This is a genomic window from Dickeya chrysanthemi NCPPB 402 (assembly GCF_000406105.1).
GTDB lineage: Bacteria > Pseudomonadota > Gammaproteobacteria > Enterobacterales > Enterobacteriaceae > Dickeya > Dickeya chrysanthemi.
Genome location: NZ_CM001974.1, coordinates 3164056 through 3394741, shown reverse-complemented (window position 1 = coordinate 3394741; position 230686 = coordinate 3164056). Strand labels below are relative to the sequence as shown.

The following is a 230686-nucleotide window of genomic DNA, read 5'->3' as shown; positions in this document are numbered from 1 at the left end:
CCTTTTTGCCGGTGACGGTTATTCATGTGTTAACTGACTCCAATAGGTCCCTGAAAAATCAATCGGTAAAAACTGTTGATAGAGTTGTTGTAAGGTTTGCTGCGGGTCGATATCGCTAAACAGCGTTGGATAAAGGGCTTTGGCGAACATTTCTACCATCACCACGTGATAAGGGCTGAGATAAAAGTTGTGCCACATACTCCAGGCACGGCCGCTGCCGACGGCGCTCAGGTGGGAGAGTAGCGGTTCCTGCATTAACAAGGTACGTAAGCTGTCGCCGGCCTGACGAGGCGTCACGTCCGGGCCGAGCATCAGATCGGACAGGCGTTTGCCGTCTGGCCCGGCCATCCCGGTGGCGATGTAGACATCCGGTCTGGCCGCCAGAGCCTGTTCCGGGCTTAGCTCGCCATAGACGCCTTTCACTTTGCCGGCGGCGATGTTCTCACCGCCGGCGAAGGCCAGCAGTTCGCCGAGATTACCGTTGACGGCAGTGGTACAGCAGGTATCCCGACGCCCAAGATGCAGATGCAGCATCACCGTGGTTTTGCGGCCCTGATACTGGGCTATCCGCGTTTTGACAACGTCCATATGGCGTTGGTAAAACGCGATAAAGGCATCGGCGCGTGACTGTCGGTTGAGCACATCGCCGAGCAGGCGCAGGCTGGGCAGGGTATTTTTCAGCAGTTCGATGCGCAGATCGATATAGAGATAAGGAATACCCGCCTGCGTTAATGCTTGCTGGATACTCTGTTCGTTGTCGGCGCCTTTGGCCAGACGAGGCAGAATAACCAAATCCGGTTTTAGCGGCAGCAGCATTTCCGCGTTGACGCTATTGAGATTGCCGTTACCTAACTGCGGGATACGGGCAATATCCGGGAATTTGGCGGTATAACGGCCCCAGCTTTGTGCATCGTAGCGAGCCAGATCACCAGGCCACCCCACCACGCGCTGTGCCGGGTTGTCCGGTTCCAGCAAAGCCAGCGTATACAGCATACGGCTTTCGCCCAGTACAATACGTTGCGGATTATCCGGAATGACGACCTGACGGCCGGTAATGTCGGTAACGGTTTTGGCCTGCGCCAGTGGGGTAAGGCATAGCATGGCGAAGAGGAGAAAAACGATGCGCATTATTCTTTTCTCATAAAATTAAGGCAGAAAAAATAATAATAATTATTTTTGTTTGCAACGAAAAAGCGGTGAGAAAGGGAGACGAAAAAGAAAAAGCCCTGATATTTCACAGGGCTGGCGCAGATTATGTAAATAATTAAAGTCGCCGTTACGGCATGGCGAACGTGGCGCTAAAGGGCGTTCAGGACGAGGTTTTACTCTCGTGGTGCTCGTAGCCGCGGCCAAAACGGCGTTCCAGTCGGCCTTGCAGCAATTCCAGCCCGATGGACAGCAACCAATAAATTACCGCGGCGGTGGTGAGCATTTCCATGTAGTGATAGGTACTGCGGCCGTAAGACTGCGCCAGAAAGTTCAGTTCCCATAACCCCATCAGCGACACCAGCGACGAATCTTTGATCATCGAAATGAACTGCGAACCGGCGGGCGGAATAATGATGCGCAGCGCCTGCGGCGCCACCACGTGGGTGGTAATGACCCAGCGTGACAGTCCCAGCGCCATCGCCGCCTCTTTCTGACCACGAGGCACCGCGAGTACGCCGCTGCGGATAGTTTCCGCCAGATAGGCGCCGTAATTTAACGACAGCGCGATGATACCGGACGTAAAGGCGCTCATGACGATACCGACCTGCGGCAGCGCGAGGTAGATGATCAACACTTGCACCAGCAGCGGTGTGCCGCGAAACAGTGAGACGTAAAACGTCGCGCAGCCGAATGCAATGGCACTGGAAGAGAGCCGGCCTGCCGCGGTGATGACCGCCAGCAGGATGCAAAACAGCATGGAAATCACCGTGATGACGACGCTCAGTACCGCTCCCTGAATGAAGCCGTCCGGCGAGAGGTGCATCCCCAACATGGACGGCAGTTTCTGCCGGATCAGACCGGTATCCAGGTCCATAAACGAAAACAGCCACAGCAGCAGGCTGAGCAGCACCAGCCAGGTCAGGCCGGCGCGCAGACGAAAACCCAATCCGGCGCGCTCAGGCGCCGGCGGCATGTGTGACGAGTTTTCAGCAGACGATCGCGACATTACGGGGTGACCCCGGTGATGTCTTCACCAAACCATTTCATCGAGATAGCTTTCAGCGTGCCGTCGGCGCGCAGCGCGGAGATGGCGTCGGCCAGCGTTTTGCTCCATTCCGGATCGCCTTTGTCGACGGCAATCCAGTTCGGTTCGGCATACAGTTGCTGCAAAATACGCAACTGTGGCAGCTTCTCGATACGCGGTTTGGCGGTAATGCGATCGGAAATGACCGCATCCAACCGTTTACCCGGGCCGAGCGCCAGATTACGGAACGCCATGTCTTCGTCGGTGGGCACCGCCTGCACGTGGTCAAACGGGAAGTCGATCGGCTTACCGCCGGGGATCGCCAGACTTTTATTGAGGTAATTCTCATAGCTGGACCCCAGCCCCAACCCGACTTTCTTGTTGCTCAGGTCGGCGGCGGATTGGATGTTCTTCTCATCCTTATGGACGATCAGTACGGCAAAAGTGCTGTAATAGGGCGTGCTGAAATCGAGTACTTTGGCGCGCTCTGCATTGGGGGTCATAGAACAGATGCACATGTCCCAACGGCCTTGCCATTTTCCGCCGACAATAGTTTCCCAGCCGGGGGTTGCCAGTTCCAGCCTGGTTCCCAGTTTCTTCGCAACGGCGTTGGCGACGTCGACATCGAAACCGACCAACTGGTTTTTATCGTCCAGATAACTGAATGGCGGGTAGTCATTGAACAGAACGTTGCGAACGACACCGGTTTGTTTAACCCGGTCCAGCGTGCTGCCGGCCTGCGCGGCGCTGAGCATAAAACAGGCGCTCAGGGCGAGCGCCGTCAGTGCGAGAAGTTTTTTCATTTATTTTCCCTACAAGCTAGCGTCATAACGGACAACGCGGGGAAAAGGCAGCCGCGTACCGTGTGGAAATCTACAAAAGCGTTATTTTATAGCAGCCGGGCGCGTGTGCAAAATAAGGTCTTCGTCGGGCTATCCGGCGGCGGGGTGTAAGCCCGTCGATAACCCGGATTTCGCCACGTATTACTGCGCGTTAAAAAAAGAAAAACCTGCCACCGGGGTGGCAGGTAGAGAAGGTGATGCATGCACGCGTTATTTTTTGCGGGCGTATTTCAGGGAGTCCAGCGCAACGGCGAAAATAATGATGCCGCCTTTGATGATGTACTGCCAGTAAGGGCTGACGCCGATGTAGGTCAGGCCGTAGTTGATGAGGGTGAAGATGATAACCCCGGTCACGACGCCGGCCACCGTACCCACGCCGCCGGCAAAGGATACGCCGCCGACCACGCACGCGGCGATGGCGTCGAGTTCGTACATAAAGCCCAGGTTGTTGGTAGCACTGCCGATACGGCCGGCTTCCAGCATACCGCCGAAGGCATAGAACACACCGGACAACATGTACACCAGAATCAGGTTCAGCGATACGTTGACGCCGGACACTTTGGCCGCTTCCGGGTTGCCGCCGATAGCGAAAATGTTTTTACCAAAACGGGTTTTATTCCACAAAATCCACACGAACAGTGACGCAATCGCGGCATAGAACGTGATGTAGGACAGTTTGAAGTCGCCGAGGCGCACAAAGCCCTGCGTGAAGGTAGAGAAACGTTCGTCAAAGCCGGCAATCGGCGATGCGCCGACGATGTCGTAATACAGGGAGTTGATACCGTAAACGATGATCATCGTACCCAATGTGGTGATGAACGGCGTCACTTTCAGGTAGGCGATGATAATACCGTTGACCAGACCGATCAGCGCGCCGATAGCACAGACGATCAGGATGACCAGCGGGATCGGCATGGTTTCCAGATGCGGGAACACTTTGTTGCTGTTGTCCATCGCCTGCAGCAGTGTGGCCGCGACCACGGCGGCGAGGCCGACCTGACGCCCCGCCGACAGGTCGGTACCCTGGGTGACGATAAGCCCGGCCACGCCGAGTGCGATAATGACGCGCACCGAAGACTGGGTAAGAATGTTACTCAGGTTAGTGAGGCTGAGGAAGGTGGGATCCTGGATAATAATAATCACCAGCAATACCAGCAGTACGGCGTAAATGCCACTGTCTTTCAGCCAGGTGAGCGCACTTTTTGTTGTTGTAGCTTTCATGGTAACAGCCCTTACATCATTAAAGGTGTAACGACGCTAAACGGAGAATTTCGTTCTGCGTGGTGTTCTTGGTTTCGACAATGCCTGCGACGAGGCCATTACTCATCACCAGAATGCGGTCGGTGATGCCCAGCAATTCCGGCATTTCGGATGAAATGATGATGATTCCTTTGCCTTTTTTCGCCAGTTCTGAAATCAACTGATAAATCTCGAATTTGGCGCCCACGTCGATGCCGCGGGTCGGCTCATCCAACATCAGAATTTCCGGCTGGGTCAGCAGCCAGCGTCCGATGATGACTTTCTGCTGGTTACCGCCGGATAACGAGCCGATGGCGGTGTGGTGTCCAGGGGTTTTTACCCGCATGGAATCAATGACCCACTGCACATCGCTTTTCATGCGCTTGTTATCCAGCAGGCCGAGACTGTTCTTGTATTTGTGGATATTGGAAATCAGCGAGTTGAAGCCGACATCCAGATAGGCATAGATACCGGTGGAACGACGCTCTTCGGTGACCAGCGCAAAACCGTTGTTGATCGCCTCGTTGGCGGTATGGTTGTTGATGTCTTTGCCATGCAGTTTGATGGTGCCGCTGAGTTTTTCACGGATACCGAACAGGGTTTCGACGATATCGGTGCGTTTGGCGCCGACCAGACCGGCAATACCCAGAATCTCCCCCTCGCGCAGGTCAAACGACACGTCGCGGATCGAGGGCTGGCGCATTGAGGTCAAACCGCGTACTTCCAGCATGACGTCGCCGGGGGTGTTGGTTTTGTCCGGAAAGCGTTGATTGAGGGAGCGGCCGACCATCATGGCGATGATCTGGTCCATATTCAGGCCATCCAACGGTTGGGTGGCAACCCACTGACCATCACGCAATACGGTGATTTCATCACACAGCTGGAAGATCTCTTCCATTTTGTGGGAGATGTAAACAATGCCGCAGCCCCGGTCTTTCAGTTTACGGATGATAGTGAACAGATGGTTCACCTCTTTTTCCGTCAGTGACGAGGTGGGCTCGTCCATGATGACGATTTTGGCATTGTAGGAGAATGCTTTGGCGATTTCGATCATCTGCATCTGCGACACCGACAACACCGCGACTTTATCGCGCGGGTCGATATCGATATCCAGTTCATCGAAAATGGCTTTGGTGTCGCGATACATTTTTTCCTGATCGACGAACAACCCTTTTTTGGGATAACGGCCGAGCCACATGTTATCCATAACCGAACGTTGCAAAACCAGGTTCAACTCCTGGTGCACCATGGATACACCATTCTCCAGCGCTTCTTTCGCGCTTTTGAAATCGATTTCCTGCCCCTGGAATTGAATGCTGCCTGAATCTTTCTGATAAATGCCGAACAGACATTTCAGTAGAGTCGATTTTCCTGCGCCGTTTTCTCCCATCAGAGCATGGATGGAGTGGGGGCGCACCTTCAGGTTGACATTATCCAATGCCTTTACACCGGGAAACGACTTACTGATATTGGTCATCTCCAGCAGGAATTCGCGCTGAGTGGTTAGAGTGTCACTGGTCATATTTTACCTGGTCGAAATAAGTACCTGGCTGAAACGTTGCCAGACTGAATATGACTGCCTGGCTGAGAAAATCATTCGCTCAAACAGTAGAGGGCGCAGCGGTTGCTGCGCCCCGATGAGATTACTTCGTGAATTGCGCCAGATTGTCTTTATCAACCGGCACGTAAGGCACGCGAACCACCTTGTTTTCAATTTTGAAGCTGGTGCCTTCACCCGCCGGTTTGCCCAGCGCCAGATTCTTCGCCAGGTCAATCGTGGCCTTGGCTTGGTTGTCGGCGTCATTCAGCACAGTACCGGCCAGTGCGCCGGATTTAACCAGCGACAGCGCTTCCGGCAGGGCGTCAACGCCGAATACCGGAATGCTGCTCTTGTTGTGGGCTTTCAGCGCTTCGACTGCACCCATCGCCATTGCGTCATTGTTGGCGATCAGCACTTCAATCTTGTTGGCGTTAGGGCCGGACATCCAGGCGTCAACCTTGTCTTTGGCCATCGCGGTATCCCACATGGCGGTGTCCATCTGCAACTGCTGGACTTTCGCCCCTTCTTTGGTCAGGGTGTCTACCACATATTTGGTACGGGCTTCGGCATCCGGATGACCCGGCTCGCCTTTCAGCAGCGCGTACTGAATAGTGCCGTCTTTATTCAGATCCCAGGAGGCGTTCGCTTTCCAGTGTTTGGCGATCAACTGGCCCTGAATGATGCCGGACTCTTTGGAATCGGTACCGACGTAGTAGGCTTTATCGTAGCTGGCCAGAACTTTCGCATTCGGTTCTTTGTTGAAGAACACCACCGGCACGTCGGCGGCTTTCGCTTTCTGCACCACGATGGCGGCAGCAGCCGGGTCAACCAGGTTGATAGCCAACGCTTTCACACCTTTAGCCAGCAGCACGTCTACCTGATCGTTCTGTTTGGATTGGTCGTTCTGCGAGTCGTTCATCAGCAGTTCAACGCCACCCAGGGCCTTGGCTTCTTTTTCAATATCCTTGCGCACCATCGACATGAAGTTGTCGTCGTATTTGTAGATAGTGACGCCGATACGGGTATCCGCGGCATGGGCGGTAGCTCCGAACATCATGCTGGCAACCAGGGCGGTGAGAGTGAAAACCTTCTTATTCATGATATCTCCGGGTTTATGCAGGGTAGTTCTCAGTCCGGCCGCACAACGCAAGGTAGACGTAGTACGGCAGTCAGTTAGTCGTCATCAGTGGCGGGTAACGCCAGCCTGATGGAGTTTGCAGGCATGGCCCGCTTAAAAGCCTGACTTCCCTGTTTTCAGACAATGCTCGCTGGTTTGGCGACGTTGCCTGGTAATACATCCTGAAACAAACAACATGCTGAAACCGATATTGTGAACGTTTTCGCCAAGGCGGCCGCCCAGCTAATTGACTGATTAGCTGCCGTATTACAAGGCGTCCGGCCTACGCAGTACGCCCTCATCATAGAGAGCGCAATGTTAATTAACTGTGAATTTACTCACAAATTGAAAGCGGTTACATGGATGATTTGAAAGAATTAGTGACCGCTTCCACATTTTAGCGCGTGGCCACCGAATGCCGCCGTACCAGCGTCGGCATGAAACAGTGTCTGGCCGTTGGATCCAGCAGGCCGGCCGCCCCTTTCAACGCTAGCTCCGTAGCGATTTTCGCCATAGAAATAATAGGGTAGCGGATGGTGGTCAGGCGTGGATCGGTGTAACGGGAAATAGGGATATCGTCGAAACCGATCACCGAAAACCGCTCCGGCACCGGAATGCCATTATCTTTTAGCGCCATCAGCGCGCCGGCCGCCATGCCGTCGTTGTAGGCGAACACGGCGGTCAACTGCTGGTTACGCCCCAGCAGTTCCACCATCGCCGCTTCACCGCCTTGCAGGTCGGGCTCGCCGCCGGCTACCCACTCGTCGGGGGCTTCGATACCGTGTTCCTGCAATGCCTGTCGCCAGCCGGTGAGTCGTTCCGTTACGTCTTCTATCGGGTGGCTGGAGCGGAGATAACCAATGCGCTGATGCCCTTGCTGCAACAACATGCGGGTCGCCATCATGGCGCCGCTGACGTTGTCCAGACAGACGCAGCGGTGCGGGTAATCTGGCAGCAGCCGGTTGATCAGCACCATGCCGGGAACTTGATCCATAAACGCCGCTAATTCCTCGTCGGATAAGGCTTTGGCATGCACGATCAGCGCGTTGCAGCGCTGGCGTATCAGCACTTCAATAGCATGCCGTTCCTTTTCTTCCTGATGATAGGAATTGTTAATCAGTACATGCTTTTGCAGCCGCTGCGCCACCGTATCCACCGCTTTGACCATCGCGCCGAAGAACGGGTCCGACACGTCCATCACCACCACGCCGATAGTGTCGCTGACCTGCGATGCCAGCGCTTGCGCATTGGCATTCGGGCGATAGCCCAATTGCTCGACCGTTTGCAACACCAGCTCGCGCGTTTGCTGGGTGACCGCATTGTTGTTATTGAGCACACGGGAAACCGTGGCAATGGAAACGCCCGCCTGACGCGCGACATCACGGATGGTAATCATGCATACTCACCACAGAAGAAAAAGTTCACGGGGCGCCCTCTGACACTCAAGCTGTTCGGGCCTATTCTGTCAGGCGTTATGGAGAGACTGCGTGAGTCAGGTCACAGTGATGAAAGCGGTTACATACAATTCCGTAACCTTTGTGACGAAGGTCATTATCCAGAAAAAAAGAGATCGGCCCGGGATGGACGCGTTATGAACAGATGAGCGGAATAACGCCCCGGTAATGCGATGCGCCGGGGCGAGAGGGTGGTCTTTATTCGGCGGCGTAACCGCCGGGAGGAACAACCTCGCCGTCGAGCCAGGCTTGATGGTCGCGCAACGCCAAACGTCCGGCCAGAAACCAACCGACGACCAGCGGATAGATGCTGTGCTCCTGCGTTTGCACCCGTTCCTGAATATCCTGCTCGGTATCACCGGGGAAAATCGGCACTCTGGCTTGCAAGATAACCGGGCCGCCGTCCAGTTCTTCGGTCACGAAGTGTACCGACGTGCCGTGCTCGCTGTCGCCGTTTTCCAGCGCCTTGCGATGGGTGTGCAGACCGGGATACTTCGGCAGCAGCGACGGGTGGATATTCAGCATTTTGCCGAGGAAACGAGCGACGAATCCGGCGCTGAGGATACGCATGTATCCGGCCAGCAGCACCACATCGGGTTGATATTTCTCGATTTCGATTGCCAGCGCCTCATCAAAATCGGCTCGGCTGGCGTAATCGCCGGGCAGCAACGCATGGGTAGCGATGCCGGCGTCACGGGCGCGTTCCAACCCGAACGCATCGGGATTGTTACTCAGCACCGCAGTGATTCGCCCGGCAAGACGTCCATGCTGGCAGGCGTCAATCAACGCCTGCAGATTACTCCCCTGACCAGAAATCAGGACGACGATGTTTTTCATCACTGAATGACCACGGTTTCTCCGCCGTCGGTGCGGGTAATGACACCGATTTTCCAGGCGGTTTCACCATTGCCGTTGAGGTGTTCGATGGCTTTATCCGCCAGGTCGGCCGGCAGAGCAATGATCATGCCTACGCCGCAGTTAAACGTGCGGTACATTTCGTGGCGGCTGACGTTGCCGTTTTGCTGCAACCATTGGAATACCGGCGGCCACTGCCAGCTGGATTCATCAATGGTCGCCTGCATACCTTCCGGCAGTACGCGCGGAATGTTTTCCCAGAAGCCGCCGCCGGTCAGGTGGGAAATGGCGTGTACGTCCACATTTTCGATCAGCGACAGCACGGATTTAACGTAGATTTTAGTCGGCGACAGCAGATGGTCAGCCAGCGGTTTGCCATCCAGTTGCACCTGTTCCGGATTAGCACCACTCACTTCAAGAATTTTGCGAATCAGCGAGTAACCGTTGGAGTGCGGGCCGCTGGAGGCCAGTGCGATCAACGCGTCGCCTTCGCGTACTTTGCTGCCGTCGATAATCTCGGCTTTCTCGACCACGCCGACGCAGAAACCGGCTACGTCGTAATCGTCGCCGTGGTACATGCCGGGCATTTCAGCGGTTTCGCCGCCGACCAGCGCACAGCCGGATTGTTTGCAGCCTTCGGCGATACCGGTGATAACGCGAGCTGCGGTGTCCACATCCAGCTTACCGGTGGCGTAATAATCCAGGAAGAACAGCGGCTCGGCGCCTTGTACCACCAGGTCGTTGACGCACATCGCCACCAGGTCGATACCAATCGTATCGTGACGTTGCAGGTCCATCGCCAGACGCAGTTTAGTACCCACCCCATCGGTACCGGAAACCAGTACCGGTTCGCGGTATTTTTGCGGTAAGGCGCACAGGGCACCGAAACCGCCCAATCCACCCATAACTTCCGGGCGACGGGTCTGTTTCACTACACCTTTGATACGGTCTACCAATGCATTGCCAGCATCAATATCCACGCCTGCGTCTTTATAGCTGAGAGAGGTTTTATCGGTCACTGCGGAAGTCCCCACGGAGGTTACGATTGGTTTAAAAAATGGAGCGCGCTAATTCTAGCAGCGTAAGCAAACGTTTGCGAGCGGTGTCTTTCGCCTGTGGCGGTTTCGTCGGCACAGGGCGACGGCCGTTGTCGGCGGGGTAGCGGATTGACGGCGATAATTTCCGTTTTTGCTTGATTTGGATCAGACTTGAATCTATGGCGTACATTTGAAAAAGCGGTATAATCCCGCGATTTTTTTGGCCGTCCACTGCCGATGGGGAGTAAAAAAGTAATGAAAATCGTCGAGGTGAAACACCCGCTCGTCAAACATAAACTAGGTCTGATGCGCGAGCACGATATCAGTACCAAGCGTTTCCGTGAACTGGCGTCTGAAGTCGGCAGTCTGCTGACATACGAAGCCACCGCCGATCTGGCGACGGAAAAAGTGACCATCGAAGGCTGGTGCGGTTCGGTTGAAGTCGACCAAATCAAAGGTAAAAAAATTACCGTCGTACCGATTCTGCGTGCCGGCCTCGGCATGATGGAAGGGGTGCTGGAAAACGTACCGAGTGCGCGCATCAGCGTGGTGGGGATGTACCGCGACGAAAAAACGCTGGAGCCGGTGCCCTATTTTCAGAAGCTGGCGTCCAATATTGATGAGCGTATGGCGCTGGTCGTTGACCCGATGCTGGCGACCGGCGGGTCGATGATTGCCACTATCGATCTGCTGAAGAAAGCGGGTTGCCGCAGCATCAAGGTGCTGGTACTGGTGGCGGCGCCGGAAGGTATCGCCGCGCTGGAAAAAGCGCACCCGGATGTGGAGCTGTATACCGCGTCGATCGACAAGGGCCTCAATGAACACGGCTACATTATGCCGGGCCTGGGCGATGCAGGCGACAAGCTGTTTGGTACCAAGTGATAGCCGGCCGACTGTAGAGTCGGCTTTTTTTTTGCGTATGAACCGCCCGTTTCTGACTTAACGGATTGTCCCTGCGCATTCCACGGATGGCGAGATTTTTTCAGCGTCGATGGAAAGTGGTCGACGCTGAACTTTCTGCCGGGGTTCCCGGTATTTTTCAGTCTGAGACACAGAGGAAAACACGATGACTCGTCGCGCCATCGGCGTCAGTGAACGCCCCCCGCTTTTGCAAACGATACCGCTGAGTTTCCAGCATCTGTTCGCGATGTTCGGCGCCACCGTACTGGTGCCGATCCTGTTCAAGATCAATCCGGCGACGGTACTGCTGTTCAACGGTATTGGTACGCTGTTCTATCTGTTTATCTGTAAAGGAAAAATCCCGGCGTATCTGGGGTCCAGTTTTGCGTTTCTTTCGCCGGTATTTTTGCTGTTGCCGCAGGGATATGAAGTGGCGCTGGGCGGTTTTATTCTGTGTGGCGCGCTGTTTTGTCTGGTGGCGTTGCTGGTGAAAAAAGTCGGAACCGGCTGGCTGAACGTGATTTTCCCGCCGGCGGCGATGGGCGCGATTGTGGCGGTGATCGGGCTGGAGCTGGCGGGCGTGGCGGCCAACATGGCAGGGCTGCTGCCGGCTACGGGGACGGAGATGGACGGCAAAACCGTCACCGTCTCGCTGGTGACGTTGGTGGTCACGGTGCTGGGTTCCGTCTTGTTCCGTGGTTTTCTGGCGATTATTCCGATCCTGATCGGGGTTCTGGTGGGGTATGCGCTCTCTTTCGCGATGGGCATGGTGGATTTGACGCCGATCGTTCAGGCGCACTGGTTCGCCTTGCCGACTTTTTATACGCCGCGCTTTGAGTGGGTGGCGATGTTGACGGTGTTGCCGGCCGCACTGGTGGTGGTGGCCGAGCACATTGGTCATCTGGTGGTGACCGCCAATATCGTGAAGAAGGATTTGATGCGCGAACCGGGTCTGCACCGTTCGTTGTTCGCCAACGGCGTCTCTACCATGTTGTCCGGTTTCTTTGGTTCCACCCCGAACACGACATATGGCGAGAATATCGGCGTGCTGGCGATCACCAGGGTTTACAGTACCTGGGTTATTGGCGGGGCGGCGGTGATTGCGATTCTGCTCTCCTGCGTCGGTAAGCTGGCGGCGGCAATCCAGGCGGTGCCGGTTCCGGTGATGGGCGGCGTGTCGCTGCTGCTGTACGGCGTTATCGCCGCATCCGGTATTCGGGTGTTGATTGAATCCAAAGTGGATTACAACAAGGCGCAGAACCTGATCCTGACGTCAGTGATCCTGATCATTGGCGTCAGCGGCGCGAAGATCCATCTGGGTGCGGTCGAACTGAAAGGGATGGCGCTGGCCACCGTGGTTGGGGTCATTCTGAGTGTGGTGTTCCGCGTTATCAGCCTGTTCAACAAGGAGGAAGAGGTGATTGATGCGGCGGATGAGCGAACTTCCGCACAATAATTTACCGGCCCGTCGGCATGTTGGCGGGCAATGCGGCGAACCGGCGGTCTGCCGGTTCAATCGCAAAAGGTTTCTATGCTAAACTTGTCCCGTTTTCCTGCCTGTTTGGTTTGAGGTGCTTCTGAACACACCGGCACAGTTATCATTGCCACTCTACTTACCCGATGACGAAACTTTCGCCAGTTTCTATCCGGGAGAAAACACGTCTCTGCTGGCTGCCATTCACACGACGCTGGATCAGGAACACGGCAGCTACATCTATTTTTGGTCACGCGAAGGCGGTGGACGTAGCCACTTGTTGCATGCCGCCTGTGCAGAGTTATCGCGTCTCGGCCGTGCGGTCGGTTATGTCCCGCTGGATAAACGCGCCTATTTCGTTCCGGATGTGTTGGAAGGCATGGAACAGCTGGCGTTGGTGTGCATCGATAATATTGAGTCGATAGCCGGCGACGAGGTGTGGGAAATGGCGCTGTTTAATCTCTACAACCGTATTCAGGAAGGCGGGCGCACCCGGCTGCTGATCACCGGCGATCGTCCGCCGCGTCAGATCAATCTGCAACTGGCTGATTTGGCCTCGCGTCTTGATTGGGGGCAGATCTACCGGCTGCAGCCGCTGTCGGATCAAGAGAAGGGCGAAGCGCTACAGCTACGCGCCCGGTTGCGCGGTTTTGAATTGCCGGAAGACGTTAGCCGTTTTCTGCTGAAACGGCTGGATCGGGAAATGCGTACCCTGTTTATGACGCTGGACCAACTGGACCGCGCCTCCATTACAGCACAGCGTAAACTGACGATTCCTTTCGTCAAAGAGATCCTCGGGCTGTAATCCGGCCCGTCACAGAATATCCAGCACTTGCTCCGGCGGGCGGCCGAGTTTAGCGCGGCCGTTGGCAATCACAATCGGGCGTTCAATCAGTTTCGGGTGAGTGACCATCGCTTCGATTAATTGAGCCTCGGTCAGGTTGTCGTCGTCCAGATTCAACTCCCGGTACAGATCATCTTTGCGGCGCATCAGCTCGCGCGCGCCGGCAAACCCCAACTGTGTTATCAACTGGCTGAGCGTAGCGGCATCCGGCGGCGTGTCCAGATACAACACCACTTGCGGTTCTATGCCTTGTTGCTGCAGCAAGGCCAGCGTTTCACGGCTCTTGGAACAGCGCGGATTATGATAAATGGTTACCGATTGACTCATTCCTTTCACCTTTTTCAAGATTTTTCATAAGGATGGAAACGTTGCTGTAGCGCACGAAGCTGATCGATGCGGGCATCGTAGCGGGCCTGATCGAGACTGCCGAGCTTACTTTGCGAGCTGGCGTTGCTCAGCAAGCGAATAGCTTGATCCAGCTTCCCGGTCAGCGCCAGGCTTTCCGCCCGTGACGCCAGTTCTTCGCTGCGCATATTCTGTGCGGCACAAGCCTGCGCCAGTAAATCCCAGCCGTTTGAATCGTCGGGATGGGCGTATGTGTATTTACGCAGAATGCGGATAGCATCGGCCGACTTGCGGCTTTCCACCATCGCATTCGCCAGATTGAGCTGCAACACCGGGTTGTCTTGCGCATCCGGCACTTTCTGCAAACGGGCGGCGGCCTGGTCGGCGCGCTGTTGGCCGATATCGATATCGGTCATCAAATCAAGAAACCAGGGGTTTGACGGCGACTTATCCAGTAACGGCTGGAGCGTGGCGCGTGCGTCATCGTATTTCTTGGCCTGATAAGCGCGAATGGCGCGCCCATATTGCGCCGCCTGTTGCTCACGTGCGTTGCCTTTAGCCCAATTATCCAGTAGCGCGGCGCCGTACGGGTTGTCTTGTGAACCATACATCCCCAATACGCGCGCCTTGGCGAACAAAAAATCTTGCGAAGAGTGCACCGGCGTCGATTTCATCTGGTTGGCGCGATTGCGGGCGTCCGACAGCCGGCTTTCCGGCAACGGGTGCGTCAGCAGCATCTCCGGTGGTTTGGTGGCGTAACGCGAGGCGTCTGCCAGCCGTTGCAGGAAATTAGGCATTGCCTGCGGGTCGAACCCGGCGCGTTGCAGTACCTGAATCCCGATGCGATCCGCTTCCTGTTCATTGGATTGGGTAAAACTGATGACGCTTTGCTGCGCCCCTGCCAGCGTCCCGCTGAGTGCGGCAAAACCTGCCTGTGGGTTGGCCATCGCCAGTAGCAATGAGCCGAATGCGCCGGCCCAGGCCAGAGGCGCGCTGGCTTTCTGCGCTTCCATCGCGCGAGCCAGATGGCGCTGAGTGACGTGGGATATTTCGTGCGCCAGTATCGAGGACAGCTCGCTTTCATTTTCTACATGACGGAATAGCCCGGAATGCAGCACCACATTGCCGCCGAAGAAGGCGAAGGCGTTGATTTCGTCGTTATTAACCAGGAAGAAATGGAACGGCGTACGCACGGAGTCGGCGGATTTAACCAGCCGTCCCCCCAACTGATTGATGTATTGCAACAGCAGCGGGTCATTAATCAACGGTGCGCCTGCGCGTAGCTGGCGCAGGTAAAAATCTCCCATCACCAGTTCCTGATTAATACTGAGCGTGCCGCCGGCGGTGGTGCCGATATCCGGCAGCGTGTCCTGGGTCGTGGCCGGGAATCCCTGAGGACTTGCGCTTAGCAGCGCGCCTGCCAGCATGGCAATGACCGTCTGTTTGAACCGAGAGGACATAACGAATACAACCTTTCGAACAGCCTGAAAGAATGGTCATCATCTTAGCCAGCGACGGCACACAATGAAACACGAACAGGGGAAAAAGGCGACTTAACAACGGAAAATGCGGTATGAAAAACGGTTTGCCGACGCATCGAATAACGCGTCGGCAATTAATCAGGCGTGGAAAAGCGTCAGGCGCCCTTCAGGTAATTCAGCACGATATCGTGGTGATTACTGGTTTTGAAATCATCGAAGACTTTTTCGATGTGACCTTCAGCATTGATCAGAAAACTAACGCGGTGAATGCCGTCATAGGTTTTTCCCATAAAGTTTTTTTCACCCCAGACGCCGAACTGTTCCGCTACCTGGTGATCTTCGTCGGCCAGCAGGGTAAAGTTCAGCAGTTCTTTTTCCGCAAAACGGGACAGTTTTTCCGGCTTATCGGTGCTTACCCCCAGAACCTCAACGCCGAATTTCTTCAGCTCGTCCATGTTATCGCGAAGCCCACAGGCTTGCACGGTGCAACCTGGCGTCATGGCCTTGGGATAGAAATACACCAACACCCGTTGTCCCTGGAAGTCGGCCAAATTAACTTGTTCGCCATCCTGGTCGGGCAAGCTAAATTTCGGTGCAATATCACCGGCTTTCAGTGTGGTCATCACTACTCTCCATCTTTCTCTTCGTGCTGTGGATAGTTCACAACGCTAATACTGCCTTGTGCGTGCAGTTCTGTACATAGCTGATAAAAGGCCGGCTCAATAATTGAACCCGCCAACGCCGCCGGGCTGTGCGCCGTAATCTGGATGTACAGTTGCGGCGGCATATCGCCATCGGCGGGGCGGGTTTTGGAGACCAGCTCAGCGATGTTCATTTGATGGGAATCGAACAGATCAGTAAAGCGTTCGATGATGTGTGGTGAGTCGGCAACATCCACTTTGACCCACACGGTAGCCGGCATCGGCGGGCGGGACTGCGATTCGGTACGTTTCATCACAATCAGCAAATCCAGTTCGGCGCCTTTCTGCGGCAGAGTAGACTCGATGAGCGTAATCGCGTTCCAACTGCCGGAGAGCAGCATGATAAAGGTGAACTCCGTGCCCAGCATCGCAAGTCGGCTATCTTCGATGTTGCAACCACAGCTACTAACGTGGCGGGTGATCGTATTGACGATACCGGGACGATCGGTCCCCAACGCGGTAATGACCAGATAGTGTTCTTGTGGGCGAGGCAAAATAGTGCTTCCTGTACAAAATGTTGGGAGTAACATGGTAAACATAAAAAAAACCACCTGCCAAGCGCTGACAACCGCGGTTGTAAGCTTGCTTTTGCATAGAAGTCAAAAGTACCATGAAGCACTTGTTTGTGGAGGGGATGGCCAATGTTTACGGGTAGTATTGTTGCTCTGGTTACGCCGATGGACGATAAAGGTGCCGTTGATCGTGCAAGCCTGAAAAAACTGATTGATTATCATGTCGCTAGCGGCACGTCCGCAATTGTGTCGGTGGGCACCACCGGCGAGTCCGCCACCTTGAGCCACGATGAGCATGGCGATGTGGTGATGCTGACGCTGGAATTAAGCGATGGCCGTATTCCGGTGATCGCCGGTACCGGCGCTAATTCGACTGCTGAGGCGATTTCCCTTACCCAGCGCTTCAACGGTACCGGCGTAGCCGGCTGTCTGACCGTGACGCCGTATTACAACAAACCGACTCAGCACGGTTTGTTCCTGCACTTTAAGGCGATTGCCGAACATACCGACCTGCCGCAGATCCTCTACAACGTGCCGTCTCGTACCGGTTGTGACATGTTGCCGGAAACCGTCGCCCGTCTGTCGGAAATCAAAAATATTGTCGCCATCAAGGAAGCGACCGGGAACTTAAGCCGGGTTAGCCAGATCCAAGAGCTGGTTCATGAAGATTTCATTTTGCTGAGCGGCGATGACGCCAGCTCGCTGGACTTTATGCAACTGGGCGGCAACGGCGTGATTTCCGTGACGGCCAACATCGCGGCCCGTGAAATGGCCTCGCTGTGCGAGCTGGCGGCACAAGGGAATTTCGTCGAAGCCCGCCGTCTGAATCAGCGCTTGATGCCGTTGCATCAGAAGCTGTTTGTTGAACCCAATCCGATTCCGGTGAAATGGGCCTGTAAGGCATTGGGATTGATGGCGACCGATACGCTTCGTCTGCCGATGACGCCGCTGACCGATGCCGGTCGCGACGTGATGGCGCAGGCTATGAAGCAGGCGGGTCTGCTGTAACCGTTAGGGAGATTTGATGAGTTCTTCATTGCAAAAGTCGATGGTGGCAAAGGTTGTCGGTGTTTCGCTGATCATGTTGCTGGCCGCCTGTACCAGCGATCAACGCTACAAGCGTCAGGTCAACGGCGATGAATCCTATCTGAAAACTCCTGATCACCGGGCGCTGGATGTGCCGCCCGGTTTGATTCTGCCGTTGCAGAATGGGGATTTCGATATTCCTCCGGTCAACCAGAATGGGCCGGTAGGCAAGGCGTTGGATATTCGTCCGCCGATGCAGCCATTGGCTTTGTTGAATGGTTCCCGCGGTCAGGTATCGGGTAATACCGCTACGCTGTTACTGGAAAATAATGCGCGCAACAGCAGTTTGTGGGCGGTGTTGACGCAGGTTATGCAGTCGAAAGGTTATACGATTGCCAGCCGTCAGGATGCCAGCCGGACGCTGACGACCGATTGGATCAACTGGAAGCGTGAAGATGAGGATGTGGCGCATCAGGCGCGTTATCAGGTGACTTTGCAGACGCAAGGGTATCAATTGGCGCTGAGCGTGAAGCTGCTGGATCTGCAGCAGAATACCAGCCCGGTGACAGATAGTAGCGAAACTCAGCGTTATACCGCGTTGATGCTCAATACCTTGTCGGACGAGCTGGATAAACGCCTGAACGATAATGACAGCGCGCAAGCTAGCCGCAACAGTCAGCAGCTGAATGTTCAGAGCGGCGCTGATGACTCCGGCCTGCCGTTGTTGGTGGTCCGCGGTTCCTACAATCAGGTATGGGACCGTCTGCCGAAGGCGCTGGAGAAGGTTGGCATGACCATTAGCGATCGCAGTCGCCCGCAAGGGTCGGTGTCTGTCAACTATAAAGCACCGGGCAGCAGCACCTGGAATGAACTGGGCGCGCGCGATCCGGAATTGCCGAACGGCGATTACAAACTGCAAGTCGGTGATTTGGGTAACCGCAGTACGCTGCAATTCATCGACTCAAAAGGACATACGCTAAGTCAGTCGCAAAATGATGCGCTGGTCGCCGTATTGCAGGCCGCGTTCAGCAAGTCGTAAAACGCAAAAGGGTCGGGTTCTCCGGCCCTTCTTCATTTAGTCATTAACGTGATGGATTTATAACGTGATGGATTTATCAACACGTTCAATTAACGGGCCCGGTGCGGGTGGCCCTTACTTGTGTGGAGTAATGAAAGATGCAAAAGCTAGCTGAGTTGTATCGCGGAAAAGCGAAAACGGTCTACACCACGGAAGATCCGGATCTTCTGGTGCTGGAGTTCCGCAATGATACGTCAGCAGGGGATGGTGCTCGCATTGAGCAGTTTGATCGTAAAGGGATGGTGAACAACAAGTTCAACCACTTCATCATGACCAAGCTGGAAGAAGCCGGGATCCCAACCCAGATGGTGAGCCTGCTGTCGGATACGGAAGTGCTGGTGAAGAAGTTGGAGATGGTGCCGGTTGAGTGCGTGGTGCGTAACCGCGCGGCGGGATCGCTGGTCAAACGTCTGGGTATTACGGAAGGGGAAGTGCTTAATCCGCCGTTGTTCGACCTGTTCCTGAAAAACGACGCGATGCACGACCCGATGGTGAACGAGTCCTACTGCAAGACCTTCGGCTGGGTAAGCGAAGAGAATCTGGCGCGGATGAAGGAACTGAGCTACAAAGCCAATGACGTACTGAGCAAGCTGTTTGGCGATGCCGGCCTGATTCTGGTGGACTTTAAGCTGGAGTTCGGTCTGTTCAAGGGCGAAGTGGTGCTGGGCGATGAGTTCTCGCCGGACGGCAGCCGTCTGTGGGATAAAGAAACCCTGAACAAGATGGATAAAGACCGTTTTCGTCAGAGCCTGGGCGGCCTGATTGAAGCCTACGAAGAAGTCGCACACCGTCTGGGCGTTAAGCTGGACTAACGGCGCAATCGTTTACGTTCTGGCAGGCGGCGACGGTTTCCGGTTGCCAGAACGATGTTTTCATTCGTCTGATGAAATCGAATAGTAGGTTTCACCTGATGTTTACCACCGGTCGGTTCCCGTCTGCGTAGCAGTCTTGCTGCTGTTCTCTGTCCAATGAGTGCTATTATTCCCCGCCTGTGCATCGACTGATTTCGGCAAGGATATGTTTTATGGGCGTTTTTGACCCGACGTTGCTTATCTTACTGGCGCTGGCCGCCCTCGGTATCATCAGCCAGAACATGACCGTGACCCTGGCTATCCTGTTTCTGGTTGCGGTGCGTATTACGCCGTTGAATCACTATTTCCCGTGGGTGGAAAAATACGGCCTGTCTTTTGGGGTGTTGGTGCTGACGATCGGCGTCATGGCGCCGATTGCCAGCGGCAAGATCTCCGCCGGCGACGTGCTATCCTCCTTTCTGCACTGGAAATCGTTACTGGCGGTGGCGATCGGTGTCGCCGTTTCCTGGTTGGGCGGGCGCGGCGTCGTGCTGATGAGCAATCAGCCATCGGTGGTGGCCGGTTTGTTGGTTGGTACGGTCATGGGGGTAGCGTTATTCCGTGGTGTGCCGGTAGGGCCGCTGATAGCGGCGGGATTGCTGTCGCTGCTGATCGGTAAAGGCTAAGTTTTCTTTGAGGATAGCGGTGGACTCGTCGTTCGTTGTCAGCCAGCAATATCAGCAGCGTTATGGTATTCGTCGTCTGCTGGTGCTTAGCGGTCAGCCTGACTGGTGCCGCGCTCAGGCTTTGCGGCTGAGCGGTTTGCTGCCGGGGGACTGGCTGTGGGTCAGCACATCTGCACCTGAAAATATTAACGCGCTACCCTCTTCGCGTGTGCGTAGTGTGCTGGGGCGGGAATTCCTGCATGCGGTATTCGATGCTCACGAGGGGCTGGATGCAGAAGCGTTGGCTATGTTGGCCGGCGCGCTCAGGGCCGGCAGTTGGCTACTCCTGTTGGCGCCTGACTGGGAGAGCTGGCCGAATTATCCTGATAATGACAGCCTGCGCTGGAGTGAACAGCCGGAGCCGATCGCTACGCCCCGTTTTATCCGACATGTACAGCGCCAACTGCTGGCGGATAGTCGCGTTGTACTGTGGCGCCGGCAGGATAACGAACCGGTTATCACACGTCCGAATGGGCGTGCCGATTGGTTGCCCGCCGACGGTAACCCCACCGCCTGTCAATACACCGTTGTAAAGCAATTAATTCATACTACCCATGCCGTATCGGTGATTACCGCGCCGCGTGGGCGCGGCAAATCAACGCTGGCCGGTATGCTGGCGAGCCAATGTCAGGGCGGTTGCTGGGTCTGTGCGCCGTCGCGTGCCGCCGGCGAGATTCTGCTGCGACAAGCCGGTGATTCTGCAACATTCTGGGCACCGGATGCGCTGCTGGCATTTTGCCGGCAATACGGTAAACCGCCAGTGGACTGGTTGCTAATAGATGAAGCCGCATCGATTCCTGCGCCGATATTGCAGGCATTGTTGCCGTTTTTCCGTCGGGTAGTGATGACGACCACGGTACAAGGATATGAAGGGACCGGGCGTGGCTTTCTGCTAAAGTTTTGTGCGGCTCTGCCTGACTGGCATGCCATTGAGCTAACGGAGCCGCTGCGCTGGGCGCAACAAGATCCGCTGGAGAACATCGTTGATCGGCTGATGTTATTTGACGCCGAAAAACAGGTGCCGGAGCAACTTCATGGTTCACTGACGATACAACCGGAGCGACGAGACGACTGGCCCGGCCTTCCTGCGCGCCTTGAAGGCTGTTATGGATTGCTTTGCAGTGCTCATTACCGAACCTCGCCGCTGGATTTACGCCGTTTGATGGATGCTCCCGGCATACATGTCGCCAGCGCTGGTGTCGGGGCAAAGATTGGCGGCGTTATCTGGCTGGTGGATGAAGGCGGTCTACCCGCGTCGCTGGCGCAGGATGTCTGGGCTGGGCGACGTCGACCAAGGGGGAGCTTGGTGGCGCAGTCATTGGCGGCACACGGCAATCAATGGCAGGCGCCGGTATTGCGATCGCGTCGTATCAGCCGCATTGCGGTGTTGGCGGCGCATCGAGGTGAGGGGATTGGGCTGGCGCTGGTGCGGGATCAACAACAACACGCACGCCGGCAACAGCTGGATTTTCTGTCGGTGAGCTTCGGCTTTCAACCGGATCTGTGGCGGTTCTGGCAGCGTTGTGGGTTTCAGTTGGTGCGTATCGGCAGCCACATCGAAGCCAGTAGTGGCTGCTACAGTGCGATGGCGTTATTCCCCCTTAGTGAGGAAGGCCGCGCACTGACCGTTTCAGCACACCGTGAACTGCTGCGCGACTGGTACTGGTTGCGGCGTGATATTCCGTTGACGCTGGATTTGCCGCTGGTGGAGCAGCAGACGCTCACGGCTGATGACTGGCGCAATCTGGTAGGATTCGCTATCGCCTACCGTCCGCCGGAAGCCTGCCAGGGCGCGCTGTCGCGCCTGATAATTCGCTCGCTAATGCCATTACCTGCATTGAGGTTGTGGCTGGAGCAAAGACGAAGCGTGGCGGAGTGCGTCCACCAGCTTCAATTGACGGGCAAAAAAACGCTGCTTCAGCGCTGGCGTACGGAAACGGCTCAGGCGCTGCGGCAGTTGGATGACGCGTTGTGGCAACACTGGCATGACATTATCGTATAGCGAAATAAGTGGTTTTCTTTCCAAAATTTATTTCAAGTGGTAGCGATCACAATTTTGTAACTCTGACTGTGATTTGACCTACCCATTTTCCACCTTCATATACACTGATCCTGATACAGGATAATGGAATGACCTGTTCAATAAACCTCAATATTGACCCGCTACCGAGGGGCGTATAGTGACAACTGAACATGTTTGACCAGTCGGTTCCCCCAATAGAGGCAACCGCAGGAGAGGCGATATGAAGCATGACTATTTTGTGGTGCAACAACCACGTTCACCTAAGCAGTTGTTTTTACTATTTCATGGCGTAGGCGATAATCCGGTTTCGATGGGGAAGATTGGCCGCTATTTTGCTAATGCATTTCCCATGGCGCAGGTTATTAGTGTTGGCGGTCCGGAAGCGATCGGATTGGGCGAGGGGCGTCAGTGGTTTTCGGTTCAGGGGGTCACCGAAGACAATCGGCCCCGTCGCGTTCATGCCATCATGCCACGTTTTATCGATACTGTACGATACTGGCAGGAAACCACGGGAATCGATTATTCCCATACCGCGCTGGTCGGTTTCTCTCAAGGGGCGATCATGATCCTTGAGGCATTGAAAGCGGAGCAAAACCTGGCCGGGCGGGCTGTGGCGTTTAGTGGTCGTTTTGCCGCTTTGCCGGAGCAACCGCTGTATGATGTTGTGGTTCATCTGATTCATGGCGAGGAGGATCCGGTAATTACGGTGGATCACGCTCGTCAGGCGGCGCAGAGTCTGCGCGCCCAAGGATCAGATTTCACATTAGACCTGATACCGCAACTGGGGCATGCCATTGACGATCGTATGATGGAACATGCGTTGGATCGGCTACATTATTACATCCCGAAACGCTTCTGGGATGAGGCCGTGATGGGCGCACGCGGTGAACTGGTGGCATTTCGTTAACGGACTGTCCGTTAACTGACTGTCCGTTAACTGCCTGATAGCGCGCTGACCGTGCTAAACCAAACCATCGCCATAAACAAGCAGGCCGGGTCACTATAACGTGCCCGGCCTTATGTTTTTAACCATACCGGGTCAGGGTTTTTTCTGCGGCCAGTCGTCTTCCTCGTCCCATTGCGCATTATTATCGCGATGCGGCGGCAACGGCGGCTTATTATGCAGAAAGCGTTTATGATCAAGACGGCGTAGTTCTTTGACGCCGTTGACCAGCATCCCCAGTAGCACCAGTAGTATTACCCACCAGTAATCAGCCAGCCATCCCATGGTCATTCCTCATTATTTCAGATAGTCGGTATCAACGGATGTCTTGTGCATCTGCAGACAGTATAAAACGCTGGAATAGTGCCGGCAGGTTGGGCTCCAGCCAGGCCCGGCCAGCAATATCTTCGCCAAGCCATGCTTGTAAAATGCACTCAGGCGTGAGCTCTGACATGGCAACGCGAGCCAGCGGCGCATAGCTGAGGTGCCAGGGTTCAATAGCTACGCCACCGGTATCATGGGTAAACGGCCGGTAAAAGCCAAAGTCGGCCATGTGTTCGGTCAGCCAGTCGCTAAGATCGGCGAAATAGCCGCCGGGTTGGTATTCCCAGGGTTCCAACTGCAGTTTACGGCCGACAGGCAGTTGATCCGGGTCGTAAATATCCAGATCGCAGCCCCAGTGATGGCGACTGCCGCCCGGCAATGCAGACCAGCGTAAAATTGCCTCACACCGTGCGCCCTCGGCCAGCGAGAGAGCATCTATCGGCCGGCTGTGTTGATCCAACAATGGACGAAGACCGGTAAATTTGCCGTTCCAGATATTGCGCTGACGATCAAAATCCCGAAACGTACTGGCGGGCTGCAGATTGAAACCCTCTTGCCGCGCTGCCTGCTGCATGGCGGTAAACGCAGCGACCGCTTCCGGTTGCAGGCGGTGAGCGCCGCTTAGCGTAACCAGATGGCTATCGCTTTTGCCGGTCAGGCAGGCGGGGGAGATCATGCGATCAATTGCTCCATAATACGTTGGTACATACGGCTAAGCAGTTGCAGGTCGGCAGCACTCACGCACTCGTCTACTTTATGGATAGTGGCGTTGACAGGCCCCAATTCGACGACCTGTGCGCCCATGCGGGCAATGAAGCGTCCGTCTGAGGTGCCGCCGGTCGTCAGGAGCTGCGGCGTGATTTCACTGTAGTGTTCAACGGCGTTGACTACGGCATCCACCAGCTCGCCGCGACCGGTCAGGAACGGGTGACCAGACAACTGCCATTCCAGCGTGTAATTTAACTGGTGACGATCAAGCAACGTCTTGACTTGCTGTTTAATCAGCTCATCAGTCAGTTCAGTACTAAAACGGAAATTGAACTGAACGCTAAGTTCGCCGGGGATCACGTTATTACTGCCGGTGCCGGCATTGATATTGGCTATTTGCATACTGGTTGGGGGAAAGAATTCGTTGCCCTGATCCCAGACGGTATCCACCAGTTCATGTAAGGCGGGGATTACCCGGTGTACAGGGTTATCCGCCAGATGTGGATAAGCCACATGGCCCTGCACGCCATGAATCCGCAAATTAGCGGTAATAGAGCCGCGTCGGCCGTTTTTCACCACATCGCCGACCCGTTCGGTACTGGAAGGCTCGCCGACCAGGCAATAGTCCAGCCTTTCCTGACGCGCCATCAGTGCTTCTACAACCTTGACGGTACCGTTGACGGCACTGGCTTCTTCGTCAGAGGTGATGAGAAATGCCAGGCGCCCCTGGTGATTGGGATGCGCCGCGACGAAACGTTCTGCCGCCACGACCATTGCCGCCAGCGAGCCTTTCATATCGGCCGCGCCACGGCCGTACAACACGCCGTCACGGATAGTCGGTTCGAACGGCGGCGTTTGCCACTGGCTCGCGTTGCCCGCAGGGACGACATCGGTATGCCCGGCAAACGCCAGTGTTTTGCCCTGACCGCGCCAGGCCCAGAAATTCTGGGTATCGCCGAAATCCATCGTTTCGATGACAAAACCGATGGCTTGCAGACGTTCGATCATCAGCGCCTGACAGCCGGCGTCATCCGGGCTGAGAGACGGGCATTTAATAAGTTGCTGAGCCAGTTCAATTACCGGGCAAGACATGTGAGGTGTTCTCCGTAAAAAAGTGCCTATAGCTATCGTCGCTGAAAGCGAGCAGGGTTTTTCCATCATCGCTGACCAGCAACGGGCGTTTAATCAACGCGGGGTGTTCCAGCATAACAGCTTTTGCCGCTGCTTCGCTGTTGATGGTGTTACGATGCGCGTCTTCCAGCTTACGCCAGGTGGTGCCTCGGGTATTGAGTAAAGGTTGCCAGCCGATGTTATCGATAAAAGATTGCAGGCGTTCGGCGGTTAATCCGTCTACACGGTAATCATGAAAGCGATAGTCGATGTGATGGTCTTCCAGCCAGCGACGGGCCTTTTTTATGGTGTCGCAATTCTTAATACCGTACAGGGTGATAGCCATATGTTTAAAACCCGTTATTTTTCATGTTATAAGGAAAAAAAGCATACCGTATAACGACGAAAGACGGCAGAATATTAAAATTATCTTAAGAAATCATAGGGTTGGGTTTGATGTAAATATTGCGGAAACGCGAAGGAGAGCACATTTCTGCGCCCCAAAGTCTTTATCTTGGTCAAAAAGGAAGCGTATAATAACCCCGTAAGACCACAAAGCCCTAAGGAGCTACCATCATGATCGAAATCGAACTCAACAACTGGAAAAGCTTCATCGAAGCAATGCTGCGTAAGTGATTGCTGCTGTATTTAGACTAGTACAATTTTATTTACTGTCATTAGTTACCAGGTCCCTTATTGAGTATCACCAAAGCAGCAATCTACGGATTGCTGCTTTTTTTATGCCGCAGATAGAATTTTAATCATCTGATTTATAAAAATTAATTTTCGCTTAAGGTGGTTATGCTATCCATAAATTCCCTCCTTTTACGCCATTTTTCTCTTTTCATTTTTGTGATGAAGATCTCTATTTTTTACTCATGTTTTTTAGAACACGGCCGAAGGGCTATGAGATAAATGAGGAAACCTGAGTAAATAAAAGAGGCTATTATTTGCATTTGTCGTTACCCGTGTCGGTGCGCCACGTCGAGCGAGGATAAGCTGGCAAAGACATACATTGGCAAAGACAAATGAGGTGCGTGACGGTAGAGCAGTAAATGGGATCCCCGGTTCGGGCTGTCGGTATATCAGTGTATCGACCCGGAGTCTGGGATAACCGATGTGCTAATAAGATGTGCTAATAAAAAGAGATCAGCCACCCACGCATAAGATGCCAAATGCTGCCGTTGCGACGGGGAAATCTGTGAAGTGAATGGAGCCAGTTCGCTTTTTTATCATGTTTTATCACTTTTTGGTGATGTTCGGCTGGACAAATGCGCCGCTACTTGCTGTACTGTATTTGACACAGATTTTGTGTCGTTCATTCATGTAAAGGTAAGTTTGATGTCTAAGATTAAAGGTAGCGTTAAGTGGTTTAATGAGTCCAAAGGATTCGGTTTCATTACTCCGGAAGATGGCAGCAAGGACGTATTCGTTCACTTTTCTGCTATCCAGAGCAACGGTTTCAAAACCCTGGCTGAAGGTCAGCGCGTAGAGTTTGAAATCACCAGCGGCGCTAAAGGACCTTCTGCTGCTAACGTTATCGCTATTTAATTATACCGATTTCCTGAAAAACCCGCCTAATGGCGGGTTTTTATTTTGTATCGGCAGCTTCTCTTCTAGTGGGTGCTTAGCCACCCCACCAGCGCAAATGCCAGCGCTGTCATCAGCAGCGAACCCAGTAAATTAAGCAGTAGATTAAATAACGCTGCGGCCCATTCGCCACTTTGCAATAAGGCGACCATTTCGTAAGAAAACGTTGAAAATGTCGTCAGGCCGCCGCAAAAGCCGGTTGTGATCAATAGCTTCCAGTGTGTCGGCAAGTCGGGCTGGCGCATGAAGTAGCTCATGCCCGCGCCAATAATAAAAGCGCCGAGCAGGTTTGCCAGCAGTGTCCCCGCCGGGATCTGAGGGAACAGGCTATTGAAACGAACACTCAGTTGCCAGCGTGCAACGCTGCCAATCCCGCCGCCAAGAAAAACAGCAAGTAACGTACTGTACATAGTCACCTTTTCATTCAGGGGTAAGTTAGGCTACTCTCGAAAAGGCATGCATGATGCCGATAGAGGTACTTGCAGACATCATCAGCCGAAAGGGCGGTTATGGAGGGATGTCATCTCCGTTACTGTCTGATAAAGTTTACCCACATGCCGATATTTTTTATAGCCATGGTAGTTTTACCAAATGTATCCGCGTGCTATGAAGGAGCCTGATATGAAAGTGGCGCTTGGTCAGTTTGCTGTGCAGCGGCTATGGCAGGGCAATGCTCAGATTTGCATAGCATTAATGGGTCAGGCCGCATCTGCCGGCGCTGACTTGCTGGTGCTGCCGGAAGCCGTGCTGGCGCGTGATAATGCGGATCCAGAGTGGGGCGTTGGCTGTGCCCAGCCGATTACCGGTCCTTTTGTCAGCCAGTTACTGACGGCCAGCCAGTCGCTGGAGCTGAGCGTAGTGTTTACCTTGCACACGCCGGCAGCAGATGGCCGGGTACATAATACGTTGTTGGTTATCCGGCGGGGAGAAGTACTGGCGCACTACCACAAGCTGCACCTATACGATGCTTTTGCCGTACAGGAATCCCGTCGCGTAACCCCGGGCACAGCGTTGCCGCCGCTGGTGGAGATTGCCGGTATGCGTATCGGGCTGATGGTGTGTTATGACATCCGTTTTGCCGAGATGGCGAGACAGCTTGCGATGAATGGCGCTGATGTACTGGTCGTGCCGGCTGCCTGGGTGAAAGGCCCACAGAAAGAGGCGCACTGGGAATTACTGGCACGAACCCGTGCTCTGGAGAACACCTGTTATTTGGTCGCAACAGGAGAGTGCAGCGACAGAAATATCGGTAATAGTATGGTGGTGGACCCGATGGGCGTGGTTATCGCCCAGGCCGCTGAACAGCCTGAGTTGCTGCTGGCGGAACTTAAGCTGGAGCGAATTCAAACCGTTCGTCGCCAGTTACCTGTGCTACATCACAATCGCTTTAAGCCGCCTGTATTACGATGATGACAAGGTTATCACTCTCGGGTAAAACAGCGTCTGGCGAAGGCGTCTTACTTTGTTACAGATGAGCATTGCCTTACTTCAATATATCGATTTAAAAAGATCGATAGTAAAGTACGCTGGCTTTTCCAGCTCACATCATCAGGTAGGTTATGTATGGAAGGTATCAGTATTGCCAAACTTTTAGTCATTGGCGCCTTAATTGTACTGCTGTTCGGCACCAATAAACTGCGTAGTCTGGGTGGCGATCTGGGCGCGGCGATCAAAGGCTTCAAGAAAGCGATGAATGACGATCAGCCAGCGGCGAAATCTTCTGCCCAGGATGAACATCCTGCTGCTATCAGCGAGACGCGTCCGAAAGAATAAGCGTAACGGCTGGCGGTACTAAAACTAAAAAGCGGAGGGGGTGACCCATCCGCTTTTTGTGTTACCTGTTTTTTGTAAGGAAGTGTTGCAGATAATAACCTGTTATTTCACTTCAATTCCTTTGGCTTGCAGGTCTGCATGGTAGGAAGAGCGAACGAACGGACCGCAGGCCGCATGGGTAAAGCCCATTGCCAATGCTTCTGCCTTCATTTCTTCGAACTCTTCCGGCGGGACATAACGCTGAACCGGCAAGTGGTGACGGCTTGGCTGCAAATATTGCCCCAGGGTCAACATGGTGACGCCGTGGCGACGCAGATCGCGCATCACATCCAGTATTTCGTCATTGGTTTCGCCCAGTCCCACCATCAAACCAGATTTAGTCGGTATGTTCGGGTGAACTGATTTGAATTTCTCCAATAACTTCAATGACCATTCATAATCGGCGCCAGGGCGAACCTGGCGATAAAGACGCGGCACGTTTTCCAGATTATGGTTGAACACGTCCGGCGGGGTGGTGGTTAAGATATCCAGCGCCCGGTCCATACGGCCACGAAAATCCGGCACCAGTGTTTCGATTCTGATCGTTGGGCTTTTGCGGCGTATCGCACTGATACAGTCGGCAAAGTGCTGAGCACCGCCATCGCGCAAGTCGTCGCGGTCAACAGAGGTAATAACGACATAGCGCAGCCCCATATCATGGATAGTCTGAGCCAGTTTTTCCGGTTCATTGGCATCTGGCGTCAGCGGGCGGCCATGGGCGACATCGCAGAACGGACAACGGCGAGTACAGATGGCGCCAAGGATCATGAACGTAGCGGTACCGTGGTTAAAACACTCCGCCAGATTAGGGCAGGATGCTTCTTCGCAAACCGAGTGCAGACCATTACGGCGCATGGCGTCCTTGATGCCCTGAATCCGGCTGGAGTCCGCAGGTAATTTTATCTTCATCCATTCTGGTTTGCGGAGCATTTCCTGACGCTCGGTAGCAACGGTGCGCACCGGGATCAGGGCCATTTTGTCTGCATCGCGGTATTTGACGCCACGTTCGATCTGAATCGGTTTACTCATAATTGCGTAATTTCCAGTTCTGAATCGCTGTTATGAATCTATCTAAAATTCATAGGATTACGTGAGTTATTAAAATTTTTTTTAAAAAACTCACAAAATTATATCATCTTTGTAGCTGACGAGCAGCCATAGAACAACAAAACGCAGAAATATTGTAAATAGAATGTAATTTAGGTTTCCTGGGCGACGTGATGCACAGCGCTCAACGGACGCGGCTCTCCTTGTTGCCGCCAGTTCCACTCCAGCCATTCATGTTGCGGGTAATCCAGCAGTTCCATGAATGCTTTTACCATGATCGGTGCGGTAGTCGTGACGGTTGCATCAGGGGCGAATTCACTCAGCTGTGTCATCGCCATGCCTGCATAACCGCAAGGGTTGATTCGCAGGAACGGAGACAGATCCATGGCAACATTCAGCGCCAGGCCGTGAAACGAGCAGCCATGGCGGATACGCAGGCCCAGCGAGCAGATTTTGCTCTCGCCGACATAGACGCCGGGAGCATCGGGACGAGCGTGGGCATCAACCGCATAATGCGCCAGCGTGTTGATGACGGTATTCTCGATCGCCGTCACTAACTGGCGTACCCCCACTTTACGGCGTTTGATATCGACCAGCACATACATCACTTGCTGGCCTGGGCCGTGATAAGTGACCTGTCCCCCGCGATCACTCTGAATGACCGGAATATCACCGGGCATCAGGACATGTTCGGCTTTGCCTGCCTGACCCTGAGTAAACACAGGTTCATGCTGCACCAGCCATAACTCGTCAAGACTGCTGTCATCGCGTTGTTCGGTAAAGGTGTGCATGGCCTGCGACACCGGTTCATAAGGCTGTACGCCCAGTTGGCGAACGATGATCGTGTTACGTACTATGGCCGTGTTACGCACTATGATCGTATCCTGTTGCAAGATAGTCATCATCGGGTGAAGAAGGAATGACCACAATTATAACGAGGGGAGACTGGAGCGAATAGCGCTTTCCTCGCTTGTCTCCGGATGAAGGAGACAAGTTCAGAGTCATACCTATTACAGCACGACGCGTACGATATCGATGTTGCCCAGTTCTTCGTACAGCGTTTCAACCTGTTCAATGTGGGTTGCCGTGATGGTAATCGATACCGAATGGTAATTACCTTTGGTGCTGGGTTTCACTTGCGGATTGTAGTCGCCGGGAGCATGGCGTTGAACAACTTCCACGACCAGATCCACCAGCTCCGGTTTTGCCAGCCCCATGACCTTGTAGGTAAATGAGCATGGAAATTCAAGCAATTCGTTGAGTTTGGTTTTCATGGCGACTCCAGAGTTATTCATTAGTGCAAAAATCATCACTCCCGCCGAAGCGGGAGTGTTTAAGTATGGCTGAAATACGGCCGATCGATCCTTAAACAAGCAACATAAGGGCAGTTGCTCAGGATTCAAGGGGGATTAACTAAACCAGCGGTGGAACATCAGTTTGATGTAATCGAACAGACGCCCGAAAATACCGCCTTCTTTGACTTCGTTCATCACCACCAGCGGGCGTTGTTCAACGACTTTGCCATCCAACTGGAAGTTGATGGTGCCCACCACCTGATTTTTAGCCAGCGGCGCATGCAACTCTGTATTGGTGAGCACATAGCTAGCCTTCAGATCTTTCATTCGTCCACGTGGGATGGTGATGTAAGCATCTTTATCGACACCCAACGATACCCGGTCGATATCGCCAAACCATACCGGCTCGGATGCGAACTCTTTACCGGTTTTCAGCGGAGCCACGGTTTCAAAGAAGCGGAAACCCCAGGTCAGCAGTTTCTTACTTTCCGCTTCGCGCCCTTTGAACGTGCGTCCGCCCATAACAGCGGAGATCAGGCGCATCTGGCCTTCGGTCGCAGAGGCTACCAGGTTATAGCCGGCGGATGCAGTATGGCCGGTTTTGATACCGTCCACCGCCAGGCTGCTATCCCACAACAGGCCGTTGCGGTTCATTTGGCGGATATTGTTGAAGGTAAATTCTTTTTCTTTATAGGTCGCGTATTCATCCGGCACGTCACGGATCAACGCCTGACCGATCAGCGCCATATCGCGGGCTGAACTGAACTGCCCTTCAGCATCCAGGCCGTGAACGGTTTTGAAGTTGGTATTCTGTAATCCCAGAGCCTTGACGTAGCCGTTCATCAGGTTGACGAACGCATCCTGACTGCCTGCCACGTAGTCTGCCATCGCCACACAGGCATCGTTGCCGGACTGCAGAATAATCCCTTTGTTCAGCAAATAAACCGGCACGCGATCGCCTGGTTTGAGGAACATCAGCGAGGAGCCCTGAAAATCGGGGTTGCCGGTAGCCCAGGCATCTTTGCCGATGGTCACAACATCGTTCGGGGTGATTTTTCCGGCTTTAATCGCCTGGCCGATGACATAGCTGGTCATCATCTTGGTCAGGCTGGCTGGGTTGCGACGAGTGTCGGCGTTCTTTTCCGCCAGTACCTTACCCGAGTTGTAATCAATCAGGATGTACGCTTCGGCATCAATATCCGGGACGGCAGGAATCATGGTTTTCAGATTAATGTCGTCTGCGTAGGCGAAAGTGGATGCACTGATGGCGAGCAACGTGCCGAGCGCAATACGTTTGGTAAAACAAGACGTGATTACTGTTTTCATGATTGGAACAACAACATCCGTGGGTATAAGTTAAAAAAACGAGCCACACTATAGCAGATGAAAATCGGGGCGGCACCAGACAATACGTTACGCGATTTTGCCGATCGCCAGAGGGGATTTCGTTATCGCTAGTGTGGGTAAGAAAAGAGGGGATTTCCCCCTCTTTCTGGCATCAATACGTGACTACATACCGGATACGGTGGTGACGAATGATGGCTGTTGCGCTTCGCTGGACAGGCGCTGTTGCAGGTCGATGGCCTGCTGACGGTTTTGGAACGGGCCTAACTGAATACGATACAAGCCGTTATTTAGGGTGACTTTGCCCGGCACGCGGAAACGATCGCTCAGACTCTTCAGCCAGGTTTGCGCCCGTTGCTGATCGCTCAGCGCACCGACCTGCACCACGATGTTGCCGGAACCGGCGGGCATAGCCGATTGAGCCGCGGCGCGTGATGGCGCAGTCACAGGTGCCACGGCAACCGGTGCCGAGTGGGTGGGAGCGATGGCGGAAGCCGTTGGTTCAGAACCTTCCAGCACGCCGCTGGGCAGCGGTTTAGGGGCACCAAGGAACCCACCGCCGGTGGTTGTTCCGGCAGTACCGGCCGACATATTGCCGCCAGTCATACTGGTACTATTGCCCATAGCCGGCGCCAGCGTGGCATTACTGATGGGCCGCACTGCTGCGGCACTCGGCGGCGCGCTTTCCATTATCGGCGTCCCCATGCCGCTGGAGCCCAGAGTAGGGCGTGACGGCAAGGCAAAACTCTGTTTGGCGACGCGTGTGCCGATAGTCCCCGGGCCGGATAGCGTGCCGTCCGGCGCTACATTGATGAAGTCCACCTTCACCTTGGTATTGTTGGAAAGATTGAGGCGGTCGGCCGCGCCTTTGGTCAGATCAATAATCCTTCCCGGCGTATAGGGGCCACGATCATTGATACGTACGACGACTCGTCGGCCGTTGCTGAGGTTGGTGACTCGCACATAGCTCGGGATCGGCAGGGTAGGGTGGGCGGCGGCCATCGCATTGGCGTCGAACTCTTCGCCGGTTGCGGTGCGGTTGCCAACCGACTTGCGATCATGCCAGGCGGCAAACCCGCTTTCGCTGAAGTTTTCCGGGTTTTTGGCGATACGGTATGACTTGCCGTTCATGCTGTAATCTTGCATGTTGGCAGGGTTGTACGGTTCATAGCGCGGTTCTACACCGCCGATTTCTTCTACCGGGCCATTGTATGTCGAAGCCTGCGGTGAGGAAGACGGCGGCTGTTCCGTGACAGCACAACCGGCCAGAGCCAGGCTGAACGCACCAATCCAAACCCAATCCTTACGCATTGCTCACCCCTATAGATTCTTGGATAACATTTTGCGATGAGTGTGTATCGACATCACGATACCGAATCCCGCCATCAAGACGACCAGTGCCGAACCGCCATAGCTGACTAACGGCAGCGGCACTCCGACCACCGGCAGAATACCACTCACCATGCCGATGTTTACAAACACATATACGAAAAAGATTAGCATCAGCCCGCCGACCATCACCCGGCCGAACGAGGTCTGCGCATTGGCGGCAATCACCAAACCACGCATGATGAGAAACAGGTACAATGCCAGTAGGGTGAGCACGCCGATTAACCCCAGCTCTTCCGCCAGTACCGCGAAAATGAAGTCGGTATGACGTTCCGGCAGGAATTCCAACTGAGACTGAGTACCCTGTAGCCAGCCTTTGCCGGTCAACCCACCGGAGCCAATCGCGATTTTCGACTGAATAATATGGTAACCGGCGCCGAGGGGATCGGTTTCCGGATCCAGCAGCATCATGACCCTGTCGCGTTGATAATCATGCATCAGGAAAAACCATAGCACGGGAATGAACGCGGCCAACAAAACGGCGGCGACGGCAATCAACCGCCAGCTCATACCGGCGAGAAACAGCACGAACAACCCGGATGCGCAAATCAGGATGGCGGTACCCAGGTCAGGCTGGGCGGCGACCAGCAAGGTTGGTGCGAAAGTTAACGCCAGCGCAATGCCGGTATTTTTTAACGACGGCGGACACATATCGCGATTGATATAGCGAGCCACCATCAACGGTATGGCGATTTTGGCGATTTCCGATGGTTGGAAACGCACGAAACCGAGATCGAGCCAGCGCTGTGCGCCTTTACTGATTTGGCCGAATACGTCCACCATAACCAGTAAAATAAAGCAGAAAATGTACAGATACGGCGCCCAGCCCTCATAAACGCGCGGCGGAATCTGCGCCATGCCGATCATCACGATCAATCCCAGCACGCATTGGGCCGCTTTTCGCTCCATCATACCCATGTCCTGACCGCTGGCGCTCCACATGACGAACAGGCTATAGCCCAGTAGCGCCATTACACACAGAAGGAAAGGCAGGTCAATGTGCATTTTGGTCCAGATTGAGCCTTTTTGTTGACTGTCTGTCATGGTGTCTTTACTCGGTTTCACTGCCCGGCGGCGACGGCGGCGCATCCGGCAGGTTGGTATTGTTGTCGCCCAGCATGATGTGGTCGAGGATCTGACGCACAATGGTCCCGACGGCTGGCCCAGCGCCGCCGTTTTCCAGAATGATGGACATAGCGACTTTCGGATTGCCGTAAGGCGCGAAGGCAACCATCAGTTTATGGTCACGCAGCCGCTCGGCGATCCGGTTGGCGTTATAGGTTTCGTTCTCCTTCAGGCCGAATACCTGTGCCGTCCCTGATTTCGCTGCAATTTTATACGGCGCATCGGCAAAGAATTTATGTGCGGTACCGTTCTGGCGGTTAGCAACACCGTACATACCGTCTTTAACGATCTCCCAATAACCGGAGCGAATATCACCGATTTGCTGGTGCTGCTGCTGTCGGTACGGTATCTGAGTATTGTTTTCCTGCGTACTGCTGAGCAAATGCGGCGTTTTCACCTGACCGTCATTGATCAGCGTCGTCAGCGCCTTCAACATTTGAACCGGCGTGGCGGTCCAGTAACCCTGGCCGATACCGACCGGAATCGTATCCCCTTGATACCACGGTTTTTTATAGCGCTTCATTTTCCATTCGCGCGTCGGCATGATGCCCGGGCTTTCTTCTTTATCGGACAAGTCGATCCCTGTGCGTTGCCCGTAACCAAATTTGGTCATCCACTCCGACAGGCGGTCAATCCCCATGTCATAAGCAACCTGATAGAAGAAGGTATCTGCCGATTCTTCAAGGGATTTGGTCAAATTCAGGCGGCCATGCCCCCATTTTTTCCAGTCACGAAACCGTTTTTCCGAACCGGGCAGTTGCCACCAGCCGGGGTCAAACAGTGACGTATACGGGGTAATGACATTGGCGCTCAGCGCAGAAACCGCAATATAAGGTTTGACGGTAGACGCCGGGGGGTAAACCCCTTGTGTGGCGCGGTTGATCAATGGGCGGTTCGGGTCTTTCAACAACGCGTCATACGTTTTACTGGGTATGCCGTCTACAAACAGATTCGGGTCATAGCTAGGGGTCGAGACCATTGCCAGAATAGAGGCGTCTTTCGGGTCGGTGACTACCACGGCGGCACGGCTGCCTTCCAGCAACTTTTCAATATAAAGCTGGAGATTGAGATCCAGCGTCAGGGTGATATCCTTACCGGCCTGCGGCGGCTGTTCGTGCAACTGACGGATAACGCGGCCGCGGTTATTCACTTCCACTTCCTCGTAGCCCGGTTTGCCGTGCAGCACATCTTCGTAGTAACGCTCAATACCGAGTTTGCCGATATCGTGGGTTGCTGCGTAGTCGGCCAGTTTGTCTTCCTGATCTAATCGTTCCAAATCTTTATCGTTGATTTTGGAAACGTAGCCGATGGCATGAGTCAGTGCTGAACCATACGGGTAATAGCGGCGTTGGTAGCCTTTGACTTCTATGCCGGGAAAACGGTACTGGTTGACGGCGAAACTCGCTACCTGTACTTCGCTCAACCCGGTTTTAACGGGAATCGACGTAAAGCGACGCGAGCGCTTCCGCTCTTTTCTGAAGTTCTCGATGTCTTCATCAGTCAGATCAATGATCGACTTTAGCGCCTGTAACGTCTCTTCCAGGTTGTTGACTTTTTCGGGGATCAGCTCCAACTGGTAAATAGTACGATTGAGCGCCAGCGGGGTGCCGTTACGGTCATAGATGATGCCGCGGCTGGGCGCTATCGGGACCAGTTTGATACGGTTTTCATTCGAGCGGGTACGATAATCGTCAAAACGTAAAACCTGCAGATGGTATAGATTGGCGACCAGAATACCGCTCAGCAGCAAAATGCCCAGAAACGCGACCAGCGCCCGGCGTACGAACAGGGCTGCCTCAGCCGTATAGTCACGAAAGGGTTTACGTTCTATATTCATCCAGCGATTGCTACTTCACAGGGTTCATCGTTCGCCTTACTCCCGATGGTAAGGATGATTGGTGGTAATGCTCCAGGCCCGGTACAGACTTTCTGCGACCAGTACCCGCACCAGCGGATGCGGCAGCGTCAGCGGTGACAAAGACCAGCTTTGTTCCGCCGCTGCTTTGCATTGCGGCGCTAATCCTTCAGGACCGCCGATCAGCAGGCTGACATCGCGCCCGTCTTGTTTCCAGCGTTCCAGTTGTTGCGCCAGTTGCGGCGTTTCCCAGCGTGAGCCGGGGATATCCAGCGTCACGATGCGGTTGCCTTTACCTACGGCAGCCAGCATCAGTTCACCTTCCCGTTCCAGAATCCGCTTGATATCCGCATTTTTACCGCGTTTGCCAGCCGGAATTTCTACCAGTTCAAACGGCATATCTTTGGGAAATCTGCGAAGGTAATCGGTAAAACCTGTCTGCACCCAGTCGGGCATTTTGGTGCCGACGGCGACCAGTTGCAGCTTCATATCAGCCCCAGAGCTTTTCCAGTTCGTACAGGTGACGGCTCTCTTCCTGCATCACATGGACGATAACATCACCAAGGTCGACCACGACCCAGTCGGCGTCGTTTTCCCCTTCGACACCTAACGGCATCAGTCCGGCGGCGCGGGATTCCTGTACAACGTGATCGGCGATAGAGCTGACATGGCGGCTGGAGGTGCCGGTACAAATAATCATGCAGTCAGTGATACTGGATTTCCCTTTTACATCGAGCGTCACGATATCCTGACCTTTCAAATCGTCGAGTTTATCAATAACGAAATCTTGGAGTGCTTGGCCTTGCAAAGGTTCCCCCTTCGATAAGTGGTTAATCCGCCAGCTGAGCTGGCACGATGGCGTCGGTGATAGTAGCCGGGCCGCCGCGATAATAGATAATAAGGGACGGCGGCAGGATAGTTTCCCGCGGCTGAAACCAGCGGCGGAGTATATCACGGCCTTATAATGAGTGGTATCGACGCGTGGCTATCGATAGAGCCCGTGTGTGTCAATATACTTCAGCACGCTGTCGGGGAGCAGGTCATGACAGTCGCTCCCCTGCTGCCGACGATGGCGAATTTCGGTGGCTGAAATAGATAGCAGCGGCGTATGAGCGAGATAAATCAATCCGTGACTTTGGCTGTGCAATCGATCCGCCTCATGGGTGTGATGCGCAGCCAGCCAACTCTCCAGCTCGGCAGTATCTAATTGCCGGCGATAGCCGGGACGATCGCATACCAGCAGATGACAATAATCCAGTATTTCCTGCCAGCGATGCCAGCGATGCAATGTCAGTAGTGAGTCCTGGCCGATAATAAAGGCCAGTGGTGTGTCGGCGCCTTTTTCTGCACGTAACGCTTCCAGCGTGTCAATGGCGTAAGACGGTGTGGCACGTTGCAATTCTCGGTCGTCCACCTGAAACAACGGGTTATCATGTACCGCCAATTCAGCCATGGCCTGGCGCTGGTCAGCGCTGGCTTCCGGTTGTTCACGATGCGGCGGTACGTTATTGGGCAACAATATGACATGCTGAAGGCCGATTTCCTGCGCCAGCGCGGCGGCAGGACGGAGATGCCCGTAATGAATCGGGTCGAACGTACCGCCAAAATAGGCGATAAGAGGGGAAATGAGTGACGATGTCGACAAATCGCTATACCTCGAGCAGGCTATCGGGCAATGCTTTGCCGCACAGAATCATCGACAACGTTTCCAGTTCGGCCCAGATGGGCTGCCCATAATTCTGTTTCAGGGTGATTTCCAGTCGGCTCAGCAGGGTAATCGCCTGTTGCAATTGCACCGCAGACAGGCGCTGTAATGCTTGCGTCAGTAATGGCCGACGATTTTGCCAAATCTTATGCTGATCCAGCAGCGTACGCAGCGGCGTGGTTGCCATGCGCCGTTTTAACTGTAGCAACAACAGCAATTCGCGCTGTACGGTGCGCAGCAGAATGACGGGTTCGCAGTCTTCCAGACGTAATTGCTGCAGGATGTGCCAGGCTCGTTTACTTTTGCCGCTGAGCAACGCATCCAGCCAATGGTACGGCGTAAAGTGAGCGGCATCGTTGACGGCCTGTTCGACTCGCGGCAGCGTCAGTTTGCCGTCTGGATATAGCAAGGATAGTCGCTCCAGCGCCTGCACTAATGCCAGCATATTGCCTTCATAGCAATAGCAAATTAACTGGCTGGACGCCTCATCCAGTTCCAGCTTCATGCTTTTAGCGCGCTGTGCCACCCAACGGGGAAGTTGTTCCTGTTCTGGCGTCATGCAGGGAACGTACACGCCATGTTGCGACAGCGCCTTGAACCAGGCGCTGTTTTCCTGCGCTTTGGTCAGTTTGTTGCCTCTGACTATCAACAAAATATCAGAGTGCAGTAACGTGGCGAGTTTAACCAACTGCTCAGTGGCGGGAGCGCCGGGGCCGGCGTCCGGCAGAATCAGCAACAACGTCTGGCGAGAGGCGAACAGACTGAGCGCCTGGCAAGTAGAAAAAATCGCTTCCCAGTCGGTGTTGTTATCCAGCGTGAAACTAAAATGCTCCAGAAAATCCTGCTGACGGGCGATAGTGCGGATGTGATCCTGACTTTCCTGCAGCAATAACGGTTCATTGCCAAACAACAGATAACAGCCGCGCAGCCCCTCGTGGAGCTGCGCGGTCAGTTGTTCAGGATAGAGCCGAATCATGGATTTGCCGGTGTCACAGGGGTGGCGGTCGCTTTCTGATCGCTCTTCGTGTTCTGGCTGGCTTTGATGGTTAACAGCTTACGTACCAACTGCTGGGCTGCCTGTTGACGCATTTCCTGCAGGATAATGTCCTGTTCGGCCTCTTTAGCCAACGCCGTGAGCGGGTTATCAAAGAAGGAACGGAAAATCGTCACGTTCAGTGGATAAATATCATCCCCAGGGATCAGGACCTGGGTTTTCACTTCTAATACCAGCTGATATTCCGCCGCTTTACCGTCCTGGAAAATAGAGACGGTGTTACGGGTGAGGCGGTCTCCCATAAAGCGCAGCGATGGCAAATCCTTGCGGGTGCTGTTCTCCACAATACTAACGTTGTTTAGCCGCAACTGCTCGCGGATAGCTCTGGTCATAGGACCATAGGGATCGCCGCTATCCAGAATCAGATTATGCAATTGCGCCGGTATTTGGGTGGTGCCGCGCATATGAAAGCCGCAGCCGGCGGTCATTAAGACCACCAGCCCCAGCACCAGCGTTAAAAACGGGTGTCGCACAGTACCTCCTTGCCTTAACCCACAACCAGGTTAAGCAGTTTGCCCGGAACGAAAATCACCTTGCGGACGGTCACGCCATCCAGATATTTTGCTACCAGCGGTTCCTGTGCCGCACGTTCACGAACCTGCTGCTCGGTGGCATCAGCCGCTACGGTAATCTTGCCGCGGACTTTACCGTTGACTTGCACCACCACCAGACGCGAGTCTTCCACCATCGCCTGCTCATCAGCTACCGGCCACGGCGCCTGATCGATATCGCCTTCGCCTTTGAGCTCATTCCACAACACAAAGCAGACATGTGGAGTGAATGGGTAGAGCATCCGTACCACGGCCAGCAACGTTTCTTGCGTCAACGCACGATCCTGTTCAGCGTCTTGCGGTGCTTTCGCCAGTTTATTCATCAACTCCATGATAGCCGCGATAGCGGTATTGAAGGTCTGGCGACGACCGATATCGTCAGTAACTTTGGCGATGGTTTTATGCAGATCACGACGCAGCGCTTTCTGGTCTTCCGTCAGGGCTGCGGTGTCCAGTGGCTGGGTAGCGCCTTTTCCTGTGTGGTCATGAACCTGTTTCCACACGCGTTTCAGGAAGCGGTTAGCACCTTCCACGCCGGATTCCTGCCATTCCAGCGTCATTTCCGCCGGAGACGCAAACATCATGAACAGACGGACGGTGTCGGCACCATAGCGTTCTACCATCACTTGTGGGTCGATACCGTTGTTTTTCGATTTCGACATCTTGCTCATGCCGGCATACACCAGCTCGCGACCTTCGTTGTCAAACGCTTTGGTAATGCGGCCCTTGTCATCGCGTTCCAGCGTCACGTCGCTTGGTGATACCCAGATACGCTCGCCGTTATTGCCGAGATGATAGAAGGCATCGGCCAGCACCATCCCCTGACACAACAGGCGTTTGGCCGGCTCGTTAGAGTTCACCAAACCGGCGTCACGCATCAGTTTGTGGAAGAAGCGGAAGTACATCAGGTGCAGGATGGCATGTTCGATGCCGCCGACATACTGATCGACCGGTAGCCAGTAGTTGGCGGCGGCTGGATCGAGCATGCCCTGATCGTACTGCGGACAGGTATAACGCGCGTAGTACCAGGACGACTCCATAAAAGTATCGAAGGTATCGGTCTCACGCAGCGCCGGCTGGCCGTTGATTGTGGTTTTAGCCCACTCAGGATCGGCTTTGATCGGACTGGTGATGCCATCCATCACTACGTCTTCCGGCAGAACCACCGGCAACTGATCTTCCGGCATCGGAACAACGGTGCCGTCTTCCAGCGTTGCCATCGGGATTGGTGCTCCCCAGTAACGCTGGCGGGATACACCCCAGTCGCGCAGGCGGTAATTCACTTTGCGTTGACCGACGCCTTGTGACACCAGTTTGTCGGCAATGGCGTTGAACGCGGCATCGAAATTCAAGCCGTCGAATTCGCCGGAGTTAAACAGGCAGCCTTTTTCCGTTTGCGCCTGAGCGGACAGATCCGGTTCGCTACCGTCTGCCAACAGAATAACCGGTTTTACCGGCAGGTTATATTTGTGGGCAAACTCCCAGTCGCGCTGGTCGTGGCCCGGTACAGCCATCACCGCACCGGTGCCGTATTCCATCAGCACAAAGTTGGCCGCCCATACCGGCACGTTTTCGCCGGTCAGCGGGTGGATGGCGAACAGGCCGGTGGCGACGCCTTTTTTCTCCATGGTCGCCATGTCGGCTTCCGCCACTTTGGTGTTGCGGCATTCGACGATAAAGTCTTGCAACGCTGGGTTGTTTTCCGCCGCTTTCTGCGCCAGCGGGTGACCGGCTGCCACCGCGACGTAAGTCACGCCCATGAAGGTATCCGGGCGGGTAGTGTAAACGGTCAGCGTATCGTCGGCGTCGGCGATACGGAAGGTGATTTCCACCCCTTCGGAGCGGCCGATCCAGTTACGTTGCATGGTTTTGACCTGTTCCGGCCAGCTTTCCAGCGTATCAAGATCATTGAGCAGTTCATCGGCATAGGCGGTGATTTTGATGAACCACTGCGGAATTTCCTTGCGTTCCACTTTGGTATCGCAGCGCCAGCAGCAACCGTCGATCACCTGTTCGTTAGCCAGCACGGTCTGATCGTTCGGGCACCAGTTAACCGCCGAGGTTTTTTTGTAAACCAGACCTTTTTCGTACAGCTTGGTGAAAAACCACTGTTCCCAGCGATAGTAATCCGGTTTGCAGGTCGCGACTTCGCGATCCCAATCGTAGCCGAAACCCAGCAATTTCAGCTGGTTTTTCATGTATTCGATATTGGCGTAAGTCCAGGGCGCCGGTGCGGTATTGTTTTTCACCGCCGCGCCTTCCGCCGGCAGGCCGAAAGCGTCCCAGCCGATCGGCTGCAGCACGTTTTTGCCCAACATGCGCTGGTAGCGGGAGATCACGTCACCGATGGTGTAGTTGCGGACATGACCCATGTGTAGACGGCCAGAAGGATAAGGCAGCATGGAAAGGCAGTAGTATTTTTCCTTGCCGGGTTCTTCGGTCACTTTGAAAGTCTGTTTTTCTTGCCAGTGAAGCTGGACGTGCGCTTCGATATCTTCTGGGCGGTATTGCTCTTGCATGGCTGCCAGTGGTCCTTAGTGAAAATTGCTACTTCGGTAGCATGTTCTGTTTCATTTCAAAAGATCCGCATAGCATAGCTGATAAGCGACTGGCTCAACAACCGCTTGAGGCGCTCGGCGGCTGATTTATGCGGTATCGGTAGCGAAGAACAGAGCAGGACGGTGATGTAAGGTAAGGTATTGGGAAGCGGCTCCCGGTAGTGCTGCGAAAATCATCTACACTAGGCTATGCAGGCCCGTCGATAAGCATTTTCACGCTAAGGAGTCACGATGAGCAAAGTGGTCCAGTATTATCGGGAACTGATGTCCGCCGTCACTGAGTGGTTAAGCCGTGGTGAGCGAGACATAGATAAGTTGATGTCGGATGCCCGACGTCAGTTGCAGGAAACCAATGAACTGACACAAAAGGAGATTGAACAGGTAATACTGGCGCTTCAGCGCGATCTGCAGGCATTCTCCCTCAGCTATGAGGGGCCGGATGCCTTTTCCGATAGCGTATTTATGCGAGTGATCCGCGAAAGCCTATGGCAGAACCTGGCGGATATTACCGACAAAACGCAACTGGAGTGGCGCGAAGTCTTTAAGGACGTTAGCCACCATGGCGTGTATCACAGCGGTGAGGTGGTAGGACTCGGTAATCTGGTGTGCGAACAGTGCCACCATCATATTGCCTTCTATACGCCGGAAGTGCTGCCGCTATGTCCGAAATGCAGCCATGACCAGTTCCATCGGCAGCCGTTCTCGCCCTGATCTGACGGGTAGATAAAACAAGGGTGCCGGGGCACCCTTGCGATAAGGCAGGATCGTGTCGATTAATGCAGAATTTTTGCCAGAAAATCTTTGGCGCGATCGGAGCGTGGATTACCGAAGAAATCCTCTTTGCGGGTGTCTTCAATGATTTTGCCTTCATCCATGAAGATGACGCGGTGCGCCACTTTGCGGGCGAATCCCATCTCGTGGGTCACCACCATCATGGTCATGCCTTCCTGCGCCAGCTCCACCATTACGTCCAGTACTTCGTTGATCATTTCCGGGTCGAGCGCCGAGGTCGGCTCGTCAAACAGCATCGCCACCGGGTCCATGCACAACGCACGGGCGATCGCCACACGCTGTTGCTGGCCGCCGGATAACTGCCCGGGGAATTTGTTGGCATGAGCGGACAGACCAACGCGCTTTAGCAGTTTCAATCCCTTTTCACGGGCGGCTTCTTTGTCGCGCTTGAGCACCTTGACCTGCGCCAGCGTCAGGTTGTCGACAATCGACAGGTGAGGGAAGAGTTCAAAATGCTGGAACACCATACCCACTTTGGAACGCAGTTGCGCCAGATTGGTACGCTTATCATTAACAATGATGCCGTTAACTTCGATCTGGCCTTGCTGGATAGGTTCCAGGCCGTTAACGGTTTTGATTAAGGTCGATTTTCCGGAGCCGGAAGGTCCGCATACCACAACGACTTCACCTTTTTTTACTTCAGTGGAGCAGTCGGTCAGCACCTGAAATTGACCATACCATTTAGAAACATTTTTCAGGAAAATCATCAAACCGTCCTTCTCTTCAAATAATTGACCAGCATCGATGCCGAGAGGCTGATAACAAAATACACAAATCCGGCGAACAGGATCATTTCTACCTGGGTACCGTCGCGTTCGCCAATGGTGGATGCGGTACGGAAAAAGTCCGCCAGACTGAGCACGTACACCAGCGAGGTATCCTGAAACAATACAATCCCCTGAGTCAGCAGCAAGGGGACCATAGCGCGGAATGCCTGAGGCAGAATCACCAGTTGCATGGATTGCCAGTGGGTCATCCCCAGCGCCAGTGCGGCAGAGGCTTGCCCACGGGAAATACTCTGAATGCCTGCGCGAATAATCTCGGAATAATAGGCCGCTTCAAACAGCGAAAAGGCTACCATAGCGGATACCAACCGAATATCGCTTTTCGGAGAAAGGCCAAGCACATTTTGTAATAAACTTGGGACGATCAGGTAGAACCACAGCAGCACCATGACCAGCGGCACAGAGCGGAACAGGTTGACGTACAGTTTGGCAAACCAACTGATGGGCTTGATGGGCGACAGGCGCATGACGGCCAGTACGGTTCCCCAGACAATACCCACCACCACGGCCGTCAGGGTGATCTCCAGCGTCACACCCATGCCTTTAATCAGATAAGGCAGGCTGGGCGGAATCGAACTCCAGTCAAAGTTATACATTTATTTGCTCCCCAGGTTGCCCGGCAGGCGAGTTTTTCGCTCTACTATCTGCATCAACAGCATGATGATGGCGTTGATACCCACATAAGCCAGCGTTATCGCGCTGAAAGACTCGTAGGCATGGGCAGAGTAATCCAGCAGTTTGCCGGCTTGCGCCGCCATGTCCATCAGGCCGATGGTGGAGGCGATCGCGGAGTTTTTCACCAGATTGAGCATTTCAGAGGTCAACGGCGGCACAATGACCCGATAGGCGTTGGGCAGCAGAACATAACGGTAAGTTTGAGGAAGCGTCAGACCAATCGCCAGACCCGCCGCTTTCTGGCCGCGCGGCAGCGACTGAATGCCAGCGCGAACCTGTTCGCAGACGCGTGCGGCGGTGAACATGCCCAGACAAAACATGGACGACAGAAAAAATTGAATATTCGGGTCCAGTTCCGCTTTAAACCACATACCTATTTTGGCCGGCAGAAGTTCCGGTATCACCAAATACCAGCTAAAGAACTGAACAATTAACGGTACATTACGGAACATTTCCACATAGCAGGTGCCGATGCCAGACAACAGGCGATGGGGAACGGTGCGTAGAATACCCAGCAGTGAACCCAGCAGGAAGGCGATGATCCAGGCACACAAGGACAGTGACACGGTGACCTGCAGGCCGGAAATAATCCACCCCAGATAGGTCGTATTTCCGAACGGGGCTGGTTGCAGGAATATACCCCAGTTCCAATCTATTGACATAACGAACTCCGGTAAAAAAGGGGTAGCGAACGCTACCCCGAAGATTGATGAGTGGCTCATGGATTTGCAGGATGGGGAACGGCCACCCTGCACCTGTCTGTCTTGCCACGAATCAGCAATCGGAAGGCAGAATTACTGCCCTTTATTGTCATTATTAATTCGGTTAAAGCGCCTTATCGTTCGGCGCTTTGAATAAGGCTTTCATGTCATCAGACAGCTCGAAGTTCATATTCAGGTTTTTCGGCGGAATCGGTTGTTTGAACCAGGTATCGAACCATTTTTCGGCTTCGCCGGAGGTCTGAAGCTGGCTTATGGTCGCATCAACCAGTTGTTTGAATTGCGGATCGTCTTTACGCAACATACAGCCATAGGCCTCGCGGGATTGCGGGGTGCCGGTGATAACCCACTCATCCGGCGTTTTGGCTTTGGCGCGCTCGCCGGCCAGCAAGGCGTCATCCATCATGAAGGCGACTGCGCGACCGCTTTCCAACGTACGGAACGAATCACCGTGGTCTTTGGCGCTGATGATGCGCAGGTTGAGTTTTTTCTCTTCATTCATCTTGTTCAGCAACACTTCAGACGTCGTACCGGAGGTCACGACGACGGCTTTGCCTGCCAGTTCGCTGAAATCTTTAAGGCCAGAGTCTTTTTTGGTCAGCAGTCGAGTGCCGATGATAAAAATGGTATCGGAGAAAGCGACCTGCTGCTGGCGTTCCAGATTGTTGGTGGTTGAGCCGCACTCCAGGTCATAGGTGCCGTTTTGCAGCAACGGGATACGGTTTTGTGAGGTAATGGGAATTAATTTTACCTGCAGGTTCGGCGCATCAAGTTTTTTTCTGACGGCCTCAACAATCTTGTCGGAGTATGCCTGAGAGTAACCTACTACTTTCTGCTGGTTGTCGTAGTAGGAGAATGGCACTGACGATTCACGATGACCGATAACGATAACACCATTGTCTTTTACTTTTTTGAGGGTGCCCGTTAGTTCTTCTGCATGGGCCAGACTGCCGGTTGCCGAAATCAACAGTAATGACAGTGCCAGTTTACGCAATTGCATGTTCTAACTCCTTTGCTGTTGTGATCGATGCCTATCATGGGTGATGCGTCCCGTTGTGACTCGGGCTATACCCGTCATACTTCAAGTTGCAGGTGCGTTGGCTGCCCTTGCTCACCCCAGTCGCTTACTTGAGTAAGCTCCTGGGGATTCACTCGGTTGCCGCGTTACAAGACTCATAATGAGTCTTGCCCTGAAGGGCCAACGCTTTGCGTTGTTCAAAACGCAACGCGTTTTGTCCTGCAACTCGAATTATTTTGGGTATATATTGTTGTGCACCGCTAAAGAGCGAATAAAACGCTGTCATGTTTAAAAATAGCGGATTGTAAACATATTGAAACGAAAATGTTTGTTTTTTGCGAGGTGCCCCGCACCAAACTACTGCAATAAAAAACTTATGGCACTAATTTGGTGCAAGCCATGCCCTGATGTTGTGCCGTATCAGAGTGGCGATGGCTGCAAACGTGCAACGCAAGACGTTTCATATCAGTATTAGCAAGGAGTGTGCCAAAAAATGAAACAAGACCTGTCTGAACAGGTCTTGTTTCTGGTGATGGAAGGTGAAGAGAGTCATCAGCGCGATCGGAAACGAGACGCCAGCGCCGCGAAGCCGAGCACGGTTTCCAGCAACCATAGCGGCCAGGAGCCGAAGCGGGCATAAGGTGTGAGACCGGTCGTCGGCGTGACGCGGGTTTCCAGTACAGTGCGGGTGAACTGTGGAAGACTGGCGCTAATACTGCCGTCTGGCGCAATAGCGGCGGTTACGCCGTTATTGGTGGCGCGCAGTAGTGGTCGGCCCAGCTCCAGCGCACGCATCCGCGCCATCTGGAAATGTTGCCAAGGACCGATCGAATTGCCGAACCAGGCATCGTTGGAAATAGTCAGCAGCATGTCGGTATCCGCACGGAAATTGTCGCGTACTTGCTGCCCGAGGATCACTTCGTAGCAGATAGTGGCGGTGAGGCGGTAACCGTTGACGATCAGTTGCGGCTGGCGATAGTCGCCGCGGCTGAAAGCGGACATCGGCAGATCAAAAAACGGTGCCAGCGGACGCAACAGGGTTTCCAGCGGCACAAATTCGCCAAACGGCACCAGGTGATGCTTGTTGTAACGGTTGGCGGTGGGGTAGCGATACGGCTGCTGATCGCCCAGAACAATAATGCTGTTATAAAAATCAGTGCGATTGTTTTCCCGGCGGGCATCGACGATGCCGGTAATCAGGCTGCTGTGATGTTCGCGCAGGATGGCGTCCAGTTGCGTCAGGTAGTCCTGCTGGCGGATTTCGACATCCGGAATGGCCGATTCAGGCCAAATCACCAGCGGTGCTTTTTCCATCACCGATTGAGTGTTGTCGAAATAGATTTTTAAGGTGTTGAGCAGCTCGTTCGGGTCCCATTTTAGCGCCTGTGGGATATTACCTTGCACCATGGCAACGTTAACCGCTCGCTCTGGTTGTAGCTTATACCATTCGATCAAACGTAACGGCCATGGCAGCATTAACACCAGAGCGGCAGCCAACGCCGGCTGCCAACGGCGTTGCGTCAGAGCCAGCACCAGCAAGCCGCTGATTATCATCAGCAGGAAGGTCAGGGTATCGACCCCTGCGATCGGCGCGATACCTTTCAGCGGCCCCTCAAGCTGGCTATAGCCGAATTGCAACCAGGGAAATCCGGTCAACACCCAACCGCGTAATAATTCGGTCAACTGCCACAGTACCGGCGGCGCCAGCACTAACCGCCAGACGGTGGCTTGCGGCCACAGACGCGCAAGCAATCCGGCAAACAGCATGGGATAGAGCGACAGGTAGAGCGCCAGCAACACCACCAGGCCGATATTGACCGGACCGGGCATGCCGCCAAAGTCGGCGATGCTGTAGTAAACCCAGTGAATGCCGGTGCCAAACAGGCCGAACCCCCAGCTAAAACCCATGGCGGCGGCCTGACGCGCCGGACGATTTAGCGTCAGGCTCAGCAGGCCCATCAGGGAAATAATAGCGGCAGGCCAGAAATCATAAGGAGAAAACGCCAGTGTGCCGCAGGCACCGAATAAAAGCGCCAGCAGGAGGCGAACCTGCTGGCGTTGCAATAATGAGGCGACTGCCATGAATGAATTAGTCTTCCAGTTGCGGTTGCGGAACGTCGTCAGGGATTCTGACATGAACCTGAATAATACGGCGGCTGTCTGCCATGGCAACTTTGAACAGGTAACCGTCTATATCGATGGTTTCCCCGCGTGCCGGCAGGTGACCGAATGATTGCATCACCAGACCGCCGATAGTATCCACTTCTTCGTCACTGAACCGGGTGGCGAAAATCTTATTGAAGTCCTCGATAGGCGTGAGTGCGCGTACCGTGTAGGTCTGGCGATTGAGTTGACGAATATCGCGATCTTCTTCGTCATCGTACTCGTCCTCGATTTCACCGACGATCAGTTCCAGAATATCTTCAATCGTCACCAGCCCGGAGACGCCGCCGAATTCGTCAATGACGATAGCCATGTGGTAGCGCAGAGAGCGGAATTCATTAAGCATGCGATCCACCCGCTTGCTTTCCGGCACCACCACGGCAGGCCGCAGCACTTTATCCATGCTGAATGGTTCGGAGTTGCTGCGCATGAACGGCAGCAGATCCTTGGCCATCAGGATACCTTCAATGTGGTCTTTATCTTCGCTGATGACGGGAAAGCGGGAATGAGCCGATTCGATGATCACATCCAGACACTCTTCCAGCGTCTGGTTATGTTTGAGAGTAATCATTTGCGAACGCGGGATCATGATGTCGCGCACGCGCTGTTCGGCGATATCCATCACGCCTTCCAGCATGTCGCGAATTTCCGGATCAATTTGTTCCGAATCGCGGATCAACGCCAGCAAATCGTCGTGATCTTTGGATTCACCGTGAAAAATTTGATTGAGAAAAAAGAAAAGAATCCCTTTTTGGGACTGGGGGTATCGCTGTTGGGAGAATGGTCGTCGCTCATGGCGTCAGTTAATATCACTCTTGTTAAGAAATGATGACCAGCGGTGAATCAGCTTAAACATCGCCGCTGGCGTCTGGTCCTTAAAATATCGAATTTAAGGCTTATCCGTAATATCTTCTTTTTCTGCCAGATACGGGTCGGCATAACCCATACTCTGCATGATTTCCGTTTCCAGTGCTTCCATTTCTTCGGCTTCACTGTCTTCGATATGATCATAACCTAACAGATGCAGACTGCCATGGACAACCATGTGCGCCCAATGTTCCTCGGTACTTTTCCCTTGTTCGACCGCTTCCTGCTCGACGACCTGTCGGCAGATAATGAGATCGCCGAGTAACGGCAGTTCCACTTCCGGCGGCGCTTCAAACGGAAACGACAGCACATTGGTCGGTTTGTCTTTACCCCGATAAGTCAGGTTCAGGTGGTGGCTTTCTTCTTCATCCACCACTCTGATGGTGACTTCCGCCACCTCCTGAAATTGCGGCAGTACCGCTTCCAGCCAGCGCTGGAAGTCGGCTTCAGACGGCAGCCCAAGGCTATGTTGACTGGCGATTTGCAAATCAAGGATGACCTGGCTCATTTTTGCTCCTGCGCGGCGGCTTGCGCGTCACGTTTACGCTGTTCCGCCAGTTCGTCCCGGCGTTTTTGATCGGCGTTTTCCCAGGCCTCATAGGCATTCACAATACGAGCGACCACCGGGTGGCGCACGACGTCTTCACTGTGGAAAAAGTTGAAACTGATCTCCTCAACCTCTGACAGCACTTCAATCGCATGGCGCAACCCGGATTTTTGATTGCGCGGCAGGTCTATCTGGGTGACGTCGCCGGTGATGACCGCTTTCGAGTTAAAGCCGATACGGGTCAGGAACATCTTCATCTGTTCGATAGTGGTGTTCTGGCTTTCATCCAGAATGATGAAGGCGTCGTTCAGCGTGCGGCCGCGCATATAAGCCAAAGGGGCGACTTCAATCACGTTGCGCTCGATAAGTTTCTCCACCCGCTCGAAGCCCAACATTTCAAACAGTGCATCGTAGAGCGGGCGCAGATATGGATCCACTTTTTGACTCAAGTCGCCCGGCAGGAAGCCTAGCTTTTCGCCGGCTTCTACGGCCGGGCGGGTCAGCAGAATGCGGCGAATCTCTTGGCGTTCCAGTGCATCCACGGCAGCGGCTACCGCCAGATAGGTTTTCCCGGTACCGGCCGGCCCGATACCAAAAGTGATGTCGTGATCAAGGATATGGGCGATGTACTGCGCCTGATTGGGCGTACGGGGCTTAATGACGCCGCGTTTGGTACGGATGTTCACCGCCTTGCCGTATTCCGGCACGCTGTCGGCGGTTTGTTCCAATACCCGGGATTCCTTGATGGCCAGATGAATCTGTTCTGGATCAATGTCTGGAATCTCGCCGCGTACCGGTGCGGTATCGACATAAAGATGGCGCAGAATATCGGCGGCGGCGTCGATGCAGAGGTCTTTCCCTACCAGCTTGAAATGATTGTCGCGATGATTGATCTCTATGCCGAGACGGCGTTCCAGCTGTTTGATGTTGTCGTCAAACGGGCCGCACAGACTGAGCAGGCGTTTGTTGTCCGCGGGTTCGAGGGCAATTTCTTTTATCGTTACGTTCAAACTATTCCTCTTGGGTTTAAGCAGAATGAGCAATCACTGACGCTGTGCCACAGACAGGGGCTTCTGCCCGGATGTGGCGCAGAGATTACCCTGATTATTTATCGTGAAGCCGGCAGGGCGCAAGTCAGATTCGGCATAAAAGCAACCGGGGCGGTGGATTCGTGTCGCACATAGGGGGCGGAAAAGAAAAGCGGGCCGTTTAACGGCCCGTTTGAGAATCATCATCAGCGTATTACGGCTGATAGATCCCGACGCCGAGTTCGTCTTCTTTTCGGGTCCGGGCGATGACCGATGTCGGTGATTCGCTGACGCGTAAATCCATCTGGTCTTCAGTAAGCACCACCACGCCACGCAATGAGTTCGGGTAAACATCGACGATTTCTACGTCGACAAACTTGCCTATCATGTCGGGAGTGCCTTCGAAGTTCACCACACGGTTATTTTCGGTGCGGCCGGACAGCTCCATCACATTCTTGCGCGAGGTGCCTTCAACCAGAATACGCTGCACGGTGCCCATCATCCGGCGGCTGTACTGCATGGCCTGCTGATTAATGCGCTCTTGCAGAATGTACAGGCGTTGCTTTTTCTCCTCTTCGGTCACATCGTCCACCATGTCGGCGGCCGGAGTACCGGGGCGAGGGGAGTAGATAAAGCTAAAGCTGATGTCGAAATCGACATCGGCGATTAATTGCATGGTTTGTTCGAAATCTTCCTGGGTTTCGCCTGGGAAGCCGATGATAAAATCGGAGCTGATCTGGATAGCCGGGCGTGCCTTGCGCAGTTTGCGGATGATCGCCTTGTATTCCAGTGCGGTATGGCGGCGTTTCATCATCGTCAGAATGCGGTCTGAACCGCTTTGAACCGGCAGATGCAGGAAACTCACCAGCTCCGGCGTATCTTCGTATACGCTGATGATGTCGTCGGTGAATTCAATCGGATGGCTGGTAATAAAACGAATACGGTCAATACCGTCGATCGCCGCCACCAGACGCAGTAATTCGGCAAAGCTGCAAATATCGCCATCATGCGTGGCGCCGCGGTAAGCGTTCACGTTCTGGCCCAGCAGGTTGACTTCGCGTACGCCCTGAGCCGCCAGTTGAGCGATTTCAAACAATACGTCGTCCGCCGGGCGGCTGACTTCTTCGCCGCGGGTATAAGGCACGACGCAGAACGTACAGTATTTGTTGCAGCCTTCCATGATGGAAACAAAGGCTGTCGGACCTTCGGCGCGCGGTTCCGGCAAGCGATCGAATTTTTCCACTTCCGGGAAGCTGATGTCCACGATAGGGCTACGGGTGCCCTGTACATGATTAATCATTTCCGGCAAACGATGCAGCGTTTGCGGCCCGAAGATCACGTCGACATAATGGGCGCGATCACGAATATGTTCGCCTTCCTGCGACGCCACACAACCGCCCACACCGATAATCAGATTCGGATTGACGTCTTTGAGCGTTTTCCAGCGGCCGAGCTGATGAAACACTTTTTCCTGCGCCTTTTCACGGATCGAACAGGTATTCAGCAGCAGAAGGTCGGCTTCTTCAGCGACGTCGGTCAGCTGGTAACCGTGCGTACTTTCCAGGAGATCGGCTATCTTCGATGAATCGTATTCATTCATCTGACAGCCCCAGGTTTTGATATGCAGTTTCTTTGTCATCGTCATCGACAGCCATTACTCAGTGCGGGTAAACACGCAATCCTTCGTGGGGCGCGTACATACGGGCGCGTATTGTAATCTTTTGCCGGCGTTGTGACCAGATCAAGCGTTAGGCGGCATTGAGTGATGATGTGCATCGCTTTTCTGAAAACGGGTGGTGAAATCCAGTAAACTATCGGCATCTTTTGTCTTTCTGGCGCAGATGTTTGGTTGAACTTTGCGCCGTGGAAACGGTGGGGCAGGTATGCACTATGATGCAGTGATTGTGGGCGGAGGCATGGTTGGTGCCGCCGCTGCATTAGGCTTGGCGCAAAACGGTTTTCGGGTAGCGGTGCTGGAGCAGGAAACGCCGCCGCCGTTTGTTGCGGGCAGTGCGCCGGATGTGCGCGTGTCGGCGATCGGTCAGGCATCGGTCAGATTGCTGGAGCGGCTGGGCGCGTGGCAAGGGGTTGCGCAGATGCGTAGTGCGCCTTATCGACGTCTCGAAACCTGGGAATGGGACAAGGCGCATGTGGTCTTTGACGCCGCAGATCTCGGGTTATCTGAGCTGGGATTCATGGTGGAAAACCGGGTGTTGCAGTTGGCGCTGTGGCAGATGCTGGAGAAAACGTCGGGTGTGACGTTGCTGTGCCCGTGGCAATGGCAGCGCTTGCGCCGTGAGGACGCTCAATGGCGGTTGACGAGCGAGCAGGGCGATAGCCTGTCGACGTCGTTGGTGATTGGTGCGGATGGCGCTAATTCGAGAATTCGTCAGTGGGCGGGAATTGGCGTCACTGGCTGGCAATATCGCCAGTCTTGCATGTTGATTAGCGCCGAAATGTCCGGACCGCAGCAGGATGCGACCTGGCAGCGCTTTACGCCGTCCGGGCCGCGAGCGTTTTTGCCGTTGTTTGAAGGCTGGTGCTCGTTGGTGTGGTATGACAGCCCGTCGCGTATCCGCCAGTTACAGGCGATGTCGCTGCCTCAACTGAATAAAGCTATCGCTGAAACCTTCCCTGAACGGTTGGGGGCGGTCAATGCCGTCGCGGCGGGGGCATTCCCGTTGGTGCGCCGTCATGCGCAGCAATATGTGTTGCCGGGGCTGGCGTTGATTGGCGATGCCGCGCATACCATTAATCCACTGGCGGGGCAGGGCGTGAATCTGGGATATCGCGATGTATCCGCGTTGCTTGACGTGATAATTCGGGCGCGTGATGAGGGAAATGTCTGGTATAGCGATGCCGTGCTGCAGCGTTATCAGCAGCAGCGCAAACCAGATAACCTGCTGATGCAAAGTGGTATGGATCTGTTTTACGGCGCTTTCAGTAACCGTTTACCGCCGCTTGAGCTGGCGCGTAACCTGGCATTGATGGCGGCGCAACGTGCCGGAAAACTAAAACAGCAAGCATTGCGTTACGCGTTGGGGTTATAAACAGCGTGGCAACCTATAGCTGCTATGCTGTTTCTTCATCGTTTGTTCACCGTCATGCCGCTTTCATGCGATGTTGTTACACTGATACCGCTATCTCTGCATCTGCCAGGAGACAATCGACATCACGTGTTATCCTGGCGGCATGTGGTGAATTCCTTATTTCTGAGTAGTGAAACTGATGACGTATTTATTTCTTTGTCTGGCGATTGTGTCGGAAGTGGTGGCGACTACGGCGCTGAAATTATCGGAGAGCTTTACCCGGCCATTGCCGAGCGTGGTGACGGTGGTGTTTTACGCCATTGCATTTTACTGCCTGACCCTTTCCATGCGGGTGTTGCCGACCGGCGTGATTTACGCCATTTGGTCTGGCGTCGGGATTGTGCTGATCGCAGCGATAAGCTGGATTTTTTACGATCAGCGATTGGACTGGCCGGCCGTGCTGGGAATGGCGTTAATCATCGCCGGGGTTGCTGTCATTAACCTGTTTTCCAATTCTGTGGCACATTGATTACCAATCCGGTGTTGGCATCAGGTTAGCACCGGTTATTGATGCAGATTGGTTATTAGATAAACAACTCATGAATTGGCAAGTAGTGAAAAAAGAAAAGCCCGCAAAGCGGGCTTTCTATATGGCTGGGGTACGAGGATTCGAACCTCGGGATGGCGGAATCAGAATCCGCTGCCTTACCGCTTGGCGATACCCCAATTTAAAGTGGTGGCTACGACGGGAATCGAACCTGTGACCCCAGCATTATGAGTGCTGTGCTCTAACCAGCTGAGCTACGTAGCCAAATACTGCTTGCCGAAAACTGCAAGTTTTACGACTGAAAATGGCTGGGGTACGAGGATTCGAACCTCGGGATGGCGGAATCAGAATCCGCTGCCTTACCGCTTGGCGATACCCCAACAGGCGCACATCGAATGATGTGTCTCACAATATATGGCTGGGGTACCAGGATTCGAACCTGGGAGTGGCGGGATCAAAACCCGCTGCCTTACCGCTTGGCGATACCCCAATGAAATCTTTCAAACCGACGTGACGCTTCCGGTCTTCACACTGATGAAGATAATGGTGCGGGAGGCGAGACTTGAACTCGCACACCTTGCGGCGCCAGAACCTAAATCTGGTGCGTCTACCAATTTCGCCACTCCCGCAGGGAAAAAATGGTGGCTACGACGGGAATCGAACCTGTGACCCCAGCATTATGAGTGCTGTGCTCTAACCAGCTGAGCTACGTAGCCATCTTTTCCGCGTCACCTTCATCGGCGTTGCGGGGCGCATTATGCTGAGTTGGCTTTTTGGCGTCAACACATTTTTTCCCTAAAAACGACGTATTCGTGCTGTTTGTTTGGGTTATGAACAGTCTGGTGAGAAAAACGTCAGAAAGCAGGCTTTTAACTGTATTCCATAAGAAAAACGGGCCGTTAACGGCCCGTTTGAAACAGTAAAATAAAGTGGCTTATTGATAGGCGGACTGATGTACGCCGACGGCGCGACCTGATGGGTCATCCATCTTTTTGAAAGATTCATCCCACTCGATCGCTTTAGCGGACGAACAAGCGACGGACGGGCCGCCAGGGACGCATTCAGCCGCGCTTGGAACCGGGAACAGTTCTTCAAAGATTTCGCGGTACAGATAGCCTTCTTTGGTGGTCGGCGTGTTGTACGGAAAGCGGAAGTGCGCCGTTTCCAGTTGCTGATCGGAAATCTGTTTGGCGGCCACCTCTTTCAACGTATCGATCCAACTGTAACCCACGCCGTCGGAGAACTGCTCTTTCTGGCGCCAGGCCACACTGTGCGGCAAATAGGATTCGAAGCATTCACGCAGAATGTGTTTTTCCATTTTGCCGTTGCCGCACATTTTGTCTTTCGGGTTGATGCGCATTGCCACATCCAGGAATTTTTTGTCCAGGAACGGTACGCGCGCTTCAACACCCCAGGCCGACATCGCTTTGTTGGCGCGGGCGCAATCGTACTGGTGCAACGCCAGCAGTTTACGCACGGTCTCTTCATGCAATTCTTTCGCGTTCGGCGCTTTGTGGAAGTAGAGATAGCCGCCGAATACTTCATCGGAACCTTCGCCCGACAGAACCATTTTGATACCCATCGCCTTGATTTTACGCGACATCAGGTACATTGGCGTTGAGGCGCGGATGGTGGTGACATCGTAAGTTTCGATGTGATAGATCACGTCGCGAATAGCGTCCAGACCTTCTTGTACCGTGAAATGGATTTCGTGGTGCACGGTGCCGAGGTGGTCTGCAACATCGCGTGCGGCTTTCAGGTCAGGCGCGCCTTCCAGGCCAACGGCGAACGAGTGAAGCTGTGGCCACCAGGCTTCGCTGCGCTCGTCATCTTCCACTCGGCGGGCGGCGAATTTTTTGGTGATGGCAGAGATGACGGAAGAATCCAGCCCGCCGGACAGCAATACGCCATAAGGTACATCGGACATCAGGTGGCTTTTCACCGATTCTTCCAGTGCTTCACGCAGTTCTTCGGCATCGGTGACGTTATCTTTCACGTTGTCGTAATCGAACCAGTCGCGGTGATAGTACTCGCGAATTTCGCCGTCTTTGCTCCACAGATAACTACCGGCCGGGAATTCTTTGATCGTGCGGCATACCGGTACCAGCGCTTTCATTTCAGAGGCAACATAGAAGTTACCGTGTTCGTCGTAACCCATATACAGCGGGATAATGCCCAGGTGATCACGACCGATCAAATAAGCGTCTTTTTCACTGTCATACAACGCGAAGGCGAACATACCGCGCAGATCGTCCAGGAATTCCGGGCCTTTTTCCTGATACAGCGCCAGAATGACTTCACAATCCGAGCCGGTCTGGAACTGATAGCGGTCGCCGTACTGTTGACGCAGAGCCTGATGGTTATAAATTTCACCGTTCACGGCCAGAACGTGGGTATGTGCCTGGTTATAGAGGGGCTGAGCACCGGTGTTGACATCGACGATGGACAAACGCTCATGCGCCAGAATGGCTTTGTCGCTGGCATAAACGCCGGACCAGTCCGGGCCGCGGTGGCGCATCAGACGGGATAATTCCAGCGCTTTCTTGCGCAGTTCAACCGGGTCGGTTTTCAGATCAAGCACACCAAAAATAGAACACATACAGAAGGCTCCCTTTATTCACGCATTGCAATGTGAAAACAGTCAAAGTGTATGGCGGTAATCAGCGGTTTTCCTTGCCGTGTTTTTACCACTGAGGGTGACTCGCCGCCGTATCGGTAACACTGATTTAGCATCAAAAGGGGATATCAATTCAATATCCTTTAATTAAAAAAGCCATTGTACTGGTGAATATATAATTTACGGTGTGTTTTATTGTGTTTTATTCACAATGACGACGGGAATATGCCGGATTTTTAGCGATTTCATAATCCGGCCTTATAGCAGAAAGTCGAAAACTACTGATTTTCAAGCAGACGTTGCAGCAATACGCCGTTGAGCATCGCTCGTTTTACCAGGGCGAAAGCCCCGATGGCGGATAAATGCTGTAACCCGGAAACCACAACCGGCAGATTTTGCCGGAAATCTTTGAGCACCTGCGTGTTGATGCAGCGCTGAATTGCGGGCAACAGGAGTTTGTCGGCCGCGGTAATTTCACCGGCAATCACCACTCGTTGCGGGTTGAACAGGTTGACGGCAATGGCGATTGCTTTACCCAGTTGCAGCCCAGCCGCTTCGATCAGTTCTCTTGCGAGGAGATCGCCTTTTCCCGCGGCTTTGCAGATAGCGTCTATCTGGCAGGCATCCGGCGTGAGCTTGCTGGGAAATCCCTGTTGCAGCAGGTGACGTGCCCGCTGTTCCAGCGCGCCGTTAGATACTACCGTCTCCAGGCAACCAAAGTTGCCGCAGTGGCAGCGGTCGCCCAGTGGGTCAATCTGGATATGACCTATCTCCCCGACATTGCTGTTGCTGCCGAGGAAAATTTTGCCGTTGACCAGGATGCCGGCGCCCACGCCGCGATGGACTCGCACCAGCAGTGAGTCCTGGCAATCCCGGGTGGCGCCGAAGTAATGTTCGGCCAGCGCCAGGCTGCGGATATCATGACCGACGAAACTATGGATGTTGAAGCGTCGTTCGAGATTCTCCACCAGCGGCCAGTTATCCACGCTGATGTGCGGCATATAACGCACCACGCCGGCCGTGGGGTCGACCAGTCCCGGCAACACCACTGAAATGGCGATTAATTCACGGATTCGGCGCTGATGGCGTGCGATGAATTGCTCAATAACGCTGAACAATGCGTTTTCCAGTGAGTCCTGCGTGTTTTCCGGCAGGTTACAGTGCTCTTCTTCCAGCCGTTTTCCCTGCAGATCGTATAAGGCGAGAGTCGCGTCGTAGCGGCCAAGTCGCACCGCTACGGTATGAAATGGTCGTGTTTCTGAAATGATGGAGATAGCGCGACGCCCGCCGGTTGATGCCTGTTGGTCCACTTCTTTGATCAAACCGCGTTCCAACAGCTGGCGAGTAATTTTGGTGACGCTGGCGGGAGCTAACTGGCTCTGTTCTGAAATCTGAATTCGGGAGATAGGGCCTTGCTGGTCAATCAGGCGGTACACGACCGCGCTGTTGAGTTGTTTGACCAGATCAATGTTCCCTATCTGGGTTTGTCCGCCTGTGGTCATGACGCGTTACTCGTGTCGAGGCAATACGATTTAGTGTTTATGAAAGACTTCTTCACCGTTCACAAACGTATTGAGGATGTCAAAATCGCGGGTAATTACCGTCAGGTTCGCTACTTTTCCTGTTTCAATGCTTCCCAGTCGGTGTGCTTCGCCGATGGCCATTGCCGGGTAGAGCGTCGCCATTCTCAGTGCTTCATCCAGAGCGATACCCGCGTGTTCTACGCAATTGCGCACCGCATCGATCATGGTGAGTGCCGAACCGCTCAAGGTGCCGTTCTCATCCACACAGATGCCGTCGCGGTAGTATATGGTTTTACCGGCAAATGTGAACTGGTCGATATCAGAGCCGGCCGGTGCCGTGGCGTCGGTAACCAGCACCAGCTTATCGCCTTTGATACGTTTGCTATTGCGGATGTTGGCCCAACTGACATGGTGGCCGTCGGCAATGATGCCGCAGTAGATTTCCGGCGCATCATAGACGGCACCGATCAAACCCGGTTCGCGGCCGACAATAGGAGGCATGGCATTGAACAGATGGGTGGCAAAGCGGATCCCGGCGGCAAAACCCTGTTTGGCCTGTTCCCAGGTGGCGTGGGAGTGGCCGGCGGAGACCACAATGCCGGCGTCGCTCAATTGTTTGATCACTTTATCGGGCACCCTTTCCGGCGCCAGCGTGATTTTGCTGATCACATCGGCATTGTCACACAGATAGGCGACCAGTTGCTCATCCGGCTGGCGGATAAAAGCGGCGTCGTGGGTGCCTTTTTTCGCCGGGTTGAGCCAGGGGCCTTCCAGATGTAACCCCAGCGCCTGGTGGCGATGTTGGGCAAGCCAGGCACGCATGACGTCGATGCTGCGGCGCATGAATTCATCGGAGGAGGTGATGAGCGTCGGCAAAAAGCTGGTACAGCCGGATTTTTCGTTGGCTTTCTGCATGGTTTCCAGCGTGTTGACGGAAAGGCTGCTCAGCGCGTCGTTAAACTGAACGCCGCCACAGCCGTTCAATTGCAGGTCGATAAAGCCAGGGGCTAATAATGCGCCGGCAAGATCGCGCCGGGGTAGCGTATCAGGCAGCTCGTGTACCGGGCACACGGCATCGATCAGTCCGTCGACGATGACGACGGCATAGCCGTCAAGGATCTGGTGGCCGGTAAAAATACGACCGTTGGTTAAAGCGTACATTTATAAAGCTCCTGGCTCACCGATTACAAATTTTTGAGATTTTCAGCTTCCAGCTCGCGGAAATACTTCACGGTCTTCACTTTTAATTCCATGGTGGAAGGTTCGTCGCACACCATCAGCGCCTTGGCGTGCAACTGTAGGCAACTGATCGTCCACATGTGGTTCACGTTGCCTTCCACTGCGGCCTGAAGCGCCAGTGCTTTATGGCGGCCGCTGACCAGAATCATCACTTCTTCTGCATCCAGCAGCGTACCGACGCCCACGGTCAGCGCATATTTAGGTACCTGACCGACATCGCCGCCAAAGAAACGGGAATTGGCGATACGTGTTTCTTCCGTCAACGTTTTGATACGCGTGCGGGATACCAAAGAGGATGCAGGTTCATTAAAAGCGATGTGACCGTCATTGCCGACGCCGCCCATAAAGAGGTGAATCTTACCGTAAGACTTGATTTTTTCTTCATAACGCTGACATTCGACAGTGATATCTTCTGCGTTGCCGTTCAACAGGTTAATGTTTCCTTCCGGAATATCAACGTGGTTGAAAAAATTCTGGTACATGAAGGTCCGGTAACTTTCCGGATGGTCCGCCGGCAGGCCGACGTATTCGTCCATATTGAAAGTAACGACATGTTTGAAACTGACCTGGCCGGCGTTGTATAGCGCAATCAGTGATTTATAGGCCTCCAGCGGCGAGCTGCCGGTCGGCAGACCGAGCACGAACGGGCGCTCCGCCGTCGGGTTAAACGCATTGATGCGCTCGGCAATATAACGGGCGGCCCATTTGCCAACGTCGGCCGGGGTCGTTAATGGGATCAGTCTCATGGGGCTCTCCTCAGAAAATCGGTTAGCGAAGGCAATTATTCATCGTATAAGCGCAATCAGATAGACTCGGCGTCAGGTAATATGCCTGTACGACGCTTTGGTATTCATCTGGCGCTAGTGTAGCTCGTTTTTTTTAGTCTTGAAATAAGTTGTATTAATGCTACGCCATAAACTTTTTGTATGTGTTTTTGTGGTGATAATTATCACATAATTACCGCTATTAATTTGCGTGACGAATTATTTTTTTGGCACTCTGCTCAGGCCCACATGGCTGGCGGGTGATTTGGTAATAAGGCTGACAGACAATTTTATTGCCCGTAAGGGAAAGAGAGGGGAAGGTGAGTATATTCGGTTATTTACAAAAAGTAGGCCGTGCGCTGATGGTGCCGGTCGCGACGTTGCCCGCAGCCGCCATCCTGATGGGCGTCGGGTATTGGATAGATCCCGTCGGTTGGGGCAGTGAAAGTGCGCTGGCGGCATTGCTGATCAAGTCAGGCGCGGCGATTATCGAGCATATGGCGGTGTTATTTGCGGTCGGCGTCGCCTACGGTATGTCGAAAGATAAAGACGGCGCGGCGGCATTGTCCGGCTTTGTCGGTTATCTGGTGCTGACTACGCTGTGTTCGCCCGCAGCGGTTTCCATGATTCAGCACATCCCGCTGGCGGAGGTGCCGAAGGCATTCGGTAAAATTGAAAACCAGTTCATCGGTATTCTGGTCGGCGTGATTTCCGCCGAGCTGTATAACCGCTACAGTCAGGTTGAGTTACCTAAAGCACTCTCTTTTTTCAATGGTCGCCGTCTGGTGCCGATTCTGGTGTCTGTGCTGATGATTGCGGTGGCGTTTGTGCTGATGTACGTCTGGCCGGTGATTTATAACGCGCTGGTTTCCTTTGGCGAACACATTCAGCAACTGGGGTCGGTCGGCGCCGGTATCTATGCCTTCTTCAACCGCCTGCTGATTCCTGTTGGATTACATCATGCGCTGAACTCGGTGTTCTGGTTTGATGTGGCCGGCATTAACGATATTCCTAATTTCCTGAGCGGGCAGCAGGCGATTGATGCCGGTAAAGCGATTCCTGGTATTACCGGGCGTTATCAGGCGGGTTTCTTCCCGATTATGATGTTTGGCTTGCCGGGCGCGGCGCTGGCGATTTATCACTGTGCGCGTCCTGAAAATCGCAGTCGGGTGGCGGGTATTATGGTGGCGGCGGCGTTTGCAGCCTTTTTCACCGGCATTACCGAACCGCTGGAATTCTCCTTCATGTTTGTGGCGCCGGTGCTGTATGTACTGCATGCCGTGTTGACCGGCATTTCGGTATTCATCGCCGCCAGCATGCACTGGATTGCCGGTTTTGGTTTCAGCGCCGGTTTGGTGGACCTGGTGCTGTCTACACGTAACCCGCTGGCGACGAATTGGTATATGTTGCTGCTTCAGGGCGCAGCTTTCTTCGTCATCTATTATGTGGTGTTCCGCTTTGCCATCACCCGTTTTAACCTGATGACGCCGGGACGCGAAGCCGCTGTAGCGCAAGCCTCATCAGAAAACGCGGCTGCGTCTCAAGGTAATAGTCAGTCGGTGGCGAGAGGCTATCTGCAGGCTATCGGCGGCAAGGATAATCTGACCGGGATTGATGCCTGTATTACCCGTTTGCGCCTGAGCGTGAAGGACTCCGCTCTGGTAGATGAACCGGCTGCACGTAAGCTGGGGGCGGCAGGGGTGATTCGTCTCAACAAACAAAGCGTGCAGATTGTAGTCGGCACTCAGGCAGAAAATATCGCGGCGGCGTTGCGAGACGTTTCGCAGGAATAAGTCGGCCGGCGTGATTGCCGTCAATATCGACAAACGGAGCGTGCGCAAGACGTACGCTCCGTTTTTTTATCTTGAACTTTCATGAAACAAACGGTTGTTTCCCGGCGTGGCTTGTTGGATCATTAGCGGTTATGGGTTGTTTTTTCGCATTTGAGGAACCAAGCATGAGTGAGGCTGAAGCCCGCCCAACCAACTTTATTCGTCAGATCATTGATGAAGATCTGGCTACCGGTAAACACGACAACATCCAGACGCGTTTTCCACCAGAACCGAATGGTTATCTTCATATCGGTCACGCTAAATCTATCTGCCTGAACTTCGGTATCGCTGAGGATTACAACGGTAAGTGCAACCTGCGCTTTGATGATACCAACCCGGTAAAAGAAGACATCGAGTACGTTGAATCCATCAAACATGACGTTCAGTGGCTGGGTTTTTCCTGGAGCGGCAATGTTCGCTATTCGTCGGATTATTTTGATCAGTTGCACATGTATGCCGTTGAACTGATCAATAAAGGGCTGGCCTATGTCGATGAGCTGACGCCGGATCAGATCCGCGAATATCGCGGTACGCTGACCTCGCCGGGCAAAAATAGCCCGTACCGCGATCGCAGCGTCGAAGAGAATCTGGCGCTGTTTGAGAAAATGCGCAATGGCGGTTTTGCCGAGGGTGCCGCGTGTTTACGCGCTAAAATCGATATGGCATCGCCATTTATCGTCATGCGCGACCCGGTGTTGTATCGCATCAAATTTGCCGAGCATCATCAGACCGGCAACAAATGGTGCATCTACCCGATGTATGACTTTACTCACTGTATTTCCGATGCGCTGGAAGGTATTACACACTCGCTGTGTACGCTGGAGTTTCAGGATAACCGCCGGTTATATGACTGGGTGCTGGACAACATTACCATTCCCGCTCATCCGCGTCAGTATGAGTTCTCCCGCCTGAATCTGGAATACGCGGTGATGTCCAAGCGGAAACTGAACCAATTGGTGAATGAGAAGATCGTCGAAGGGTGGAATGACCCGCGTATGCCGACCATCTCCGGTTTACGTCGTCGTGGCTACACGGCGGCCTCTATCCGCGAATTCTGTCGCCGTATTGGCGTCACCAAGCAGGACAACACGGTAGAAATGGCGGCGCTGGAGTCATGTATTCGTGATGACCTGAACGAAAATGCCCCGCGTGCAATGGCCGTATTGAACCCGGTGAAAGTGGTGATCGAAAACCTGCCGGAAAGTCATGAAGAATGGCTCAGCATGCCTAATCATCCCAATAAGCCGGAAATGGGAACGCGGCAGGTAGCATTCAGCCGTGAGGTTTATATCGACCGCGCAGATTTCCGCGAAGAAGCCAACAAGCAGTACAAACGTTTAGTACTGGGTAAAGAAGTGCGCTTGCGCAATGCTTATGTCATTAAAGCTGAACGCATTGATAAAGATGATCAAGGCGTGATTACCACGATTTACTGTAGCTGTGATACGGATACCCTGAGTAAGGATCCGGCTGACGGCCGTAAAGTTAAAGGGGTGATTCACTGGGTATCGGCTGCGCATGCGTTGCCGGCTCAGTTCCGTTTGTATGACCGCCTGTTTAGCGTCGCGAACCCGGGGGCGGCGGATGATTTTCTCGCTACCATTAATCCTGACTCATTGCAGGTTGTGCAAGGGGTTGTGGAAGCCAGTCTGGCCAATGCCGAGGTCGAGAAAGCGTATCAGTTTGAGCGTGAAGGTTATTTTTGCGCCGATCGCGTTTATTCCAGCGCCGACAATCTGGTATTTAACCGGACGGTGGGATTACGCGACAGCTGGGCAGGCTAATCGCTGTCCGGTCAGGATGTGAGATAAAAATAAAACCGCCGCGGCGGTTTTATTTTTTGCTCAATCGACGTGTTTAACGTTCGTCGTGTGCGTTGTCGTCTTCACGGCAGTCGCCGCTACTGCAATGGCCGTACAGATACAGGCTGTGGTTAGTCAGCTTGATGCCGTGTTTTTCTGAAATCTCACGCTGGCGCGCTTCGATAGACTCATCGCTGAATTCAATCACCCGACCGCAATCCAGACAGATCAAATGATCATGATGGTGTTGCTGTGTCAGTTCGAAAACAGATTTACCGCCTTCAAAATTGTGGCGGGTGACGATACCTGCATCGTCAAACTGGTTGAGCACGCGGTAAACGGTGGCCAGGCCAATCTCTTCGCCCATATCAATCAGCTTTTTGTATAAGTCTTCCGCGCTGACGTGGTGGCATTGAGGATCCTGAAGGACTTCCAGAATTTTCAGTCGAGGAAGTGTGACTTTCAGGCCTGCCTTCTTTAATGCGGTGTTGTTGTCAGTCATGCGGATTTAGTCCTGTTACTTGCTTTATCTGGGAAGTTACTAGCCTAGTATCATCGGGCGGCGTAAAAAAGGTCACGTGTCTCAATTATAGAACCGCGCCATCGAAATGAAAACCACGGAACTTTTACAATATGATTCTCGTTAACTTGCTGTATTCAGGCTGGTTATCTATGAGAAACAAATCGTATGCCAGGATTTATCATTAAACATAATCTGGCTAGCCGGATGGACATTGTACCTTGTCGGCGTGAAAAGTTAAAAAAATGTATCACTGATTGTGATAGGTTTTACCTATCTGTATAGATAGGCTCTGAGTGCATTGCATCAGAGCCACAGGTGAATCAGGCCAGTAATGCTTTCAGATTCAGCTCTTCGCTGATCTGCTTGACCCAGTTGGATACTCGCTCGCTGGTGAGTTCAGGCTGGCGATCTTCATCAATGGCCAGGCCGATAAAGTGGGTGTCGTCCGCCAGACCTTTTGAGGCTTCGAAGTAGTAGCCTTCAGTCGGCCAGTGACCCACAATGGTCGCCCCGCGGGGTTCGATGATATCGCGGATCGTACCCATGGCGTCGCAGAAGTACTCGGCATAATCTTCCTGATCGCCGCAACCGAAGAGCGCAACCAGCTTACCGGCAAAGTCAATCTCTTCCAGTGTCGGGAAGAAATCGTCCCAGTCACATTGCGCTTCACCGTAATACCAGGTCGGAATACCCAGCAACAGGATGTCAAAACGCTCAAGATCCTCTTTGCTGCTTTTGGCAATGTCGTGCAGTTCGGCGACGTCGCTGCCCAGTTGCTGCTGGATAGTTTTGGCAATGTTTTCGGTATTGCCGGTGTCACTGCCAAAAAAAATGCCTATGAGAGCCATAGATAAAATAACCTCTTGATTCTTAAGGGTATGGTGCTTGCGTCACCCACGATCCGCTAATGATAACAGACACTGTCTGATGGATAAACGTGTATCTGTCGCCGGGGGTGGAAATGGTATCGAAACGATTAACTGGTTATTTTTTGATCATCGCCTTAATGATTTTTTAATTTTTTAAAATACGATCTTCGCACAGATAACTGAAAATATGGGTAATCCGTTAATTACCTAATTTTTATTAGCTTTTAAACAACAGAAAAAACTAAATATTCCTGTGGTTTTGACGATGACAGAACATGGTGCTTTATTGAATGTAAATGTGCAGCAATGTTTCTTACAAAACGAGAGATTTTCTCATCGCATAAATCAAAACAAACCTTACCTCCTCGATCAATAGCCCATTTATGGAGTCAATTATGCAATTCCTAAAAAATATTGCCATTCGCACAGCGATGCTGTGGGTACTTGGCATTTTCTGTGCGTTATGGATTGCGGTTTCGGTTTACACCATGTACTCGTTCAAAACCATGAATGAGACGTCTAAAACCAGTGCGTTGCTGGTTAACAATATGAATTTAGTCAATACCGGCAACGACCAGTATTTCCGCATGGTGACCCGACTGGCTCGTGCGATTGACTATCGGCAGAGCGGTGATAACCAGAAAGCGGACGAACAGCAAAAATCATCACAAGCCGCGCTGGATTTACTGAAATCCAACCTGGAAGCCTTCAGGAAGATTGATCATGCCGGCATGTCGCCCGAATTGGTCGAAGCAGTGACACGCGACTGGAGCAACCTGATTACTCAAGGGGTTGAACCCATGTTCCAGCGTGCGGTGGATAAAAAATTTGATGAGTATGACAAATATGCCAAAGACGTCGTGCCCGCCTTTAGCCGGCAGTTCAACGTCTCTTTCACTAACTTCAACAAGGCGGGATCAACGATGTTCGTCGATGCTGGCGAACGACTGGAAACCATCACCGGCGTTGGGCAAAACATTTTGCTGGCGGGGCTTATCGCCGGTTTGTTGATGTTGTTCCTGACTGATCGCTATCTGGTGGCTTATCTGGTGCGCCCGCTCAACGAGCTGCGGGATCATTTCCTGGTTATTGCTTCCGGTCATCTGGGAAAACCGATTCTGGATTTCGGCAACAACTGCGTGGGCAAGCTGTTCCCGTTGCTGCGTGATATGCAAACCAGTCTTGCGAATACCGTCAGTACGATCCGTACCAGTGCCGATTCTATCTATCAGGGGGTATCGGAAATTGCCTCCGGCAACAACGACCTTGCAGCCCGTACGGAGTCGCAGGCCGCTGCGCTGGAAGAAAGCGCCGCCAGTATGGAACAGCTGACCTCGACGGTGAAACAGAACGCAGAAAACGCCAGCCATGCCAGTCAATTGGCTCGCCAGGCTTCTACTACCGCCAGTAAAGGTGGAGAACTGGTGAACAATGTGGTGAAAACCATGGCGGAAATCTCCGGCAGTTCGAAGAAAATTGCCGAGATTACCAGTGTAATTAATGGTATTGCTTTCCAGACCAATATTCTGGCGCTGAACGCAGCGGTTGAAGCCGCTCGGGCCGGTGAGCAAGGGCGCGGGTTCGCCGTCGTAGCCGGTGAAGTAAGAAGTCTGGCGCAGCGTAGTGCGCAAGCGGCTAAAGAGATCGAAAACCTGATTGCCGAGTCGGTGCGTTGCGTGGATAACGGCTCTGCGCTGGTGGCCGATGCAGGCAGCACCATGAGCGAGATCGTTAAGGCCGTGACGAACGTCACTGATATCATGTCGGAAATTGCGACGGCATCGGATGAGCAAAGTAAAGGAATCGCTCAGGCGGGGCAGGCGATTACGGAAATGGACGGCGTCACTCAGCAAAACGCCGCGCTGGTGCAGGAAGCTTCTGCAGCTACCCGCTCGCTGGAAGAGCAGGCGATGGTGTTGACCGAGGCGGTATCGGTATTCCGACTGACGGAGGAACAAATGGCGGGCCTGTCGCCAAGACGTGAACGTCAGGCAGCGGTCAGATCCGTATCAGCTCCGGCAGCCAAAGCATTGCCGGCAAGTAGTGGTAAGAAGAGCAACGATAACTGGGAAACGTTTTAAGCTATTGAGGACAACCGGCGTCATGGACGACGCCAGTCATGTTTAGTTTTTTTGTTCAGCCAACTGCGCCAGCAGTATTTGTTCGATCAGCTCACTGCGGCTGATATTTTTCTGTTCAGCCAATGCATTCAGAATGTCTACCGCTTCACTATTGATTTTCAGCTCGACACGACGCAGCCCCCGCACTTTGTCACGCCGCAACTGATTGCGCTTGTTGATCCGTAATTGTTCGTCACGAGAGAGCGGGCTGGTTTTCGGGCGACCCGGGCGACGCTCGTTCGCGAACAGATCCAGCGTGGTGCGATCCGTTTGTTCTTTTGCCATAACTCATGGTACTGCAAGAAATTCGGCCAAATCGCCGCTTGGATTACCGGAATGCGAACACCGTGGGTAACCGTTGCGTTCAGCCGTTCAGGCCGCGTTTGGATGAAATGTGGTTAACGATGCAAGCGGCCAGACAGCCGTCCCTCATACTGAGCGGGCCATAATACCCCAGCCGTTACGGTGGCGACAATGTTTACTGGGGGACAATACTCAATTAAACCGTAGCTTGAGATGACGGGCCTGGCCGTGGATATGTCGGCAATACCTGGTCAGCATTCAGAAAACGATGAATGGCGCGCATCACCGCTTCCGGTTTTTCCGCATGGACCCAGTGCCCGGCGCCGCTTACCACATGCGCTTTGGCGGCGGGAAACTGGCGTAGCAGCGTATCGCGATAGCGGTCGTCAAGATAAGGCGACTCGCCGCCGCGGATAAACAGGATAGGCCCGGACCAGGCCGGCACCTCGCTCCAGCCGACAATATGCTCGTACTGGTCCCACAGCACCGGCACGTTGAAACGCCACTCGCCCTGTTGAAATGATTTCAGCAAAAACTGTACCACGCCTTCTTCGCCCGGCAGGTCGTCACGCATGATTTCCGCCGCTTTCGCACGTTGTTCCACACCGGCCTCGCTCACGGCGCGAACGGTAGCGAATACCTTGTCGTGACGACGAACCTGATAATCCACCGGCGCGATATCAATCGCGACAATACGGTCGATGCGTGCGGCGATCTGCTCGGTCAGCGCCATCGACACCTTTCCTCCCATGGAATGGCCGATCAGGATCACCCGCTCCAGCGCCAGTTCATCGATCAGTTCACGTACATCCTGCGCCATCGCCGCGTAATTCATCTCTGGCGAACGAGGCGATAATCCATGATTGCGTAGATCAATCTGCAAGGTATCGTGATGCTTTTGCAGATCGCGCGCCAGCACGCCAAGGTTGTCCAGATTGCCGAACAGGCCGTGAATAAGAATGACGGGTAATCGGTTTTGCGGGTGTTGTGCGTTTTGCCAGCGATAATTCAATTTCATGGTGAAGTTCATTCAGAGAGACAGTGGCTTAGGGTATCATGACTTTACCATGGTGCTCCGCCACAGGCTAAACTCTGTCGGACGGCGTCAACGAGGGCAGGGAAGTAAACCACGCTCATGTATGGGATTTGTACGGCACATTCAGGATAATCCTGAATGTGCCGTCACGGGCCGTCTGCCGCTGTTCGCGGGTTGCGTGTAGCCTGTATAATTCCTGATGATTGATTAAAGACATAAAACAGTACTGGATAAAGATGAAAACTATTGATGTCGACGACGAGCTTTACCGTTATATCGCCAGCCACACTCAGCATATCGGCGAGAGTGCATCGGATATTTTACGGCGCATGTTGAAATTCAGCAGCGCGCAGCCCGCGTCGGTGGCGACGGCCCCATCGGCGGCGGCGTCGACAAGTGTCCAGCCTGTTGCTGTGCAACCGCTGCGCGACCGGGTAAGAACCGTGCGTGAGTTACTGCTGTCGGATGAGTATGCCGAGCAGAACAGAGCGGTCAATCGTTTTCTGATGGTACTGTCTACCCTGCATCGTTTATCGCCGCAAGCGTTTGCCGCCGCTACCGAATCGTTGCATGGCCGTACCCGCGTCTATTTTGCCGCCGACGAGCAGACGCTGCTGTTGCACGGCGCGCAGACCAAACCCCGGCACATTGAAGGCACGCCTTACTGGGTTATCACCAATACCAATACCGGTCGCAAACGCAGCATGGTCGAGTACATCATGCTGGCGATGCAGTTCCCGCCGGAACTGACTGAGAAAGTTTGCGGCACCATTTAAATCACTGCGTCAGGAAGAAACGCCAATGGCTAATCACCCGAGAGCCGGACAACCTACCCGGCAAAGCGACCTGATTAATGTCGCACAGTTGACGTCCCAGTATTATGTGTTGAGCCCGGATGTCGCTAATCCGGCCCAGTCGGTTAAATTCGGTACTTCCGGCCATCGCGGCAGCGCCGCCCGCCACAGCTTCAACGAAGCCCATATTTTGGCGATTGCCCAGGCCATTGCCGAAGAGCGTAGCCGCCAGGGCATCACTGGTCCATGCTACGTAGGGAAAGATACGCACGCGTTGTCCGAGCCGGCGTTTATTTCCGTGCTGGAAGTGCTGACGGCAAACGGCGTTGATGTGATTATCCAGCAGGATAACGGTTTTACCCCCACGCCGGCGGTATCGAACGCGATTCTGGTTCACAACCGTCAGGGCGGAGCGCTGGCGGACGGTATCGTGATTACGCCGTCCCATAACCCACCGGAAGACGGCGGTATTAAATACAATCCGCCCAACGGCGGCCCGGCAGACACTAACCTCACCAGCGTGATCGAGAAACGCGCCAACGCGCTGCTGGCGGATAACCTGCGTGAGGTGAAGCGTCAGTCGCTGGATAAAGCGCGTCAGAGTGGTCACCTGCACGAGCGTGATCTGGTTGAGCCGTATGTCGAGGCGCTGGGCGATGTGGTGGACATGGTGGCGATCCAGCGTGCCGGTCTGAAGCTTGGCGTGGATCCGCTCGGTGGTTCCGGCATTGCTTACTGGCAGCGTATTGCCGAGCGCTATCAACTGGACCTGACGCTGGTCAACGACGCGGTCGATCAGACATTCCGTTTCATGACGCTGGACCACGATGGTGTGATCCGTATGGACTGTTCGTCGGTATCGGCGATGGCGGGCCTGCTGGCGCTGCGTGACAAGTTCGATCTGGCCTTCGCCAATGACCCGGATTATGACCGCCACGGCATCGTGACGCCGGCTGGGTTGATGAATCCGAACCACTATCTGGCGGTCGCCATCAACTACCTGTTCCGCCACCGCCCGCAATGGAGCGAATCGGTCGCGGTGGGTAAAACGCTGGTCTCCAGCGCGATGATCGATCGCGTAGTGGCGGATCTTGGCCGCAAGCTGGTAGAAGTGCCGGTGGGGTTCAAATGGTTTGTCGACGGCCTGTTCGACGGGACGTTGGGCTTCGGCGGCGAAGAGAGCGCCGGCGCGTCGTTCCTGCGTTTTGACGGCAAACCCTGGTCGACGGATAAAGACGGCATCATTCTGTGCCTGTTGGCCGCGGAAATCACCGCCGTAACCGGCAAAAACCCGCAGCAGCACTATGATGCGCTGGCCACCCGTTTTGGCGCGCCGAGTTACAACCGTTTGCAAGCATCGGCGACCCATGCGCAGAAAGCCGCATTGTCCAAGCTGTCGCCGGAAATGGTGTCGGCCAACACGCTGGCGGGTGATCCGATCACCGCTCGTCTGACGGCGGCGCCCGGTAACGGGGCGTCGATTGGCGGCCTGAAAGTGATGACCGACAACGGCTGGTTTGCCGCGCGTCCGTCTGGTACCGAAGAAGCCTACAAGATTTACTGCGAGAGCTTCCTGGGCGCTGAGCATCGCGAAAAAATCGAGAAAGAAGCGGTTGAGATCGTCAGCGCAGTGCTGAGCAACGCGAAGTAATGATTCATCAGCTTTAATCAGGGCGCTGTGCAAACAGCGCCTTTTTTACTGCCCATCGCCTACCCCAGCGCCACCAGCAACGCGCCGGCGGAAATCAGCGCGACGCCAACCCCTGCCAGCAGCGACACCTTTTCACCCAGTAGCAGCGCCGCCAGAATAACGGCAAACACCACGCTAAGTTTGTCGATGGGCGCCACCTGCGCGACGCTGCCGTTTTTCAGCGCCATAAAATAAAACAGCCAGGACAGTGCCCCCGCCACACCGCTCAGTACGATAAACACCATCGCTTTATGGTTGGCAAGCACGGCACCGAACAGCGATGATTTGCCTTGTACTACCACGACGCTGACCAGAAACAGCGCCATAATCACGGCACGAACGGCAGTGGCGGTGTTGGCGTCCAGCTGTTGCAGACCGATTTTACCAAACAGCGCCACCAGCGCGGCGCATAACGCCGACAGCAAGGCGTAAAGTAACCAGCTACTCATTGATATTTTTCTCGTGGGTAAAAATCAGGATGCTACGCCTGACACGGGCAGGGCGCCAGCGTCAGGCGTGAAGGCGAGTGCGCGCCTAGGGCATAAAGCGGTAGCCGATGGCCGTTTCAGTCAAAAAGTGGCGCGGGCGGGCGGGATCGTCTTCCAGTTTCTGGCGCAAATGCCCCATATAAATACGCAGATAATGGCTGTGTTCCACTGCGTTGGGGCCCCAGACCTGATTGAGCAATTGACGCTGCGTCAGAACCTTGCCGGGGCTAGCGAGCAGGGTGGACAGGAGCCGGAATTCGATCGGCGTCAGATGCAACTCCTGCTGGTTGCGTATCACCTGGCGATTAATCAAATCCACGGTGACGTTTGAAAAGGTAATCAGCGGGGTTTCCTGCTGCGATGCGCTCACGCGGCGTAGCGCCACCCGTGCCCGCGCCAGCAATTCGCCAATGCCGAACGGCTTGGTAAGATAATCCTCGGCACCGGCATCCAGCGCGTCGATCTTATCCTGTTCGTCGGTACGGGCGGACAACACGATAACCGGAATAGCGCTCCACTGCCGCAGATCGCGGATGTAATCAATGCCGTCACCATCGGGCAGACCCAAATCAAGAATAATGAGATCCGGTTTGCGGGTCGCCGCTTCTATCAATCCTCGTTGCAGCGTTTCAGCTTCAAATACGCGGCAGCCTTCGCCCTCCAGCGCGTTACGGACAAAACGCCGGATCTCTTTTTCATCTTCTACGATCAGAATGTTGGTCTGTAGCAGGGTCAGGACTCCATCTCTTCAGGTTCGAGCGCCGGTGGCGCAACCAGCGGCAAAGTAAAGTGGAACACCGCACCGCCTTCATCCGCGTGGGTAGCCCAGATTCGTCCGCCGTGAATCTCTACAATCGCCCGGCAGATGGCCAATCCCAGCCCAACGCCGGGAATGGAAGACTCTTTGTGCCCGCGGGCAAACTTGTCAAAAATCATTTTTTCCTGACCTGCGGGGATGCCGGGGCCGTTATCCTGAACCTGCACTTCCAGCAGGTCACCGGCAACCGATGAGGATACCCGGCTGGCGGAAACAATAATAGTCGCCTGCTCGCCAGCGTATTTGATGGCGTTTTCCAGCAGGTTGATCAACACCCGTTCGATCAGGCTGGCGTCGCAGTACACCAGCAGCATGTCCTGCGGCAGCCGTAATTGAATAGTATTGCTTGCCAGTGAGTTTTCCAACTGTCGTAATGCGCTGCCGATTAACTCTTCCAGCGTTTGCCACTCTTTGCGCAGACTAAAGCCGTCGGACTGGATACGCGCCATATCCAGTAAGTTATTGACCAGTCGCGTCGTACTGAGAATGTGCTGGCGAATCTGGCTGGCCTGCGGCGCATAAGGCGAGCCTTCGGAGGCCAGGTTGAGCGTCAGAATTTCCGCCTGACCGAACAACACGGTCAGTGGAGTACGTAAATCATGGGACAACGCCGCCAGCAGCGAGTTGCGCAGTTGCTCGCGTTCGGCGTCCAGACGCGCATTTTCGGCGCTATGGACCAGGTGCAGGCGTTCCAGCGCGTTGGTGATCAGGACGGTGAAGGTTTCCAACATGCGTTGCTGCTCCGGAATCATCAACTGGCGCACGTTACTCGGCTCGACGGCGATAATGCCGAACGTCGTTTGTGGTGTCGCCAGCGGCAACAATTGATAAGGAACGCCCGGCAGCGTGGACGTACCGGCCCCGGCGGGGGCGGCGTGATCGTAACTCCAGCGGGCGATAGCCCGGTCGACGATCAGTTGCTCTGGCTCATCGAGCGCGACCTGTTGTAGCTCCGCCATAGGGGAGGAGACCGGTTCGGCCAGCAAAATGGCGATCTTGGCCTGAAAGGTTGAACGCAGAAAATGATGGCTGGCTTTGGCAATATCCTCTACCGACAGGCTGCGGTTGAGCGCCTTGGACATTTCGTACAGATGCCTTACCCGCTGCTCGCGGTAGCGGGCGACGCGCGCCTGATAACGTACCCCCGCAGTCAGATTTCCCACCAGAATCCCGATGGTCAGCATCACCGCAAACGTGACCAGATACTGTGCATCGGCAACGGCGAAGGTGCCTTTCGGCACCACAAAAAACAGATCAAAGCTGGCGACGTTGATGACGGCGGCGAATACCGACGGCCAGCGACCATAAAACAGCGCGATGATCACTACGGCCAGCAGATAAAGCATCACCAGGTTGACCGGTTCCAGCATGGAAAACGGCGACCACAGCGCCAGTAGCGTAATCAACATGCAGAGTAGTACGGCAACGCCGCCGCCGTAGAACTGTAGTCGCCATTTGTCGGTTATTGCGCGGGCGTCCGGTGTTTTAGGCGGTGGCGGCGTGGCGTCGTCTTGTACTGAAACGACGACCAGATCGAGGTCTGGCCCTAATTTTCCGAGTTTCTCCGCAAAGCGGGTGCGGCGCCACCAGCCGAGTTTTTGCTCGGTGTGACGGCCAATAACAATCTTGCCGAGATTATGATCGCGGGCGTAGCGCAGTACCGCACGTTCTACCGATGGATCGGAAAGGGTGGCGGTCTCCGCCCCCAGATCCTGCGCCAGTTTCAGCGCGCGCAGAATCGCCCGCCGTTCGCCTTCCGGCAGGCGATGCAGGCGCGGCGTCTCGACGTAAATCGCGTGCCAGATACTGCCCAGTCGTGCGGCCAGACGAGCGGCGGTGCGCACCAGCTTTTCGTTGCCTGCGCCGCGGCCGATGCACAACAGGATGGCATCACGGGTATGCCAGACTCGCTCACGCCCTTGACTGGCGCGCATCGCCCGCATTTGATCATCCACCCGATCGGCCATACGCCGGAGCGCCAGTTCGCGCAGGGCCAGCAGGTTGCCTTTGCGAAAGAAGTTTTCGATGGCGCGTTCCGCCTGCATCGGCAGGTAGACTTTGCCTTCGTTGAGACGCTGGCGCAGGTCGTCAGGCGGCAGGTCTACCAGCACCACTTCATTGGCATCGTCAAAAATCGGATCGGGGACGGTTTCCCGCACCCGAATGCCGGTGACGCCGCCAACGATGTCGTTCAGGCTTTCCAGATGCTGCACGTTAACGGTGGTAAACACATCGATACCGGCGTCCAGCAACTCTTGTACGTCCTGCCAGCGTTTAGGATGGCGGGAACCGCGAATATTGCTGTGCGCCAGTTCGTCGATCAGGATCAGCGCCGGGCAGCGCGCCAGCGCCGCGTCCAGATCGAATTCATGATGATGACGGTCATAATGGCTGATTTTTTTCATCGACAAATGCGGCAGCCCCTCTACCAGCGCAGCGGTTTCGCTGCGCCCGTGAGTTTCCACCACCCCGACCAGCACATCCAGCCCCTGAGCCTTCAGACGCTGCGCTTCCTGCAGCATGGCGTAGGTCTTGCCGACGCCGGCGCAGGCGCCGAAGAAGATTTTCAGTTTGCCGCGCGGCTGTTCCTCAATCTGACTCAGCAGGCTGTCCGGGTCGGGTCGACGCTGTTCCTCGTCAGTCATTTCTGTTCCTCGCAGAGTGGTTCCTTAATCAGGGAAGCGGTTTAAGCTTATCCAGCGCCATATTCAATTCTACGACATTCACTATCGGCGCACCGATAAATGCGGGCATTGGCGTATCAGTATGGCTATTGATTAATTGATCCACCTGATCCTGCGACAAACCGCGGGCTTTGGCGACCAGTCCGGCCTGATAGCGTGCCGCTTGTACCGAGATATGCGGATCAAGGCCGCTGGCCGATGCGGTGACCAGTTCCACCGGCACCGGCGCGCTGTCGCCGCGGCGTTGGTGCCAGGCGGTCACGTTTTGGCTGACGGCCTTGTCCAGCGCCGGGTTGCTGACCGCCAGGTTGCTGCCGCCGGACGCCATCGTGTTATAGGCGCTGTCCGACGTGGCGGACGGGCGACCCTGGAAGTATCCGTCACGGCTGAAGGCTTGCCCAATCAGCGACGAACCGACCGGTTTGCCTTGCCGGTAGAGCAGGGAACCGTTGGCCTGCGCCGGGAACAGCGACTGCCCCAGCACGGTGACCAGTAACGGATAACCCACACCGGTGATCAGTGTCATCAGCAGCAATAACACCAGGGAAGAACGGATATAATTCATAATGATTACCTTCGGTTACGCCAGTCCGGTGATGGTGAGGAACACATCGATCAGCTTGATGCCGACGAACGGCACCAGCAGACCGCCCAGCCCGTAAATCCACAAATTGCGACTCAGGAGCGCGGCGGCACTCATGGGTTTGTAGCTGATGCCCTTCAGCGCCAGTGGGATCAGGAACACGATAATCAGCGCGTTGAAGATCACCGCCGACAGCATCGCCGAGGCAGGGGAGTGCAGGTGCATCACGTTCAGCGCGTTTAACTGCGGGTAAGTTGCAGCGAACGCGGCCGGAATGATGGCGAAATACTTGGCCACATCGTTGGCGATACTAAAGGTGGTGAGCGAACCGCGGGTCATCAGCATCTGTTTGCCGATATGCACCACTTCGATAAGTTTGGTGGGGTTGGAATCCAGATCCACCATGTTGCCTGCTTCTTTAGCCGCCTGAGTACCAGAGTTCATCGCCACCGCCACGTCGGCCTGCGCCAGCGCCGGGGCGTCGTTGGTGCCGTCGCCGGTCATCGCCACCATGCGGCCTTCCGCCTGATACTGGCGAATCAGCGCCAGCTTGGCTTCCGGCGTGGCTTCCGACAGAAAATCATCTACACCCGCTTCGGCGGCGATGGCGGCGGCGGTCAGCGGGTTATCGCCGGTGATCATGACGGTCTTGATACCCATGTTGCGCAGTTCGGCAAAACGTTCCTTGATGCCGCCTTTGACGATATCCTTCAATGCCACCACGCCCAGTACGCGCTTGCCCTCCGCCACCACCAGCGGAGTGCCGCCCTGACGCGCGACGCTGGCGACGGCGTCTTCCACCTCGGCCGGAAACTGGCCCTGATTGGCTTCAATGTAGCGGCGCAGCGCGTCCACCGCGCCTTTGCGGATAGTGCGGCCCTGAATATTGACGCCGCTCATGCGAGTCTGCGCCGAGAACGGCACGAAGGTGGCGTCCAGATCCCGCAATGCGCGTTCACGCAAACCAAAACGCTGCTTGGCCAGCACCACGATGCTGCGGCCTTCCGGGGTTTCGTCAGCCAGCGAAGCCAGTTGCGCGGCGTCGGCCAGCGACTGTTCGCTAATCCCCGGTGCTGGTAGAAACGCGGAGGCCTGACGGTTACCGAGCGTGATAGTGCCGGTTTTGTCCAGCAGCAGCACGTCAATGTCGCCAGCGGCTTCAACGGCACGGCCACTGGTGGCGATAACGTTGGCACCGAGCATACGGCTCATACCGGCGATACCGATGGCGGATAGCAATCCACCGATGGTGGTGGGGATCAGACACACCAGCAGCGCCACCAAAACGGTGATGCTAATGACCGAACCACTGTTGTTGGTCATTACACTGAAGCTGGAAAACGGCGCCAGTGTGGCAACCACCAGCAGGAAAATGATGGTCAGTTCCACCAGTAGGATAGTCAGCGCCACCTCGTTCGGCGTTTTGCGGCGTTTGGCGCTCTCCACCATGGCAATCATGCGGTCGATAAAGGTTTCGCCGGGGTTGACGGAGCACTGGATGACCAGCCAGTCGGACAGCACGCGGGTGCCGCCGGTTACCGAGGCGAAATCGCCGCCGGATTCACGGATCACCGGCGCGGATTCACCGGTGATGGCGCTTTCATCCACCGAAGCGCCGCCTTCCAGCACCTCGCCGTCGCAGGGGATCATCTCGCCGGCGGATACCCGCACCACGTCGCCCTTGCGCAGGCTGTCGGCCGGTACTTTCTGGCTGGCGGCGTCATGATGCGGGGCGGCAAGCTTGTTGGCCCAACTGGTTTTTTTCACGCCTTTCAGGGCTTCTGCCTGTGCTTTGCTGCGCCCTTCCGCCAGGGCTTCGGCGACATTGGCGAATAGAACCGTTACCCACAGCCATAGCGCGACGGCACCGGTGAACCCGGCGCTGCCGTCGGTTTGCCCACTGACGATAGCCAGCCAGATACCCGTTGTCAGCAGGCTGCCGATGTACACTACGAACATCACCGGGTTGCGCCACTGGATGCGCGGGTCGAGTTTTTTTACCGAATCCACCAGTGCATTACGCAACAGAGCGGAATCAAAAAGCGTTTGCTGTTTACGAATCATCTTCTTTCTCCGGCTCAGTGAACCAGACTGGACTGTAAATGCTCGGCAACGGGACCGAGTGCCAGGGCAGGGATAAAGTTCAACGCGCTAATCAGCGCAATGATGGCGATCAGCAGGCCGATGAACAGCGGGCCGCGGGTAGACAACGAGCCTTTGGTTTCCGGCTGGCGTTTTTTCGCCGCCAGCGAACCGGCGATCGCCAGCACCGGGATCAGCGACGAGAAACGCCCCAACAGCATGGCGATACCCAGCGTCAGGTTGTAGAACGGGGTGTTGACGGTTAGACCACCGAACGCGCTGCCGTTGTTATTGGCGGCGGACGAGTAGGCGTACAGCACTTCGCTAAAGCCGTGCGCACCCGGATTCAGGATGCCGGCGCGACCGGCTTCGGTACTGAGCGCCAGCGCAGTGCCCAGCAGCACCAGCGCCGGGGTAATCAGAATGACCAGCGCCGCCATCTTCATTTCCCAGGCTTCGATTTTCTTGCCGAGATATTCCGGGGTGCGGCCAATCATCAGCCCGGCGATAAATACCGTCAGCAAGACGAACACCAGCATGCCGTAGAAACCGGAACCTACGCCGCCGAAGATCACTTCGCCAATCTGTATCAGCCACATCGGGATCAGGCCACCCAGCGCAGTAAACGAATCGTGCATGGCGTTGACCGCGCCGCAAGACGTGGCGGTGGTGATGGCGGCGAAAAAGGCCGACGTCAGGACACCGAAGCGAGATTCCTTACCTTCCATGTTTTGCGCACTGTCTGCGCCCAGCGACAACAGATGCGGGTTACCGCTCACTTCGGCGTACATCACGATTGTTGTGGCGGCGATCAGCATCAGCGACATCGCCCACAGCAGGGTATGGCCCTGACGACGGTCATTCACCACCCGGCCAAAGGCAAAACACAGCGCTGCCGGGATCACCAGGATGGACAGCATCTGCACGAAGTTGGTCAGGGCATTCGGGTTTTCGAACGGGTGCGCCGAGTTGGCGCCGAAAAAGCCGCCGCCGTTAGTACCGAGCATCTTAATTGCTTCCTGCGAGGCCAATGGTCCCATCGGCAGCACCTGCGACGCACCTTCCAGCGTAGTGATATGCTGGTAGGGCAGGAAGTTCTGAATGCTGCCCTGACTGATAAAGAACAGGCTGAGCAACAGCGAGAACGGCAGCAGTAAATACAGATTGATGCGCAGCAGATCCAGCCAGACGTTGCCCAGTTCATGGGTGGTGCGGCGGGCAAAGGCGCGCATCAGCACGAACGCGATGGCAATACCGGTGGCGGCGGACAGGAAGTTCTGTACCGTTAGCCCTACCATCTGGCTGAAATAACTGAGCGTATTCTCCCCGCTGTAAGCCTGCCAGTTGGTGTTGGTCACAAAACTGATCGCCGTGTTGAGCGCCAGATGCCAGGACAGCCCCGGCATCTGCTGAGGATTTAACGGTAAACGATCCTGATACATCAGCATCAGGAACAGCAGCACGATACCCATCAGGTTGAACAGCAGAATCGCGATGGTGTAGTGCTGCCATCCCATTTCACGGGTTGAAAAGCCACACAGCCGGGCTACGCCCAGTTCGTAACGACGCAAGACACCGGTTTCGCCCTCCACCAGTCGCGCTATAAACTGACCGAGTGGTTGCGCCAGCATCAGCAAGCAGGCGAACAGGCTGACGATGAGTAAAAAAGCATCGCTGGGCATCAGAATTCCTCCGCGTTAAGCAATGCATAAAAAAGATAAACCAGCAGTAGTACTACCAGCATACCGCTTACCACCAGGCCAATATTCACAGTCACCTCCAACGGTGTTGAGACACTATCATCCGGTCATCGCCTTGCTCTGCGGCGCTACCGCGTAACCCTTTGCCGCAGGAAGGACGACTTTCCGCGATAGTCAGCCTACGCAGAGTGAGAAAAAGAAGGTGCAAATTTCCACGGAGCGGGCGTAAAAAAAGTATAAAAATGGTGAAAGATAGCTCAGTTAAAGTACGAGAAGCGGTCGGCCGGTACGCCAGAGCTGCGAAGAGGTCGGCGTGACGCTGCGGCAAGCAACTTGCGTAACTCAAAAATTTAACTTTTGATTAACCTATTGAGGGCCATGAAAAAACAGCCGTTTTTTGTGTTGCCATCTGGTCCGATGAGTGTAAGATTTAACCAGAGAGAATCATTTCATCAGGAGGCGTTATTATGATGTCCTATGCTGTCTATCCTTGGTATCGCATCGTACTGCGCCGTACTGCCGTGGTGGTGGTGGGCACGCTGGCGTTGCCGATTATGCTGTTCTGGCGAGGCCGTTCCCGCTTTTATAGCTACCTGCATCGCATCTGGCTTAAGACCAGCGATAAACCGGTGTGGCTGGAACAATCGGAACATGCCGCCGGGTATTTTTACTGATTTCCCCCCCGTCCCGGTAAGTCGCTTGCCGGGTGTTATTCCTTTCTGCGCCGTTGCCGTCGTGTCCTCTGTTCCCCGTTTTTTGCTGATCATCTGACTGCGGTATTCTGCGGCGTCATCGTGCGCTCTGCTATGCTATGGCAATAGCACTCTCTTTTAATCAAGGGGATATCATGACAGTCGAGCTGATTTCCGTTGGTATTAGTGCCTGTCTGCTGGGCAATCCGGTACGTTTTGATGGCGGACATAAACGGCTGGTTTTCGCTGTTGAGCAGTTGGCGCCTTATTTCCATTTTGAACCGGTCTGCCCGGAGATGGCGATTGGTTTACCGGTGCCGCGTCCGGCGTTGCGGTTAGTGAAGTCGGATTCGGGGGAGATCCGTTTGCTTGCCAGCAATGGTTCCGGGCTGGATGTAACGGAAAACATGGCGGCGTTCTCTGCGGCCAGAACGGCGCAACTGGCACATCTGTGCGGTTACATCGTCTGTGCCAAATCACCCAGTTGCGGTATGGAACGCGTCAAAGTGTATGAGGCCGGGCAGAATAACGCGCGTAAAAGCGGGGTAGGGTTGTTTACCCGGCAACTACAGCAAACCTTACCGTGGCTACCGGTGGAAGAGGATGGTCGCTTGCAGGATCCGCTATTGCGCGAGAACTTTATTACGCGTGTTTATGCACTTCATGAATTCAATCAGTTATGGGAAAAAGGATTGAGCCGTAGCGCACTGATGCGTTTCCATAGCCGCTACAAGTTGTTATTGCTGGCGCACTCACAGCCGGCGTACCGCGAACTGGGGCCGTTTGTTGCAGCGATGGACCAGTGGGCGTCGCTGGAGGCATTTGCGGCGGAATACCGCTTGCGTTTGATGCGGTTACTGTCGCGTCCTGCTTCTCGTCGCAATCACACCAATGTGCTGATGCATGTGCAAGGGTACTTCCGCCGTCAATTGACGGCCGGGCAACGACAAGAGCTGGCGCAATTGATCGAGCGCTACCGTCAGGGGGTGCAGCCACTGCTGGCGCCGCTGACGTTGCTGCGCCACTACATGACGGAATACCCGGATGACTGGTTATCGCAGCAGCGCTATTTCGATCCTTATCCAGAGGCGTTGCGGTTACGTTATGGCCACTAAGTTATTGCTTGTTTTCAGTTGGTTCTTGTTTTCAGTAGTACGTTAAGGATGGTTCATGACCACACATTTGGTTTGGTTTCGTCACGATTTACGCCTTACCGATAATCTGGCGTTGCACGCCGCTTGCCAGGATCCTGAAGCACGGGTTGAAGCGGTGTTTATCGCGATGCCGCAACAGTGGGCCAGCCATGAGATGGCGCCGTGTCAGGCGGCTTTCCTGCTGAGTAATTTGCGCTGTTTGCAACAGGCGCTACAGGAGAAAGGCATTCCACTGCACTACCACCAGTGCGATGATTTTGCCGCCAGCGTGCGCTGGCTGACTGCTTTCTGCCGCGAGCATCAGGTGACGCGGCTGTTTTACAACCGCCAGTACGAGTGGAATGAGCGCCGGCGTGATGAGCAACTGGAACAGGCGCTGGCAGGCGTGACCGATTGCTATGCTTTTGACGACAGTCTGCTGTTGCCGCCCGGCAGCGTGGTGACCGGCTCCGGCGACATGTACAAAGTGTTTACCCCATTTCGCGCCGCCTTTATCAAACGTCTGCAACAACAGGATGTCGGCTCGGTGCCGGCGCCGGTTGCCCGCCATCAGGGGGAGTTCACACTCGTGCCGCTGGCGCCGTTCAACTATCCGCAAGCCGATGTTCATGCTGATTTTCCCGTTGGCGAATCGGCCGCGTTACAACGCCTGCGGCAGTTTTGCCGTGAACAGGCGGCGTTCTACCATGAGCGACGTGATCTGCCCGCGCAGGCCGCTACCAGCAAGTTGTCGCCGTATTTAGCGTTGGGTATCTTGTCGCCACGTCAGTGTTTCAATCGGTTACGAATGGAGCACCCGGATTGGCTGGCCCGGCCGGAAAGCGGTGCGTTCACCTGGTTCAACGAGCTGGTGTGGCGCGAGTTTTACCGCCACCTGCTGGTATTCAGCCCGTCGCTGTGTAAGCACCAGCCGTTTATTGGCTGGACGCGTAAGGTCGTCTGGCGCCATGCGCCGGACGAACTGGCGGCGTGGCAGCGAGGGGAAACCGGGTATCCCATCGTTGACGCGGCGATGCGCCAGTTAAACCAGACCGGCTGGATGCACAACCGGCTACGTATGATTTGCGCCAGTTTTCTGGTGAAAGATCTGTTGATCGACTGGCGTGCAGGCGAACGTTATTTTATGAGCCGTTTACTGGATGGCGATCTGGCGGCCAATAACGGCGGCTGGCAGTGGGCTGCTTCCACCGGCACCGACGCCGCGCCTTATTTCCGTATTTTTAATCCGACCACACAGGGCGAACGTTTCGACCCGGAAGGTGAGTTTATCCGACGGTGGGTGCCGGAGCTGGCGCAGATTCCGGGGAAAGCCGTGCATCAACCTCACGATTGGGCGATACGCCAGCACCGACGCATTGATTATCCGGCGCCGATTGTTGACCATAAACAAGCGCGCACCCGCACCCTGGCGGCATTCGAGGCCGCCAAAAAGAGTGAAACGGCATGATCGCCACTACAGATACAAGGAGCACAAGCTATGCGTAATACCGAACTGGAAAGCCTGATTAACGGTTTTCTTAATGTAGCGGCGTTTCAGGATTACGGCCCGAATGGGTTACAGGTGGAAGGGCGCAGCGAGGTTCGGCGCATCGTTACCGGCGTGACGGCTTGTCAGGCATTGCTGGATGCCGCCGTGGCGCAGCAGGCCGATGCCGTGCTGGTTCATCATGGCTATTTCTGGCGCAACGAGCCTGCGGTAGTACGCGGCATGAAACGCCGGCGTCTGAAAACCCTGCTGGTTAATGATCTCAATTTGTATGGCTATCACCTGCCGCTGGATGCTCATCCCGACGTGGGGAACAACGCCCGGCTGGCCGCGATGCTGGACATTCGGACACTGGGTGAAATTGAATCGCTGTTGCCATACGGCGAGCTGGCTCAGCCTTGCAGCGGTGACGATTTGCGCCGCAAGCTGGAGGCGGTGCTGGAACGACCGGTGCTGCATTGCGGCGATAACGCACCTGCGCAGATCCGGCGCGTTGCCTGGTGTACCGGCGGCGGACAAGGTTTTATCGACCAGGCGGCGGACTTCGGCGTCGACGCCTTCATCACCGGCGAAGTGTCGGAGAAAACCATTCATACCGCCCGTGAGATGGGGTTGCATTTCTATGCCGCCGGGCATCACGCGACCGAGCGAGCCGGTATCCGCGCCTTAGGCGAGTGGCTGGCGTCGCAACACGGTTTTGAGGTGACATTCATCGATATTGCTAATCCGGCGTAATCGGGCTCGATGCTACGCATGATGCGATAGCGGGAGAGTACGTGATTTGAGTGCGTGATTAAGGCAGACAACAACTGGCGGGAGGACGAATGCAACGCGCACGCTGTTATTTATTGGGCGAGAGGGCGGTAGTGCTGGAGCTGGAACCACCGCTACGGCTGGAAAGCCAGCAACGGATCTGGGGGCTGGCGGAACGGTTGGCTGAACATGACGAGGTCAGTGAAGTCATTCCCGGCATGAATAACCTGACGGTGGTGCTGAGCAACCCGCACCAGCAGGCGCTGGATGCCATTGAACGGTTGCAGCGTTGGTGGGAAGAGAGTGAATCTTTCCTCGAGGTGCAGCCACGTGAAGTCAACATTCCGGTGATGTATGGCGGCGAACAGGGGCCGGATTTGAAGGTCGTGGCGGAACATTGCGGCATGACGCCGCAGCAGGTGGTGGAACGTCATGCCGCCGGGCGCTATACCGTCTATTTCCTTGGTTTCCAGCCCGGGTTTCCCTATCTCGGCGGGCTGGATGAGGCGTTGTCCACACCGCGCCGCGCCGAGCCGCGCGTACGAGTGCCTGCCGGGTCGGTAGCGATTGGCGGCAATCAGACCGGGATTTATCCACTCAGTACGCCGGGCGGCTGGCAACTGATTGGCCGGACATCGCTGGCACTGTTTCAGCCGACGCAAATGCCGCCTGTGTTGCTAAGGCCAGGGGACCAGGTACGCTTCGTACCGCAGCGGGAGGGAATATGCTGAAGATTATCCGGGCAGGATTACAGACCACCGTGCAGGATCTCGGGCGTCCGGGGTGGCGTCGGTTGGGGATCAGTCAGTGCGGCGCGCTGGATAGTCCGGCATTAAAACTCGCTAACTTGCTAGTAGGCAATGATGAGAACGCGGCGGCGCTGGAAATCACATTAGGGCAACTGGTGGTCACGTTTACCACGCCATGCTGGATTGCGTTGAGCGGAGCGGACTGCCATGCCGCGCTGGATGGCAAGACGTTGTGGACCGGCTGGTGTTTCGCCGTACAACGGGGGCAGACGCTACGCCTGCGCTCACCGCGCAACGGTATGCGCAGCTATCTGGCGGTATCCGGGGGCATTGCGGTGCCGGAAGTGCTGGGATCCCGCAGTACCGATTTAACTGCCGGGATCGGCGGGCTGGCAGGACGCCCGCTGGCGGAGGGGGATGAGCTGCCGCTGGGCGTGCCGCGGCGCTTACCCAGCCGTTCGGTCGGCGTTAAGCAACTGCTGTTCAGCAACCGGGTGCGAGTATTGCCGGGGCCGGAATATCAGGAATTTAGTGAAGAGGCGCGCGATGATTTCTGGCGTACCGGCTGGCATCTGAGCCCACAGAGTAACCGCATGGGCTACCGCCTGCTGGGGCCGACGTTGAAGCGTGAAAAACAGCGGGAAATGTTGTCGCACGGCTTGCTGCCGGGGGTTATTCAGGTACCGCATAACGGTAAACCGATCGTATTGATGGCCGATGCACAGACTACTGGCGGTTATCCGCGTATTGGCTGTGTCATTGATGCCGATTTATACAATATGGCGCAGTTACGTTTAGGGGAGCCGGTTCACTTTATCCGCTGTTCGCTGGATGAGGCTCAGCGAGCATGGCAGGAGCAGCAACGTTATCTGGATCAATTGGCCTGGAGGTTACATGGTAATTGACCTGAACGCCGACCTGGGTGAAGGCGGGCAACATGACGAGGCGCTGTTACAGCTGGTGTCTTCCGCTAACATCGCCTGTGGTTTCCATGCCGGAGACGCCAGTCTGATGCGCCAGTCGGTGCGTTGGGCTATCCAGTATGGCGTGGCGATCGGTGCTCACCCGAGTTTTTTCGATCGTGAAAACTTCGGCCGGACGGCCATGAATGTACCGCCGGAAACGGTGTATGCACAGGTGCTGTACCAGATTGGCGCACTGGCGGCGATCGTCAAGGCGGAAGGTGCGCGTCTGTTTCATGTTAAACCACATGGCATGCTTTACAATCAGGCGGCGCGTGACCCCGCGCTGGCGGATGCGATTGCCCGTGCCGTCGCGGCAGTTGACTCGTCATTGTGTCTGGTCGGGTTGGCGGGCAGTGAGTTGACTCGTGCCGGCAAACGAGCCGGGTTGAAAACCCGCCAGGAGGTGTTCGCTGACCGCAGCTATCAGGCGGATGGTTCGCTGGTGCCGCGTGATCAGCCTTCTGCCGTGATCAGCAGCGATGAGCTGGCGCTGGCTCAGACGCTGGAAATGGTGTTGCGTCAGCGGGTTCGTGCCGGCAATGGCAGTTGGGTTGCGGTGCAGGCGGAAACGGTCTGCCTGCATGGCGATAACGCGCATGCACTGCTTTTTGCCCGTCGACTCAGGGAGAGTTTCGTCCAATACGGTATACAGGTTACGGCACGCTAACGAAGATGACGTGCCTGAACATCAAGGAAATAGCGGTGCCATTAGTAAAAAGGTCGGGTAAAAACCCGACCTTTTCCGATTAACGGCAATAGTATTTAGCGCTTGGTGATAACCGGTTCGAAATTGCGTTCGGTATGACCGGTGTACAACTGGCGCGGACGGGCGATTTTCAGCCCTTCGCCGTGCATTTCGCTCCAGTGGGCAATCCAGCCAACAGTACGCGCCATCGCGAAAATCACCGTGAACATGGTGGACGGAATGCCCATGGCTTTCAGGATGATGCCGGAGTAGAAGTCTACGTTGGGGTAGAGTTTACGCTCGATGAAGTACGGGTCGTTCAGCGCGATGTTTTCCAGCTCCATCGCCACTTCCAGCAGGTCATCTTTGGTGCCCAGTTCTTTCAGCACTTCGTGACAGGTTTGACGCATAACCGTCGCACGCGGATCGTAGTTCTTATATACACGGTGGCCGAAGCCCATTAGACGGAACGAGTCGTTCTTGTCTTTAGCGCGTTTAATGAACGCCGGAATGTGCTCCACTGAGCTGATTTCTTCCAGCATACGCAGACAAGCCTCGTTGGCGCCGCCGTGTGCCGGCCCCCATAGCGACGCGATACCGGCGGCGATACAGGCGAACGGGTTGGCACCGGAAGAGCCTGCGGTACGTACGGTGGAGGTGGAGGCGTTTTGCTCATGGTCGGCATGCAGGATCAGGATGCGGTCCATCGCGCGTTCCAATACCGGATTCACCACATATTCCTCACACGGGGTGGAGAACATCATGTGCAGGAAGTTACCGGCATAGGACAGGTCATTGCGCGGATAAACAAACGGCTGGCCGATAGAGTATTTGTAGCACATCGCAGCGACGGTCGGCATTTTCGACAGCAGACGATAAGCGGCAATCTCACGGTGACGCTCGTTGCCGATGTCCAGCGAATCATGGTAGAAGGCCGCCAGCGCACCCGTTACGCCGCACAATACCGCCATGGGATGAGAGTCACGACGGAAGCCGTGGAACAAGCGGGTGATCTGCTCGTGAATCATCGTGTGACGGGTAACGGTGGTCTTGAAGGTGTCATACTGTTCTTGCGTCGGCGCTTCGCCGAACAACAGGATATAACAGACTTCCAGATAATTGGATTTTTCCGCCAGTTGCGCAATCGGATAGCCGCGGTGCAGCAGTACGCCCACGTCGCCGTCAATGTAAGTGATTTTGGATTCGCAGGATGCGGTGGAGGTGAAACCGGGGTCAAACGTGAAATAACCTTTAGAACCAAGGCTACGAATATCAATTTCATCGTTGCCGAGCGTACCAGACAAGACATTCAGCTCAATCGCTTCTTTGCCGTCTATCGTAAGCGTTGCTTTTTTATCAGCCATTTACAGTCTCCTTAGCGCTTTAATTTTAAAAATTCGTCACTGCAGAAATACCGTCATGCCCGCACGCTGGACAAAGTAAACAGACCAGACATCACTCTGTGATCGGAAATGGAATCGGGTACAGAGTTGACCATTATATCGTCTATCGTCAGGCAGCCACTGTCAGGATGAACGCGTTGCTCTCCCAGCTCGGGTATTTAGCCCTGTCCTACTCTAACAAGTGTAGCCAGTACTTATCACTTTTCCGGGGACTTTGTTTCCCACTGTTACATAACTTTGGTGAATGGGAAAGAGCTACCGATGAGCTTTAACAGGGCAATAGGGTTTCTTGGGCCCTAGTTGTAATTTAAATGTTGAAGATTTGTCAAATCAGATAATTAATTTTATATAAATTGTGAAAATCGTGATCTCAATCACTGTTCAGGGCAAATGTGCCCAAACAGTTTGTAGGGTAATTGTAATGGGAATGTGAAGTGCCTATACTGCCGCCAGGTCTCCGGAATACCCTGCAGTAGGAGCACCCAGTGTGATCGATTTGTGTGAGTGAAATAAAGGATTCATATTCAGTCGCGCATTGACAGAGACAAGCATCGTCTCATCGTCCACACTGTCTGACCCCACAACAGGTCCGGAGGAAGAAAATAATAAAAGCTGTGTGGGCAAACCCGTGAAAAAACAAAGACCTGTCAATCTGGATCTGCAGACGATCCGGTTCCCCGTTACCGCGATAGCATCTATTCTTCACCGTGTCTCCGGCGTTATTACGTTTGTCGCTGTGGGTATTCTGTTGTGGCTGTTGGGCCTTTCACTCTCTTCGCAGGAAGGGTTTGCTCAGGCAGCGGCCATCATGAGCGGCTTCATCGTAAAATTCATTGTCTGGGGCATTCTGACCGCACTGGCCTATCATATTGTCGGTGGTCTGCGTCATCTGTTGATGGATTTCGGCTACATCGAAGAGAACTTCGAGGCGGGATCACGTTCTGCAAAAATCTCTTTCATCATTACTGTCGTGCTTTCACTTTTGGCTGGAGTCCTCGTATGGTAAGCAATGCCTCCGCATTGGGGCGTAATGGCGTACACGATTGGTTGTTAATTCGCGCTTCTGCCATCGTCATCGTGCTGTATATCCTTTATATCGTTGGTTTTGTGGCCAGCGCCGGCCACATCACATATGAAGTCTGGCGTGGTTTCTTCGCTATGCATCTCACCAAGGTGTTCACCCTGCTGACTTTGTTCGCCATTCTGGTCCATGCCTGGATCGGGATGTGGCAGGTGTTGACTGACTACATCAAACCGCTGGCTATTCGGCTGACCTTACAGCTGGCTATTGTGGTCGCGTTGTTGGTGTATGTCATTTATGGAACTGTTGTGGTGTGGGGTGCGTAATGAATTTGCCAGTCAGAGAGTTTGATGCCGTTGTTGTCGGTGCAGGCGGTGCAGGTATGCGCGCTGCGCTGCAGATTTCCCAAATGGGGTTGTCTTGCGCCTTATTATCAAAAGTGTTCCCGACTCGTTCTCATACTGTATCCGCTCAGGGCGGCATTACGGTAGCGCTAGGCAATAGCCACGAGGATAACTGGGAATGGCACATGTATGACACCGTAAAAGGCTCCGACTATATCGGTGACCAGGACGCGATTGAATATATGTGTAAAACAGGCCCGGAAGCGATTCTGGAACTGGAACATATGGGATTGCCGTTCTCCCGTCTGGATGATGGCCGCATTTATCAGCGTCCGTTCGGCGGTCAGTCCAAGAATTTCGGCGGCGAGCAGGCTGCCCGTACCGCGGCGGCGGCGGACCGTACCGGCCATGCGCTGTTGCATACGCTGTATCAGCAGAACCTGAAAAACCACACCACCATTTTTTCCGAATGGTATGCGTTGGATCTGGTGAAAAACCAGGATGGCGCGGTGGTCGGTTGTACGGCTATCTGTATTGAAACCGGCGAAGTGGTTTATTTCAAAGCCCGTGCCACGGTGCTGGCAACCGGCGGCGCCGGCCGTATTTATCAATCCACTACCAATGCTCACATCAACACCGGCGACGGCGTCGGTATGGCGCTGCGTGCCGGTGTACCGGTGCAGGACATGGAAATGTGGCAGTTCCACCCGACCGGCATCGCCGGCGCCGGTGTGCTGGTGACCGAAGGTTGCCGCGGTGAGGGCGGTTACCTGTTGAACAAACACGGTGAGCGTTTTATGGAACGCTATGCGCCTAACGCTAAAGATCTGGCAGGGCGTGACGTGGTGGCTCGCTCCATCATGATTGAAATCCGTGAGGGGCGTGGCTGTGATGGTCCTTGGGGGCCGCATGCCAAGCTGAAACTCGATCACCTGGGCAAAGAGGTGCTTGAGTCTCGTCTGCCGGGAATTCTGGAGCTGTCTCGTACATTTGCCCACGTCGACCCGGTGAAAGAGCCGATTCCGGTTATCCCGACTTGCCACTATATGATGGGCGGTATCCCAACCAAAGTAACGGGACAAGCGCTGACGGTGAACGAGAAGGGCGAGGACGAGGTGATCCCAGGTCTGTTCGCTGTGGGTGAAATCGCCTGTGTATCGGTGCACGGTGCTAACCGTTTAGGCGGCAACTCGTTACTGGACTTGGTGGTATTCGGTCGTTCCGCCGGTATGCACCTGCAGGAGTCTCTGGCTGAACAAGGCGTTACCCGTGATGCCGGCGATTCCGATATCGAAGCCTCGCTGGACAGACTTAACCGTTGGAACAACACGCGTTCCGGTGAAGATCCGGTAGAAATCCGTAAAGCGTTGCAGTCTTGTATGCAGAACAACTTCTCGGTGTTCCGCGAAGGCGATGCGATGGCGAAGGGGCTGGACGAGTTGAAAGTGATTCGCGAACGTCTCAAAAACGCCCGTCTGGACGACACATCAAGCGAGTTCAACACCCAGCGTATCGAATGCCTGGAGCTGGATAACCTGATGGAAACGGCTTATGCCACCGCGGTGTCTGCAAACTTCCGTACTGAAAGCCGTGGTGCCCACAGTCGATTCGACTATCCTGATCGTGATGACGAAAATTGGTTGTGCCATTCGCTGTATCAACCGCAAACCGAAAGCATGACGCGCCGTGAGGTCAACATGCAGCCTAAACTGCGTCCGGCGTTCCCGCCGAAAGTGCGTACCTATTAATTGTGCGGAGATAAAGCGATGAAAGTTGAATTTTCCATTTATCGTTACAACCCGGATGTCGATAGCGCCCCGCGCATGCAGGACTATACGCTGGAGGCGGAAGAAGGCCGCGACATGATGCTGTTGGATGCGTTGATTCTCCTGAAAGAGCAGGACCCGACGCTGGCATTTCGTCGTTCCTGCCGTGAAGGCGTGTGCGGTTCCGACGGCCTGAACATGAATGGCAAGAATGGCTTGGCGTGTATCACCCCAGTATCCACCCTACGCAATGGTAATAACAAAATTGTGATCCGTCCCTTGCCGGGGTTGCCGGTGGTGCGCGATTTGGTGGTAGACATGGGGCAGTTCTACGCCCAATATGAGAAAATTAAGCCTTACCTGTTGAATAATGGGCAAAATCCGCCTGCTCGCGAGCATTTGCAATCGCCGCAGCAGCGGGAAAAACTGGACGGGTTGTATGAGTGCATTATGTGCGCTTGCTGTTCTACATCCTGTCCGTCGTTCTGGTGGAACCCGGATAAGTTTATCGGGCCTGCCGGTCTGCTGGCTGCCTACCGTTTCCTGATCGATAGCCGTGATACGGAAACGAAATCGCGTCTGGATGACCTGAACGATGCTTTCAGTGTATTCCGTTGTCACAGCATCATGAACTGCGTCAGCGTTTGCCCGAAAGGGCTGAACCCGACGCGTGCCATTGGGCATATCAAGTCGATGTTGTTGCAGCGTAGCGCCTGATTTTCAGACGCATGTATAGCCGAAATAGTTCGAGTTGCAGGAAGGCGACGATACAGCGAATCCCTGGGAGCTTACACAAGTAAGTGACCGGGGTGAGCGAGGAAAGCCAACGCATCTGCAGCTTGAAGTATGACGGGTATAGTCAATATGTTCCCCCGCAGCAACGCGGGGGAACGGCAGGAAACCTTTAAAAACCGGCTCGCGCGCCTGAACCGTTTTTTAAAGGTTCCTTCGGGATAGGAATATCCAAATGGTGCGAAATCAGGCACAGCAAGTGAACCGTTTTTACGGCAACCCGTTTTATAACGGCAAGATTAAGACATGTTAACTACGGCGAAAACTGAAGCTTATTAGCTTAAGGGATCATAATGCAGAACGGCGCAATGAAGGCCTGGCTGGATTCCTCCTATCTGGCGGGCGCGAACCAGTCCTACATAGAGCAGCTCTATGAAGATTTTTTAACCGACCCTGACTCTGTCGATCACAGCTGGCGTTCGATTTTTCAACAACTTCCTACCACTGGGGTTAAACCGGATCAACTTCACTCCAAAACCCGCGATTATTTTCGCCGTCTGGCGAAAGATGCATCGCGTTACACTTCTTCCATTACTGATCCTGACAGTGATGCCAAGCAAGTCAAAGTATTGCAGCTGATTAACGCATTCCGTTTCCGTGGGCATCAGCACGCCAATCTTGATCCGTTGGGGTTGTGGAAGCAGGATCGTGTAGCGGATCTTGACCTGGCTTACCACAATCTGACGGACGATGATCTGAAAGAGACCTTTAACGTTGGCTCGTTTGCCATCGGTAAAGAAACGATGCCGCTCGGCGAGCTGTATGCTGCGCTTAAGCAGACTTACTGTGGTTCGATCGGCGCGGAATACATGCACATCACCAATACTGAGGAAAAACGCTGGATTCAGCAGCGTATTGAATCAGTGGTGGGGCAGCCGAGTTTTACCGTTGAAGAAAGAAAACGTTTCCTGAAAGAACTGACCGCTGCCGAAGGGCTGGAGCGCTATCTGGGCGCCAAGTTCCCCGGCGCCAAGCGTTTCTCGCTGGAAGGCGGCGATGCGCTGATCCCAATGCTGAAGGAAATTATCCGTCACGCGGGTAAGAATGGTACGCGTGAAGTGGTCGTAGGGATGGCCCACCGTGGGCGTCTCAACGTGCTGGTGAACGTGATGGGGAAAAAATCCCAGGACTTGTTCGACGAGTTTTCCGGTAAGCACAAAGATCACCTTGGCACTGGCGATGTGAAGTACCATCAGGGCTTCTCATCGGATATGGAAACTGAAGGCGGCAAAGTCCATCTGGCGTTGGCGTTCAACCCCTCGCATCTGGAAATTGTCAGCCCGGTCGTGATCGGGTCGGTGCGGGCTCGTATCGATCGTCTGGATAATCCCAGCAGTTCTCTGGTATTGCCGATTACGATTCATGGCGATGCGGCGATTACCGGTCAGGGTGTGGTGCAGGAAACCCTGAACATGTCCAAGGCGCGTGGATATGAAGTCGGCGGCACTATTCGTATCGTCATCAATAACCAGGTTGGTTTTACCACTTCCAACCCTCGCGATGCACGTTCCACCGAATATTGTACTGACATCGGTAAGATGGTGCAGGCACCGATCTTCCACGTCAATGCTGACGACCCGGAAGCGGTAGCGTTTGTTACCCGTCTGGCGTTGGATTTCCGCAACACCTTCCAGCGTGATGTTTTCATCGATCTGGTGTGCTACCGCCGTCATGGCCATAACGAAGCCGACGAACCGAGCGCTACCCAGCCGGTGATGTACCAGAAAATCAAAAAGCATCCGACCCCTCGCAAAATTTATGCCGATCGTCTGGAACAGCAAAAAGTGGCGACGCTGGAAGACGCTACCGAGATGGTTAATCTTTATCGCGATGCGCTGGATGCCGGCGAATGCGTGGTAGACGAGTGGCGTCCGATGGATATGCATTCTTTCACCTGGATGTCTTATCTCAACCATGAGTGGGACGAGCCTTATCCGCATAAAGTTGAAACCAAGCGTTTACAGGAACTGGCGCGACGTATCAGCGAAGTGCCGGAAGCGCTGGAAATGCAACCACGCGTCGCCAAGATTTATAACGACCGTGCTGAAATGGCGGCGGGAGAAAAGGCGTTTGACTGGGGCGGAGCGGAAACCCTGGCATACGCTACGCTGGTGGATGAAGGCATCCCGGTGCGTTTATCCGGTGAAGATGCCGGGCGCGGCACCTTCTTCCATCGTCATGCTGTGGTGCATAACCAGAAGGGCGGTTCCACCTATACGCCGTTGATGCACGTTCATAATGCTCAGGGCGTCTTCAATGTCTGGGACTCGGTGCTGTCTGAAGAAGCCGTGCTGGCGTTTGAATACGGTTATGCGACTGCCGAGCCGCGTACGCTCACCATTTGGGAAGCGCAGTTTGGTGACTTCGCTAACGGCGCGCAGGTTGTGATTGACCAGTTCATTAGCTCCGGCGAGCAGAAGTGGGGCCGTATGTGCGGGCTGGTCATGTTGCTGCCGCACGGTTACGAAGGTCAGGGACCGGAGCACTCCTCCGCACGTCTGGAGCGCTATTTGCAATTGTGCGCGGAACAGAATATGCAGGTTTGCGTTCCGTCAACACCGGCACAGGTTTACCACATGTTGCGCCGTCAGGCGTTGCGCGGTATGCGTCGCCCGTTAGTGGTCATGTCGCCGAAATCGTTGCTGCGCCATCCGCTGGCGACGTCTACGCTGGATGAGCTGGCTAATGGGCAGTTCCAGCCAGCGATAGGGGAAATCGACCAACTGGATCCAAAAGCAGTGAAGCGCGTCGTGCTGTGCTCCGGCAAGGTCTACTATGATTTGCTGGAGCAGCGTCGTAAGAATGAACAGAACGATGTGGCGATAGTACGTATCGAACAGCTATATCCGTTCCCGCATCAGGCGGTACAGGCTGCGCTGGAGCCGTTCGCTCACGTACATGATTTTGTCTGGTGCCAGGAAGAGCCGCTGAACCAAGGCGCATGGTATTGCAGTCAGCACCACTTCCGTGAGGTGATTCCTTTTGGCGCATCGTTGCGGTATGCCGGTCGCCCGGCCTCTGCCTCACCCGCCGTTGGCTATATGTCCGTACACCAGAAACAACAACAAGCTCTGGTTGATGACGCGCTGAACGTTAATTAAATGAATAAGGATAGATAATGAGTAGCGTAGATATTCTTGTCCCTGACCTGCCGGAATCCGTAGCTGACGCGACAGTTGCTACCTGGCACAAGAAACCGGGCGATAGCGTCCAGCGTGATGAAGTGCTGGTTGAGATTGAAACCGACAAAGTGGTACTGGAAGTGCCTGCGCTTGAAGCGGGCGTATTGGAAGCGGTGCTGGAAGCTGAAGGCGCGACGGTGACATCACGCCAGGTGTTGGGGCGTCTGCGTCCTGGTGATAATTCCGGCAAAGAAACCAGCGAAAAAGCACAAAGCAAAGAGTCTACTCCGGCACAGCGCCACACCGCCGGGTTGGAAGATGAGAATAACGACGCCTTGAGCCCGGCTATTCGTCGCCTGATTGCTGAACATGATCTGGATGCCTCGGCGATTAAAGGCAGCGGCGTCGGCGGGCGTATTACTCGCGAAGATGTGGAAAAACACCTGGCAGGGCAGAAGTCGGCGGCTAAGCCGGCTGAGGCACCTGCCGCTGCGTCGGCGCAGCCTGCTCCGGCCTTGGCGAGCCGCAGCGAGAAACGCGTTCCGATGACCCGTTTGCGCAAACGCGTTGCTGAGCGTCTGCTGGAAGCGAAAAACAATACCGCGATGTTGACTACGTTTAATGAAGTCAACATGCAACCGATCATGGACCTGCGCAAGCAATACGGTGAGGCGTTTGAAAAACGTCATGGCGTTCGTCTGGGTTTCATGTCCTTCTATATCAAAGCGGTTGTAGAAGCACTGAAACGTTATCCGGAAGTGAATGCATCTATTGATGGCGAAGATGTGGTTTACCACAACTACTTCGACGTCAGTATCGCCGTGTCTACTCCGCGCGGCCTGGTTACACCGGTGCTGAAAGATGTCGACCTGCTGGGTATGGCTGAGATCGAGAAGAAAATCAAAGAACTGGCGGTGAAAGGTCGTGACGGCAAGCTGACCGTCGAAGAGCTGACCGGCGGCAACTTCACCATCACTAACGGCGGCGTGTTTGGCTCGCTGATGTCGACCCCGATTATCAATCCGCCGCAGAGCGCGATTCTGGGGATGCATGCCATCAAAGATCGTCCTATGGCCGTTGACGGTCAGGTTGTGATCCTGCCGATGATGTATCTGGCGCTGTCTTACGACCATCGTTTGATCGATGGACGGGAATCGGTCGGTTTCCTGGTTACCGTGAAAGAAATGCTGGAAGACCCGGCTCGTTTGCTGCTGGATGTCTAACCCGTTGTAGTAGAAGGCGGCCGGCCTGCGCCCTGCCGCCTTTATTTATGTGCTATGCAGGCCGTTGCACATGTGCGGCGGCGTTATCCACGACAGAGAGTCTCTGGACTTATCTTCAAACTTAAATGGATAGAACATCATGAACTTACATGAGTATCAGGCAAAACAGCTCTTTGCTCGGTATGGTTTACCGGCACCCACCGGCTACGCCTGCACAACACCGCGCGAAGCGGAAGAAGCGGCCTCCAAGATTGGCGCCGGCCCATGGGTCGTGAAATGTCAGGTGCATGCCGGCGGTCGCGGTAAAGCCGGCGGTGTAAAACTGGTGAACAGCAAAGAAGAAATTCGTGCTTTCGCTGAAAACTGGCTGGGTAAACGTTTGGTGACTTACCAAACGGATGCCAATGGTCAGCCGGTTCATCAGATTCTGGTGGAAGGCGCCACGGATATTGATAAAGAACTTTATCTGGGAGCGGTCGTCGACCGTGGTACTCGTCGTGTTGTCTTTATGGCTTCCACCGAAGGCGGTGTTGAAATTGAGAAGGTTGCCGAAGAAACGCCGCACCTGATTCATAAAGTCGCACTGGATCCGTTGACGGGGCCTCAGCCGTATCAGGGGCGAGAGCTGGCGTTCAAACTGGGTCTGAATGGCAAGCAGGTTGCTCAGTTCACCAAAATTTTCATGGGACTGGCGACATTGTTCCTGGAGCGCGATCTGGCGCTGGTAGAAATTAACCCATTGGTTATCACCAAACAGGGCGATTTGATTTGTCTGGACGGCAAACTGGGTGCTGACGGCAACGCGTTATTCCGCCAGCCGGAACTGCGTGAAATGCGTGACCACTCTCAGGAAGATGCGCGCGAAGCGCATGCCGCACAGTGGGAACTGAACTATGTCGCGTTGGACGGCAATATCGGTTGTATGGTGAATGGCGCAGGTCTGGCCATGGGCACCATGGACATCGTGAAACTGCACGGCGGCGCACCGGCCAACTTCCTTGACGTGGGCGGCGGCGCAACCAAAGAACGTGTGACCGAAGCGTTCAAGATAATCCTGTCCGACGATAAGGTGAAAGCGGTACTGGTGAATATTTTCGGCGGCATCGTGCGTTGCGACCTGATTGCCGACGGTATTATCGGTGCGGTAGCCGAAGTGGGTGTTAACGTTCCGGTTGTCGTGCGTCTGGAAGGTAATAATGCCGAACTGGGGGCGCAAAAACTGGCGGATAGTGGTTTGAACATCATTGCTGCGACCAGCCTGACGGATGCGGCTCAGCAAGTGGTTGCTGCAGTGGAGGGTAAATAATGTCCATTCTGATCGATAAAAATACCAAGGTCATCTGTCAGGGTTTTACCGGCAGCCAGGGATCGTTTCATTCTGAGCAGGCGATTGCCTACGGTACGCAGATGGTCGGTGGCGTAACGCCGGGCAAAGGCGGTACAGCACATCTGGGACTGCCGGTATTCAATACCGTGCGCGAAGCGGTAGAAGCGACCGGCGCGACGGCATCGGTTATCTATGTGCCTGCACCGTTCTGTAAAGATTCCATTCTGGAAGCCATTGATGCGGGTATTCAGCTGATTATCTGTATCACCGAAGGTATCCCGACGCTGGATATGTTGACGGTGAAAGTGAAACTGGAGCAGAGCGGCGTGCGCATGATCGGCCCGAACTGCCCAGGCGTGATCACGCCGGGTGCCTGTAAGATCGGTATCATGCCGGGCCATATCCACCTGCCGGGCAAAGTAGGGATTGTGTCCCGTTCCGGTACGCTGACTTATGAAGCGGTGAAACAGACCACTGACGCTGGTTTGGGCCAGTCTACTTGTGTCGGTATCGGCGGTGACCCGATTCCGGGTTCTAACTTCATTGATATTCTCAAGCTGTTCGAACAGGATCCGCAGACCGAAGCTATCGTGATGATCGGTGAAATCGGCGGTACCGCGGAAGAAGAAGCGGCGGCTTACATCAAAGAACATGTTACCAAGCCGGTGGTTGGTTACATCGCTGGGGTAACGGCGCCAAAAGGCAAACGCATGGGTCATGCCGGTGCAATCATTGCCGGCGGCAAGGGTACGGCTGATGACAAGTTTGCCGCGCTGGAAGCCGCAGGCGTTAAGACAGTACGCAGCCTGGCAGACATCGGCGATGCGGTAAAATCCGTGTTGGCGCGTTAATCGGGATGCTCGGCACTAAAAATAGTGTGTCATTACCTTCAAAGTTCGACATGTTTGGCCACCACTGGTGGCCTTTTTTTATATTTGAACTTTGTCGCAAAAATGCATCCCAAAGGAAAAGATATTTAATCAAATGGGTAACAATAAAATAACAAGAAGAGCATAAATTAAAAAATTACATATTTGGGATCAACTCACGCTATTTTTCACTAAAATAAAAAATATATTATTAACGGCATACTGGAAATCATCTGATTACATTAAATTAACATTCAACTGGATGTAAAATAAAAGACGATATTTATTAACATCTGCGCCAATAATTGTTTTAGATCAAAAATCTAAGCTGGATATCCGCCTGGAAATGAGATTAAATTGCGATGTGTCAATTATGCCCCTGGCTGCTCGCGATTTGAGAATTGGCGTAGAATCAAAAACTCAATCCGCATCACGTAAAAACCTATTTATTGTAAGGTTGTAGAGGCGTAATATACTTATACTCATATCTGAGTATGTTGTTTGTAATTCTGTAATTTTTCTTTGGCTTACTTTTCAAATGCGCCGTGGCAACGTGGTAGCGCATATTGAAGCCTGTGCTAAAGCAATTGTTGTGTTCTTTAGGTTACTAACTGCCGGGTATTTAGTGGCTTGTCCGTACAGCGAGCTAAAGACCCTCCTGCGAGGAGCAAGGAGTTAAGATGTTTGATGTAGTCGAACTGTCACGTTTACAGTTTGCCTTGACCGCGATGTATCATTTCCTGTTCGTGCCTTTAACGCTGGGGATGGCGTTTTTGCTGGCGATCATGGAAACCGTGTATGTCTTGTCCGGCAAACAAATCTACAAAGATATGACCAAGTTCTGGGGCAAGCTGTTTGCGATCAACTTTGCTCTCGGCGTTTCCACCGGTTTAACCATGGAATTCCAGTTCGGTACTAACTGGTCATATTACTCTCACTATGTCGGCGATATCTTCGGTGCACCTCTGGCAATCGAAGGATTGATGGCGTTCTTCCTGGAATCAACCTTTGTCGGGTTGTTCTTCTTTGGCTGGGATCGTCTGGGTAAAGTGCAGCACATGGCGGTAACTTGGTTGGTCGCTTTAGGGTCTAACCTGTCTGCGCTGTGGATCCTGGTCGCCAACGGCTGGATGCAGAACCCGATTGCATCGGATTTCAACTTCGAAACCATGCGTATGGAGATGGTGAGCTTCGCTGATTTGGTGTTGAACCCGGTTGCGCAGGTGAAGTTTGTTCACACTGTCGCGGCGGGTTATTGCACCGGCGCAATGTTTATCCTGGGGATCAGCTCCTACTATCTGCTTAAAGGTCGTGATATTGCTTTTGCCAAGCGATCTTTTGCGATCGCAGCAAGCTTCGGTATGGCATCCGTACTCTCCGTTATTGTGCTGGGCGATGAGTCCGGTTATGAAATGGGCGACGTGCAGAAAACCAAGCTGGCGGCTATCGAGGCTGAATGGGAAACCCAGCCTGCGCCGGCGGCGTTCACCTTGTTCGGCATTCCGAATCAGGAGACGATGGAGAACAAGTATTCAATCCAGATCCCTTATATGCTGGGCCTGATTGCTACCCGTTCTACCGATAAGACCGTTACTGGTTTGAAAGAATTGATGGAACAGCACGAAGTTCGCATCCTTAATGGGATGAAAGCCTATCACCTGTTGCAGCAACTGCGTTCTGGTAACACCGATCCTGCTGTACGTAATGAGTTTATCAAGAACAAACAAGATCTTGGTTATGGCTTGCTGCTGAAACGCTATACCCCGAATGTGGCGGATGCCAGCGAAGCACAAATTAAACAAGCGGTTAAAGACTCTATCCCGCGTGTGGCGCCGTTGTACTTCTCCTTCCGCATCATGGTGGCTTGCGGTGTGTTGATGCTGCTGATTATCGGCCTGTCGTTCTGGATGGTTCTTCGCAACAAGATTGGCCAAAAACGCTGGCTGCACCGTATCGCGCTCTATGGTATTCCGTTGCCGTGGATTGCCGTTGAAGCGGGTTGGTTCGTTGCAGAATACGGCCGTCAGCCGTGGGCAATCGGTGAAGTTCTGCCGACAGCTGTCGCTAACTCCTCGCTAACCGCGGGAGACATCCTGTTCTCCATGGGGCTGATTTGCGGTCTTTATACGCTGTTCCTGGTGGCTGAAACGTACCTGATGTTCAAGTATGCGCGTCTGGGTCCAAGCAGTCTGAAAACAGGTGCTTATCACTTCGAACAGCCGATCGCGGCTCAGGAAGTACGGTAACAGGAGTCCACTATGTTTGATTATGAAGTCTTGCGTTTTGTCTGGTGGCTGCTGATTGGTGTGCTGCTGATTGGTTTTGCCGTCACCGATGGTTTCGACATGGGCGTCGGTGTGCTGGTGCGTCTGATGGGGCGTAATGATGTAGAGCGCCGTGTGATGATCAACAGCATTGCGCCGCACTGGGACGGTAACCAGGTGTGGTTGATCACGGCTGGCGGCGCGCTGTTTGCTGCCTGGCCGATGGTGTACGCCGCTGCGTTCTCCGGTTTTTACATTGCGATGATTCTGGTGCTGGCATCGTTGTATTTCCGTCCGGTTGGTTTTGACTACCGTTCGAAAATCGAAGATCCACGCTGGCGCAACATGTGGGACTGGGGCATTTTTATCGGCAGCTTCGTACCGCCGGTGGTTATCGGTGTGGCATTCGGCAACTTGTTGCAGGGGGTACCGTTCCACGTGGATGAATACCTGCGTTTGTACTACACCGGTAATTTCTTCCAGTTACTCAACCCGTTCGGCTTGCTGGCCGGTATCGTCAGTCTGAGCATGATTGTGGCGCAGGGGGCGACGTATCTGGTGATGCGTACTACCGGCGATCTGCATTTCCGTGCCAAGAAAGTCGCTCAGTTCTCTTCGCTGGCGCTGACGGTGACTTTTGCTCTGGCGGGTGTCTGGGTGGTTTATGGCATCGATGGTTATGCGGTAACATCCGTCATCAATACCGCCGGTGAGTCTAACCCGCTGCATAAAGAAGTAGCCCGTCAGGCTGGCGCCTGGTTGGTGAACTTTAACAACCATCCGGTGTTGTGGGCTATCCCGCTGCTGGGCGTTGTATTGCCGTTGGTGACGGCTGTCATGGCGCGGGCTGAAAAAGGGGCGATGGCGTTTTTGTTCTCTTCTCTTAGCATCGCTTGCGTGATTCTGACTGCCGGGATTGCCATGTTCCCGTTCATCATGCCGTCAGTGACAGTACCGAATGTCAGCCTGACCATGTGGGATGCCACCTCCAGCCTGCTTACGCTCAGAGTGATGACCGTGGTAGCGATTATCTTCGTCCCGATCGTGCTGTCCTACACCATCTGGTGCTATTACAAGATGTTCGGACGCATCACTAAAGAGCATATTGAGCAGAATTCTCATTCGTTGTACTAAAGTAAGGAGCCTGATTTATGTGGTATTTTGCCTGGATATTGGGAACGCTTCTTGCTTGCTCGCTGGGCGTGATTACCGCTCTGGCACTGGAACAGAGCGAAGCAACCAAGACGAATCAAGATAAACCGCAATGATTGTTATTGATCGTCTTTACCGCTGCATGGATAAGGGCCCGCTACGGGCCCTTTCCCTGATCATGGCGTTATTGTTGGCCGGGTGCGTATTTTGGGAGCCTGCCCGCTTTGCCGCTCGCACCAGTTCGCTGGCGGTTTGGCAGGGGATGGTGCTGATTTGGGCGGTTTGCGCCGGTGTTGTTCACGGCGTGGGATTTCGTCCTCAACGCATGCGCTGGCGTGCCTTCTTTTCGCCCCTTCCGGCCTTTGTGATCCTGGCCGCAGGATTGTATTACTACTTCCTGTAAAATAGTTTCTCATTCCTTTTGGTTATGGGTTGTTCGCAACCCATAATTATTTACCTTCCTGTACATAGAACCCATTCCCAACTTTATTCCTCTTGCGTATAGTAGCGGGGTTTATCGCATTACCGGGATGTAGAGTGAGTAATAAAGTGTTCCGCTGGCCAGTACGCGTCTACTATGAAGATACAGATGCAGGTGGTGTGGTTTATCACGCGCGTTATGTGGCCTTCTATGAACGAGCCAGAACCGAAATGTTGCGCGCGCACGATGTTCATCAGCGCGTACTCATGAGTGAACATATCGCCTTTGCTGTTCGTAAAATGACGATTGAGTATCTTGCCCCGGCGCGTCTTGACGATTTACTGGAAGTGCAAAGCGAGATCGTTAAGATACGCGGCGCTTCCATGACATTCGCACAGCGCATTCTTGACTCGCATGGCGCCCTGCTGAGCCATGCTGAGGTTTTAGTCGCATGTATCGATCCATTTCAAATGAAGCCGGTTGCGCTTCCTAAGTCTATTGTCGCGGAGTTTAAGCAGTGACTGACATGAATATTCTTGATTTGTTCCTGAAGGCTAGCCTTCTGGTTAAACTTATCATGTTAATTTTAATCGGTTTTTCCATTGCCTCCTGGGCGATTATCATTCAGCGTACCCGTATTCTGAATGCTGCGACGCGTGACGCCGAAGCGTTTGAAGACAAATTCTGGTCGGGAATCGAGCTGTCTCGCCTTTATCAGGAAAGCCAGACACGTCGTGAAAATCTGACGGGCACAGAGCAGATTTTCTATGCGGGCTTTAAAGAGTTTGCGCGGTTGCATCGCGCCAACAGCCATGCACCGGAAGCGGTGGTGGAGGGGGCGTCCCGCGCTATGCGCATTTCCTTGAACCGTGAGCTGGAAACGCTGGAAACGCATATTCCTTTCCTCGGCACCGTCGGGTCTATCAGTCCGTATATCGGTTTGTTCGGTACCGTGTGGGGGATTATGCATGCGTTTATCGCGCTGGGTGCGGTGAAGCAGGCGACGTTGCAGATGGTAGCACCGGGTATCGCAGAAGCGCTGATTGCTACCGCCATCGGCTTGTTTGCGGCGATTCCGGCAGTCATGGCTTACAACCGTTTGAATCAGCGCGTTAACAAGCTTGAGCAGAATTACGACAACTTCATGGAAGAGTTTATTGCTATCCTGCACCGTCAGGCTTTCTCCAGCGAAGGCAACCGTTAATCAGGAGGTGATATGGCTCGTGCACGTAGCGGCCGCCGGTCGCTGAAATCCGAGATTAATATTGTTCCTCTGCTGGATGTGTTGCTGGTGCTGTTGTTGATATTCATGGCAACTGCGCCAATCATCACTCAGAGCGTGGAAGTGGATCTGCCGGATGCAACCGAATCCAAGACCGTATCCAGCAACGATAATCCGCCGGTGATTGTCGAGGTATCCGGTGTAGGGCAATACAGTCTGGTGGTTGATCATAATCGTATGAATCAATTGCCTGCGGAGCAGGTGGTGGCTGAAGCTCAGTCTCGCCTGACCGCAAACCCGAAAACGGTCTTTCTGATCGGGGGTGCCAAAGATGTTCCTTATGATGAGATCATCAAGGCGCTGAATTTGTTGCATCAGGCCGGTGTCAAATCTGTCGGGTTGATGACGCAGCCGATTTGACCGGCGAGTCCGTGAATGATGAAGTCTATGAAGGATGAGTAGTCATTTGTCTGGCAAAACTGTTTTTGGGAACCCTTTGTGTTAAAGGCAAACGAACGAAACGATAAGCTAAAGCGAGCCGTCATTATCTCGGTCGTTTTGCACGTTATTCTGATTACGTTGCTGATTCTGAGTTCGCTGACCCAGAAGATGGATGACGCCAGCGGCGGCGGCGGCGGGTCGTCCATTGACGCGGTGATGGTTGACCCAGGTGCGGTGGTCGATCAGTACAACCGTCAGCAACAGCAACAGAGCGATGCCCGCCGTGCCGAACAACTGCGTAAAAAGCAGGCGGAGCAGCAGGCCGAAGAGTTGCAGGCGAAGCAGGCTGCAGAGCAGCAGCGATTAAAAGAACTGGAAAAAGAGCGGTTACAGGCGCAGGAAGAGGCCAAGCAACAGGCTCAGGAACAGGCCGAACAGCGTAAACAGGCGGAAGAAGCCGCGCAGAAAGCCAAGGAACAGCAGAAACAAGCCGAAGCGGCTGCCGCTAAAGCCAAAGCAGAAGCCGAGCAACAGGCTAAGGCTGCCGCCGCTGCGAAGAAGCAGGCGGAAGACGAAGCGAAAAAACAGGCTGCTGCCGACGCTAAGAAAAAGGCGGAAGAAGAGGCCAAAGCCAAAGCCGCCGCGGCTGCCGCTGAAGCAAAGAAGAAAGCGGAAGAGGAAGCCAAAGCGAAGGCGGCGGCTGAGGCTAAACAGAAAGCTGAGGAAGACGCAAAAGCTAAAGCAGCAGAGGCCGCTAAAGAAAAGGCGGCCGCTGAGGCGGCCAAGAAAGCCGAGGCAGCGGCAGCAGCGAAGAAAGCGGCTGACGATAAGAAGAAAGCGGCGGCAGCGGCATCTAAGCAGGCGGGTGAAGTGGATGACCTGTTAGGCGGGTTGGCTTCATCGAAGAATGCGCCGAAGGGCGGCGGTAGCGCTACCGGCGGTGAGGCGCCTGCCGGGGTTGGTAATAATAAGAAGAGCGGGGCATCGGGCGCTGCGCTGGACAGCTATGGCAGTCAGGTCCGCACCGCGATTCAAAGCAAGTTTTATGATTGGGAGTCCTATAAAGGACGAACCTGTACGTTACGCATTCGACTGGCGCCAGATGGATTGCTGATCGATGTGAAGAGCGAAGGCGGCGATCCCGCGTTGTGTCAGGCGGCCATTGCCGCGGCTAAACAAGCGCGTATACCGAAGCCGCCCAGCTCTGATGTATATGAAGCATTCAAGAACGCACCGATAGACTTTAAACCGCAGTGATCCGGCTGCCAGTTGGCGGAGTTTAAGACTATGACTATATCTGGTCGCCGTACACATCGTGTTTGTTGATATGGGGTTGTTAAAACGCTGCCAGGTTATCGTAGGCTCTGGAGCCGGGATAAGGGAGATGAGATGAAGCAGGCATTAAAAATTGCATTGAGTTTTCTGATGCTGTGGACGGCTGTGTTACATGCAGAAGTCCGTATTGAAATTACTCAGGGGGTCGACTCCGCTCGGCCTATCGCCGTGGTGCCGTTTAAATCGGCGGGCGGCGCTGTTCCTGAAGAGATCGGCAATATTGTTGCTGCAGATTTACGTAACAGCGGCAAGTTTAATCCTATCGATCCGAGCCGTATGCCGCAACAACCGGGCACCGCGGCGGAAGTCACGTCATCCGCCTGGACTGCGCTGGGGATTGATGCTGTGATTGTAGGCCAGGTGCAGCCGACTGCAGATGGTTATCTGGTTTCTTATCAGTTGGTAGATACCTCCGGTAATGCCGGCAGCGTGTTGGCACAGAACCAATTCAAGGTGACTAAGCAGTGGCTGCGTTATGCCGCTCACACCGCCAGCGACGAGGTGTTTGAAAAGCTGACCGGCATCAAGGGGGCTTTCCGTACTCGTATCGCGTATGTGGTGCAAACTAATGGCGGGCAGTACCCGTATGAATTGCGTGTTGCGGATTATGACGGTTATAACCAATTCGTGGTGCACCGTTCTCCTGAACCGCTGATGTCTCCGTCCTGGTCGTCGGATGGCAGCAAACTGGCGTATGTTACGTTTGAAAGTGGTCGCTCAGCATTGGTTGTGCAGACACTGGCAAACGGCGATATCAGGCAGATTGCCTCTTTCCCGCGTCACAATGGCGCGCCGGCATTCTCTCCGGATGGGTCTAAACTGGCATTTGCTCTGTCCAAGAGCGGTAGCCTGAATCTGTATGTGATGAATCTGGGTTCTGGTCAAATTTCCCAGGTGACGGATGGTCGCAGCAACAATACCGAACCGACCTGGTTACCTGATAGCCAGACGTTGGCCTATACTTCTGATCAGGCTGGTCGTCCTCAGATTTATAAAGTGGGTATTAACGGCGGAGCTCCCCAGCGTCTGACCTGGGAAGGTTCCCAGAATCAGGATGCTGAAATCAGCAGCGATGGTAAATTCCTGGTGATGGTCAGCTCCAACGGTGGCGCTCAGCATATCGCCAAACAGGATCTGGTAACGGGTGGCGTTCAAGTGTTAACGGACACGTTCCTGGATGAAACGCCGAGTATCGCACCCAATGGCACCATGGTAATCTACAGTTCCAAGCAGGGACTGGGTTCCGTGCTGCAACTGGTTTCGACCGACGGGCGTTTTAAAGCGCGTCTTCCGGCGACTGATGGTCAGGTGAGATTCCCTGCCTGGTCGCCGTATATGTAATCAAAATATGTACAATAACCTATTTAAAGGACATAGAAATGCAATTCAATAAAGTGCTGAAAGGCCTGATGTTGGCTCTGCCGGTGCTGGCTGTTGCCGCATGTAGCTCCAACAAACACGCTAATAATGACCAGTCTTCCCTGAACGGCGGCGCTGGCATGGAAAATGGCGGCAACATGTCTTCTGCTGAGCAGGCTCGTCTGCAGATGCAGGAACTGCAGCGCAACAATATCGTTTACTTCGATCTGGACAAATACGATATTCGTCCTGATTTCGCTCAGATGCTGGATGCTCACGCGGCTTTCCTGCGCAGCAACCCGTCTTACAAAGTGACTGTTGAAGGTCACGCGGACGAACGTGGTACGCCGGAATACAACATCGCGCTGGGCGAGCGTCGTGCCAATGCTGTGCAGATGTATCTGCAGGGTAAAGGCGTGTCTGCCGATCAGATCTCCGTGGTTTCTTACGGTAAAGAGAAACCTGCCGTTCTGGGTCATGACGAAGCTGCATGGTCCAAGAACCGTCGTGCCGTTCTGGTATACTAAGAGCATCGCATGAGCAGTAACTTCAGACATCACATGTTGAGTCTGTCGTTACTGGTTGGCGTAGCGGCCCCCTGGGCCGCTACTGCCCAGGCGCCAATCAGTAATGTCGGCTCAGGCTCGGTAGAAGATCGAGTCACTCAACTGGAGCGTATCTCCAACGCTCATAGTCAATTATTAACCCAACTTCAGCAACAACTCGCCGACACTCAGCGCGACATCGATGGCTTGCGCGGCCAGATCCAGGAAAACCAGTATCAGTTGAATCAGGTCGTTGAACGTCAGAAACAGATCTATCAACAGATTGACAGCCTGGGTTCTCAGAGTGGCGCTCAATCCTCTTCTGGCGCGTCATCAGCGGGTAATGCATCGGCGGCGTCTGCACCGGCTGCAGCCACCGATACCGGGGCTGCAAACAGTGCGGCTGCTCATTCGGCGGCGGCGCCAGCCATGACCGGCGATGCCAATACCGATTACAACGCGGCTGCCTCGTTGGTGCTGGAAAAAAAGCAGTATGACCAGGCAATTGTGGCGTTTCAGAATTTCGTCAAGAAATACCCTGATTCAACCTACCAGCCGAATGCGAATTACTGGTTAGGACAATTGTTCTACAACAAGGGTAAAAAAGACGATTCGGCGTACTATTTCGCCAACGTCGTCAAAAGTTACCCTAAATCACCTAAAGCATCAGAAGCCATGTTTAAAGTTGGCCTCATCATGCAAGAAAAAGGTCAGACTGATAAAGCCAAGGCAGTCTACCAGCAGGTGATAAAGAACTATCCCAACACTGATGGTGCGAAACAGGCTCAGAAGCGTTTAGACAGTTTGTAATTCTCTTTCTGGTGCAAAAACTGCGCGTTATGCGTGGTTTTTGCGCTGGAGCGTTCAAGGGATAAGCAGTTGAGCTTTTTTTCGGAAAATGTGTTGCACAGAAAAATTATATTAGTAATATATGCCGCCGTTGCCAAGGCGATGCTGAATCGCTAAAAGCAGCCGAATGTTTGGGTCGTTAGCTCAGTCGGTAGAGCAGTTGACTTTTAATCAATTGGTCGCAGGTTCGAATCCTGCACGACCCACCAAACAATCTCTATGTAGCCATTCCGTAGCGGGTCGTTAGCTCAGTCGGTAGAGCAGTTGACTTTTAATCAATTGGTCGCAGGTTCGAATCCTGCACGACCCACCACCGCTAAATACTTCACTCTTCCTGATTCTCTCGCTATGCACCATGTACCACGATGTCGTGCGGGTGAAAAGCTGCGTTCAGGTTCGAGTCGAGCGGAGCGAGACAACAGCGCGTTGCGCTGGCCCGAAGGGCGAGGCCGCAGGCCGAGTCATCCTGCACGACCCACCACCGCTAAATACATCACTTTTCCTGATTCTCTCGCTATGCGCATGTACCGCTGTATCGTGCGGGTGAGAAGCTGCGTTCAGGTTCGAGTCGAGCGGAGCGAGACAACAGCGCGTCCTCTTTCCATGTCGGTTTTTGTTATATCTGTTTTTGCCTTAACCCGGTTTAATCACACCCTGACATTTGGCGTATAGTAATGGCTTCTTTTTTGATTGACGGCGATGTTCCTTCTTAGCCCGACAAGTCGAAGGGTACGCCTAAGAGATACGTGATGATGATTGGTCCGCTTATCAATGGTGCCGCTATTTTAATTGGCGGCGCACTGGGCGTAGCATTACGCCGCTTTATTCCTCAACGTATGCGTGATGGCTTACCGCCGGCGTTTGCCATGGTGTCGATTGCGATGGGGGTGACGTTGGTGATAAAAGTTCATCAACTGCCGGCAGTGGCACTGGCGATTATTCTGGGGGTGGGTATCGGCGAGTTGCTGTGTCTCGAAGCCGGTGTTCAGAAAGGGGCGATAGTGATTGAACGCCTGCTGAGTCGGGTTGTTCCGCCGCCTGAGCATAAATTGCCGCAGGATGTGTACACCCAGAATTTTACGGCATTGATTGTGTTGTTCTGTGCCAGCGGTACTGGGGTCGTTGGTGCAATGACGGAAGGACTGACCGGCGATTATCAACTGCTGATCATTAAATCAGCGCTCGATATTTTTACGGCGCTGATTTTTGCGATTACGCTGGGTGTCGCCGTCATGTCGATAGCCATACCTCAGCTTTTGGTGCAGGCGCTATTATTTTTCTCTGCCAGACTGATCATGCCGTTTATGAATGAGGTAACGATGGGAGATTTTGCGGCGTGTGGCGGTATCGTGATGATGGCGGTCGGATTACGTATCGCTCAGATCAAAACCTTCGCTGTGGTTAACTTCCTGCCTGCGCTCGTGCTGATTATTCCTTTCTCGCTTTACTGGCATCGCTTGTTTTCCTGATAACCTTTCAGGCGGCCTGCTCAGGCCGCCTTGTGTACCTGCACGCTTTTATTTTTAATAAATTAAACACATCGAGCATTTCTGAAATTTATTAACAAAGAAAAAGCAGACTTTGGGATGCTGTTGCGATATTTTGTTTAGTATATAAAACGAAATGCGTGTTAACCCCTTTGCCTTTACGCTGGTAACTGCACGGAATCCCATGATGAGCCTGTTTTTTGAACCACCTGCCATTGATTACCCTTTTCCCGCCAAACCCAGGCGGTTATCAGAAGAGGAAAAACAACAGCTCCGTCACCACATTAAGAGCCAACTAAAAGCCCGTAACGCGGTGCTGGTGGCGCACTATTACACCGACCCGGAGATTCAGTCCCTTGCCGAGGAAACCGGTGGTTGCGTGGCGGATTCGCTGGAAATGGCGCGTTTCGGCCGTAACCATTCTGCCGGTACGCTGGTGGTTGCCGGCGTTCGGTTTATGGGGGAAACGGCGAAGATACTGAGTCAGGAGAAAACTGTGCTGATGCCTACGCTGGAAGCCGAATGCTCGTTGGATTTGGGGTGCCCAGTCGAGGCGTTTAGCGCTTTTTGTGATAGCCATCCAGAACGCACCGTGGTGGTGTACGCCAATACCTCGGCGGCGGTTAAAGCGCGGGCAGATTGGGTGGTGACCTCCAGCATTGCTGTGGAGCTCATCGAACATCTGGATAGTTTGGGCGAAAAGATTATCTGGGCGCCGGATCGTCACCTCGGCCATTATGTGCAAAAACAGACGGGGGCCGATGTACTGTGCTGGCAGGGCGCTTGCGTCGTGCATGACGAATTCAAAACCCAGGCATTAAAACGGATGAAGGCGTTATACCCGCAAGCTGCGGTACTGGTCCATCCTGAGTCTCCACAAAGCGTAGTCGAGATGGCGGATGCGGTAGGCTCGACCAGTCAACTGATCCATGTCGCGAAGCAGTTGCCGCATCCAGAACTGATTGTGGCGACCGATCGCGGTATCTTTTACAAGATGCAGCAGGCTTGTCCGGAAAAGGTGCTGCTGGAGGCGCCGACGGCCGGTGAAGGCGCAACCTGTCGCAGTTGTGCTCATTGCCCGTGGATGGCGATGAACGGGCTGGAAGCGATAGCCGCAGCGTTGGCGCAGCCGTCGGCGTCTCACCACGCTATTGAGGTCGATGCTGATATTCGTCAGCGTGCACTGCTACCGTTAAACCGGATGCTGGAGTTCGCGGCTACACTCAGGTCATAGTCACCGTCATTAGGAGCAGAGATGGATTTTTTTAGCACCAGCAATATTCTGGTTCACATCCCGTTAGGGGCCAACGGTTATGACCTGTCGTGGGTTGAAGCGTTGGGGACGTTATCCGGCCTGATATGTATCTGGTTGGCGAGTCTGGAAAAAATCGCCAATTATCTGTTTGGGCTGGTCAATGTATCGTTGTTTGCATTGATCTTCTTTCAGATTCAGTTATACGCCAGCTTGTTGTTGCAGATTTTCTTTCTCGCCGCCAACGTATATGGCTGGTATGCCTGGAGCCGCACTACCGAAGACAAGGCGGCGGCGTTGCAGGTCCGCTGGTTGTCGCGCCGACAAGCGCTAGGCTGGAGCATCGGATGTGTGGTCGCCATTGCGCTGATGTCCCGGTATATCGACCCGTTATTCTCCCTGTTGACCCGTATTGCGGTGGTACTGATGCAGGGCGCAGGTCTGGATGTATCAATGCCGACGCTGCAACCGGATGCGTTTCCCTTCTGGGATTCAGCCATGACGGTCTTGTCGGTGGCGGCAATGTTGCTGATGACCCGTAAATATGTGGAAAACTGGCTGTTGTGGGTCATCATCGACATCATCAGCGTGGTGATTTTTGCCTATCAGGGCGTTTATGCCATGTCGCTGCAGTATGTGGTGCTGACGTTGATTGCGCTGAACGGCGCCTGGTTGTGGGTAAATGCGGCCCGAAATAATCACTCGCAGCCGCTGGCCCGGGTGATGTAACCGGTAATCAGGCATGCTCGCGTGTACGGTTCAGCGCAGTGGTTAAGCCGTACTCAGTGTTTTCTCAAGCCAAATGAACAGTAGCCGTTACTGCTGTGAATACTGGTGAGTATTATTTGCCCCAGGCGTGAGCCGCTTGACTTATAATAGCCAGCCTGCAATATGAACGACGACGTTTTTATTTTTCGTTTTTTACTCCGGGCAGACAGGGGACTATCGTCTGTTGCTGCGGAGACATGGACCTATTATGAATTACCAGAATGACGATTTGAGAATTAAAGAAATTAAAGAATTGCTTCCCCCCGTTGCGTTGCTGGAGAAGTTTCCGGCCACTGAACACGCAGCACAGACCGTATTTAATGCCCGTAATGCCATTCACAAGATCCTGAAAGGTAATGACGACCGCCTGCTGGTGGTGATTGGGCCCTGTTCCATCCATGATCCGAAAGCGGCTAAAGAGTATGCCGCGCGTTTGCTGAAATTACGCGAAGAACTGCATGACGATTTAGAAGTGGTGATGCGCGTCTATTTTGAAAAGCCGCGTACTACTGTGGGTTGGAAAGGGTTGATCAACGATCCGCACATGGATAACAGCTTCCAGATCAACGATGGTCTGCGTATTGCCCGCCAGTTGCTGCTGGATATCAACGACACCGGTTTGCCGGCGGCGGGTGAGTTTCTGGATATGATCACGCCGCAGTACGTGGCGGACCTGATGAGCTGGGGGGCCATCGGCGCTCGCACCACTGAATCTCAGGTGCATCGCGAACTGGCGTCCGGCTTGTCTTGCCCGGTGGGCTTCAAGAACGGTACCGACGGCACCATCAAGGTAGCGATTGACGCCATTAATGCCGCTCGTGCGCCGCACTGTTTCCTGTCGGTAACCAAGTGGGGTCATTCGGCGATCGTGAATACCAGCGGCAACCACGACTGCCATATCATTCTGCGCGGTGGCAAAGCGCCTAACTACAGTGCGGAGCATGTGCAGGCAGTGAAGGAAGGCCTGGAAAAAGCGGGCTTGCCGACACAGGTGATGATTGATTTCAGCCATGCCAACAGCTGCAAGCAGTTTAAAAAGCAGATGGACGTTTGCGAAGATGTGTGCCGTCAGGTCGGCGGTGGCGAGCAGGCGATCATGGGCGTGATGGTGGAAAGCCATCTGGTGGAAGGTAACCAGAGCCTGGAAAGCGGCGAACCGCTGGTATACGGCAAGAGCGTCACCGATGCCTGTATCGGCTGGGATGATACCGACAGCCTGCTGCGTCAGTTGGCTGCTGCGGTGCGTCAGCGTCGCGGCTAATACCTGTATCGTCAGATAAGAAAAACCCGGTGGTTAAACCGGGTTTTTTTACTGCTTCATCATCACCCGCAGTAGCGGCGATGTGTTGGCCGAGCAAGAGCGATTACTTCGCTTTACCCTGATTGGCTACTGCTGCGGCTTTCGCGGCGATTTCGTCGGCATTGCCCAGATAGTAGCGTTTGATCGGTTTGAAGTTTTCGTCGAATTCGTAAACCAGCGGTACGGCGGTCGGGATATTCAGCTCCAGAATTTCTTCTTCGCTCATGTTATCCAGATATTTCACCAGCGCACGCAGTGAGTTGCCGTGAGCGGCGATGATCACGCGCTCGCCTTTTTTGATACGCGGCAGAATGCTTTCATTCCAGTACGGCACCACGCGTTCAATGGTCAGCGCCAGGCTTTCGGTCAGCGGCAGCTCTTTATCGCTCAGCGACGCGTAACGCGGGTCGTGGCCCGGGAAACGTTCGTCGTCACGGGTCAGTTCCGGCGGAGTAACCGCGAAGCCGCGACGCCACAGTTTCACCTGATCGTCACCGTATTTCTCAGCGGTTTCCGCCTTGTTCAGGCCCTGCAACGCACCGTAGTGACGTTCGTTCAGTTTCCAGCATTTTTCTACCGGCAGCCAGGCCTGATCCAACTCGTCCAGCACGTTCCACAGGGTGTGAATGGCACGTTTCAGCACAGAGGTGTAGGCAAAATCAAAGCTGAAACCTTCTTCTTTCAGCAGTTTACCTGCCTGTTTGGCTTCATTGACGCCTTTTTCGGACAGTTCAACGTCCATCCAGCCGGTGAAGCGGTTTTCGTTGTTCCACTGGCTCTCACCATGTCGCACCAGTACCAGCTTAGTTACAGCCATAGCTTAACTCCTTCATATACTAAGATTTCTATGATAACTGCGCCCATTATAGGGCCGGAGAGCGGTTATCGGCAATCGCTACTCATCTGGCCGCCTGATTTATATGTCGCCACAATGGCGATAAAACAGGTGGCTTTATCGTTTCAGCTTGCTTGTTTATCCACCGAATTGCGATGGAGCAACAAAAACAGCGCCGGAATCACCAACATGGATAGCAACGGCGCACTGACCATGCCGCCGACCATTGGCGCCGCGATGCGCTGCATGATTTCCGAACCGGTGCCGCCGCCCCACATGATAGGCAACAGCCCGGCCATGATGGTGGCGACGGTCATCATTTTCGGGCGTACCCGCAACACCGCGCCTTCACGGATGGCGGCCGTCAACTGCTCGTTGGTCAGCGCCTGTCCCGGCCGGCGATGCTTTTCCACCGCGTGATTCAGATACAGCAGCATGATCACGCCAAACTCCGCCGCCACCCCGGCCAGCGCGATGAACCCTACCGCAGCGGCGACAGATAAATTATAGCCGAGCAGATACAACAGCCAGACGCCGCCGATCAGCGCAAACGGTAGTGTACCCATAATCAGCAGCGCGTCTTTGATCTGGCCGAAAGTCACGTACAGCAGGATGAAAATAATCAGCAGCGTGAAGGGCACCACCAGCTTCATGGTTTCCGTCGCACGCTCCAGATATTCGAACTGACCGGACCAGCTAACCGAGACGCCCTGCGGCAGTGTGACCTGCTGCGCTACCTGGCGTTGCATCTCCTCCACGGCGGATTTCAGGTCGCGCCCGCGCAGGTCGACATAAATCCAGTCGGACAGGCGGCCGTTTTCGCTTTTCAACATCGGCGGCCCTTCGCTGACGCGTACCTCGGCCAGATCGGAGAGCGTCAGGCGCGCACCGCTTTGCGTCACCACCGGCAGATTTTTCACTGCGTCTATTGAGTCACGAATTTCCCGCGGGTAACGCACGTTGATCGGGTAACGCTGGCGGCCTTCCAGCGTTTCGCCGATGTTTTCCCCGCCGATCAGTGTCGCGACCATCGACTGCAACTCCTGCACCGATACGCCGTAGCGGGCGGCCCGCCGCCGGTCGATATCGATGTCGATATAGCGCCCGCCCGCCAGCCGTTCCGCCAGTGCCGACGTCACGCCGGGTACGCGTTTCACCACCTGTTCTATCTGTGCCGCCACCTGTTCGATGTCATGCAGATTGTCGCCGTTCACCTTGATGCCGACCGGGCTTTTGATGCCGGTCGCCAGCATGTCGAGCCGGTTGCGGATCGGCGGCACCCACACATTGGCGATGCCGGGAAGGCTGACGGTTTGATCCAGTTCGGCTACCAGTTTGTCCATAGTCATACCCGGCCGCCACTGTTCCCGTGGTTTGAGACGGATGGTGGTTTCCAGCATGGTCAGCGGCGCCGGGTCGGTGGCGCTCTCGGCGCGACCGGCCTTGCCGAATACGCTTTCTACTTCCGGTACGGTTTTGATCAGTCGGTCGGTTTGCTGTAATAACCGGGCCGCTTCGCGTGGTGAAATGCCGGGCAGGGTGGACGGCATATACAACAGGTCGCCTTCGTCCAGCGGCGGCATGAATTCGCTGCCGAGACGAGCAAGCGGGAACAACGTCAGCGCCAGCAGCGCCAGCGAAACAGCCAGCGTGGTTTTAGGAAACCGCAGCACCTGCTGTAAAATCGGTTGATACAGGGCGATCAGCCAGCGGTTGAGCGGGTTGGCCTGCTCGTCGGGAATACGGCCGCGCACGAAATACCCCATCAGCACCGGCACCAGCGTAATGCCAAGGCCGGCAGATACCGCCATCGCGTAGGTTTTGGTGAACGCCAGCGGCGAGAACAGGCGGCCTTCCTGTGCCTCCAGCGAGAACACCGGGATAAACGACAGCGTAATGATCAACAGGCTGCAAAACAGAGCCGGCCCCACTTCCGTCGCCGCCTGAGTGGCGAGTTGCCACCAGGTGGCGTTATCCGGTTCGCGGTCCGGGTGTTGATGTCGCCACTGTTCGACCACCTTGTGCATGTTTTCGATCATCACAATCGCCGCGTCCACCATGGCGCCGATAGCGATGGCGATCCCGCCCAACGACATGATATTGGCGTTGATACCCTGATGGCGCATGATGATAAACGCGCCCAGAATCCCCAGCGGCAGGCTGATGATCGCCACCAGCGAAGAGCGGAAGTGAAACAGGAACAACGAGCACACCAACACCACCACCACGAACTCTTCCAGCAGTTTGTGGCTAAGGGTGGTGATGGCGCGTTCGATTAGCGGCGAGCGATCGTAAGTGGTGACGATCTCCACCCCGGCGGGCAGGCTTTGGCGAACCTGTTGCAGGCGGGCATGTACCGCACGCAGCGTTTCCAGCGCGTTTTTGCCGGAGCGCATCACAATCACGCCGCCCGCCACTTCGCCTTCGCCGTTAAGCTCGGCAATGCCTCGGCGCATTTCCGGGCCTTGTCGTAAGGTCGCGACATCCTGCAACAGCACCGGGATACCGTCGCGCCGACCGACCGCCACGTTGAGAAAGTCTTCCGTTTTCAGCAGATACCCGGAAGTTCGCACCATGTACTCCGCTTCACCCAGCTCGATAACCGAACCGCCGCTCTCCTGATTGGCCGCCCGCAGCGCGTCGATCACCTGCTGGTGCGTGACGTTAAGGGCACGCAGCCGTTCCGGATTCAGCACCACTTGATATTGGCGCACCATACCGCCGATGCTGGCGACTTCCGCCACATTGGGCACGGTTTTCAGCTCATATTTCAGTAGCCAATCCTGAATGGCGCGCAAATCCGCCAGGCTGTGCCGGCCGCTGCGATCGACCAGCGCGTATTCGTAGATCCAACCGACCCCGGTAGCGTCCGGCCCCAGCGAGGCTTTTGCCTCAGTGGGCAGGGTGGATTGCACCTGACTCAGGTACTCCAGTACGCGGGAGCGCGCCCAGTACGGGTCGGTGCCATCCTCGAACAAGACGTAAACATAGGCGTCGCCGAACATGGAAAAGCCGCGCACGGTTTTCGCGCCGGGCACCGACAGCATGGTGGTAGTCAGCGGATAGGTCACCTGATTTTCCACCACTTGCGGTGCCTTGCCGGGATAGCTGACCCGGATGATCACCTGTACGTCGGAGAGGTCCGGCAGGGCATCCAGCGGTGTTCTCTGTAGTGAAATGACGCCCCAACCGGCCATCAGCAGCGTGGCTACCAGCACCAGAAAACGGTTTTGGATCGACCAACGAATCACTGAAACGATCATAAGTGACCTCCGTGGGGGGTAACGGCGACGGGCTGGATAGCCAGCAGGCGCGCACCGTTGTCATCCAGACGGAAACGAAATGTCACCGTCATGCCGGGCTGGAGGGTTGCAGGCAGCGCGTCACCATCGAAAGTGAAATCCATGGTCATCGGCGGCCAGTTGAGCGCTGGCACGGCGTCGTGAGCGAGAGTGACCTGTTTGCCGTTGATGGCTTTGATCACGCCGTTGGTTTGGTAATCGCCGGCGTGCGTTGTTGGTGATGCGGGAACTTTGTCCTGAACTTTGTTCTGAACACTACTGTCGCTAAACGCGGTCAACGCACTGCGCAAGCTGGCTTCGGAGTCGATCAGGAACTGGCCGGAGATAACCACTTTGTCGCCGTCGTTAAGCCCGGAGCGGATTTCTGCCCAGCCTTCCTGAGTGACGCCGACTTCAACCGGGCGTGGGGTGAAATAGCCCTGACCGTCGCTCAGCAATACCCGGTTTTGCCGGCTGCTGACCAACAGCGCCTGTTGCGGCACCATCAGCGCCTGGCGGGCGGTACCGGCGGCCAGCCGTACCGTCAGGTACATACCGGGTTTGAGGCGTTGCCGGCGGTTGTCCAGCACCACGCGGGCTTTCAGCGTACGGGTGGCCGTGTCGAGCTGCGGCAACAGCTCGGCAATGCGACCCCGAAAGGTGTCGTCCGGCCAACTGTCGCTGATGGCGAGCATCTCGTCGCCGATATGCAACGCTGCCGCCTGTGCGGCCGGATATTCCACTTCAACCCACACCGGGTCGAGACTGGCCAGCTCAAACAGCGGTTGCGCCGGGGTCAACTGAGTACCGGTACGCACATCCAGCCGGTTGATGTAGCCGTTCTCCGGTGCGGTGATGGTCAGTCGCGGTTGCGGTTTGCCGCTGCGCTCCACCTGACGGATCACGCTTTCCGGCATGAACATCAACGCCAGCTTTTGTCGCGCGGCCTGGCTGAGTTCCGGGTCTCCCAACTGGCGCACCGCCAGATACTCTTGCTGAGCCGCCGCCCAGCTCGGGTTCCACAGTACTGCCAGCGTCTGGCCTTTCTGCACCGGTTGTTGCACTGCGCTGACGTTAAGCTGTTCCACCACGCCGCCGCTGGGGGCAACCAGTGTACGCAGCGTGCGTTCATTGAGCGCCACGGTACCGTAACCGATCGCCTGAGGTCGCAGTTCACGGCGCTCCGCCTGGGCGGTACGCACGCCAAGATTCTGTTGCTGGCGCGGGCTGACCGTCACGCCGCCGTTATCCTGCACTTCATCGGCGTAACGCGGCGTCAGCGGCATATCCATAAACGGCGATTTGCCGGGCTGATCGAAGCGTTTGTCCGGCACCATCGGATCATACCAATAGAGAACCTTGCGACCGCCGTTGGCATCGGGGGTTGCGGTGGTGACATGGGGCGAGGTCGTGCGGCTGCCGCTGTAATACCCGACCGCCGCCGCGGCCAGCGCCACCATCGTCAGGCTGACAAGAAAAGTTCGGTTCATTTTGCAGCGGTTCCTTGTGGCATCAGATAACGGAGATTGGCCCACAGTGCCGCCATGTCGCGGGCGGCGTTCTGGGCGGCGATGCGGCTGTCCAGCAACGCGCGGCGTGCTTCCAGCACGCCGGCCAGATCACTGCTGCCGCTCTGATATTGGCTTTGCAGCAGCCGAATGCGTTGTTGCTGTAGCGGTAACACCTCGTCGTTCTGGCGGCGCCAGCGTGACTGAGCGGCTTGATATTGCGCCAGCAGCGTATCGAGCTGCGCCCGATGTTCCCGCTGGGCCAGCGCAACCCGGTCGCGGGCTTCCATGCTGCGCGCGACGTCGGCGGCGTGATCTTTGTCCTGCCTGCTGGACTGGAACAACGGCAAGTCCATGCTGATCTCAACGCCGGCCATGTCGTCGAAATTGTTGCCGCGACGGCCGTAATAGACTTCAACGCCGACATCCGGAATGGCCGCAACCGCGGATTGCGCCGCCCGAGCCTGTGCCAGCCGGGTTTCCTGTTCGGCCTGGGCGATTTCCGGGTGGTGAACGATAGCGGCGTACAACACCGCCGGTTCGGCAGGCAGGCGCTCGAAGCGGGGCAACGGCCCTTGTGTGGCGACATCGGCGATGCCGGTCAGCCGGGTGAGCCGGGTTTGCGCGACGGCGACATCCCGGGTGGCGTCCGCCAGCCGATCCTGCATGGCGGAGAGCGTCAGCCGGGCGTCCAGCACCCGGGCTGATTCGCCACCGGCTGCTACGCCGGCTTTTTGAACGGCTATCTGACGCTGGCTTTCCTGCACCAGCGCGGCAACGTCTTGCAGTGTCTGGCGGGAGAGCGCCAGCTCCAGCCAGGCTTGGGCGGTATCGCGTTGCAACTGGGCGCGCAGAGCGTCGCTATTGCCACGCACGGTGTCGGCTTCCGCCTGAATGGTTTGCGCTTTACGTTCGCGCTTGGTGGCGCTGACGTAAGTCTGCATGATGCCGACGCGTTGCATGGTCATGCCTTCGCGTGTCAGGCGCTGGTTGTTATTACCGCCGAGCGGGACGTTTTCGATGCCGTATTTCAGTTGTGGGTCCGGCAGTTGTGTGGCGGCGTCGGCCATGTTTTGCAGCGCGTTCATCCGGTGCTGGTTGGCGGACAGATCGGCGGAATACTGTTCCGCCGCCTGTAGCGCGCCATCCAGATCCAGCGCTGCCGCAAATGACGCGGCAGGCAGCCACAACAACATCACCAGCCACGCGCGCGGAGCGCGGAGCGTGCATGTATGCATGGTGGTCTCCGGTTAGTGTTGCTGCGGTGTGATGTCGGTCAGGGTGTAGCCGTCCGCACGTTGCACGAAGCTGAAACTGGCCGTGCTGCCCAGCGGCAGCGGCGCCCGGTTATCGTTCGCCGACAGGCGGAAGGTCATGGTCATCGCCGGCCAGCGCAGGGCGGGAATGGCCTCATGCGCCAGCGTAACGCCGCTGGCGTTCCACTGCTTGACGATGCCGGTGGAGTGGTAGACCGTTGCGGATTCGGATGGCGCAGGCGACATACCGTTATGGTTCATGTCGCCCGTCATCGAATGAGACATGCCGTTCATCTCGCCGGTCATGGTGTGGTGCTGAGGCTGTTCGGCCAGCAGTGAAGTGGAGAACAACGATGTGGTGATGACCACGAAAAAAGTGGCGATGGACACGAAAAAGGTACGCATGATAATAGCTCCATAAATACGATAAATAACAAGTTGTTGCGCAAAAATGCACGGAGTTGTTTATCGCGGAAGCTATTCTCTAAATCGGCAAAAACGGATTTCGGCCGGCGGACCGGCGACAGGCGGCGTAAACCACCGGTTGCTGCCGACGGTGACGGGTTCCGGCGGCTGCGCCGGCAGGAGTTCGCTGCTGACCGGCAGCGCCAGTAGCGATAACGATGGTAAATCCGGGCTGGCGGTGTCGGGCTGACAATGTTTTTCACACAGCGGGCTGACGCCGGTGGTAGTTTGGATGGCATCAGCGGCCGGCATGTCGGGCATGACGGCGTCGGGCTGCATACGGTGCGCATCGTGCTGAATACTGACCGGTGCGGCGGTAACGGCGAGATTGCAGCGATGGCCTGCCACCGCCAGTTGAGCATTCAACAGCAGCCAGCAGAGCGCCAACATCCAGCCCCATCTGCTTTTGTAGCGCAGATGCCGCAGGCTGAGTGGATGATGGCGCGAGGCTGTCATGAAGTGAATATCCTTATAAAAAGTGCGTCCAGTGTAAGAGGCGCAGTCCGCGCCGTACAAGCAGGAATTTGCACAGATTTGTAAAGAGCCGGCGGTGCCGGCTCTTTGGTGTGCGTCAGTCCGGTTGGCTGACGTTAAATGCGTACCGGGTGAGCGAACGATAGCGTTTGCCGGGTTTCAGCCAGCAGTCGGGCTGCGGCCAGTCCGGGTGGTTGGGGCTATCCGGCAGAAATTCGCTTTCCAGCGCCAGCCCGGCGTGGTTGGCATAAGGCGACCCGTCGCGCGATGGTGTGCCGGCCAGAAAGTTACCGCTGTAGAGCTGCAACGCCGGTGCGCTGGTGTAGACCTGCATCTGTATTTTTCCGTCCGCCGACCACAGGCTGGCGGCCGGGCTTTCAGCGGAGCCGCCGGTGCGATGCAACAAAAAAGCGTGGTCATAGCCGCGCACGGCCTGCTGGTCGGCATCGGACAGAAAATCCTGCATCAGGGTTTTCGGCTGACGAAAGTCAAAACTGCTGTTCGCGACTTCCTGCAACGCCTCGCCGGGAATGCCATCCTGATTCACCGGCAGATAGTAATCCGCCATCAGTTGTAGCCGATGATGACGAACATCGGTGGGTTCGCCGTCAAGGTTAAAATAGGCATGGTTGGTCAGACATACCGGGCAGAGCTGGTCCACTTCGGCCTGATACTCGATGTCCAGCGTGTTCTGGTCGGTCAGTTGGTAACTGACCTGCGCCGTCAGCGCGCCGGGAAAGCCCTGATCGCCGTCCGGCGAATGCAACTGGTAGGTGACCTGATCGTCACGCTGTTGCAGTACCTGCCAGCGCCGGGCGTGGAAGCCGTCTGGGCCGCCATGTAACTGGTGCGGCCCTTGGTTGGCTTTTAGCCGGATGAGCGTATCGCCCTGATGCAAGGTCGCGTTGGCGATACGGTTGGCATAGCGACCGACCGACGCGCCAAGATAAGCGGCCTGATGCGGATACTGTTCGGGCGCGCAGCCCAGCAGCACTTCACGCGTTGCGCCGCCAGGCAGCGGCAACAGACAAGAGAGCCAGGCGGCTCCCCAATCCATCAGCGTTACCTGCGTACCGTGGCGGTTTTGCAGTACGGTCAACCGAAATGGCTGACCATCCGGTGCGAGCGCCGTTTGCGGCGCACGCGGTTCAACAGGGTCATTCGACATAACCGGCTCCTGGCGAGGCCTGGCAGACGTAACAGGTCGGTTGTAATCCGGTTTTCGCCGGATACTCCCGCATCACGGCATTTTGCACCGCGGTGACATGCTGTTGTGGGATCAACGCCACGATACAGCCACCAAATCCACCGCCGGTCATGCGTACACCGCCTTCATCGCCGATCACCGCTTTGACGATCTCCACCAGCGTATCGATCGGCGGTACCGTGATTTCGAAATCATCCCGCATTGAGACGTGAGAGGCGGCCATCAGTTCGCCCATCTGGCGCAGGTCGCCGCGCGTTAAGGCCTCGGCTGCCGCCAGCGTGCGGTCGTTCTCGGTAATGATGTGGCGTGCACGGCGCGCCGTTACCTCATCCAGCCCGGCCACGCGGGCGGCGAAGTCCGCTTCGCTGACGTCACGCAGCGCCTTGACCTGAAAATGGCGCGCGGCGGCTTCGCACTGCTGGCGGCGGGTGTTGTACTCGCTGTCCACCAGACCGCGTTTGACGTTGGAGTTGATGATCATCACCGCTACGTTGTCCGGCATCGACACCGCACGCGTTTCCAGCGAGCGGCAGTCGATCAGCAACGCGTGGCCGCGCTGGCCTTGTGCTGAAATCATCTGGTCCATAATGCCGCAGTTACAACCGACGAACTGGTTCTCCGCTTCCTGGCCGTTAAGCGCCAGCGCCACATTGTCCAGCGGTAGCTGATACAGCGCCTGAATCGCCTTGCCGACCGCCACTTCCAACGACGCCGACGAACTCAGACCCGCGCCCTGCGGCACGTCGCCGCTTATCACCAGATCCGCGCCGCCAAAGGCATCGCTGCGGTTTTTCAGATGCTTGATGACGCCGCGCACATAGTTCGCCCACTGCCACTGCGGGTGATGTTCGATCGATGCGTCCAGCGAAAATTGATCCTGCTGGCTGTCGTAGTCCACCGCAATCACCCGGATTTGCCGGTCATCGCGCGGGGCGGCGCTGATGGTGGTGGAATAGTTGATGGCGCAAGGCAGCACAAAACCATCGTTGTAGTCGGTATGCTCGCCTATCAGGTTGACCCGGCCCGGAGCCTGCACGGTAAGGGCTGCCGGGTAACCGAACTGTTGCTGGAAAACCGCCTGGGTGCGTGCTGATAAGGTCATGCCTGAACTCCTGAATCATGAGAGTGACTGTCGTCACGGTAATGGGTGTCGTCACGGTAATGAATATCGCTGACGGCCCGCAGCCGTTCCGCGGCTTGTTCAGCGGTCAAATCACGCTGGGTTTCCGCCAGCATTTCATAGCCGACCATGAACTTACGCACAGTAGCGGAACGCAGCAACGGCGGATAAAAATGCGCGTGTAACTGCCAGTGCGGGTGATCACCGTCGGTAAACGGGGCGCCGTGCCAGCCCATGGAATAAGGGAATGAGGTCTGGAACAGGTTGTCGTAGCGGCTGGTGAGCTGCTTCAGCGCCAGCGCCAGATCCTGTCGCTGTTCTGCGGTGACATCCGGCAGGCGCAGGGTGTGGGCTTTGGGCAATAACAGCGTTTCGAACGGCCAGGCAGCCCAATAGGGCACCACCGCCAGCCAATGCTCGGTTTCCACCACATGCCGCGCGCCATCCTGCAATTCGCGTTGCAGGTAGTCCACCAGCAACGGCGAACCGTACTGCTGGAAATAGTCGCGTTGCAGTCGATCTTCCCGTTCCGCTTCGTTGGGCAGGAAATCGTTGGCCCAGATCTGGCCGTGCGGATGCGGGTTGGAACAGCCCATCGCCGCTCCTTTGTTTTCAAACACCTGCACCCACGGGTAGGTTTTCCCCAGTTCGGCGCTCTGTTGTTGCCATGTCGCGACTACCTGTTCGAGCGCGCTGAGCGGCAGTTCCGGCAGGGTTTTACTGTGGTCTGGTGAAAAACAGATCACCCGGCTGGTGCCGCGCGCACTTTGGCAGCGCATCAGCGGGTCGTTGCTTTCTGGGGCAGGCGGGGTATCTGCCATCAGCGCGGCAAAATCGTTGGTGAACACAAAGGTACCCTGATAGTCAGGGTTGGTATCGCCGGTGACCCGTTCGTTGCCGGGGCAGAGAAAGCAACTGGGATCATGCGAGGGTAACGGATCGCTCGACACGCTTTCCTGCTGCCCTTGCCACGGACGTTTGGCGCGGTGCGGCGACACCAGTACCCACTGGCCGGTCAGCGGGTTGTAGCGACGATGCGGATGTTCAACGGGATCAAAGTACGCCATGGGGATACCTTCTGTGTTATCGAAACCACGTCTGCCATTGAAACGTGGTTTCCGGGAAAAGAGTACGGGCTGAAAACGGGGCTCCCCCCGTGTTAATCAGTCTGAAAAGCCGTTCGGATGGCGGGATTGCCAGCGCCAGGTATCGGCGGCCATCTCGTCCAGCGTCAGGCTGACGCGCCAGTTAAGTTCGCGAGCGGCTTTTTCCGCGTCGGCCCAGTAAGCGGGCAGGTCGCCGTCGCGGCGGGGCGCAAAATGATACGGCAGCGGCTTGCCGCAGGCGCGGCTGAAGGCTTCCACCACTTGCAGCACGCTGTAGCCGACGCCGGCGCCAAGGTTGTAGGTGTGTACGCCGGGCTTGCCGTGCAGAGTATTCATGGCGGCGACATGACCATCGGCCAAATCCACCACATGGATGTAGTCTCGCACGCCGGTGCCGTCGACGGTCGGGTAATCATTACCGAAAATCGCCAGCGAGTCGCGGCGGCCTACCGCCACCTGCGCAATGTAAGGCATCAGGTTGTTGGGCACGCCCTGCGGGTCTTCGCCCATCTCGCCCGACGGGTGCGCGCCCACCGGGTTAAAGTAGCGCAGCAGCACCACGCTCCAGTCCGGCTCCGCGCGCTGCAAATCCTGCAGGATCTGCTCTACCATCAGTTTGCTGCGGCCATACGGGCTGGCGGGGGTGCCGGTGGGGAAGCTTTCCTGGTACGGGATTTGCGGCTGGTCGCCGTAGACGGTGGCGGAAGAGCTGAAAATCAGTGTCTTAACGCCGGCGTGCTTCATGGCTTCCACCAGCGTCAGCGTGCCGTAGACGTTGTTATCGTAATAACTGATGGGTTCGCGTACCGATTCGCCCACCGCTTTCAGGCCGGCGAAGTGGATCACGGCACCGATATCGTGCTCGGCAAAAATCGTCTGCAACAGACTGCCGTCGCGGATATCGCCTTGATAAAACACCGGCGTCTGCCCGCTGACGTGGGCAATGGCGTTTACTACGCTGGCTTTACTGTTGCACAGGTTGTCGAGAATAACCGGCTGATGACCGGCGGCGATCAGTTGCACACAGGTATGACTTCCTATGTAACCGCTACCACCTGTAACCAATACTTTCATAATGACCTCTGTTACAGAAAACTGATTGGAAAAATAGCATGACCATGGCGGGAAAAAGGTGATCAGCGCCGTAAATAGCGATAATTAAGGCTACCGGCTCACTTTTCACCTGTTCCCAGAGTGGTGAACGACCAGCATAGCGCGATGTGGCGTCGAGTGAAATACGTTACATTCTTCGTGGTAACGTTATCACTAAAGCGTTCGTTGCTGCGGGTAAGGCGACGGTTTCGCCTGAAGCGAAACCGTGAGTGAGCGCGTCAGCGGCTTTCCGTCAGGTAACGGTAGCCGTCGCCGTCGGCGACGAACGTGAGACGATGGGTAATGCAATCCGGTGCGTCTTGCGCATGGTGTGAAACAAACAACAGTTGGGTGTGTCCCTGACCGATCAAAATATCCAGCCAGCGCCGGATAAGCTGGCGGTTGAGCGGGTCTAATCCCTGTAGCGGTTCGTCCAGAATCAGCAAGGCCGGGTGTTTCACCAGTGCACGCACAATCAGCGCCAGCCGTTGTTGTCCCCAGGAGAGTGACTGAAACGGGGCATCGGCCACGCTGTCCGGTAGCCCGAGCAGCGCCAGCCATTGGGCGGCGAGAAAACGCTGGCGATCGGATACCGCCTGATAAATGCCGATAGAATCGAAAAACCCGGACAGGATCACATTGCGCAGGCTGGTGCTGACGCGGTACTCCAGATGCAGGCTGCTGCTGACATAGCCGATGTGGCGCTTGATGTCCCAGATGGTTTCGCCGCTGCCGCGCCGGCGGCCAAACAGCGTCAGGTCGTTGCTGTAGCCCTGCGGGTGGTCGCCGGTGATCAGGCTGAGCAGGGTGGACTTACCCGCGCCGTTCGGCCCGACGATTTGCCAGTGCTGGCCCGGCAGCACTTCCCAGCTCAAATCGTCGAGAATGCGGCGATCGTTGTAGCTCACCACGCCATGCAGTAGCCGAATACGGGGTTGATCCGGCGGCAAAATGGGGGATTGTTGCGGGTCTTCCGCTTCCGGCAATGCGCTATCGACCAGCGTTTCGCTGTGTGCCAGTTGTGATACCAGCGCATCGGACAAAATCGCTTCACGTGCGCCTTGCCGGGTCAGGGTACAGTCCGCCAGCACGCCGACCTGCCCGATGAAGTCCGGAATATCTTCAAAGCGGTTGAGGATTAGCACCAGCGCTTGCCCTTGCGCCGCTAGCGACGCCAACAGTTCGATCAACTGCGCGCGTGAGGCGACGTCCAGCCCGTCGAACGGTTCGTCAAGAATCAGCAGGTCCGGCTGCGCCATCAGCGCCTGACACAGCATGGTTTTGCGGGTTTCGCCGGTAGAGAGGTATTTGAAGCGCCGGTTTAATAAATGGGCGATGCCGAATTGCGCGGCCAACCGACCGCAGCGTTCGGCGTCGTGTACGCTGTCCTGAATCACTTCGGCGGCGGTGCGCCCGGTGTCGTCTTCATCGGCGCTCAGCATATCCGTATTGTTGCGCTGCCACTCAAGCGACACCAACTGTTGCAGTTGTTCGAAGGAGAGGCGCGCCACGCGCTGAAAGTCACACCGTCGTTGCCCCGACAGCAGCAGTAATTCGCCACAGAGTGCGCGCGCCAGCGCCGATTTTCCGCTGCCGTTGGCGCCGACGAACGCCCAGCATTGTTCCTGATGTAGCTTGAGTTCATCCAGACGCATCATCCGGGTGTCGCTTAACCGGAACTGCGCCTGCTGGATGTGCAGCAATGACATGATGATTCCCTTTACAAAATGACGGACTTGTTACGGGTAAAGCTAAGCAAGCGGCTTGTCAAGGTACGTGATATCGGGTGTGTTAGCACAGGGTGGCGATAATCACCTGGTCGGCATTAAAACTGGCGTAGACCGCCATCCCCGGCTGTAAGCCTTGCCGCGTTACCTCATCGTTGGACAAGGTGGCGCATACCACTTCGCCGCCTTCCAACGTCACCAGCACTTCACTGTGCGCCGAGCCGGGCTGCAGGCTGCTGATACGGCCCGGCAATACATTATCGTGAGCCGGCGCATTGTCGTGAGCTGGCACATTGTCGTGAGCCGGCGTCGGTTCCTTTTGCGGGGTGACGGTGACCCAGGGGGCTTTGATTAACGCCAGCACTTCTTTGCCGCTGGTCAGTTGCAGCCTGTCGGCACTTTGTTGAGTCAGTGCGCCTTGAATGCGGGTATGACCATCCGCCAGCAGGATGGACAGGTGCTGTTGTACCTGTTGCCGATCACGTTCCAGAACGGTGCCGAAAAACTGGTTGCGAGCGCTGGTTTGCAGCGAAAAACGGGCGATAGCCGCCAGCAGGCTGTCCAGCGGCAGCGTATCGTCTTGCAGGACATCAAAGGCTTTCTGTTGAATCTGCCCTAACAGATCATACAGTTGCAGCAGCCGTTCACCGTAACGCGTCAGCACCGCACCGCCGCCGCCTTTACCGCCGGTGGTGCGCTCAACGATGGTTTGCTCCGACAACTGATTCATTTCATTAATCGCGTCCCAGGCGCTTTTGTAGCTGATATCGGCCAGCCGCGCTCCCTGGCTGATGGAGCCGGTTTGCTGCACTTGCTTGAGTAGTGCGATGCGACGCGGGTCGGCGAAGAGCCGTTGCTGGAGTTTGAGGGTAAGAAGAATTTCTGCTTGCATGATCACATCCGTATCTGGGCCGCTAATCGTTTGTATTGTCATCGTTTTGCGTCAAACAGGCAAACCGCACAAATGGCCGCTCTAATTCCGGCGATTCAGGTAAACTCGTTGGCAGCAATAGGGTCAGGATAGCCTACCCTGAATCAATGAGATGCTGGCGTTGTAACGGCCAGCCATGGTGAAAGATGAGGTCGATATGTTTGAATTGCTGAAAAGCTTGGTGTTTGCGGTGTGCATGGTGCCGGTGATGATGGCACTGATTTTGGGGGCTATTTATGTGCTGGGCGAAGTATTCAACCTGTTTTCCGCCTTCGGCCATCGCGAGTCTTCCGTGGCGCGTAAATAATCTCTCTCGATTTCCTGTTTTGACGAATCCGGCGTTTGCCGGATTTTTTTTGCTTAAGAACAATGACAATGCGATGGATATTCTGTATTTATCGTTATGTGATTAACTACATAACGAAAATATCAGGAGAGAGAATGAAACAGCAATGGAATTATTGGTTGACGGCCGCTGCGTTAACTCTGGGTATGAGTGCAAACACGGCGCTGGCGCAGGATAAAGTGACGGTGTTTGCCGCCGCCTCGCTGACCAATGCATTACAGGATATCGCCGCGCAATACCAAAAGGAAAAGCAGGTTTCCATCGTGGCGTCCTATGCTTCATCCTCAACGTTGGCGCGCCAGATAGAACAAGGCGCCCCCGCCGACCTGTTTATCTCGGCCGATCAACAGTGGATGGATTACGCTCAGGGTAAACAACTGACCGAAAACGATACCCGCTATACCTTGCTGGGGAACCAACTGGTGGTGATTGCCCCTAAATCCGCCGAGACGAAAGGCTTCAAGATCGATGACAAGACCGACTGGAAAGCGCTGCTGAACGGCGGGCGTTTGTCGGTCGGCGATCCGGATCACGTGCCGGCGGGGATCTACGCCAAAGAAGCGTTGCAGAAACTGAACGCCTGGGACACGCTGTCGCCGCTGATGGCACGCGCTAATGACGTGCGGGCGGCCATGGTGCTGGTGGAGCGTGAAGAAGCGCCGTTGGGGATTGTCTACGGGTCGGACGCCGTCGCCAGTACGAAGGTGAAAGTGGTCGGCATTTTCCCGGATAACACCCATAAACCGGTGGAATATCCGATGGCTATCGTCAAAGGCCACAATACGCCGGCAGTCAAAGCCTTCTTTGATTACCTGAAAACCCCGCAGGCTGCCGTCGTGTTTAAACAATACGGATTTACGCCGGTTAATGCTGCTCAGTGATTACGAATGGCAGGCGGTTGCGCTGAGCCTTAAAGTATCGCTGGTGGCGGTCAGTTGCAGTTTGCCGCTGGGTATTCTGGCCGCCTGGGTACTGGCGCGTTGCCGTTTTGTCGGTAAGTCGCTGCTGGATAGCGTGATCCATCTGCCGCTGGTGCTGCCGCCGGTGGTGATCGGCTATTTGCTGCTGATCGTCATGGGGCGTAAAGGCGTGGTGGGGAGCTGGCTTTACCACTGGTTCGGCTTTAGCTTCAGTTTTAGCTGGCATGGCGCGGCGCTGGCGTCGGCGGTGGTGGCGTTTCCGTTGATGGTGCGCGCCATTCGGCTGGCGCTGGAGGCGGTGGATACCCGGCTGGAACTGGCGGCGCGTACGCTGGGCGCCGGGTGCTGGCGGGTGTTTTTCACCATCACGCTGCCGCTGACGCTGCCGGGTATTATTGTCGGCACCGTACTGGCGTTCGCCCGGTCGCTGGGGGAATTCGGCGCCACCATCACCTTTGTGTCCAATATTCCAGGCGAAACCCGCACCATTCCCAATGCCATGTATACGCTGATCGAAACGCCGGGAGCGGAAATGCAGGCGGCTCGCTTGTGCGTTATCGCCATTGGGTTGTCGTTGGTGTCGTTGCTGTTGTCGGAATGGCTCACCCGCTGGAGCCGTAAACGGTTGGGGGGATAATGCTGCAACTGGATTTTACCCAGCAACTGGGCGACCTGACGCTCAGCGTCGCCGCCCAGCTTCCGGCCAGCGGGATTACCGCGGTGTTCGGTGTCTCGGGGGCCGGGAAAACTTCGCTGATTAATGCGATTGTCGGCCTGACCCGGCCGGATAGCGGGCGCATTCAGCTCAACGATCGGGTGCTGTCCGATCGGGAGCAAGGGGTGTTCCTGCCGCCGGAGAAACGCCGCATCGGTTACGTGTTTCAGGATGCGCGACTCTTCCCGCACTACCGGGTATTAGGGAATTTACGTTACGGCATGGCCGCGACGATGCAGGCGCAGTTCGACGATATCGTGCAGTTGCTCGGTATCGGGCATTTGCTGAAACGCTATCCGTTGACGTTGTCCGGCGGGGAGAAACAGCGGGTGGCGATTGGCCGTGCGTTGCTGACGGCACCGGAACTGTTGCTGATGGACGAGCCGTTGGCGTCGCTGGATGCACCGCGCAAGCGTGAACTGCTACCGTACCTGGAGCGACTGGCCCGTGAGGTCAACACGCCGATTTTGTACGTCAGCCATAGTCTGGAAGAGGTGGTGCGGCTGGCGGACGGGGTGCTGATATTGGATAACGGGCGGGTGAAAGCGCAAGGCTCGCTGGAAGAAGTCTGGGCCGGCAATGCGCTGCGCGCCTGGTTGCCGCGAGAAGAGCAGAGCAGCATTTTGAAGGTGACGGTGATGGAGCACCATCCGCGTTACGCGATGACGGCGTTGTCGCTGGGTGAACAGCCGCTGTGGGTCGGCCGTGTTGACGCACCGCACGGCAGCGTGCTGCGTATTCGCATCAACGCGGCGGACGTATCGCTGGTGACGCAACGTCCGGCAGCCAGCAGCATCCGTAATGTGCTGTCGGCTCGTGTGGTGGAATGTATTGAGGTCGGCGAACAGGTGGAGGTTAAGCTGGATCTCGGCGGGCACATTCTATGGGCGCGTATCACGCCCTGGGCGCGGGACGAACTGGCGTTGACGGCCGGGCAACGTCTCTACGCTCAGGTCAAAAGCGTGTCGATTACGCCATGATGTTCTTCCCGGCCCGTCACGGCACCACATCCGTGGGCCGTGGTGGCGTCAGGCCAGCACCCGGCGGCGAATCACCTCGGCGATGCCGGGTTGTTCATGATGTTCGATCACCAGATCGGCGTGAGCTTTGACGTCATCGGCGCTGTTGCCCATCGCGACACCCAACCCGACGGCGGACAACATGCTGATGTCATTGTAGTTATCGCCGAACGCCACCACCTCGTCCATGCTGAACCCTTGCGATTCTACCCACCGTTGCAGTAACCGGCCTTTGCTGTTGCCGGTCTGGGCGATATCCACCTGATCCATCCATGACCATTCGCAGGCCAGCCCTAACTCCTCTTCAACCCGTTTGGCGAAGTCATTTAGCACGGCGGTATCGGTATGGTGGGTGGCGAATTTCCAAATAGAACGGCTGTGGTCGGTGGCGGTCATCAGGTCGTCCACCTGACGAAGTACCGGCCGCTGTGATTCCGGCAGTTGTTCCGCCCAGGTCTGCGTGCGGGTAATGTGACCGGTAATGTGTTGATAGAGCATTGCATCGTCCGCGTACATCAGGCCGTGAATGGCGAATTGCCGCAACCGTTGCAGCACGCTTTTGGCCTGCGTCGGCGTCAGCGGGTTGGCGTCGCGGGTTTGCCCGGTCTGGTAGTCGTAGAGGTAGGTGCCGTTGCAGCAGATCGCCGGGGTATCCAGCGCCAGCGCCTGATAAAACGGATGGATAGCCGAGTGGTGGCGGCCGGTCACGATGATGACCTTGATCCCGGCCTGCCGGGCCAGCGCCAGCGCCTGCAAGGATTCCGGTAAAATCGTTTTCTTTTGCGTTAACAAGGTGCCGTCCAGATCGAGGGCAATGATGCGATAGGTCATGGTATTCTCAACGGGTTATCGGGTTCACTTCTTTGGGATGGTACACTGGAAGCCATTCAAAGTAACAGAGCCTTTTTCCGTGCGGGTTCTCACGTCAGGAGCCTGTACCGATGAACGAAAGCATAGCCTGAGTTAACGAGGCGCACCTGTCGCCTTAGCGTTGCCAACAAGGAGAATCGAATGCAGCAAGTGGTTTATATCGCCAGTCCGGAAAGTCAGCAGATCCATGTCTGGCAACTCGCTTCCAGCGGGGAGTTGAGCTTGTTACAGGTGGTTGACGTTCCCGGGCAGGTGCAGCCGATGGTTATCGCGCCGGATAAACGTCACCTGTACGTCGGGGGGCGCCCTGAGTTTCGGCTGATCAGCTATCGGATTGATGCACAAGGAAAACTGAGTGAAGCCGGTGTGGCGCCGTTGCCGGGCAGCCCGACGCACCTGTCTACTGATCAGCATGGGCGTTTCCTGTTCAGCGCCTCTTACAGCGACGCCTGTGTCAGCGTCAGCCCGATTGGCGACGACGGTGTGGTGCAGGCGCCTATCCAGCAATTAGACGGGTTGGAAGGCTGCCATTCCACCAACATCGACCCGGCTAACCGTGTGTTGTGGGCGCCTTGCCTGAAAGAAGATCGTATCCGTTTGTATGACGTCGCCGACGATGGACGTCTGACTGAAAGCCAGCCCGCAGAACAGCGTGCGGCGGCGGGTGCCGGGCCGCGCCATATGGCTTACCACCCGAATAACCGTTTTACCTACTGCATCAACGAACTGAACAGTTCAGTGGATGTGTTCGAACTGGATGCGCAGGGCGAAGGCAAACGGATCCAGACGTTGAACGCCATGCCGGCCGATTTCACCGACACCTGCTGGGCGGCGGATATCCATATCACGCCGGACGGTCGTCACCTGTATACGACGGATCGTACTGCCAGTCTGATTTCCATTTTCCAGGTATCGGCACAGGACGGTACGCTGACACTGGCCGGGCACCAGCCGACGGAAACCCAGCCGCGCGGCTTTAACATCGACCATAGCGGCCGCTTCCTGATCGCTGCGGGTCAGAAATCCCATCACATTGAGGTTTACGGCATTCAGCCGGACAACGGTAGCCTGACGCCGCTGGCGCGCTATGCGGTGGGGCAAGGGCCGATGTGGGTGTCGGTACTGGCGCTGGATTAATCACTGACAAGCGATGCTTGTATCACGCGCTGCCGTAAGGCAGCGCGTGTTCCCTCGGTACTCAGCCGCGGTATTCGATAATCGACAATCCGGCGTTGTAGTCGGTGCTGTAGATAATCCCTTGTGCATCGACAAACACGTCGCAGGATTGAATAACCTGAGGGCGGCCGGGGCGTTTATCGATCATGCGCTCGGGCGCGGCGGGCACCAGCGCGCCGGTTTCTTTCGGCCGATACGGGTTGCTGATGTCGTAAGCGCGCACGCCGGCATTCTGGTAGGTGGCGAAAATCAGCGTCGAGCTAATGAAGCTGCCCGGCCGGTTTTCATGCAGATTGTGCGGGCCGAAGTGCGCGCCTTTCTTCACATAGTCGGTTTCACTGGGCTGCGGGAAGGTGGCGATGCTCACCGGGTTGGCCGGCTCGCGGATATCAAACACCCAAATCAGCTTTTCCCCATCTTCCTGATTATCCAGCACCGCTTCATCCAGCACGATCAGCAGGTTGCGGTCCGGCAACGGCAGCGCCGTGTGGGTACCGCCGCCGAACGGCGGGCTCCAGTTGCGATGGCTGATGAGCCGCGGCTGGGTGCGATCGCTGACGTCCAGCAGCGTCAGGCCACCATCACGCCAGCTGCCGTAGGCGGTGTCGCCGCTGACAATCGCATGGTGCAGCGCGTAGCGTTTGCCTTCCGGCCAGCTCGGTGTTTCGCCGCTGGCAGTGTGCATTCCTGGCAGCCAGTAACGTCCGGCGACTTGCGGTTTGCGCGGGTCAGCCAGATCGATAGTCAGAAAAATATAGTCGCTGTAGCCATCCAGTAACGCGGAAACGTACGCCCAGCGCCCGCCTACGTACCAGATGCGGTGGATGCCGATGCCATCAAGCGGCAGGAAGCTGATTTCACGCGGTTGGTGCGGTGTGGCGATATCGAAGATGCGCAGCCCGGCGCTCCAGCGTTTATCCTGCTGGCCGGTACTGACCGTCTCCGCCACCGAGCGGGTGTAGTAGACCTTTTCTTCGGCGAAGCGGGCGTCGGCGAACAGATCACGGGCGTTGACCACCAGCAGCAGGTCATCGTGGGTTTGCAGGTGGATGTTCCAGGTGCCCGGCGGCGCGGCGATGAAACCGGCCGGTTTGGGGTTTTTCGGATCTCGCACGTCAACAATGGAAACGCCCTGCGACACCATGTGTCCGATGTAGGCGTAACCACGATGAACCATGACCTGTACGCCATCAGGACGCCCGCCCTGATCGCTGTGTCCAATCAGCCGCATGTTGCGGCTGTATTCCGGCATGGGCAGGGGCGTTGATGCCATATAAGCCTCCGTTATGACAGACCTTTATTTGCTTTTGGCTTCCAGTGTAGCAAACCACGGAGCGATAAAGTCATTGGTCTGGCCCCATCCCGGGATGATTTTTGAAAGCCCCGCCACGTTGACCGGCCCGGGCTGGCTGACCAGTAACGCCTGTGGAATGCTGGCGGCGCGGAATTCGTAGGTTGGCGGCGTCGGTTCGCCGGCTATCTTGTTAGCCACCAGACGCAGGTTAACCTTGCCGATCAGTTTCGGGTCCACCGCCACGCTCACTTTCCACGGGCTATTGGCTTCACGCATCAGTTGCAGATCCTGATTGGAAATATCGATGCTGTAGAGCTTTACCTCGGTGCGACCGTTTTCTTTCAGCGCCTTGTAAGCCCCCTGACTGAAGGCATCCCAGGCCCCCCAGATAGCGTCAATCTTGCCTTTCGGGTATTTCGCCAGAATCGCGCCCACTTTATTGGCGGTATCGCCCTGTACATCAGAGGAGACGGCACCGATGGATTCCAGCTCTTTAATGCCGGGATTGTCTTTCAGGATCTGCTGGTACGCCGTCTGGCGACGTTCCATCGGCGGGAAACCGGCCACCCACAGTTTGATGATGTTGGCTTTGCCGTTGAAATCTTTCACTAACTGGCCCAGTGATTCGTTGGCCAGCGAAGCGTCATCTTGCTGGGTCACGGTAACGCCGGGGATGGTTTTATCGACCGCAGTATCAAACACCGCCACCTTGATGCCGCTGTCGACAATGCGCTGGATAAGGTCGGTGGAATAGGGCGCACGACCTTGCGACAGGATAATGCCGTCATATTTCTGGCTGATGGCCTGATTGACGAAATCCTGAAATTTAGCGTCGTCGCCGTTGCTCAGGAAGGTACTGATTTTAAATCCCAGCTTTTTGCCTTCTTCCAGTACGCCGGAAACGAACTGGGTGGTGTTGTCATCTGAACCGAGATTGCGGATCACGGCGATGCGCACCGGTCCCTGATGATTGGCGATAGCGGCCGGTACCGGGGCGGCGGTAGCCGGTGTTTCTGCCGCCAGCGTGGAGAACGACGCCGTCAGGCTCAGTGCCAGCAATGCCGCAGGGAATTTTTTCATTTTCAATCCTCGGTGTTGTGAAGCAAGTTTGCCAGGTTATGGATATCTTTATGTCTGGATGTCTGTTTTAGTGATGAGGAATCATAGCGGGTAACCGCACAGCGTGCAAAGGGGGCGGATTATGCCTTTTGGGCTTAGCTTATAACTTTTCGTTCAATGTGATGGCAGGCGACGGGAGCGGGGGGGAAATAAACGCACCCAGCCGGCCGGCCAGGCGCGTCCGGTCAGACTTACTGCACGAAGAAGCCGATATCCTGACCCAGTTTGCACTGATAACTCAGCGTGTTGCCGCGCTGTTGCAGGCTGGGCAGGTTAAACATAAAGGTGGTGAAGCGTACGGTGTTGTCCGGCTGCACCTGATAACGCATGAACTGCTGGATCGGCGTGCCGTCGTTGGCAACGGTAAAATGTGCATCGCTGAACGACAGCGTGCCGTTATCTACCAGACGATAGGCGCTGATCTGCAGACCGCCGCGGGTCTTGCTGGCCGGGGTGCCCTCCTGTGGCGTACAGGCGGACAAATCGATGGTGACATTGACGCTGCGTCCCTGATTCAGGGCAGTAATCACGTCATCGGCGCTTTTCAGCGATTTGGCCGCCATCGCCGGGGCGGTGGTGGCAAGCAGGGCTGCGCTCAGCAGCACAGGGGTGATACGGGACATTCGATATTCCTCCATGATCGAGAATTAGCTTGGGCGTCGTGACTATCACGTACGGCACGAAGCACGCACTGCGTGAAGGTGCAGGCCAACGACGCACGCCGCTAAGTGCGCGACGTGATAATCACGACGAGACACTGTTTACCACGGCAGCGACGAAAGTGCTATGCCGTTTATCCGAATAACGACATGGTCAGAGGTGTTAACAACGGTGACAGGCAGGGAGAAGACGCGGTATATCGACAGCGAGACGGAAAGAATCAGGCCGGTAGACCGGCCTGATTTTCATGGATTTACTTGATTTGCATCCCGGGTTGGGCACCGCTGTCGGGGCTCAACAGGAAGATGTCTTTGCCACCGGGGCCTGCTGCCATCACCATACCTTCGGAGACGCCAAAGCGCATTTTACGTGGTGCCAGATTGGCGACCAGTACCGTCAGGCGGCCTTCCAGCGCGCTCGGATCCGGGTAAGCGGCGCGGATACCGGAGAACACCTGGCGGGTTTGCCCCCCCAGATCCAGCGTCAGCCGTAGCAGCTTGTCTGAACCCTCTACCATCTCAGCTTTCTGGATCAAGGCCACACGCATGTCGACTTTGTCGAAATCGGCGAAATCGATGGTGTCCTGAATCGGGTTATCGGCCAACGGGCCGGATGCCGGTTTGGCGGCTGCGGCCGCTTCCTCTTTGGAGGCTTCCACCATGCCCTGCACGTGTGCGATGTCGATACGGTTGAACAGCGCCTTAAACGCCCCGACGCGATGGTTTGTCAGCGGCTGAGCCAGGTTATCCCAGCGCAGTTCGGTTTGCAGGAAGGCTTCGACACGTTCCGCCAGCGAAGGCAATACCGGCTTCAGGTAGGTCATCAGCACGCGGAACAGGTTGATGCCCATCGAGCAAATCGCTTGCAGGTCGGCATCGCGGCCTTCCTGCTTGGCGACGACCCACGGCGCCTGTTCGTCGACATAACGGTTGGCGAGATCCGCCAGCGCCATGATTTCGCGGATAGCCTTGCCGGACTCGCGACTGCCGTACGCCTCGGCGATGGTCTGTGCAGCGTCGATAAAGGTTTGATACAGCGCCGCATCCGCCAGTTGATCCGCCAGTTGGCCGTCAAAGCGTTTGTTGATGAAACCGGCGTTGCGCGACGCCAGATTCACTACCTTGTTGACGATATCGGCGTTCACGCGCTGCACGAAGTCTTCCAGGTTGAGGTCGATATCATCAATGCGCGACGACAGTTTGGCGGCGTAGTAGTAACGCAGGCAGTCGGCATCCAGATGTTTCAGATAGGTATCAGCCTTGATAAAGGTGCCACGTGACTTGGACATTTTGGCACCGTTTACCGTCACATAGCCGTGCACGAACAGGTTGGTCGGCTTGCGGAAACCGCTGCCTTCCAGCATCGCCGGCCAGAACAGGCTGTGGAAGTAAACGATGTCTTTGCCGATGAAGTGGTACAGCTCGGTGCTGGAGTCTTTACGCCAGAACTCGTCGAAGTTGAGATCGCCACGCTTGTCGCACAGGTTTTTGAATGACCCCATGTAGCCGATCGGCGCGTCCAGCCAGACGTAAAAATATTTACCCGGCGCATCCGGGACTTCGAAACCGAAATAAGGCGCGTCGCGGGTAATATCCCACTGTTGCAGCCCGGCATCGAACCACTCCTGCATCTTGTTGGCGACCTGTTCCTGCAACGCGCCGGAGCGGGTCCAACCTTGCAGCATGTCGCTGAATGCCGGCAAGTCGAAGAAGAAGTGCTCGGATTCACGCATCACCGGCGTCGCGCCGGACACGGCGGATTTCGGGTCGATAAGCTCGGTCGGGCTGTAGGTGGCGCCGCAGACTTCGCAGTTGTCGCCGTACTGATCCGCTGCCTTACATTTCGGGCAAGTGCCTTTTACAAAGCGATCCGGCAGGAACATGCTTTTTTCCGGGTCGAACAGTTGGGAAATCGTGCGGTTCTTGATAAAACCGTTTTCCTTCAGACGACGATAAATCAACCCGGACAATTCGCGATTCTCCTCGCTGTGCGTGGAGTGGTAGTTGTCGTAGCTGATGTTGAACCCGGCGAAATCCTGCTGGTGTTCCTGACTCACCGTCGCAATCATCTGCTCCGGCGCTACGCCCATCTGCTGTGCTTTGAGCATGATCGGCGTGCCGTGGGCGTCGTCCGCACAGATAAAGTGGACCTGATTGCCGCGCATTCGCTGGTAACGGACCCAAATATCCGCCTGAATGTGTTCGAGCATGTGGCCTAGGTGGATCGGACCGTTAGCATAAGGCAGCGCGCACGTTACCAAAATTTTGTTTGCGACTTGAGTCATAGTGGGGAACTTGCTTGTTGGTTGGTGAATAAATTAAGAAGGAGTCCAGATGTTACCCCATCGCGCCGTAATGCGTAAACCTTGGGGCGACGGGGGCTGCAACAAAACCTTTTCCTGTCGGCGGTGATGACGGTGCCGCTGGGTTTGAGTTGCGCCAGGTGCGGAGACGTTCCGGCTCTTTTTTCCACATCGGGCATTGTGCGATACACCCACGTACGGGCGTTCTGCTATGCTAGGGCCGCTGTGACAATGACTTTAATTCAAACTCAAGGAGCCGGGATGAACGATAAACTCCCCGCGCAAAACCCCGAGATGTTGCGCGCCATGGTAAATGGCGTACTTTCCTCCTTTTCGCACCCGACGCTGAAAAATAACCTGACCGCGCTGAATGCGTTGCATCACTGTGCATTGATGGATGATGTATTGCATATCGAACTGACTATGCCGTTTGTCTGGCTGAGCGGGATGGCGGATTTAAAAGACCGCGTTAGCGAAGAGCTGTTACGCCTGAGCGGCGCCCATGAAGTGGAATGGCGATTGACGCATAACATCGCCACGCTGCGCCGCGTTAACAATCAGGCCGGTGTGAAGGGGGTGAAGAATATTATCGCCGTCAGCTCCGGCAAGGGCGGCGTCGGGAAATCCAGTACCGCGGTGAATATGGCGTTGGCGCTGGCGGCCGAAGGGGCGAGCGTCGGCATTCTGGACGCGGATATTTACGGGCCGTCCATCCCCACCATGCTGGGGGCGGCCAACGAACGGCCGACTTCGCCGGATGGGCAACACATGGCGCCGATCATGGCGCACGGTCTTGCCACCAACTCCATCGGTTATCTGGTCACCGACGATAACGCCATGGTGTGGCGCGGGCCGATGGCCAGCAAGGCGCTGCTGCAACTGTTGCAGGATACGCTGTGGCCGGATCTGGATTATCTGGTGCTGGATATGCCGCCGGGCACCGGCGACATCCAACTGACGCTGGCGCAGAATGTGCCGGTGACCGGTGCGGTGGTGGTCACCACGCCGCAGGACATCGCGCTGGTGGATGCGATGAAAGGCATCGTGATGTTCGAGAAGGTGAAGGTGCCGGTATTGGGCATCGTGGAGAACATGAGCGTACATATTTGCAGCAATTGCGGTCACCTGGAGCCGATTTTCGGCACCGGCGGTGCGCAAAAACTGGCGGAAAAATACCACTGCGCCTTGTTGGGCCAGTTGCCGCTGCATATTTCGCTGCGTGAAGACCTCGACCGTGGCGAGCCGACGGTGGTCAGCCAGCCGGACAGCGAGTTTACCCAGTTGTACCGCGAACTGGCAGGGCAGGTTGCAGCCCAGTTGTTCTGGCAGGGCGACGTGATCCCGACGGAAATCGCGTTTCGCGCGGTGTGACTGTCTTAAACGGATACCGTGATGTGAGGCGGTATCCGTTGTTTTTACCGCCCGACGTAACGTGACGACCGGATGCTGAGCGTACCGATAGCATAAGTCCGCGTATAGCATCAGCCCGCGTAATGCTGGCGCGAATCGTGCTAACTCCCTATAATTGCCGCGTCCAGACACGCCAGGCCGTATTCCGCAATCAACCACGCAGGTTGCGGGTGACTCTCTCAGGCGGACGATTTCGAACGAATCGTGCCTGAACCGTACGGCGTGTCCCCCTCCTTTTTTATTTTAATCAGGTCTTTATTGCCATGACTGATAAGTCTCGCCAGTGTGTCATCATCGGGATTGCCGGCGCGTCCGCGTCCGGAAAAAGTCTTATTGCCAGCACCCTGTATCGCGAATTACGCGATCAGGTCGGTGATGAACACATCGGCGTTATTCCGGAAGACAGCTACTACAAGGATCAATCCCACCTGACCATGGACGAACGGGTCAAAACCAATTACGACCACCCCAGCGCGATGGATCATAGCCTACTGTTGCAACACCTGCAGATGCTTAAAGCCGGTCAGCCGATTGCGTTGCCGCAATATAGCTATGTGCAGCACACCCGTTTGCAGGAAACGGTGCATCTGGCGCCGAAAAAGGTGATTATCCTGGAGGGTATCCTGCTGTTAACCGATGCCCGGTTGCGTGAAGAGCTGAATTTTTCGATTTTTGTCGATACTCCGCTGGATATCTGCCTGATGCGCCGTATGCGTCGTGATGTTAATGAGCGCGGCCGCTCAATGGATTCGGTGATGGAGCAATACCAGAAAACGGTACGGCCGATGTTCCTGCAATTTATCGAGCCGTCCAAGCAGTATGCGGACATTATCGTACCGCGCGGCGGCAAAAACCGTATCGCCATTGATATTCTGAAGGCGAAAATCAGCCAGTTCTTTGAATAGGCCGATTTGCTGAGAAAATCCTTAAAGTAGGTGGAATCAGCGTGGTATTTCCGGCGCTGCTGTGGCAGTTTGAACACCTGCAAGAGTCTGACTGGAGAAGATGATGAGACTGTGCGACCGTGACATTGAAGCCTGGCTGGATGACGGCCGTCTGGTGATTACGCCGCGTCCCCCGATTGAACGGATTAACGGAGCTACGGTGGATGTGCGGTTGGGCAATCAGTTCCGGGTGTTCAGCGGTCATACCGCGCCGTTTATCGACTTGAGCGGGCCGAAGGATGAAGTGAGCGCCGCGCTGGATCGCGTCATGAGTGATGAGATCAATCTGGCGGAAGGCGATGCCTTTTTCCTTCATCCGGGCGAGCTGGCGTTGGCGGTGACGCTGGAATCGGTCACGCTGCCGGATAATTTGGTCGGCTGGCTGGATGGCCGTTCCTCGTTGGCGCGTCTGGGGTTAATGGTGCATGTGACCGCTCACCGTATCGATCCGGGATGGCAGGGGTGTATCGTGCTGGAGTTCTACAACTCGGGTAAATTACCGCTGGCGTTGCGCCCCGGTATGATCATCGGCGCGTTGAGTTTCGAGCCGCTCTCCGGCCCGGCGGCCCGGCCGTATAACCGCCGTGAAGATGCGAAATACAAGGATCAGCAAGGCGCAGTGGCAAGCCGGATCGATAAAGACTAGCTGGGCCAGAGGCGACAGCGAATGAGGATGGCATGAGAAGATTGTTGACCGCGCTGGTGATATTGCTGGTGGTGCTGGCCGCCGGTATGACGGCGTTGGTGGTGTTGATCAACCCGAATGATTTCCGGGCTTATATGGTGCGTCAGGTTGAGGCGCGCACCGGTTACCGATTGAATCTGGACGGCGACCTGCGCTGGCATGTCTGGCCGCAACTGAGCATTCTGTCGGGCAATCTGTCGGTGAGTGCGCCAGGGGCCGCCGCTCCGGTGATCAGTGCTGAGAATATGCGGCTGGACGTGAAGCTATGGCCGTTGTTATCTCATCAACTGGAAGTGAAGCAGGTGATGCTGAAAGGCGCCGTTATTCGTCTGACGCCGGACAGCGAAGCGAAAGTGGCGGGCCCGGCGCCGATTGCGCCGGCGGGCTCATCGGTGCCGGAACCGGAAACGCCGTGGCGTTTCGATGTTAATCGGGTGGAGGTCGCCGATAGCGTGCTGGTGTTCCAGCGGGGTAACGCGCCGGTGCTGAATGTGCGGGATATCAACCTGAAAATGGAGAGCGACGACACCCGGCAGGTGCGGGTATCGCTCTCCAGCCGCTTTAACCGTGATCAGCGCGATTTGTCGTTTTCTCTTGATGCCTTGCTGGATATGCAAAACTATCCGCAACAGATCGGTGCCGATATCGGCAGCGTCAACTACCAGTTGCAGGGCGCAGGTCTGCCGACGGAAGGTATCAGCGGTAAAGGCGCGATTCGCGGCAGTTATCAGCGCCAGCCAGAGAAACTGACCGTCAACCAGTTTACGCTCAGCGCCAATAATAGTCAGCTAACCGGATCGCTGTCGGCCACGTTCGGCACGACGCCGGAATACGTGCTGGCCTTGCAGTCGGAAAAACTGGATCTGGATGCATTGCTGGGCCTGGCGCATACCTCTTCGGCCAGCGAGAGCGGCGACAAAACGGTCATCGCCAGGCCGGTATTTTCGCATGAACAACCCCCGGAGCCTTATCAGGGGCTGCGTAATTCCATTGCTCGGGTAGCGGTAAATGCCAATACGCTGATCTACCACGGCATGAGCATCAATCAGTTTGTCCTGAAAGGCAGTAATCAGCACGGCAACGTCAAGGTGGCCGACTTTAGCGGTCAGATTGGTGACGGCCGTTTCTCTATACCGGGGAGTATGGATGTTGATGCTTCTCCTGCGATCACGATTCAGCCAACCCTGAGCGCTTTGCCGTTGTCGGCGTTGCTGTCGGTGTTTGATCTGCCCGACGGTCTGGACGGTAAGCTGAGTCTGCGAGGCCGGCTAAGTGGTAACGAGCTGTCGCGGCAGGCGTTGATGTCGCAGTGGCACGGCACGGCGGCGGTACAGTTCGACGCATTACGGCTCTCCGGGCTGAATATTCAGCAACTGATCCAGCAGGCGGTGGCGCGCAGCAATAGCGGCGTTCAGGTGCCGGATGACTATACCCGTTATACCGACATTCAACAGATGCGCGGCGAGGCGACGCTTAACGCCGGCAAGCTGGATTTGCAGTCATTATCCGGGCAGTCTGACGTGTTGGCATTACAGGGCGACGGGCAGTTCGATTTACCGGCGCAGCGCTGCGATATCAACGTCGATGTGCGGGTAACGCAAGGGTGGAAAGGGGATGGGCAGTGGGTTCAACTGTTGCAGGATACTGCGATTCCTTTCCGGTTGTATGGCGAGTTCGGTAACCTGAACTACCAGTTGCAGGTTGATCAGGTTCTGCGTAAGCGCTTGCAGGATGAAATGAAAAAACGCCTGAACGACTGGGCCGAGAAAAATCAGCCTGCGTCTAAAACCCCGGCGACAGGTATGTGATCTGTATTCGCTATTTCCGGTGAAACCCTGTTTGGTAAAGCAACAAAGGCGACGCAAGTCGCCTTTGTTGTTATTGCATATGTTGTCATTGCATATGTTGTCGTTGCATACGCGGCGATACACCGCGTAAATCACACCTCATAATCCGGCTGCGGTTCCTGCTCAGGGATGATCAGCACCTTCATAATCCGATGGCTTTCCACCGTCAGTACCCGGAATAGGGTATTGTCGATGTGTACTTCGTCGCCCTGCTGCGGGATCTTCTGCGCGTACTCCATCAACAGGCCGGCCAGCGTGTGGTATTCCCGTTTTTCGTTGAGTTGCAGCGGAATGTACATCAGCAGGTCCTCGACCGGCAGGTAACCGTTAGCGGTCAGCGTGCCATCGTCGTTTTCCTGAATATCATGGCGAGCGTCCAGTTCCTCCCCCTCCAGCGGCAGGTTACCGGCGATGGTTTCCATAACGTCGCTGAGGGTGACGACCCCTTCAATAGAGCCGAATTCATCGGCGACAAAAGCAAAGTGCGTGTGTGCTTCACGGAATTGCTCCAGTGCCGAGAGCAACGACAATTGTTCCGGAAACACCAGCGGTTGGCGGATCAACGCCCGCAGATCCAGGGCTTGCCCATGTAGTTGCTGACGTAGCAGATCGATCACGTGCACTATGCCCAGCGGCTCGTCGGACACATGGCTGTCGAACATCACCAGCCGGGTATGCTGATTTTTTTCCATCAGCGCCGGGAAATCCGCCGGATCGGTGTTGATATCCACGTGTTCGATATCATGGCGGATGGTCATGATACTGCTGACGGAGCGCTGCGACATACCGAGTACGCGCTCGATCATGCGTTGTTCCTGCCGATTGAATACCGGCTGGCTGGCATTGCCGATGTTATCCGCGATCCGATCGACCGCTTGTTTATCCAGCTCGGCCTTTTCATGCTCACCGCGCAGTAATCGCAGCACGGCCTCGGCGGTACGCTGGCGTAACGGGGTCGATGAAGAGAGGAAACGTCGACGATTGAACTGTGCCAACTGGTTGAGCATTTCGATCATGACGGAGAAACCAATGGCAGCGTAGAGGTAACCTTTTGGAATCGGGTAGCCAAACGCATCCGCCACCAGACTGAAGCCGATCATCAGCAGGAAACTCAGACACAGGATCACAATGGTCGGGTGGGCATTAACAAAACGCGTCAGGGGTTTGCTGGCCAGCAACATCAGGCCGATGGCGATAGTGACCGCCGCCATCATCACCGACAGGTGCTCGGTCATCCCGACAGCCGTGATCACCGAATCCAGCGAGAATACCGCATCCAATACCACAATCTGCGCGACTACCGGCCAGAAACGCGCCCCCTGACGTTGGGTCTGCTGCGCCTGATCTTTGCCTTCCAGCCGTTCATTCAGTTCCGTGGTGGCTTTGAACAGCAGGAACAGCCCGCCCACCAGCATAATCAGGTCGCGCGCGCTAAACGGGTGCCCGTAAATGACGAATAACGGGTGGGTCAACGAAACCAGCCAGGAGATGGACGACAGCAGTACAAATCGCATCAACAGCGCCAGCAATAACCCGACGACCCGTGCCCGATCACGGGATTTTTCCGGCAATCTCTCCGCCAGAATGGCGATGAAGATCAGATTATCGATACCTAAAACCAGTTCCAGCACCACCAGGGTAGCCAGGCCGGCCCATATTGTCGGATCGGCGATCCATTCCATAGACTGAGTTCACCTTTTTCTCTATCAGTTTGTATGCGCATAGCGTATCAGGCGTTGCGTTGATCAACCATAACGCGACCGATTGCCATTGACGGATATCAAATTGCAGCTTACCGGGATTCCGTTTTTCTATGTGAGAGAGATCACAAGACTTTCAGCAAGATGGAATGTATTGCAGCGCGTATTGATAAACGAAAAAACACGACGATAGGTCAAAAAATAATCCATTTCATTAAGGCGGTGCATTATATGCCACATTCAGATTATGGTCGGAAAAAAGGGGCATTCCATGACCCTATTATGAGCGCATTGATGTGTTAACAACATTATTATATGAAAATGAAATATTTATTAAGATGTCTCTGATATATTTAATTATTTGTTTTTAAAGGGTAAAAATATCTTTGATCATAAGGGGAATTGCATGGAATGTTAGTATTTTTCCGAAAAAAAACATCAGGAAGATATTTGTCTTGTTATAAGCAAATATTTTTTACTACTCTCCGGTGTGGCGATATTGACACAACTTTAAAAATATTTAATTCGAAACTTTAGTGTCATTAATGTTTTTGCGAGCCATTTTTACGAGTCAGTTAATGACGAGTCACAGCAATAGCTGGGCAAGTCTGAAACAACAACGGGACAGCGAGTTGGTAGCTACAAGCCAAGGGCGGTAGCGTACCTGAGGCGATTTACCCGACAGCTGCAAGCTGGTGTTTCAGTGCATGCCCGGCAGGACGTTGAAACCGTTCAGCAGCCAGACTACCGGTATTACTTGCCGGTCTGGCGATGCGAAACGCAACAACCGTCGATGGGTCCACCCTGAATTTATGACGTGTGGGCTGCCTGTTACTCACTTGACTGAAAGGCGATGGCGTAAGGATGTTAACCCTGACACTGCGATTTGTACCGTCGGTTCAACCGGCGACATTCCCCCTGACCGGCGCATGGCATGCGCTCGCGTCGCCCTATTCTGCCCACAGCGATGTAACCACACAGCCTGACGACATAGGTCGCGCTCAACCGACCTGTGCCAACACTTTTCTTCCCTTTCCAGACGACACACAGCCTGACGGCGCCGTGCTATCCGACGCGATCCCCGTTTTCCGGGCCGGCAGCGTTGTTGCCCTGGTCCTGCTGTTATGCCGATTTTAGCTTTTAAACGATAGAAATGGTTTTTTGGTTATAAATCGACGGACGGGAGCGTGAAGAATATACATCTCATCAAATTATTACCGATCAATGCCTTAGAGAAAGGCGGCCCGATCGCCCGAGGCAGTATCGGCCAGACAATACTGCTCTGTTGTTTCTTACTTTACTAAAAGCGATGGCATAAAGGATGTTAAAACCAACACTGAAAGTTATACCGCTGATGTTGTCGGCGACATTCCTGGCGAGCTGTACGCTGGTGCCAGGCACGCACCTGTCTACCGGTGGAAAAGAGGTCGTAGAGCAACCGGATGATGATTTTAATATCAATAAATTGGTTAATATTTACCCGGTTACGCCGATGCTGATAGAAAAAATGCGCTTGCGACCGGCGATCGCCCAAAACAATCCGTCGCTGGAAGAGGAGCTGAAACGCTACGAATACCGCATCGGCATCGGCGATGTCTTGATGGTCACGGTTTGGGATCACCCGGAGTTGACCACCCCGGCGGGGACTTACCGCACCGCCGCCGACACCGGTAACTGGGTTCACTCCGACGGCACCATTTTTTATCCCTACATCGGCAAGATGCATGTTGTGGACAAAACCCTGACCGAGGTACGCGATGAAATTATGCGCCGTTTGGCGCAGTACATCGAGTCGCCGCAGGTGGAAGTGAGCGTGGCCGCTTTCCGCTCGCAGAAAGCCTATGTCACCGGGGAAGTGGTGCGCTCGGGCCAGCAGCCGATCACCAACGTACCCTTGACGATTCTGGATGCCATCAATAATGCCGGCGGACTGAACGACTTCGCCGACTGGCGCAATCTGGTGCTGACGCATAACGGCAAAGATGAACGGATTTCTCTGCAGGCACTGATGCAGAACGGCGATCTGTCGCAAAACCGCTTGTTATACCCCGGCGATATTCTGTTCGTACCGCGTAACGACGACCTGAAAGTGTTCGTGATGGGGGAAGTGAACAAACAATCCACACTCAAAATGGACCGTAGCGGCATGACCTTGACCGAAGCGCTGGGCAGCGCCGAAGGGATAAACCAGATGGTCGCCGATGCTACCGGGATATTCGTCATTCGTCCGCTACGCGGCACGCAAGGGCCGAGATTGGCCAACATTTATCAGCTCAACACCAAAGACGCCACCGCACTGGTGATGGGATCGGAATTCCCGTTGCAACCGTATGACGTGGTGTATGTCACTTCAGCGCCGATTGCACGCTGGAACCGCCTGATTTCGCAACTGGTGCCGACCATCAGTGGGTTTAATGACCTAAGCGAAGGCAGCCTGCGCGTTCGTACCTGGCCGTAATGGTAGAGGAGTGGTGTTGATGTTTAACCGTATTCTTGTCATTTGCGAGGGCAATATCTGCCGCTCTCCGACCGGTGAGCGTTTGCTGAAACAGGCACTGCCGGGGAAAAACGTGGCCTCCGCCGGTTGGCGGGCGATGGAAGGAAAACCCGCCGATGAAACCGCCAGCCTGGTGGCGGCTGATCACGGTGTGTCGTTGGACGGACACGTTGCCCGCCAGTTAACCGGTTCGCTGTGTCGGCATTACGATCTGATTCTGGTGATGGAAAAGGCGCACATTGATGTCGTGTGCCGTTTCGCACCGGAAGTCCGTGGGAAAACGTTGCTGTTCGGGCACTGGGTCAATCAGCAGGAAATTACCGACCCGTACCGCAAAAGCCGGGAAGCCTTTGAATTTGTTTATACCCAACTCGAACAATCTGCCCGCAAGTGGGCGCAGGCGCTGAGCCGTTAACCAGTCAGGGATTACGATGTCAGAGAGAATTGCCGTGAAAACAATTGAAGCGGACAAGGCGGATGAAATTGACCTGGGGCGTTTACTGGGGACTGTGCTGGATCACCGCTGGCTCATTATCAGCATCACCACCATTTTTACCATGCTGGGCATTCTGTATGCACTGCTGGCAACCCCGGTGTATCAGGCGGATGCGATGGTGCAGGTAGAACAGAACATCAGCGATTCGCTGATGAACGATATTTCCAAAGTCTTGCCGGATACCAAGCCGCAGTCTGCGCCGGAAGTCGAGTTGCTCCGATCCCGGATGGTCGTCGGGAAGACGGTGCAGGATCTGGGGTTGGATACCGAGGTGGAGCAACGATATTTCCCGCTGATAGGGAAAGGCCTCGCCCGTCTGAAGGATGAAGAACCTGCCCGTATCGTGGTGTCCCGGCTGTCGGTACCGGACGGCTGGCTGGATGAAAAAATGACGGTGACGATTCAGGAAGACGGTACCTATCGCTTTACCGCCGGTAAGGATGCGGAGTTTATCGGTCGTATCGGGCAGATGGCGTCTCACGGTGGTTTCAGCCTGCTGGTGAGCGATACCAATGCGGCGCCGGGAACGGTGTTTTCAGTCAGGAAGAAAAACACGCTGACCGCCATCAACGACGTGCTGAGCGAACTGGCGGTGGCGGATAAAGGAAAAGATACCGGCGTCTTGCAGCTCACGCTGGAAGGCAGCGACCCGGCGCTGGTGAAAAAGACTCTGACCAGCATCAGCGACAATTACCTGCAACAGAATGTGGATCGCAAGTCGGAAGAGGCGGCCAGGAGCCTGGCCTTCCTGAAAGAGCAGTTGCCGTTGGTACGGGCATCGCTGGAAACGGCGGAGGACAAGCTTAACAAGTACCGTCAGCAGAAAGACTCGGTGGATTTATCGCTGGAGGCCAAGTCGGTGCTGGATACCATGGTCGATGTCGAGTCGCAGCTTAACGAACTGACGTTCCGCGAGGCGGAGATCTCCAAGCTGTATACCCGTGAGCATCCGGCTTATCGGGCATTGATGGAAAAACGCACCACGTTGGAAAAGGAGCGGGATAACCTGAACCGGCGCGTCAGCGGTATGCCGAAAACCCAGCAGGAAATCGTACGGCTGACGCGGGATGTGAGTGTTGGGCAGGAAGTGTACGTCCAGTTGATGAATAAGCAGCAGGAGCTGAGCATCAACAAGGCCAGTACCGTCGGCAACGTGCGCATTATCGACCCGGCGGTGGTTCAACTGAAGCCGGTGAAACCGAAGAAAACGCTGGTGATTGTGCTGGCGGCTATTCTGGGCGGGGTGGCGGCCATCGGGTTTGTGTTGCTGAAAACCCTGTTGCATCGCGGCATTGAAAGCCCGGAGCAACTGGAAGAGCTCGGCATCAATGTTTACGCCAGCGTGCCGTTGTCGGAATGGCAACAGAAGAAAGATAGGGAATTTGCCGGCAAAAACCGTAAACGCAATGCCCGTTCCGATTCGCTGCTGGCGGTTGGCAATCCGGCTGATCTGGCGATCGAGGCGATCCGCAGTCTGCGTACCAGCCTGCATTTCGCCATGATGGAAGCCAAAAACAATGTACTGATGATCTCCGGCGCCAGCCCCGGGATCGGTAAATCCTTCATCAGCGCCAACCTGGGCGCGGTGATCGCGCAGGCCGGGCAGCGGGTGCTGATCGTCGACTGCGACATGCGCAAAGGGTATGCCCACCACCTGCTGGGGGCCGCGCCTGAAAAAGGATTGTCGGATGTCCTGTCCGGCCAGATCGAGGCGCCGCAGGCGTTACGCACGACAGTAGTGGAAAACCTGTTTTTCATCCCGCGCGGCCAGATTCCGCCCAACCCGTCGGAACTGCTGATGCACAGTAACTTTACGGCCTTTGTCGATTGGGCCACGCAGCAATTCGATATCGTGCTGCTGGATACGCCGCCGATTCTGGCGGTCACCGATGCGGCGATCATTAGCCGTCAGGCCGGAACATCGCTACTGGTGGCGCGGTTCGAAACCAACACGCCGAAAGAGGTGGAAATCAGTATCCGACGTTTTGAGCAGAATGGTGCGCCGATCAAGGGCGTGATTTTGAATGCGGTGATCCGCCGGGCATTGAGCTATTACAGCTATGGTTATGATTCATATCAATATTCTTACGGTTCGGATAAAAAATAAGTGGTAGTGAATGGTCGGTATGACACACCGCTTTATGGCGTAACGGAAGTTTTCGAACGGCAGGGCAACGGTGCCGCTGCCATTCCCCCGACGCATCAGTCAGGGACAGGGGGGGGACAAGCGAAGCCAATGCCTCTGCAATCGGTAGTATGGCAGGCATAAAAGATTAAAAAATAAGGACAGCCAGTATGAAAATTATGATTATCAATACTTTATATCATCCTCATAAAGTCGGGGGTGCTGAAGTCTCAGTCCAGCTGCTGGCTGAAGCACTGGTACAGCGCGGGCATCAGGTGCGGGTGCTCTGCCTGACGCCGGATACACAGCGCAGCGAGCAGCTGATTAATGGGGTCGGGGTGTGTTATCTGCCGTTGGCGAACCATTACTGGCCGTTTGACGGTAAAACGCGCTTTGCCATTCAGAAAATACGTTGGCACCTAAAGGATTACTACAATCGCGATATGCGTAAGGCGGTCATGCGTGAAATTCAGGCGTTTTCTCCCGATATCGTGCATACCAACAATCTTGCCGGTTTTTCGGTATCCGCCTGGTCGGCGGCAAAAGCGTGTGGGGTGAAAATTCTGCATACCAGCCGGGATTACTACCTGTTTCATCATAATGCAACCCTGTTCGCCCGCGGGCAGAACCAGGATCCCGATGCTGTCTGCATTCGTCTGATGTCGATGATGAAAAAACGCCTGAGCCGGCTGGTGGATGGTTATGTCGGTATCAGCCGATTTATCTGCGAGATGCATCGGGATGCCGGTTTCTTCCCACACGCTCATCATTCCTTCATCTATAACACGGTGCCGACCGTCGAGTGTGGTGGAGAAAGCCCAGCGACCAACACGGGAGTCAGGCGCATTGGCTTTATTGGCAAACTTTCATCAGAGAAAGGATTTGATGACTTTTGCGCACTGGCCCGGCATTACCAGCATCGGCCCGATTATGTCTTTTATGCCGCAGGCCGCATCACGCAGGATAACCCGTTGGTCGAGGAAGCTCGTCGGTGCGGCGTGACGCTGCTGGGGTTTGTCAGCCTGGAAGCGTTTATGCAGCAGGTCGACGTAGTGGTGCTGCCGGTGAAATGGCATGAACCGTTCGGTCGGGTGGTGGTGGAAAGCATATTCCATGGAAAAGTGGTCTTAACCAACCGCATGGGCGGCATCGACGAGCTGGCCGCTATATTGCCGAATATTTACTTTATGGAAGACATCTCGGTAGACAACGTGGATGCGTGTGCCGAGCCGCTTTGTCCCGATATGCTGGCGCATTTTACCCCCGGCCGGGTTGCTCAGGAGTACGAGCAGGCTTACCGCAACGTACTTGGCGCCTGATACGGATACGTTATTCAGGCCCGTTTCACCCAAGATGAGGTGGTCCGTGTTGAGTCGTTGATACCGATAATCGGCGATTTCGCGGTGATCGGTGGGAACTGAAAGAGGGAAACGCATAAGCCGCACTGGCAGTCATAGTGTCGTAATCAAGGATGTGGTCTGTAACGCATTGCTTTATATGCTCTGGGTTAGTATGGCTATCACTTTGATTATTATCACTATTAACTTAATGCGGAGAAGGCGGACGTCGCGCCTGGTGCCTGAACGAGGTACCCCGTAATTGCCAGGGACAACTCTCTATGCGAATTCTGATTATCAACACGCTGTATCACCCGTACAAGGTGGGGGTGCAGTTAATGGCGGAAGCACTGGTGCGGCGACACCATCAGGTACAGGTACTGTGCCTGACGCCGGAAAGGCAGCGCAGCGACAAGGTCATCAATGGCGTTGCCGTGTGTTATGTGCCGCTGGCTAACGATTACTGGCCGTTTGATGGTGAAAAAAAGTCTTTTTACCAGCAGGCGCGCTGGCATCTGAAAGATTATTACAACGTCGAGATGCGCACCGTCGTGATGGAGGTGATCCGGGAGTTTGCACCTGACCTGGTGCATACCAACAATATTGCCGGGTTTTCCGTATCGGCCTGGTCGGCGGCGAAAGCCTGCGGCGTGAAGATTCTGCACACCAGCCGGGATTATTATCTGTTCCACCATAATGCGACGCTATTTAGCCGCGGCCGAAATCAGGAACCGAACGTACTGAGTATTCGTCTGCTGTCTGCTCTGAAACGACGGTACAGCCGTCTGGTGGACGGTTATGTGGCGATTAGCCGGTTTATTTTAGAACGCCATCGTCAGGCTGGCTTTTTTCCCGGCGTACACCAGTCATTTATTTATGACATTGTGCTGCCCGCAGTGCAGGAAGCCGAACCGGCAGCCGCGGCCACGAGCAACGGAAAACGCTGGCGTATCGGTTTTATCGGCAAGCTGGCGGAGGATAAGGGATTTGACGAATTTTGCCTGCTGGCACGGCATTATCGCCATCATCCGGATTATGCCTTTTACGCGGCAGGGCGCATCACCCAGGGTAACCCGTTGGTGGAAGACGCTACAAGCAGCGGCGTGACGCTGTTGGGTTTTGTCAGCCTGGAAGCGTTCATGGGGCAGGTGGACATTGTGGTATTGCCGGTGAAATGGCATGAACCGTTCGGCCGGGTGCTGGTGGAAAGTATCTTTTATGGAAAACATGTACTGACTAACCGGATGGGGGCGGTCGGTGAATTATCGACCTTATTGCCGAATATTTATTTCATGGAAACCTGTTCGCTGGAAGAGGTTATCAGAAAACCGTTACAACCACTCAGCCCGGAAATAGTGAATTCTTTTACGCCGGATATCATTGCCGGAGAATTTGAAAAGGTTTATGTGGAAATGCTGATGCCTGAATGCTATCGGAATAATTTATCGCCTGCGAAAGGGGAAGAGTAGAATAGTAAAGTTTTGATTGGCTGGTTTTTGGAGAGGGAATCCCAAAAATAATCATTTTCTTTTATTTGAACGGTTACGTCATCCGATGTAACCGGAAGGGGATGTCATTCATGTATGTGAATACACGTAATTTGCTGGGGCATACTACCGGTGTGCAACGTTATACCAGAAAGATTGTTGATTATATTTCCACTGTGGGTGTCAGGGTGGAGCCAATACAACCTGAAAATAATATCTATGGGATGAAAGGGCATTTATGGGAACAGTTTTTATTACCGCGAAAAATCGCTTTAAGGGAGATATTGTGGTCGCCCTGTAATACCGGACCGCTACTGATTAAAAAACAGATTGTCACTATTCACGATACCGTGCCTTTTGATCATCCGGAATGGTTGAATAAAAAGTTCGTTGCCTGGTATCAATTTATGCAGCCGCGTCTGGCGAAAAAAGTGGATCACATAATTACCATTTCCGAGTTTTCCAAGGAACGCATCATGCACCATTTACGGGTGCCGGAAAGCAAAGTGTCGGTCATTTACAACGGAGTGGACGTGCAATCTGATTCTACGACGGGAACGGCGCAGAGCGGCAAGCCGATAATCGACGCAGAGTACTTACTGTCGGTGGGGTCACTGGAGCCGCGCAAGAATATTCCTCGACTTATTAACGCATTCTTACGATTCAGGCAGGAAAGCGGGAGCGACATTCGGCTGGTGATCGTGGGTAAGAAAGGGGTGATGCGGGTTTTTGGCGATGACGGATCCGCTGCACTGGCCGACAACGATGCCGTGACGTTTACCGGTCATGTCAGCGATGACGAACTGGTGAGTTTGTACCGACATGCGCGCGGGTTTTGCTACCCCTCGATGTATGAAGGCTTTGGATTACCGCCACTGGAGGCGATGAGCTACGGGCTGCCGGTATTGACCAGTGATTGCTCCTCGATGAAGGAACTGTGTGAACAGCGGGCGATTTTAGTTAATCCGCTGTCGGTGGAGTCTATCGCCGAAGGCATTCATCAACTGGTGAACGGCCAGGGGCCGGTTGGGATGCGGGAAAAGGGGGAGGCATTCGCCCGATCGCTGACATGGAAGCAATGTGCATCTGAAACGTTACGTGTACTGGAGCACTGAAGCTGCGTACGGCGTAACGAAATCGACAGTTTTTTCACTTTTCAGGTGTGCAAGAGAAACGATATGAACGTCAATTTTGTGGTTCCGGTTTATAACGGCGGCAAGATCTGGGAACAGTGTGCAGCAGCGCTGCATGACTGCCTGGTTGCGGAGCAACTGTCGCCACAGCAGGTGCTGGTGATTGATTCATCGTCGCGGGATAACTCGCGTGATGTGGCGGCTCGCTACGGTTTTCGTTGCCACACGATTACATCGGCTGAATTTAACCACGGTGGTACGCGTAATCTCGGTGTGGAAATGAGCGACGGCGACGTCGTGGTATTTCTGACTCAGGACGCGATTCCCCAGGCCGATTTTATTCGCAAGATCGTGTCGGCGTTCGACGACGAACAGGTCGCGGTCGCCTATGGCCGCCAGTTACCCCATGACGATGCAAATCCGTTGGCGCGCCATGCGCGCGGCTTCAACTACAGTACCCGCAGCTATGTGATGGGGATCAGCGATAAGTCGCTCTACGGCATTAAAACGGTGTTTACCTCGAATTCGTTTGCGGCCTATCGGGCGAAGGTATTTCGCCGCTTGGGCGGGTTTCCGTCCAACACGATCCTTAGCGAGGATATGTATCTGGCGGCACTGGCGGTACTGGCGGGATATCGGGTGGCGTATGTGGCGGAGGCAGCGGTTAAGCATTCGCACAATTACACGCCGGTGGAAGAGTTCAAACGTTATTTTGATATCGGTGTATTTCATTGCGATGAAAAATGGATTAGGGAGGAATTTGGCGGTGCTGGCGGTGAAGGAACACGATTTATTTTCTCCGAGCTCCGTTATCTGATGAAAGAAAATCACTATCGGTGGATCCCTCGTGCTTGTGTGCACAATGCCCTGAAAATTGCGGGATATAAATTAGGGCAGAATTACCAAAAAATACCTCAGGGCTTAATCAGGAAACTGAGTATGCATAAAAGATTCTGGCAATAATCTCTACGTGTATAGGTGAACGACTATGGTCAGGAAGAAAGAAAGTGTAGTTTATGCTATTCCCTCGCTGGTTTCAGTATTTCAGCGTTTTTCTGATATGACGGTAATCTTTATCAGCGTAATACTGGCATGTCTGGTAACAAAAAAAGAGATATCAACAGCGTCTTATTTAATCGCGTTGATTAGCTTTTCTGTTTTTCAATTGTTGGCGGGTTTCACTAATTTTTATCGATCGTGGCGCGGAGTGGGGCTTTATACGGAAATTCGTACGTTGATTATTAATTGGGGGCTCAGCATTACATTTGGTGCGGGTATTTTATCTTTAGTGCCGAACCAATATATTGGTTATCATTTTCATGCGGTTTGGTTTTTATTTACCGTAGCGGGATTCGTGATATCACGCACCCTGATTCGGGTCGTGATACAATATTTGCGAAAATTGGGTTACAACAAGGTCAACGTGGCGTTTATTGGCGCGCAACCTGCCGGGCCTTATCTGGCGGAAAGCATTAAACAGGCACCCTGGCTGGGGCTGAGCATCATGGGTTATTTTTCTGAAAATAGCCAGTTTCAGTACAGCTATGAGCGCAATGGCGTGCGTTGTCTGGGTGATGTGGAGGAACTGGTACGACGGGCTCGTAAAGGGGATTTGGATAAGATTTATATTGCGTTCTCGTTGCAGCAAGCTGAGCTTATCCATTATCTGATGTCGGAACTGGCGGATACCACCTGCACCGTGATGCTGGTGCCGGATATCCTGACGTTCAATGTGCTGCAATCGCGCAGCGACATCATCAATGGCATTCCGGTGGTGTCGTTGTATGACTCGCCGATGAGCGGTGTGAACCGCCTGCTCAAACGGCTGGAAGATATCGTGGTCGCGTCGGTGATTACTGTGCTGATTTCCCCGCTGTTATTGGGTATTGCGTTGTTGGTCAAGCTGACCTCCAAAGGGCCGGTGATTTTCCGGCAGACGCGTTATGGCATGGACGGCAAAGCGATAGAAGTGTGGAAATTTCGCAGTATGACGGTGATGGAAAACGGCGACACCGTGATTCAGGCCTGTAAGGGCGATAAGCGTATCACGCCGGTAGGCGCGTTTTTACGCCGTACATCGCTGGATGAATTGCCGCAATTCATCAATGTGATCCGCGGCGAAATGTCGATAGTCGGGCCTCGTCCGCATGCCGTGGCCCATAACGAACAGTATCGCAAGCTGATCAAGGGTTATATGCTGCGGCACAAAATGAAGCCGGGTATCACCGGTTGGGCGCAGATTAACGGCTGGCGCGGTGAAACCGACACGCTGGAGAAGATGGAAAAGCGGGTGGAGTGCGATCTTTTCTATATCGAAAACTGGAGCGTCTGGCTGGATATCAAGATCATCTTTCTGACGATTTTCAAAGGATTTGTGGGAAAATCAGCGTATTAACTCATTTCTGAAAGGTCATTATTCATGAATATTCTGGTAACGGGTGGGGCTGGGTTTATTGGTTCAGCCGTGGTGCGTCATATCATTCAGCATACGCAGGACCGGGTCATGGTGGTGGATTGTCTGACCTATGCCGGCAATCTGGCGTCGTTGAAAGAGGTGGCGGCCGATCCCCGTTTTTTGTTTGAGAAAGTCAACATCTGCGACCGGGCTGGGCTGGATCGCGTGTTTACGACCTTTCAGCCGGATGTGGTGATGCATCTGGCGGCGGAAAGCCACGTTGATCGTTCTATTGACGGCCCTTCCGCCTTTATTGAAACCAATATCACCGGGACTTACACCTTGCTGGAAGCCGCGCGACAGTACTGGTCGGCGTTGCCGCAAGCGCGTAAGACGGCATTTCGTTTCCACCATATTTCGACGGATGAAGTGTACGGTGATCTGCACGGCACCGACGATCTGTTTACCGAAACCACGCCCTATTCGCCGAGCAGCCCGTATTCCGCCTCCAAAGCCGCCAGCGATCATCTGGTGCGCGCCTGGCTGCGGACTTACGGTTTGCCGACGCTGGTGACCAACTGTTCCAATAACTACGGGCCGTATCATTTCCCGGAAAAATTGATCCCATTGATGATCCTCAATGCGCTGGAAGGCAAACCGCTGCCGGTTTACGGCGAAGGCAACCAGATTCGGGATTGGTTGTACGTCGAGGATCACGCCCGGGCGCTTTACACCGTCGTCACCACCGGCGAAGTCGGGGAAACGTACAACATCGGTGGGCATAACGAGCGGAAAAATATTGAGGTGGTACAAACCATCTGTGCGTTGCTGGATGAGCTGAGACCGGAGAAACCGGCCGGCATCCGCCATTACGCCGAGCTTATCACCCATGTAACCGACAGACCGGGACACGATCTGCGTTATGCGATCGACGCGTCGAAAATCTACCGCGAACTGGGCTGGAAGCCGCTGGAAACCTTTGAGTCCGGCATTCGTAAGACGGTGGAATGGTATCTGGCGAACGAGATCTGGTGGCGCAGCGTTAAGGATGGCTCCTATACCGGTGAACGCTTAGGTTTACCCCTTTAATCGTATTCTAGTTAAGGAAAGTTCAATGAAAGGCATTGTACTGGCAGGCGGTTCCGGAACGCGACTGTATCCGATTACCCGCGGGGTATCGAAGCAACTGTTGCCCATTTACGACAAGCCGATGATTTACTATCCGATTTCGGTACTGATGCTGGCCGGGATCCGGGACATTCTGATTATCTCGACCCCGGATGATCTGCCCGCCTATCGTCGGCTGCTGGGCAACGGTAGCCGGTTTGGAGTTAATCTCTGTTACGCCGAGCAGCCGTCGCCGGACGGTTTGGCGCAAGCGTTTCTGATTGGCGAAACCTTCATCAGCGGCGATCAGTGTGCGCTGGTGCTGGGCGACAACATCTTTTTTGGTCAGAGCTTCGGTAAGAAACTGGAGAACGTGGCCGCCCGCACCGAAGGCGCTACCGTGTTCGGTTATCAGGTGATGGACCCAGAACGTTTTGGCGTAGTGGAGTTTGATGACAATAAGCAGGCAATTTCTCTGGAAGAAAAGCCCAGCAACCCGAAGTCCAACTGGGCGGTAACCGGGCTCTATTTCTATGACCGACACGTGGTGGAAATGGCTAAGCAGGTGAAACCTTCCGCACGCGGCGAGCTGGAAATCACCACGCTCAATGAAATGTACCTGCAACAGGGCAACCTGAATGTGGAAGTGCTGGGACGTGGCTTTGCCTGGTTGGATACCGGCACCCACGACAGCCTGCTGGAGGCTTCCCAGTTCATCAGCACTATCGAGAAACGTCAGGGCTTCAAGGTCGCCTGTCTGGAGGAAATCGCGTTCCGCAAAGGCTGGTTGACGCGTGAACAGGTGGCGGATGAAGCCCGTTATCTGGCTAAAACCCATTATGGCCAGTATCTGGCCCAGTTATTAACGGGGATGTGATATGCAAGTTCGTGATACCGCCATTCAGGGCGTCAAAATCATCCAACCCAAGGTCTTTGGCGATGCCCGAGGCTTTTTTCTGGAAACGTTTGAGAAAAAACGCTACCAGGAGATGCTGGATATCGACCTGGACTTCGTGCAAGACAACCACTCCCGTTCGGCCAGGGGCGTGTTGCGCGGGCTGCATTTTCAGACCGTCAATCCGCAAGGCAAACTGGTGCGCGTGGTGCGTGGCGAAGTGTTTGACGTCGTGGTGGATATTCGGCCCGACTCGGCGACATACGGTCGCTGGGAAGGGGTGCTCCTGTCGGAGGAGAATAAGGCCCAGTTCTGGATTCCGCCCGGTCTGGCGCACGGTTTTGTGGTGCTCTCCGACCTGGCGGATTTCGAGTACAAGTGCACCGACTACTACAACCCGGCTCACGAAGGGTGCCTGTTATGGAATGATCCGGATATCGGCATCGACTGGCCGATCGCCTCGCCTTTGTTATCGGAAAAAGATAGCAAAGGTAAAACATTTAAGGAGCTATGGGCATGAAAGTGTTGTTAACCGGTGCTAACGGTCAGTTAGGACGTTGCTTTCAGGATCGGTTGCCGCAAGGGTGGTCGGTACTGGCAACGGATACCGATTCGCTGGATATCACTGATGAAGCGCAAGTGCAGGCGACGGTGGCATCCTGGCAACCGGATGCGATTGTTAACGCCGCGGCCTATACCGCGGTGGACAAGGCGGAATCGGAACCCGAACTGGCGGCGCGCATCAATGTCGCCGGGCCGGAATATCTGGCTCGGGCTGCGCGTCAGCAAGGCGCACGTTTTATCCACGTGTCCACTGATTATGTGTTTGATGGTACGGCGACCCGTCCCTATATCGAAACCGACGCTACCCACCCGCTGGGCGTGTACGGTCAGACCAAGCTGGATGGCGAACGGGCGGTCTTGAAGGTGAACCCGGCGGCGCAGATTGTGCGTACGGCCTGGGTATTCAGCGAGTACGGCAACAACTTCGTCAAAACCATGCTGCGGCTGGGCCGCGAGCGGGATAGCCTTGGCGTGGTTGCCGATCAGCGTGGTTGTCCGACCTATGCCGGCGATATCGCCGACGCCATCATCAGCGTGTTGCAGCAGCAGGCAGAAGGGGGGCTGTATCACTTCTGCGGCGATGAAGAAGTGTCGTGGCACGCGTTTGCCGATGCGATCTTCGCCATGGCCGATAAGCAGCAGCTATTGAGCCGCGTGCCGACGGTGAATGCGATTACCACCGAGCAATACCCGACGCCGGCAGCGCGTCCGGCGTATTCTACGTTGAATTGCACCAAAATCGCCCGTTTAGGCATATCGCCATCCGCCTGGCGGGCGGCATTGAGCGTGATCATTCCCAAATTGGTCTGATGATTATCAGGCGCGGTAAATCCTGTTGATGGATTTACCGCACATCATTCTCGTATTTCCTTATCTTCGGTTGGCAGAGATGACAGGTCACGATCGGATCAGTATCGCGTTGGCCACCTATAACGGTGGGCGCTATATCAAACAACAACTGGATTCCATCCAGCATCAGACGCATCAGGACGTTATCATTCATGTGTGTGACGACGGTTCCCGTGATAACACGCTGGAGATGGTACGGAGTCATGAGCTTTATCAGCAGGGTAAAATCCGTATTTATCCTGGTAACGGCGGTTTGGGGGCAATGAAAAATTTCCGTCGCGCGATTGCCTGCTGCGAAGACAACTATATTGCCCTGTGCGACCAGGATGATTATTGGGTGCCGGAGAAGCTGGAGCTACTGCTGCATGAGGTCAAATCTCATGAACAGGGCGGGGAAACGCCGGTACTGGCATTTTCCGATCTGGAGATCGTGGATACGGTGCTGGGGCCGTTGTTTCCCTCTTTTTATCGCGCCTCCATTAAATCGTCGGCGGCCCGCCAGCCGGAGGATTTTGTCGTCAGCAATCATATTCCGGGTTGCGCCATGCTGTTCAATCGCGCCTTAAAGCAACTGATAGAACCGATGCCGGACGATATTCGCATGCACGACTGGTGGATTGCGATGATCGCCGCTCATAGCGGGAAGATAGCCTATGTCGATAAGCCGCTGATTAAGTACCGCCAGCATGGCAATAATACCGTCGGCGCGCCCGGTATTCTGCGAAAGCGCCTGTTGCCGGATAGCGTGCTGTGTCTGAGGAGTTATCCGGTGACCCGGCGGCACAGCCGCACCATGTTGAACGCCCTGACGCATTTTTGTCAGCAGCATCCATCCGAACATACCGATTTTCTACGCGTGATCCGCGGAGAAGCCGGCATGTTAAGCAAGCTGTCGCTGATGCGGCGTGCCCACAACGGCGAGCGAAAACTACTGAGTTGTGCGATCTGGTGGATGGTATGAGTGATAAAAAGGCAATAAAGCGCGAGGTTATCTATCTCTATATTATCCAGATTTCCAATATGCTGTTGCCGCTGGCGACCTTTCCCTATCTTGCCAGAGTGCTGGGCGCGGAGTTTTTCGGCAAACTCAGTTACGCGCAATCCATCAGCTTTATCGCGTTATTTATTGTCGATTTTGGTTTTAACTTTTCCGCGGCCAGAAAAGTCAGCGCACATGCCGGCGACATCGCCGCCATTAATGCCTTGTACTCGAATGTGCAATGCGCCAAAGCCATACTGTTGGTGTTGGTGATGGTGGTGGGAACCATTGTGGACCTGCTGACGGCACAGTCGGAAACGGACGCCATCCTATTCTTTATCGGCCTGGTGTCGTCGTTGAGTTCGTTGCTGTCGGCTGCCTGGTTATTTCAGGGGATGGGGAAAAACTCCCATCTGGCTATTCTGAACCTGATTTTTCGCATACTGGCGCTGGGGTTGATTTTCCTGTTGGTCAGTTCACCGGCGGATATTTATCTGGCGGCGATTATCCAACTGTTCCCACCGGTGTTGGTCGGGCTGGTGATTCAATACCACTTGCAGCGCCGTGAATCGATACGCTGGCGGTTGGCGGGCATCAATCTGCACACGGTGATGGGCGAAATCAGGGAGAGTTTTCACAATTTTTCCGCCTCATTGTTCACGCTGGGATTCACTTATCTGAACCCTGTGGTGATCAAATTTATGTTCGGCGACGCCGCGCTCGGTCATTATGCGGTGGCGGACAGGCTGGCATCGGTATTGCGCCAATTGTATAACCCGATCGTACAAGGCAATTTCAGTCATATTTGCAGTTTGTACAACCAACTGGCGTACAGCGCTATTCGCGCACAATTGATGAAGGTGCTCACGATGTTTTCATTGCTGACCGCCAGCGCGTTTTTGGGCAATCTGCTGATGGGGGTGCCGTTGATACACTGGGTGTTCGGCAAGGAGTACGATATTAGTCACCTGCTGACAATCATGATTGTCACGCAGTTTGTGATCTCGTTGTCGATTATTCTGGTTAACTTGATCATTATTCCCGCCGGATTGAGCGTGTATTTGAAACGGGTCTATTTCATCGGCCTGTTGTGCCATTGCTCTTATCTGTTTTTCTTTACGCAATGGTGGGGCATGTATGGTGTGGCCGTTGCGGTCGGGGCGACGGAGTTCATCATTACGGTGATCTTCTTTTTTATGGTAATGAAAAAAAACATTTTGGGTACCCGAATATCAGGGATGCCCGAATAGACGTACTGAAAAATAAAGCCAATACGGTGCCGGCATTCGATGTCGCTGCTGAATAACTCAAGTCATGCAGCCAACACACCTGTAACCTGAAATATGAAAGGGATAATACAGCGATAATGCCGGGCATCAGAATGGACTCGTCACTGCAACCCTGTTTTCCCAGGAGAGAACGTCATGATTAAAAATGCAATTCTGGTGGTGTTGTATAATAAGGGACTGGAATCGTCCACAACCTTGCAGACGCTGATTCAACATCCGTTTAAACAGATTAAACTCACTATTCATAATAATGGTCCTTTTCGTATATCTGAAGAGGACAGCTTCTTTCTTCGTCTGAAAACCATTTATGAACAGGTTGAGCTGGTTAATTGTCTGGAAAATAAACCGTTGAGTCAGGTATATAATCAATTTATCGCGAATAATTTACAGGTGGAGCGGTGGGTCATTTTGGATGATGATACCACCATTAACGAATCATTCTGGTTTGCAGTGGAACATACGCAGGTGGATATCGAGTGCCCACGGATTATCTCCAGTATTAATTACAAAACCTATTATCCGGTATCAAAAGGGGAAATTGTGCTCAATGATCAGGATTTGGATCCGGCAACCGCGTTTTCTATCGGTTCCGGGTTGATCATCCACCGTCGACTCTGGGATGTTTTTGAGCGCCATAACCTGTCGCTGTTTGATGAAAACTATGCGTTATACGGGGTGGATGTCAGCGTGTTCCGCCGTATTCATCGCCTCAGCGCCGGCGGCGAAAAATTTGTATTGAAAAGCAGTTGCTATCTGGAACATGGCCTTTCCCGATCTGAAAAAAAAGAAAGCGAATTTCGTATCGCAGAAAATCTGATCGACCTGGCTATTTCCGCCCGCCGTTACCCTCAATTTCATTTGTATTACCATCTTGGCTGGCGGTTGTTAAAACAATTTATTCGCTTACGGTTTAAAACGGTTTTGGTTACCATGCAGGCATTTTTTCGTGGTAAGCATCCGCGCTGTAGTTGATTTTTATCAATGTGATTTTTATCGATGAGGTTTTTGTCGATGAGGTTTTTATCGATGATTGTAATACTGTCGATTTACCAGACTTTTATTTTTGATGATTGTCGAATCATAAAATCGACTGACTTCATCTACTTTTTTATTCCTCAATAAAACTCACTCACGCTAAATAATTCAGATGGCAGGGGTAAATAACCTGCGATTTGAAGTATGGCGGGTATATACCCAAAATAATTCGAGTTGCAGGAAAGCCAACGCACCTGCAACGTGAAGTATGACGAGTATGCCACCCTATTCATCAAGGTGCGATTATGTCCAATATTATTCCTGTCATTATGGCCGGCGGCAGCGGCAGCCGGTTATGGCCGTTATCCCGGGAATTATTTCCCAAACAGTTTTTGCCATTAGGCGATGAGGGCCGTTACAGCCTGCTGCAAAATACGTTGGCGCGATTACAGGGGTTACCGTTTCTCACGACGCAGCGCCCGTTAGTCATCTGCAATGAGGATCACCGTTTTCTGGTCGCCGAGCAGTTGCGCGAACAACAGCAACTGGGGAGCAATATTATTCTGGAGCCGGTTGGGCGCAATACCGCGCCGGCTATTGCGCTGGCAGCCCATCTGAGCGTGAAAACCGACCCCGACAGCCTATTGCTGGTGCTGGCGGCCGATCATCTGATCAAGAAAACCGGGAACTTCCATCAGGCCATTCAGCAGGCGCTGCCTTATGCCTATGAAAACAAACTGGTGACTTTTGGCATCGTCCCGACCTCGCCTGAGACCGGTTATGGCTATATCAAGACCGGTGCGTCGTTGTCCGGCGGGGGATTTACGGTCGACGAGTTCGTGGAAAAACCGGATCTGGCCACCGCCGAGCGTTACCTCAAATCCGGTGATTATTGCTGGAACAGCGGCATGTTTCTGTTCCGTGCCGCCAAGTACCTCGATGAACTGCAAAAAAATCAGCCGGATATTTACGAAATGACCCGCGTAGCCATGGCGCGCAGCCAACGTGATATGGATTTTATCCGCGTCGAGTCGCGTGCGTTTATGGATTGTCCGAGTGATTCCATCGATTACGCCGTAATGGAAAAAACCCGCGATGCGGTGGTGATCGCTTTCGATGCCGGCTGGAGCGATGTCGGGTCGTGGTCGTCGCTGTGGGAGGTATCGGAGAAAGATGCGCAGGGTAACGTGACGCTGGGGGATGTCATCGCGCTGGATAGTCATAACAACTACGTTTCCGCCTCCTCTTCATCATTGGTCGCCACCATCGGCATAGATGACGCCATTATCGTCAACACCGGGGATGCCTTGCTGGTCGCGGCCAAAGATCGGGCGCAGGACGTTAAAAAGGTCGTGGAATGCCTGAAAGCACAGAATCGACACCAGTTTCGCGACCATATCGAGTCGTTCCGCCCCTGGGGTAAGAGCCGCAATATTGACGCCGGCGAGCACTATCAGGTGAAGAAACTCACCGTGCGCCCGGGGCAGGGATTATCGTTGCAGCAGCATTTTCACCGTGCGGAGCATTGGATCGTGCTGTCCGGCACCGCCAGGGTTCAGGTCGATGACAACACCTATTTTCTGTCGGAAAACCAATCCACGTTTATTCAGCCTGGCGCAGTACACACGCTGGAAAACCCAGGATTGATTGACCTTGTGGTGATTGAGGTACGTTCAGGACGCTATCTGGAAGAGGACGATATCGTCCGCTTGCATGACCGCTATGGTCGGGTATGAAGGGAGAAAGAGCGATGTCCGCATTAACCTGCTTTAAAGCCTATGATATTCGCGGCGAGCTGGGTGTCGAGCTCAATGAAGAGATTGCCTACCGCATCGGTCGGGCTTACGCCGAGGTGATTCAACCCCGGCGCGTCGTCGTGGGGGGCGATATCCGGCTCACCAGCGAACCGTTAAAACGCGCGCTGGCTGATGGCCTGCGCGATGCCGGGGTCGATGTCTACGACATCGGATTGTCCGGTACGGAGGAAGTCTACTTCGCGACCTTCCACTTTGGCATGGACGGCGGCATCGAAGTCACCGCCAGCCACAACCCGATTAATTATAACGGTATGAAGCTGGTGCGCGCGGGAGCCCAACCCATCAGCGGCGACAGCGGTCTGAAAGATATCCAGCGGCGGGCGGAGGAAAATCGCTTCGCACCACCGGCAGACCCGCATCACCGTGGGCGTTATGAAACGCTGGCGGTATTGCAGCCGTATGTCGGGCACCTGATGTCGTACATTAATCCGCGTAACCTGACGCCGATGAAAATTGTCATCAATAGCGGTAACGGCGCCGCCGGTCACGTGGTGGATGCGCTGGAAGAAGCGCTATGTCGCCACGGCGCGCCGCTGACCTTTATCAAGCTCCATCACCAACCGGATGGGACGTTTCCCAATGGCATTCCTAATCCGTTGCTGCATGAGTGTCGGGCGGATACTGCCCGTGCGGTACGGGAACATCAGGCGGATTTCGGGGTGGCGTTTGACGGCGATTTCGACCGTTGTTTCCTGTTCGACCATCAGGGGCGGTTCATCGAGGGGTACTACATTGTCGGGCTGCTGGCGGAGGCTTTCCTGAATAAAGCGCCGGGCGCCACCATCATTCACGATCCGCGCCTGACCTGGAATACGGTAGATATCGTCACTCGCCAGGGCGGCAATCCGGTGATGTCGAAGACCGGACACGCCTTTATCAAAGAGCGGATGCGTAAGGAAGATGCCGTGTATGGCGGTGAAATGAGCGCACATCACTACTTCCGCTCGTTCGCCTACTGCGACTCCGGCATGATCCCGTGGTTGCTGGTGGCGGAATTGATTAGCGTACGTGGACAATCCCTGTCGCAACTGGTAAGCGAGCGTATGCAGGCTTACCCGGCTTCCGGAGAGATCAATTCTCTGTTGACCGACCCGGTCGCGGCGATTGCGCGTGTGCGTGCCGCCTTAGAACCGCAGGCGCTGACGGTGGATGAAACCGACGGTATTAGCCTGACATTCGCCGACTGGCGTTTTAACTTGCGCCGTTCCAACACGGAACCGGTGGTGCGCCTTAACGTCGAGTCACGGCAGAATGTCCGGTTAATGGAGGAGAAAACCCGGACGATTCTGGCGCTGTTGCGTCAATGTTGAGGTGATTTCTGGCACTCTCTCGCATGTTTTCCGTGGTTAGCGGGTGCTGAATTAAGGCGGTGAATGGTATTATCTCCGCCATTCAAGTCACATTAAGAGTTCCTGAATGAAATTTCTTGTTACCGGCGCGGCCGGCTTTATCGGCTTCTATACTTGTCAGTCACTCTGCGCCGCCGGGCATACGGTGGTGGGGATCGATAACCTCAATAGTTACTATGAGGTATCGCTCAAGGAAGCGCGACTGGCGAAATTGCGGGCGCTGAGCGGTTTCCGTTTTGAACGGATAGATATTGCCGATAGCCAGGCGATGACGGCGTTATTCGCGGCGGAAAAATTCGAGCGCGTTATTCATCTCGCCGCGCAGGCCGGGGTGCGTTATTCGCTGGAAAACCCGATGGTGTATGCGGAAAGCAACCTGATTGGCCATTTGAATGTGCTGGAAGGCTGTCGCCACCACGGAGTTGGTCACCTGATTTATGCCTCTTCCAGTTCGGTGTACGGGTTGAACGGCAAAACGCCGTTCGCCACCACCGACGCGGCCGACCATCCGATTTCGCTGTATGCCGCGACCAAGAAATCCAACGAGTTGATGGCGCACTCCTATTCGCACCTGTACGACCTGCCGACCACCGGATTGCGCTTTTTCACGGTATATGGGCCGTGGGGGCGTCCGGATATGGCGCTGTTCAAGTTCACCCGCCGCATTCTGGCTGGTGAACCGATCGATATCTACAATCAGGGCGACATGTGGCGTGATTTCACCTATGTCACCGATATCGTGGAAGGGGTGCTGCGTGTGGTGGACCAAATCCCGACGCGTAACGCCGACTGGACGGTGGAAAGCGGCTCGCCGTCCACCAGTTCCGCGCCATACCGCCTTTACAATATCGGTAACGGTAGCCCGGTGCGGCTGATGGATTTTGTCACGGCGCTGGAGTCGGCGTTGGGGCGTGAGGCGGTGAAGAATTTCATGCCGATGCAGGCCGGCGACGTTTATCAGACTTATGCCGATACCAGCGACTTGTTTGCGGTGACGGGCTATCGGCCGCAGGTCGGTGTGAATGAAGGAGTCCGCGCTTTCGTAGACTGGTATCGGGATTTCTATCAGGCCTGAACGAAATAAATTAAAGAGAATCCCCCACGTGTTCGGGGTGCCGGGCTACGTCTGCATGTCGAACCACGCATCTGCAACCTAAGGTTGAGGGGGGAAGACGGCGGCCGGCGTCTTCGCGGCTTTGCCGGTGTTCTGGAACGGGTACAGTGTGTTACCCGGTAGGATGATGGACAGATGATGAAAATTGCAATTGCGGGTACCGGTTATGTTGGCTTGTCCAACGCCATGCTGCTGGCGCAGCATAATGAAGTGGTCGCGGTGGATATCGTCGCCGAAAAAGTGGACATGCTGAACAAAGGCATCTCCCCGATTGTGGATAAGGAAATCGAAGCTTATCTGCGCAACCCGGCGCTGAATTTTCGCGCCACGCTGGATGCCGAGTCCGCCTATCAGGGCGCGGAGTTCGTTATTATCGCCACCCCGACGGATTACGATCCGAAAACCAATTACTTCAACACCCGCTCGGTGGAAGCGGTGATCGGTAAGGTGCTGGAGGTCAACCCCGACGCCGTGATGATCATCAAATCTACTATCCCGGTGGGGTATACCGCTCAGGTTCGCGAGCAGTTCGGCACCGAAAATATCATCTTCTCGCCGGAGTTCCTGCGTGAAGGCCGAGCGCTGTACGACAATCTGTATCCGTCCCGTATCGTGGTGGGCGAGCGTTCCGAACGTGCCGAGCGGTTTGCTCGCCTGTTGGTGGACGGCGCCATCAAAACCAATATTCCGGTGCTGTTTACCGGTTTGACCGAAGCCGAAGCGATCAAACTGTTCGCCAATACCTACCTGGCGATGCGCGTGGCCTACTTTAACGAACTGGATACCTATGCTCAGACTCTGGGGCTGGATAGCAAGCAGATCATCGAAGGCGTCGGGTTGGATCCGCGAATTGGTCAGCACTACAACAACCCGTCGTTCGGTTATGGCGGTTACTGCCTGCCGAAAGATACCAAGCAGTTGCTGGCTAACTACGAATCGGTGCCGAACAACCTGATTCGGGCGATTGTCGATGCCAACACCACCCGTAAGGATTTCATCGCCGATTCAGTGATCAGGCGTAATCCGAAGGTGGTGGGGATTTACCGGCTGGTGATGAAAACCGGGTCCGACAATTTCCGCGCCTCCGCGATTCAAGGGGTGATGAAGCGTATTAAGGCTAAAGGCATCGACGTGGTGGTGTATGAACCCGCGTTGAAAGAGTCGGAGTTCTTCCGCTCCCGAGTGATTCATAATCTGGATGAATTCAAACAGATGTCCGACGTGATTTTGTCGAACCGAATGGCGCCGGAATTGTCTGATGTAATGGAAAAAGTGTATACCCGCGATCTCTTTGGGGCTGATTAGGTGTATTCTTGCGCCAGAAAAATCAATGTGGCGCGGTCGTTGCCTCGTCGCGGAAAACAGCAGCACGTTTTTGAGAGAATACGAAATGACAGCATTAAAAGCGATTATCCCCGTTGCCGGCTTAGGGATGAATTTGTTGCCGGTTACCAAAGCGATTCCGAAAGAGATGCTTCCGTTGGTTGATCGGCCGGTCATCGAAAAGATTGTCAACGAGTGCGTCAATGCGGGGATTAAAGAGATTGTGCTGGTGACGCACGCCTCTAAAAACGCCATTGAAAACCATTTTGATACCTCTTTCGAGCTGGAATCGATGCTGGAAGAGCGCGCCAAACGCCAGTTACTGGCGGAAGTTAAGTCCATTTGCCCGCCGGGCGTGACCATCATGAACGTGCGTCAGGGGCAGACGCTGGGCCTGGGGCACGCGGTGTCCTGCGCTCACCCGATTGTCGGCAACGCGCCGTTTGTGGTGGTGCTGCCGGATGTGGTGATGGACGACAGCTCCGCCGATCAGTCAAAAGACAATCTGGCGCTGCTGATTTCCCGTTTTGAAGAAACTGGCCACAGCCAGGTGCTGGTAAAACACCGCCCATACGAAGTCTTGCCGGAATACTCCATCGTGGAATGCGAGAAGCCGCTGAATCAGGCGGGCGATGCATCGGCGATTACCTCCATGATTGAGAAACCGGAACTGGCGCCGGTGGAAGGCTCGGACCTGTCTGCGGTTGGCCGTTATGTGCTGACGGCCGAAGCCTGGCCGATTCTGGAAAACATCGTGGCGGGCGCGTGGGGGCGTATCCAACTGACCGACGCTATCGCTGAGCTTATCAAAACCCAGCAGGTGGATGCGGTTCAGATGACGGGACGCAGCTTTAACTGCGGCCGGAAGATGGGTTATGTGCAGGCGTTTGTCTCCTACGGCCTGCGTAATCCGGAACTGGGCGATGCCTTCAAAACCAAAATCAAGGCATTGCTGGAGAAATATTAAGCCGTGCCTGATGCCCGATAACACGCCGGTGTTATCGGGTTTTTTCTGACTATCGCACATTGTTAGCGGTTAGCATTGTTAGCGGTTAGCGCCGTCATTAATAGTTAGATAATTTATTGTATTGCTTTTGTTTTTTTGATTCGCACAAAATTATCCTCTGTGGCTGAACACCTACCAGATCCCTTGTCGCACCAATAACTACCCACTCAGCCGTTAGCTGGGTTACCATGTCGGCCTGCTTTTTGTTGCCTGGGGCGCAAGCAGCCGCAGGCAGGTTACCTTCAGACAGGAGTTGTTTTAATGTCCAAACAGCAAATTGGCGTTGTCGGTATGGCGGTCATGGGGCGCAATCTGGCGCTCAATATTGAAAGCCGCGGCTATACCGTTTCCATCTTTAACCGTTCCGCAGACAAAACGGATGAGGTGATTGCCGAGAACCCAGGGAAAAAACTGGTGCCGTGCTACACCGTTGAAGAGTTTGTTGAATCTCTGGAAAAACCGCGCCGCATCCTGTTGATGGTTAAAGCGGGTGAAGCGACGGATAAAACGATTGAGTCACTGAAACCGTATCTGGAAAAAGGCGACATCCTGATCGACGGCGGTAACACGTTCTATAAAGACACTATCCGTCGTAACCGTGAACTGTCTGCCGAAGGGTTTAACTTCATCGGCACCGGCGTGTCCGGCGGCGAGGAAGGCGCTCTGAAGGGCCCGTCTATTATGCCGGGCGGCCAGAAAGAAGCCTATGAGCTGGTGGCGCCTATCCTGCAGCAGATTGCTGCTCGTGCCGAAGGCGAACCTTGTGTGGCCTATATTGGCGCAGACGGTGCCGGTCACTACGTGAAAATGGTGCACAACGGCATCGAATACGGCGACATGCAGTTGATCGCTGAAGCCTACGCGTTGCTGAAGCAGGCGTTGGGGCTTTCCAACGAAGAACTGGCGAGCACCTTCTCCGAGTGGAACAAGGGCGAGCTGAGCAGCTACCTGATCGAAATCACCGCCGATATCTTCACCAAGAAAGACGAAGAAGGGAAATACCTGGTCGACGTGATTCTGGATGAAGCCGCCAACAAGGGCACCGGTAAATGGACCAGCCAGAGCTCGCTGGATCTGGGCGAACCGCTGTCTCTGATTACCGAGTCGGTGTTCGCGCGTTACCTGTCCTCGCTGAAAAACCAGCGCGTCGCAGCGTCTAAAGTGCTGAGCGGCCCGGTAGCGCAGGCGTTCAACGGCGATAAAGCCGAGTTCGTTGAAAAAGTGCGCCGTGCGCTGTATCTGGGCAAAATCGTCTCCTACGCGCAGGGTTTCTCTCAGTTGAAAGCCGCGTCTGACGAAAACAGCTGGAATCTGAACTACGGCGAAATCGCCAGGATCTTCCGTGCCGGTTGTATTATCCGTGCGCAGTTCTTGCAGACGATCACCGATGCTTACGCCGAAAACGCCGACATCGCCAATCTGCTGCTGGCGCCGTACTTCCGTCAGGTCGCCGACGAATACCAGCAAGCGCTGCGTGATGTGGTGTCTTATGCGGTACAACAGGGGATCCCGACGCCAACCTTCTCGGCGGCAATCGCTTATTATGATAGCTATCGCTCCGCGGTATTACCGGCTAATCTGATTCAGGCTCAGCGCGATTATTTCGGCGCGCATACCTATAAACGTATTGATAAAGAAGGCGTATTCCATACCGAATGGATGGAATAATATTCTGAAATATTTTTCTTATCTAAAAACCGGATGGAAATATCCGGTTTTTCTTTCTCAATATCTCACCGTAAATAACTAAGACTTTTCCGATAATATTTCATCTCATTGTAACTAATGAGGAAAATATAACGTTCTTGCGACTTGTCTTATTTCCTTACTCGCACAATCTTGCTTTTCTTATTCTTTATCCGAATCTTGGTTCGGAGCCTTCCTGTTCGCTGGCGGTTATTTCATAAAGGATAAATTGAAATAATTACTTCACAAGCGATGAGGAAGATCCAACCTGGCTGATTAATTCAGCCAGTCGTGGGCAGGAGCCTATTCTCAGCGGCTCCTTGCCCTATGTCCTTCAACGGGAAATAAAAGGAAATGGTAATGATGAAGAAAACGTTAGCAACCCTGGTGCTGGCTGTTGCCGTGCTACCTGTGGCTGCGCTTGCCGCTGATCCGCCTGCCAAAGCTGCGGGTGTTCAGGCGTCCAACGCGGCACGCGGGTCGGTAACCCCAAATGGGTACACGGCTAGTCGTGCAATCGTGTCAGGCCTTGTTTCTGCGGTGACCAGCACCGCCACTAGCACCACTGGAACCAGCACCTCAACCGTGACGTCAACGCGCGGTTAATGATGGGCTAATAACCAAGGCCACTCCGGTGGCCTTTTTTCTGCTTCAGGATGTTCAGGCGAGAACCCGAACAATGAAAAAAATCCTTGAGTTAGCTTTGTTTCGGATGTTGGTGGCCATTTTCTTCATGTCAGGGCTTACAGGGTGTTCTCAGCAACTCAGTCAACTGGGCCGGGACTTTCGGTTGGCGTTGTGGGGAGGGCAAGACGTCAGCATGACGCCGCAACAGGTGGAGCAGCTTCCCTATGCTTCAGCGTATCTGAAAGTGGGTAAGGCGCCGCGCGCGTTTGTGGTGCTGGCGTTTGCCGACAATCAGCAATTGCAGTGGGTGACGGCGGATAAAAGTAGCGTGACCACCCATTTTGGGCGACTGGTGAAAACGCAAGGGTTGGGTGAAGACATTCAACAGGTCACCCAACTGGACACCGACCCGCTCAGTCTCGGTTTGCTGAAACCCGGTACCCCGAAGCAATGGCGCACCATCGTCAGTTGGTCGCAGGTACTGCGTGGCGGTTATGACCTGCAATCGGTATTCGAGAATAAGGGCACAGAGACCCTAACGATACTGAACACGCCGAGACAAGCCGTACGTTTCGACGAGCAGGTAACCGTGCCGGCACTGGGCAAACGCTATACCAATCAATACTGGCTGGACCCGACTTCCGGTCAGGTCATCCAAAGCTATCAGTATATGGGGCCAAACATGGCTCTGGTGCAGTTCACTGTTCTTAAGCCATACAGTCAATAAGGTAATTTTATGTTGTCATTCAATCGATTGGCTGCCTTGTTATTGCTGGTGGCCGGAACATCAGGGGCGGCGCAGTTAACGGTAAAGTATGCAGGCGAAACCTTGCCTGCCGTGGTGCTGAAGGACGGCACCCGTCTGGAGCAGTTCTACGGTCAGATGGCTTTTCCGGATAAGGTCAACTGGCAAACTGCGTTACTCACCAACGAACTGGTGACGGAAAAAGTCAGAGAAAAGGGCGAAAAATTGCAGGCCCGGCTCTATCAGTTGCAACTGGTCTGGCAGGTCGAGGGCGATGGCGACTGGGCGATCGCTGCCTGGTATATGGCGCAGGCACTGAAACAGGTGAACACCGTCGGCCGGATCCGAACCAGTATCGACCCAGACATCGTGCGCCTTTCTCAGCGGGATAATCGCCCATTGGTGGGGAATTATACCCTCTATCTGTCCCCTTACCGTCAGCAGTTTTTTCTGTTTGGGTTAATCAGTACAGGTATCGATATCGGCACGCCGCATGTGTTCAAGGATATTGATCTGCAACCCGGCTGGTCAGTCGAACAGTACATCGGCAGACGGCGTTTTTTGCCAGGCGGCGATAGCCGCGACGGTTACCTCATCTCGGGTGAGGGTCACTGGCGCAAAGTCCCGCTGGCTGTCTGGAACCGCCGGCACCATGAACCGGCGGCGGGAGAAACGCTGTTTATCGGTTTTGACCCTTCCATTCTGCCTGAGGGTTTCACCTCTCTGAATGAGCAGATTGCCGACTATCTTGCCAACCGGATTCCACACTAATGGCTAACAACAGAACGTTTAAACTGAGCTGTCTGTCGCTGGCGATTGGCGGCACATTAGGGGCGTCGTCGATCTGGGCGGCTGAAGCGAATAACCAGGATGCGGCGAATCGCAGCGGTTATTATCAGCCCGCCGGCGTGTCGCAGATGGATGTCGGCGGCGTCGGGTTATGGCAGATGCCGACGGCGCGTATGGCGGATAACGGCGAATTTAGCGCCAGCTATCGTGATAATCAGGAGTATCGCCGTTATGCCATTTCGTTGCAGCCGCTCGACTGGCTGGAGGCGACGCTGCGTTATACCGATATCCGTACCCGGCCTTACAGCAACTCGCCCGGCTTCAGCGGCAACCAGACCTACAAAGATAAGAGCTTTGACGTCAAAGCGCGTCTGTGGCAGGAAAGCCGCTGGCTGCCGCAGGTGTCGCTTGGTTTGCGCGATATCGCCGGTACCGGCTTGTTCGACAGCGAATATCTGGTAGCCAGCAAGCGCTGGGGGCCGTTTGATTTCACGCTGGGTATGGGGTGGGGCAACATGGCGCAGAGCGGCAATATCACCAACCCGGCCTGTCGGCTGGCGTCGGGATTCTGTACCCGCACGGCCTCGACCACCACCGGACAGTTCGCGGTGAAGAACTTTTTCCACGGGCCGGCGGCGCTGTTTGCCGGGCTGGAATACCAAACGCCGTGGGATCCGCTACGGGTCAAGCTGGAGTATGACGGCAATGATTATAGTCAGGAGGCGGCGGATCTAACGCGACCGGTATCGCAGCATATCAAGCAGGATTCGCCGGTTAACGTCGGCCTGGTGTACCGTGCTACCGACTGGCTGGATACGTCGCTGTCGTGGGAGCGCGGCAATACGCTGATGTGGGGATTTACACTGCGTACCAACTTCAATCATATCAGGCCACAGCACCCGGATGATGAGCCGCCGGTGTACTTGCCGGCGAAGAATAGCCGGGGCGGTACCGACTGGCAGCGCATTTCCCGCGAACTGGATGACAAAGCCGGTTTTGCACAGCCGGATATTTATGCGGACGATAATCAGGTCACAGTGGTGGCTGATCAGTACAAATACCCTGATGACGCCGACGCCAGCCGCCGGGCGGCGACGGTGCTGGCGAATAATCTGCCGGACAACGTCACCGACTACCATATCGTGACGCGTAGCGGCCCGCTGACTACCGCCAGCACCCATGTCGATGCGGCAGGGTTCCGCCAGTTGGAATCCGGCGGCACGCCGTTGGGGCTGGATGAGCCGAATCCGTATCGTACGGAGCCGCTGTCGGCACCACACGGTCGTCAGGTGCTGCATACCGAACCGCCGCGCCTCTCCTACGGCATCGACCCCGCGTTGCAGCAGTCGTTCGGCGGCCCGGAATCGTTTTATATGTACCAGTTGTCGGCCAACGCCAGTGCGGATTACCGCATTACGGATAACTGGCGATTGGGCGGTACGGTGAACGTCAACCTGCTCAACAACTATGATCAGTTCAACTTCAAATCGCCGCCGCAGGATGGCGCAGCGCTGCCGAGGGTTCGCACCCATATTCGCGAGTATGTCACGGCATCGGATGTCTTGCTGACCAATCTGCAATTGTCTCGTTACGATCACCCCGCGCGCGACTGGTATACCCAGGTCTATGGCGGTTATCTGGAAATGATGTACGCCGGGGTCGGTGGCGAGGTGTTGTATCGGCCGTTCGGCAGCAATTGGGCGGTAGGGATGGATGTTAACTACGTCAAGCAGCGAGACTGGGACTCCCCGCAGCGCCTGAGGGATTACAGCGTCACCACCGGCCACCTCACGACTTACTGGTCGTTGCCGTTTGTCAAAGGCGGGCTGGCGAAAATCAGCGTCGGGCGCTATCTGGCGGGCGATAAAGGCGTTACGTTGGATCTGTCGCGCCGCTTCGACAGCGGGATTGTCGCCGGCGCTTTCGCCACCGTCACCAATGTCAGCGCCAGCGAGTATGGTGAAGGCAGCTTCACCAAAGGGATCTACTTTACCATTCCGTTTGATTTGCTGTTCAGTTCGCCGACGACGCGCCGCGGTTCCATCGGCTGGGTGCCGCTGACTCGCGATGGCGGCCAGATGCTGGATCGGCGCGATGTGCTGTACAACATGGTTGAACGGGAATAATGGCGGACCACGCAAGTATCAGCGCTGCAATAAACGTCACCCGTTAACACGCCGCGCCGCCGATTTTGCCGGCGGCGCGGGTTCGATCAGGGTTGATGCGGGAGTGGAGATGACGCCGGCGGGAGCGCTACACGGCTTTGCCGACGATACAACGTACTGCTGACCATCATCATGGTGACGAACAGGAATAAACCGGGTGAGAAGTACCCATAACCACGCAGGAAGAATTCGACGGCGTAGGCGATCACCACCGCCATGGCGATCTTCAGCAGCGTCGATTCAGTATCGGTATTATCACGGATGCGGTTGATGGTACTGACGGCTTTTTTCAGTATCAACAGATAGCCGGTGCTCAGCAGCAGGCCTATGGCGCCGAATTCGCTGACGATTTTCGATGCTAAAAAGCCGCCGTCGTTACGGTTGAAATCACTGCCGGCAAGCGACTGGATAACATAACCGTATTTGCCGACGCCGTTGGTTCCGGCCATTTGCAGCCCCAGCCCGATCCCCTGGCTCTCCAGCAAGGCGTTTTTCGCGTCGTCCAGCCCCTGCAGGAATACCAGTGTCGTGAGGTTATCGGTATCGTCGTTGATAGCCAGCCGTGACCCAAAATAGGCGATGGCCGGCAGGTCGGAAAAATAGGTCAGCATCACGTAGACCGCCGCGATTAATATCACGATGATGGTCAGCATCAGCGTGATGCGGCGCGCCATCCAGAAGACGAAAATCGCCATCATGCAGAACACCAGCAACGTCAGGTTGGGGAAGATCAGCGCCTGCAACAGCATGTTGCCCAGCAACACCACGCGCTCCCGGTTTTTCATCAGAATGCCGCTGGCACAGACGAAGATACCTACAGTCAACGCGTAATGGCTCTCTTCGGAGAAAGGGAATACCGCTTTGGGTTTGGCTGCATAGCTGCCGATATCAATGCGATGAATCACCGAAATCCAGCCGAGTAGCAACAAGGTATAAGTCACGGCGCGAAAAGCCGAAGCCAACTTGGCGGGTGGAACCGTCAACAGGCGATTGGATAACAGTATGGCGCCTAGGAAAATAATAGTGAGCGCCGGTAACGTAAATAGTGGTTTGTAATTGTCATACATCGCGGCGATATAACCGGATTGCATCAGTAATATAAATATCGCCATCGAGAAAAGTAAGATTTTTCCACTGGGAAATGCCAGATTTTTCATATAACGAAGGCCGTAAATATAAATGGGGACGATTGCCACCATCATGCCCGGCGCCAGTGAAGATTGTTGCAAAAATACAAACACAAACTGTGGTATCAGGAAAATGCAAAGCATTGTCCAGTAAAGAGGTTCATACTTTATGGCGGCTTTCAATTTTCAACTCTCCCTATCTCAGTTGATGTTTATTATGAGCGATGATAAAGCAGGTTGAATTGAATTTTTAATTATTTTTTCAGAAAGTTTATGACATTTATTGATGCGGTTGTTTATCCTGCTTGTTATCAAACAACGACCGTCCATTATGCCGGTTTTATTCTTAATGTAATGAATTTATACCCAAAATAATTCGAGTTGCAGGAAGACGGCGACGCAGCGAATCCCCGGGAGCTTACTCAAGTAAGTGACTGGGGTGAGCGAGGAAAGCCAACGCACCTGCAACTTGAAGTATGACGGGTATATATATCGGAGAGATTGCTATGAACAGAAGAGATTTCCTGGCCGGCAGCCTGGCATCATGGGCAGTGAGCTCTACGGCTGCGCCGCAGGATAATAACGCCCAGAATAATAATACTATTTCGTTTACCAATGATCTTACGCGTTACAATATCGATTTTTCCGGAAAGAAGGATTCTACCGAATCTTTTCAGACACTTCTTAATGATATGCTGGAGCAATCTAAATCCTTATCAAATGCTCAGCAAAAAGTCAGGTTAATGTTGCAGGGCGTGGTGTTGGTCTCTTCTACGATAAAAATAGATGCGTCAAAAGTGTCTATTCATGGCCCATTGACAATTATTTTTACTAAAAAAGGTAATTTTGATAACTATGCGATTGTAGTGACCGGGAATCCGGATGTGGATGCGGCTTACAGTAATATCGTGGACAGTTTTTTTTCCGGTGTGCATTTTATTTCTGAAAAGAGAACCTTAGACCTGTTTTTTGCCTACAACCCGGAAAATAATTCCAACCGTAACGCGTCCTGTTTGTTAAGTATTTATTCCTGCCGTTTTACCGGGTTCAGAAAGGTGTTTTCCAATGGTGCCGGCGGTTGGGGTTGGAACTGGTTCTCCTGTGGGTTTAATAACTGTGATCGCCTGCTGTACCTGACCCGTCAGCCGGATTCCTACGAGCGTTTTACGTTTATCGGCTGTATCTGGCAAAACGGCGGTTACGCTTTTGAGATCGATAACCCGGACGGCGTGGTGTATTGGCAGGCGGGGAGTTTTGATTATTGCGAAGGGATCGCCTTGATTAACGAAGGGCATGTCGAAATCAACGGCCACTTCGAATACGTCAGGCGTAAGCAGCCTGCGGTGGTGCTCAGGAAAAAAACGCCAGCTTTGTATTCAACGGCGGGGCGATTTTTGTACGCCAGAATCCGGAACAACCCTACCTCATTTTTGATCAGGCGTTCGATTATCAAACCACGCTGGCCAACATTCGCTTTGCCACCGACGGTATCAATGTGACCTCCTGTGTGATCTCCAATCGCCCTTGCTGGAAAAATAATCTCATTTTTACCAATCAGATGGCGGAGCTGATAGCGCTAAACGACAGCGGGAGTACGCTGGTTTACCCTGGGGTTGCCGGTTGCGCTTGTCGTTACGATCCGGCGCATATTAAAGAAGATAACGGCCGATTTGTGAAAATCGCCGCCGGCGATAACGTACAGGTGCAGTTTCTGATACCGGTGAACGGGCATGACCAAATCGGAGTGATCTGGCAGGCGCAAACCTCCGTCGTCGGCAAGGTGGCGATTACCAAAACACTCCATGCTTACGGCGAAAACGGCCCGGGGCCGGTCATGATGGACCTGACTCGTGACGGCAAGGATTACATTCAAAGCAGTGACCGATTGCAAAAGGGCAGCTCGGGCACCATCTGGAAAATTCCGCGCAGTGCCTGGCTGTTTGCGTTGTCGTTCAATCTTTCTACGGCCAATGTCGGCGATTATCTGGATATACGTGAGCTGAAACTGGTGAGTTGCTGAACGTCAGGACGTCTTTCGTTTTTCGAAAGCGTCGTGTAATCAATATACCCGTCATACTTCACGTTGCAGGTGCGTTGGCTGCAGTGGGTTTCCCGCACGGCGATTGATTCAAACGTAGGTTTATTTCCCATCCCGAGACCGGGTAACCCCAGATTTATCCCTGTTAAGTGTAATGATTTGGTAATGCCTTTGTTACGAATACGTCTTGTTTTCATTTGATGTTAATGATAATAATTATTATTAATATTTGTAGACTATTCACACATCAATACCGTAGCCAGCGGACGGCGCTGTCGAGGGAGTTTTTTGGCATATGCAGCATCACTACACACACTACCTGCAACTGAAAGTTGAACATCCACGCAAATATGCCCGTGATTTGGCTCAAATGATGGGGCTTCGTGAAGCGGAACTGGCATCGCTGCGCGTCGGGCATGATGCCCGCCGTTTATCCGGCGACACGCGCGCACTGCTGGCCGGGCTGGAGGCCGTCGGCGAAACCAAATCCATCACCCGCAATGAGTACGCGGTGCATGAACAGGTTGGGGTTTACCATAATCAGCGCATCGGCGAACACGTCGGTCTGGTGCTCAACCCACGCGGGCTGGACCTGCGCCTGTTTCCCGAGCAGTGGGACAGTGCATTTGCGTTGACGGAACAGACCGCGCGCGGCGAACGTCATAGCATTCAGTTTTTTGATCGTCACGGCGATGCGGTGCTGAAGGTTTATGCCACCGACAACACCGAGCTGGCCGTCTGGCAGGCGCTGACTGACAGCTTCACGCTGGCGGACAATCCGCCGTTGGCGCTACAGCCTGTGCCGCTTGAAACGCCGACTGACGCACTGGATGCGGCGCAGATCGAGCAGGAGTGGCGGGCGATGACCGATGTTCACCAGTTTTTCCCGTTGCTCAAACGGCATCAGGTTACGCGTCCGCAGGTGTTTCGTGCGGTGAGCGATGACCTGGCTTGTCAGGTGAGTAATCAGTCGTTAGCAACGTTGCTGCACACCGCCCGGCAGGCGGGCAACGAAATCATGGTTTTTGTCGGCAACCGCGGTTGCGTGCAGATTTTCACCGGCGTGATCGAAAACGTGACGCCGCTGGAAAACTGGCTGAATGTCTTCAACCGTGATTTCACACTGCATCTGGCAGAAGAGGCCATTGCTGAAAGCTGGGTCACCCGTAAACCGACCCAAGACGGCATCGTCACCAGCCTGGAATTGTTCGCCGCCGACGGCACGCCGATCGCCCAATTGTTTGGTCAGCGTTCGGAAGGGGAGCCGGAGCAGGCGCGCTGGCGTGAGCAGGTGATGTCGCTGGTGACGTCGGAGGTGGCGGCATGAAAGCGCTGTGTTTGATGTTGCTGTGGCTGCCGCTGTCGTTGCTGGCTGCCGATCGGGTAGTCACGATTGGCGGTGATGTTACCCAGATTGTGTTTGCGTTGCAGGCGGGCGACAAAGTCGTGGCGCGTGACAGCACCAGTCTGCATCCGGAGGCGGCGACAGCATTACCGAATGTCGGCTACATGCGTCAGCTAAACGCGGAAGGCATTTTGTCGATGCAGCCGACGCTGGTGTTGGCCAGCGCACTGTCGCAACCGTCCACCGTGCTGGAACAGGTCGCCAGTCGGGGTGTGCGCGTGGTGACGGTGCCGGCGCCGCAAGCGATTGAAGCTATTCGCGAAAAGATTCAGGTGATCGCTGATGCGTTGGGGGTAGCGCCACGCGGTGAGGCGCTGGTGCAACAGGTGGCGCAGCAACTGGCGGCGGTGCCGTCCCAGCCGTCGACGGCTCGCATGTTGTTTATCCTCAGTCATGGCGGCATGAACGCGATGGCCGCCGGGCAGGGCACTGCCGCAGATGCGGCGTTCCGGGCCGCCGGATTACAGAACGCGATGCAAGGATTCAACCGTTATCAACCGCTGTCGCAGGAAGGCGTGGTGGCGAGCCAGCCGGACTGGGTGGTGGTTACCAGCGACGGCGCTCAATCCCTCGGCGGCGAGGCGGCCGTGTGGAAACTGCCGGGGCTGGCGTTGACGCCGGCCGGCAAACACCAACGGTTACTGGTTGTCGATGATATGGCGCTGCTGGGCTTTAGTCTGGATACGCCCGCAGCGTTGCTGCGCCTGCGTCAGGCCGTGGATGCGGCGAAGTGAGTCCGTCCCCGCGTTTAACGTTGTTGACGATGGCGGGCGCGCTGGCGCTGCTGGCGGTGATTGCCGCCGGCAGCGGTGCAATGTCGGTGTCATTGACGCAGTTAATGATCCAACCGCTCGATAGTATGGCGTGGCAGGTGTGGCTACATATTCGTCTGCCGCGCGTGGCGCTGGCGTTGCTGGTGGGAATGGCGCTGGCGCTGTCCGGCGCCGGGATGCAGGGGCTGTTCCGCAATCCGCTGGCGGACCCGGTGTTGCTGGGCGTCAGCAGCGGCGCGGCTGTCGGCGTGGCGTTGGCGATACTGTTCCCGCTGGCGTTGCCGACACTGCTGGCGCTGTACTTGCCGTTGCTGGCGGCCTTTGTCGGTAGCCTGCTGATCATGCTGCTGCTGTTCTCCCTGAGTTTGTCGGGGGAGCGTTCCCTGTCGCGCCTGCTGCTGGTGGGCATTGCCATCAACGCCATCGGCGGCGCTGCGACCGGCCTGCTGGCGTGGATCAGCAATGATCAGCAACTGCGGCAGTTGTCGCTGTGGGGCATGGGCAGCATGGGGCAGGCGCAGTGGGTAACGGTAGCGGCGGTGGCGTCGCTGGTGGTGCCCTGCGTGTGGTGGCTGCAACGGCTGGCTTCGCCGCTCAATTTGCTGCAACTGGGCGATGAGGAAGCGCACTACCTTGGCGTAGATGTGCACCGCACCCGGCGCCGGGTAGTAATTCTGTGCGCGGTGCTGGTGGCGGCGGCGGTGTCGGTCAGCGGCATTATCGCTTTCGTCGGCCTGATAACGCCGCATCTGATGCGGTTGTTGCTGGGCGCGGATCACCGCTGGTTGTTACCGGGCGCGACGCTGGGCGGTGCGTTGCTGCTGTTGCTGGCGGATACGCTGGCGCGCACGCTGGTGGTGCCGGCGGAGATGCCGGTGGGGTTGCTCACCAGTCTGATCGGCGGCCCCTGGTTTTTATGGTTGATTCTGAGGCGGCAACATGGCTGAACCGCGTTTTGCGCCACTGGAGGCGCAGCAGTTGAGTTACCGGGGGGATGCCGGTCGGCTGCTGATTGACGATGTGTCGCTGACGCTGAACCCCGGCGAACTGGTGGCGCTGATCGGGCCTAACGGTGCGGGTAAATCCACCTTGTTGCGGTTGTTGACCGGCTACCTGACCCCACAACGGGGTGAGTGTCGACTGGGTGGCCGTGCGTTGGCAAGCTGGTCGCCGGGCGCGCTGTCGCGCCTGCGGGCGGTGATGCGGCAGGACAATACGCTAACCGCGTCATTCCGGGTGGAAGAGGTGGTGGCGATGGGCCGAACCCCCTGGCGTGATACGCCGGAGTCGGACGTGGTGTCTGCGGTGCTGGCGCTGACCGGTTGCGAGCCTCTGCGCCGGCGGTTGTATCCGCAATTGTCCGGCGGCGAGCAGCAGCGAGTCCGGCTGGCGCAGGCGCTGGCCCAGCTCTGGCAAGACGACGGCCCGCAAGGCTGGCTGTTTCTGGATGAACCCACCTCGGCGCTGGATTTGTTCTATCAGCAACGGCTGTTACGGTTGTTGAAATCACTGACCACGCAAGGAAATCTGGCGGTGTGCTGTGTATTGCACGATCTCAATCTGGCGTCGTTATGGGCCGATCGGGTGTTGGTGATGCAGGGCGGGCGCAACATGGCGGAAGGCGCGCCGTCGCAGGTGTTGACCGAGGAGGCGATTCAGCGCTGGTATCAGGCGGAGGTGTGGGTCAACCGACACGTCGAAACCGGTACGCCGCAGGTCGCGTTGCGCCGTTAAGTGGTGACGCACGGATAACGTCAAAAGCACGGCAATCATAATAATAACAACGTTACCCGCTACGGTGCCGCCGTCACGGCCACCTTCCAGAAAGGTAAGCGCGCTACCGCCACCAACAGTCAGACTTATAACAATATCGGCGCGGCGCTGACCGATTCAACCGCCGAATACATGCGTGTGCCGGGCTACGGGCTGGTGGATTTGACCGCTTACTGGCGCGTACTGCCGACGGTGCGGCTGAGCGGCGGCGTCTATAACCTGACCGACCGAAAATACTGGGACTACCTGAGTAGCCGCCAGTTGACGCTGAGCACCAATCAGGATGGCTACAACCGCGAGCTGGCGGTGATGCCGGGACGTACCTTCCAACTGGGCGTTAACGTCGATTTCTAATCGTCACTGAGCCTTGCCGGCGGCTTCCTGTCGGTTGCAGGAAGCCGCTTTTCTGCCCCGACCGCGTTCATGTATCCTTACGATATTGGCTATTTCTTCTAAATTAAAATGCTGTTTTAATTTATTGGGCGAATTGACGTATAAGCGGATCACCGCAAGACAATCAGGGGAAAAATATGACAAAGCAGGTAAGACTCACCACATGGGGCGGTATGGCGGCGCTGCTGGCGGCAAGCTTGTGGCCGCTGGCGTCATCGGCGGTGACCGCGGTATACGTATCGGCGGCGGGGGACGGGGAGATTCGCGCCTATACGTTGAATACCCAAAACGGCCAGTTGACCGCTACCGGCTCGGTAACCGCCGGCCCGCAGGTGATGCCGATGGCGCTCAGCCCGGACAAGCGCCACCTGTATGCCGCGGTACGCAGCAAGCCCTATACACTGGCCGGTTACGCCATCGACCGAAAAACCGGCGTATTGAGTCCGGCCGGCACGGCGCCGTTGCCGGACAGCATGGCGTATATTTCCACCGACCGCACCGGACGCTGGCTGTTCAGCGCCTCCTATGGCGGCAACAAGGTGGCGGTCAGCCCGATTGCGGCAGACGGCCGCGTCAGCGCTGAAGCGGTGCAGGTTCTGCCTACCGGGAAGAATGCGCACAGCATTATTGCCGACCGCCAGAACCGGTTTGTGCTGGTCAGCAATCTGGGCAGTGACCAGCTACAGCAGTTCCGTTTCGATGCCCGAAACGGCCAATTGACCCCTAACTCTCCGGCCGAACTGGCGTTGCCGCCGGGCAACGGGCCGCGCCATCTGGTGCTGTCGCCGGATAACCAGACGCTGTACGTCAGTAATGAGCTGTCCGGCAAGGTGGCGCGTCTGTTGCTGAATCAAAAGACCGGATTGCTGACGCTGCTGGATTATACCGATGCCCTCCCGGCGGACGCGGGAATGCAACCCGGTACCGTCGACCCTAAAGCGCCGGGCATCGATAATCGCCCCAAAATCTGGAGCGCGGACCTGCGGCTGACGCCGAACGGCCGTTTCCTGTATGTGTCCGAACGTACCAGCAGTACCCTCAGCTTGTTGCAGGTGACGCCCAAGAGCGGCCAACTGCGTTATGTCACGCGCTATCCCACCGAAACCCAGCCGCGCGGTATCCAGATCGATCCCAGTGGTCGTTACCTGATCGCCAGCGGTGAAAAATCCGATCAGTTGTCGGTATATCGCATCAATCAAACCAGCGGTGAACTGACGCTGACCGGTCGTTTCCCGACGGGCAAAGGCGCCAACTGGATTGAAATCGTCACGCTGCCTTAAGTAAGGCGGGTCACTCTGGTATTCGGTAGAAGGGGGTTCGGTAGAAAGGTGTACGGTAAACGCCGTTGATGCACAAGCCCCCGCCCTGAGCGGGCGGGGTGTTGATAAGGTGTCAGGCTGGGGTTATTTCAGGTAGGCGTTGAACATCCAGATCTGTTTTTCCTGCTCTTTGATGTAATCGGTCATCAGCGACGCGGTGCCTTCATCACTGGTTTCCGCCGCCAGCGGCAGGATTTCCCGCTGTTGTTGCAGCAGCACGGCATAACCCGCCAGCAACCCTTCCAGCGTTTTTTTGCCCTCGGTGGCATTGACGTCTTCTTTGATATCCGCCACTTTCAAATAGTCGCTATAGGCATGCAGCGGTTGTCCGCCCAGCGCCAGGATACGCTCTGCCAGTTCGTCGATTTTCAACAGCAGTTCGTTGTAGATTTCCTCAAACTTGGCGTGAAGTTCGAAAAAGGCCGAGCCGGAAATATTCCAGTGATAACCGCGCACATTCATATACAGAATCTGGTAGTTAGCCAGCAAGGTGTTCAGTTTGGCGGCAATCTTTTCAGACTGCTGCACATCCAGGCCAATCGGGCTCTTTTTCTTTTTACTGCCTGACATATAACGCTCTCCTTTCTGTCAATCGCATAGTGGTTCGCCATGAACATCCGTCCGGCATGTGCTCGTTTGCCGGGCAACGTGACGGCCTTTTCATCATAGACCAGAAACCGCTGTTCCATCCCACCGGGTGGGCTGGTTCACCCTTTATAAAACGATTCTGTGAATAAACGTTTGCGGTGTATCAATTTTTTGCAGCCGCGCACAACCCGGCCGTCGATGTGTGGCTTGCGGGCGACACGGGGCGGTGGATAACCAGCCAAATACCAGAGCATCGCGCAACGGCGCCATGTCCTGCCGGCGCATCTAACTACAAGCCTATTGGGGATAATCCATATTCAGATATTAATCTGAAATTTTTTATTAATAGGAAATACGTTGTTTTTCATCAATGAATTCATTATTTACCCATTGGGGGTTATAGGTTTATATCCATATATTTTTTCATCCCGATAAACGGTATTATTTATACCGTTATCCTTCACGTTGCAGGTGCGTTGGCTTTATTGCCCGGCTTCTTCTCAGGGCTCTGTAAGGGTGTGTATCGTTGTATTTATTCGTTACTTATTGAAAGTTTGTATTTATTTTATACCCAAAATAATTCGAGTTGCAGGAAGGCGGCAATCGAGCGAATCCCCAGAAGCTTACACAAGTAAGTGACTGGGGTGAGTGAGGGCAGCCAACGCACCTGCAACTTGAAGTATGAAGGGTATATATGAATAGGGTTTTAGAAATTATGCCTAATCCTTTCACGGCATCATGGAGCCGGAGCGGTAATCTTTTATGTCATGGTAACTGGATAATTCATTATCAGGGGCGCGTGTTTGAATTGCCGGAGAAATACCGTGAGCAGCATCTGGGCACATTGGGGATTTATTCGGTTATCGACCCGGATGACGAGCTCTATCGGGATGGATTGGATGAAGATGACTGGATTCTGGAAAATGTCGATTGGCTGGCGGACTGTTTCGAATTACATCAGGTACCGATTGAAGAGTGTTATTTCCGCTTTTTTTATCAGGCCGTCAATCCGCAAGACTGGCGTTGTACCAGTTGCGCCGGGTGTATGTGACGCGCAAAACATCCACGCTGTCCGCCACAACCCGGCGCAGGTGTAAGAATGTTACGGCAGTAACCGCTCCCGTTAATCCGGGAGCGGCCTGGTTTACCGGAACGGCGGTTCGTTGAAGGTGCGCAGTTTGCGCGAGTGCAGATGTTCCGATTCGGCGCGCAGGAGATCAACGGTACGGATGCCTATCTGCAAATGCTCGGAGATTGCCCCCTCATAGAAGCGGTTTGCCTGACCGGGCAGTTTGATCTCGCCGTGCAGCGGCTTGTCCGATACGCATAACAAGGTGCCGTAAGGTACGCGGAAGCGGTATCCCTGCGCGGCAATGGTGGCGCTTTCCATATCGACCGCCACAGCCCGGCTGAGGTTGAAACGCAACGCCGAGGCGGAATAACGTAACTCCCAGTTGCGGTCGTCGGTGGTGACCACCGTACCGGTGCGCAGGCGCTGTTTCACTTCTTCACCCGGCATACCGCTGACCTGTTTGGTGGCATCGTATAACGCGCGCTGGACTTCGGCGATGCTGGGGATCGGGATATCCGGCGGCAGTACCGAATCCAGCACATGGTCGTCGCGCAGGTAAGCGTGCGCCAGCACATAATCGCCGATGCTCTGACTTTCGCGCAGGCCGCCGCAATGGCCGATCATCAGCCAGGCGTGCGGCCGCAGCACCGCCAGATGATCGCAGATGGTTTTGGCGTTGGACGGCCCGACGCCGATGTTCACCAACGTGATGCCGCGCCCTTCGCGTGCGATGAGATGGTAGGCCGGCATCTGATGGTTTTTCCACGCCAGATCCGATACCGCTTGCTGCGGGTTCTCCGTCTCGGCGGTAATCAACGCGCCGCCGGCACAGGCTAACGCCTGGTACGGGCTGGCAGGATCGGTAATTTGATCGCAAGCCCAGCGCACGAACTCATCGACATACCGGGTGTAGTTGGTGAACAGCACGAACGGTTGGAAGTGCTCGGCTCGGGTGCCGGTGTAGTGGCGCAGGCGCGCCAGCGAAAAATCGGTACGTAACGCGTCGAAATGCGACAGGGGGAAATGATCGAGGGTCTGCAACAGACCGTCGGCGGTTTCGTCGCCGATCAACGCCAGCGATGGGGTCGGGAAATGCTGTGCCAGAGCAACGCTCATTGAGCGATCCAGCTTCAGATTGGCACCGTCGATCACATAAGGATAAGGGATTTCCTTGTCCGACAGCGCGACTTCGATCGTGGCCGAATAGTCGTTTTCCAGTATCGCCAGTTGTTCCGCCAGATAGTGACGGAATAACTGCGGCCGGGTCACCGTGGTACGGTAGCTGCCGCCGTGGGTAAGACGGCCGTACGCGCGGGTTTTGCTGTGCTTCTGCGACAGCCCGTCCCAACTGATGCGCAGTTCCGGGTAGACAAACAGCCCGTTGGCGCGCGCGGCGGCATCCGGTGGCGTGCCGTGAGTAATAAAATCGCCGATTGCGGTGCGTAACGCTTTGACCGCGCTGTCATACAGCGCTTCCAACTGGTCCAGCGCCTCGCTGGCGGACAAGCCAGCGCCAGGTGCATAACTCATCTTTACTCCTTTCTTGTAATGCGATTGTCTTATAAGTCGACTGTGCGATGGCGGATGCCATACCGTGGGCCCATTGTGGCACAGCGCACATCACGGCACGATGGGAGAAAAGTGAATTTGAAAAGTCAGCAGGCGGTATCTTCATAGAAAATCAATTTGTGATTCATGTCTCATTTTTAAGGGGTGTTTTGCTCACTTTTTAAATCAGTGCAGAACAAATGCAAAATCTGCGCAATTTATTGCTCACTTTCCAGCATGAATCCCTGTTTGCGCAATGGATGCCGTTTTTTCGCGAGGTCTGCGCAATTTTTTGCTCAAATTTGACTTAGGGAAAATGACGATATTACTTTTCCCTTTTAAAACAATGTAATAAAGGTTGGCATGGTCATTGCCTTATGAACGGTGAAGTCACACTAACCGTTCAACAACAAGGAGCAAGACCATGCCAACTCCATGCTATATCAGCATCGAAGGGAAAACCCAGGGCAACATCACCGCCGGTGCCTTCACGTCCGATTCCGTCGGCAATATCTACGTGCAGGGCCACGAAGACGAGATGCTGGTGCAGGAATTCAAACACATCGTCACTGTGCCGACCGACCCGCAGTCCGGCCAGCCTGCCGGTCAGCGCGTGCACAAACCGTTCAAGTTCACCGTGGCGCTGAACAAAGCCGTACCGCTGATGTATAACGCGCTGGCGTCCGGTGAAATGCTGCCGACCGTGACCCTGAAGTGGTATCGCACCTCCGTCGAAGGCAAGCAGGAGCATTTCTTCACCACCACCCTCACCGACGCCACCATCGTCGACATCAACAACCAGATGCCGCACTGCCAGGACCCGTCCAAGCAGGATTACACCCAGCTGATTGAAGTGTCGCTGGCCTACCGCAAAATCGACTGGGAACACACCGTGGCCGGGACCTCCGGCTCCGACGACTGGCGCGCGCCGATCGAAGCGTAATCACGCCGTTACCCGGACTCAGGTCCGGGTTTTTCTGTTTTTAGTCTGTGTTGAGCGATGGTACGCCCATCGCTGAGTGCAGGCGCATTCATCGTGATAAATGCACTGACGCACGGCGCCGGCCGGGTGTGCGGTAGCTATGGAGCCGGGGAAAGGAGGAAGCAGGGTGGCCAACAGTACAGGATTGCAGTTTACCGTCAAAATCGGCGCATTGGCGGACACCACCTTCGCGGTGGTGGATTTTGAACTCAGCGAGGCGCTGAACCAGCCGTTTGCGCTGTCGCTGAGCCTTGCCAGCAGTCAGGCGGATATCGACTTTGGCGCGGTGCTGGACCAGCCGTGCGAATTGATGGTGTGGTACGAAGGCGAACTGCAGCGCCGGGTCAGCGGTATCGTCAGCCGCTTTGCCCAGGGCGACACCGGTTTTCGCCGCACCCGCTCTCAGGCCGAGGTACGCCCGGCGTTGTGGCGGCTGGGGCTGCGCACCAACGCCCGCCTCTTCCAGACCCAAAAACCGGATGAGATCATAACCGAACTGTTGCAGGAAGCCGGTATCAGCGACTCCCGAACCCGGCGTTCAATCTGGCCTGGCAGGTGGTGGCGGTGATCCACAGCGGCCAGCAGCCGCAGGCGCTGGAAGAAGAGAGCGGTGGCGAGCCGACTACCATCAGCAACAGCTTCGAGGTGGTGAAAGGCACCACCACCTGGCGGGCGGCGCTGCCGTACAAACCGAGGGTGGACGGCCTGCAGATTGCCACCGTGGTCGGCCCGGCGGGGGAAGAAATTTACTGCGACGAGTTTGGCCAGGTGAAGCTGCAGTTCCCGTGGGACCGCTACGGTGCCAGCGACGACCAGAACTCCTGCTGGGTGCGGGTCAGTCAGGGCTGGGCCGGTGGTCAGTACGGGTGGACCGCCATAGCTATCGCACCGTCGGGCAGGATGACTTTGAGCAGATTGGTCAGGATCATCACCAGTCGGTCGGGCGTCATTTTGTGCAACGCATCACCCAGTTGTTTAAGCGCTTTATCGGTGGCGGCGAGATCACCCGTATTGACGGCAGCCGCCAGACCACGTTGTCCGGTTCGGAAGAGACCTTAATCGGCGCCCATCAGCGCGTGTTGGTCAATACCGACAGTTACCTCAAAGCCGCGGACATCGTGCTGGAAGCCGGACAATCGCTGACCATCAAAGCGCCCGGCGGGTTTATCAAGATTGACGGCGCGGGTGTCACCATTTCCGGCACGCTGGTGAAAATCAACGACGGCGGCTCCGCCGGGGCGGGCACTGCGCCGGTGTCCATCGAACCCGAGTCCCCCACCAGACCGACGCTGCCCGATGCGCCGGACCGGCGTTAAGGAGTCATCATGCCAGGAGCTGCACGTTTAGGGGATAGCTGTGCCGGTCACGGCTGCTTTCCCGCCACCCCGGTGATTGCGGGCAGTGACGATGTGATTATCAATGGCAAACCGGCGGCGCGTAAAGGCGATGCGGTATTACTGCACGCCTGCCCCTGTCCGAACATGCCGCACGGTGTGCACAGCCGGGCGATTTCCGCCGGTTCCGGCACGGTGATTATCAACGGTAAGCTGGCTGCCCGTATCGGTGATGCCATCGGCTGCGGCGGCTCGGTGGCGGCAGGCAGCGGGGATGTGATTATTGGCGACACGCCTTACCAGTCGCCGGTGAAGTCCTGTGCGGAACAGTCAGCGAAAAGCCGCGCGCCACTGCTGGCGCTCACGCCGATGCTGCTGCCTGCCATGATGGAGTGGGCCGCGACCGCTGAACTGCCGGTGCTGGATGAAGCGCTGACGGTATTACAGCGTAAGGATCGCTATCTGGCGCAACAGGCATCGGCCATGCCGGGCCTGAAAGACGCCGGCACCCGACTGGCGTTTAACAACGACAGCATCTTGCGCGCTGAGGCGGCGGAGTATGTTTATCCGGTGGATGAATTCCGCCGAGGTGCGAGGTCGGTATTACCCAAATCCCCCGTCGGGTTAGATTTGATGGTAATGCATCCAATTAGTAGAACATGCGTTTTTCAATAAACGCTCCGATGGCTTTTTCGTGGATCTCGACTGAACGCGAGAAGCAGATTGTTTTACGAGTCAACCGCTTAATGCGGGTGCGCAGTGTCAGGTTATTACGCTCAATGCGTTGGGTGAATATTTTGCCGGTCAGATGCTTATCTTTCGGCACCTCCCGGCCATAGCTGCCCCAGTCGTCGCGGGTGATCATGCCGATGTTGAATGGTGTAAGCAGTGCCAGTAGCTCCCGGCAGATTTCATCGGTTCGGGGACCAAACGTGTAGGCCAGTACACCGCCTGTTTTGGTGTTGTACGCGTACCAGAGCCAGTGCTGCCGGGCTTTACTGCCAACGAAGCGCCATTGCTCATCAAGTTCGCAGATAAGCGCCACATCAGCATGGGCAACGGGCGAGGACGTTATTCGCGTTGGCGCGAGTTTTTTAAAGTCCGGATGACGGTGTTAATGCCAATTTTCAGTATTCTGGCGGTATCGCGAACCCCGGCACCATTGAAGGCTATGTCAGTGATCTGCGCTTGAATACCCGGCTTACGGGCTTCATAAGCGTAAATGAGCTGAAACACGCGGTGGCCGTCACGGCAGCGAAATCTGTCGTGGTCTTACTCAAATGTTGAGGCGCAAATTTTCTTGTATTTCATCTATCAGTGTTTTTGGTACATCCCATTCCAGTGCAAGTTGACGCCAACTTGATACGTGCTCAATAGTTGCATCAATAATATCGTCGATCTTTCTTTTGTTAAAAAATGAACTTAGCTTTTCTAAGCTATAAAAATCACTTCGTGTAAAGTTGTCTCTTTTGCCATTCAAACTCATCCAATGACTATTAACCCATTTACTGCCTGGTTTGTAACTGTAGGCTAAATCATAGGCAGGTGAGAGAGACCATTTGTCTTTTTTCAGAATGAAAGCAAAGTTCTTTGAATGGTCGTCATGATTTCGCGCAATGATATTGAATGTCATGCGTTTGAGAAGCTGCTCGGCCTCAAGAGCTGAAAGCTTCAATTTTCTGGCTATGCCAAATAATTCGGCGTAAGAGAATGAACCAGGCTTTTTATAGTTAATGTGGGCAAGACCGTTAAGTGTTTGTACGTGTACCTTTCTATTTTTAATTCGATCAAATCGCTGTGTAATGAAGTGTCTTCTATTGCCTTCGTGAAGTAAGCGGCATGGCATCATATCGACATCGCATTTCTTAGCCATCAAATGATATACAAATTCCATTGCACCATAACCAAGTGGGTCACCAAAGGTTTCCTGGTTTTTGTTATGCTCACTTACGCCATCAAATTTCATCAGGTAATGAGTAAAACCTGTTGGGACGTTGGCTTGGCCAGAGCGAACTTGAGTAAAATCTTCATTAAATGCCAATACTGCTTTCGGTCTTGCTCCTCCGGCACTCATGCCAACAGACAATAAAGACATCATTGTTTCCCGATCATCTTGGCCATTTTTTTTGAGTTTTACTTCAAAATTACCTCGTGAATCTAATATTTCTTGTGCAATTGAAACGAGCGATTGGATTTCTACCTGTTGTGAAGCATTTAGACTTCGTAACGTTGTAGCTGGCACATATTCCAGTGCTCCCATGCCTCGCTTTCCCGTATATTGAAGGCGTTGTAGCGGCGTAATGTCACTCGGTGAACGACCTTGCCCTGCAACCCATGCGTTGAGAACCGAGTTACCAAAGTCATCAGGCAATGAATCTGCAATTAATCCTGGTAGTCCTTTAAAAGTATTGAAATCTAGTTCAGGAAAGCCATAAATTCGGGCCGATAATGGCATTTTGATCGGGGATAATTCGATGCCATTTTTTACGAAGCTAGGATCGTATTCAAATGCTCCGATCCCTTTCTCAGTGTCAAAACTAACTGCGCCAACCACATCGTCTTGGTAAGTTATTTTAATGACTTCCATTACCATTCTGGGGTTTCCTCATCTTTATTACTGCGTTGGCCAGAGGCTCTCTGCCTTTTCTTACCTTGTAATTTGGCCAGTTGTAGGGGAGAAATTTCTTGTTTAGGGAGAAAGAGATCTATCTGCTCTGTTAGGTCTAATGCCATTAATATTGCAATCATGATATCGAGTTGCACTTTGCCTTTTTCTGCATTCAGAACTGTCTTACGTGCTATGCCAGCAAATGCTGCTACTTCGGATTGAGTGAGGTCTCGATTTAGTCGAGCTTGCTTTAGCCTTTCGCCGATCTCTTCTGCTAATGCTGTAGCGGTCATATCTTTCATTATAAAGACCTATTTTGGTTACTTTAACTCTATTTTATCCATATAATGTTCTTAATTTAGGACTTTATGGACCTCTTGTCAATGTTGTTGCTTAGTGTGCGCAATTGGTTACACTAATTGAGTTTTGATACGTTAATGTAACTATTTGGGGATATTGTAAGGATGTCCTTCGATAGGTGCTGGGTGTCCATATAGCTATTTAGAGCTGGAGGAATTTTTCCCCCAGCTTTTTTATTGCCTACGCATCCGTTCAATGGCCACTGCAAGAATATACCTGAAGCTCTTAAAGCTACAGACTGCTGACAAAGTCCTGGCCTCACGGTCAGGACTTTGAGCTAATAAGGTCAGTGCAAAAAACGGACTGACCGCCATGCTCAGAGAGCCCGCCCCGCAGCAATACCCGTTTGAAATGGTGATTCTGGACGAGCTGGTCCCCCAAGACCATCTGTGCGCCACATCGATGCCGCCATTGGTTTTGAATTCATCCGCGACGCGGTTTCTCACCTTTACTGTGCCGATAATGGCCGCCCCGCTATCGACCCCGTTCGCCTGATCAAAATGATGTTGCTCGGCATTGTCGCCACCCAGTCCGTGCCGTCGGTGTCGCTGCCGTCCAGTTCTGCCACCAGTGCGGCGATATCGGTGTCATCATCTGCTACTCTTCCTGATATCTAAATCTGCCGTAATACGTTCCACCTGCGAGGCATACCAGCGCGGCGATATACCCAAAGTGTCTTTATTGTCAGGCAGATAATCTTTGTCCGTTCCGGTGGCTGGGGTAGAGTAGGTTATTCCCCACAACGGCTGGGATATAGCGGGGACAGGCACCCGCGTATGTGGCGAGGTGTGAATCAATGAGGAGGGAAGTATGGGGATTTCTCCAGCACTGATTACGCAGGCTATTGAATGGCGCCGCAAATTGCATGCCAATCCGGAATTGGGGTATCAGGAATATCAGACATCTCAGATGGTGGCCGAATTACTGACCCGGTTTGGGTTTCAGGTCCATACCGGGCTGGCGGGAACCGGCGTAGTCGGCACGCTGGAGAACGGGCCGGGGCCGACCATTGGCCTGCGTGCCGATATGGATGCGCTGCCGGTGACTGAACTGGGTTCTCTACCCTATACATCACAGCATTCCGGCGTGATGCATGCCTGTGGCCATGACGGGCATACCGCCATGTTGCTGGCTGCCGCCTGTCATCTTGGCGAAACCCGACGTTTCAGCGGAACGGTGCACGCCGTTTTTCAGCCGGCGGAAGAGAATTTGGGCGGGGCGCGCCGGATGGTGGAAGAAGGGCTGTTTACGCGTTTCCCAATGGATGACATTTATGCTTTGCATAATTGGCCTGGGTTGCCTGTCGGGCATGTCGGCGTGAGCAGTGGGGCGATGATGGCTTCGCTGGATTCGTTTGAAATTACCCTGACGGGCAAGAGCTGCCATGCCGCGATGCCGGAAAGCGGCGCCGATCCTATTATGGCGGCGTCTCAACTGGTGCTGTCGCTACAGACGATTCCTTCCCGGCTGTTGTCGCCTCAGTCGTCGGTAGTCATCAGCATTACGCAGATAGCCGGCGGGGAAGCCATTAACGTGATTCCGGAAACCGTGGTGTTACGTGGTACGTTGCGTTGTCTGCAAACCTCAACGCGTGATCAGGTGAAAACATTGATTGCACAATTTGCAGAGCAGGTCCCCGCGCTGTTCGGCGTCAACGGGGCCATTCGTTACTTTCCGGGCTACCCGGTGACCCACAACGATGCCCGAGTCGCGCAAACCGTTCGCGAGGTAGCGCAAATAACGTGCGGCGAGGGGCAGGTTCATTGGGATATCGCCCCGTCTATGGCTTCGGAAGATTTCGCCTGTATGCTCGAACACTGTCCCGGCGCTTATTTCTGGCTGGGTGCTGATGGTGAAACCCCTTCCCACCCATTACATAATGCCTGCTATGACTTCAATGACGCACTTATTCCACATGGTGTCGCGATGTGGATTGCGTTAGTGGAAAAACGGTTACCAGTGCGTTAACCGTATCCGGCAGCGCCCGGTTTCTTCTGGCCGCCATCTTGTGCTGCATCCTTATGTTCCTCATTCACTTATGGCTTTTATGCACCCGGTTCAGACCGGGTTTCCTATGCTTGTCGGCGCCTTTCACTCTGTTCCACAATACGGTTTATTTAATCCTAATAACGGAAACTATTTTTCCATAAAGCGCGTTTTTTTATTTTTCTTGATTCATATTGCACGGGGAAATAATAAACCGTAAACGTTTTTTCATCGCCCGTATTCGCAGGGTCGGTCGCTCACTTCTTTTTTTTGGATATGTGACGATTCACATTTTTTCTATCCGGCGTGATGTGGTTTTTTATTGTGCGTTCAGCCGGTGTTTTATTTTTCTTTCATGACATAAATCGTACTGAAATGTTTCACTTACGTGATGTTGCGGTGTGAAAATAATCGGCGGTTATGACTGTAAATATTCCTCATGAATAATGGGTTTATTCTTAAATTTAATTAGCATATTAATTGTTTTTAAATCTAACGAAATTAGAGAGGCAAAAAACACCCGTTTTTTGTGAAATTGTAACACGAGCGGTATAAGCGTTATTTTCCGTAAAAATTGAATTATTTTTCATTGGTTTTTATTTATTTTATTGATTTTTAAATATTTTTTGTATTTTTGGGAGCTTTGTAATGTTAAAAATATATTAGCGTTGACCATGTATCAGCGTTATGTGTATGATTGGCGAACAAAGCAGAAATATATCTACACATTTTGAATACAGTTCTGTCGTTTTTATTAGCTTACTAATTCCATACGGTTTAAGAATGCGTTGAGTGAATGCGCCGAGGCGGCGGGTTCTATTTCGTGCATATCGTCGGTCGAAAAACAAACATATCCGAAATAATTCGCGTTGCAGGAAGGCGGCAATCGAATGAATCCTCGGGAACTTACCTCAGTCAGTGAGCGGGGTGAATGAGGGCAGCCAACACACCGGCAACGTGAAGTATGAAGGATATAGCCTATTTGTTCGCTGAACAGCCCGGTCTGTCATGGATTCAGACGGGTCTTTCAGTAGGATTCGACCTTATTTTATCGGGCCAGAGTGCCCTCACGTTGGTATTGACATATGGCAAAAGGAACTGACGGTGCATCTGTCGCACCAAAGGAACGTATTAATATCAAATATGTCCCAGCTACGGGTGGTCAGCAGGCGGAAATTGAATTACCGCTTACGTTGATGGTAGTGGGAAATATGAAGGGACGCACAGAAGAGACACCGATTGAAGAACGTCAGACGGTGTCTATCGACAAGAACAATTTCACTTCGGTCATGAAAGAGGCCAATCTGGAGCTGAATTTCAGCGTGCCTAACCGCCTGGAAGAAGACAGCCAGGATGACCTTCCCGTCAAACTCAGTATCGCTTCACTGAATGATTTCTCCCCCGACCGTATCGCCCAGCAAGTACCGGAACTGCGCAAGCTGCTGGAACTGCGCGAAGCGCTGGTGGCGCTGAAAGGGCCGCTGGGTAATATCCCCGCTTTCCGCAATCGCCTGCAGGATCTGTTATCCAGCGAAGAAGCCAGAGAGCAGTTGCTTAAAGAGCTGGATCTGGTGAAACCCGCCGAATAATTGATTGTCACTGACGAGAAGGGAAACAAACATGTCAATGGTTGAAGAACAGGCCCAGACAAGCGCGGCCGGTGGTTCATCATCGCTGCTTGAAGAAATCATGGCGCAGGCGCGCATCACCCCGGTGGATGAAGGTTACAACGTCGCCAAACAGGGGATCGCCGCGCTGGTGGCGAACATTCTGGACAGCGGCAACGCGGCCGAGCCGGTGAACAAGGCGCTGGTCGACAGCATGATCGTTGAGCTGGACAAAAAACTCAGCAAACAGATCGACGTGATTCTGCATGCACAGGAGTTGCAGGAGCTGGAATCCTCCTGGCGCTCACTGAAACTGCTGATCGATCGCACCGATTTCCGTGAAAACATCAAAATCCTGCTGCTGCACGCGACCAAAAACGAGCTGCTGGAAGACTTTGAGTTTGCACCGGAAATTACCCAGTCCGGTTTCTATAAACACGTTTATTCCAGCGGCTACGGCCAGTTCGGCGGCCAGCCGATCGGCGGGGTGATCGGCGATTACGCGCTGACTCAAAGCTCGCCGGACATCAAGCTGATGCAGTATGTCAGCGCGGTGGGCGCGATGGCGCACGCACCGTTCATCTCCTCCGTCGCACCCACCTTCTTCGGTGTGGACAGCTTTACCGATCTGCCGTCGATCAAAGACCTGAAATCGGTATTCGAAGGCCCGGCTTACACCAAATGGCGTTCGATGCGCGAGTCGGAAGATGCCCGTTATCTGGGGCTGACGGCACCGCGTTTCCTGGCTCGCCTGCCGTATGACCCGGTAGAAAACCCGATCAAAGGGTTTAACTACAAGGAAGACATCAGCGCCAACCACGAACACTATCTGTGGGGCAACACCGCTTATCTGATGGGCACCGCCATCACCGACAGCTTCGCCAAGTACCGCTGGTGCCCGAATATTATCGGCCCGCAGAGCGGCGGCGCCATCACCGATCTGCCGGTGCATGTGTATGAAGCGATGGGCCAGTTGCAGGCCAAGATCCCGACCGAGGTGTTGATCACCGACCGCCGCGAATACGAAATGGCCGAAGAGGGCTTCATCACCCTGACCATGCGCAAAGACAGCGATAACGCGGCGTTTTTCTCTGCCAACTCGGTGCAGAAACCCAAGGTGTTCGCCAATACCAAAGAAGGGAAAGAGGCGGAAACCAACTACAAACTGGGTACGCAACTGCCGTACATGTTCATCATCAACCGTCTGGCGCACTACATCAAAGTGTTGCAGCGCGAGCAGATCGGTTCCTGGAAAGAGCGTCAGGATCTGGAGCGCGAGCTGAATAACTGGATCAAGCAGTACGTCGCCGATCAGGAAAACCCGCCGGCTGATGTACGCAGCCGTCGTCCGCTGCGTGCGGCACAAATCAAAGTGCTGGACGTGGAAGGCGAACCGGGCTGGTATCAGGTGACTATGGCGGTACGTCCACACTTCAAGTACATGGGGGCGAATTTTGAACTGTCCCTGGTTGGTCGTCTGGATAAGGAATAACGACTGATGCCGTCGCTCTCTGCCTGGGAGCGGGGATCTGCGGCCAGCCTGTTTGATCGTATCCGGGGAGAGGAGCGTCGCTCCTCCCCCGAAACGGAGTTGGAAGACCTGATCGCGTCGGTGAAACGCCAGCTTGATCAGGTACTGAATACGCGACCCGGCAGTTGTCGCAGCGCACCCGAGCTTGGCGTGATTGATTTTAATGACGCCACGCAGGGCGGCGCGGATATCCGGGGCAAAATCCGTGAAGCGATCCGACAGTGTATCTGTCGCTTTGAACCGCGCATTGTCCATGTGGACGTCAGTGCGTCGGACTATCTGTCCAATCCGCTGGAGATGTCGTTTCAGGTCACCGCCCATGTGCGGCTGGAAGAACTGGAGCAGGTCACCTCCTTCAATATTCATATGGACAGCCACCGCCATTACAGAATGATGTGATTATGTCGCTGGAACATTTCTTCAGGGATGAACTCGCTTATTTGCGCCTGCAGGGGCGCGAATTCGCCAAAGCACACCCTGAACTTACCCGATTTTTGTCAGAACAGACCACGGATCCGGATGTCGAGCGGTTGCTGGAAGGCTTCGCCTTTTTGACCGGCAGCCTGCGTGCGAAGATCGAGGATGAGTTTCCGGAGCTGACGCACGGCCTGCTGGGTATGCTGTGGCCGAACTATTTGCGCCCGGTACCCAGCATGACCATCATGCAGTTTTCGGTACTGCCCGGCGCCATCGCGCAGCCGGCGTTCGTGGCGCGTGGCTGCGAGCTGGACAGCTTGCCAATAGACGATGTGGTCTGCCATTTCCAGACCTGCCACGATGCCTGGATCTACCCGGCGGATATCCGCCGGATCAACGCGCAAAGCGGCAACGACATGTCTGCCATCACGCTGGATATCGGCCTGCACGGGCCGTTGTCGCTGGGGGATTTGCAGCTCGATAAACTGCGTTTCTTCCTGGGCGGCGACCGCTATACCGCCTATGAACTCTATTTCTGGATCGCCAGCCAGCTGTCACACATCGAGCTGGAAATTGACGGGAAACGCTTTCGTCAGGAAGCGAATGTGCTGAAAACCGTCGGCTTTGAGCGCGAAGATGCGATGCTGCCATATCCCGGCAACGTCTACTCCGGCTATCGCATCCTGCAGGAGTATTTCTGTTTTCCGGAAAGTTTTCTGTTCTTCCAGTTGTCCGGCGCCAGTTGGCCTGACCAGCCGCTGATGGTGACGGATTTCAAACTGCATTTCTGCTTTGACCGGCCGCTGCCGGCGGAACTGAAAATCCGCCCGGATTCGTTCATGCTCAACTGCGTGCCGGCCATCAACCTGTTCCGCCATGACAGCGAACCCATCAATCTGGATGGTCGCCAGACCGATTACCCGCTGAAAGCCAGCTACCGACATGCCGACAGTTTCGAGATTTTCTCCATCGACAAAGTGGAAGGCTGGGTGGAGGGCAACAGCGGGCGGGCACGCGGCATCCCGCGGCTCTACCAGCCGTTCGAAAGTTTCCAGCACCAAATCGAGCGAGCCAAAGGGCGGCTGGCGCTGTATTACCGCATCCGGGTGCGTGAAGCGGTCAACGGCGACGGTTTTGATCACCTGTTGTCGTTTGTGCGCGGCGACGAGAAAGAAGTCATCGATCTGGATGAATCCATTTCGGTCACCCTGACCTGCACCAACCGTTCGCGGGCGGCGCAGTTGCCGGTGGGGGCCATCTGCGTGTCGACCGGCAGTTCGCCGTCTTTCGCCACCTTCCGTAATCTGATTCGGCCGAGCCGTCCGCTGCGCCCGGCGCTGGACGGCAGCCTGCACTGGACGCTGATCTCCAACCTGTCGCTGAACTATGTGTCGCTGCTGCGGCGTGATGCGTTAGTACAGATCCTGCGCACCTACGACTTTCCGGCGCTGCATGACAAACAGGCGGAGCAGGCGTCTCGCAAGCGTTTGGCGGGGATCGAAACGATTGACACCACACCGGTGGACCGGCTGGTACAGGGGATGCCGGTGCGCGGGCTCAAGTCGGTTTTGTCGGTGCGGCAGTCGGCGTTCGCCAGTGAAGGCGAACTCTATCTGTTCAGCACCGTGCTGGCGCATTTCTTTTCGTTGTACGCCAGCGTCAACGCCTTCCATCTGCTGGAAGTGGTCAACATCGATAACAAGGAGCGCTACCGATGGCCGGTGCAGATAGGTCAGCACTCGATGATGTGACCGCAGGGCAGGCGATGTTTCGCCAGGATGCGCGTCACTTCAACTTCTACCAACTGGTGGAGTTACTCAACCAGATGGAAGGCGTCGACCTGGAGCAGGCACTCGACTTCCGGCCGGAGCTGGAGCGGATTCGCTTTCGCTCCACCGCCTCGATTGGCTTTCACCCCAGTGATGTACTGCGGGTGGGGGAAGACAGTGACGGCCGGCAGGAGCTGGAAGTGGCGTTTCTCGGTCTGCACGGCAGCCAGTCGCCGATGCCGGGGTATTACCTCGAAGAGCTGGCGTGGGAGTACGCCCAGGGCGAGCAGAAACTGGGGGTGTTCCTCGATTTCTTTCATCACCGATTGCTGACGCTGCTACACCGCGCCTGGCGTAAATACCGCTATCACGTCCGTTTCCAGAATAACGGCGAGGACGGTTTCTCCCGGTTGATGTTCGCGCTGGTGGGGCTGGGTAACGACGCCGTGCGCGACAGCCTGCCGGTCAACCGCGCCAAGATGCTGTCTTACGCCGGCCTGTTGGCCAGCCCCAGCCGCTCGCCGGAAGTAGTGGCTGGTCTGGTGATTCACTGCTTTGACCTGGAAGACGTCGAGGTCATCGCCTGGCAACACCGCAAAGTGCCGATTTTCAAAGACCAGCAAAATCGGCTGGGGCGCGCCAATAGCCGGCTGGGCGGGGATTTTGTCATTGGCGACAAGGTAAATGACTGCGCCGGTAAATTCCTGCTTAAGGTGGATAACCTCAGTTTCAGCCGTTTTCTTAGTTTCCTGCCCAACGGCGAGCATTTTCAGCCGCTGGTGCGTTTTGTTTCCTTTATTCTGCGCGATCAACTGGCCTGGGACTTGCGCCTCGGTTTCGCCGAAGGGGAAGCCAGAGGGTTGCGGCTGGGCGATGACCAGAGCAGCCGTCTGGGATGGAGCAGCTTTCTCGGGCAGCCGCCCGCCGACCCGTATGTGACGATTTGTGTGCAGGAGTAATTGTGAACGAAAACAACCCACTCACTCTGGTGGTGCTCAACAGCGAACAACTGGATATCAACTCGCAGGTGCAGCACCGGTTTGATCACCGCGGCGGCACGCTGGGCGCATCGGAAAAAGATCAATGGCAGTTGCGTGACCGGCTCGGCGCGGTTTTGCCGGAGCATGCACGTATCGAATTACAGGACGGCTATTTCTGCGTCTGCGACCTGAGCGGCCAGACCTTCATCAACGGCGCGTTGTCGCCCATCGGTCGTGATCGCCGGGTGCGTCTGGCGCAGGGTGACGAACTGGTGATTGGCCCATTCCGGCTGGGGGTCTACCTCGAGGATCCGGCGCGCGAGCAGGATATCGATCAGGTGCTGGGGCAACGCCCCGGCGACGTGCTGGAAGGGTGGCTTGGCGAAGAACGACGCAGTGCGCCCGCCGATGACACGGCGATAGACCGATTTAATGACCCGTTGTGGGCGCTGCAGCAGGAACAGAGCCGCTCGCCGCTGGCAACGGAGGCTGAGCGCGGTGATGAACTGCCGACCTCGCTTTCTTCTTTTTCTGCCGTTGAGGACACCATGGATCAGAAATTTGTGGAATTACCGACCATTGATAACCCACACGCCAGCACCGGTCTGGGCGGACGGGTGGATGCGGTGACGCTGGCGCCGCTGTTGCGCGGGCTGGGCGTATCGCTCAATATCGGCGATGAGCAACAACTGCGCGAGATGCTCGAAGAGATGGGCAAAAGCCTCAAAGCGATGGTGGAAGGCTTGCTGACGTTGCAGGCCGATCAGGCCGCGCTGGCGGATACCCATTTGCGGCCGATCGAAGATAACCCGCTGCGGCTGGGGCTGGATTACACCGATACGTTGTCGCTGCTGTTCGCCGACGATAAAAGCCCGGTGCACCTGTCGGCACCGGCCGCCATCAGCGAGGTGCTGAGTAATATGCAGGCGCATCACCGGGCCAACCAGCAGGCGATCGCCGTGGCGCTGGAGAGCATTTTACAGGCGTTTTCACCGGCGGCGTTGCTGGGGCGTTTCGAGCATTATCGCCGTAGCGGCGAGCGTCAGGCGCTGGATGACGGCTGGGCGTGGCAGATGTATCAGCACTATTACCGCGAACTGACCTCACCGCGTCAGCAAGGGTTCCAGAAACTGTTCCATCAGGTGTATGCGCAGGCGTATGACCGCGCGGTTCGCCAGCAACAGGAGCAGAAATAATGCTGCGGGCCTTAATGCTGCGAATCGGGTGGTTATGCGCCTTGATGCTGCTGCTTCCCGGCTGTTCCACGCTCGGCAAGATGGCGAAGGTGGCGGCCAATCCGGATATTCAGATTGGCAGCAATGATAACCAGCCTTCGACCGTCGGCTTTAGCCTGCTGGCCGAGCCGGATGTTAACCCCAGCGAAAGTGGTGATGCGGCACCCATCGAGTTTCAGGTGGTGATGCTGGCAGAAGACTCCCGCCTGCTGGCGACCGACTATGACCAGGTGACCGGCGATATCGAAAAGGCGCTGGCCAAGAATTACCTCAGCCATCAGGACTACACGCTGCTGCCGGGGCAGTTCAAATACCTGCCGCCGGTCAAGCTGGACGAGAAAGTGCATTACATCGGGGTGATTGCCAAATACGCCGACCCGGACAGCGCCGAGTGGCGCAAGGTTATCAAACTGAAAAACACCGGCCGCACTTATCAGCTTCTGGTGCATCTGCGCCGTGAAGAAGTCGAAATCAAGAAAGATCAAGAAGAAGAATAACTATGTCGAGCCGAAATCGGATTATTTGGCGGGAAGGGCTGTTCATCAAGCCGCAGCATTTCCAGCAACAGCAAAGACACACGGACTACGCGCTGCATGCCCGTCTTAGCGCGCTTAGCGACTATTTCTACGGCCTGCAATCGCTGGCGATCAACGAGGAATACCTCAACTTTGGGCGTATCGCACTGGTGAACGCCACCGGGGTGATGCCGGACGGCACGGTCTTCAACATTCCGGGGGATGACGCGCTGCCGCAACCGCTGGAAATCACCGATGTGGCGCTGGCTAACCAGAAGGTGTATCTGGCGCTGCCGCTGGCGGTGAACGGCGTCAGCGAAGTCGGGCAGGCCGGGGCCGGTATCGCCACCCGCCTGCAATCGCATCGTCACGATGTGCGCGATTTGCACAGCGAAGGCGGCGACGTGGTGTCGATGGAAGTGGGCAAGGTCAGCCTGCGGCTGATGCTGGAACGCGATGATCGCAGCGCTTATGCGTCGCTGGCGATCGCCAACATCCTCGACAAACGGCCGGACGGCGGGCTGGTGCTGGACCCTAACTTTATGCCGTGCAGCATCAGCGTTACAGCGATTCCGAGCCTGAAACGCTTTTTGGGCGAATCCGCCGGTTTGGTGGCGGAACGTGCCCGCAGTCTGGCCCAGCGCATCGCCGCGCCCGGTCAGCAAGGGGTGGCGGACGTGGCGGAATTCATGATGCTGCAACTGCTGAACCGCGCTCAGCCGCAGCTGTCGCATCTGGCGCGTCTCGGTACGCTGCACCCGGAGCGGCTGCACGAAGCGCTGGTGCAACTGTGCGGCGAACTGATGACCTTTACCGACGAGTCGCGTCTGCCGCCGGAGTTTCCGGCTTATCGCCATGAACACCAGCAATCCAGCTTCGAGCCGCTGATGATGGCGCTGCGTCAGGCGCTGAGCACCGTGCTGTCGCCGCGCGCGGTGTCGATTCAGATGAAGGCGCAGCCTTACGGCGTGCGGGTGGCGCTGGTGGGCGACGCCGAACTGATGAGCAGCGCCGAATTTGTGCTGGCGGTGCGCGCCCGCATGCCGCAGGAGCATTTGCGCAAGCAACTGCTGCAACAAACCAAGATCGCCTCCAGCGACAAGATCCGCGAACTCATCAGCCTGCAACTGCCCGGCGTGCCGCTGCTGCCGCTGCCGGTGGCACCGCGCCAGCTGCCGTATCACGCCGGCTACAGCTACTTCCAGTTGGACAGGCAAAGCCCGGCCTGGAAATCGCTGGTCACCAGCAACACGCTGGCGTTCCACATTGCCGGCGAGTTCCCGGAACTGGACATGCAACTGTGGGCCATCCGCGGCCAGTAGTTAACAGGAGGAACCTGTGAGTACCGACATCATTAAAAATGACCAGTTAGGCGACCTGTTGTATGACAACGCCCGACAACTGGATATGGATTCCGATTACTGGTTCCGCCTGCGCGGGCAGAGCATCAACCCGATGATCGACGCCGTTACCCCGCTGCTGGGCATGGTGGAGCGGGTGCGCCAGCTGTCTGAATACGGCGGTGTGGCGGAGTTGTATCAGCGCGTGCAGTCCGAAATTCAGGCCATCGAGCAGGAACTGCATTCCCACGGCTACGAAAACGGCGTGATCCTGTCGTTCCGCTACATCCTGTGCACCTTCATTGACGAAGCGGTGATGGGGCGGGAGTGGGGCGGCCAGAGCGTGTGGTCGGCCCATTCGCTGCTCACCCGTTTTCACAATGAAACCTGGGGTGGCGAGAAGGTATTCGTGCTGCTGGAAAAACTGCTGGATGACCCGGTGCGCTATCGCGACATTCTGGAATTTATCTACCTGTGCTTGTGCCTCGGTTTCGAAGGGCGCTACCGGGTGATGACGCAAGGGCGCGAAGAACTGGATCGGGTGGTGCGCCGCCTGCACGACACCCTGCGCCCGGAGCCGGAACATCCGCCGACGGTGTTCCACCTCAATCTGGGGCAGCAGTCTTCCCGCTACCACCTGCGTAAACAGATTTCGCTGCGCGCCTTGTTTCTCAGCCTGTGCGTGGTGATGGCGGTGGCGTTTGGCCTGTATCACTACCAGCTAACCAACCAGACCCAGGACGTGCTGCGTCAACTGGGCGAATTATTACAATAACAGGAGCGTATTCTCGTGATTCGAATCGAACTGCCGATCCTGGTTGAGCGACTCAACCCGCTGTGCCGCCACATGATGGAAGAAGCGGCGGCGCTGTGTATTCAGCATCAGGGCGCGGAGATCCGCATTGAGCACCTGTTGCTGAAAATGCTGGAAACGCCGTTGTGCGACGTGCGCTTGATCCTCAAACGCGCCGGGGTAGAGGCCGACGAACTGGCGGCCCTGTTGCAGCCCAATGCGGCGGATAAAGGCTTTGAGTCAGGCTATCCCTCGTTTTCGCCGTTGCTGGTGGAGTGGTTACAGGACAGCTGGCTGCTGGCCTCGGCCGAGCTTCAACACGCCCGTCTGCGCAGCGGCGTGCTGCTGCTGGTGTTGCTGATGACGCCGACGCGTTATCTGTCGGCCACGGTAACCCGCCAACTGGCGCAAATTAACCGCGAGCTGCTGCGCCAGCAGTTTGACGAGTGGGTGAAAGACTCGGCGGAAACCGAGGTGGTGACTGCCGCCGGCGTGACGTCGGAGCAAGCTGCGAGTGCGACCACCCAGCTCTCCCGCTATACCCAGAATGTTACCGAATCGGCCCGACAGGGCAAGCTGGACCCGGTGTTGTGCCGTGATCACGAAATCGACCTGATGATCGATATCCTCTCGCGCCGTCGTAAAAACAACCCGATCGTGGTCGGCGAAGCCGGGGTGGGGAAAAGCGCGCTGATTGAAGGACTGGCGCTGCGCATCGTCGCGGGTCTGGTGCCGGAGCGGCTGCGCGACGTGGAACTGCTGACGCTGGATTTGGGCGCGATGCAGGCCGGCGCGTCGGTGAAAGGTGAGTTCGAAAAGCGTTTCAAGGGCGTGATGCAGGAAGTCAAAGCGGCACCGAAGCCGATTGTGCTGTTCATCGACGAGGCGCACACACTGATTGGCGCCGGTAATCAGGCCGGCGGGCTGGATGTGTCCAACCTGCTGAAACCGGCGCTGGCGCGTGGCGAGCTGCGCACTATCGCCGCCACCACCTGGAGCGAGTACAAAAAATACGTGGAAAAAGACGCCGCGCTGTCGCGCCGTTTCCAACTGGTGAAAGTCGGCGAACCGAACGTCGAGGAAGCGACGGTGATTCTGCGTGGGCTGCGCAGCATTTACGAACAGTCGCATGGCGTGTTGATCGACGAAGAGGCGTTGCAGGCGGCGGCCAATCTGTCTGCCCGTTATATCTCCGGCCGCCAGTTGCCGGATAAAGCTATCGACGTGCTGGACACCGCCTGTGCGCGTGTCGCCATCAATCTGACCACGCCGCCGCGCGCGGTCAGCCAGTTACAAACCCGCCTGCATCAGCAGGCGCTGGAAATCGCCCAGTTGGAACGTCAGGGCCGCATTGGGTTGGGTGATACCGCGGAGCGGCTGGCGACGCTGCGTGACGCCCGCGAAACCGACGCCGCGACGCTGGCGCAACTGGAAGCTGACTGGCAGCGGCAAAAAACGCTGGTGCAACAGATCGTCACGCTGCGCACGGCGCTGCTGGCCGATGAACCGGCGGAAGATTTCGATGCCGCCGCCGCGGCCGCCGATCTGGCCGACAGCGAACGGGCGTTGGCGGAACTGCAACAGCCGTCAGTGCTGGTGTCACCGCATGTGGATAAAACCCAGATTGCCTCGGTGATTGCGGAGTGGACCGGTGTGCCGCTAAACCGCATTTCCCAGGGCGAGCTGGACGTGGTGACCCGCCTGCCGGATTACCTCGGCGACAGCATCAAAGGGCAGCAACTGGCGATCGCCCAGTTGCACAAGCACCTGCTGACCGCCCGCGCCGACCTGCGCCGTCCCGGCCGACCGCTGGGGGCCTTTTTGCTGGTGGGGCCGAGTGGGGTCGGTAAAACCGAAACCGTGGTGCAGATTGCCGATCTGATGTTCGGCGGCCGTCATTATCTCACCACCATCAATATGTCCGAATACCAGGAGAAGCACACGGTTTCCCGCCTGATCGGCTCGCCGCCGGGGTATGTAGGCTTTGGCGAAGGCGGGGTGCTGACCGAAGCGATTCGCCAGAAACCCTATTCGGTGGTGCTGCTGGATGAAGTGGAAAAAGCCCACCCGGATGTCCTCAACCTGTTCTATCAGGCGTTTGATAAAGGTGAACTGGCCGATGGCGAAGGGCGGCTGATCGACTGTCGTAACGTGGTGTTCTTCCTGACCTCCAACCTCGGGTTCCAGACGATTGTCAATTTTGCGGAGCGGCAAAGCGAACTGCTGGATGCGCTCTACCCGGAACTGGCGGCGTTCTTCAAACCGGCGTTGCTGGCGCGCATGGAAGTGATCCCCTACCTGCCGCTGGATCACGACACGCTGGTCGAGATCGTACAGGGCAAGCTGTCCCGTCTGGTGACGTTGCTGCAACAGCGCTTTGGTGCCGAAGTGGTCATCGACGATGCGGTGCCGGAAGAAATTCTGCGTTTGGCCAACCGCAGCGAGAACGGCGCGCGCATGTTGGAGTCGGTGATCGACGGCGCGCTGTTGCCGCCGGTGTCGTTGCAGTTGCTGCAACGCCTGTCGGCCGGCCAGCCGGTCAGCCGTATTCATTTCCGGGTGGAAGACGGCCAGTTCCGGTCCGAGGTGGAGGGCTGAGCATGCAATCTGCCCTCGACCTGGCGCTCTCGCTGACCCGGCACCGGGATGAAGCCGGCCTGTGTGACTGGCTGCTCGGCACGCTGCGTACTGCATGGCAGCCGCAGGGGGCGCTGCTGGGTATGGTAGATGTCAGCGGGCGTCAGTTGATGTGCAGCGGTTGGGTGCATCGCACGCCGCTGTCGCTGTCGCTCAGCGTGGATGATTTCAGTCATCCGCTGGCCTATGTGTTGCTTAAAAATCAGGTTCGCAGTTGGACATCGCTGTACGGCGGCGCCCGTATTGAACACGAGGGTTTTCGTCAGTTGCTGGCCGATGCCGGCACGGCTTGCGGCTTGTTCGCTATGCCGTTGCAGGCGGACAGCGGCCGACCGCTGGCGGTATTGGCGTTGTTGGATACGCCGGAACGATTACAGGCGCTCGGGCGGCATGGCGACTGCGCGCAACTGGCGCAGATATTTTGCAGCCAGCTGGCGTTGATCCGCGAGCTGGGGCGCAGCCAACGCGAGCAGACCGCGCTGCGCGATTCGTTGCGCCAGATGAAAGACGAAGGCGCGCTGCGGCAGGGACGGGAAAAACGGGTGGCCGAAGGGTTGATCGGGCAGTCTGTCGCGGCGCGGCAGCTACAGCAGCAGATTTGCCAGGCGGCCGGCCATCGTCTGGCGGTGCTGATCCACGGTGAAACCGGTGTGGGCAAAGAGGTGGTGGCCCGGCTGTTGCACCAGTGCTCCGAACGCGCCGACCGGCCGTTCATCGCCATTAACTGCGCCGCCATTCCGGAAAATCTGATTGAAAGCGAGCTGTTCGGCTATGAGAAAGGCGCGTTTTCCGGTGCGCAGAGCAATAAGGTCGGGCTGGTGGCGCAGGCCAACGGCGGCACGCTGTTTTTAGATGAAGTGGGCGACATGCCGCCGTTGATGCAGGCGAAACTGCTGCGGGTGTTGGAAACGCACAGCTTTCGCCCGTTGGGCGCCGGTCAAGAGAGTCATTCTGATTTCCGGTTGATCGCCGCCACGCATCAACCGCTGGAACAGCGGGTGGCGGAAGGCCAGTTCCGTCAGGATCTCTATCACCGTCTGTGCCAGTGTCTGGTGCAGGTAGCGCCGCTGCGCGATCGCCCGGACGACATCAGCCTGCTTTGCGAGCACTTTATCGTGCAATTCGCCCAGCAACAGCAGAAACCGCTGGGGCCGTTGCACCGCACGTTTCTCAGGCAACTGGTGGGGTATGACTTCCCCGGTAATGTGCGTGAGCTGAAGAACTTGCTGGAAGTGGCGTGCGCGCAAACGCCGGCAGGCGAGCCGATTCGTCTGGAGTCGTTGCCGCCGGAATTGCATGAACGGGTCTGTGAGGGAACTGCCGCCGATAGCGACGCGTTCCACCATATTCAGGATCTGCGCATTGCCACCCAGCAGTATGAAGCCGCGGTGATTGCGGCGCGTCTGCAGCAGTTTCAGGGTAACCGGTTACTGGTAGCGGAAAGCCTGAATATTCCTAAACGAACCCTGGATCACAAGTGCCAGAAACTGGAGGTGAACTGATGATGCTGACGATGGTGCCGCTGCTGATGGCGGCAGTCGGTTCGCCCGACCCGGTCTGGCAATCACTGTGGGAACAGTGCCGCAATGAGACGTCGCCGCAGGTGCGCCTGGCCTGTTACGACGCGCTCGGGCGCGAGACGGAACGCGCGAGCGCCTTGCCGCCCGAGACAAATAAAAGCGGCGCGGGGGAGAACGCGTTTCGTCTCAACCGCGAGGCGGCTAATGGCGATATCACCCTGACCAGGACGCTGGCGGACGGCAACACGCTGGTGATCAGCTGCGCCAGCAGCATTACCCATCTGCGGCTGACGCTCAGCCAGCCGTGGCCGGGCGACAACATCACCTCCCAGCTTGACGGCGCCAGCGCGCCGGATAACTGGTTTGTGCGTAACCGCGGCACCTTGCTGGAGTTTGGCCGCGGCCTGCCCGCTATCGACGCGCTCAAGCGCTGGGTCGGCCACCATGAGCTGGTGCTGAATGGCGAGCAGGATCACGTGTTGCGCATCGATCTCACCGGGCTGGGCGAGGCGCTGGCGCCGTTGCGTCAGCAGTGCCGCTGGTAGGAGCGATGAGTATGCATACACACCCCTGGTGTAAGCGACTGTTGACGACCCTGCCCGACGATGCGTTGCGGGCGGCGGTGGCGGCGGATGATCCGCTGTGGGAGCAGGTGGAAACCGAACTGGTCAAGCTGGGGTCGCTGGCGCACAGCCAGGTGGACCTTAATGCGGTCGCCGGTCAGTGCCTGACGCTGCTGGAAAGCCGCACCAAAGACATGCGGGTGCTGGTGCAGTTACTGCGCTGTCTGCAGCACCCGGCCAAGGCCACCCCGTTCGCCACCGCACTCATGCTGCTCGACAGCTGGCTGGAGGCTTACTGGACGACGGCGTTTCCCGCCAGTCCGGTACAAAAACAGAAACTGATGGTGCAGATCATCCGCCGTTTTGAGGGCGTGCTGCCGCGCATGACGGAGAATGCCTCCGGGGCGGAGCTGCATCAGTTGCATCAACTGGCGGAACAGCTGGCGTCGCGCTGGAGCGGGCTGGCTACCGACAAAGCGGACCTGACCGACGAACTGGTCGCGGCGCTTCACCGCGCCCGGCAACGTCATCAGGCGCAGGAGAAAGCCAATCAGGCGGCGGAACCCGCGTCTGGCGGGCAGGGCGGAACGGCCGGCAACGCTGCTGCTAGCGGCGGCAATGGCAGCGCCGCCGGGACCGCCGCCAGCGCGGCCGCGACGGTCGATATCAACAGTTCGGACGATCGTAGCTGGAAGCAGACGCAACTTACCGTAGCGACGTTGCTGGTAGAACGCCAGCCGGAAGCGCCGGTGGGATATCGCCTGCGCCGCAATGCTATCTGGGCGGGTATTACCACCCCACCGATGGCGGCGAGAGGTAATAAAACCCAGTTAGCGCCGGTATCGCCTGACCGGGTGGATGAATACCACAGCGCGCTTGGACAGGCGGATCTGGCGCTGTGGAACAAGATTGAACAGAGCCTGACGCTGGCACCGTACTGGTTTGACGGCCACATGCTGTCAGCGACGGTAGCGACCCGGCTGGGGCATGGCGCTGTCGCCAGCGCCATCGCCGATGAACTGTCGGCGTTTCTGGCCCGGCTGCCGGAATTACGCGAGCTGTCGTTTAGCGATGGGTCGGCGTTTCTGTCGGCCAAATGCGTCCAGTGGCTGCAATCCGCGCAGCCAGGGCGTGGTGGCGGTGGTATTCAGCGACAGGATGATTTGGCGGCTGAGGCGGCGGCGTGCTGCGCCGAGCAAGGGCTGAGCGCTGCGCTGTCGCTGCTGGATGAACGTATTCGACGGTTGAAAGAACCGCGCGAGCGTTTTTTGGCCGAGCTGGTATTGGCGGATTTACTGGCGGAAGAAGGCATGAAAGCACTGGCGGCACAGCATTATCAGCACCTGTGGCAGGAAAGCGAGCGACTGGGCCTGATGCAGTGGGAACCGGGAATGGTCAGCCGACTGGAGCGGCTGGGCGCGTCCCGCAGGAAATAAGACATTCGGAGTTGAATGGTCACTTATGTTGAAAATAATCATTACCTTTCTGCGGCAACAGCTGCCGAAACTGAAACCGTCCTGGCTGCTGCTGGGGGTGGTGGTATGGGTGGTGGCGCTGGTGCTGGCCTGGTGGCTGGGGCCGCGTCTGACCCTCGGCGAGATGCGTCCGCTGCAAAGCGTGTGGGGCCGCGTGGTGTTCACGCTGGTCTGGCTGTGGCTGGGCTTTGCCTACAGCGCCTGGCGTGTCTGGCGTCGGGTACAGCAACTGCGTGCGGAACGCCGGGAACAGCAGACTATCGAGCAAGACCCCTTGCAGGTATACGTTGATAGCCAGCAAACCTTTCTGGACCGTTGGCTACAGGCGTTTCAAACCCAGCTCGGCAAAAAGGCGCTGTACGCCATGCCCTGGTATCTGGCGATCGGCCTGTCCGGCAGCGGCAAAAGCAGCCTGATCCATCGTGCTAACCCGGCCAATAAGCTCAACCCGAAACTGGATGCGGAGTTGCGTGAAGTCGCTGGCGGCCAGCAGGTGAACAGTTGGGTCGGTGAATCGGCGGTGATCTGGGATCCGAGTGGTCACTTGCTGGCGCAACCGGAAGTCGGCGCAGAGCCGTCGGCCGGGCGTCACGCCCGCCTGTGGCAGCATTTGTTACAGTGGTTGAGCCTTAACCGCCGTCGCCAGCCGCTGAACGGACTGGTGCTGACTATCGATCTCTCCTGGCTGTCGCAGGCCAGCGTGTCAGAGCGCAAGGCCTATGCGCAGGTGATGCGCGCCCGCCTGCAGGAGATTGCGGTCAATATCAATACCCGCCTGCCGCTGTATGTGGCGCTGACCCGTCTGGATATGCTGCGTGGTTTTGACGTGGTGTACCGGTCGCTGAACCGGGAGGCACGTCAGGCGGTGTTGGGGGTGACGTTTACCCCGCAGGCCAGCCACGGCAAAGGCTGGCTGGAGGAGCTGGAGCGCTTCTGGGATGAGTGGATCACCAGCCTCAACAATAATTTGCCGGAAATGCTGCTGACGCAGTCGGACAACGGCGTGCGCAATACGCTGTTCGCCTTCGTGCGCCAACTGGCCGGGCTGAAGGATTACGTAACGGAAGTGTTGAACGAAACACTGGCGACCGGCGACGACCGTGCATTTCTGGTACGCGGCGTTTACGCCAGTTCGGTGTACCAGCAGGGCGTGCCGTTTGATGCCTTCGCTCAGTCCGCTTCCCGCCGTTACCAATTGCCGGAGCCGATTAATGCGGCGATGCGCGGTGAATCCAATACCTTCTTTGTACAGAAATTGTTCCCGGAGGTGATTTTCCCGGAGGCCAGTCTGGCGGGGGAAAACCGGCTGCACAGCCTCTATCGCCGTCGCCGCATGAGCATCGGTATTACCTGCATGGTGCTGTTTGGGCTGGCGATGATCGGCAGTTGGCACCATTTCTACCGGGTCAACGAAGAAGCCGGTCGTAATGTGCTGACCAAGGCGCAGGCGTTCATCGGCACCAACGAGCTGGAAGGGCAGGCAGGCTACGGTTACCAGCAACTGCCGCGCCTGAACCTGATCCGCGACGCCACCCTGTCGTTCGGCAACTACCATGAACGTACGCCGATGCTGGCGGATCTTGGCTTGTATCAGGGCGATAAGATCGGTCCTTACGTGGAAGGTTCCTACCTGCAAATGCTTAACCAGCGCTTCTTGCCGGCGGTGATGCAGGGGCTACTGGAAGACCTGAATCAGGCGCCGGCCGGCAGCGAGCAAAAACTCACGATTTTGCGGGTGATGCGGATGCTGGACGACGCCTCCGGGCGTAACAAGACGCTGGTGGAGCAGTTTATGGCGCTGCGCTGGCAGAAGGCGTTCCCCGGTCAGGGCAAGGTGCAGGAACAGTTGATGCAGCATCTGGATTACGCGCTGGAGAGGACCGACTGGCACCAGTCCCGCGAGCAGAAAGACGCGGTGGCGATTTCGACCTTCGCGCCGTTCGTCGACCCGATCGCCGCCGCCCAACGCGAGCTGAGCAAGCTGCCGATGTACCAGCGCGTCTACCAGAGTCTGGTGATGAAGGCGACGCAGGTGCTGCCGCCGGATTTGGCTCTCCGCGACGAGGTGGGACCGACGTTTGACTCGGTATTCTCGCTGCGTAACGACAAGGCGGGCATGGTGCCGCGGCTGCTGACCTATCCCGGCTTCAGCGATTTCTACCTCAAGCAGGATAAGACGCTGCTGGACCTGACCGCGCTGGATGCCTGGGTGCTGGGCCAGCGTGAGCGTGCGCACCTGAGCGAGGCCGACCGTAAGGAAATTCTGCGTCAGGTGAACGATCGCTACATCACCGACTACATCAACCAGTGGCAAAAAGCGCTGGCGAATATTGATGTGCAGCCGTTGGAAAGCCCGGAGCAGGCGCTGAACATTCTGACCGACATTACCGGTAATGATCAGCCGTTTCAGCGGGTGTTGACCACGGTGAGCGACAACACCCGCATCCGCAAACTGGCGGATGACGAGAACGACACCGCGCAGGGCATCAATACCCGTATCGGTCGTCCGTTCATGACGATTAACGCCGCGCTGAGCGGTCGGGGTGAACAGGGGCCGCTGGTGCAGGAGGTCAATCAGAAGCTGACCGATCTCTACCACTATCTCGATCAGATTGTGAATGCGACGGATCCGGGACAGGCGGCGTTGAAAGCGGTGCAGGCGCGTCAGGGCAACAAGTTCGCCGACCCGGTGTTCGCGTTGCAGCAGTATGCGCGCAGCCTGCCGTCGCCGCTCGATCGCTGGGTCGGCCAACTGGCGGGAGAAAGCGCCAGTCTGGTGACCGGTCTTGCCATGTCTTCACTCAATCAGGAGTGGCTGGACAAAGTGGTGACGCCGTTCAACGACAAACTGGCCGATCGCTACCCGTTCAACCCGTCTTCCGACAAGGATGTGCCGTTGTCCGAGATGGAGCGCTTCTTTGCCGTCGGCGGGACATTGGACAGCTTCTACCAGACCAACCTCAAATCCATTATGGACGGCGGGATGCTGGAAGGGGAAGGCGCGTCGGTAATGCAAACCGATCTGGTGAAACAGCTCGATCGCGCCACCCGTATCCGCCAGACGCTGTTTAACGCACAAGGCAGTCTGGAAATCCACTTTGTGGTGGAGCCGGTGGAACTGACCGCCAACAAACGCCGCAGCGTGCTGAACCTGGACGGCCAGTTGCTGGAGTACAGCCACGGACGCCGCACTAAGACGCCGCTGGTGTGGCCGAACAGTATGCGTGACGGCGCCGAAAGCAAGCTGACGCTGGTGCCGGATGACCGTGAACGCTCGCCGCGCAGCCTGAGCTTCACCGGCCCGTGGGCGATGTTCCGCCTGTTGACCAACGGCCAACTGACGCAGGTCAACGACAATACCTTCGACGTGCGTTTCTCGCTGGAACAAGGCGGCATGACCTATCGCGTTTATACCGACGCCAGCCACAACCCGTTTGCCGGTGGCCTGTTTAGCCAGTTCAAACTGCCTGATTCTCTCTATTAACCCAGAGGGCGAGCGGGTTTGTCCCTGCTCGCCCGTAGCCGGATGACCTGATATGCAAGATGCACAACAGGCCCTGAAAGTGGGCCGTGATCCACGGATGTTGCCTGAGTACGAGGCGTTACGTGCGGAAATCAACAAGCTGAGCCATGCCTCCCGCCCGGAAGTGGACTGGATGCGGGTGCACGATATGGCGACCGCGATTTTTGAGAAACAGGGCGTTGACCTGCAAACCGCTATCTATTTCACCCTGGCGCGCTCGCGTCTGGCCGGGTTGAACGGCTTTACCGAAGGCTGCGAGTTCCTCGCCAACCTGATCGTCACCCAGTGGGAAAACTTCTGGCCGCCGGTGCATCAGGAGCGGGCGCGTATCGAAATTCTGGACTGGTTTATCGCCCGCATCAGCGAGGTAATTCGCCAGTACGCCATCAGCCACGAACACAAACGGCTGGTGTATCGCTGCGAACGCGCGTTGCAACTGATGAGCGAAAAGCTGCATAACTCGGGCCTGAGCCGCATTCCCCGGGTGGAGAACCTGCTGCACTTTATCGAAGGCTACACCCACCTGTTCGATGAAACCGAGATTGTGATTGTCTCTGACGATCAAACGCTGAAAAAACAGCAGGATATGCAGATTCCGCCGATGGTGTTCTTCCAGTCCGATATGGAGCCGGGCGGAATGGCGTCTGTGGCGGCGGCTGCCCAGCCGGCGCTGCCGTCGGGCAGTATTCTGGTCGGGCGGGAGAAAGGGCAGATGAAACCTACCGTATTGAAAATTGAAGCGCATCGTAAACCGAGACCGGGCTGGTTCTGGTTTGCCTGCGGCGTGCTGACCTGCGCGTTGCCGGTGGCGGCCATCACCGGTTGGCAGTACTGGCAGGAGCAGAAAGCCGAGGCGCTGGCGTTGTTGCAGCAACCGGCGTATACGCTGCCGGCGGCACCCGATCACAATGATATCCGCCGGGTGCGCATCGTATTGGGCGAGCAGAAGCTGCAAAGCATGGAAGGCGAGCTGACCAACCGCTATCAGGCGCAACTGGAACAGGTGAAGAACGCGTCGTCGTTCTATTTGTACCAGTATGGCGAAGGGCTCAAAGGCGTGATGCAACAGCTGTATCCCGACTCGCTGGCGGTGAAAGAGATGGACCGGCAGTGGCAGCTAGCCCTTGATCGTCAGCAAGGTGACAAGCCGCCGCGTGTCAGCGGTTACGAGCAGGCACGCGCCGGGGTGGGCGATACGCTGCAACAACTGCTGGATCTGGAGAAGCAGCGCCGCACGGTGACTATTTCGTACCTGAAGTCACAACTTTATGATATTCAGCAAGATCTGGCGTCCGATGTGCCGTTCGGCATTCGCTTGCGGACACTGGAGGCGCGCAAAGCGGCCCGTCAGTCGCTGACCCCGGCGGAACTGCGCGGCATGGAAGATGAGCTGCGTGCGTTCACCATCCGGTTGTATCGGTTGCAGCAAGGCGATAGCGGCAGGTAAGGCCGTCGTGCCGGGTGGGGACGCCGCCCGGCGGCATCGCCGGATATCACCAGGGGTAATGACGGTAACATGATGAGAAAAACACGAGTATTGGCGGCGTTGACCGTCTGTCTGCTAACCGCCTGTCAGGCGCCGGTGTCGTCGCTGTCCGACGCGGACTTGCGCAAATCGGCACAGAGCGGCAACGGTGAGGCCCAGTTCAGGCTGGCGAAGCAACTGGCATCGCGCTCGCATTACGTCGAGGCGATGCAGTGGATGCAAAAAGCGGCGGAATTAACGGAGCTGTCCGGCGCCAGTGAAACCCGTGCCGCGGCGGCGTTACAGGTGGGCGACTGGTATCAGGCCGGCTTGGGCGAACCGAAAAATACCCCGCTGGCGCGCCAGTGGTGGCAAAAAGCCTCGCGGCTGGGCAGTGGCGAAGCCGGCTACCGGCTGGGTACCGACTGTCAGGCGCAGCATCAGGGCAAACTGGTAGCCGCCTGTCTGGATGCATTCGAACGGGCGGCGGACAACCGCTATGCACCGGCGCAACTGGTGGTGGCGCAGTGGTATGCCGCGCACCCCGGCGCCGAAAAAGAAGCGAGCGAATGGGTTGAGAAAGCGGCGGAACAGGGTAACCGCGACGCGCAATATCAACTGGCTCAGCGCTATGAACAGGGCAAAGGGGTGGCAAAGCGCACCGATCTGGCCGAGCGCTGGTATTTCCGGGCGGCGGACCGAGGGCAGCCGCAGGCTCAGTTATGGATGGCGAGACACGCCGACGGTAAAGACGCACTCGACTGGTATCAGAAAGCGGCCGCCAACGGCGAAGCTGATGCACAGCTGTGGCTGGCACAGGCTTACCGCGACGGCAATAAAGGGCTGGCGAAGAACGACAAACAGGCGCACTACTGGTTGGATCGCGCTTCTGGCAAGGGTAATGGCGAGGCGGATTACAAACTGAGCCAGATGCAGTCGGACGCCGCCAAACGGGAACACTATCTGGTGCTGGCGTCGTCTGCGGGCTATGTGCCGGCTCAGCGTGAACTGGGCGAGTGGTTGCTCAAGCGCGGCGAACTGGAGCGCGCCCGCGAGGTGTTCGCCAACGCGGCGGCGACCGGTGATACCGAATCCCGCCTGGCGTATGGCGAAATATTGCGGCTCGGTCAGGGCGGTAAAGCCGATTATGTGGAAGCGATGAAGCAATATCGCTTCGCGGCGCATGACGGCAACCGTATGGCGCAGTATCGTATGGGGATGATGCGTCAGGATGGGCTGGGCGCATCCCGTAACCGTATTCACGCCTACGCCTGGTATTCGCTGGCCGCTACCGAGGGTATGGCGGAGGCGCTGGCGGCCCGCAACGATCTGGAAGCCGCCATGCAGCCGGATGAAATCAAAGCCGGCCAGAAACTGGCGATGCACTGGTCAACAGGCAAGGACACGGATACACAGTGATTTTTATATAAATTATTGATTTAATGGATAAAACATTCGCGGTAATATAAAGGAACATCTATGAAACAGAACGGATATCTTGCTTTGTTGCTGAGTATGGCGGCCTGGTCGGCGCAGGCGGACGTGAAGCCGCCTTATCAGGTCGAGCAGGATAAGGTGGTGTACCGGGTGTCGGTGAATGCGGATCCGCAGGTGCTTGAGGGTGCAAAGCCGGACGATTTTCGGGTATTGCTGCGTGAGAAACGCGTAGCGCTGGCGGTGTCCGGCTCACGTTACTACTGTAATCAGCAGCCGTTGCCGGCCGGTTTCAAGCCTGACGGCGCCAGGCTACGCTATGAGACGTTTTTGATTACCAATGTCGGTTCTTTCGCCGGTTGCGAGCGTATGAAACAGGATATCGACGCCGACAGTTTTCAGGCGTTGGATTTTCCATTCTTCCGCGATCGTCATCATGTCTGGTTGCCTGACGGCGAAGCGCTGAACGGCGTGGATGTCGCCAGTTTTAAAACGCTGGCCCGCAATCAGGCGTTCGACAAGCAGAATTACTATTTCGTGGAGAATGAAACCAGCGTCATCCCTTATCAAAAACAGCCGCCGAGCGCGGGCAGTTGTTTTGGCTGGGCCACCATTGACGGTAGCCTTTACTACCGGGGCGAGCAACGTGCCGATGGCGATGCCGCCAGCTTCCGTTGTCTGACGTTCAATACCGCATTGGACAAAAACGGGTTTTATGTATTTGGCCGGCCGTACCCGGCTATGCCGGACGGGGTGAAAACGGCGGATATTCATATGCTGCCGAATAATGAAAAACTGGCGACCGACGGCGAGCACCTCTGGTTTTTGGGGGTAGAGCCGGTGCAACTGGCCGGGCTGAACCCGCGTGATGTCAAGGTTGAGCCGGATGCCAACGGCTATACCATCAGCGACGGCAAAGCCCGTTGGCAGTGCGGTTCCGGCAAGGTCAACGGTCGCCCGCTGTGCCGTAAGGGGTAGCGCGCGGCGTGAAAATGCCTCATCCGAGCGCATCGTTGCCCGGATGAGGTCCGCCTTAGCCGCCGGTTTGGGCGCGCACCATGTCGACATAAATGTCCCGCAATCGGCGTGCCAGCGGGCCGGGACGCCCATCGCCAATCCTGACGCCGTCGATCTCCACCACCGGCCAGACAAAGGTGGTGGCGGAACTGATAAACGCTTCTTTGGCGGCGCACGCCTCCTGTGGGGTAAACGCCCGCTCTTCCACCGTCAGATGCTGGTCGGCCGCCAGTTGCAGCAACGCTTTGCGGGTAATGCCGTGCAGGATGTCGTTGCTAAGCGGCCGGGTGATCAGATGGTTGTCGGCATCGACGATAAAACAGTTGCTGGAGCTGCCTTCGGTAATCAGGCCGTTTTCCACCAGCCAGGCGTCGTCGGCGCCTTTGGCGTGCGCCCACTCCTTCGCCATGCAGGCCATCAACAGGCTGACGGTCTTGATGTCGCGCCGGTGCCAGCGCAGGTCCGGACAGGTGATGACGCGAATACCTTTTTCCGCACAGGGGTGATGAATAACCGGGCGGGACTGGGTAAACAACACCAGCGTCGGCGTGGCGTCAGCCGGGAACGTAAAATCACGATCGCCGGTGCTGCCGCGGCTGAGTTGCAGATAGATGCCGCCTTCTTCCAGCCGATTTTGCTCGATCAGTGCCAGATGGATCTCCCGCAAGTCCTCCAGACTGACCGGCAAACGCAGGTTCAGCTCGCGACAGGAGCGCGCCAGCCGCGCCATGTGGCCATCGAATTCCGCCAACCGGCCGTTGACCACGGCGGTGACTTCATACACCGCATCGGCAAACAGAAATCCGCGATCGAACACTGAAATCGTGGCGTGTTCCTCAGGCAGATAGTGCCCGTTGACATAAACAGTACGTGACATTACACAACTCCCGTTAAACAAGGGCGGGGGTGGCCCCACAATCCCTCTTCAGGTAAATACAACTGGCTACCGCGCCATTCCAACCCGCCGACCCGGTCATCCGCCAGCAGCAACGGCCCGTCGAGATCGACGATCTCCGCACCTTGCGCCACCAGTGTGGCCGGCGCCATCGACAACGAGGTGCTGACCATACACCCCACCATGATCTTCAGCCCTTGCGCTTGAGCCGCCTGACGCAGCAGCAGCGCTTCGGTCAACCCGCCGGTTTTGTCCAGTTTGATATTGACCATGTCGTAGCGTGTCGCCAGCCCCGGCAGTGACCGACGGTCATGGCAGGACTCGTCGGCGCATAAGGGAATCGGCCGTGGTAACGCGGCCAGCGCATCATCGTCTTGGGCGGGCAGCGGCTGCTCAATCAGGCTGACGCCAAGGCGTTGCAGTTCCGGTACCAGTTTCAGATACAGCGCCACATTCCAGCCTTCGTTGGCATCCACGATTAACTGCGCTTGCGGTGCCGACCGGCGCACCGCGGCGACCCGCTCGATGTCGTGTTCATCCACCAGTTTGAGTTTCAGCAACGGGCGATGGGCATGACGCTGCGCCGCTTGCCCCATGCGTTCCGGGGTATCCAGCGACAGGGTGAATGCGCTGACGATGGGCTCCGGGCACGGCAACCCGGCCAGCCGCCACACCGGTGTGGCATGCCGCTGGCCGTCGAGATCCCACAGTGCGCAATCCAGCGCATTACGCGCGGCACCCGGCGGCAGCAACGTTTGCAAGGTGAGGCGGTCAAGACCACGGCACACCGCGGATTGCAGCGACAGTAACTGTGCCTGCACCTCTGCGATGCTCTCGCCGTATCGGGCGTAAGGCACGCTTTCGCCGTGCCCTTCGTATCGCCCATCACGCACCGTGACTTTGATGACGTCGGCGTGGGTTTTGCTGCCGCGTGCAATGGTGAATGTCTCTTTCAGCGCCCAAGGTTCATGGGTAACGATTAACTCGGCCATCCTCTGCCCTTACAGTTGGTCGACGATGCGGCCCACGCCCTGGCGGAATGGGTCAACCACCGGCAGCTTCAGGCGTTGTTCCAGCGTCGCCATATAAGCCAATGCATTCGCTTCGCTTAACGACGCGCTGTTGATGGAGACACCGACGAAACGGGCGGCGGGGTTGGTCAGTCGCGCCATCGCCAGATTGAGGTCGATACAGGCTTGCAAATCCGGCAGCGGGTAATCCACGCCGCGCATGTGGGTGCGGGTGGGCTCGTGACACAGCACCAGCGCGTCCGGCTGGGCGCCGTGGATGATGCCGGTGGTGACCCCGGCGAAAGAAGGGTGGAACAGCGAGCCCTGTCCTTCGATCACGTCCCAGTGGTCGGCGGCATTGTCGGGGGCGAGGGTTTCCACCGCGCCGGCGACAAAGTCAGACACCACGGCGTCAATGCTGACGCCCGCGCCGGAAATCAGGATGCCGGTCTGGCCGGTGGCGCGAAAGGTGGCGTTAGCGCCGCGTGCCAGCAGCGCTTTTTCAATCGCCAGCGCGGTGTACATTTTGCCGCAGGAACAGTCGGTGCCGACTGGCAACAGCCGTTTGCCGCTGCGTTTGCGGCCGCTGGCTACCGGGAAACTCTGGGTCGGGTGACGCACGTCGAACAGCGAGCGCCCGAGCCGGGCGGCCAGTTCGCTGATTTCCCACACATCCGCCAATTTATTGTGCAGGCCGGCGGCCAGATCCATACCGCACTCCAGCGCCTGACGCAGCACCGTTATCCAGGCATCGGAAATAATGCCGCCGCGATTGGCGACGCCGATCACCAGCGTGCGTGCTCCCGCGGCCCATGCACCGGGGATGTCCATATCCGGCAGGCCGCAATCCGCCTGGCACCCCGTCATGCGATACTGGCCGACGCAATATTCCGGATGCCATTGTTTAATGCCGATCGCCACTTTGGCGGCTAACTGGTCGTGGGCATCACCCAGAAACAATAAATACGGTTTTTTAATCATCGTAACCCACTCCATTGTTGAAATAAGAAACGCAGAACAACAGGGCGTCATCTCACCGGTTGGTAAAAGCAATATACCCGTCATACTTCAAGTTGCAGGTGCGTTGGCTTTATTACTCGGCCCATCCCAGGGCCTCGCCCTACGGGCCGCAGCGAGCTGCGTTCAAATCTGCTCCCGGCAGATTTGTCGCTCACTCCGGTCACTTACTTGAGTAAGCTCCCGGAGATTCGCTGCGTCGCCGCGTTACAAGGCTCAATGAGCCTTGCCCTGACGGGCCAACGCTTTGCGTTGTTCAACACGCGAGCGTGTTGTCCTGCAACTCGAATTATTTGGGGTATAAATAATTAACATCAGCAAAGTAATAATTTTTTCAGGGTTTTTTCTGAAAAAATGCGGTATTGGGTAATCGGGCTGACGTGTTGTTTTTGATACTATCAATCAGTTTTATATTGTCAATGTTATCAATAAATAAGAATTATATTCTGCATTTTGTGTTTATTGTCTCTCTGTTTGGGTGTTTTTTGTTTTATTTTTAATATAAAAAACTTTTGTTTTTGAAAAATAAAATAGCCGGCAGTTTTTTATAAAAATTAGCGAAATAAAAATATCACTTGATTATTTCAGTGCGCCGCTTGCGTTATTTTGGTGCTATTGCACATTATTGGTGGGATATTTTTTATTTTTGGGGGGAATGTTAAATCAATCTAAAAAAACATTTATTTTTGCGTAAATAAAAGGCACGAATAACGTGCGGACGCAATAGGCGGCTTGACGTCGGGATAAATAAGGTGCACCGAAATGGTTCAGAAAATGAATCGGGAGCAGAGAATAAGAGCCTATTGGGATAGGCGCTAAATTAGGTCGCAGCGTAAATCAGCCGCCGGAAAGACGATGATACCGTTCAGCAGCCACCCGCCAGCAACCTGAAGTATGATGAGAATGGTGCATTGCCTGAATGCCCATGTACCGTTTTGATAAAAGCGGTGGTGTATGCGATGGCGTGGTGTGTACGATGGCGATAGCAGGACACCGTCTGAAATATCGGGTAGCATGATTCGATAAGGTTGTTGCCTCACCGAGAACGCATATGTCAAATAAGAATAATTCTCAATTCAGTGCCCTGCGTTTCCTTCGCGCTTTACCTCTTCATTCTTCTCCCGGTATTACCATGATGGTTTTTCTGGCGGCCTGTAGTCTAATTTTCGTTTCCGCAAGTATCTGGAGTTTCTGGGATTCTTATCAGCGTTTGTTAGTGGATGCAGAAAAAAACGTCGTCAACCTCTCGGTGGCGATGTCACGCCAGGCGCAGGATACCTTTGTGCCGATTGAGGTCGCGATGGATGACATGCTACGGGAATTGTTGCAGACCGGCATGCTGGATTCCCGGCGAGTGAAAAGCGTTCTTGATACCCATCGTGCCGTCTTGCCGCAACTGGTCGGGTTTTATCTGTTTGATCAAAAGGGCAATCTGATTTCTTCTACCGGAAAAGGGCCGTTGTATATCTATAATTCCAGCCGACGGGAATATTTTTCCTGGCTCAGAGAGAATAATACGGCGTCGTTGTATATCGGTAAGGTTACCGTCAGTACGCTGACCCGTAGACGTATTATTCCGGTGGCGAAACGGATCAATGGGCCGGATGGCGAATTCAAAGGCGTTTTTCTTGCCACTATCGATCATAATTATTTCGGCAATTTCTACAGTTATTTCAGCCTGGATTATAACGGTGTGCTGTCATTAATGAATACCGATGGTCACGCAATTTATCTTTACCCCAACCGTGAGCAATATATTAACAGTAATTTTTCTGACGGTGGCTTGTTTGAACAATCCCGGCTGGAACAAGGCAGCGGTAGCGGTACCTGGCGCACCACGTTGGATAATAAGGTGCGGATTGTCGGCTATGTGAGACTGAATCGTTATCCGCTGGTGGTGGCGGCGAGTCTGGACAAAGACGCATTACAGGCACGCTGGCTGACGGAAAATATGCCGGCTATGGTGATTAATATCATGGTGCTGTTAGCCATGTTTTTCTCTGGTGGTTTCGTTCTGAAGCAGGTCCGGCTGACGGTGCGGAACAAAGAGGCGATCAGCCGCCTGCATCAGGAGGAAAGCAACAAAAATAAGGTGCTGCAAAAACTGGCGTTGATCGACCCGCTCACCAAACTGGCCAACCGCCGACGGTTTGATCTCTATCTGGAACAGTCGCTGGCTCGGGCCCGTGAAGAGGGCAGCCCGTTATCGCTGATTATGTTGGATGTGGATTTTTTCAAACGGTACAACGATACCTACGGTCATGTGCTGGGCGACCGCTGTCTGACACAGCTTGGCAGCGTGTTGAGCGCGGTGTCCTTGCCTGACGGTGCCTTGACCGCCCGCTATGGCGGTGAAGAGTTCGCGATTATTTTGCCGGGAATGAACGGCGAACAAGCGGCGATATATGGCGAACGGGTGGTGAGTGATGTTCGTCGTTGCGCGCTGCCGCATGCAGCATCACTGCTACCCGAACAGGTGGTGACGGTGAGTGTGGGCGTGTATTCGCACTCCAGCGACAACCCTTGCGATATTCAGCGGCTGAAAGAGGGGGCCGATCAGGCGTTGTATCTGGCGAAGAAAAAAGGCCGTGACCGCTGCGTGCGGTTATAGGTACGGCTGGCGATGCATCTGGTTATTACCCAACTGTTTTAATTGTTAATTGTCCCGCCACTGATGTGCGGCGCCGTCGGTTTTTCCTGCCATAACCCCCCCCCCGGGCCAGACGGCAGCGCTGAAATATTTGATTAGAAAAAATTGCTTTACCCTGGCTTACATTTCTTTATTAATAAGAACTATTATCATTATTTGTCCGATTTGTATCCCGGCATCGGTGTGCATCGTCGGGTCGGTGTACGTCGTCGATGCGTGCTGTCCACGTTGTCTGTCTTAAGGAGTCTCCATCCATGTTTGTGCCGTTGCTCATCATGTTCCGTGAAGGTCTGGAAGCGGCGCTGATCGTTAGCCTGATTGCCAGCTACCTGAAGCGTACCCAACGCGAGCAGTGGTTGGGCGCCGTCTGGGCCGGGGTGGTGCTGGCGCTGGCGCTATGTCTGGCGCTCGGGGTGTTCATCAACGCCACTACCGGCGAGTTTCCGCAAAAACAGCAGGAACTGTTTGAAGGGGTCGTCGCGGTGATCGCGGTGGTCATTCTGACTTACATGGTGTTCTGGATGCGCAAGGTATCGCGCTCGGTACGGGTGCACCTGGAGGGGGCTATCGACCAGGCGCTCAGCGCCGGCTCGCGTCAGGGGTGGGCGCTGGTGGCGATGGTGTTCTTTGCCGTGGCGCGGGAAGGGCTGGAGTCGGTGTTCTTTTTGTTGGCCGCTTTCCAGCAGGATGTCGGCATTTATGCACCGATCGGCGCTGTATTGGGGCTATTGTGCGCCGTTGTGGTCGGCGTGATGATCTACTGGGGCGGGGTGAAACTGCATCTGGCCCGCTTCTTCAAATGGAGCAGCCTGTTCATCCTGTTCGTTGCCGCCGGTCTGGCCGCCGGCGCTATCCGCGCGTTTCATGAAGCGGGACTGTGGAATCAATTTCAGCACATCGCGTTTGATTTCAGCGCCACGCTGTCGACCCACACGCTATTCGGCACCTTGCTGGAAGGGATGTTCGGTTATCAGGAAACCCCGACGGTCAGCGAAGTGGCGGTCTATTTTCTGTATTTGATCCCGGCGCTGGTGTTCTTTTTCCTGCCGCAACGCATGGAGCCGGCCACGGCTTCGGCGGTGCGTAAGCATCACCATTGATTATTGTCACAACTAACAACTATCACCATTAACAATTAATGTAAAAAGGGATAAGTCTATGTCTACACCATTCTTCCGCCGTACGGCGCTGTGCGCCGCTCTGCTGGCTGTACCGGCGTTCAGCGCGCTGGCTGCGGATGTTCCGCAGGTTAAAATCACCGTGAATGACAAACAGTGCGAGCCGATGCAAGTCACGGTCGCGGCAGGCAAAACGCAGTTTGTGGTCACCAACGCCAGCCAGAAAAACCTGGAATGGGAAATCCTCAAAGGGGTGATGGTGGTGGAAGAGCGCGAGAATATCGCGCCGGGCTTTACCCAGAAAATGACCGCCAACCTGGAACCGGGCGAATACGACATGACCTGTGGGCTGCTCAGCAACCCGAAAGGTAAACTGGTGGTGACCGCCGGCGGTGATGACGCCGTCGCAAAAACCAACGTGTTGGATCTGGTGGGGCCGATCGCGGAATACAAGGTTTACGTCACCAAAGAGGTGGACGGACTGGTACAGCAGACCAAACTGTTCACTGCCGCCATCAAGGCCGGCAAGCTGGATGAGGCGCGCAAACTCTATGCGCCGACCCGTCAGCACTACGAGCGTATTGAGCCGATCGCCGAGTTGTTCTCCGATCTGGACGGCAGCATCGATGCCCGCGAAGACGATTACGAGAAGAAAGCCGACGACCCGAAATTCACCGGTTTCCACCGACTGGAAAAAGCGCTGTTCGCCGACCGTTCCACCAAAGGGATGGAGCAGTACGCGGATCAGCTGTACGCCGATACGCAGGAACTGCAAAAACGTATCGCCAGCCTGACCTTCCCGCCGAATAAAGTGGTGGGCGGCGCGGCCGGGTTGATTGAAGAAGTGGCGGCGACCAAAATCAGCGGTGAGGAAGATCGCTACAGCCGTACCGACCTGTGGGATTTTCAGGCCAACGTTGACGGCGCGCAGAAGATAGTCAACCTGCTGCGCCCGCTGCTGGAGAAAGCCAATAAGCCGTTGCTGAACAAGGTAGATGCCAACTTCAAAACGGTCGATGGCGTGCTGGCGAAGTACAAAACCAAAGATGGTTTTGCATCCTACGAGAAGCTGAGCGATGCCGATCGCATCGCGCTGAAAGGGCCGATCACCACCCTGGCGGAAGACCTGGCGCAATTGCGCGGCGTGCTTGGGCTGGATTGAGGCAGGCTACCATGAGTCACACCACGGGCCCGCAGGACGGGCCGCAAGCTTCCCCCTCTTCTGCTTGTCCGGCGCAGCCGGACATTGCGTCGCCGTCACGCCGTCGCCTGTTGCAGGGGCTGGGCATGATGGGCGGTGCGCTGGCGCTCGGCGCGGATCGGCTGGCGCAGGCGCAAGACAAGCCGCAGGCAGCGCAGGATGAGCGCTGGGAAAAGCAGCCGTTCCTCGGCGAGCATCAGGCGGGCATCGTCACGCCGCAACAAGCGGCGATGATGCTGGTGGCGTTTGATGTGTTGGCGACCAATAAAGCCGATCTGACCCGGTTGTTCCAGTTGCTGACCCGGCGTATTGCGTTTCTGACGCAGGGCGGCAAGGTGCCGGACGTGGACCCGCGCCTGCCGCCGCTGGATTCCGGCATCATGGGGCCGGAGATCTACCCGGACAATCTCACCATCACCGTGTCGGTCGGCGCATCGCTGTTTGATGAACGGTTTGGTTTGCAGGCACTCAAGCCGCTGAAGCTGCAACGCATGACCCGTTTTCCCAACGATTCGCTGGATGCCAGCCTGTGTCATGGCGACCTGTTGTTGCAGATTTGCGCCAATACCAACGAAACGGTGCTGCATGCGCTGCGCGACATCATCAAACAGGCGCCGGACCTGCTCAGCGTGCGCTGGAAGCGGGAAGGATTCATCTCCGCGCACGCGGCGCGCAGCAAAGGTAAAGAAACCCCGGTCAATCTGCTGGGCTTCAAAGACGGCACCGCCAACCCCAACGCCGGCGATGGCGCGCTAATGGACCAGATTCTGTGGGTCGGTGCGGCGTCCGGCGAGCCGGCATGGGCGGTGGGCGGCAGCTATCAGGCGGCGCGGATCATCCGTTTCCATGTCGAATTCTGGGACCGTACGCCGCTTAAGGAACAGCAAACCATTTTCGGCCGGGAAAAACACAGCGGCGCGCCGCTGGGCATGGCTCATGAGCATGACGAACCGGACTACCGTCAGGACCCGGAAGGCCAGGTGATTCCGCTGGATGCGCATATTCGTCTGGCTAATCCGCGTACGCCGGAAACCCGCGCCAACCTGATGCTGCGCCGCGGCTACAGCTACTCGCTGGGGGTATCCAATGCCGGGCAACTGGATATGGGGTTGCTGTTCGTCTGCTATCAGGCCGATCTGGAAAAAGGCTTCCTGACGGTGCAGAAACGGCTTAATGGCGAACCGCTGGAGGAGTACATCAAACCGATCGGCGGCGGTTATTTCTTCGTGCTGCCGGGGATAACAAGCGCGGATGACTGGCTGGCGCGCGGGTTGCTGACCGCGTAAAGTCAGGCTGGCGTAATAACGAGATTCATCCCTTAAAACAGGAGAGCACGGCATGCTGGAATTACGGCCTAACTGCGAATGTTGTGATGTCGATCTGCCGCCGGATTCATTGCTGGCGCGGATTTGTTCGTTTGAGTGCACCTTTTGCGCCGATTGCGCAGAGGCGAAACTGAACGGCCGTTGCCCCAACTGTGGCGGCGAACTGGTCCGTCGGCCGATTAGACCGGCGGAGAAACTGGTGAATAACCCGGCGTCGACCCGGCGGGTGCTGGCTCGCTAGCTGTGCTTTCCGAGCCGGTCTGGTTGACTGGTTGATATTAACGCGCCCGTCGGACGAAATGGCCGACGGGCGGATTCCGCTAGCCGGTAATACGCGGGTGCTGAGCGATCAGCAGCTTGCGTTTCTCTTCCAGCTCGGCGATTTGCCGGGCGAGTTCGTCAATTTTCTGCTCAATGCCGTCGTGATGCTCTCGCAGAATCGCTTTGGCTTCCGACAGGTCGGAAGCCGCCGGGGTGGCACCTTTCAGCGGTTTGTTGGCCGTTTCTTTCATAAACAGACCGGTCAACAGACCGATGATGGCGATCACCATCAGATAGTAAGCGGGCATATACAGGTTACGGCTGCTTTCCACCAGCCAGGCGGCAACGGTTGGCGTCAGGCCGGCGATCAACACTGAGATGTTAAAGGCGCTGGCCAGTGCGCTGTAACGAATCGAGGTGGGAAACAAGGCCGGTAGGGTTGATGCCATCACGCCGGTAAAGGCATTCAGGATCACCGCCAGCAACAGCAATCCGGCGAAGATCAAGCCGATAATATTGCTGTTGATCAGCATGAAGCTCGGCACCGCCAACACAAACAGAGCAATGCTGCCAATAATGACGAACGGTTTGCGGCCGAAGCGGTCGCTAAGCAGCCCTATCATCGGCTGCACAAACAGCATGCCGATCATAATCGCGATGATGATCAGTACACCGTGGTTCTCTGAATAATGCAGGTTGTGCGACAGATAACTTGGCATGTAGGTCAGCAGCATGTAATAGGTCACGTTAGTGGCGATGACCAGGCCGATGCACACCAGCAGGCTTTTCCAGTGATGGGTGGCGATGTGCCGAAAAGAGACGCCCGGTCCGGTTTTCAGCCCGTCACGCGCATCCTGCTCCCGCTTATTTACATGTTGCTGAAAAGCCGGGGTTTCTTCCAGCGCATGACGCAGATACAGGCCGATGATGCCGAGCGGCAGCGCCAGAAAGAACGGCAACCGCCAGCCCCATTCCAGAAACGCCTGTTCGCCGACGAGGGTGGAAATCAGCACCACCACGCCGGCACCCAGCACGAAGCCGGCGATGGAGCCGAAATCCAGCCAACTGCCCATAAAGCCGCGCTTGCGATCGGGTGAATACTCCGCCACGAAAATTGACGCGCCGGTATATTCGCCGCCGACGGAGAAGCCTTGTGCCATTTTAGCCAGCAGCAGCAGGATAGGAGCCCAGATACCGATGCGTTCATACGAGGGAATCAGCCCGATGCAAAAGGTACTGATCGACATGATGATAATGGTGACGGCGAGGATTTTCTGACGGCCGTATTTGTCGCCCAGTGCGCCGAAAAACACGCCGCCCAGCGGGCGAATCAGAAACGGTACCGAGAAGGTCGCGAGTGCGGCGATCATCTGTACGCCGGGGTCGGCACCGGGGAAAAACACCTGGCCCAGCGCATAGGCAACGAAGCCGTAGACGCCGAAATCGAACCATTCCATCGCATTGCCAAGCGCGGCGGCGGTGATGACTTTACGCAGACGACTGTCATCAATAATGGTGACATCGTCCAGCGCAATGGGTTTTACACGTTTTCTCTTCAATTTCATAAAGTGACTAACCTTTTTATTATCGTTGCATGAAAAGGGAGGTGAAGCGTGGGGAAAACACCGTCTGGCCGGGTATGACGTCAGGTGCTATCGGGTAGTGTGGTGAGAGAGTTTTGCGCGCTTGCCGGTGGCATGCGCTTCCCATCGGCGATGGTGGTGCGACCCCCTCTCATCCTCCCCCTTGAGCATCCGCCGGGTCGGGGCATCAGGGTGATGTTGACCTGGCGTGATCGCGTATAACGTCCTGCTGTGATGCCGATCGGGCAGGCATCGTCAATACGCAATATCGTTGATAATATCACAATTTTTTAATTTATAAAAATAATGGCGATTTTTTGTCATTTTATGTGGATTTAAATATCGATAATTTGACTTTTTACTGGTGTTTTATGCTGGTGTTGAGTGGCTTTTTCTGGTGGCTGAAATGGGTTGATGACCACGGATTTAACTGAAAAAGCAAAGGGGAGCCATTGTGTTTGATATCAATAAGGTAGGCGAAACATTACGCAGAGGTTGTAAACGATGGATGTCTGCTATGAGTGGAGAGGAAGTTTATAAGACATTTCTTACATTGCGATGCTCTAATCAACGAGGAGCTAGTAACGCGACCTTGCGTAAATAAGCCCGCATTCGCGGGCGCTGTCTTGTTCAATAGTAAACGCGAATCAGAAATAACTATAATCAAGTTTAATGTTGTGCGCTCTACTTAGGCTGTGTCCCGTAACTAGTTTTTGTACAGTTCAGTATTGTTATAACTGTGCAAAAAAACGCTTTTAAGCGATAAAGAACGACTAAAAGAGATGAATATTT

Annotated in this window: 200 protein-coding genes, 8 tRNA genes, 1 other RNA gene, 6 pseudogenes and 1 riboswitch (1 of these 216 cut by a window edge); of the genes and pseudogenes, 124 read left to right on the top strand and 91 right to left on the bottom strand. The window is 55.3% G+C overall.

From position 1 onward, the window contains the following. From DCH402_RS14920 to purM, 10 genes are all read right to left on the bottom strand, one after another. Positions 1 to 26, bottom strand: partial view of a TonB-dependent siderophore receptor gene (locus DCH402_RS14920; RefSeq protein WP_040001989.1) — the 5' portion only. The gene continues 2140 nt to the left of window position 1, outside the view; only the first 26 of its 2166 coding nucleotides appear in the window; its start codon is at positions 24 to 26; its stop codon lies beyond the left edge, outside the window. Beyond that, positions 19 to 1128: an ABC transporter substrate-binding protein gene (locus DCH402_RS14915; RefSeq protein ID WP_040001988.1), complete on the bottom strand. Its 1110-nt coding sequence runs from the start codon at positions 1126 to 1128 to the stop codon at positions 19 to 21. The genes DCH402_RS14920 and DCH402_RS14915 overlap by 8 nt, the downstream gene beginning before the upstream one ends. A gap of 181 nt (positions 1129 to 1309) precedes the next feature. Beyond that, positions 1310 to 2155: an amino acid ABC transporter permease gene (locus tag DCH402_RS14910; protein WP_081642171.1), complete on the bottom strand. Its 846-nt coding sequence runs from the start codon at positions 2153 to 2155 to the stop codon at positions 1310 to 1312. Further along, entirely contained in the window at positions 2155 to 2976 is an 822-nt protein-coding gene (locus DCH402_RS14905; RefSeq protein ID WP_040001985.1) for an ABC transporter substrate-binding protein, read from the bottom strand. The genes DCH402_RS14910 and DCH402_RS14905 overlap by 1 nt, the downstream gene beginning before the upstream one ends. Before the next feature lie 249 nt (positions 2977 to 3225). Beyond that, positions 3226 to 4236, bottom strand: coding sequence for a galactose/methyl galactoside ABC transporter permease MglC (gene mglC / locus DCH402_RS14900; RefSeq protein ID WP_040001984.1), 1011 nt, complete (start codon positions 4234 to 4236; stop codon positions 3226 to 3228). A gap of 19 nt (positions 4237 to 4255) precedes the next feature. Next, the gene (gene mglA, locus DCH402_RS14895) at positions 4256 to 5776 is read right to left on the bottom strand and encodes a galactose/methyl galactoside ABC transporter ATP-binding protein MglA (protein ID WP_040001983.1); all 1521 of its coding nucleotides are present in this window, start codon (positions 5774 to 5776) and stop codon (positions 4256 to 4258) included. Positions 5777 to 5897: 121 nt separating this feature from the next. Then, positions 5898 to 6893 carry a galactose/glucose ABC transporter substrate-binding protein MglB gene (gene mglB / locus DCH402_RS14890; protein ID WP_040001982.1) on the bottom strand — a complete coding sequence of 332 codons (996 nt, stop codon included), beginning with the start codon at positions 6891 to 6893 and terminating at the stop codon, positions 5898 to 5900. A gap of 415 nt (positions 6894 to 7308) precedes the next feature. Then, a complete protein-coding gene (gene galS, locus DCH402_RS14885; RefSeq protein ID WP_040001981.1) occupies positions 7309 to 8307 on the bottom strand; it encodes an HTH-type transcriptional regulator GalS in 999 nt (332 codons plus the stop codon). A 256-nt stretch (positions 8308 to 8563) separates the two neighbouring features. Further along, positions 8564 to 9202, bottom strand: coding sequence for a phosphoribosylglycinamide formyltransferase (gene purN, locus DCH402_RS14880; RefSeq protein ID WP_040001980.1), 639 nt, complete (start codon positions 9200 to 9202; stop codon positions 8564 to 8566). After that, complete coding sequence (gene purM / locus DCH402_RS14875) at positions 9202 to 10239, bottom strand: phosphoribosylformylglycinamidine cyclo-ligase (protein ID WP_040001979.1); 1038 nt, start codon at positions 10237 to 10239, stop codon at positions 9202 to 9204. The genes purN and purM overlap by 1 nt, the downstream gene beginning before the upstream one ends. Before the next feature lie 273 nt (positions 10240 to 10512). Here purM and upp point away from each other — a divergent pair, with 273 nt between their 5' ends. The 3 genes from upp (at position 10513) to hda (ending at position 13436) form a co-directional block, all read left to right on the top strand. Beyond that, on the top strand, positions 10513 to 11139 hold the full coding sequence (gene upp, locus DCH402_RS14870) for a uracil phosphoribosyltransferase (RefSeq protein ID WP_040001978.1): 627 nt from the start codon (positions 10513 to 10515) through the stop codon (positions 11137 to 11139). A 184-nt stretch (positions 11140 to 11323) separates the two neighbouring features. Further along, the gene (gene uraA / locus DCH402_RS14865; RefSeq protein WP_040001977.1) at positions 11324 to 12613 is read left to right on the top strand and encodes a uracil permease; all 1290 of its coding nucleotides are present in this window, start codon (positions 11324 to 11326) and stop codon (positions 12611 to 12613) included. A 115-nt stretch (positions 12614 to 12728) separates the two neighbouring features. Further along, positions 12729 to 13436, top strand: coding sequence for a DnaA inactivator Hda (gene hda, locus DCH402_RS14860; protein WP_040001976.1), 708 nt, complete (start codon positions 12729 to 12731; stop codon positions 13434 to 13436). Between the two features lie 9 nt (positions 13437 to 13445). On the opposite strand, the gene arsC is transcribed toward hda, so the two are convergent. The 4 genes from arsC to DCH402_RS14840 form a co-directional block, all read right to left on the bottom strand. Beyond that, a complete protein-coding gene (gene arsC / locus DCH402_RS14855; RefSeq protein ID WP_040001975.1) occupies positions 13446 to 13802 on the bottom strand; it encodes an arsenate reductase (glutaredoxin) in 357 nt (118 codons plus the stop codon). Positions 13803 to 13816: 14 nt separating this feature from the next. Then, positions 13817 to 15280: a beta-barrel assembly-enhancing protease gene (gene bepA, locus DCH402_RS14850; RefSeq protein ID WP_040001974.1), complete on the bottom strand. Its 1464-nt coding sequence runs from the start codon at positions 15278 to 15280 to the stop codon at positions 13817 to 13819. A 176-nt stretch (positions 15281 to 15456) separates the two neighbouring features. Beyond that, on the bottom strand, positions 15457 to 15924 hold the full coding sequence (gene bcp / locus DCH402_RS14845; RefSeq protein WP_040001973.1) for a thioredoxin-dependent thiol peroxidase: 468 nt from the start codon (positions 15922 to 15924) through the stop codon (positions 15457 to 15459). A gap of 2 nt (positions 15925 to 15926) precedes the next feature. After that, on the bottom strand, positions 15927 to 16496 hold the full coding sequence (locus tag DCH402_RS14840) for a glycine cleavage system transcriptional repressor (protein ID WP_040001972.1): 570 nt from the start codon (positions 16494 to 16496) through the stop codon (positions 15927 to 15929). A 147-nt stretch (positions 16497 to 16643) separates the two neighbouring features. On the opposite strand from DCH402_RS14840, the gene dapA reads away from it, so the two are divergent. The 6 genes from dapA to ypfH all read left to right on the top strand — a co-directional run bounded on the left by dapA (position 16644) and on the right by ypfH (position 23064). Further along, positions 16644 to 17522, top strand: a complete 879-nt coding sequence (dapA, locus tag DCH402_RS14835) for a 4-hydroxy-tetrahydrodipicolinate synthase (RefSeq protein WP_040001971.1) — start codon at positions 16644 to 16646, stop codon at positions 17520 to 17522. A 16-nt stretch (positions 17523 to 17538) separates the two neighbouring features. After that, the gene (gene bamC, locus DCH402_RS14830) at positions 17539 to 18579 is read left to right on the top strand and encodes an outer membrane protein assembly factor BamC (RefSeq protein WP_040001970.1); all 1041 of its coding nucleotides are present in this window, start codon (positions 17539 to 17541) and stop codon (positions 18577 to 18579) included. A 137-nt stretch (positions 18580 to 18716) separates the two neighbouring features. After that, positions 18717 to 19430 carry a phosphoribosylaminoimidazolesuccinocarboxamide synthase gene (gene purC / locus DCH402_RS14825; RefSeq protein ID WP_040001969.1) on the top strand — a complete coding sequence of 238 codons (714 nt, stop codon included), beginning with the start codon at positions 18717 to 18719 and terminating at the stop codon, positions 19428 to 19430. 212 nt (positions 19431 to 19642) lie between these two features. Beyond that, complete coding sequence (locus tag DCH402_RS14820) at positions 19643 to 20095, top strand: DUF441 domain-containing protein (protein ID WP_040001967.1); 453 nt, start codon at positions 19643 to 19645, stop codon at positions 20093 to 20095. A 19-nt stretch (positions 20096 to 20114) separates the two neighbouring features. Beyond that, a complete protein-coding gene (locus DCH402_RS14815; protein WP_040001966.1) occupies positions 20115 to 22136 on the top strand; it encodes a tRNA(Met) cytidine acetyltransferase TmcA in 2022 nt (673 codons plus the stop codon). 241 nt (positions 22137 to 22377) lie between these two features. Then, positions 22378 to 23064 carry an esterase gene (ypfH, locus tag DCH402_RS14810; RefSeq protein WP_040001965.1) on the top strand — a complete coding sequence of 229 codons (687 nt, stop codon included), beginning with the start codon at positions 22378 to 22380 and terminating at the stop codon, positions 23062 to 23064. A gap of 132 nt (positions 23065 to 23196) precedes the next feature. Here ypfH and DCH402_RS14805 read toward each other — a convergent pair whose 3' ends face one another. From DCH402_RS14805 to DCH402_RS14790, 4 genes are read right to left on the bottom strand one after another with little or no spacing between them, the layout of a single operon-like run. Continuing rightward, positions 23197 to 23385, bottom strand: a complete 189-nt coding sequence (locus tag DCH402_RS14805) for a YpfN family protein (RefSeq protein ID WP_040001964.1) — start codon at positions 23383 to 23385, stop codon at positions 23197 to 23199. 31 nt (positions 23386 to 23416) lie between these two features. Then, entirely contained in the window at positions 23417 to 24100 is a 684-nt protein-coding gene (locus DCH402_RS14800; protein ID WP_040001963.1) for a M15 family metallopeptidase, read from the bottom strand. Beyond that, on the bottom strand, positions 24097 to 25224 hold the full coding sequence (gene dapE, locus DCH402_RS14795) for a succinyl-diaminopimelate desuccinylase (RefSeq protein ID WP_040001962.1): 1128 nt from the start codon (positions 25222 to 25224) through the stop codon (positions 24097 to 24099). The genes DCH402_RS14800 and dapE overlap by 4 nt, the downstream gene beginning before the upstream one ends. Further along, complete coding sequence (locus tag DCH402_RS14790; protein WP_040001961.1) at positions 25205 to 25588, bottom strand: ArsC family reductase; 384 nt, start codon at positions 25586 to 25588, stop codon at positions 25205 to 25207. Before DCH402_RS14790 ends, dapE begins: the two co-directional genes overlap by 20 nt. A 230-nt stretch (positions 25589 to 25818) precedes the next feature. Between DCH402_RS14790 and ypfM the strand changes: the two genes are divergently transcribed. Next, positions 25819 to 25878, top strand: coding sequence for a protein YpfM (gene ypfM / locus DCH402_RS23405; RefSeq protein ID WP_101377563.1), 60 nt, complete (start codon positions 25819 to 25821; stop codon positions 25876 to 25878). A gap of 705 nt (positions 25879 to 26583) precedes the next feature. Further along, positions 26584 to 26793 carry a transcription antiterminator/RNA stability regulator CspE gene (gene cspE / locus DCH402_RS14785; protein ID WP_009113827.1) on the top strand — a complete coding sequence of 70 codons (210 nt, stop codon included), beginning with the start codon at positions 26584 to 26586 and terminating at the stop codon, positions 26791 to 26793. A gap of 65 nt (positions 26794 to 26858) precedes the next feature. Here the strand turns inward: cspE and crcB are convergent, their stop codons facing one another. Beyond that, complete coding sequence (gene crcB, locus DCH402_RS14780) at positions 26859 to 27242, bottom strand: fluoride efflux transporter CrcB (RefSeq protein ID WP_040001960.1); 384 nt, start codon at positions 27240 to 27242, stop codon at positions 26859 to 26861. A gap of 65 nt (positions 27243 to 27307) precedes the next feature. Continuing rightward, a riboswitch (Fluoride riboswitch) is annotated at positions 27308 to 27369 on the bottom strand. 84 nt (positions 27370 to 27453) lie between these two features. On the opposite strand from crcB, the gene DCH402_RS14775 reads away from it, so the two are divergent. Continuing rightward, on the top strand, positions 27454 to 28242 hold the full coding sequence (locus DCH402_RS14775; RefSeq protein WP_040001959.1) for a deaminated glutathione amidase: 789 nt from the start codon (positions 27454 to 27456) through the stop codon (positions 28240 to 28242). A 153-nt stretch (positions 28243 to 28395) separates the two neighbouring features. Next, positions 28396 to 28605 carry a twin-arginine translocase subunit TatE gene (tatE, locus tag DCH402_RS14770; RefSeq protein ID WP_012770646.1) on the top strand — a complete coding sequence of 70 codons (210 nt, stop codon included), beginning with the start codon at positions 28396 to 28398 and terminating at the stop codon, positions 28603 to 28605. A 102-nt stretch (positions 28606 to 28707) separates the two neighbouring features. Here the strand turns inward: tatE and lipA are convergent, their stop codons facing one another. The 13 genes from lipA to leuS form a co-directional block, all read right to left on the bottom strand. Beyond that, entirely contained in the window at positions 28708 to 29673 is a 966-nt protein-coding gene (gene lipA / locus DCH402_RS14765; RefSeq protein WP_040001958.1) for a lipoyl synthase, read from the bottom strand. Positions 29674 to 29843: 170 nt separating this feature from the next. Continuing rightward, on the bottom strand, positions 29844 to 30596 hold the full coding sequence (gene lipB, locus DCH402_RS14760) for a lipoyl(octanoyl) transferase LipB (protein WP_081642170.1): 753 nt from the start codon (positions 30594 to 30596) through the stop codon (positions 29844 to 29846). A gap of 105 nt (positions 30597 to 30701) precedes the next feature. Beyond that, the gene (gene ybeD / locus DCH402_RS14755) at positions 30702 to 30965 is read right to left on the bottom strand and encodes a DUF493 family protein YbeD (protein WP_012770643.1); all 264 of its coding nucleotides are present in this window, start codon (positions 30963 to 30965) and stop codon (positions 30702 to 30704) included. 135 nt (positions 30966 to 31100) lie between these two features. Then, positions 31101 to 32312: a D-alanyl-D-alanine carboxypeptidase DacA gene (gene dacA / locus DCH402_RS14750; protein ID WP_040001957.1), complete on the bottom strand. Its 1212-nt coding sequence runs from the start codon at positions 32310 to 32312 to the stop codon at positions 31101 to 31103. 183 nt (positions 32313 to 32495) lie between these two features. Then, complete coding sequence (gene rlpA / locus DCH402_RS14745; RefSeq protein WP_040001956.1) at positions 32496 to 33641, bottom strand: endolytic peptidoglycan transglycosylase RlpA; 1146 nt, start codon at positions 33639 to 33641, stop codon at positions 32496 to 32498. Between the two features lie 9 nt (positions 33642 to 33650). Beyond that, positions 33651 to 34763 (bottom strand): peptidoglycan glycosyltransferase MrdB, encoded by a 1113-nt coding sequence (gene mrdB, locus DCH402_RS14740; RefSeq protein WP_040003626.1) that lies wholly within the window; start codon positions 34761 to 34763, stop codon positions 33651 to 33653. 7 nt (positions 34764 to 34770) lie between these two features. Then, positions 34771 to 36681, bottom strand: coding sequence for a peptidoglycan DD-transpeptidase MrdA (gene mrdA / locus DCH402_RS14735; RefSeq protein WP_040001955.1), 1911 nt, complete (start codon positions 36679 to 36681; stop codon positions 34771 to 34773). Between the two features lie 36 nt (positions 36682 to 36717). Beyond that, on the bottom strand, positions 36718 to 37188 hold the full coding sequence (rlmH, locus tag DCH402_RS14730) for a 23S rRNA (pseudouridine(1915)-N(3))-methyltransferase RlmH (RefSeq protein ID WP_027712754.1): 471 nt from the start codon (positions 37186 to 37188) through the stop codon (positions 36718 to 36720). A 1-nt stretch (position 37189) separates the two neighbouring features. Beyond that, entirely contained in the window at positions 37190 to 37507 is a 318-nt protein-coding gene (gene rsfS, locus DCH402_RS14725) for a ribosome silencing factor (protein WP_040001954.1), read from the bottom strand. 177 nt (positions 37508 to 37684) lie between these two features. Beyond that, positions 37685 to 38344 (bottom strand): nicotinate-nucleotide adenylyltransferase, encoded by a 660-nt coding sequence (nadD, locus tag DCH402_RS14720; RefSeq protein WP_040001953.1) that lies wholly within the window; start codon positions 38342 to 38344, stop codon positions 37685 to 37687. Between the two features lie 4 nt (positions 38345 to 38348). After that, a complete protein-coding gene (gene holA, locus DCH402_RS14715; protein WP_040001952.1) occupies positions 38349 to 39380 on the bottom strand; it encodes a DNA polymerase III subunit delta in 1032 nt (343 codons plus the stop codon). After that, entirely contained in the window at positions 39377 to 39931 is a 555-nt protein-coding gene (gene lptE, locus DCH402_RS14710) for an LPS assembly lipoprotein LptE (RefSeq protein WP_040001951.1), read from the bottom strand. Before lptE ends, holA begins: the two co-directional genes overlap by 4 nt. Positions 39932 to 39945: 14 nt before the next feature. Beyond that, positions 39946 to 42528: a leucine--tRNA ligase gene (gene leuS, locus DCH402_RS14705; protein ID WP_040001950.1), complete on the bottom strand. Its 2583-nt coding sequence runs from the start codon at positions 42526 to 42528 to the stop codon at positions 39946 to 39948. A 270-nt stretch (positions 42529 to 42798) separates the two neighbouring features. Between leuS and DCH402_RS14700 the strand changes: the two genes are divergently transcribed. Further along, positions 42799 to 43278, top strand: a complete 480-nt coding sequence (locus DCH402_RS14700; protein ID WP_040001949.1) for a zinc ribbon-containing protein — start codon at positions 42799 to 42801, stop codon at positions 43276 to 43278. 62 nt (positions 43279 to 43340) lie between these two features. On the opposite strand, the gene DCH402_RS14695 is transcribed toward DCH402_RS14700, so the two are convergent. From DCH402_RS14695 to miaB, 9 genes and pseudogenes are all read right to left on the bottom strand, one after another. Next, positions 43341 to 44066 (bottom strand): amino acid ABC transporter ATP-binding protein, encoded by a 726-nt coding sequence (locus DCH402_RS14695; protein WP_040001948.1) that lies wholly within the window; start codon positions 44064 to 44066, stop codon positions 43341 to 43343. Next, positions 44066 to 44740, bottom strand: a complete 675-nt coding sequence (gltK, locus tag DCH402_RS14690; protein ID WP_012770630.1) for a glutamate/aspartate ABC transporter permease GltK — start codon at positions 44738 to 44740, stop codon at positions 44066 to 44068. The genes DCH402_RS14695 and gltK overlap by 1 nt, the downstream gene beginning before the upstream one ends. Further along, positions 44741 to 45481, bottom strand: a complete 741-nt coding sequence (locus tag DCH402_RS14685) for an amino acid ABC transporter permease (RefSeq protein ID WP_040001947.1) — start codon at positions 45479 to 45481, stop codon at positions 44741 to 44743. It abuts the gene before it with no gap. A gap of 163 nt (positions 45482 to 45644) precedes the next feature. Further along, positions 45645 to 46538, bottom strand: coding sequence for a glutamate/aspartate ABC transporter substrate-binding protein (locus DCH402_RS14680; RefSeq protein ID WP_027712750.1), 894 nt, complete (start codon positions 46536 to 46538; stop codon positions 45645 to 45647). Between the two features lie 570 nt (positions 46539 to 47108). Then, positions 47109 to 48638: an apolipoprotein N-acyltransferase gene (gene lnt, locus DCH402_RS14675; RefSeq protein ID WP_040001946.1), complete on the bottom strand. Its 1530-nt coding sequence runs from the start codon at positions 48636 to 48638 to the stop codon at positions 47109 to 47111. A 7-nt stretch (positions 48639 to 48645) separates the two neighbouring features. Then, a pseudogene (gene corC, locus DCH402_RS14670) lies at positions 48646 to 49514 on the bottom strand (CNNM family magnesium/cobalt transport protein CorC). Positions 49515 to 49608: 94 nt separating this feature from the next. Then, positions 49609 to 50094 carry an rRNA maturation RNase YbeY gene (gene ybeY, locus DCH402_RS14665; RefSeq protein WP_040001945.1) on the bottom strand — a complete coding sequence of 162 codons (486 nt, stop codon included), beginning with the start codon at positions 50092 to 50094 and terminating at the stop codon, positions 49609 to 49611. Beyond that, the gene (locus DCH402_RS14660; RefSeq protein ID WP_040001944.1) at positions 50091 to 51143 is read right to left on the bottom strand and encodes a PhoH family protein; all 1053 of its coding nucleotides are present in this window, start codon (positions 51141 to 51143) and stop codon (positions 50091 to 50093) included. Before DCH402_RS14660 ends, ybeY begins: the two co-directional genes overlap by 4 nt. Positions 51144 to 51375: 232 nt before the next feature. Next, positions 51376 to 52800, bottom strand: a complete 1425-nt coding sequence (gene miaB, locus DCH402_RS14655) for a tRNA (N6-isopentenyl adenosine(37)-C2)-methylthiotransferase MiaB (RefSeq protein ID WP_152486932.1) — start codon at positions 52798 to 52800, stop codon at positions 51376 to 51378. A 244-nt stretch (positions 52801 to 53044) separates the two neighbouring features. Here miaB and ubiF point away from each other — a divergent pair, with 244 nt between their 5' ends. Both ubiF and DCH402_RS14645 read left to right on the top strand, forming a co-directional pair. After that, positions 53045 to 54211 (top strand): 3-demethoxyubiquinol 3-hydroxylase, encoded by a 1167-nt coding sequence (ubiF, locus tag DCH402_RS14650; protein WP_040001942.1) that lies wholly within the window; start codon positions 53045 to 53047, stop codon positions 54209 to 54211. Positions 54212 to 54386: 175 nt separating this feature from the next. Then, complete coding sequence (locus DCH402_RS14645) at positions 54387 to 54719, top strand: DMT family transporter (protein ID WP_411431458.1); 333 nt, start codon at positions 54387 to 54389, stop codon at positions 54717 to 54719. A gap of 122 nt (positions 54720 to 54841) precedes the next feature. Here the strand turns inward: DCH402_RS14645 and DCH402_RS14640 are convergent. The 10 genes from DCH402_RS14640 to nagB form a co-directional block, all read right to left on the bottom strand. Continuing rightward, a tRNA-Gln gene (locus tag DCH402_RS14640) sits at positions 54842 to 54916 on the bottom strand. Between the two features lie 8 nt (positions 54917 to 54924). Continuing rightward, positions 54925 to 55001 (bottom strand) — tRNA-Met (locus DCH402_RS14635). A gap of 41 nt (positions 55002 to 55042) precedes the next feature. Beyond that, positions 55043 to 55117, bottom strand: a tRNA-Gln gene (locus DCH402_RS14630). 35 nt (positions 55118 to 55152) lie between these two features. After that, positions 55153 to 55227: transfer RNA gene (locus DCH402_RS14625), tRNA-Gln, on the bottom strand. A gap of 54 nt (positions 55228 to 55281) precedes the next feature. Further along, positions 55282 to 55366: transfer RNA gene (locus DCH402_RS14620), tRNA-Leu, on the bottom strand. 10 nt (positions 55367 to 55376) lie between these two features. Next, positions 55377 to 55453 (bottom strand) — tRNA-Met (locus DCH402_RS14615). Between the two features lie 218 nt (positions 55454 to 55671). Next, positions 55672 to 57336 carry an asparagine synthase B gene (gene asnB, locus DCH402_RS14610; RefSeq protein ID WP_027712743.1) on the bottom strand — a complete coding sequence of 555 codons (1665 nt, stop codon included), beginning with the start codon at positions 57334 to 57336 and terminating at the stop codon, positions 55672 to 55674. Positions 57337 to 57632: 296 nt separating this feature from the next. Then, entirely contained in the window at positions 57633 to 58856 is a 1224-nt protein-coding gene (gene nagC / locus DCH402_RS14605) for a DNA-binding transcriptional regulator NagC (protein WP_040001941.1), read from the bottom strand. A gap of 30 nt (positions 58857 to 58886) precedes the next feature. Beyond that, entirely contained in the window at positions 58887 to 60038 is a 1152-nt protein-coding gene (nagA, locus tag DCH402_RS14600; protein WP_040001940.1) for an N-acetylglucosamine-6-phosphate deacetylase, read from the bottom strand. A 23-nt stretch (positions 60039 to 60061) separates the two neighbouring features. After that, entirely contained in the window at positions 60062 to 60862 is an 801-nt protein-coding gene (gene nagB, locus DCH402_RS14595; RefSeq protein WP_040001939.1) for a glucosamine-6-phosphate deaminase, read from the bottom strand. 338 nt (positions 60863 to 61200) lie between these two features. Here nagB and nagE point away from each other — a divergent pair, with 338 nt between their 5' ends. Together nagE and glnS are read left to right on the top strand one after the other, a co-directional pair. Continuing rightward, complete coding sequence (nagE, locus tag DCH402_RS14590; protein WP_040001938.1) at positions 61201 to 62673, top strand: N-acetylglucosamine-specific PTS transporter subunit IIBC; 1473 nt, start codon at positions 61201 to 61203, stop codon at positions 62671 to 62673. Positions 62674 to 62837: 164 nt separating this feature from the next. Then, complete coding sequence (gene glnS, locus DCH402_RS14585; RefSeq protein ID WP_040001937.1) at positions 62838 to 64496, top strand: glutamine--tRNA ligase; 1659 nt, start codon at positions 62838 to 62840, stop codon at positions 64494 to 64496. 73 nt (positions 64497 to 64569) lie between these two features. On the opposite strand, the gene fur is transcribed toward glnS, so the two are convergent. Together fur and fldA are read right to left on the bottom strand one after the other, a co-directional pair. Then, positions 64570 to 65016 (bottom strand): ferric iron uptake transcriptional regulator, encoded by a 447-nt coding sequence (gene fur / locus DCH402_RS14580; RefSeq protein ID WP_012770614.1) that lies wholly within the window; start codon positions 65014 to 65016, stop codon positions 64570 to 64572. 341 nt (positions 65017 to 65357) lie between these two features. Next, the gene (gene fldA / locus DCH402_RS14575) at positions 65358 to 65885 is read right to left on the bottom strand and encodes a flavodoxin FldA (protein ID WP_040001936.1); all 528 of its coding nucleotides are present in this window, start codon (positions 65883 to 65885) and stop codon (positions 65358 to 65360) included. A gap of 416 nt (positions 65886 to 66301) precedes the next feature. Here fldA and DCH402_RS14570 point away from each other — a divergent pair, with 416 nt between their 5' ends. Then, positions 66302 to 67987, top strand: a complete 1686-nt coding sequence (locus DCH402_RS14570) for a methyl-accepting chemotaxis protein (RefSeq protein WP_040001935.1) — start codon at positions 66302 to 66304, stop codon at positions 67985 to 67987. Between the two features lie 42 nt (positions 67988 to 68029). On the opposite strand, the gene ybfE is transcribed toward DCH402_RS14570, so the two are convergent. Next, positions 68030 to 68311 carry a LexA regulated protein gene (gene ybfE, locus DCH402_RS14565; RefSeq protein WP_012770611.1) on the bottom strand — a complete coding sequence of 94 codons (282 nt, stop codon included), beginning with the start codon at positions 68309 to 68311 and terminating at the stop codon, positions 68030 to 68032. Between the two features lie 214 nt (positions 68312 to 68525). Then, on the bottom strand, positions 68526 to 69347 hold the full coding sequence (gene ybfF, locus DCH402_RS14560) for an esterase (RefSeq protein WP_050583320.1): 822 nt from the start codon (positions 69345 to 69347) through the stop codon (positions 68526 to 68528). A gap of 254 nt (positions 69348 to 69601) precedes the next feature. Between ybfF and seqA the strand changes: the two genes are divergently transcribed. Both seqA and pgm read left to right on the top strand, forming a co-directional pair. Beyond that, positions 69602 to 70141, top strand: coding sequence for a replication initiation negative regulator SeqA (gene seqA, locus DCH402_RS14555; RefSeq protein ID WP_040001934.1), 540 nt, complete (start codon positions 69602 to 69604; stop codon positions 70139 to 70141). Between the two features lie 25 nt (positions 70142 to 70166). Continuing rightward, complete coding sequence (pgm, locus tag DCH402_RS14550; RefSeq protein ID WP_040001933.1) at positions 70167 to 71810, top strand: phosphoglucomutase (alpha-D-glucose-1,6-bisphosphate-dependent); 1644 nt, start codon at positions 70167 to 70169, stop codon at positions 71808 to 71810. A gap of 59 nt (positions 71811 to 71869) precedes the next feature. On the opposite strand, the gene DCH402_RS14545 is transcribed toward pgm, so the two are convergent. The 7 genes from DCH402_RS14545 to kdpF form a co-directional block, all read right to left on the bottom strand. Beyond that, positions 71870 to 72298, bottom strand: a complete 429-nt coding sequence (locus tag DCH402_RS14545) for an EamA family transporter (protein WP_040001932.1) — start codon at positions 72296 to 72298, stop codon at positions 71870 to 71872. 85 nt (positions 72299 to 72383) lie between these two features. After that, the gene (kdpE, locus tag DCH402_RS14540) at positions 72384 to 73073 is read right to left on the bottom strand and encodes a two-component system response regulator KdpE (RefSeq protein ID WP_040001931.1); all 690 of its coding nucleotides are present in this window, start codon (positions 73071 to 73073) and stop codon (positions 72384 to 72386) included. Next, positions 73070 to 75799 (bottom strand): two-component system sensor histidine kinase KdpD, encoded by a 2730-nt coding sequence (kdpD, locus tag DCH402_RS14535; RefSeq protein WP_040001930.1) that lies wholly within the window; start codon positions 75797 to 75799, stop codon positions 73070 to 73072. The genes kdpE and kdpD overlap by 4 nt, the downstream gene beginning before the upstream one ends. Positions 75800 to 75827: 28 nt before the next feature. Next, positions 75828 to 76403 carry a potassium-transporting ATPase subunit KdpC gene (kdpC, locus tag DCH402_RS14530; RefSeq protein WP_040001929.1) on the bottom strand — a complete coding sequence of 192 codons (576 nt, stop codon included), beginning with the start codon at positions 76401 to 76403 and terminating at the stop codon, positions 75828 to 75830. 15 nt (positions 76404 to 76418) lie between these two features. Continuing rightward, positions 76419 to 78485, bottom strand: a complete 2067-nt coding sequence (kdpB, locus tag DCH402_RS14525) for a potassium-transporting ATPase subunit KdpB (RefSeq protein WP_040001928.1) — start codon at positions 78483 to 78485, stop codon at positions 76419 to 76421. A gap of 14 nt (positions 78486 to 78499) precedes the next feature. Then, on the bottom strand, positions 78500 to 80185 hold the full coding sequence (gene kdpA / locus DCH402_RS14520; protein WP_040001927.1) for a potassium-transporting ATPase subunit KdpA: 1686 nt from the start codon (positions 80183 to 80185) through the stop codon (positions 78500 to 78502). Continuing rightward, complete coding sequence (gene kdpF, locus DCH402_RS14515) at positions 80185 to 80259, bottom strand: K(+)-transporting ATPase subunit F (RefSeq protein ID WP_267879516.1); 75 nt, start codon at positions 80257 to 80259, stop codon at positions 80185 to 80187. The genes kdpA and kdpF overlap by 1 nt, the downstream gene beginning before the upstream one ends. Positions 80260 to 80670: 411 nt before the next feature. Between kdpF and DCH402_RS14510 the strand changes: the two genes are divergently transcribed. From DCH402_RS14510 to pxpA, 7 genes are all read left to right on the top strand, one after another. Beyond that, a complete protein-coding gene (locus tag DCH402_RS14510; protein ID WP_040001926.1) occupies positions 80671 to 80877 on the top strand; it encodes a YbfA family protein in 207 nt (68 codons plus the stop codon). Between the two features lie 173 nt (positions 80878 to 81050). Next, positions 81051 to 82010 (top strand): YbgA family protein, encoded by a 960-nt coding sequence (locus DCH402_RS14505; protein ID WP_040001925.1) that lies wholly within the window; start codon positions 81051 to 81053, stop codon positions 82008 to 82010. 55 nt (positions 82011 to 82065) lie between these two features. Continuing rightward, entirely contained in the window at positions 82066 to 83496 is a 1431-nt protein-coding gene (gene phrB / locus DCH402_RS14500) for a deoxyribodipyrimidine photo-lyase (RefSeq protein ID WP_040001924.1), read from the top strand. Between the two features lie 30 nt (positions 83497 to 83526). Continuing rightward, complete coding sequence (locus tag DCH402_RS14495) at positions 83527 to 84270, top strand: type 2 GTP cyclohydrolase I (protein ID WP_040001923.1); 744 nt, start codon at positions 83527 to 83529, stop codon at positions 84268 to 84270. 89 nt (positions 84271 to 84359) lie between these two features. Further along, complete coding sequence (gene pxpB / locus DCH402_RS14490) at positions 84360 to 85019, top strand: 5-oxoprolinase subunit PxpB (protein ID WP_040001922.1); 660 nt, start codon at positions 84360 to 84362, stop codon at positions 85017 to 85019. Further along, positions 85013 to 85942, top strand: coding sequence for a 5-oxoprolinase subunit PxpC (gene pxpC, locus DCH402_RS14485; RefSeq protein WP_040001921.1), 930 nt, complete (start codon positions 85013 to 85015; stop codon positions 85940 to 85942). The genes pxpB and pxpC overlap by 7 nt, the downstream gene beginning before the upstream one ends. Next, on the top strand, positions 85932 to 86669 hold the full coding sequence (gene pxpA / locus DCH402_RS14480) for a 5-oxoprolinase subunit PxpA (RefSeq protein ID WP_040001920.1): 738 nt from the start codon (positions 85932 to 85934) through the stop codon (positions 86667 to 86669). Before pxpC ends, pxpA begins: the two co-directional genes overlap by 11 nt. Positions 86670 to 86764: 95 nt before the next feature. Here pxpA and DCH402_RS14475 read toward each other — a convergent pair whose 3' ends face one another. Beyond that, positions 86765 to 88051: a citrate synthase gene (locus tag DCH402_RS14475; RefSeq protein ID WP_027712719.1), complete on the bottom strand. Its 1287-nt coding sequence runs from the start codon at positions 88049 to 88051 to the stop codon at positions 86765 to 86767. Positions 88052 to 88706: 655 nt separating this feature from the next. Between DCH402_RS14475 and sdhC the strand changes: the two genes are divergently transcribed. The 26 genes from sdhC to aroG all read left to right on the top strand — a co-directional run bounded on the left by sdhC (position 88707) and on the right by aroG (position 112910). Continuing rightward, positions 88707 to 89096 (top strand): succinate dehydrogenase cytochrome b556 subunit, encoded by a 390-nt coding sequence (sdhC, locus tag DCH402_RS14470; protein WP_012770593.1) that lies wholly within the window; start codon positions 88707 to 88709, stop codon positions 89094 to 89096. Continuing rightward, a complete protein-coding gene (sdhD, locus tag DCH402_RS14465) occupies positions 89090 to 89437 on the top strand; it encodes a succinate dehydrogenase membrane anchor subunit (RefSeq protein WP_040001919.1) in 348 nt (115 codons plus the stop codon). Before sdhC ends, sdhD begins: the two co-directional genes overlap by 7 nt. Next, positions 89437 to 91203 carry a succinate dehydrogenase flavoprotein subunit gene (sdhA, locus tag DCH402_RS14460; protein ID WP_040001918.1) on the top strand — a complete coding sequence of 589 codons (1767 nt, stop codon included), beginning with the start codon at positions 89437 to 89439 and terminating at the stop codon, positions 91201 to 91203. The genes sdhD and sdhA overlap by 1 nt, the downstream gene beginning before the upstream one ends. 18 nt (positions 91204 to 91221) lie before the next feature. After that, positions 91222 to 91938 (top strand): succinate dehydrogenase iron-sulfur subunit, encoded by a 717-nt coding sequence (locus tag DCH402_RS14455; protein ID WP_040001917.1) that lies wholly within the window; start codon positions 91222 to 91224, stop codon positions 91936 to 91938. Between the two features lie 368 nt (positions 91939 to 92306). Beyond that, complete coding sequence (sucA, locus tag DCH402_RS14450; protein ID WP_027712716.1) at positions 92307 to 95114, top strand: 2-oxoglutarate dehydrogenase E1 component; 2808 nt, start codon at positions 92307 to 92309, stop codon at positions 95112 to 95114. A gap of 17 nt (positions 95115 to 95131) precedes the next feature. Then, entirely contained in the window at positions 95132 to 96358 is a 1227-nt protein-coding gene (gene odhB, locus DCH402_RS14445) for a 2-oxoglutarate dehydrogenase complex dihydrolipoyllysine-residue succinyltransferase (RefSeq protein WP_040001916.1), read from the top strand. Between the two features lie 139 nt (positions 96359 to 96497). Further along, positions 96498 to 97664 (top strand): ADP-forming succinate--CoA ligase subunit beta, encoded by a 1167-nt coding sequence (sucC, locus tag DCH402_RS14440; protein ID WP_040001915.1) that lies wholly within the window; start codon positions 96498 to 96500, stop codon positions 97662 to 97664. Next, a complete protein-coding gene (sucD, locus tag DCH402_RS14435) occupies positions 97664 to 98536 on the top strand; it encodes a succinate--CoA ligase subunit alpha (RefSeq protein WP_040001914.1) in 873 nt (290 codons plus the stop codon). Before sucC ends, sucD begins: the two co-directional genes overlap by 1 nt. 698 nt (positions 98537 to 99234) lie before the next feature. After that, positions 99235 to 100800: a cytochrome ubiquinol oxidase subunit I gene (gene cydA / locus DCH402_RS14430; protein ID WP_040001913.1), complete on the top strand. Its 1566-nt coding sequence runs from the start codon at positions 99235 to 99237 to the stop codon at positions 100798 to 100800. Between the two features lie 12 nt (positions 100801 to 100812). Next, positions 100813 to 101952: a cytochrome d ubiquinol oxidase subunit II gene (gene cydB / locus DCH402_RS14425; protein WP_040001912.1), complete on the top strand. Its 1140-nt coding sequence runs from the start codon at positions 100813 to 100815 to the stop codon at positions 101950 to 101952. A gap of 17 nt (positions 101953 to 101969) precedes the next feature. After that, positions 101970 to 102086: a cytochrome bd-I oxidase subunit CydX gene (gene cydX / locus DCH402_RS21555; protein WP_012770583.1), complete on the top strand. Its 117-nt coding sequence runs from the start codon at positions 101970 to 101972 to the stop codon at positions 102084 to 102086. Next, positions 102083 to 102373, top strand: coding sequence for a cyd operon protein YbgE (gene ybgE / locus DCH402_RS14420; protein ID WP_040001911.1), 291 nt, complete (start codon positions 102083 to 102085; stop codon positions 102371 to 102373). The genes cydX and ybgE overlap by 4 nt, the downstream gene beginning before the upstream one ends. A 134-nt stretch (positions 102374 to 102507) precedes the next feature. Continuing rightward, positions 102508 to 102912: a tol-pal system-associated acyl-CoA thioesterase gene (ybgC, locus tag DCH402_RS14415; RefSeq protein WP_012770581.1), complete on the top strand. Its 405-nt coding sequence runs from the start codon at positions 102508 to 102510 to the stop codon at positions 102910 to 102912. Further along, positions 102909 to 103595 carry a Tol-Pal system protein TolQ gene (gene tolQ, locus DCH402_RS14410; RefSeq protein WP_012770580.1) on the top strand — a complete coding sequence of 229 codons (687 nt, stop codon included), beginning with the start codon at positions 102909 to 102911 and terminating at the stop codon, positions 103593 to 103595. Before ybgC ends, tolQ begins: the two co-directional genes overlap by 4 nt. 12 nt (positions 103596 to 103607) lie before the next feature. Further along, complete coding sequence (gene tolR, locus DCH402_RS14405; RefSeq protein WP_012883918.1) at positions 103608 to 104033, top strand: colicin uptake protein TolR; 426 nt, start codon at positions 103608 to 103610, stop codon at positions 104031 to 104033. A gap of 78 nt (positions 104034 to 104111) precedes the next feature. Beyond that, on the top strand, positions 104112 to 105311 hold the full coding sequence (tolA, locus tag DCH402_RS14400; RefSeq protein ID WP_040001910.1) for a cell envelope integrity protein TolA: 1200 nt from the start codon (positions 104112 to 104114) through the stop codon (positions 105309 to 105311). 132 nt (positions 105312 to 105443) lie between these two features. Next, positions 105444 to 106730 (top strand): Tol-Pal system beta propeller repeat protein TolB, encoded by a 1287-nt coding sequence (gene tolB / locus DCH402_RS14395; RefSeq protein ID WP_040001909.1) that lies wholly within the window; start codon positions 105444 to 105446, stop codon positions 106728 to 106730. Between the two features lie 38 nt (positions 106731 to 106768). Next, positions 106769 to 107275: a peptidoglycan-associated lipoprotein Pal gene (gene pal, locus DCH402_RS14390; RefSeq protein WP_013317030.1), complete on the top strand. Its 507-nt coding sequence runs from the start codon at positions 106769 to 106771 to the stop codon at positions 107273 to 107275. 9 nt (positions 107276 to 107284) lie between these two features. Next, entirely contained in the window at positions 107285 to 108103 is an 819-nt protein-coding gene (cpoB, locus tag DCH402_RS14385; protein ID WP_012770575.1) for a cell division protein CpoB, read from the top strand. Between the two features lie 172 nt (positions 108104 to 108275). After that, positions 108276 to 108351, top strand: a tRNA-Lys gene (locus tag DCH402_RS14380). A gap of 28 nt (positions 108352 to 108379) precedes the next feature. Further along, positions 108380 to 108455, top strand: a tRNA-Lys gene (locus tag DCH402_RS14375). 43 nt (positions 108456 to 108498) lie between these two features. After that, positions 108499 to 108623, top strand: a non-coding RNA gene (locus DCH402_RS21550) — RtT sRNA. Positions 108624 to 108894: 271 nt separating this feature from the next. Continuing rightward, positions 108895 to 109611, top strand: a complete 717-nt coding sequence (locus tag DCH402_RS14370; RefSeq protein WP_040003622.1) for a DUF554 domain-containing protein — start codon at positions 108895 to 108897, stop codon at positions 109609 to 109611. A gap of 205 nt (positions 109612 to 109816) precedes the next feature. Then, complete coding sequence (nadA, locus tag DCH402_RS14365; protein WP_040001904.1) at positions 109817 to 110863, top strand: quinolinate synthase NadA; 1047 nt, start codon at positions 109817 to 109819, stop codon at positions 110861 to 110863. Positions 110864 to 110884: 21 nt separating this feature from the next. Then, the gene (pnuC, locus tag DCH402_RS14360; protein ID WP_040001902.1) at positions 110885 to 111610 is read left to right on the top strand and encodes a nicotinamide riboside transporter PnuC; all 726 of its coding nucleotides are present in this window, start codon (positions 110885 to 110887) and stop codon (positions 111608 to 111610) included. Positions 111611 to 111857: 247 nt separating this feature from the next. Further along, positions 111858 to 112910 carry a 3-deoxy-7-phosphoheptulonate synthase AroG gene (gene aroG / locus DCH402_RS14355; RefSeq protein ID WP_040001900.1) on the top strand — a complete coding sequence of 351 codons (1053 nt, stop codon included), beginning with the start codon at positions 111858 to 111860 and terminating at the stop codon, positions 112908 to 112910. 103 nt (positions 112911 to 113013) lie between these two features. Here the strand turns inward: aroG and gpmA are convergent, their stop codons facing one another. From gpmA to modE, 12 genes are all read right to left on the bottom strand, one after another. Next, the gene (gene gpmA, locus DCH402_RS14350; protein ID WP_038922176.1) at positions 113014 to 113766 is read right to left on the bottom strand and encodes a 2,3-diphosphoglycerate-dependent phosphoglycerate mutase; all 753 of its coding nucleotides are present in this window, start codon (positions 113764 to 113766) and stop codon (positions 113014 to 113016) included. A 143-nt stretch (positions 113767 to 113909) separates the two neighbouring features. Continuing rightward, positions 113910 to 117047 carry an efflux RND transporter permease subunit gene (locus DCH402_RS14345; RefSeq protein WP_040001896.1) on the bottom strand — a complete coding sequence of 1046 codons (3138 nt, stop codon included), beginning with the start codon at positions 117045 to 117047 and terminating at the stop codon, positions 113910 to 113912. After that, entirely contained in the window at positions 117044 to 118555 is a 1512-nt protein-coding gene (locus tag DCH402_RS14340; protein ID WP_040001895.1) for an efflux RND transporter periplasmic adaptor subunit, read from the bottom strand. Before DCH402_RS14340 ends, DCH402_RS14345 begins: the two co-directional genes overlap by 4 nt. Beyond that, entirely contained in the window at positions 118552 to 119811 is a 1260-nt protein-coding gene (locus DCH402_RS14335; RefSeq protein ID WP_040001893.1) for a TolC family protein, read from the bottom strand. The genes DCH402_RS14340 and DCH402_RS14335 overlap by 4 nt, the downstream gene beginning before the upstream one ends. A gap of 12 nt (positions 119812 to 119823) precedes the next feature. After that, positions 119824 to 120234 (bottom strand): copper-binding protein, encoded by a 411-nt coding sequence (locus tag DCH402_RS14330; RefSeq protein ID WP_050583319.1) that lies wholly within the window; start codon positions 120232 to 120234, stop codon positions 119824 to 119826. Positions 120235 to 120306: 72 nt separating this feature from the next. Next, a complete protein-coding gene (locus DCH402_RS14325) occupies positions 120307 to 120750 on the bottom strand; it encodes a hypothetical protein (RefSeq protein ID WP_040001891.1) in 444 nt (147 codons plus the stop codon). A 115-nt stretch (positions 120751 to 120865) separates the two neighbouring features. Beyond that, positions 120866 to 121936: a galactose-1-epimerase gene (gene galM, locus DCH402_RS14320; RefSeq protein WP_040001889.1), complete on the bottom strand. Its 1071-nt coding sequence runs from the start codon at positions 121934 to 121936 to the stop codon at positions 120866 to 120868. Then, a complete protein-coding gene (galK, locus tag DCH402_RS14315) occupies positions 121926 to 123077 on the bottom strand; it encodes a galactokinase (protein WP_040001887.1) in 1152 nt (383 codons plus the stop codon). Before galK ends, galM begins: the two co-directional genes overlap by 11 nt. After that, positions 123074 to 124162 (bottom strand): galactose-1-phosphate uridylyltransferase, encoded by a 1089-nt coding sequence (galT, locus tag DCH402_RS14310; protein WP_040001885.1) that lies wholly within the window; start codon positions 124160 to 124162, stop codon positions 123074 to 123076. The genes galK and galT overlap by 4 nt, the downstream gene beginning before the upstream one ends. A gap of 96 nt (positions 124163 to 124258) precedes the next feature. Continuing rightward, positions 124259 to 125275, bottom strand: coding sequence for a UDP-glucose 4-epimerase GalE (gene galE / locus DCH402_RS14305; RefSeq protein ID WP_040001883.1), 1017 nt, complete (start codon positions 125273 to 125275; stop codon positions 124259 to 124261). Positions 125276 to 125532: 257 nt separating this feature from the next. Then, positions 125533 to 127002 carry a molybdate ABC transporter ATP-binding protein ModF gene (gene modF / locus DCH402_RS14300; RefSeq protein WP_040001882.1) on the bottom strand — a complete coding sequence of 490 codons (1470 nt, stop codon included), beginning with the start codon at positions 127000 to 127002 and terminating at the stop codon, positions 125533 to 125535. An 82-nt stretch (positions 127003 to 127084) separates the two neighbouring features. Then, complete coding sequence (gene modE / locus DCH402_RS14295) at positions 127085 to 127912, bottom strand: molybdenum-dependent transcriptional regulator (RefSeq protein ID WP_040001880.1); 828 nt, start codon at positions 127910 to 127912, stop codon at positions 127085 to 127087. Positions 127913 to 128108: 196 nt separating this feature from the next. Between modE and DCH402_RS21545 the strand changes: the two genes are divergently transcribed. The 4 genes from DCH402_RS21545 (at position 128109) to modC (ending at position 130912) form a co-directional block, all read left to right on the top strand. Further along, positions 128109 to 128258: an AcrZ family multidrug efflux pump-associated protein gene (locus tag DCH402_RS21545; RefSeq protein ID WP_040003619.1), complete on the top strand. Its 150-nt coding sequence runs from the start codon at positions 128109 to 128111 to the stop codon at positions 128256 to 128258. 134 nt (positions 128259 to 128392) lie between these two features. Continuing rightward, on the top strand, positions 128393 to 129178 hold the full coding sequence (modA, locus tag DCH402_RS14285) for a molybdate ABC transporter substrate-binding protein (RefSeq protein WP_040001878.1): 786 nt from the start codon (positions 128393 to 128395) through the stop codon (positions 129176 to 129178). Then, positions 129165 to 129854 (top strand): molybdate ABC transporter permease subunit, encoded by a 690-nt coding sequence (gene modB, locus DCH402_RS14280; protein WP_040001876.1) that lies wholly within the window; start codon positions 129165 to 129167, stop codon positions 129852 to 129854. The genes modA and modB overlap by 14 nt, the downstream gene beginning before the upstream one ends. Next, complete coding sequence (gene modC, locus DCH402_RS14275; RefSeq protein WP_040001874.1) at positions 129854 to 130912, top strand: molybdenum ABC transporter ATP-binding protein ModC; 1059 nt, start codon at positions 129854 to 129856, stop codon at positions 130910 to 130912. The genes modB and modC overlap by 1 nt, the downstream gene beginning before the upstream one ends. Before the next feature lie 48 nt (positions 130913 to 130960). Here modC and DCH402_RS14270 read toward each other — a convergent pair whose 3' ends face one another. Next, positions 130961 to 131782: a pyridoxal phosphatase gene (locus DCH402_RS14270; protein WP_040001872.1), complete on the bottom strand. Its 822-nt coding sequence runs from the start codon at positions 131780 to 131782 to the stop codon at positions 130961 to 130963. Positions 131783 to 131962: 180 nt separating this feature from the next. On the opposite strand from DCH402_RS14270, the gene pgl reads away from it, so the two are divergent. Continuing rightward, positions 131963 to 132958: a 6-phosphogluconolactonase gene (pgl, locus tag DCH402_RS14265; RefSeq protein WP_040001870.1), complete on the top strand. Its 996-nt coding sequence runs from the start codon at positions 131963 to 131965 to the stop codon at positions 132956 to 132958. A gap of 61 nt (positions 132959 to 133019) precedes the next feature. Here the strand turns inward: pgl and DCH402_RS14260 are convergent, their stop codons facing one another. From DCH402_RS14260 to metG, 4 genes are all read right to left on the bottom strand, one after another. Next, the gene (locus DCH402_RS14260; RefSeq protein WP_040001868.1) at positions 133020 to 134270 is read right to left on the bottom strand and encodes an LVIVD repeat-containing protein; all 1251 of its coding nucleotides are present in this window, start codon (positions 134268 to 134270) and stop codon (positions 133020 to 133022) included. Between the two features lie 24 nt (positions 134271 to 134294). Next, positions 134295 to 135371, bottom strand: coding sequence for a sugar ABC transporter substrate-binding protein (locus DCH402_RS14255; protein ID WP_040001866.1), 1077 nt, complete (start codon positions 135369 to 135371; stop codon positions 134295 to 134297). A 230-nt stretch (positions 135372 to 135601) separates the two neighbouring features. Further along, positions 135602 to 136033 carry a VirK family protein gene (locus DCH402_RS14250; protein WP_040001864.1) on the bottom strand — a complete coding sequence of 144 codons (432 nt, stop codon included), beginning with the start codon at positions 136031 to 136033 and terminating at the stop codon, positions 135602 to 135604. A gap of 290 nt (positions 136034 to 136323) precedes the next feature. Next, the gene (gene metG, locus DCH402_RS14245) at positions 136324 to 138354 is read right to left on the bottom strand and encodes a methionine--tRNA ligase (RefSeq protein ID WP_040001862.1); all 2031 of its coding nucleotides are present in this window, start codon (positions 138352 to 138354) and stop codon (positions 136324 to 136326) included. Between the two features lie 279 nt (positions 138355 to 138633). On the opposite strand from metG, the gene apbC reads away from it, so the two are divergent. The 4 genes from apbC (at position 138634) to asmA (ending at position 143219) form a co-directional block, all read left to right on the top strand. Then, positions 138634 to 139743: an iron-sulfur cluster carrier protein ApbC gene (apbC, locus tag DCH402_RS14240; RefSeq protein ID WP_040001860.1), complete on the top strand. Its 1110-nt coding sequence runs from the start codon at positions 138634 to 138636 to the stop codon at positions 139741 to 139743. Between the two features lie 302 nt (positions 139744 to 140045). Further along, complete coding sequence (gene udk / locus DCH402_RS14235) at positions 140046 to 140687, top strand: uridine kinase (protein ID WP_027712682.1); 642 nt, start codon at positions 140046 to 140048, stop codon at positions 140685 to 140687. A 103-nt stretch (positions 140688 to 140790) separates the two neighbouring features. Then, a complete protein-coding gene (gene dcd, locus DCH402_RS14230) occupies positions 140791 to 141372 on the top strand; it encodes a dCTP deaminase (protein WP_040001858.1) in 582 nt (193 codons plus the stop codon). A 32-nt stretch (positions 141373 to 141404) separates the two neighbouring features. Continuing rightward, positions 141405 to 143219 carry an outer membrane assembly protein AsmA gene (asmA, locus tag DCH402_RS14225; RefSeq protein ID WP_040001856.1) on the top strand — a complete coding sequence of 605 codons (1815 nt, stop codon included), beginning with the start codon at positions 141405 to 141407 and terminating at the stop codon, positions 143217 to 143219. Between the two features lie 131 nt (positions 143220 to 143350). On the opposite strand, the gene DCH402_RS14220 is transcribed toward asmA, so the two are convergent. Beyond that, the gene (locus DCH402_RS14220) at positions 143351 to 144940 is read right to left on the bottom strand and encodes a TerC family protein (RefSeq protein WP_040001854.1); all 1590 of its coding nucleotides are present in this window, start codon (positions 144938 to 144940) and stop codon (positions 143351 to 143353) included. Between the two features lie 1339 nt (positions 144941 to 146279). Here DCH402_RS14220 and DCH402_RS14215 point away from each other — a divergent pair. The 24 genes from DCH402_RS14215 (at position 146280) to DCH402_RS14095 (ending at position 175668) form a co-directional block, all read left to right on the top strand. Beyond that, positions 146280 to 147416, top strand: coding sequence for a polysaccharide export protein (locus tag DCH402_RS14215; protein WP_040001852.1), 1137 nt, complete (start codon positions 146280 to 146282; stop codon positions 147414 to 147416). A gap of 19 nt (positions 147417 to 147435) precedes the next feature. Continuing rightward, positions 147436 to 147870 (top strand): arsenate reductase/protein-tyrosine-phosphatase family protein, encoded by a 435-nt coding sequence (locus DCH402_RS14210; RefSeq protein ID WP_040001850.1) that lies wholly within the window; start codon positions 147436 to 147438, stop codon positions 147868 to 147870. A gap of 16 nt (positions 147871 to 147886) precedes the next feature. Next, complete coding sequence (gene wzc / locus DCH402_RS14205; protein ID WP_040001848.1) at positions 147887 to 150058, top strand: tyrosine-protein kinase Wzc; 2172 nt, start codon at positions 147887 to 147889, stop codon at positions 150056 to 150058. 188 nt (positions 150059 to 150246) lie between these two features. Next, on the top strand, positions 150247 to 151395 hold the full coding sequence (locus DCH402_RS14200; RefSeq protein WP_040001846.1) for a glycosyltransferase family 4 protein: 1149 nt from the start codon (positions 150247 to 150249) through the stop codon (positions 151393 to 151395). Positions 151396 to 151694: 299 nt separating this feature from the next. Further along, complete coding sequence (locus DCH402_RS14195) at positions 151695 to 152882, top strand: glycosyltransferase (protein WP_040001844.1); 1188 nt, start codon at positions 151695 to 151697, stop codon at positions 152880 to 152882. Between the two features lie 110 nt (positions 152883 to 152992). After that, positions 152993 to 154015: a glycosyltransferase family 4 protein gene (locus tag DCH402_RS14190; protein WP_040001842.1), complete on the top strand. Its 1023-nt coding sequence runs from the start codon at positions 152993 to 152995 to the stop codon at positions 154013 to 154015. 63 nt (positions 154016 to 154078) lie between these two features. After that, on the top strand, positions 154079 to 154996 hold the full coding sequence (locus DCH402_RS14185) for a glycosyltransferase family 2 protein (protein ID WP_040001837.1): 918 nt from the start codon (positions 154079 to 154081) through the stop codon (positions 154994 to 154996). Positions 154997 to 155021: 25 nt separating this feature from the next. Beyond that, complete coding sequence (gene wcaJ / locus DCH402_RS14180) at positions 155022 to 156428, top strand: undecaprenyl-phosphate glucose phosphotransferase (RefSeq protein ID WP_040001835.1); 1407 nt, start codon at positions 155022 to 155024, stop codon at positions 156426 to 156428. A 24-nt stretch (positions 156429 to 156452) separates the two neighbouring features. Further along, positions 156453 to 157517 (top strand): dTDP-glucose 4,6-dehydratase, encoded by a 1065-nt coding sequence (gene rffG, locus DCH402_RS14175; protein WP_040001833.1) that lies wholly within the window; start codon positions 156453 to 156455, stop codon positions 157515 to 157517. Between the two features lie 25 nt (positions 157518 to 157542). Then, entirely contained in the window at positions 157543 to 158412 is an 870-nt protein-coding gene (gene rfbA / locus DCH402_RS14170; RefSeq protein WP_040001831.1) for a glucose-1-phosphate thymidylyltransferase RfbA, read from the top strand. Between the two features lies 1 nt (position 158413). Next, positions 158414 to 158950 carry a dTDP-4-dehydrorhamnose 3,5-epimerase gene (gene rfbC, locus DCH402_RS14165; protein ID WP_012770533.1) on the top strand — a complete coding sequence of 179 codons (537 nt, stop codon included), beginning with the start codon at positions 158414 to 158416 and terminating at the stop codon, positions 158948 to 158950. Then, entirely contained in the window at positions 158947 to 159804 is an 858-nt protein-coding gene (gene rfbD, locus DCH402_RS14160; protein ID WP_040001829.1) for a dTDP-4-dehydrorhamnose reductase, read from the top strand. Before rfbC ends, rfbD begins: the two co-directional genes overlap by 4 nt. Positions 159805 to 159883: 79 nt before the next feature. Then, positions 159884 to 160804: a glycosyltransferase family 2 protein gene (locus tag DCH402_RS14155; RefSeq protein ID WP_040003617.1), complete on the top strand. Its 921-nt coding sequence runs from the start codon at positions 159884 to 159886 to the stop codon at positions 160802 to 160804. After that, positions 160801 to 162072: an oligosaccharide flippase family protein gene (locus DCH402_RS14150; protein WP_040001827.1), complete on the top strand. Its 1272-nt coding sequence runs from the start codon at positions 160801 to 160803 to the stop codon at positions 162070 to 162072. Before DCH402_RS14155 ends, DCH402_RS14150 begins: the two co-directional genes overlap by 4 nt. 174 nt (positions 162073 to 162246) lie before the next feature. Next, complete coding sequence (locus DCH402_RS14145; protein ID WP_040001825.1) at positions 162247 to 163083, top strand: glycosyltransferase family 2 protein; 837 nt, start codon at positions 162247 to 162249, stop codon at positions 163081 to 163083. 308 nt (positions 163084 to 163391) lie between these two features. Beyond that, positions 163392 to 164822, top strand: coding sequence for a mannose-1-phosphate guanylyltransferase/mannose-6-phosphate isomerase (locus DCH402_RS14140; protein ID WP_040001823.1), 1431 nt, complete (start codon positions 163392 to 163394; stop codon positions 164820 to 164822). A 14-nt stretch (positions 164823 to 164836) separates the two neighbouring features. After that, a complete protein-coding gene (gene cpsG, locus DCH402_RS14135; RefSeq protein WP_040001821.1) occupies positions 164837 to 166213 on the top strand; it encodes a phosphomannomutase CpsG in 1377 nt (458 codons plus the stop codon). Between the two features lie 106 nt (positions 166214 to 166319). Then, the gene (locus DCH402_RS14130; RefSeq protein WP_040001820.1) at positions 166320 to 167327 is read left to right on the top strand and encodes an NAD-dependent epimerase; all 1008 of its coding nucleotides are present in this window, start codon (positions 166320 to 166322) and stop codon (positions 167325 to 167327) included. A gap of 177 nt (positions 167328 to 167504) precedes the next feature. Then, entirely contained in the window at positions 167505 to 168671 is a 1167-nt protein-coding gene (locus DCH402_RS14125; protein WP_040003616.1) for a nucleotide sugar dehydrogenase, read from the top strand. Between the two features lie 85 nt (positions 168672 to 168756). Then, the gene (locus DCH402_RS14120; protein WP_012883974.1) at positions 168757 to 169656 is read left to right on the top strand and encodes a sugar phosphate nucleotidyltransferase; all 900 of its coding nucleotides are present in this window, start codon (positions 168757 to 168759) and stop codon (positions 169654 to 169656) included. 300 nt (positions 169657 to 169956) lie between these two features. Continuing rightward, the gene (gene gndA, locus DCH402_RS14115; RefSeq protein WP_027712663.1) at positions 169957 to 171363 is read left to right on the top strand and encodes an NADP-dependent phosphogluconate dehydrogenase; all 1407 of its coding nucleotides are present in this window, start codon (positions 169957 to 169959) and stop codon (positions 171361 to 171363) included. A 751-nt stretch (positions 171364 to 172114) separates the two neighbouring features. After that, positions 172115 to 172735, top strand: a complete 621-nt coding sequence (locus DCH402_RS14105) for a YjbF family lipoprotein (RefSeq protein WP_324607067.1) — start codon at positions 172115 to 172117, stop codon at positions 172733 to 172735. A 9-nt stretch (positions 172736 to 172744) separates the two neighbouring features. Next, positions 172745 to 173524, top strand: coding sequence for a capsule biosynthesis GfcC D2 domain-containing protein (locus DCH402_RS14100; protein WP_040001813.1), 780 nt, complete (start codon positions 172745 to 172747; stop codon positions 173522 to 173524). Next, entirely contained in the window at positions 173524 to 175668 is a 2145-nt protein-coding gene (locus tag DCH402_RS14095; protein WP_040001811.1) for a YjbH domain-containing protein, read from the top strand. Before DCH402_RS14100 ends, DCH402_RS14095 begins: the two co-directional genes overlap by 1 nt. An 86-nt stretch (positions 175669 to 175754) precedes the next feature. Here the strand turns inward: DCH402_RS14095 and DCH402_RS14090 are convergent, their stop codons facing one another. After that, the gene (locus DCH402_RS14090; RefSeq protein WP_233276290.1) at positions 175755 to 176864 is read right to left on the bottom strand and encodes a hypothetical protein; all 1110 of its coding nucleotides are present in this window, start codon (positions 176862 to 176864) and stop codon (positions 175755 to 175757) included. Positions 176865 to 177340: 476 nt separating this feature from the next. Here DCH402_RS14090 and DCH402_RS14085 point away from each other — a divergent pair, with 476 nt between their 5' ends. The 8 genes and pseudogenes from DCH402_RS14085 (at position 177341) to DCH402_RS14055 (ending at position 184496) form a co-directional block, all read left to right on the top strand. Beyond that, on the top strand, positions 177341 to 178333 hold the full coding sequence (locus DCH402_RS14085) for a hypothetical protein (protein WP_233276289.1): 993 nt from the start codon (positions 177341 to 177343) through the stop codon (positions 178331 to 178333). Beyond that, positions 178330 to 178854: a hypothetical protein gene (locus DCH402_RS23155; RefSeq protein ID WP_233276288.1), complete on the top strand. Its 525-nt coding sequence runs from the start codon at positions 178330 to 178332 to the stop codon at positions 178852 to 178854. The genes DCH402_RS14085 and DCH402_RS23155 overlap by 4 nt, the downstream gene beginning before the upstream one ends. Positions 178855 to 179167: 313 nt before the next feature. Next, on the top strand, positions 179168 to 180199 hold the full coding sequence (locus tag DCH402_RS14080) for a hemin-degrading factor (RefSeq protein WP_040001806.1): 1032 nt from the start codon (positions 179168 to 179170) through the stop codon (positions 180197 to 180199). Then, positions 180196 to 181011 (top strand): heme/hemin ABC transporter substrate-binding protein, encoded by an 816-nt coding sequence (locus DCH402_RS14075; RefSeq protein ID WP_040001804.1) that lies wholly within the window; start codon positions 180196 to 180198, stop codon positions 181009 to 181011. The genes DCH402_RS14080 and DCH402_RS14075 overlap by 4 nt, the downstream gene beginning before the upstream one ends. A 29-nt stretch (positions 181012 to 181040) precedes the next feature. Continuing rightward, positions 181041 to 181997, top strand: coding sequence for a FecCD family ABC transporter permease (locus tag DCH402_RS14070; protein WP_050583372.1), 957 nt, complete (start codon positions 181041 to 181043; stop codon positions 181995 to 181997). Beyond that, the gene (locus DCH402_RS14065) at positions 181990 to 182784 is read left to right on the top strand and encodes a heme ABC transporter ATP-binding protein (protein ID WP_040001802.1); all 795 of its coding nucleotides are present in this window, start codon (positions 181990 to 181992) and stop codon (positions 182782 to 182784) included. Before DCH402_RS14070 ends, DCH402_RS14065 begins: the two co-directional genes overlap by 8 nt. Before the next feature lie 60 nt (positions 182785 to 182844). Continuing rightward, positions 182845 to 183177: pseudogene (locus tag DCH402_RS14060) on the top strand (TonB-dependent receptor); the annotation flags it as partial. A gap of 176 nt (positions 183178 to 183353) precedes the next feature. Beyond that, positions 183354 to 184496 (top strand): lactonase family protein, encoded by a 1143-nt coding sequence (locus tag DCH402_RS14055; RefSeq protein WP_040001798.1) that lies wholly within the window; start codon positions 183354 to 183356, stop codon positions 184494 to 184496. A gap of 123 nt (positions 184497 to 184619) precedes the next feature. Here the strand turns inward: DCH402_RS14055 and DCH402_RS14050 are convergent, their stop codons facing one another. After that, complete coding sequence (locus tag DCH402_RS14050) at positions 184620 to 185105, bottom strand: Dps family protein (RefSeq protein WP_040001797.1); 486 nt, start codon at positions 185103 to 185105, stop codon at positions 184620 to 184622. Between the two features lie 733 nt (positions 185106 to 185838). On the opposite strand from DCH402_RS14050, the gene DCH402_RS14045 reads away from it, so the two are divergent. Continuing rightward, on the top strand, positions 185839 to 186174 hold the full coding sequence (locus DCH402_RS14045) for a hypothetical protein (RefSeq protein ID WP_027712649.1): 336 nt from the start codon (positions 185839 to 185841) through the stop codon (positions 186172 to 186174). A gap of 93 nt (positions 186175 to 186267) precedes the next feature. On the opposite strand, the gene DCH402_RS14040 is transcribed toward DCH402_RS14045, so the two are convergent. Beyond that, the gene (locus tag DCH402_RS14040) at positions 186268 to 187725 is read right to left on the bottom strand and encodes an AMP nucleosidase (protein ID WP_040001794.1); all 1458 of its coding nucleotides are present in this window, start codon (positions 187723 to 187725) and stop codon (positions 186268 to 186270) included. A 442-nt stretch (positions 187726 to 188167) separates the two neighbouring features. Between DCH402_RS14040 and DCH402_RS14035 the strand changes: the two genes are divergently transcribed. From DCH402_RS14035 to DCH402_RS14025, 4 genes and pseudogenes are all read left to right on the top strand, one after another. Beyond that, positions 188168 to 188686 (top strand): Hcp family type VI secretion system effector, encoded by a 519-nt coding sequence (locus DCH402_RS14035; protein WP_040001792.1) that lies wholly within the window; start codon positions 188168 to 188170, stop codon positions 188684 to 188686. Between the two features lie 166 nt (positions 188687 to 188852). After that, positions 188853 to 189604: pseudogene (locus DCH402_RS23150) on the top strand (contractile injection system protein, VgrG/Pvc8 family); the annotation flags it as partial. Continuing rightward, positions 189592 to 190041, top strand: a complete 450-nt coding sequence (locus DCH402_RS23145) for a hypothetical protein (protein ID WP_050583317.1) — start codon at positions 189592 to 189594, stop codon at positions 190039 to 190041. The pseudogene DCH402_RS23150 and the gene DCH402_RS23145, both read left to right, overlap by 13 nt. 9 nt (positions 190042 to 190050) lie before the next feature. Beyond that, positions 190051 to 190695, top strand: a pseudogene (locus DCH402_RS14025) (PAAR domain-containing protein); the annotation flags it as partial. 13 nt (positions 190696 to 190708) lie between these two features. Here the strand turns inward: DCH402_RS14025 and DCH402_RS22035 are convergent. From DCH402_RS22035 to DCH402_RS14005, 3 genes and pseudogenes are all read right to left on the bottom strand, one after another. Beyond that, a pseudogene (locus tag DCH402_RS22035) lies at positions 190709 to 191325 on the bottom strand (IS1 family transposase); the annotation flags it as partial. 10 nt (positions 191326 to 191335) lie between these two features. Further along, positions 191336 to 192652 carry a type II toxin-antitoxin system HipA family toxin gene (locus DCH402_RS14010; protein WP_040001786.1) on the bottom strand — a complete coding sequence of 439 codons (1317 nt, stop codon included), beginning with the start codon at positions 192650 to 192652 and terminating at the stop codon, positions 191336 to 191338. After that, entirely contained in the window at positions 192646 to 192969 is a 324-nt protein-coding gene (locus tag DCH402_RS14005) for a helix-turn-helix transcriptional regulator (RefSeq protein WP_040001784.1), read from the bottom strand. The genes DCH402_RS14010 and DCH402_RS14005 overlap by 7 nt, the downstream gene beginning before the upstream one ends. Before the next feature lie 370 nt (positions 192970 to 193339). On the opposite strand from DCH402_RS14005, the pseudogene DCH402_RS21535 reads away from it, so the two are divergent. The 19 genes and pseudogenes from DCH402_RS21535 to DCH402_RS13910 all read left to right on the top strand — a co-directional run. Continuing rightward, positions 193340 to 193542: pseudogene (locus tag DCH402_RS21535) on the top strand (transposase); the annotation flags it as partial. Positions 193543 to 193837: 295 nt separating this feature from the next. Next, a complete protein-coding gene (locus DCH402_RS13995) occupies positions 193838 to 194995 on the top strand; it encodes a M20 aminoacylase family protein (protein ID WP_040001781.1) in 1158 nt (385 codons plus the stop codon). A gap of 1103 nt (positions 194996 to 196098) precedes the next feature. Continuing rightward, positions 196099 to 196602, top strand: coding sequence for a type VI secretion system contractile sheath small subunit (gene tssB, locus DCH402_RS13990; protein ID WP_012770486.1), 504 nt, complete (start codon positions 196099 to 196101; stop codon positions 196600 to 196602). 31 nt (positions 196603 to 196633) lie between these two features. Further along, positions 196634 to 198112: a type VI secretion system contractile sheath large subunit gene (gene tssC / locus DCH402_RS13985; RefSeq protein ID WP_040001779.1), complete on the top strand. Its 1479-nt coding sequence runs from the start codon at positions 196634 to 196636 to the stop codon at positions 198110 to 198112. 6 nt (positions 198113 to 198118) lie between these two features. Then, entirely contained in the window at positions 198119 to 198550 is a 432-nt protein-coding gene (tssE, locus tag DCH402_RS13980; RefSeq protein WP_012770484.1) for a type VI secretion system baseplate subunit TssE, read from the top strand. Positions 198551 to 198552: 2 nt separating this feature from the next. Then, the gene (gene tssF, locus DCH402_RS13975; protein WP_040001776.1) at positions 198553 to 200319 is read left to right on the top strand and encodes a type VI secretion system baseplate subunit TssF; all 1767 of its coding nucleotides are present in this window, start codon (positions 198553 to 198555) and stop codon (positions 200317 to 200319) included. Continuing rightward, entirely contained in the window at positions 200283 to 201296 is a 1014-nt protein-coding gene (tssG, locus tag DCH402_RS13970) for a type VI secretion system baseplate subunit TssG (RefSeq protein WP_040001774.1), read from the top strand. The genes tssF and tssG overlap by 37 nt, the downstream gene beginning before the upstream one ends. A gap of 2 nt (positions 201297 to 201298) precedes the next feature. Then, the gene (gene tagH, locus DCH402_RS13965; RefSeq protein ID WP_040001772.1) at positions 201299 to 202513 is read left to right on the top strand and encodes a type VI secretion system-associated FHA domain protein TagH; all 1215 of its coding nucleotides are present in this window, start codon (positions 201299 to 201301) and stop codon (positions 202511 to 202513) included. Next, entirely contained in the window at positions 202513 to 203049 is a 537-nt protein-coding gene (gene tssJ, locus DCH402_RS13960) for a type VI secretion system lipoprotein TssJ (RefSeq protein WP_040001770.1), read from the top strand. Before tagH ends, tssJ begins: the two co-directional genes overlap by 1 nt. A 2-nt stretch (positions 203050 to 203051) precedes the next feature. Next, positions 203052 to 204389, top strand: a complete 1338-nt coding sequence (gene tssK, locus DCH402_RS13955; protein WP_040001768.1) for a type VI secretion system baseplate subunit TssK — start codon at positions 203052 to 203054, stop codon at positions 204387 to 204389. A gap of 16 nt (positions 204390 to 204405) precedes the next feature. Further along, on the top strand, positions 204406 to 205182 hold the full coding sequence (icmH, locus tag DCH402_RS13950) for a type IVB secretion system protein IcmH/DotU (protein ID WP_040001766.1): 777 nt from the start codon (positions 204406 to 204408) through the stop codon (positions 205180 to 205182). A gap of 15 nt (positions 205183 to 205197) precedes the next feature. Then, positions 205198 to 207798, top strand: a complete 2601-nt coding sequence (gene tssH / locus DCH402_RS13945) for a type VI secretion system ATPase TssH (protein ID WP_040001764.1) — start codon at positions 205198 to 205200, stop codon at positions 207796 to 207798. 2 nt (positions 207799 to 207800) lie between these two features. Next, complete coding sequence (locus DCH402_RS13940) at positions 207801 to 209339, top strand: sigma-54 interaction domain-containing protein (protein WP_040001762.1); 1539 nt, start codon at positions 207801 to 207803, stop codon at positions 209337 to 209339. Continuing rightward, on the top strand, positions 209339 to 209902 hold the full coding sequence (gene vasI / locus DCH402_RS13935; RefSeq protein WP_040001760.1) for a type VI secretion system-associated protein VasI: 564 nt from the start codon (positions 209339 to 209341) through the stop codon (positions 209900 to 209902). Before DCH402_RS13940 ends, vasI begins: the two co-directional genes overlap by 1 nt. Positions 209903 to 209913: 11 nt before the next feature. Then, positions 209914 to 211356, top strand: coding sequence for a type VI secretion system protein TssA (gene tssA, locus DCH402_RS13930; protein WP_040001758.1), 1443 nt, complete (start codon positions 209914 to 209916; stop codon positions 211354 to 211356). A 25-nt stretch (positions 211357 to 211381) separates the two neighbouring features. Continuing rightward, on the top strand, positions 211382 to 214879 hold the full coding sequence (tssM, locus tag DCH402_RS13925; RefSeq protein WP_040001755.1) for a type VI secretion system membrane subunit TssM: 3498 nt from the start codon (positions 211382 to 211384) through the stop codon (positions 214877 to 214879). A gap of 52 nt (positions 214880 to 214931) precedes the next feature. Beyond that, complete coding sequence (locus tag DCH402_RS13920) at positions 214932 to 216365, top strand: VasL domain-containing protein (RefSeq protein ID WP_040001753.1); 1434 nt, start codon at positions 214932 to 214934, stop codon at positions 216363 to 216365. Between the two features lie 69 nt (positions 216366 to 216434). Further along, entirely contained in the window at positions 216435 to 217802 is a 1368-nt protein-coding gene (locus DCH402_RS13915; protein WP_040001752.1) for an SEL1-like repeat protein, read from the top strand. Between the two features lie 60 nt (positions 217803 to 217862). Further along, the gene (locus DCH402_RS13910) at positions 217863 to 218795 is read left to right on the top strand and encodes a DKNYY domain-containing protein (RefSeq protein ID WP_040001750.1); all 933 of its coding nucleotides are present in this window, start codon (positions 217863 to 217865) and stop codon (positions 218793 to 218795) included. A 55-nt stretch (positions 218796 to 218850) separates the two neighbouring features. Here the strand turns inward: DCH402_RS13910 and DCH402_RS13905 are convergent, their stop codons facing one another. Genes DCH402_RS13905 through dgcN form a run of 3 tightly spaced genes read right to left on the bottom strand, consistent with a single transcriptional unit; the run spans position 218851 to position 221720 of the window. Next, a complete protein-coding gene (locus DCH402_RS13905; protein ID WP_040001748.1) occupies positions 218851 to 219711 on the bottom strand; it encodes a D-amino-acid transaminase in 861 nt (286 codons plus the stop codon). Beyond that, the gene (gene dgcA / locus DCH402_RS13900; protein WP_040001745.1) at positions 219711 to 220721 is read right to left on the bottom strand and encodes an N-acetyl-D-Glu racemase DgcA; all 1011 of its coding nucleotides are present in this window, start codon (positions 220719 to 220721) and stop codon (positions 219711 to 219713) included. Before dgcA ends, DCH402_RS13905 begins: the two co-directional genes overlap by 1 nt. A gap of 9 nt (positions 220722 to 220730) precedes the next feature. After that, a complete protein-coding gene (gene dgcN, locus DCH402_RS13895; RefSeq protein ID WP_040001743.1) occupies positions 220731 to 221720 on the bottom strand; it encodes an N-acetyltransferase DgcN in 990 nt (329 codons plus the stop codon). Between the two features lie 1168 nt (positions 221721 to 222888). On the opposite strand from dgcN, the gene DCH402_RS13890 reads away from it, so the two are divergent. The 5 genes from DCH402_RS13890 (at position 222889) to DCH402_RS13870 (ending at position 228291) form a co-directional block, all read left to right on the top strand. Next, entirely contained in the window at positions 222889 to 224367 is a 1479-nt protein-coding gene (locus tag DCH402_RS13890) for a sensor domain-containing diguanylate cyclase (RefSeq protein ID WP_233276287.1), read from the top strand. Between the two features lie 293 nt (positions 224368 to 224660). After that, complete coding sequence (efeU, locus tag DCH402_RS13885; RefSeq protein ID WP_040001739.1) at positions 224661 to 225506, top strand: iron uptake transporter permease EfeU; 846 nt, start codon at positions 224661 to 224663, stop codon at positions 225504 to 225506. Positions 225507 to 225564: 58 nt separating this feature from the next. Next, on the top strand, positions 225565 to 226686 hold the full coding sequence (gene efeO, locus DCH402_RS13880) for an iron uptake system protein EfeO (RefSeq protein WP_040001737.1): 1122 nt from the start codon (positions 225565 to 225567) through the stop codon (positions 226684 to 226686). Between the two features lie 11 nt (positions 226687 to 226697). After that, the gene (gene efeB, locus DCH402_RS13875) at positions 226698 to 228011 is read left to right on the top strand and encodes an iron uptake transporter deferrochelatase/peroxidase subunit (protein ID WP_040001735.1); all 1314 of its coding nucleotides are present in this window, start codon (positions 226698 to 226700) and stop codon (positions 228009 to 228011) included. Between the two features lie 52 nt (positions 228012 to 228063). Next, positions 228064 to 228291 carry a DUF1272 domain-containing protein gene (locus DCH402_RS13870; RefSeq protein ID WP_040001732.1) on the top strand — a complete coding sequence of 76 codons (228 nt, stop codon included), beginning with the start codon at positions 228064 to 228066 and terminating at the stop codon, positions 228289 to 228291. A 79-nt stretch (positions 228292 to 228370) separates the two neighbouring features. On the opposite strand, the gene proP is transcribed toward DCH402_RS13870, so the two are convergent. After that, the gene (gene proP / locus DCH402_RS13865; protein WP_040001730.1) at positions 228371 to 229876 is read right to left on the bottom strand and encodes a glycine betaine/L-proline transporter ProP; all 1506 of its coding nucleotides are present in this window, start codon (positions 229874 to 229876) and stop codon (positions 228371 to 228373) included. Positions 229877 to 230686: the final 810 nt, after the last annotated feature.

Excerpts from the sequence above, each read along its gene's own strand:
- rlmH (WP_027712754.1), bottom strand. The coding sequence starts at position 37,188 with ATGAAGCTGCAACTGGTCGCCGTCGGCACCAAAATGCCCGACTGGGTG.
- DCH402_RS14775 (WP_040001959.1), top strand. The coding sequence starts at position 27,454 with ATGAAAGTGGCGCTTGGTCAGTTTGCTGTGCAGCGGCTATGGCAGGGC.
- DCH402_RS14510 (WP_040001926.1), top strand. The coding sequence starts at position 80,671 with ATGATGTCCTATGCTGTCTATCCTTGGTATCGCATCGTACTGCGCCGT.
- lnt (WP_040001946.1), bottom strand. The coding sequence starts at position 48,638 with ATGGCAGTCGCCTCATTATTGCAACGCCAGCAGGTTCGCCTCCTGCTG.
- DCH402_RS14505 (WP_040001925.1), top strand. The coding sequence starts at position 81,051 with ATGACAGTCGAGCTGATTTCCGTTGGTATTAGTGCCTGTCTGCTGGGC.
- DCH402_RS14130 (WP_040001820.1), top strand. The coding sequence starts at position 166,320 with ATGAAATTTCTTGTTACCGGCGCGGCCGGCTTTATCGGCTTCTATACT.
- arsC (WP_040001975.1), bottom strand. The coding sequence starts at position 13,802 with ATGAGTCAATCGGTAACCATTTATCATAATCCGCGCTGTTCCAAGAGC.
- DCH402_RS14340 (WP_040001895.1), bottom strand. The coding sequence starts at position 118,555 with ATGAACCGAACTTTTCTTGTCAGCCTGACGATGGTGGCGCTGGCCGCG.
- DCH402_RS14905 (WP_040001985.1), bottom strand. The coding sequence starts at position 2,976 with ATGAAAAAACTTCTCGCACTGACGGCGCTCGCCCTGAGCGCCTGTTTT.
- DCH402_RS14035 (WP_040001792.1), top strand. The coding sequence starts at position 188,168 with ATGCCAACTCCATGCTATATCAGCATCGAAGGGAAAACCCAGGGCAAC.
- bamC (WP_040001970.1), top strand. The coding sequence starts at position 17,539 with ATGAGTTCTTCATTGCAAAAGTCGATGGTGGCAAAGGTTGTCGGTGTT.
- dapE (WP_040001962.1), bottom strand. The coding sequence starts at position 25,224 with ATGTCTTGCCCGGTAATTGAACTGGCTCAGCAACTTATTAAATGCCCG.
- galK (WP_040001887.1), bottom strand. The coding sequence starts at position 123,077 with ATGACCTTATCAGCACGCACCCAGGCGGTTTTCCAGCAACAGTTCGGT.
- glnS (WP_040001937.1), top strand. The coding sequence starts at position 62,838 with ATGAGTGAGGCTGAAGCCCGCCCAACCAACTTTATTCGTCAGATCATT.
- cydX (WP_012770583.1), top strand. The coding sequence starts at position 101,970 with ATGTGGTATTTTGCCTGGATATTGGGAACGCTTCTTGCTTGCTCGCTG.
- udk (WP_027712682.1), top strand. The coding sequence starts at position 140,046 with ATGACTGATAAGTCTCGCCAGTGTGTCATCATCGGGATTGCCGGCGCG.
- DCH402_RS14055 (WP_040001798.1), top strand. The coding sequence starts at position 183,354 with ATGACAAAGCAGGTAAGACTCACCACATGGGGCGGTATGGCGGCGCTG.
- pgm (WP_040001933.1), top strand. The coding sequence starts at position 70,167 with ATGGCTAATCACCCGAGAGCCGGACAACCTACCCGGCAAAGCGACCTG.
- tssB (WP_012770486.1), top strand. The coding sequence starts at position 196,099 with ATGGCAAAAGGAACTGACGGTGCATCTGTCGCACCAAAGGAACGTATT.
- purC (WP_040001969.1), top strand. The coding sequence starts at position 18,717 with ATGCAAAAGCTAGCTGAGTTGTATCGCGGAAAAGCGAAAACGGTCTAC.
- pxpB (WP_040001922.1), top strand. The coding sequence starts at position 84,360 with ATGCAACGCGCACGCTGTTATTTATTGGGCGAGAGGGCGGTAGTGCTG.
- ybeD (WP_012770643.1), bottom strand. The coding sequence starts at position 30,965 with ATGAAAACCAAACTCAACGAATTGCTTGAATTTCCATGCTCATTTACC.
- DCH402_RS14800 (WP_040001963.1), bottom strand. The coding sequence starts at position 24,100 with ATGATCTCCCCCGCCTGCCTGACCGGCAAAAGCGATAGCCATCTGGTT.
- pgl (WP_040001870.1), top strand. The coding sequence starts at position 131,963 with ATGCAGCAAGTGGTTTATATCGCCAGTCCGGAAAGTCAGCAGATCCAT.
- tssJ (WP_040001770.1), top strand. The coding sequence starts at position 202,513 with ATGCTGCGGGCCTTAATGCTGCGAATCGGGTGGTTATGCGCCTTGATG.
- tolR (WP_012883918.1), top strand. The coding sequence starts at position 103,608 with ATGGCTCGTGCACGTAGCGGCCGCCGGTCGCTGAAATCCGAGATTAAT.
- DCH402_RS14545 (WP_040001932.1), bottom strand. The coding sequence starts at position 72,298 with ATGAGTAGCTGGTTACTTTACGCCTTGCTGTCGGCGTTATGCGCCGCG.
- DCH402_RS14270 (WP_040001872.1), bottom strand. The coding sequence starts at position 131,782 with ATGACCTATCGCATCATTGCCCTCGATCTGGACGGCACCTTGTTAACG.
- mrdB (WP_040003626.1), bottom strand. The coding sequence starts at position 34,763 with ATGACAGACAGTCAACAAAAAGGCTCAATCTGGACCAAAATGCACATT.
- sdhD (WP_040001919.1), top strand. The coding sequence starts at position 89,090 with ATGGTAAGCAATGCCTCCGCATTGGGGCGTAATGGCGTACACGATTGG.
- DCH402_RS14195 (WP_040001844.1), top strand. The coding sequence starts at position 151,695 with ATGCGAATTCTGATTATCAACACGCTGTATCACCCGTACAAGGTGGGG.
- dcd (WP_040001858.1), top strand. The coding sequence starts at position 140,791 with ATGAGACTGTGCGACCGTGACATTGAAGCCTGGCTGGATGACGGCCGT.
- apbC (WP_040001860.1), top strand. The coding sequence starts at position 138,634 with ATGAACGATAAACTCCCCGCGCAAAACCCCGAGATGTTGCGCGCCATG.
- cydA (WP_040001913.1), top strand. The coding sequence starts at position 99,235 with ATGTTTGATGTAGTCGAACTGTCACGTTTACAGTTTGCCTTGACCGCG.
- lipA (WP_040001958.1), bottom strand. The coding sequence starts at position 29,673 with ATGAGTAAACCGATTCAGATCGAACGTGGCGTCAAATACCGCGATGCA.
- wcaJ (WP_040001835.1), top strand. The coding sequence starts at position 155,022 with ATGGTCAGGAAGAAAGAAAGTGTAGTTTATGCTATTCCCTCGCTGGTT.
- galM (WP_040001889.1), bottom strand. The coding sequence starts at position 121,936 with ATGTCGAATGACCCTGTTGAACCGCGTGCGCCGCAAACGGCGCTCGCA.
- mrdA (WP_040001955.1), bottom strand. The coding sequence starts at position 36,681 with ATGAATATAGAACGTAAACCCTTTCGTGACTATACGGCTGAGGCAGCC.
- ybeY (WP_040001945.1), bottom strand. The coding sequence starts at position 50,094 with ATGAGCCAGGTCATCCTTGATTTGCAAATCGCCAGTCAACATAGCCTT.
- rfbD (WP_040001829.1), top strand. The coding sequence starts at position 158,947 with ATGAAAGTGTTGTTAACCGGTGCTAACGGTCAGTTAGGACGTTGCTTT.
- DCH402_RS14220 (WP_040001854.1), bottom strand. The coding sequence starts at position 144,940 with ATGGAATGGATCGCCGATCCGACAATATGGGCCGGCCTGGCTACCCTG.
- modE (WP_040001880.1), bottom strand. The coding sequence starts at position 127,912 with ATGCAAGCAGAAATTCTTCTTACCCTCAAACTCCAGCAACGGCTCTTC.
- uraA (WP_040001977.1), top strand. The coding sequence starts at position 11,324 with ATGACTCGTCGCGCCATCGGCGTCAGTGAACGCCCCCCGCTTTTGCAA.
- purN (WP_040001980.1), bottom strand. The coding sequence starts at position 9,202 with ATGAAAAACATCGTCGTCCTGATTTCTGGTCAGGGGAGTAATCTGCAG.
- nagB (WP_040001939.1), bottom strand. The coding sequence starts at position 60,862 with ATGAGACTGATCCCATTAACGACCCCGGCCGACGTTGGCAAATGGGCC.
- DCH402_RS14155 (WP_040003617.1), top strand. The coding sequence starts at position 159,884 with ATGACAGGTCACGATCGGATCAGTATCGCGTTGGCCACCTATAACGGT.
- DCH402_RS14045 (WP_027712649.1), top strand. The coding sequence starts at position 185,839 with ATGCCTAATCCTTTCACGGCATCATGGAGCCGGAGCGGTAATCTTTTA.
- modB (WP_040001876.1), top strand. The coding sequence starts at position 129,165 with ATGCTGCTCAGTGATTACGAATGGCAGGCGGTTGCGCTGAGCCTTAAA.
- modC (WP_040001874.1), top strand. The coding sequence starts at position 129,854 with ATGCTGCAACTGGATTTTACCCAGCAACTGGGCGACCTGACGCTCAGC.
- vasI (WP_040001760.1), top strand. The coding sequence starts at position 209,339 with ATGATGCTGACGATGGTGCCGCTGCTGATGGCGGCAGTCGGTTCGCCC.
- ubiF (WP_040001942.1), top strand. The coding sequence starts at position 53,045 with ATGCACTATGATGCAGTGATTGTGGGCGGAGGCATGGTTGGTGCCGCC.
- pal (WP_013317030.1), top strand. The coding sequence starts at position 106,769 with ATGCAATTCAATAAAGTGCTGAAAGGCCTGATGTTGGCTCTGCCGGTG.
- DCH402_RS21545 (WP_040003619.1), top strand. The coding sequence starts at position 128,109 with ATGTTTGAATTGCTGAAAAGCTTGGTGTTTGCGGTGTGCATGGTGCCG.
- tssF (WP_040001776.1), top strand. The coding sequence starts at position 198,553 with ATGTCGCTGGAACATTTCTTCAGGGATGAACTCGCTTATTTGCGCCTG.
- odhB (WP_040001916.1), top strand. The coding sequence starts at position 95,132 with ATGAGTAGCGTAGATATTCTTGTCCCTGACCTGCCGGAATCCGTAGCT.
- DCH402_RS14085 (WP_233276289.1), top strand. The coding sequence starts at position 177,341 with ATGAACAGAAGAGATTTCCTGGCCGGCAGCCTGGCATCATGGGCAGTG.
- DCH402_RS13940 (WP_040001762.1), top strand. The coding sequence starts at position 207,801 with ATGCAATCTGCCCTCGACCTGGCGCTCTCGCTGACCCGGCACCGGGAT.
- rffG (WP_040001833.1), top strand. The coding sequence starts at position 156,453 with ATGAATATTCTGGTAACGGGTGGGGCTGGGTTTATTGGTTCAGCCGTG.
- nadA (WP_040001904.1), top strand. The coding sequence starts at position 109,817 with ATGAGCCTGTTTTTTGAACCACCTGCCATTGATTACCCTTTTCCCGCC.
- DCH402_RS13905 (WP_040001748.1), bottom strand. The coding sequence starts at position 219,711 with ATGTCACGTACTGTTTATGTCAACGGGCACTATCTGCCTGAGGAACAC.
- bcp (WP_040001973.1), bottom strand. The coding sequence starts at position 15,924 with ATGACCACACTGAAAGCCGGTGATATTGCACCGAAATTTAGCTTGCCC.
- kdpC (WP_040001929.1), bottom strand. The coding sequence starts at position 76,403 with ATGAATTATATCCGTTCTTCCCTGGTGTTATTGCTGCTGATGACACTG.
- pnuC (WP_040001902.1), top strand. The coding sequence starts at position 110,885 with ATGGATTTTTTTAGCACCAGCAATATTCTGGTTCACATCCCGTTAGGG.
- DCH402_RS14075 (WP_040001804.1), top strand. The coding sequence starts at position 180,196 with ATGAAAGCGCTGTGTTTGATGTTGCTGTGGCTGCCGCTGTCGTTGCTG.
- DCH402_RS14330 (WP_050583319.1), bottom strand. The coding sequence starts at position 120,234 with ATGCGTACCTTTTTCGTGTCCATCGCCACTTTTTTCGTGGTCATCACC.
- tssA (WP_040001758.1), top strand. The coding sequence starts at position 209,914 with ATGCATACACACCCCTGGTGTAAGCGACTGTTGACGACCCTGCCCGAC.
- DCH402_RS14185 (WP_040001837.1), top strand. The coding sequence starts at position 154,079 with ATGAACGTCAATTTTGTGGTTCCGGTTTATAACGGCGGCAAGATCTGG.
- DCH402_RS14005 (WP_040001784.1), bottom strand. The coding sequence starts at position 192,969 with ATGAAAGATATGACCGCTACAGCATTAGCAGAAGAGATCGGCGAAAGG.
- DCH402_RS14250 (WP_040001864.1), bottom strand. The coding sequence starts at position 136,033 with ATGTCCCGTATCACCCCTGTGCTGCTGAGCGCAGCCCTGCTTGCCACC.
- phrB (WP_040001924.1), top strand. The coding sequence starts at position 82,066 with ATGACCACACATTTGGTTTGGTTTCGTCACGATTTACGCCTTACCGAT.
- tssK (WP_040001768.1), top strand. The coding sequence starts at position 203,052 with ATGTCGAGCCGAAATCGGATTATTTGGCGGGAAGGGCTGTTCATCAAG.
- sucD (WP_040001914.1), top strand. The coding sequence starts at position 97,664 with ATGTCCATTCTGATCGATAAAAATACCAAGGTCATCTGTCAGGGTTTT.
- dacA (WP_040001957.1), bottom strand. The coding sequence starts at position 32,312 with ATGAAAACAGTAATCACGTCTTGTTTTACCAAACGTATTGCGCTCGGC.
- bepA (WP_040001974.1), bottom strand. The coding sequence starts at position 15,280 with ATGTCCTCTCGGTTCAAACAGACGGTCATTGCCATGCTGGCAGGCGCG.
- upp (WP_040001978.1), top strand. The coding sequence starts at position 10,513 with ATGAAAATCGTCGAGGTGAAACACCCGCTCGTCAAACATAAACTAGGT.
- galE (WP_040001883.1), bottom strand. The coding sequence starts at position 125,275 with ATGAAAGTATTGGTTACAGGTGGTAGCGGTTACATAGGAAGTCATACC.
- DCH402_RS14215 (WP_040001852.1), top strand. The coding sequence starts at position 146,280 with ATGTTAAAACCAACACTGAAAGTTATACCGCTGATGTTGTCGGCGACA.
- DCH402_RS14910 (WP_081642171.1), bottom strand. The coding sequence starts at position 2,155 with ATGTCGCGATCGTCTGCTGAAAACTCGTCACACATGCCGCCGGCGCCT.
- DCH402_RS14190 (WP_040001842.1), top strand. The coding sequence starts at position 152,993 with ATGTATGTGAATACACGTAATTTGCTGGGGCATACTACCGGTGTGCAA.
- DCH402_RS14210 (WP_040001850.1), top strand. The coding sequence starts at position 147,436 with ATGTTTAACCGTATTCTTGTCATTTGCGAGGGCAATATCTGCCGCTCT.
- gndA (WP_027712663.1), top strand. The coding sequence starts at position 169,957 with ATGTCCAAACAGCAAATTGGCGTTGTCGGTATGGCGGTCATGGGGCGC.
- DCH402_RS13915 (WP_040001752.1), top strand. The coding sequence starts at position 216,435 with ATGATGAGAAAAACACGAGTATTGGCGGCGTTGACCGTCTGTCTGCTA.
- mglA (WP_040001983.1), bottom strand. The coding sequence starts at position 5,776 with ATGACCAGTGACACTCTAACCACTCAGCGCGAATTCCTGCTGGAGATG.
- holA (WP_040001952.1), bottom strand. The coding sequence starts at position 39,380 with ATGATTCGGCTCTATCCTGAACAACTGACCGCGCAGCTCCACGAGGGG.
- DCH402_RS13870 (WP_040001732.1), top strand. The coding sequence starts at position 228,064 with ATGCTGGAATTACGGCCTAACTGCGAATGTTGTGATGTCGATCTGCCG.
- seqA (WP_040001934.1), top strand. The coding sequence starts at position 69,602 with ATGAAAACTATTGATGTCGACGACGAGCTTTACCGTTATATCGCCAGC.
- tssE (WP_012770484.1), top strand. The coding sequence starts at position 198,119 with ATGCCGTCGCTCTCTGCCTGGGAGCGGGGATCTGCGGCCAGCCTGTTT.
- DCH402_RS14700 (WP_040001949.1), top strand. The coding sequence starts at position 42,799 with ATGAGCAAAGTGGTCCAGTATTATCGGGAACTGATGTCCGCCGTCACT.
- rlpA (WP_040001956.1), bottom strand. The coding sequence starts at position 33,641 with ATGCGTAAGGATTGGGTTTGGATTGGTGCGTTCAGCCTGGCTCTGGCC.
- DCH402_RS13910 (WP_040001750.1), top strand. The coding sequence starts at position 217,863 with ATGAAACAGAACGGATATCTTGCTTTGTTGCTGAGTATGGCGGCCTGG.
- rfbA (WP_040001831.1), top strand. The coding sequence starts at position 157,543 with ATGAAAGGCATTGTACTGGCAGGCGGTTCCGGAACGCGACTGTATCCG.
- pxpC (WP_040001921.1), top strand. The coding sequence starts at position 85,013 with ATGCTGAAGATTATCCGGGCAGGATTACAGACCACCGTGCAGGATCTC.
- cydB (WP_040001912.1), top strand. The coding sequence starts at position 100,813 with ATGTTTGATTATGAAGTCTTGCGTTTTGTCTGGTGGCTGCTGATTGGT.
- DCH402_RS14150 (WP_040001827.1), top strand. The coding sequence starts at position 160,801 with ATGAGTGATAAAAAGGCAATAAAGCGCGAGGTTATCTATCTCTATATT.
- galT (WP_040001885.1), bottom strand. The coding sequence starts at position 124,162 with ATGGCGTACTTTGATCCCGTTGAACATCCGCATCGTCGCTACAACCCG.
- mglB (WP_040001982.1), bottom strand. The coding sequence starts at position 6,893 with ATGAATAAGAAGGTTTTCACTCTCACCGCCCTGGTTGCCAGCATGATG.
- DCH402_RS14915 (WP_040001988.1), bottom strand. The coding sequence starts at position 1,128 with ATGCGCATCGTTTTTCTCCTCTTCGCCATGCTATGCCTTACCCCACTG.
- DCH402_RS14040 (WP_040001794.1), bottom strand. The coding sequence starts at position 187,725 with ATGAGTTATGCACCTGGCGCTGGCTTGTCCGCCAGCGAGGCGCTGGAC.
- DCH402_RS14695 (WP_040001948.1), bottom strand. The coding sequence starts at position 44,066 with ATGATTTTCCTGAAAAATGTTTCTAAATGGTATGGTCAATTTCAGGTG.
- crcB (WP_040001960.1), bottom strand. The coding sequence starts at position 27,242 with ATGTACAGTACGTTACTTGCTGTTTTTCTTGGCGGCGGGATTGGCAGC.
- kdpB (WP_040001928.1), bottom strand. The coding sequence starts at position 78,485 with ATGATTCGTAAACAGCAAACGCTTTTTGATTCCGCTCTGTTGCGTAAT.
- fur (WP_012770614.1), bottom strand. The coding sequence starts at position 65,016 with ATGACTGACAACAACACCGCATTAAAGAAGGCAGGCCTGAAAGTCACA.
- DCH402_RS14125 (WP_040003616.1), top strand. The coding sequence starts at position 167,505 with ATGAAAATTGCAATTGCGGGTACCGGTTATGTTGGCTTGTCCAACGCC.
- fldA (WP_040001936.1), bottom strand. The coding sequence starts at position 65,885 with ATGGCTCTCATAGGCATTTTTTTTGGCAGTGACACCGGCAATACCGAA.
- nagC (WP_040001941.1), bottom strand. The coding sequence starts at position 58,856 with ATGACCACAGGCGGACAAACCCAGATAGGGAACATTGATCTGGTCAAA.
- DCH402_RS14345 (WP_040001896.1), bottom strand. The coding sequence starts at position 117,047 with ATGATCGTTTCAGTGATTCGTTGGTCGATCCAAAACCGTTTTCTGGTG.
- tssM (WP_040001755.1), top strand. The coding sequence starts at position 211,382 with ATGTTGAAAATAATCATTACCTTTCTGCGGCAACAGCTGCCGAAACTG.
- DCH402_RS14260 (WP_040001868.1), bottom strand. The coding sequence starts at position 134,270 with ATGGCATCAACGCCCCTGCCCATGCCGGAATACAGCCGCAACATGCGG.
- tssG (WP_040001774.1), top strand. The coding sequence starts at position 200,283 with ATGGCCGGTGCAGATAGGTCAGCACTCGATGATGTGACCGCAGGGCAG.
- kdpD (WP_040001930.1), bottom strand. The coding sequence starts at position 75,799 with ATGACTGACGAGGAACAGCGTCGACCCGACCCGGACAGCCTGCTGAGT.
- DCH402_RS13920 (WP_040001753.1), top strand. The coding sequence starts at position 214,932 with ATGCAAGATGCACAACAGGCCCTGAAAGTGGGCCGTGATCCACGGATG.
- efeB (WP_040001735.1), top strand. The coding sequence starts at position 226,698 with ATGAGTCACACCACGGGCCCGCAGGACGGGCCGCAAGCTTCCCCCTCT.
- DCH402_RS14455 (WP_040001917.1), top strand. The coding sequence starts at position 91,222 with ATGAAAGTTGAATTTTCCATTTATCGTTACAACCCGGATGTCGATAGC.
- DCH402_RS14080 (WP_040001806.1), top strand. The coding sequence starts at position 179,168 with ATGCAGCATCACTACACACACTACCTGCAACTGAAAGTTGAACATCCA.
- kdpA (WP_040001927.1), bottom strand. The coding sequence starts at position 80,185 with ATGCCCAGCGATGCTTTTTTACTCATCGTCAGCCTGTTCGCCTGCTTG.
- proP (WP_040001730.1), bottom strand. The coding sequence starts at position 229,876 with ATGAAATTGAAGAGAAAACGTGTAAAACCCATTGCGCTGGACGATGTC.
- DCH402_RS14335 (WP_040001893.1), bottom strand. The coding sequence starts at position 119,811 with ATGCATACATGCACGCTCCGCGCTCCGCGCGCGTGGCTGGTGATGTTG.
- DCH402_RS14325 (WP_040001891.1), bottom strand. The coding sequence starts at position 120,750 with ATGACAGCCTCGCGCCATCATCCACTCAGCCTGCGGCATCTGCGCTAC.
- DCH402_RS14200 (WP_040001846.1), top strand. The coding sequence starts at position 150,247 with ATGAAAATTATGATTATCAATACTTTATATCATCCTCATAAAGTCGGG.
- DCH402_RS14100 (WP_040001813.1), top strand. The coding sequence starts at position 172,745 with ATGTTGTCATTCAATCGATTGGCTGCCTTGTTATTGCTGGTGGCCGGA.
- ybgE (WP_040001911.1), top strand. The coding sequence starts at position 102,083 with ATGATTGTTATTGATCGTCTTTACCGCTGCATGGATAAGGGCCCGCTA.
- DCH402_RS14095 (WP_040001811.1), top strand. The coding sequence starts at position 173,524 with ATGGCTAACAACAGAACGTTTAAACTGAGCTGTCTGTCGCTGGCGATT.
- sucC (WP_040001915.1), top strand. The coding sequence starts at position 96,498 with ATGAACTTACATGAGTATCAGGCAAAACAGCTCTTTGCTCGGTATGGT.
- DCH402_RS14685 (WP_040001947.1), bottom strand. The coding sequence starts at position 45,481 with ATGTCAATAGATTGGAACTGGGGTATATTCCTGCAACCAGCCCCGTTC.
- miaB (WP_152486932.1), bottom strand. The coding sequence starts at position 52,800 with ATGACAAAGAAACTGCATATCAAAACCTGGGGCTGTCAGATGAATGAA.
- aroG (WP_040001900.1), top strand. The coding sequence starts at position 111,858 with ATGAATTACCAGAATGACGATTTGAGAATTAAAGAAATTAAAGAATTG.
- tssC (WP_040001779.1), top strand. The coding sequence starts at position 196,634 with ATGTCAATGGTTGAAGAACAGGCCCAGACAAGCGCGGCCGGTGGTTCA.
- DCH402_RS14475 (WP_027712719.1), bottom strand. The coding sequence starts at position 88,051 with ATGGCTGATAAAAAAGCAACGCTTACGATAGACGGCAAAGAAGCGATT.
- DCH402_RS14010 (WP_040001786.1), bottom strand. The coding sequence starts at position 192,652 with ATGGTAATGGAAGTCATTAAAATAACTTACCAAGACGATGTGGTTGGC.
- efeO (WP_040001737.1), top strand. The coding sequence starts at position 225,565 with ATGTCTACACCATTCTTCCGCCGTACGGCGCTGTGCGCCGCTCTGCTG.
- tatE (WP_012770646.1), top strand. The coding sequence starts at position 28,396 with ATGGAAGGTATCAGTATTGCCAAACTTTTAGTCATTGGCGCCTTAATT.
- DCH402_RS14070 (WP_050583372.1), top strand. The coding sequence starts at position 181,041 with ATGGCGGGCGCGCTGGCGCTGCTGGCGGTGATTGCCGCCGGCAGCGGT.
- modF (WP_040001882.1), bottom strand. The coding sequence starts at position 127,002 with ATGTCATTGCTGCACATCCAGCAGGCGCAGTTCCGGTTAAGCGACACC.
- gltK (WP_012770630.1), bottom strand. The coding sequence starts at position 44,740 with ATGTATAACTTTGACTGGAGTTCGATTCCGCCCAGCCTGCCTTATCTG.
- nagA (WP_040001940.1), bottom strand. The coding sequence starts at position 60,038 with ATGTACGCTTTAACCAACGGTCGTATTTTTACCGGCCACCAGATCCTT.
- DCH402_RS14140 (WP_040001823.1), top strand. The coding sequence starts at position 163,392 with ATGTCCAATATTATTCCTGTCATTATGGCCGGCGGCAGCGGCAGCCGG.
- dgcN (WP_040001743.1), bottom strand. The coding sequence starts at position 221,720 with ATGATTAAAAAACCGTATTTATTGTTTCTGGGTGATGCCCACGACCAG.
- rfbC (WP_012770533.1), top strand. The coding sequence starts at position 158,414 with ATGCAAGTTCGTGATACCGCCATTCAGGGCGTCAAAATCATCCAACCC.
- sucA (WP_027712716.1), top strand. The coding sequence starts at position 92,307 with ATGCAGAACGGCGCAATGAAGGCCTGGCTGGATTCCTCCTATCTGGCG.
- DCH402_RS13890 (WP_233276287.1), top strand. The coding sequence starts at position 222,889 with ATGATGGTTTTTCTGGCGGCCTGTAGTCTAATTTTCGTTTCCGCAAGT.
- DCH402_RS14805 (WP_040001964.1), bottom strand. The coding sequence starts at position 23,385 with ATGGGATGGCTGGCTGATTACTGGTGGGTAATACTACTGGTGCTACTG.
- DCH402_RS14495 (WP_040001923.1), top strand. The coding sequence starts at position 83,527 with ATGCGTAATACCGAACTGGAAAGCCTGATTAACGGTTTTCTTAATGTA.
- ypfH (WP_040001965.1), top strand. The coding sequence starts at position 22,378 with ATGAAGCATGACTATTTTGTGGTGCAACAACCACGTTCACCTAAGCAG.
- DCH402_RS13995 (WP_040001781.1), top strand. The coding sequence starts at position 193,838 with ATGGGGATTTCTCCAGCACTGATTACGCAGGCTATTGAATGGCGCCGC.
- DCH402_RS14570 (WP_040001935.1), top strand. The coding sequence starts at position 66,302 with ATGCAATTCCTAAAAAATATTGCCATTCGCACAGCGATGCTGTGGGTA.
- ybfE (WP_012770611.1), bottom strand. The coding sequence starts at position 68,311 with ATGGCAAAAGAACAAACGGATCGCACCACGCTGGATCTGTTCGCGAAC.
- mglC (WP_040001984.1), bottom strand. The coding sequence starts at position 4,236 with ATGAAAGCTACAACAACAAAAAGTGCGCTCACCTGGCTGAAAGACAGT.
- modA (WP_040001878.1), top strand. The coding sequence starts at position 128,393 with ATGAAACAGCAATGGAATTATTGGTTGACGGCCGCTGCGTTAACTCTG.
- metG (WP_040001862.1), bottom strand. The coding sequence starts at position 138,354 with ATGACTCAAGTCGCAAACAAAATTTTGGTAACGTGCGCGCTGCCTTAT.
- dapA (WP_040001971.1), top strand. The coding sequence starts at position 16,644 with ATGTTTACGGGTAGTATTGTTGCTCTGGTTACGCCGATGGACGATAAA.
- efeU (WP_040001739.1), top strand. The coding sequence starts at position 224,661 with ATGTTTGTGCCGTTGCTCATCATGTTCCGTGAAGGTCTGGAAGCGGCG.
- DCH402_RS14065 (WP_040001802.1), top strand. The coding sequence starts at position 181,990 with ATGGCTGAACCGCGTTTTGCGCCACTGGAGGCGCAGCAGTTGAGTTAC.
- DCH402_RS14090 (WP_233276290.1), bottom strand. The coding sequence starts at position 176,864 with ATGAAAAATCTGGCATTTCCCAGTGGAAAAATCTTACTTTTCTCGATG.
- lipB (WP_081642170.1), bottom strand. The coding sequence starts at position 30,596 with ATGATGACTATCTTGCAACAGGATACGATCATAGTGCGTAACACGGCC.
- gpmA (WP_038922176.1), bottom strand. The coding sequence starts at position 113,766 with ATGGCTGTAACTAAGCTGGTACTGGTGCGACATGGTGAGAGCCAGTGG.
- DCH402_RS14370 (WP_040003622.1), top strand. The coding sequence starts at position 108,895 with ATGATTGGTCCGCTTATCAATGGTGCCGCTATTTTAATTGGCGGCGCA.
- DCH402_RS14680 (WP_027712750.1), bottom strand. The coding sequence starts at position 46,538 with ATGCAATTGCGTAAACTGGCACTGTCATTACTGTTGATTTCGGCAACC.
- DCH402_RS14145 (WP_040001825.1), top strand. The coding sequence starts at position 162,247 with ATGATTAAAAATGCAATTCTGGTGGTGTTGTATAATAAGGGACTGGAA.
- cspE (WP_009113827.1), top strand. The coding sequence starts at position 26,584 with ATGTCTAAGATTAAAGGTAGCGTTAAGTGGTTTAATGAGTCCAAAGGA.
- DCH402_RS14820 (WP_040001967.1), top strand. The coding sequence starts at position 19,643 with ATGGGCGTTTTTGACCCGACGTTGCTTATCTTACTGGCGCTGGCCGCC.
- DCH402_RS14105 (WP_324607067.1), top strand. The coding sequence starts at position 172,115 with ATGTCAGGGCTTACAGGGTGTTCTCAGCAACTCAGTCAACTGGGCCGG.
- cpoB (WP_012770575.1), top strand. The coding sequence starts at position 107,285 with ATGAGCAGTAACTTCAGACATCACATGTTGAGTCTGTCGTTACTGGTT.
- sdhA (WP_040001918.1), top strand. The coding sequence starts at position 89,437 with ATGAATTTGCCAGTCAGAGAGTTTGATGCCGTTGTTGTCGGTGCAGGC.
- asnB (WP_027712743.1), bottom strand. The coding sequence starts at position 57,336 with ATGTGTTCTATTTTTGGTGTGCTTGATCTGAAAACCGACCCGGTTGAA.
- leuS (WP_040001950.1), bottom strand. The coding sequence starts at position 42,528 with ATGCAAGAGCAATACCGCCCAGAAGATATCGAAGCGCACGTCCAGCTT.
- ybfF (WP_050583320.1), bottom strand. The coding sequence starts at position 69,347 with ATGAAATTGAATTATCGCTGGCAAAACGCACAACACCCGCAAAACCGA.
- asmA (WP_040001856.1), top strand. The coding sequence starts at position 141,405 with ATGAGAAGATTGTTGACCGCGCTGGTGATATTGCTGGTGGTGCTGGCC.
- DCH402_RS14790 (WP_040001961.1), bottom strand. The coding sequence starts at position 25,588 with ATGGCTATCACCCTGTACGGTATTAAGAATTGCGACACCATAAAAAAG.
- DCH402_RS14255 (WP_040001866.1), bottom strand. The coding sequence starts at position 135,371 with ATGAAAAAATTCCCTGCGGCATTGCTGGCACTGAGCCTGACGGCGTCG.
- pxpA (WP_040001920.1), top strand. The coding sequence starts at position 85,932 with ATGGTAATTGACCTGAACGCCGACCTGGGTGAAGGCGGGCAACATGAC.
- dgcA (WP_040001745.1), bottom strand. The coding sequence starts at position 220,721 with ATGGCCGAGTTAATCGTTACCCATGAACCTTGGGCGCTGAAAGAGACA.
- tolB (WP_040001909.1), top strand. The coding sequence starts at position 105,444 with ATGAAGCAGGCATTAAAAATTGCATTGAGTTTTCTGATGCTGTGGACG.
- DCH402_RS14120 (WP_012883974.1), top strand. The coding sequence starts at position 168,757 with ATGACAGCATTAAAAGCGATTATCCCCGTTGCCGGCTTAGGGATGAAT.
- DCH402_RS14050 (WP_040001797.1), bottom strand. The coding sequence starts at position 185,105 with ATGTCAGGCAGTAAAAAGAAAAAGAGCCCGATTGGCCTGGATGTGCAG.
- galS (WP_040001981.1), bottom strand. The coding sequence starts at position 8,307 with ATGATTACCATCCGTGATGTCGCGCGTCAGGCGGGCGTTTCCATTGCC.
- cpsG (WP_040001821.1), top strand. The coding sequence starts at position 164,837 with ATGTCCGCATTAACCTGCTTTAAAGCCTATGATATTCGCGGCGAGCTG.
- wzc (WP_040001848.1), top strand. The coding sequence starts at position 147,887 with ATGTCAGAGAGAATTGCCGTGAAAACAATTGAAGCGGACAAGGCGGAT.